Raw genomic sequence first — 209,583 nt, forward strand, 5'->3', positions numbered from 1 at the left:
CTACAATGTCAAAGAACTAATCAAAATCTTCCAAGGACCGAAGCCCCGCACCAACGTCAACACCGCAGTTCCCTGCGCCGCACCCCGTCGGTGGAGGCGGGTTATAGGTCCCATACCCATAACTGTCAAATACCTTTTTGAGGAAAAATCACAAAAAGATCACGACGCAAAAATTTTGCGCGGGAATGGTATATAGGTATGCAATTAGAACCCAGCAAGGGCCCGAAAGGCCAAAAAACAGGCCTTGCCGATTTACTGACAATCCCAAAGGTGGATTATCTTCTCGGAAACCTGATACCGGATCATCGATAATATCCCTGTAAGATCGACAATTTAAAGAATCAGAGGCCTCAATGTCAGAACGCAGCCCCGCTCATGTCGACTTTCCCGACCGCCTTCAGCCGATAGAAATTATCGATATGCATACCGGCGGTGAACCCTTGCGCATTATCCGGCACGGTTACCCTGTGATCACAGGCGACAATATTCTGGCCAAGCGCCGCTATGTCCGGGACCATCTGGATCATTTGCGCCGGTTTTTAATGTTTGAGCCGCGCGGGCATGCAGACATGTATGGGGCATTGTTGGTTGAACCGACTCTGCCCGATGCCGACCTGGCGGTATTGTTTTTGCATAATGAAGGATATTCGACGATGTGCGGCCATGCGATCATCGCCCTTGGTCGCTATGCCGTTGATTACGAATTGGTACCGGTTATTGAGCCCGTCACACAGGTCGCCATTGAATGTCCGTGCGGACTGGTCAGGGCCGAGGTGGAGGTGATTAATGGCATAAGTGGCAAAGTAACATTTCTGTCTGTACCATCTTTTGTTACGGGCTGCGATTATACCCTGACCCTGCCCGATGGTACGCCTTTTAAAACCGATATTGCTTATGGCGGGGCATTTTATGCGATGCTGGACGCCGGGCAATTCGGAATGGAGATCGGTACAACAGCAGTACGTAAACTTGTCGGTCTTGCAAGTACGGTTTGTGCGGCTATAAATGCCTCGATCCCGATCCGCCATCCCGATCATGACGACCTTGGTTTTTTATATGGTGCGATCCTGACCGATGGTCGCGATGAGTTCAGCACCGAACCGACCCGTAATATATGTATCTTTGCCGATCAACAGGTGGATCGAAGCCCCACCGGGTCCGGGGTCAGTGCACGTCTTGCTCTCCAACATGCCAAAGGGCAGATCAAAGCCGGGCAAACAAGGGATTTTGAAAGTGTGACCGGCGCGATTTTTAAGGGCAGCATTGGCGATGTAACCCGTTGCGGCCCCTTTCCCGCCATTATTGCACGGGTTGGCGGCATGGCGCATTATTGCGGCGAAAGTCGGTTATGGCTGGATCAGGGTGATCTGGTTGGACAGGGGTTTCAAATCAGATAAGGCCGGTCAGACACTCCCCGTCGGACGGGCCGACCGCAAACAATCAAGCAGGCTTTTACCCGAATTTTCAATATGGCTGCCCAAAAGGGCAGCAGCCTTGTCGGCATCACCCGCCCGGCAGGCATCAAGAATTTCATGATGTTCGCGTTCGGCAGTATCAATCGCCCCGGTCAACGCCAGTTGGGCGCGGATAAAACGCACGGTGTTATTGCCAATGGTCCGGACAATTTCAAGGGTCTTGGGGCGTTCCGAAGCCTGATAAAGCCGTTCATGGAATTGCCGGTTCAAATCCCCCCACCGTGCCACGTCGCCCGCCCGTAAGGCATCGTCATAGACATCCAGAATATCGGCAGCAGCGCGGATGTCGTCTTCGGTCAGTTTCGGCACGGCATGGCGCAGCAATTCACATTCCAGCAACCGGCGTACTTCAAACAGTTCTTCGATTTCCTGAATAGACAGGGTGGCAACGATGGCCCCCTTGTGCGGCTGAAACGTTACCAGCCCTTCTGCATCAAGTCGTTGCAAGGCCTCGCGCACAGGAATGCGCGAGACATTATATTCAGTAGCAATGGCATCCTGACGCAACTGGCTGCCCGCAAGGAAATCACCCGACAGAATGCGTTCACGAAGGTCTTCGGTTACCTGATCAGTGATGGTACGGCGTGTAAAGCGGGGTGATGCGGTCATTATCTGTCTGTCAATCTGCCAACAATAAGGTAATCGGGGCAGAATGTCGCTGCCAGTACCCGCCATCCGAAACAGATTACCGGCAGTTAACGCCCCCTCGCCTATAGTCATAGCGATGCGACCGGCAACGCGCAATAAAATTGCCATTCGGGCAGATCAAACTGTGTTGATCTGCCCGGTTATGCTGTCCGATGATCAGGTGACGACGAAACCGTGGGCATAAGGGTCGCGGTCATCAATAAAGATTGTGTTATAGCCATGAATACGCGCCCAGCCTTCGATACCCGGCACAATCGCATCATAATCGCCCACTCTGGTATGTTCGACCACGGTGGCGCGGAATTGCGACCCGATGATGCTTTCATGCACCATATCCTGATCCGCAGGCCATTGGCCGCGCCCGACCAATTGTGCCAGCCGCGCCGAGGTGCCGGTGCCACAGGGTGAACGGTCAATTCCCTTGTCGCCATAGAACACGGCATTACGGTGTGTGCTGCCGGATTGGGTGGGGGTGCCGGTCCACTGGATATGCGACAAGCCCTTGATGTCGGGATGCAACGGATGAATAAATTCGCCGATCTGATTAAGACGGCGACGCAATTCCGGGCTGATGCGTTGAAAATCACCCACAGTGAAATCGGCCATATCGCGGAAATTTTCCTGCGGATCGACAATCGCATAGAAATTGCCGCCATAGGCAACATCAACCGTGATCATGCCCAAATCCGGACAATCGACAGTGATCCCGGTTTTATACAAAAAGGATGGCACATTCGTCAGCTTGACCGATTCGACATATTCGCCGACCTGTTTGTAGTGCGCAATCACCAGACCGGCCGGGGTTTCCAACCGAAGGATACCGGGGGTTTTGGGTTTGACCAGCCCCTGTTCGATGGCAATTGTCACTGTGCCAATCGTGCCGTGGCCGCACATCGGCAAACAGCCCGACGTTTCGATAAACAGAATGGCGACATCACAATCATCGCGGGTCGGTTCATAAAGGATCGAACCGGACATAATATCATGGCCGCGTGGCTCGAACATCAGGCCGGTGCGAATCCAGTCATATTCTGCCAGAAAATGCGCCCGTTTTTCGAGCATGTTATTCCCCGACAGGCGCGGGCCGCCCCCGGCAACAACCCGCACCGGATTGCCGCAAGTATGACCATCAATACAAAAAAAGCTGTGTTTTGCCATTTTGGCAGGGCTCCGAAATCAGAAACGGTCGATACGATAGGGCGTCATGTCAATCGGTGCAGGATTGCCCGAGATCAGGGCCGCAACCAGTTGCCCGGTGGTCGCCCCCATCGTCAGGCCAAGATGCCCGTGCCCAAAGGCAAAAGCGACATTGTCATGAAGCGGGCTTGTCGAAATCACCGGTTTGGAGTCGGGCATAGAGGGTCGAAATCCCATCCAGTCCGTCCCGCCCTGATCCGACAGGGCGGGCAGAACCTGCTGTCCTTTGGCAAACAGGGCACGGGCACGTTTGTAATTGGGAGCGGCGGTCAACCCGCCCAGCTCCACTGCACCGCCAACCCGAATACCCATTTCCATCGGGGTCAGGACGATGCTGTCATCCGCACTGATCACCGTACGGTTCAGCGTCGCACCGTGATAAGGCACCGTGGTGTTGTAACCCCGTTCGGTATCCAGCGGCACCGGACTGCCCAGCTTGCCCGCCAGATTTTTCGACCAGGCCCCGCAGGCCACCACCAGCTTGTCAAAAACAATCTGGTCGCCGCCCCGGGCCACGGCGGCGCGAGGCTTACCATCGCGCCAGATAAAATCAACGATCTCGGCCTTCTGATATATGCCGCCACGTTCGCGAAACAGTTTTTCAAAGCCAAGGACGATTTTATAGGGATCCAGCACGCGCCCCCAGTCTTCCTCGACCACACCGCAGGCGAAAATCGGGGCCAGACCGGGTTCCATTTCGGCAATCTGTTCACGGGTGACATCGGTCACACGCACCCCATTACGACGGCGTAAATCAATATTGTAATCGGAAGCGCGGCGGCTTTGGGTGCTGCGATAGACCGCAAGGGCCCCTTCGCGAAACACCGCATCGGCCAGGCCCGCATCGCGAATCAACGGAGTGTAATCATCCCAGACTCTGTCCAGAATCGCAACCAGTTCACTGGCGATCTGTTCGACCCGGTGCTTGCGTCCGGCAGCGGCAAAGCGCAACAGCCATGGCACCATACGCGGCAGATAGGACCAGCGCAGTGTGAGCGGACCATAGGGATCCATCAGCCAGCCGGGGACTTTTAACAATGTTCCGGGCATCGAGATCGGTGCGCATTCCGTTACCGCCAGCCCGCCCGCATTGCCAAAGGATGTCCCCATGCCCGGCTCATTACGATCGACAATCGTCACATCAAAGCCCTGCTGTTGCAGGACCAAACCGACATTGACACCGACTATTCCGGCACCGATCACCAGGGCAGTTTGCGCTTCTGACATGATATTCCTTTGGATTTTGATCCCAAACGGCAGCACCATAAAGGGCAAACGGGGCGACCGCAATGGCCGCCCCGCGCATTGCCCATCTTCTAAAGTGACGGGCGGGTATCGATAGTTTTCTGGATGATCGCGCTGATCTGCTCGCGTTCCTTACCGACCAGCGACAGGCGCGGTGCGCGGACATATTCCTTGCCAACACCGGTCATAGCCTGTGCCAATTTGATATATTGCACCAGCTTGGCATGGACATCCATATGCAGAACCGGGGTGAACCAGCGATAAATCTTCAGGGCTTCGGCATATTTGCCTTCCGACAGCAATTTCCACAGCGCTACGGATTCCGCTGGAAACGCATCGGTAAAGCCGGAAATCCAGCCGACAACGCCCAGAACCTGGGTTTCCATCACCAGATCATCCATGCCGCAGAACAGAACAAAACGGTCGCCACAGGCATTATAAATGTCGGTCACACGGCGGGGATCACCAGAACTTTCCTTGATCGCCACCAAATTAGGCACATCGGCGAGTTGGTTGAATTCTTCGGGTTTGATATCAACACGATAAGCACCGGGATTGTTGTAAATCATGATTGGCAGTCGCGTTTCATTGGCGACAGCGCGGAAATGCGCAATGTTTTCGCGCGGATCAGCGGTATAAATCATGCCCGGCAGCAACATCAAGCCATCAGCCCCCAGTTCTTCGCATTTTTTGGCATAGGCAATTGCACCGCGCGTGGTGGTTTCCGCAACGCCGGACAGAACCGGAATCCGTTTATTGGTGATTTCAACAGCCAGCTTGAGAACGGCGATCTTTTCTTCAAGATCAAGGGCAGTATTTTCACCAACCGACCCCAGCATAACCAGACCGTCCACCCCGGCATCGATCAGGGCTTCGATCTGTTCTCCCGTCATCTTGTAATCGATCGAGCCATCTTCGTTCATCTGGGTAGCAACAGCGGGAAATACGCCTGTCCAGTTTACCTGCATTTCCGGGAACCTTTCCATATATGGCCTGCGATCCGGCCGTTCTGATTATTCAAAGCCGCCTCTGATCTTTCCGAACGCGACTCACATTATGTATATTGTATGCAAAATATCCGGGCCCGCAGCAACCGAAAAAATGACACACTCCAGCCGAAATGAAAAACCCCGGAAAACCGGGGCTTTAAAAACTCTATTCTTACTTCTGTCCGATCACTTCCATGGTTCGGGCAATGATCACTGCATCGCATAATTCGTCTTCGACCAGTTTTCTGGCCTGCCACCCCATTCCAGCACGCAAGATATCATTGCATAACAAGGTATCAATCGCTTCTGCCAAGCTTTGCGCATCCTTTAGCGGCACCAAAAGGCCGGTTTTGCCCGGCAGCACAATTTCGCGGCAGCCCGGCACATCGGTTGCCACCATGGCAAGTCCTGCGGCAGCGGCCTCCAACAAGGATTTAGGCAACCCCTCGCGCCAAGATGGCAAAACCGCCAAATCGCTTTGCCGCAACAAATCGGCCACGTCACGGCGGCGACCCAACCATTCAATCAGGCCTTCCTGCTGCCACGCCCTCAGTTGACCGTCATCGGCACTATCGGGATTGGCAGGATCAGCATCGCCGACCAGCCAGAAACGATAATTCCGGCCTTTGGATTTCAAAAGACGGGCAGCTTCAACCAGTTCGGCCAGCCCCTTGGACCACAACATCCGGGCGACAAAAATCACGGTTTTGAGATCATCTGACGGTTTTTGGTCCTGCCCCGGATCATAGGCCAGAAGATCAACCCCCGATCCCCGGATCAAATGCAGTCGTTGCGTCGGGAATCCCAAACCGGCCATTACATCACGATCATCGGCATTTTGCACAATCACCGTTACTGATGGAAACAGCGCATAAAACCGCAACAACAGCGACACAATCGACCTGACAATCCGCGCCCTGACACCGCCTGACACAAACATAAAACCAAGACCGGTAATCATATTGACCGAGCGTTTCGCCCCGACAATCAACCCCGCCATCGCCGAAAGCACAACACATTGAATAGAGACATTGACAACCACATCAGGCTGTTCGCGGCGGATCAAACAAGCCAGCGACTTGATAGTGTTAAGTGAGCTGATCGGGCTTAAACCGCCCCGAACAATCGACGCATCAATCACGCGAAAGCCTTCGTCGCGCAGTTTTTCGGCGGCTTCACCTGTTCGGCAGGCAATCACAACATCCCATCCCTGCACCAGTGCTGCCCGACCTAACCCAATCCGGTGCGACACGAAAGACCAATCTTCGCCACAGACAAACAACATCTTGCTGCGTCTGTCCGGAGAACCGGGCAGAGCTTGCATCTCCTTCCGCAAGATCAACAATAAAAGGGAAATCAGGAAAACCGACTGCCACCATGTGGACCAAAAGGAATAATTAAACAGGCCCGAAAACCAATACCCGACCTGTACCGCCAGAATCGGCACGGCAATTGCCATTCCCGATTGACGTAACAGGCGAAAAGAAACACCCCCGCAAACCACCAGAAATCCCAAAACCGACAGCAATCCGATAATCCCGGTTTCAAGCCATATTTCTATAAACCAGCTATGCGGATGGGCAGGCAAAACCGACTGCCCCAATGTTCCCGGCACATCATTGGCACCCGGAATCCACGGGGCCGCATTAATTCCCCAGCCAATCAGCGGATGATCCTGCATACGTTCAAAGGCGAAATGCCATATAATCTGCCGGTGAACATCAACCAGTTGAATAGGCAAATATGGTTGGAAACCATCAAGATCACCCCACGAAGTATTCGTAACATTTCCCAGCCAGACAACCACAGCGACAATCGAAATCACCATGCCTCCCACCGCCAGAAAGGTTACACGGCGCAAATTCACGACAACCACCAAAGAAATGGCAAAAATCCCCAGCATGGCCAGAATGGCCGCTGCATTGGCACGCGCCATGCCAACATAGATCACCACCGGCACCGCCAACACAAACAGCCATGACAACCAGCGCCGCAGACCTTTTTGATCAAGCCCATCAGCGATCAGTAAAACTGCTGCAAAAACCAGAAAACTGCCAAGAGGCTTAAGACGGCGGGTAATATCCACCGTGACATCCGGATTGCCCAACGCCCGTAGACTGAGAACATCAGGTGTCACAATAATCGCGAGCAAACAGTAAGCCAGCACAGCCCAACTTGCATAGGTCACAGCATTCCATGCCAGTCTGGCCTTGGGAGCGATCAGGCGCATGATAAACCAGCACCCCGCAACCAACGCCAAAACGGATATCCATTTGGTAAAAGATACGCCAACCTGAAGGGACCCAACCACTGAGGGTACCCATGCAACAAACACCAGCAAAAGTGCGACACCAACAGGTGACGTTATATCGCGACGAATCTCACGCCAAGCAGGCCCTGTCTTCCCTCCAACTACCGCCAGAATGAGCGACAGACTAAGCCCTGCGGCCAGCCCTCCCCTACCGAAAAAGAATAGCGGCGCTGATAATCCAAAAAAGATTGCGGCCATGCCTAGGACATAGTCGCGCCAAGTCAGTCCGACTGAATTTTGCTGCATTGATTGATTTCCAAACCATTACCCTGCTGTTGCTAACCACAGCGGGAGATTGCGGTCAATCTCGGATCGACGGAAAATCATATCTCTGGTTTAATCCCTTACTTGGGAAGATCAAACCGCAAACGGGGACCACCGTGCTGATGAAGGCATTACTTCGATATCCAGGAGATCGTAAAATTGCAGTGACCGATTGCCCCATGCCCGTTTTGCAGTCCGGTACGGTTCTGGTGCGCACTCAGGCCTCCGTGATCAGCACCGGCACCGAAGAGGTCCAGAACCGCGAAACCCGTCTGCCCTTGCTGATGAAAGCGTGGCAGCGCCCCGATCTGGTAGCACTTGTTTTACAAAAATGGCGGCAGGATGGTTTGCAGGCCACCCGCCATGCGGTGCGTAATCGCCTCAACCGCCCACTGCCCGCCGGATATAGCTGTGCCGGGATGATCGAGGCCGTGGCCCCCGACATCACCGATCTGCAAACCGGACAACTGGTTGCCTGTGGTGGTATTGGCCATGCCCGCCATGCGCAATGGAATGTGGTGCCGCGTCATCTGGTATGCCCTGTGCCAGACGGGGTGTCTGCCGACAATGCCGCTTTTGCCACTTTAACGGCGATTGCCCTGCATGCCCTGCAACAGGGCGAGGTGATTATTGGTTGCCAGATTGCCGTAATCGGTTGCGGCCTGATTGGACAACTGGTTATTGAAACCGCCAACGCCGCCGGGGCGCGGGTGATGGCAATTGATCCGCAAACCTCCCGGTGCGATTTCGCCCGACAGGGCGGTGCGACGGAAACATCGGAAAATGCCGGCTCGGTCCCGGTAACGGAGCAATACGATGCTGTTCTGATTTGCGCGCCCGACCCAGATGGCTCAATGATAGATCAGGCGGTCCGGTTATGTCGGGACCGCGCCATCATTGTCTGTGTAGGTAATGTGGCGATTCGGGCGAACCGGGAGACTCTTTATCGCAAGGATATCACCATAAGGCAGGTGCGCTCCTACGGCCCCGGTCGTTATGATCCGCAATATGAACAGCACGGCATTGATTACCCGATTGGTTATGTGCGCTGGACCATCAACCGTAATATGCAAACCGCTCTTGATTTGATGGCACGCGGGCGCATCAACCCTTCCCGCCTGATCACGCAACGTCTGCCGATCCAGGACGCAGCCCGCGCCTTTGAGCTTGCAAACCCAACACCATTGGCGATCCTGATTGAATATCCCGACACACCCACACCACCGCAAACAGCATCGCCGATACCAACCCCAAAACCAGCCCAAACAAAACGCAATTCCGGGATCATCCATATCGGCCTGATCGGGGCAGGCAATTATGCGGGTGGAGTTTTGGTTTCGCATCTGCGCCAGAACAAAAATGTCCGCATTACCGCCATATCTTCCCCTGACGGACTGGCGGCACAGGGAATTGCGCGACAGATCGGGGACGCTGCTGCAACCAGCAACAATCAGGCGATTTTAAACGATTCGGACACTGATGCCGTGATCATCGCCTCCCGTCATAATAGCCACGCCGCCCTGACCGTTCAGGCGCTTGAGGCCGGAAAGCATGTTTGGGTCGAAAAGCCACTTTGTCTTGATCTGGCGCAGCTTGAATCGATTCAAAATACCCATGCAAACCACCCGGGCCTGATTTTGATGGTCGGCCATAACCGTCGCCATGCACCGATGGCACAGACCATTCTTAATTATTTGCCGAATGGCCCGAAACACTTCACATACCATGTCCGTATTCACCCTTTGCCCGCCGGGCACTGGTTACACCATCGCGGTCAGGGTGGCAGAGTATTGGGGGAAATCAGCCATTTTATTGATCTGTTGCAGTATTTTGCCAACAACCCGATCCAAAACCTGCATTGTCACTGGATCAATCGACAGGATGACATTTGCCTGTGGCGAGTGGTTTTTCAGGATGGATCGGTGGGGGATATTCATTACGGGCAGGCAGGACATCGCAGCATCGCCAAGGAACGTCTGGAAATTATTGCCACCGATACAACAATTGTCCTGACTAACTGGCAGAAATTACATATCCGTAGCCCCAAAGGAAATCTGACACGGCGCCACTGGCTCAAACCCGATAAAGGTCATACCGGCATTATCGCGGATTTTATCCGCACCCTGTCAGAAGACAGCACCACTGACCAACATGAAATCACCCTGTACCGTCATATCCTGAATGCACTGGCCAACCCGGCCTAATGCGCCCCGGCATACAACACCAGCAATGGCAGCGTGATCACACTGATCAAGGTGGTGATCAGGATGGTGGTCGAGGCACGATCAATGCCGACCTGATAACTGCCAGCCAGAATGGCAACATTGGCTCCGCTGGGCAGGGCCGCGATGATCGTCACCACCGTCAGCCATAACGGCGGCAGATCAAAGACAAAACGCGCAACCAGAAATACCAGCAAGGGCTGTATCAGCATTTTGGCGACGCTGCACAGAACCGCGGCCTGAACATTGCCGCGAATGCTTTGTCCATAAAGCCCCGCCCCGACCAGCAGCAAGGCAATCGTCGGCCCGGCAACGCGGAAACGTTCCAGCGTCCCGTCGATCATTTCCGGCATTTCGATGCCCACAAGCGACGCCAGAACGCCCAGCACGATGGCAATGATCAATGGATTCTTCAAAACGCGCCAGATGCTCCGCCCGACATTGCCCAGCCAATTGCCCGCCGATGCACGGTCGCCTTCGATGATAAAAACCGTAATACCCAAAAGGGTCAGTGGATGGATCGACAAAATGATCAAAAGCGGTACAAGACCCGCCTCGCCGTAGACAGCCTGCACCAGCGGTATGCCAAGCAACACGATATTGGAAAAAACCCCACCGACGGCGGTAATCGCCGCCGCATCGACATTCGCCTTCAACCAATAGCGGGCGGTAAAAAATACCAACGCATAATTCACCAGAACCGCACCGTAATAACTGCCCCACAGGCGCAAATCGAACTGGGCGGCAATATCGGATTGCGACAGGGTCTGAAACAGCATGGCGGGGATAAAGACATTCATGGCGATCTTTGCCAGAACCGGAATGCCATCACGGTTCAGCACCTTGACCCGCATCAAAAGATAACCGCACAGGATCGTCAAAAAGACCGGTCCCACCTTACTGACGATCAGATCAAGCATAAATCCCCCAGCCGGGCTGACAGAAACAGATAATGACAGGATAAAAAGAAGGGCGACACAGATATGTGCCGCCCAATGGTATCGCGCCGTATCAAATATGACCAGCCCCGTGTTTACAAAGGCTTAAACCGCGTCGCTACGCACCCGTGCCACGGCTTTTTTCCACCCGGCCAATACAGCTGCACGGCGGCTCTTTTCGGCCTTGCCTGTGAATTCGGCATCCAAATGCCAGTTGGCCGTTATATGATCCAGATCGCGGTAAATCCCCGCCTGTAACCCCGCCAGATAGGCTGCCCCCAATGCCGTTGTTTCAGTCACCACCGGACGTTGCACCGGAATATCAAGAATATCGGCCAGATACTGGCACAGCCAGTCATTGGCGACCATACCGCCATCAACCCGGACCGCTTTGGGCGATACGCCATCAGCCGCCATTGCATCAAACAAATCAAATGTCTGATAACAGACACTTTCAAGCGCGGCGCGAACAAATTCACGCGGCCCGGTATCACGGGTCAGACCCAAAATGGCCCCCCGCGCATCCGGATCCCAATAAGGCGCCCCCAGCCCGGTAAAGGCAGGAACCAGATAAACCCCGTGATTATCCTCCAGCGATTTCGCCAGTCCTTCGGATTCCGCCGCCGATTTGATGATTCCCAAACCATCGCGCAACCACTGCACCGCCGCTCCGGCGACAAAAATTGCACCTTCAATCGCGTAACTTGTCTTGCCATTCAGGCGATAGCCAATCGTGGTCAGCAAACGGTGTTGCGAGGTAACGGCCTCATCCCCGGTATTGAGAATGACAAAACATCCGGTACCATAGGTGCTTTTGATATCGCCGGGATGAAAACAGCATTGGCCAAAGGCTGCGGCCTGTTGATCCCCGGCCATGCCCAGAACCGGCAAGGCACGACCAAACAACTCGGCCTCGACCATGCCAAAATCGGCTGCGCAATCCTTGACTTCGGGCAAGACGGCCTGTGGCACCCGGAAAATGTTGCACAATTCATCATCCCACTGGTTGGTGCGGATGTTGAAAAGATTGGTGCGGGCCGCATTGGTGGCATCTGTTGCATGGGATTTGCCCCCGGTCAGGCGCCACAGCAAAAAGGAATCAACTGTACCGAATGCCAGATCGCCCTGTTCGGCCCGCGCCCGTGCGCCCGATACATGATCGAGAATCCACGCCACCTTGGTCGCCGAAAAATAAGGATCAATCAACAGACCGCTGCGCTGGTTGACACGTTCCTCAAGGCCGGTGTCTTTTTTCAGATCGTGGCACAGCCCGGCGGTGCGGCGATCCTGCCAGACAATGGCGTTGTAAATTGCCTTACCTGTCTTGCGGTCCCAAACCAGTGTGGTTTCGCGCTGATTGGTAATGCCAATCGCCACAACATCATTGATATCGACATGGCCCAAGGCCTCACGGCAGACTGCGACTACCGTATTCCACAAATCTTCCGGATCATGTTCGACCCAACCGCTATTGGGGAAATGTTGCGGAAATTCCTGCTGCGCAACCGCAACCGAACGGCCATGATTGTCAAAAACAATGGCGCGTGAGCTTGTCGTACCCTGATCAATCGCCAGAATATAGCGCTTGTCCGTCATCTTGCAGTCCTCCCCGAAGCCGACAGTTCTTCTGCCGTACCATAAAGAACGCCTGAAACGTTCTGTCATCTGCCAAATCAAGTCAAGCAGGGTTTCTGTTTAGAAAAAATTCATCCGAAAAACAATTCGTTTGCGAATATTTTTATCAATGACTTTGCACCAGACAAGCCGGATAGTAAAAATCCTTCGCCTTTCCAAGGACTTCCTGCTTACATGATAGGATCCGATACAGGAAAAGCCCGACATGATCGTTGATCTGGTTTATGGTACCCGCCCCAATATCATCAAGGCGGCGGCATTTTACGCCGCATGGCGCGATGCTGACTGGCCGTTTGAACTACGCCTGATTGATACCGGACAACATTGGGACCCTTTCCTTGCCGCGCAGCAATGCCATGTTCTGGGCCTACCTGCCCCAGAACATAATTTGGGAGTCGGGCAAAAATCCGCATCCGGCGATGATATGATTGCCATAACGCATCGGGCCTATGCCAATCTGATCACTCAAACCCGCCCGGCGGCAACCATTACGATTGGCGATGTCACCGGGTCGGTCGGCATTGCGCAAGCCGCAGCCATGAACAATGTTTTACTGTGCCATATCGAGGCCGGTTTGCGCGGCGGCGAAGATGCCGTTGCCGAAAATGCCAATCGTCAGAAAATTGATCGACTATCTGATCTGTTATGGGCACCCGATGATGGTGCATACGCCAATTTAAGGCGGGAAATGCAAGAACATCGCCATATCAAAATGACCGGCAATATCATGATCGACGCCCTGATACGGTTTCCAGACGGCGGGAAAAACATCCCAAAACCGCATGATATTATCGTCACCCTGCATCGTGCAGGTAATGTCGATGATCCGGAACGGCTGGGCAAGATTGTCGGTGCATTGCGCCAGATTGCACAAACGCGGCGCATCCTGTGGCCGATGCATCCGCGCACCCGGCATTGCCTGCAACGGTATGGCCTGTGGTCCGCCATTGACAACTGCCATGGCATCACGCTTTGCGATTCCTTGCCCTACCCCGATTTCATGGCGGCATTGCGCCAATGCCGGGCAATTATTACCGATTCCGGGGGTGTACAGGAAGAATGCGCATGGTTGGGAAAACCAGCCTTGATCCTGAGAGATCGCACAGAACGCGCCCATACCCTGAACGACGTTGCCATCAGGCTGGTATCCCCAAGTGACCTTGGCGAGGCCATAACACATCTGATTGCGACGAAAACAATGCCATATCGCCCCGCAGGATGGGACGGGCGGTCGGCGGAACGGATGCTGTGCCATTTGACATCGGTTCTGACCCCAAAATATCGGCAAGACCGGCATATAAATTGCACAGGCATGATCACTTGCAACCATAACCGGCAAATCTTGCCGTCGGAGGATTTCCATGTCTGTGATTGATACCATCAATACCGGTACAGCCCTGGCCACATCGCGGCAGGCCGGTTTGTCAAACGGAACCATCCTGTCAAACAGCACCGGCACAGCCAACAAGGATGACGAGGAACAGAATAACGATCTTGCCTATATCCGCGAACACGGTTTTACCGCCTATGTCCGTGAGATTGAGGAACGCAAGATTGAAGAATTGCGCAACAAAATCCTGGAATCGATGGGATTGGATGAAGAATCACTGGCAAAAATGGATGCCAGGCAACGCAACGATATTGAACGGGCGATTTCCGACGCCATCACGCAGCGCCTCAACAGTGCCAGCCTTACCACGACGGATGACGAGGCTGAAAATAACGGGCAAAACCCCGCCATATCGCCCGCCGCCATCACCTTTGACCCGCGCATGTTTGATGTCTTTACCGCCCTGCAATCGGAATTACCGGACGGTGATATGCAAAACTTCACGAGTGACCCCGACAAAGACAGGAATGCGTGACTTTCCACCGCATCAAAAATGGCACGGCACATCACGCACTGTGCCATTTTTGATCTGTTCAGACCCGATTATCCATCAAGCCCGCCAAGGCAGACATATTTGGTTTCCAGATAGTCCTCGATTCCGTATTTTGATCCTTCGCGACCAAGACCCGATTGTTTGAAACCGCCAAACGGAGCCACTTCGGTTGAAATCACCCCGGCATTGACCCCGACCAGTCCGCTTTCAAGTCCTTCGGCCATTTTCCAAATACGACCGATATCACGGGAATAGAAATAGGATGCCAGACCAAATTCACTGTCATTGGCCATTTCCAGAACTTCGTCATCGGTTTTAAAACGAATCAGCGGTGCCATCGGGCCAAAGGTTTCCTCGCGGAAGACCTGCATGTCACGGGTGGCATCGACAATCACGGTCGGCTCAAAAAATGTACCGCCCTTTTCATGACGCTTGCCGCCAGTCAAAACCCGCCCGCCTTTTGCCACCGCATCGGCGATATGGCTTTCGACCTTTTGAACCGCCTTTTCATTGATCAACGGGCCGATTTCAACACCCTTTTCGGTGCCCGACCCGACCGACAATCCGGCTACCCGGGCCGCAAGTTTTTTGGCAAACTCGTCATAGACCGCATCATGAACAAACAGGCGGTTGGCGCAAACGCAGGTTTGTCCTGTGTTGCGATATTTAGAGGCCAGCGCGCCTTCGACCGCCGCATCAACATCGGCATCCTCACAGACGATAAACGGCGCATTGCCGCCCAGTTCCAGACTGATTTTCTTGATGGTATCGGCGCATTGCCGCATCAATAACCGCCCGACCGGGGTTGAACCGGTAAAGGTCAGTTTCCGAACAATCGGGTTTTCCGTCATTTCCGCGCCGATTTCTTTGGCATCGCCCGTCACAATCGACAACAACCCCTTGGGCAGACCGGCCCGTTCGGCCAGAACCGCCATCGCAAGCGCGGAAAAAGGTGTTTCCATCGCCGGTTTGACCACCATTGCACAACCCACCGCCAATGCCGGGGCTGCCTTGCGGGTGATCATCGCGGTCGGAAAATTCCACGGCGTGATCGCAGCACAAACACCCACCGGTTCTTTCAGAACCATCACCCGTTTATCGGGTGCAAAAGATGGAATGACATCGCCATAAACCCGTTTGGCTTCTTCGGCGAACCATTGCAGGAAAGACGAGCCATAGGCAATTTCACCGCGTGATTCGGCAAGAGGCTTACCTTGTTCGGCGGTCATCAATTGCGCAAGGTCTTCCTGATTTTCCATCATCAGGTCGTACCATTTCATCAAAATGGCCGACCGTTCCTTGGCTGTGCGCTTTTTCCACGATTTTTGTGATTTTTCTGCGGTTTTAATTGCATGTGCCACCGCATCACGGCCCAGCACAGGCACGGTTCCCAACAACGCACCGGTCGCCGGGTTGGTCACATTTTCGGTTTTGCCGTCACCGGCATCAACCCATTCGCCGCCGACATAGGCCTGCTGACGAAACAGGGATGTATCTTTCAGGGTAATCATGGTGGGGCCTCCTCGGAGTTTGGATCAGGCCGTTCGACGACCTTAAGGATGCACGCAGTGTTGCGCCAAAGCCCGTTATGAGGCAACCGGAATCACCATCCGGGGCAGCAAATTGCAGCATCCCGAACATAGGCGGCAAGGCGCTTTTACGATGCCCACCACGATATTATTTTTCAGTTTCCAACGATTCATCGCCTTTAACTGCCGACTCCCCATGCCTTCGAAACACCAATCCTGAATGTAAAAATATCCTGACAGCACCCCGCATGGGCAATATTACATCGGCAAAACAATTCCTTACCGCATCGCACAAAAATTTCAATAATGAAAATTACAATATGAATTTATTTTCGCTTGCAATTATTTTTAGGCATGCGTAACGTTTTTGAAAATAAATAGCGTCAGCAAAGCCTGACGATAGAAATTCGAGCAATCAGGGAGGAAGCGGTTGCTCTCATCACAGATATACGACATCGCCATCATTGGCGGTGGCATCAATGGCACCGGAATCGCCCGCGATGCTGCTGGCCGTGGCCTTAAGGTTTTTCTTTGTGAAAAGAACGATCTGGCAAGTGCGACCTCATCTGCCAGCACCAAGTTGATCCATGGTGGTTTGCGCTATCTGGAACATTACGAATTCCGCTTGGTCCGCGAGGCACTGATTGAGCGCGAGGTGTTGATGAACGCCGCCCCGCACATCATCTGGCCATTGCGGTTTGTCCTGCCTCATGTCCGGGGATTGCGCCCGGCATGGATGATCCGGTTGGGGCTTTTTTTATATGACCATCTGGGTGGTCGCAAAAAACTGCCCGGTTCCGAAGGTATCCGGTTGTCCGACCATCCGGCGGGCACCCCTTTGGTTGCGGGTATGGATAAGGCTTTTGTTTATTCTGATTGCTGGGTGCAGGATGCCCGCCTTGTCGTTCTCAATGCGATGGATGCGCAGGCACGCGGTGCCGATATTCAGGTTCGAACCGAATGCATCCGGGCGCAACGCGACAATGGTCTGTGGTCCGTCACCCTGCGCGATGCATCGGGCAATGAATACATCATAAAAGCCCGCAGTATGGTCAATGCCGCCGGTCCATGGTGCGCAGAAATGCTGGATGGCAAGATTGATGCCCATAAAAAACAGGCGATCCGTCTGGTACAGGGCAGCCACATCGTCGTACCCAAGCTGTTTGATCATGAATATTGCTATATTTTTCAAAACCCTGATGGTCGCATTGTTTTTGCCATTCCCTATGAACAGGATTTTACCCTGATCGGTACCACAGATCGCGATTATCAGGGGGATCCGGGCAAGGTCGCCATTAGCACCGATGAAATCGGCTATCTGTGCGAACTCGCCAATTCCTATTTTTCACGACAAATCACCCCTGATGATGTGGTCTGGACCTATTCCGGGGTACGCCCGCTTTATGGTGACAGTTCCGAAGATGCATCATCAGTCACCCGCGATTACGTTTTGGAAATCGACAGCCACAACAACGATGCACCGCTTTTGAATATTTATGGCGGCAAGATCACCACCTATCGCAAACTGGCTGAATCCGCCCTTGCCAAATTATCGCCCTTTCTGGGTATTGCCGACAAGAAATGGACAAGTGGTGCCTCCTTGCCCGGCGGCGATATGCCCGGTTCTGATTTCGAGGCCTTTCATGCGGCAATGCAGCAACGATTTCCTTGGATTCCAGCGCCTCAACTCTACCGTTATCTGCGCAATTACGGCACACTCACGACGAATATCATCGGCGGCGCCAAGGACCTTGCCGGTTTGGGGCGGCATCTGGGCGATGATGTCTATGAAAACGAACTGACATATTTGGCCGGGCGCGAATGGGCCCGCACGGCGCAAGACGTCCTGTGGCGGCGCTCCAAGCTGGGCCTGCATCTTTCGACCGACACCCAGTCTGCAATTGCGGACTGGTTCGCAAACTCCGACCACCCGATCAAAGCCGTACAGACGGTCTGAGGAATTAACGACAGATGACCCTTAAACTCGAAAATATCAGCAAAATTGTGGGGGCCGAAACCCATATCGACGATGTGTCGATCACGCTGGAACCGGGTTCGTTCAATGTACTGCTGGGGCGGACCCAGGCGGGCAAGACCACATTGATGCGGATCATGGCAGGACTGGAACCGCCCACCAAGGGACACATTTTTGTTGATGGTACTGATGTTACCGGCATGGCCGTGCAAAAACGCAATGTCGCCATGGTCTATCAGCAATTCATCAATTACCCGTCGATGAATGTCTATGACAATATCGCATCCCCCTTGAAATTGCAGGGCATGGCTAAGGCCGAAATCGAGCGGCGCGTCAAATCCACCGCCGAACTTATGCATATCGAACATTTACTGGATCGCCTGCCGCAGGAATTATCGGGCGGGCAACAACAACGCACCGCCATGGCACGCGCCATGGTCAAGGATTGCACCTTGCTGTTACTGGATGAACCGCTGGTCAATCTGGATTATAAATTGCGAGAAGAACTGCGCGCCGAAATCCCCAATCTTTTGGCCGAACGCGATACCATTGTGGTTTACGCCACCACCGAACCGATGGAAGCCCTGCTTTTGGGCGGGAAATGTGCGGTGATGCATCAGGGCTGCATGACCCAGTTCGGGCCGACCACGCAGGTTTATCACAATCCGGCCTGTGTCGAGACCGGCCTGATTTTCTCCGATCCACCGATCAATCTGGTCGATGCCGAAGTCCGCGACGGCAATCTGTTCCTTGCCAGTGGCCATCAGGTTGCCTTGCAGGGGCATCTGGCCGGGCTCGACCGTGGCAAACATACAATCGGGGTGCGAGCCAACCATTTGTCGGTCAAAAATCCGGGCTCGCATGCCATCGCCATGCAGGGACAGGTCGAATTGGCCGAAATCACAGGATCGGAAACCTTTGTCCATGTGCATTTCAACGATGTGTCCTGGGTGATTCAGGAAGAAGGGGTCCACAACCCTCGTCTGGGCGAAGCCATCACCTTTTATGTCGATCCAAAACGTCTGTTTGCCTTTGGCGTGAACAACCAGCTGGAAGCGGCCCCACCGGTCGCCCTTCAAAACGGCAAGGCTGCCTGAGGTCGAGGAAAGAAAAAATGGCACGTATTGATCTTAAAAATCTGGCGCATTCCTATTTTCCGGACCCGAAAGGGGACGATGACTATGCGCTGCGCCGTATGGAACATGTCTGGGAAGATGGCGGGGCCTATGCCCTGTTAGGTCCGTCGGGTTGCGGCAAGACCACCCTGCTTAACATCATTTCCGGCCTGCTGCCCCCATCACACGGACAGGTTCTGTTTGATGGCAAGGACGTCACCAGACTGGCCCCGGAACAGCGCAACATCGCACAGGTGTTTCAGTTCCCGGTGATTTACGACACCATGACGGTTTATGACAATCTGGCCTTTCCATTACGCAATCGCGGGATTGCCGAAAAAACCGTCGATGCACGGGTGCGCGAAATTGCCGGGATGCTTGATCTGAATGGCAAACTCAAACACAAGGCACGCGGCCTTGGTGCCGACGAAAAACAAACCATTTCGCTGGGTCGCGGGCTGGTACGCGATGATGTTGCCGCCATCCTCTTTGACGAACCACTGACCGTCATCGACCCGCATCTGAAATGGGTGTTGCGCCGCAAGCTCAAGGAAATTCACAACAAGTTGCGCCCGACCATGGTCTATGTCACCCATGATCAGGTCGAAGCCCTGACCTTTGCCGACAAGGTTGTCGTCATGTATGGCGGCAAGGTCGTGCAACTGGGTACGCCGCAGGATTTGTTTGAAAACCCGGCTCATACCTTTGTCGGTTATTTCATTGGCAGCCCCGGCATGAACATCGTGCCCTGCAATCTGGAGGGCGGGGCGGCATGGATTGATGGGCATCGCATTGCCCTGACTGACCGGCATATGAATGCCGCATCCGGGGCATCCGGGGCGGTTGAACTGGGTATCCGCCCGGAATTCCTGACCCTTGACACCGATGCTTCCGCCAGCAATGAAGGCGGCATTCCCGTCAATATCGTCAAGGTCGAAGACCTGGGCCAATACAAGATCGCCACCACCCGGTTTGGCAATGCCGAAATGAAGGTGAAGATCGGCGAGGATCAGATGATTTCGGCACATAGCGGCGTTCTGCGGTTCCCGACAGAATGGACCAAGCTGTATGCCGACAGTCATCTGGTCGCATAAGGGGGAATGGCGAAATGAACAAGATTACCAATAACAAGGCCTGGTTCCTCGTCCTGCCGGTCTTTCTGATTGTCGCCATCAGCGCAATCATCCCGTTGATGACCGTCGTCAATTATTCAGTGCAGGATATTTTCGATCCGCAAACGCGGTTCTTTGTCGGCACCGAATGGTTCAAGCAGGTTCTTGAAGATACCCGCCTACATGATGCGCTGGTCCGTCAGATCATCTATACTGGCAGTATCCTTGCCATTGAAATTCCGCTGGGCATTGCGATTGCCCTGACCTTGCCGCGCAAGGGATGGGGTGTTTCGGCCTGTATGGTATTGTTGGCCCTGCCGCTTTTGATCCCGTGGAATGTTGTTGGCACCATCTGGCAGATTTTCGGTCGCGCTGATATCGGCCTTGGCGGTTATGTCATCCGGTCGCTTGGCATCAGTTACAATTACAGCCAGAACCCGATGGATGCTTGGATTACCGTTGTGGTCATGGATGTCTGGCACTGGACCAGCCTTGTCGTACTGCTGTGTTATGCCGGGTTGCGGTCAATTCCCGATGCCTATTATCAGGCGGCCAAGATTGACGGGGCCTCGAACTGGGCGGTGTTCCGGTTCATCCAGTTACCCAAAATGCAGTCGGTTCTGGTGATTGGTGTGCTGTTGCGCTTTATGGACAGCTTTATGATTTACACTGAACCCTTCGTCCTGACCGGCGGCGGACCGGGTAACTCCACCACCTTCCTCAGCCAATATCTGACACGAATGGCGGTCGGGCAGTTCGATCTGGGTCCGGCGGCGGCCTTCTCCATCATCTATTTCCTGATCATCCTGCTGGTTTGCTGGGTTTTCTATACCGTCGTCATGAACGCCGGAAAGCGGGAGGAACAATAAAATGCGGTTCCAGAAACGTCACATCGCACTGCTTGTTTATATTATCTTTCTGTTGCTGCCGATTTACTGGCTGTTCAACATGTCGATCAAGACCAACACGGAAATTCTGGGCGCAATGACCCTGTTTCCTGATGCGCCGACCCTTAATAATTACCGCACGATCCTGACCGATCCGGCATGGTATTCGGGCTATATCAATTCGATGATCTATGTGGCGATCAATGTGGTGATCTCGCTTTGCGTCGCCCTGCCCGCCGCCTATGCCTTTTCGCGGTATAACTTTACAGGCGACAAGCATCTGTTCTTCTGGCTGCTGACCAATCGCATGGCACCACCTGCTGTTTTTCTGTTGCCGTTCTTTCAGCTGTATTCCAGCGTCAATCTGTTTGACACCCATATTGCGGTCGCCCTGGCGCATTGCCTGTTTAATGTACCGCTGGCGGTGTGGATCCTCGAAGGGTTCATGTCCGGGATTCCCAAGGAAATCGATGAAACCGCCTACATCGACGGTTATTCGTTCCCGCGCTTTTTCACTACAATTTTCATTCCACTGATCCGGTCCGGCATCGGGGTGACGGCGTTCTTCTGCTTTATGTTCAGTTGGGTTGAATTGTTGCTGGCGCGTACCCTGACCTCTGTCGAGGCCAAACCGATTGCCGCCACCATGACCCGAACGGTGTCTGCATCGGGTATGGATTGGGGTGTTCTGGCCGCAGCAGGTGTCCTGACCATCGTGCCGGGTGCACTCGTGATCTGGTTTGTACGCAATTACATCGCCAAAGGTTTCGCGATGGGTCGTGTGTAATCGGAAAACAGGAGGATTGAAATTATGACATGGATGGCCTGGACCCCGATTACGGCAGTGTTTTTCACCTGCATCATTCTGATGCTGATTGGTATGGGCATTTGGCAGACCGTTTCGCCAACTGTGCCACGCCGGGGCTTTCTGCCTCTGATCACAACTCGCGGCGACCGGCTGTTTATCAGCCTGCTGGGGGCGGCTTATATCCATCTTGGCTGGCTGGCCGTTACCGATGCCGCCTTGTGGATAGCCTCGATCATCGCCCTGCTGTGGCTGGTTTGCATCATGCGTTGGGGATAATGCCATTGCAAAGGGGCTGTGTTTCCTGCGGCATCAGCCCCTTTTATCGGAATTTGCCATCACGGGTATCCGTCTTCCCCCGTTCTGGCAAACCGGAATTCAATCCGGAAGTCAAAAGGAAGACGACCAGGGAGAAACGATATGATCGTTAAAGCCAAAGGCTCTTCTGCCGTAATCAAAGGCAGTGCTGTGGCGATTGCACTGGGGCTGGCCATTCTGGCTAACCCGGCGCAGGCCGACCAGTACACCGATGCGGCGAAGAAATGGATTGATGGCGAGTTTCAGCCATCAAGTCTCGAAAAAGATGCCCAGATGAGCGAACTTGAATGGTTCATCAAAGCGGCCGAGCCATTCCGGGGTATGGAAATCAATGTGGTGTCGGAAACCATCACCACCCATGAATATGAATCCAAGGTTCTGGCCCAGGCATTCAGTGAAATCACGGGCATCAAGATCACCCATGATCTGATCGGCGAAGGCGACGTCATCGAAAAATTGCAGACGCAAATGCAGTCGAACCGTAATATCTATGACGCCTATATCAATGACTCGGACCTGATCGGCACCCATTCGCGTTATGATGCGGTGGTTCCGCTCAGCGATTTCATGGCCGACGAAGGCAAGGCTGTCACCTCGCCAACGCTGGACCTTGACGATTTCATTGGCCTGTCTTTCACCACTGGCCCGGATGGCAAGCTTTATCAACTTCCGGACCAGCAATTCGCCAACCTTTACTGGTTCCGCTATGACTGGTTCCAGCGCGCCGACCTTCAGGAACAGTTCAAGGCCAAATACGGCTACGATCTGGGTGTTCCGGTCAACTGGTCGGCCTATGAAGACATCGCCGAATTCTTTACCAACGATGTCAAGGAAATCGACGGTAAAAAAGTCTATGGCCACATGGATTACGGCAAGAAAGACCCGTCGCTGGGCTGGCGCTTTACCGATGCGTGGCTGTCAATGGCCGGTGCCGGTGACAAGGGGATCCCGAACGGCCTGCCGGTGGACGAATGGGGTATTCGCGTTGAAGGCTGTGCACCTGCCGGTTCCAGTGTTACCCGTGGTGGTGATGCCAACGGCCCGGCTGCGGTCTATTCCCTGACCAAATATATCGACTGGCTGAAAGCCTATGCCCCGCCAGAAGCCGCCGGTATGACCTTCGGCGAAGCAGGTCCGGTTCCGGCACAGGGCCAGATCGCACAGCAGATTTTCTGGTACACCGCCTTTACTGCGGACATGAACAAGGAAGGCCTGCCGGTGGTAAACGAGGATGGTACGCCGAAATGGCGTATGGCCCCCTCGCCGCATGGCCCGTATTGGGAAGAAGGCATGAAACTGGGGTATCAGGATGTGGGTTCCTGGACCCTGATGAAATCGACCCCGCCCGAGCGCCGTCAGGCTGCGTGGCTTTATGCGCAGTTCGTCACCTCGAAATCGGTGTCGCTGAAAAAGACCCTGGTTGGCCTGACCCCGATCCGTCAGTCTGACCTTGATACGCCGGAAATGCTGGAAGCCGCCCCGAAACTGGGTGGTCTGGTTGAATTTTATCGCAGCCCGGCCCGTATTTCGTGGTCGCCAACTGGCACCAACGTTCCAGATTATCCGAAACTGGCACAATTGTGGTGGCAGAACGTTGCCGAAGCTGTGACCGGCGAACGGACCCCGCAAGAAGCCATGGATAACCTTGCCAATTCCATGGACCGGGTAATGGAACGTCTGGAACGGGCAGGCATCGGTGGCGATTGCGCCCCGAAACTGAACGAGGAACGCGATGCGCAATACTGGTTCGACCAGCCCGGCGCACCGAAACCGAAACTCGACAACGAAAAACCGCAGGGTGAAACCGTCAAATATGACGATCTGATCGCTGCGTGGCGTGAAGGCCGCGTCAAGTAACGACCCGACTGGGGGTGCCGGAGGCGATTTGTCGCCTCCGGCCATTTTCCTGATTTTCAAACGCAATATTTTCTTTTCACCATTTTAGCGGGCCTGAAACACATAATCCCGACGCCCGGCCCACCGGGCGCAACGAACCTGTATGTCTGGAATGGACTGTTGCGGCCTGCCCGCAGCAGCACGGGAGGAAAAAATGACCAACGTCGTTTCAATACGACGCACAGGCTTTGGCATTCAGGGCCGCCTGATGGCGTCTTTCGCCGTTATTCTGGTGCTGGCGGGGATATCGTCGGTGGTATCGTGGTTGTCATTTGGCAATACCCGCGATCTGGTTGCCGATATCAGCACCAACAGCCTACCCTCGATCATCCGTCAGATGGAACTGGCGATGGATGGTGTTGGCATTGCCGCACAGGCCCCGGTTCTGGCCGCATCACGCAATGACGCCGAACTGGAAACCATTAAGGCCGGTCTGGTCGCCCTGATCGACGCGGCGAGCATCCGCCTTGAAGAAGTCGCTACCGCAGGGAGCGATGAAGACACCACCAATAACCTAAAAACCTTGCTGGATGATCTTGTCACCCGGCAGGATACCCTTGAAACCCTGACCCATGACCGGATTGTATTGGAGAAACGGCGCGGTGACCTGACCCTTGATATGGTTTATGCCTATGCTGATCTATCGGAATATATCAATCCTCTGGTCGAGGTGGTGGATATCGATGTTTCACGCGGCATTGGCCGGGTTGCGGGCGGCAATATGGACGCTGCCGACAGCCTGAAAGACATCACTGCATTTTCACAATTACTGTCCGAAATCCGCGCCAATATCAATCTGGCCTTTGGTATGCTGACCGCTGCGATTGCTGTACCCGAAGGCGAAGCGATGGACGAAGTGCGCAGCAAATGGAGCTGGGCCGAACTGCGAATTACCGACGCCCTTGAAAAACTGCCCGATAATGATGACGGTACCCGTATCCGGGATTTATCAAGCGCTATGTTGGCCTTTGGCGCTGGCGAAAACAGTGTTTTTGCGCTGCGCGAAACCGAATGGCGCAATCAGGATCAAACCGAACAAACCCTGAATGCCACCCTGATCAGTGCCGAAACGCTGGGCAGCAACATCTCCGATCTGGTGGCGGCCAAGCGGACCGAAGTGGAAACCAGTGCGGCAGACGCAAGGCATCAGGTCGCCCGGGATCAACAACTGATCGCGATGATCGGTATCGCGGTTCTGGTAGTCTCCTTGCTGGTTCTGATTTTTTATGTCCGGGGCAATCTGATTGCCCGATTGTTGCGGGTGATTGACGGCATGCGTCAGGTCGCGGGTGGCGATTTATCCACCGAAGTGCGCGATAATGGCCGCGATGAAATCGGCGCGATGGCCGAAATCCTGCGGCAATTCCGGGCCACATCCCTAGCTGCAACCGAGGCTGAACACCGCGTTACCCGCGAACGTAAAGCCGCCGAAACAGAACGCCGTAAGACCATGTTGCAACTGGCCGATGCGTTCGAGGCATCGGTATCGAAAGTCGTAGCCGAAGTCTCGACCGAGGCCGAGGCGATTCACGCCACTTCCAACCATGTGCGCGAACGCGCTGAAATCGCCTCGGGCAACGCCACTGGTGTTGCAGGCGCATCCGAGGAAATATCAATCAATATGGCGTCGGTTTCGACGGCGACACAGGCCCTGTCAGACCGGGTGCGCGATACCGGTGACCGGGCTCGGCAATCGGTTTTGGCGGCGGAAAATGCGGTGAATGAAGCCCGCAAAACCAACGACACCATGCGCGAACTGGAAACCGGGGCACAGGAAATCGGCGAGATTTTAAGCCTGATACAAGACATTGCTGCCCAGACCAATCTTTTGGCACTCAATGCCACCATAGAGGCCGCACGGGCCGGTGATGCGGGAAAGGGTTTTGCCGTCGTCGCCAGCGAGGTCAAAAACCTTGCTAATCAGACCGGTACCGCCACTGATCGCATCGCCCGACGCATCAGCGGCATTCAAACCACCACCAACGTTGCCGTACAGGCAATTTCCGGGATCAGCGAAAGCATTTCCGGCATTCACCAAACCGTCGATCACATGTCGCAGGCGGTTGGCGAACAACAGAATTTTGTCTCCGAAATCGCAAATAATGTTGAACAATCCGCCATCGCCGCCCGCAACATGAATGACACCATTACGCAGGTCAGCATGGCGGCGGATGACAATCTTCAGGCGGTGGATGGTTTGCGTCAGGCCACCGAACGTTTGCGCGGACAATCGGACGCCCTATCGGAACGGGTGCGCGAATTTCTGAATGGCATCCGCACCGAACACGTCGCGACACTGGATCGCACATGAATTTTCCTCTTGCGTGAACGGCAACTGGTCCGGGGCTTTCGGGCTCCGACCCGTTTTTTTTACCGTGATGATCGCGGGGAAGACACCAAAACAACGGAACGCCTTATGAACACATCACTGTTGAAAACTCTTGGTTCTCTAACCTTTACCGCCCTGATCCTTGCCTGCCTGCCGGGCAGTGCCGGGGCAGCCTCCGCCCTTGATGACGGTATTGCGTCCTATCGCCGCGGGAATTTCGCGGCATCGGCCCAAACCCTGCAACCACTGGCGCAACAGGGTAATGCCACGGCGAAATATTTGCTGTCCTGTCAAATGATCAATGGCATTGGTATTGAGGCCGATCAGAAAGCAGGCTGGACCATGCTTGAATCTGCGGCCAATAGTGGCAATGCCGATGCGCAAATCCTTTTGGCTCGCCGGATGGAAGCCCTGAACGCCCCACACGATGATATTCGTGCACTGTATGAACAGGCCGCCACCCAAAACCACAGTCAGGCATTGTTGTGGCTGGCCCTTGATGAGATCGCGCAGGATGATCGCCCGGCAGCAAAGGCCCATCTGCAAACTGCATGGCACGGCGGTGATCCACGTGCGGCCACCCTGCTGGCCACCCAGTTTGCCGCCGAAATCGATAACCCGGATAAATTGCTGCAAGCCGCCGCGCAAAAGGGCGAAATGCGCGCTGCCGCCCATCTGGCCGACCGCGCCCAACAGGCTGAAAACTACGTGAAATCAGTTGGATGGTGCGCCATTGCATCGGGCCTGCCCGGTCATGCTGCCAATGTTAACTGGGCCGATATCGGGGTGGCGATTGAAAAAACCTGTGCGCGATATGACGAAGATTTGCAACCGGCAGCCCGCGCGCAAAACCGCAATAATGTCGATGAATTTCTGGCCGGATTCTTCCGGGAATATGAACCGTGGACGCCCTGGCGTCCCTGTACGGTACGATAAGGCTGCAACTATTTCAGAACAGCCAGATCACCCGGCGTATTGATATTGGCAAACAGGGCGGGTTGATCGGGCCGGGTCGGGATCGTCACCCGCACGGCCTCCACCGACCGTAACGCCCCACCCACACGCCGGTCGTCATTGGCAAGTTGGGTTTCAATCGTCTCTGCCCCGTTACGATGCCAGACAGCGGCAAGGAAATGATCGCGGGTGTCATATTGCGCAAAGGCGGCCAAACGGCCCGCCCCTTGCGCGGCAGCTGCCAATTTCCGCACCAGATCATCAGGCAGAACCGGGCAATCAACCGGGAAGATCGCCAGCCAGTCGATATCATCGGGCAAAGCCCGCAACCCGCCCAGAATACCGCCCAGCGGCCCCTGACCGGCTACCGGATAATCGGCAATCACCGGGCAATCAAATGCCGCAAAACGGGCCGGGTCTTCGTTGCTGGAAATCATCACGATGTCGCATTGCTGCCGCGCCATTGCGATCACATGGGCGATCAGCGGTTTGCCTGCCAGTTCGCGAAACGGTTTGTCGCCGCCCATACGTTTCCCCTCACCCCCGGCAAGGACAAGGGCAGCAGTTTTGGGCATCTTCCCGGCGGGCGTAATATCGGGCACCGTTTCAGTCCTGTTGCGCAGCATTTGATCATCTGTAACCGAAAACGGGGCAGCCCGAAAGCCACCCCGTTTGTTTTGATATACCCGAAAGGATGGTTCATACGCCCGCAGGCATATTTTCCGCCTTGCGTTCCACCTTGCGCGGAGCGGTCAATTCTTTCCATTTTGACAGCGCCTTGTTGACCGCCGGAAAGGCGTCCCGCCTTACAAACTGGCCATCGCCGCATTTCGCCAGCACCTTGCCTTCCTGTGCTGCAATGCGACCACCACTGATGGTAAAGCGCGGCAGTCCGGTGACTTCAAAGCCTTCAAACACATTGTAATCAATCGCCGAAAGTTGCGTTTTGGCGGCAATGGTTTTGCTGGCCTTCGGGTCCCAGACGATCAGATCCGCATCGGCCCCCACCATAATCGCCCCCTTGCGCGGATAGATATTAAGGATCTTGGCGATATTGGTCGATGTGACGGCGACAAATTCATTCATCGTCAACCGGCCGGTATTGACCCCGGCGCTCCACAGAACCGGCAGGCGGTCTTCAAGGCCACCGGTGCCATTGGGAATTTTGGTAAAATCGCCAAGGCCAAAACGTTTTTGTTTGGTGGTAAAGGCGCAATGATCGGTCGCCACTACCTGCAAACTACCCGATGCCAGACCGTTCCACAGACCATCCTGATGCAATTTGCTGCGGAACGGTGGCGACATGACGCGCCGTGCCGCATGATCCCAATCGGGATGGGTATATTCGGACTCATCGAGAACCAGATGCTGCACCAACGGTTCACCGAATACCCGTTTGCCATTCTGGCGGGCGCGGCGGATGGCTTCGTGTGCCGGCTCGCAGGATACATGCACAATATACAGTGGCACATTGGCCATATCGGCAATCATGATGGCGCGGTTGCAGGCCTCGCCCTCGACATCGACCGGGCGGGAATAGGCATGGGCTTCGGGTCCGTTATTGCCTTCGGCCAGCAGCTTTTGCTGCAACGCGGCCACCACATCACCGTTTTCGGCATGAACCAGCGGCATTGCGCCCAGTTCAGAACAGCGTTGAAAGGATGCGAACATTTCATCGTCATCCACCATCAACGCGCCCTTATAGGCCATGAAATGCTTGAAAGTGTTGATACCTTTTTCCTGCACCACGGTTTTCATTTCATTGAAAACCTGTTCGCCCCACCACGTAATAGCCATGTGGAAGGAATAATCGCACACAGCCTTGGTCGATTTATTGTCCCACGCCTGAAGTGCCTCAAGCAACGACTGGTTGGGCGATGGCAAACAGAAATCTACCACCATCGTCGTACCGCCGGAAACGGCGGCCTTGGTGCCGGATTCAAAATCATCCTCGGAATAGGTCCCCATAAAGGGCATTTCCAGATGGGTATGCGGGTCGATCCCGCCCGGCATCACATAACATCCCGTCGCATCGACGGTCTGATCGCCAACCAGATTGGGGCCGATGTCGGCGATTTTGCCATTCTCAACGAGGATATCCGACGTAAAGGTCAGATCGGCGGTTACAATCGTTCCGCCGCGAATTACCATAGACATGGGTGGCTCCTTGTCTGCCGTAGGGGTGTCAGACGTTTTTCCGCCCTTCACACCCGTTTATTCTGAAGGAATGCCCGTCTGGCAGGATACATCCTGCCAGACGGTAAAGTCCGGATCGCCCGCAATTACATCTTGTCGGTAACAGCGTGGGTCCATGCGCCTTCCGGTGCTTTGGTAATCACCGGGTCCGAACCACCCGACAGCAGGCTGTCAACGGTCTGCTGATAGGCATCGACATCCAGCACCCCGTCATCATCCAGCAATTTGGCGATTTCGGTCATCATGCGGACCTGATGCTTTTCAGTCTGGGCACCGGTGGCATCGTTATCCAGAACGATCATCGCGGCATCTTCGGGATTTTCAGCCGCCCATTTCCAGCCCTTCATGCTGGCCGCAACAAAACGGGCCATTTTATCGACAAAGGCCGGGTCTTTCAGATTGTCTTCCAAAACATAAAGACCATCTTCAAGGGTTGCCACACCCTGATCCTGATATTTAAAGACATTGAGCTGGTCTTCGGAAATACCGGCATCAATCACCTGCCAATATTCGTTATAGGTCATGGTCGAAATGCAATCGGCTTGTTTCTGCAACAATGGATCAACGTTAAATCCCTGTTTCAGAACAGTCACACCACCAGCACTGCCATCGGTCGGAATGCCAAGTTTCGACATCCAGCTTAAAAATGGATATTCATTGCCAAAGAACCAGACGCCCAGCGTCCGACCCGGAAAATCTTCTGGCCCGGCAACGCCGGTTTCCTTCAGACAGGTCAGCATCATGCCCGATTCTGCAAAAGGCTGGGCGATATTGACCAAAGCCACACCCTTCTCGCGCGAGGCAAGGGCGGACGGCATCCAGTCAACCACCACATCGGCACCACCACCGGCAATCACCTGCGGCGGGGCTACGTCAGGGCCGCCCGGATTGATGGTAACGTCCAGATCGGCTTCTTCGTAAAACCCCTTGTCCAGCGCAACGTAATAGCCTGCAAACTGGGCCTGTGTGACCCATTTAAGCTGCAACGTCACCGCATCGGCAGCCATGGCTGACAGTGACGTCATTCCCACTACAATCCCGGCCGCAGTCGCAAAAACTTTTCTCATTCGTTGAAGTCTCCTCAGGTTGAAGTGAAGTCCTCCCGACGGGTCGCCTTTTTGTGCTTTTTTAGCGACGTACCCGAAATGACGGATGCCATGATGTAACCTTGCGTTCGGCAAGGGCCACGGCTCCGTAAAAGGCAGTTCCCGCAAGGGCCGCCAATGCAATTTCCGCCCAGACCATATCGACATTCATCCGCCCGACCTCGGTCGAAATGCGAAATCCCATGCCGACAATCGGGGTTCCGAAAAATTCGGCAACGATGGCCCCGATCAGCGCCAGAGTTGAATTGATTTTGAGAGCATTAAAGATAAATGGCAATGCCGCAGGCAATCGAAGCCGCAAAAGTGTGGACCAATACCCCGACGCATAGGTCGCCATCAGGTCCTTTTCCAACCGCCCCGCAGCATTAAGGCCGGTCACCGTATTCACCAACATCGGGAAAAAGGTCATGATGACAATAACAGCAGCCTTTGATTGCCAGTCAAAACCGAACCACATCACCATGATCGGCGCAACACCAATGATCGGCAGCGCCGACACCATGTTGCCCAACGGCAATAATCCGCGTTTGAGAAACGGCACCCGGTCCACCGCAATCGCCACGATAAAGGCACTGCCACATCCCATCACATAGCCCGACAACACCGCCTTGATAAAGGTCTGGTGAAAATCGGCCCACAGGATCGGAATCGATCCAGTAAACCGTTCGGCAATCATGGAAGGTGGCGGCAACAAAACCTGTGGCACACCAAATCCCACCGTCACCACCTGCCAGACAAATAGCAACCAGACACCAAAGGCGACCGGCACCAGAAGATGGGCGGCTTGCTGCTTGCCGGTTTCAAGGGTGCGGTATTTGGCCAGAACGTCAATCGCCCGCCACACCAGCGCCCAGAGTGACAGGATAAACAGCCAGAACCCGACACGGGCATGGCCGCCAATCCCGTAATCGTCCAGACTGACAATTGCCTGCCAGCCACCAAAAATCACCACCAGCAACAACATGGATGCCAGCGCGACATTGCCTACCCCGTACCAGGTAAACACCGCCCCGGCGATCACACAGAGTGCCATCGCAACGGCCAACCCCGGAATATCGCCGACAAAAGCGACCATCTTGCCGGTATCGGGATCGGCCCCGGTCAACGGAAAAATCAGCGCCAGCAAGGCGGCAATCGCCCCGACCAGACAGAATTTATCAATTTTTCCGGTCATGGCCGCGCCCCCATACGTTCCAGAACCCGGCGCTCCATCCGTCCAACACCATACACCATCATCCCGGCGATAAAGGCGGCGGTAAACAATGCCGACCAGATTTGAATGGTTTGCCCATAATAGGATCCGGCCAGCAAACGGGCACCCAGTCCGGCCTGTGCCCCGGTTGGCAATTCGCCAACAATTGCACCCACCAGACTGATGGCAATCGCCACCTTGAGGCTGGCAAACAGAAACGGCATGGCGGATGGCCAGCGCAGCGCCCAGAATGTCTGCCATTTCGAGGCATTATAGGTCCGCATCAGGTCAAGCTGAATATGATCGGGAGATCGCAACCCCTTGACCATACCAATCGTCACCGGAAAAAAGCACAGATAGGTTGATATGATGGCCTTGGGCACCAGACCTTTAAGGCCAATCGCCCCCAGAACCACCACAATCATCGGCGCAATCGCCAGAATTGGAATGGTTTGCGATGAAATTACCCACGGCATCAGGCTTTTCTCAAGCGTGATGACATGAACAATCCCAACCGCCAGCAAAATCCCCAGAAACGTCCCCATCCCAAAGCCCAGCAAGGTCGAGGATAATGTCACCCAGCTATGATAAACCAGTGAGCGTTTCGAGGTGATTCCGACTGTAAAGATCGTTTTGTACATTTCCTGTGCCACCTGATGCGGGGCGGGCAAAATCGGCCGTTCCTGCATCATGGTATCGGAAATCAGTTGCGCGGCGGTCCAGTCCTGACCGGCGCGGTTATAACGGTCAATCTGGGTCGGCGCATTCAGATAAATCACCGCGACATGCCAGATCACCACAAAGGCCAGTAAAACCACAATCACCGGCCCGGTGGTGCCCGCCATCATGCGGATCCATAATGACGGCCCGGCATAGGTCACTGAAAGACTTGCGCTATCACTCGTCATAACTGTGCCCCGCCCGCAACCCTTCACGCACACGATGGGCGATTTCCAAAAATTCCGGGCTTTCCCGGATATCAAGGGTACGATCCTTGGGAAATCTGGTTTCGATCACATCAATGATCCGGCCCGGACGCGGCGACATCACCACGATCTTGCTCGACAGATATACTGCCTCGGGGATCGAATGAGTGACAAAGGCCACGGTTTTGTTGGTTCGCGCCCACAGTTTCAGCAATTGTTCGTTCAAATGATCGCGGACAATTTCATCCAGTGCACCAAACGGTTCATCCATCAACAGCAAATCGGCATCGAAACTCAGCGCCCGGGCAATAGAGGCACGCTGCTGCATGCCACCCGATAACTGCCACGGGAATTTCTTTTCAAACCCGTTCAGTTCCACCAGTTTCAGGGCATCATGGGCGCGTTTGACCCGTTCGGCCTTTGTCATTTCCATGATTTCAAGCGGCAGGGTGACATTGCGTTCAATCGTCCGCCACGGCAACAAGGCCGGGGCCTGAAACACATAGCCATAGGCGCGGTTCTGTCGGGCTTCGCTGGCGGAAACGCCATTGATCGACACATCGCCCGACGTCGCCTTTTCCAGATCGGCAATCACACGCAACAGGGTGGTTTTGCCACAGCCCGATGGACCGATAAACGACACGAATTCGCCCCGGTTGATCGTCAGATCGACATCAGACAAGGCATAAACCGGCCCGTCTGCGGTCTGAAAGGTCAGTGTCAGTTTTTGAATATCAACAACGGCATCTTTCGATACCGGCATTTGCGCCACATTATTGACGACGGCTTTTAACGTCATGGGGTGTTTCCCTGATCGAATGTCTCTCAAAACCTCCCTCAGGGACATTGCCCTGAACCTTGCCGACTTTTTATATGTGTCGGTCAAGGCAGACGGCGAACAGGCTGTTGCCCGTTCGCCGCCCTATTGTCAGTTCCCGTCCGTCAGACGGGTATAGGTCGATGGCCTGCGGTCGCGGAAAAACTGCCAAGTATTACGCACTTCGCGGACCATCGACATATCCATGTCATGGACAATCAGTTCATCCTGATCACGCGATGCTTCTTTTTCAATCTGGCCACGCGGATTGACAAAATAGCTTTGCCCGTAAAATTCGCCGATATCCCACGGCATTTCACGGCCAACCCGGTTAATCGCCCCAATATAACAGCCATTGGCGACCGCAGATGCCGGTTGTTCCAGTTTCCACAGATATTCCGACAACCCGGCCACCGTGGCCGACGGATTGACAATATATTCCGCCCCGTTCAACGCCAGTGCACGCCAACCTTCCGGAAAATGTCGGTCGTAACAGATGTAAACACCCAACTTGCAATATTGCGTTTCAAATACCGGCCAGTTGGATGCACCGGGTTTGAAGAAAAACTTTTCCCAAAAACCGGCAACCTGCGGAATATGGGTTTTGCGGTATTTACCAAGATAACTGCCATCGGCGTCAATCACGGCGGCGGTATTGTAATAAACCCCGGTGATATCCTGTTCATAGATCGGAACGACAATGACCATTTTGTGCTTTTTGGCGAGTTCGCACATCAGTTGCGTGGTTGGGCCATCGGGAATGGCTTCGGCCGCGTCGTACCATTTTTTGTCCTGGCTCGGACAAAAATAAGGTTGCGTGAACACTTCCTGAAAACACAGAACCTGAACACCCTGTTTACCCGCCGCCTCGATATAGGGCAGATGGGCATCAATCATGGCCTTGCGAATTTCATCGGGTGACTGATCCGTGGTGCCTTTCAGGCCCATCTGAATCAGTCCGCCTCTCAACATCGACATGCGGAATACCTCCTGATATTTTTCGTGCCCTTGCCGTCTTGTGCCGGTCTGTGCGGGCTTGTGTGGCCTTTGCCCCGATCCGGGGGCAAAGGCCGAAATCGTCAAACCGTCCGGTCAGTTGGACGGGAAATTAAACTGCGCCCCGGCGCGAATGCCGGTCGGCCAGCGCGTGGTCACGGTTTTCAACCTGGTATAGAAATGCACGGCTTCGGGCCCGTAAATACCATGCGCCCCGAAAATCGAGCGTTTCCAGCCGCCAAAGCTGTGATAGCCAACCGGAACCGGGATCGGCACATTCACGCCGACCATCCCGACCTGAATACGATCAATGAAATTGCGAGCCGCATCACCATCGCGGGTGAAAATTGCGGTACCATTGCCATATTCATGACGGTTGATCAGATCAACCGCCGTATCGTAGCTATCCGCCCGCACAACCGACAGAACCGGACCAAAAATTTCCTCGCGGTAAATCGTCATGTCGGGCGTCACCCGGTCAAACAGGGTCCCGCCGACGAAATAACCGTTTTCATACCCCTGAAGGCTGAACCCACGGCCATCGACCACCAGTTCAGCCCCTTCTTTCACACCCGCATCAATATAACCCAGCACCTTTTGCTTGTGTGCGGCGGTAATCACCGGCCCCATATCGGCATCCGTATCAGTAGCCGGTCCGATTTTAAGGGCGGCAACCTTTGGGGCCAGTGCAGAAACCAGACGATTGGCAGTTTCCTCGCCAACCGGGACGGCCACGGAAATCGCCATGCAGCGTTCGCCCGCCGATCCATAACCCGCCCCCATCAGGGCATCAACCGCCTGATCAATATCGGCATCGGGCATGATGATCATATGGTTTTTCGCCCCGCCCAGCGCCTGAACCCGCTTGCCATTGGCGGTGCCGGTTTTATAGACATATTCGGCAATCGGGGTTGACCCGACAAAGCTGATAGCCTGCACATCAGGATGATGTAACAGACCATCCACCGCAACCTTGTCGCCATGCAACACATTGCAAACACCGTCTGGCAAACCGGCCTCTTTCAGAAGTTCCACCACCAGATTGGCCGCCGACGGATCGCGTTCGGACGGTTTGAGGATAAAGGCATTGCCACAGGCAATCGCCATCGGGATCATCCATAACGGCACCATTGCCGGAAAATTAAACGGTGTAATCCCGGCGACAACGCCCAAAGCATGACGGTCCGAGGCGGTATCAATCGCCGGGCCGACATTGCGGCTGAAATCACCTTTCAGCAAATGCGGAATACCACAGGCAAATTCCACAACTTCCAGGGCACGGGCCACTTCACCCAGTGCATCGGGGTGGGTTTTGCCATGTTCGGCCGAAATCGCACTGGCGATGTCATCGGCACGTAGTTCCAACAGGGCCTTATAGGCAAACATCACCCGTGCACGTTTGGCCGGGGGTACTTGCGACCAGCTTTCAAACGCGGCTTTGGCAGTTGCCACTACCGTATTGACGTCGGCCTCACAGGCCAGAACGACTTCGCCGGTTTGTTCACCGGTCGCCGGGTTATAAACGGCGGCGGTACGGGTGCTGTCGGCACTTGTATACTGGCCGCCAATGATGTGTTCAATGCGTTTCATAAATCATGTCGCCTTAGTCAAGATGGGTCAGAACATCGCGCAGCGTGCCAAACAACTGGTCGATATGGGATTTTTCAATGATCAGCGGCGGCGACAACGCAATGATATCGCCGGTGGTGCGGATCAGAACGCCTTTTTCAAAGGCCTTCAAAAAGGCGCTAAAGGCGCGTTTGGTCGGCTGCCCTTCAATGCCTTCCAGTTCAATAGCGCCGATCAGGCCCAGATTGCGGATATCCTTGACATGCGGCACGTCTTTCAGGCTGTGCACCGCGTCTTCCCAATACTGGCCCAGTTCCTGCCCCTTGGTATAAAGACCTTCTTCCTCGTAGGTCTCCAGCGTCGCCAGACCGGCCGCACAGGCCACCGGATTGCCTGAATAGGTATAGCCGTGAAACAGCTCTATCATGTTTTCCGGGCCGGTCATAAAGGCATCATGAATGGCATCGGTGGCAAACACCGCCCCCATCGGAATCGTCCCATTGGTCAGCCCCTTGGCCGTTGTGACCAGATCGGGCTGGACGCCGAAATAATCAACGGCAAACGGCATGCCAAGGCGGCCAAAGCCGGTAATAACCTCATCAAAAATCAGCAAGATGCCATGTTTGGTACAGATATCGCGCAGGCGCTGCAAATAACCCTGCGGCGGGATCAGAACCCCGGTCGATCCGGCAACCGGTTCAACAATGACCGCCGCGATGGTTGATGGATCATGCAGTACGCAGACTTTTTCCAGATCATCGGCAAATTCGGCACCGTGCGCCGGAATGCCACGGGTGAAACTGTTGCGGTCCGGATCGTGGGTATGACGGATATGATCCACCCCGCCCAGCATCTGACCATACATTTTGCGGTTGCCCGAAATGCCACCAACCGAGATACCACCAAAATTAACCCCGTGATAACCGCGTTCGCGACCAATCAGGCGGGTCCGTTGCCCCTCGCCGCGCACCCGATGATAGGCCAGCGCGATTTTCAGCGCGGTTTCAACCGATTCCGATCCACTATTGGTATAGAAAACATGGTTCAGATCGCCCGGCATCAATTGTGCCAGACGGCTAGCCAGTTCAAACGCTTTGGGATGGCCCATCTGGAATGCCGGGGCATAATCCAGTTCGTCCATCTGTTCCTTGACCGCTTCGACAATTTTCGGGCGCTTGTGGCCGGCATTGCAGCACCACAAACCGGCGGTACCGTCCAAAATGTCGCGGCCATCGTCGGTTTTGTAATACATGCCTTCGGCCGAAACCAGCATGCGTGGGGCCTGTTTGAATTGCCGGTTGGCAGTAAACGGCATCCAGAAGGCAGACAAATCATTGGGGCGGCGGTTTTTGGTGGTGGCGGTCATTTTCTTTCAGGTCTCCCGAACCTTTTTGACATCCCGGGCATCAATCCATACCCATCTTCTTTTCCACGCCATCATCCGGGACCCGACAGGCGCAGGCAAGGCCAATCGCCATGCCACGCCGCAAACAGGTCCACGCCCTAATGATGGCGCACAAAAAATCGTTAGCACGGGCCACAGCCCCTGCACTAGCGGTTTGATGCTAAACGGATTCCCGTTGCACTCTCTGATTAGAACTTCCCATTCAGGCGATCCCTGTTTTTTGTTTACCATGCTGCGATTCTGGTTATGTTTTGCCCGGCGAACACCGTTGGGGTGTTCTTTCGGGTGCGCAGTCACGATTATTTTAAACTTGCTTTTTAGCACTTAAAGTAGAGATTATTTTAACCTGACCAAACGGTCAAGATAAATGACTCCCAACATCAGGGCGAGGCAATGACAGCAACACACCGACAGGCCAATGGCGCACACAAGGCCGCGATCCGGCAGGAAAACGAACATCTGATTCTTGCCGCTGCCGAACGGGTTTTCGCCGATTACGGTTTCAAGGGAGCGACCACCGCCCGCATCGCCGAAATCGCCGATGTGCCCAAGGCCAATGTCCATTATTATTTCAGCACCAAGGAAATGCTGTATCGCCGGATTATGGAGGATGTCTGTTCACACTGGCTGGATGCGGCCATGACCTTTGACAACAGCGCCAATCCCGCCGAGGTCTTGCGCGGTTATATCGAGGCCAAAATGGATTTATCGCGCGCCCGCCCGCATGGCTCGCGCATCTGGGCTCATGAAATCATTCGTGGCGCAAAATTTTCATCCGATTACATCTCGACCACAGTCAAAAGCTGGCTCGACAGCCGGGTAGTTGTCCTTAATCGCTGGATCTCCGAAGGCAAGATGGATGCAGTTGAACCCTACAGCCTGATGTATATGATTTTCGCCACCACCCAGCATTACGCCGACTTTGCCCGCCAGATCGAAATCTTCAACAATGACGCCCCGCTGTCTGACGCACAATTTGCCGAGGCAAAGGAAAATGTCGTGCGGATTATCCTCAAAGGTGTTGGACTTTCCTGATCACCTTGGACAAAAAACGGGCCGGTTGCCCGGCCCGAAGTCTTGAGGTGTTGTGGAGGAAGATTACCCGGCGGATTTTTGCAGCACGGTTTCATCGGCCTTGGCCAGAACCGCATGCAGTAACACCTGCCCGCCTGCATCCGACCAGTGTTTGTGGACTTCTTCGATTTCATTATGGCTGATGCCATCAACACAGGGGATAAAGATCATTGCGGTCGGGCAGACCTGTGCCAGATAGCAGGCATCATGACCAGCACCCGATACAATGTCGCGGGCCGAAAACCCGCCGATTTCCACACCACACCGCACCGCTTCAACACAGGAAGCATCAAACGGCACCGGCGCATAATAAAAAATCTGATCCAACGTGCATTCAAGGCCGATTTCCGATGTCACACGTTCCACCTCGCGGCGTAATTCCGCATCCATATCGGCCAGAACGGCATCATCGGGATGACGGAAATCAACGGTGAAAAACACCCGGCCGGGAATGACATTCCGCGAATTGGGATGGATTTGCATCATGCCGACCGTCGCACAGGCCAGCGGCCGTTTCAGGCCGATCTTATTGACGATATCAATAATCCGCGCCGCCCCCAAAAGCGCATCCTTGCGCGATTGCATCGGGGTCGGTCCGGCATGGGCTTCGACCCCGATCAGGGTGATTTCATACCAGCGTTGACCTTGGGCATCGGTGACAATGCCGATATCCTTGCCTTCATCTTCAAGAATCGGCCCCTGTTCGATATGAGCTTCGAAATAGGCCGCCATCGGATGGGCGTTTATCGTCGGTTCGTCATCCCCCAGATAGCCGATCCGCGCCAGTTCCTGCCCCATGGTCTTGCCATCGATATCGGCACGGGAATGACCGTATTCCAGGTCAAACACCTTGGCAAACACGCCCGATGCCACCATCGCCGGGGCAAAGCGCGATCCTTCCTCGTTGGTCCAGCACACGACCTCAAGCGGAGCTTCAGTTTCGTATTTGGCTTCATTAAGGGTGCGGATCACTTCCAGCCCAGCCAGAACACCATAAACCCCATCATATTTGCCCCCGGTGGGCTGGCTATCAAGGTGGCTTCCCATCACAACCGGCGGCAGATCGGCTTTTTTGCCTTCGCGCCGGGCAAAGATATTGCCCATTTTGTCGATGCGGATCGAACAACCTTCTGCCTTGCACCATGCAATAAACAAATCGCGGCTTTCGCGATCCAGATCGGTCAGGGCCAACCGGCACACACCGTCCTTGGCGGTTTTACCGATTTTTGCCATTTCCATCAGGCTATCCCATAACCGGTCGCCATTGATCGACAGATTGCGGACGTGCGACTGAACAGTCATTTAAATCTTCCTTTCAACGGATTACTCAGCGGCATGGCGCATCGGGTTCAACGGATGTTCCGGCCAGGTCATATAGGGTTTGTCCGTCTTGACCGGTTCCATCGTGATACAATCGGGCACCGGACAAATGTGGTAACACAAGTTGCACCCCACACATTCCTCGTCGATCACCACAAATTCACGATGGCCGTCTTCCTTGACATTCATCGCAATCGCCTGATGCGAGGTATCCTCGCACGCAATATGGCATCGACCGCACTCGATACAATTATCGGGATTGATCACCGCCTTGGTATCGAAATTCATGTTCAGTTCGTTCCAGTTCGCCACCTGCGGTACCGCTGCCCGGGTGAATTGTTCGACACTGGTGTAACCCTTGTCGTCCATCCACTGGCTCATACCGTCGATCAAATCATCGACCACGCGGAACCCGTAAATCATTGCCGCCGTACAAACCTGCACCGCGTTCGATCCCAGCGCCATGAATTCAACCGCATCTTTCCAGGTGGTGATGCCGCCAATACCGGAAATTTCAAGCGCCTGCGTTTCCGGCGTGCGGGCGATTTCGGCCACCATATTCAGCGCAATCGGCTTGACCGCCGACCCGCAATAACCGCCATGCGTACCCTTGCCATCAACCATCGGCTCGGGCGTCATGCTGTCCAGATCAACCGAAATGATCGAATTGACGGTATTGATCAGCGACACGGCATCCGCCCCGCCCTTAAGCGCGGCCTCGGCCGACCACAGGATATTGGTGATGTTGGGTGTCAGTTTGGTAAAGACCGGAATATCGACCGCATCCTTGACCCAGCGGGTAACCTGTTCGACCATTTCCGGCACCTGACCAATCGCCGATCCCATGCCGCGTTCGCACATGCCATGCGGGCAGCCTAGGTTCAGTTCAAGGCCATGCACACCACTTTCGGCGATTTGCTGGGCCAAATCTTTCCATGCCCGTTCTTCAATCGGTGCCATCATCGACCCGATAATGACATGATCGGGCCATTCCTTGCGGCATTCGCGAATTTCGGCAAGATTGACCGACAATGGCCGGTCTGAAATCAGTTCGATATTGTTTATGCCCAGCAATCGGCGGTTCTGATCGTGATGCGCGCCATAGCGCGACGAGACATTGACCACCGGTGGATCAATGCCCAGCGTCTTCCACACCACGCCCCCCCATCCTGCCTGAAAGGCGCGGACAACATTGTATTTCTTGTCCGTTGGCGGCGCAGATGCCAGCCAGAATGGGTTTAATGAATGGATACCGGCAATTTTACAGCTCAGATCAGCCATGGTCTCTCTCCCTCTGGCTCAGGCGTTTTTCAAAAAGGCATCAATGGCGTGGGCGGCACATTTTCCATCCTCAACCGCCTGAACGGTCAAATCCTCGCCGCTTTTGATGCAATCGCCCCCGGCAAAAATCCCCGGTGCTGTCGTCTGGTAATTTTCATCAACCACGATCTTGCCCCCGGCAATTTCCATACCGGCCAGATCGTCTGTTTTGATTTTCTGGCCGATGGCTTTCAGGATTTGATCCGCCCGGATTTCAAATGTCTCGCCGGTGCCGGTCAATTTGCCATCGCGCAATTCGGTTTTTTCAAACGCCATACCGATCAGTTTGCCATTAGCCTTGATCGCCACGGGCATCGCCCAGTAACGGACAATCACCCCGTTGATTTTTGCCAGTTCCTGCTCAAACTCGGTCGCCGACATATGTTCGGGCCCCCGGCGATAAACCAGGGTGACTTCTTCGGCACCAAGGCGTTTGGCCTGCACAGCGGCATCAATCGCGGTATTGCCACCGCCGATCACAATCACATTATTCCCCACCGGCATGTTGGATTTCGGCTCGGTCTGACGCAATTGTTCGATAAAGCGGATCGCATCATCGATACCATCAAAACTTTCACCCGGCAGGCCAAGATCATTGCTGGCGCCAAGACCCACCCCGACAAAGACCGCGTCATAGCTATCACGCAGCGATTGCAGGTTCAGATCACGGCCCAGTGCCTTGCCATGTTCGATACGAATGCCGCCAATGCCCAGCAGGAATTCCACTTCGCGCTGCGCAAAATCATCGGTCATTTTATAGGCAGCAAGACCATATTCATTCAGCCCGCCCGCTTTGGGTCTGGATTCAAAAATCGTCACATCATGGCCCAGCATGGCCGCCCGGTGCGCACAGGACAACCCGGCAGGACCGGCTCCGACCACGGCAATCTGTTTGCCGCTCAGCGCCGCACGTTTGAACGGATGGGGCAAATCGGTGCGTGCCATACGATGATCAACGGCATAGCGTTGCAAACTGCCGATTTCAACGGCGGTATCTTCGGCCACATTGCGCACACAGGCCTGTTCGCACAACACCTCGGTCGGACAGGCACGCGCACAGGTGCCACCCAGAATATTGGCCGACAAAATGGTTTTGGCGGCCCCATCGGGGTTGCCGGTGCTGATTTTGCGGATGAAAGACGGAATATCGATGGATGTCGGGCATGCCGTAACGCAGGGCGCATCATAGCAATACAGGCACCGGTTGCTTTCGGCCATGGCCTGAAGGGTGGAATAAGGCGGATGCAGATCAGAAAAATTGTTTCCGACCTCAACCGGTGTCATCGAACCGGCACTTGATGCGGGCTTGGCCTGCAAAATCGTCATGGTGTGTCTCCCTGCCGTTAAGGCGTCCTCTCCTGCGTCAGCGAGAGACACGGGCAAATCATGAACAGATTGGCGGCGTTCGCAGGCGGGAAAGCCCGTCCGACCCGATCCATTACATCATCTGCATTCCTGGCGTTTCACGATGTCGCCTTGCGGTCGTCCATCGCTTCCCTTTTTTGACTGCCGCGCCTTTGTATCGTTAAGGTTGATTGCGCGTACAGCAGCCTCTCTCTGACCGTTACAGGATGATCATTCCTGATCATTTGGTCAAGATTAATTTTATGGCCTTTGGATACAGGCAAAGCTGCCCTGCAAGGCCCGATCTTTGCAAGACCGGCAAAATATGCGATTTTATCGTCATGGTTTGCGCATTTATGATATGAGGCGCACCAAAGAGATTTCCCGTAGCACGCCAGATAAAAGACCCAAAGTGATGAACATCCCGTCGCGCCGTTCCGAATTGCTGATGCCTGCCGGTTCGCTGGAAAAGCTGAAAATCGCCGTTCTGTATGGCGCGGATGCCGTTTATATGGGCACGCCGGATCTGTCGCTGCGGGTCAAAAGCCAGATGTCGCTGGAAGACGTGATCGAAGGCATTGAATTCGCCCATGCCCATCATGTGCGGGTCTATCTGACGCTGAATTTGTTTTCGCATAACAAGGACATCGACAAGCTGCCGGAATATGTCGAGGCAGTGCGCAAGGTCATGCCCGATGGGTTGATTGTCGCCGATCCGGGTGTTTTCATGTTTGTGCGCGAACATGCACCGGAACTGGAACTGCATGTTTCGACCCAAGCCAATGTCTGTTCATGGCAATCGGTGAAATTCTGGCAAAGCCTTGGCGCGAAGCTGTGCGTTCTGGGGCGCGAGGTTTCCTATGCCGAACTGACCGAAATTCGTGAAAAATGCCAGGATATCAAGCTGGAAGCCTTTGTGCATGGCTCGATGTGCATGACCTATTCCGGGCGGTGTTTGCTGTCAAACTTCATGGCCGAACGCGGGGCCAATCAGGGAGCCTGCGCCAATTCCTGCCGCTGGAAATACAAGGTCCATATGAAGCTTAAGGACGGCACGGTCAAGGAACTGAACCTGACCGAAGAAAATATGGAACTGTTTGATTTCTTCCTTGAAGAAGAAATGCGCCCCGGCGAATTGATGGAAATTCACGAAGACGAACGCGGTTCCTATATCCTTAATTCCCGCGATCTCTGCATCATGCCAAAACTTGAGGACTACCTGAAAATCGGCGTGGACAGCCTCAAGGTCGAGGGACGCGGCAAAAGCCCCTATTACGCCGGGCTGGTCGCACGCGCCTATCGCATGGCGATTGACGACTGGTACAAGGACCCAATAGGCTGGTCGCCCGAACCCTATATGAAGGAACTCGCCACCATCCCCAACCGGGGTTATACGCTGGCGTTTCATGAAGGCCGTCTGACCAATTATGCACATGGCTATGACAGTTCGGGCAATGTGTCGGACTGGGAATTTGCCGGCATGATCGAGGCGGTCGAAGACGACGCCTTTGTCGTGGCCGTCAAAAATCGCCTGATTGCCGGGGATGTTCTGGAATTTGTGCCGCCCAAATCGCGCAAGACATTACTTTTGCGTATTTACGAATTCATCGATGCCGCCACCGGCAAGGTGGCCGAAGCCGTCAATGCCGGGCAAAAACCAATGATTCGCATTCCCTTTGCCCTGTTTGATCAGGAAGACCTTTCCTATCTGCGCACCGCCTTCCCGCCCCTGACCCTGATCCGCAAGGAAAAGGCCCTGACCGAGGATGAATGGCAGCGCATGAAGCTGGACATGGAAGGTCAGAAAATTGAACTGGGCGGCGGAAATGAAGACCGTTACGACGCCAAACGCAACGCCCTGCAAACCGCCCTTGATGAACGCCAAAAAGAACGCAGCTTTAAAACGCCGCGTGTTGGTACGCAAGGATGCTGCGGACGTGGCTGCAATGGCTGCCTGATTTTCTGGCACGATGACAGCTATGCCAAGGCTCGCGATATCCTCGCCAAACGCAAACAGGGCGAGATGCTGGAATATGACGGCAGGACGGTGGCGGCGGAATAACTCCACCGCCTGTCATCCTTTGCGGCTCTTTGCTTGTTCACATCGCCAGCGCAACCCATCCCCATGCCAACACCAAGCTGATCAGTGTCACCGGAATACCGATACGGGCATAATCGCCAAAGGTAATGATCACGCCCAATGCCCTGGCGCGTTCCACTGCAATGATGTTGGCAACACTGCCGACAATCAGAAAATTTCCTGACAGCGTGCTGAAAATCGCCAACCCATACAGCATGTTTTCCGACCATTCCGGTCCCAGCGGCAACAGCAGCATCACCAGCGGCACATTGCCAATCGTATTGCTACCGATCAGTGATAACGCTGCCAAAACGCCCGAAGCATCAATTTGCAACCCGGCCAGAATGCCGCGAAACAGCCCGGAGATATCGGGGTTTTGCGCCATTGCACCGGTCACAATAAACAGGCAGGAAAACAGGGCGAGCAAATGCCAGTCCACCATGCCCAACACCCGGTCGGTTCCCAGTTTACGGCTGAGCAATAACATCGCGACAATCAAAAGCGACCATGTGGCGCGGTCTTCGACAAAGACAAAAATCATCAGAAGGGCCATGGTCGCCAGCACTGCCTTCAGCAACACCGGCCGGTCCAGCACAACCTGATCTGCATCCGGCAGGCTTGCCGGTGCGATAACGGCGTGGTTGCCGTCCATCAGACGGCTTTTGGCAATCACACCATACACCATCGCCATCGCCATCACGGCAGGAATGCCACAGGCAAGGATAAAATCCCCGAAATCCAGATTGCCAAAATGCGCAATCAACAGGTTTTGCGGATTCCCGATCAGGGTCGCCGCCGACCCGGCATTGGCGGCACAGGCCACCGCAATAATATAGGCACGCGGGTCCAGTCCCCGATTCATCAGCCCTTTGATCAGGATCGGTGTCATCGCCCACACCACCACATCATTGGTCATCAGGGCGGATAATGTGCCCGAAACCACAATCACCCCGGCCAAAAGACCATTGGACGACAATTTCATATGGGTAATGCGATTGCCGATCCAGTCGAAAAAGCCGCTGGCGGCATATTGCGCCGAAACCACCATCAGGGTCAGCAATACAGACAGGGTATGAAAATCAATACTGCCCAGCGCATCGGGGCCGGATACCGCCCCGGCGACAAACAAAATCACCGCGCCAATCATCGCAACCCCGGTGCGATTGATCGCAAGCCCCGGCCACCTTCCCAGTGCCATACCGGTATAAACCGCCGCAAACACCGCAATGATCAGCCAGTCCATCCCCGTCCCCATTCAGACATCCATCCCCTGTGCGCCACAAAAGAAAACCCAAATCATCCAATCTGCGCCGCGTCAATCTGGATGTGACAGCATGTTGTTTCAGGACGGGGTTTTGCAGGCACGATCCTGCGCACCATAGGTCAACCAGCCCAGTTGCCAGCCGGTGGTATCGACCACCGGAAAATGCAGATAGCAACCCGGTGCAACCGGTGATTTGGGCGGGGCATAGGGATTGGCGGTAAAGAACGGGCCTATCCGTTCCGGCGGGGCAGCAAGGGGGACCATGACCGGTTCCCGGTGCCCGGCAAGGTCAATGCTGCAACGGATAAAACTGTTATTTTGACCGACCATATCAATGATCAGGGCGACATCCCCATCCCGCACCACAGAGGCAGCATGGGCAGGCGGGGCCGGATGGGCGTTCAGACAGGCCACCACCGGACCATAAAGCACGGGCAGCGCATCGGACCAGTCCCCGATCAGACGGGGCCGGTCCGGCAATACCAGTTCGGGGGATTTCCGGTCTGGTGACATTTTGGCCGCCTCGTCCATCGCACAGGCCGATACCGCCAGCAACGAAACACAAACCAACCCCTGCACCCATTTGCCAATACGCATCGGTATTTCCTGCCTGATCAAACTGTCGCCAAAGCCCCCGATATTAGCGGGTTATTGCAACGGCCCGCTATCGCCGCCCGCCATCACCGGCACCTGACGGCCATTCAGAACAAATTCGCCAATTGCGGCTTCTTCGTCTTCGGGCAGGCCGGTGGCAATCGCAAACAGGGCAGAATCCCCACCTCCAACCGCACAGGGCGACAGTCCCATATCCTCGGCCACCAGATAGAATGTTTCCATCGCCACCCCGACATGCAGCATCGACAGGCGATAGGCCACCCCCTGATATTTCCACGCCAACCTTAATAACCGGGACGCCATGATAATCACACAATCGGGCAAGTCACCGGCCTGCCCCATGCCACCTGCCGCCCCGGCGAGCATGGCCCGTACATAAGGCGGGTTCGCAGGCAGGGCATAAAGCGCATGATCACCGCCATGATATTGATACAGTCCCGGTTCCAGCCCGTCACAGCGATGGACCGCAATATAGAATTCCAGTTCATGGATCGACCCGCCCGAAGGCATCGGTCGTTTCAGCAATTCCTGCTCGCCCCCCATCATCTGGCCTCGGACCGAGACCGTCCGCCACAAAAACACCCCCAGATCGGCAAGTGTCAGGGGGAAATCGCCAGGTAAACGAATGGAACGCCGGGTTTCCATCACGCTGTTAAGCGGGCGGGATCGCGGGGTATCTTCGCTGTCGCGCAGGCGGGGCAAGGTAATCTTGCGGTCTGACATTGCCGGTTTTTGGGCGGGCGGCGACGCAAGGTTGTCTTTCAACCGGTAATTCATCCCAAGACGCGCCGATCCCAGAAAAGATCGCGATCCGGCGTGAAACACCCGATCATGAAATTCCCATGCCTGCCGGGATGGCGTATCGGTTGCCTCATGTTCCAGAAACCCGGCACACCACAGGAAATGCCAAAAAGCGGATGACGTGCCGGATGCAGAACGGGCAAACGCTATCGGCAGTAAATCCTGCCCTGCCCCGGTAAAGCGTAATGCCGCATGATATTCGGGGTTTTCCAAAAGAACGGCATCCCCATCGCGCCGCATAAAGGCAAAGCGCGATAAAACCGCCCCGTCGGGCACCGGATCCGGTTTGAATTTGGGATAAAACAACCGGGATCGGGGATCAAGGAAACATAGCGGCTGTTGTGTCGTGCCAAACCACCAGCGCACCATGTCATTCTGCGTCAGGCGACGCAGCAAAACGTCGGTAGTTTTGGCAACATCCCCGTCAGAAAGCCCAGGATCAAGATCGGTCACCGCCCGCCGCAAATCAGGCACAGACATGCCCGCCGTTTCCGGCATCCGCCCGACCAGTTCCGCCAAACCAGCATCGGACCACGGTAATTCATTGCTGGTCCCGCCCTGAAAATGCACCGTCAGCACCGCCCGTTCACCATCATACGAAATGCCGGTAATCAGCGGCGACAGCATCATCCCGAAAAACGGTTCGGACGTCTGGAATGTCATCACAAAAAGACCCTAAAGGAAAAAGTTAACAGGGTTAAGATCGTGTTCGTCCAATGGCCGATCCAGAACCCCCATGCGCACCGGGGCCTCGGTCAGGCGGCCAGGCGCGCGCCGGTTCCAGAAATGCCGCAATCCGGGCACAACAACCCGCACGCAATTAAGGGGCAAATCCTTGCGGCTGTAATCCACTACGATAAAATCGTGACCTGCCTGTGCCACACGATCAACGCCATGTTGCACCGCCTGATCGATGCTGTCGAAATTATGGGCAGGCATATCGGCCACCGTGATCATGCCATCGGGTTTCAGATAGGGATGTTCGTCCAGGCTGGCCTGATCAATCCAGTGCCAAAGCGCATCATCGACCAGATTATTGGCTGTGCGTTGTGTATCGGGGGTCAAATCAAACAGGATAATCTGGTGAATTTCGGTCAGGGCGCGCAAGGCAGCGATACGACCATCGATATGCGCGCCAAATCCGGTCAGGATACGACGGCCATCAAACGTTGACGATACCGCCACCACCACCGGAATCCCCAGATCGGTGGTGATATCAAGCAACCAGATATCGCGCCCCAGACTGCGATAATAATCGCACACCCGCGTCACATAAGCATCATCCAGCCCCTCGAACGAGATTTGCCGGACACGCAGCCGGTTATACCACCAGATCGCCACCGCATCGCGCTCCACCACTTCAAGAAAGCCCTGCAAAATAGCTTCTTCGATGCTGCCGCCTGTTGCACAGCCATTGGAATCGGCCCAGCAGAATTTATGATCACCCGGCACAATATCGTTGGGATATTGAAAAAAACAAAACCGGCTGGGTAGCCAGCGTGCGGCATCATCACGCAGCGACCATGCCGGACTCCAGTCAATCAGTGCAGCTTCATCAAACGGATCGGGGATGCGGCCCATCGCGCTGATTGTCCTGTTCAATTCAGCCCTGTTTTCATATTGAAAATCGCTAAATTGCAAAAATTCCTGCGGATGTGGGGCCCACTCGGCCATATCCTGCCAGCTTGCCTGTCGGCGCGACTCACTGCCAACCCATTGTGCGCCATACCGCTCCACCGCCTCGGCCAGACAGCTTATTTTTGCCTGTACCGCACTTAACCCCTTGCCCGCCGCCCCGCCGGGGCGGCCAAGGGTGCGGTTCTGACGCGGGTCAATCGCCGCCCGATTGCCTTGAGATGCGCTATAGACATGCAACCCTTCGGCCAAGACGACCGGTTGTATATGGGAAACGATCCCGGTAATCGGACTGACGATGGGTTCCAGCCGCGAAAGCGCCTGTTCCGGCGAAAGGGTGCGCCACCCGCCATCGGCTCCGTCATGGTTTTTAACCGGTGACAACCGGATCGGTTTGGCTTCGACCGTTGCCTCTGCCCCGCCCTGTACGCTGTCCTGTACCGGGCAATCGTCAAATAACGGCACGCCGTGCAAATCACGCTGCCCATCGGCAACTGCCCAGGTCATCAGGCGCTGTTCGACCAATTTCGATTGGCCAAGGGCAAAGCGGGTCAGTTCCAGCGTCGCCTGACCGTGTGCAATCGCCAATGTTGCCGGAATCCATGCCTTTGCCGACCGGGCACCGGTCATGGTCGGTGCCACCACATGTTCGCTCGGTCGATGTTCGGCCAAACGCCGCGCCAGACAAAAATAACAATTATGGTCGCCATCATGGGTGCCCATCAACGGCCCGAACCATGCCGACATGCCACCCGGCTTGAACGGAATCCACACTTGCTTGCGCCGTGCTGCCGACCGGGCAAAATCATTCAGACCCGGTTGCAAATAATCCTCGACCAGCACAATCGACACATGGGCGTTTTTATGATCGCTGATGCAAAAACCCGCCGCCATCAGCATGGCACTCAAGTGCGATGCCTGTACCGATCCGGCCGGGCCATCCTTGCCCAGCGGCACCACCGCCACCCGGTATTGCGCCAAATGATTTTCGCAATCGACCGGCGGCAGGTTCTGCGCACTCCAGAATGCCGAACGCGCACTGTCGGCCCACGGTTCCACCGGCACGACATACCGTTTCGCCAGCATGGTATCAATCAGGCCATTGATGTCCTCGACGGTCGCACTCCCGGCCAACTGTTCAATAATTTGCGCCCGGTTATACCGGCCATCCAGCAAGGGCATGATCATCACATACCCCGCCCCGGACAACCGGAAACTCTGATCCTCGGACAACAGCATGAACTGGTCATCACCCATGCGATGCACGTTGAAATGCGGTGCGACCGCCAGATAATGATTGGTATTCTGTCCCATGAACCGGTCTTTGCCGGTTTTGATACCGGCCCCTCTTTTGGGCGGGAGCAGCCCCGCCTTGTGTTGTTTGTTTTATACGGGCCTGATGCCCGCTAATTTACCGGCATCTCAATCATCCGGCAGTTGCATCATTTTCAATCATGGCGTAGACTAGTGCAACAAAAAGTCTTGGGGGTTCAACAAGATAAATTAAAATTACGTCAGATGCCACGATGCCCGGATATCCCCTTTCAGGATTTCCGGTTTGTATTTGTGATTCCGTCGGGGGAACAGTCCGGTCGACGTGAACAATTGTTCAGGAGTAGCAGGGATTATGACAAACAACAATTCCACACGAGCCGGTCATGTACCGCCCCCGATTTTCTGTCATTTTAGCGAAGATGAAGAACTCGCTGCGGGTGCTTATCCGCCACCCTGCGGCTTTCCGTGCCGTATCAGCGATGACGAAAATCTCGCGGCACAATCCGGGTCTGCACCGAATCCGCACTCCATGTGCCTAGTTCCTCCTTGCACGATCAAAGACGAAGAACTGGCTGCGGGTTCTTATCCGCCGCCCTGCGGCATTCCGTGCCGCATCAGCGATGACGAAAATCTTGCTGCACAGTCAGCACCGATGCCCTGCACTTTTTCGCGCATCAGCGATGATGACAATCTGAATGTTTCGGGTTCCCCCCGTCCCTGCGCGCCCTGCTTTGTCGGCTCGGACGAAGAACTCGCTGCGGGCGCCGTCCCGCCGCCCTGCGGCATTCCGTGCCGCATCAGCGAAGATAACAATCTTTCCCCGCGGCCCCCGTTGCCCTGCTTTCCATGCCGCATCAGTGATGATGAGAATCTCATGGCACAGCCAACACCGATGCACTGGACCTTTTCGCGCATCAGCGATGATGACAATCTGAGTGCCTTGGCTTCCCCCCGCCCCTGCGCACCCTGTTTTGTCGGCTCGGATGAAGAACTTGCTGCGGGTGCTGTTCCGCCACCCTGCATGTTGCCGTGCCGCATCACCGAAGACAACAATCTTTCCCCATACCCCCCCACACCTTTGCCCTGCTTCCCGTGCCGCATCAATGATGATGCGACAGATACCTTGGCCGCTTCGGGCATAGACAATGTTCCGGCTCCGGCTCTCGGGCGCTTTAGCTATGACGAACAGATTGAGGCCGTAAAGGCTATCCTGCCCTGCTGCTTGCCCTGCCGCATCAGTGATGATGAAAATCTGAACCTTTCGGGCTCCCCGCGTCCCTGCGCTCCTTGCTTTGTCGGTTCGGACGAAGAACTCGCTGCGGGCGCTGTTCCGCCGCCCTGCGGTTTTCCTTGCCGCATCAGCGATGATGAAAATCTTGCTGCACAGTCAGCACCGATGCCTCCTTGCATGTTTTCGCGCATCAGCGATGATGACCTGAACGCATCAGGCCCCTATCCGGGCAGATGCGGGCCTTGCGTTATCGGGGGGGAAACTCTGTCCGCTTCGGGCGCAACACATGCACCGGTTCCGATATACTCGCATATGCGCAACGATGACGATCTGAGTGTTGCGGCAGCATCAACTGTGCGTCCACCTGTCGGCTATTGCTTCATCAGCAACGATCAGGACCTTGATCTGGGCGCAGTCCGTCCGGATCAAAACTGGTGCCGTTCTTCTTATGATGAAGTCCTTGATGTAACCGCATCCGATTCACCTTTTTGCGGATTTCAATGCAGGATCGACAGCGACAACCTGTCGCTGAACGGCGTGGCCCGTCCGCAGTGCGGACCGTGCCAACCATGTTTTGCCACCACAGACGAAAAAGTGTCATCCACCTTGTTTCCGCGTCCGGGCTCGTTCTGTTCCTGATTTCGGGCAGAATATGTCCTGACCCGTCAGGAATCAGGAAGATTTGACAGGGCGCGATTGCCGATTTGTTTTGGCAATCGCGCTTTTTTATCCTTGGGGGACGGCCCTGGATGTGACCGCAATGTCATTCAGAAAAGAGACACTACATGACCACTATTCTGCCCCTGCCCTGTCAGATTGTTGAATATGATCCGTCCTGCATGAAAGACATGCTGCGCGAACTGGTGGCGGAATGGGGCGGGAATGATCCGGCCTCGCATTTTTATAATTTCTGGCAATCGCTGATCACCGAACCGCACAAAAGCATGGAAGTCGTTTTATTGGCCGTCAATGATGATCAGGCCGTTGGCATGGCCTTTGCCAACTGGCGTCCCTATCGGGATGAAAATTCGCGATCAGTTGTATTTCTTGTCGCCAATGATTGTCAGAAAAAAGGGGTCGGTACTGCCCTTAAGAACGGCATGGATTCCGCCTTTCGCAAACGCGGCCTGATCAGTCAGGTCGCCATGCTCAGTGAAACATCACTCGATACCGCCGGTTTTTTCGAGAAAACCGGCTTTGTCCCCGAAGAAGACGTGGTGCGGCTGGAATGGAAAGGTGATGCCTATTCCTATAAAGAAGTCCCCGGCCTGACCCTGCATCTCTATGACAGCACCTGTCTTGATGACAGGATCAATGCCGAACTGGCCGAATTTTACAATCGCGCCTATGCCAATGAAGGATTATGCCCCCGGTTTACCGGCGAGCATATCCGCCGTCTGATCTCCGACGATAACGCATGGATGATCTATGCCCGCGATGACGCCACCAGCCAGATTGCCGCCTATACCGAATGCACCAATACGCCCCTGTTTTCCGGCATTGCGGTTCTACGTCCGTGGTGGGGAACCGGGCTTGCCGAATGGATTGGCGGCTATACGGTCGATCTGTATCGTGAACGGGGTTTTGACTCGTTATGGTGCATTGCCCGGCGCAGCAACGCCGCCTCGATCCGGTTGCAAAAACGCATGGGTTGGCATGTTACTGGTGCCTGTCCGCATTACATCGCCACGGTTCCAACAACCTGACAAAACATCCCGAAACAGGATCATCCACCCCGGAAAACGGCCCTGTGGGCCGCGTCGGGTTTTACCCTGCTGCCTCATAGCTTTACCCCCCGATAAAAAACTTTTCCAAACCCGCAAAAACCGCTTGCGTCCCCCAAAAAACAGGCGTAGAGACCGACTTGCCCAAAGTCGCACGTGCCTGTGGTGGTCCTGCTTCAAGAACCCTGTAGGACTTACTTAAAGCAACGACGGTGTAGGGCTTTTTTGGTCTCAGGTGGTTGTCCAAATCCACCGACACTGAAGAGGCACACCATCATTGCCCGCCGTGCGGAATGGCAGATTTCCCCATTCTTATATCGAGGCAACTTTCGCGAGCCCGGACGCATCCGGGTTCACGCCTGGCATACCGATAGTCCGCGATCTTGCGCCTCCACCGCGTTTGGTCGCATCAGGTGTCGGCCTGCTGTCATACATATAAGTGGAATGGGAGAACGCCCCCATGGCAACGCAGCGTATACTCGACTTCATCGCACAGCAGCGTCCGGAAGGCCCTTGCCTTGTTGTCGATCTTGACGTGGTTCAGCGCAACTACGAAACCTTTACCCGCGCCCTGCCGGATTCCCGCATTTTTTATGCGGTCAAATCCAACCCGGCCCCCGAAGTTCTGAGCCTGCTGGCCGATCTTGGCAGTTGCTTTGACACTGCATCGGTGCCGGAAATCGAAATGGCAATGGCCGCCGGTGCGACACCGGACCGTATTTCGTTTGGCAATACCATCAAAAAAGAACGCGACATTGCGCGTGCTTATGAAATGGGCGTGCGCCTTTACGCCGTTGATTGCGTCGAAGAAGTCGAAAAGATCGCCCGCGTTGCCCCGGCATCGCGTGTATTCTGCCGCATTCTGACCGACGGTGCCGGTGCCGAATGGCCCCTGTCGCGCAAATTCGGTTGCGCACCGACAATGGCGCTGGATGTTTTGCAGCATGCCCATCACATGGGTCTGGATGCTTATGGTGTGTCATTCCATGTCGGGTCGCAGCAATGCAATCTGGGCGCATGGGATACTGCCCTTGCCGAAGCTGCGATGATTTTCCGCACCCTGGCCGAAAAAGGCATCAATCTGCACATGGTCAATATGGGCGGCGGCTTTCCGACCCGTTATCTGCGCGATGTTCCGTCCACCGAAACCTATGGTGCTGCCATCGTCGATGCCCTGCACACCCATTTTGGCAATCACATGCCCGAAACCATTATCGAACCGGGCCGTGGCATGGTTGGGGATGCGGGCGTGATCAAGGCCGAAGTCGTGCTGATTTCGCGCAAACATGCCGATGATCCGGTGCGCTGGGTTTATCTGGATATTGGCAAATTCGGTGGCCTTGCCGAAACCATGGACGAAGCCATCCGTTACCCGATCACCACCCTTCGGGATGGCGATGATGTTTCGCCCTGCGTCATTGCCGGTCCGACCTGTGATTCAGCGGACGTTTTGTATGAAAAAAATCCATATAATCTGCCGGTTTCCTTGACGATTGGCGACGAAGTGCTGATTGAGGCAACCGGTGCCTATACCACCACCTATGCATCGGTGGCGTTTAACGGTTTCTCGCCGTTGACCGCCTATGTGATCTAGGCCCGGTCACATGATCGTCTTTGATCGCGAACAGGCTTCTCACCATACCCCGCGCGAGCAATTGCTGGATCGGGTTATGGGGGCGGAACGGTTTAAAAAATCGTCCGAATTGCTACGTGCGGGCCGTCTGCCCGCCGATGGCATGGCCTTTGTCGCCCATGACGGACGTCATCTGATCGGCACGGTGCGGCTGTGGCATGTCGTTGCAGGGACTGCCGGTCCGGCGCTGTTGCTGGGGCCGTTGGCCGTTGAAAAGGCCTATAACGGATCGGGTGTCGGGGCGGGATTGATGTATGCCGCCCTGAATGCCGCCCAGATCGCCGGACATCGTGCGGTATTGCTGGTCGGTGATCCGGATTATTATGCGCGGTTCGGCTTTACAGCCGATCCGGCCAGTGGATTGTTAATGCCCGGCCATTTTGACCGACACCGGTTTCTGGGCATCAATTTGCGCGATGACATTCTGGGCGGAACCAGCGGTATCTTGCAGGCCACCGGCCAGAAATCGCACTGAACACATTCTTGCAGATAACAAAATGGCGTCGAAGAAATTCCTTCGACGCCATTTGTTTTACCCGACAGACTACTCAGTTCGGATCGCAATTATTGCGTGATAACCAGCCGATAAAAACGCCGTTTTGTTCCAGACGTTCATGAGTGAAACATTTGCCACCGGGATAGGCCCCACGGGCCGGGGTAAAGCGCACCGAATCTTCGCCCGGCAGGATGTTGGCACTGCCATCAACCTGTTCGATATGGATGTCGCCTGCCCCGTTCGATGAAACAAGGCAGTCATGGCGCCCGCCATTGATATTGATGGTGCGAACCCCTGTCATGCCATGATTCATCGGCCATGCCGTCAACACCGATGGCAATTCGCCCACCGGCTGTTTCAGACAAGAATTGATTGCCGAATGCACATCCACAAAACGACGAGTCCATTCCGGATTGTCGGAACGCTGCAACCAGTCAACATCAACCACCGGATAATCCCCTGGTGCCAGCAACAGGGTTGATATCCCGTCAGTTGCCTCGCAGGCAGTATCCTTGCCATCGTTCCCGGCCCAGACGGCATTCTGCGCCGATCCGCGCAAGGTTCGGGTTTCATCGCCAAAGGCAAAACCGGAATCCGCCTTTTTGCGTTCCAGAATCATCGGCTCCCTGCCCAGAAATTCAACCACGACCCGTTTGCCATCGGCATCGAAACTGGCATAAAAGCGGCTTTGATCGGCACAGGCATAGGTGACCGTCGCCGTTGGCAACGTCACCTTGACAGATGTCATCCTGTCCGCCACCCGTGATTGGGCGACACGGGCCTGCGCCTGTGCGCCGCTGATTTCATGTTCATCCGGTTCGCTGGCAACCCCGTCAATCGTTTTTGATCCAAGGGCAAACCGCCCCATCGCAAAATCAAGTTTCAGGGTATAATTCAGGTTCTGATCACCATTTTCCGCCCCAAAATTTCGGCGACTGGCCTGTTCCGCAAAACGCAGCAAATCACCATTGCGAAAATAAAACGCAACCTTTGACTGTCCATAATCACCAAGATCGCGTTCTTCGCGCACCAGAACCGGCTTACGATCCCGATCAACAAACGCCTCGAACCGGGCCTTGCTGTCTCCTGCGCTATAACGGCCTTCGATCCGGCGGTAATCGCCCAGCCGGGCTTCAATGGTGGCAATATCATTGTCAAGCTTGCCAGCAAGATCGGCCGGGTCGCGTGATGCCCCGGCGGCGGCACGCTGAACGATGATTGTCGCATGGCTGCCCTTGCCCCGGGTTAACACCGGATAGGATTCGGTGTTGCGGAAAACTTCATTGTCATGCGGTCCGGTAATCACCGCCTCGACAAGGTATGTGTGGCGAGCATCAATTTGCGCGCGATTATAAGGAAGACGGAATTCCATCGGCGGCTGGGTAGCCTCAAGGGTGATTTTCGATATTTCAACCGACGACGCATCGGCCTTTGACGTATCGACCAACCGCACGATCAGGGTATTTTCACCCGGAATCAAGGCGATACGCTCACGATACGTCACTGTACCGGTTATCGTATCGCCATCCGGCGACACCATGCTGCAAGCCGCCGCCATGGTCACTGCGACCATGGCAATACACATCCGTGCCCGTACCAGCAGGAAGGGGGAAAAGTTCATATTTGCCTCTGGGTTTGCTCGTTTTTTTAAGACCCGTTCCAATGGTGAACGGAAAGAACCGGAAAACCAAGGTTAAAAAACGACCTGACACCAGATTATAAAAATCTATCCTGCAAACGCAAAGCAAGGCATGCCACGCACACCGGTTTCCAACGATAATAACGCCCCGTCTTGCGGGTTGTTCCCCGACAGGCCGACCGTTGCCGATGTGATGTAAAGCGTGGTCATCTCCGGCCCACCAAGAACACAGCTGGTCGGATTGGTCACCGGCAGATCAATGATACGGTCAATCCCGCCATCCGGGTTATATCGGATCAGGCAAGACCCGCCCCAACGGGCATTCCAGATATATCCCTCCGCATCGATGGCCGATCCATCCATCGAACCATGATCGTCTGTTTTGGCAAAAAACCGACGGTTCGATGCCACCCCACTTTCCATATCAAAATCATAGACATCCAGTTGATTGGTGATGGTATCCCCAAAATACATTTTACGGCCATCGGGCGACCATAACAGGGTGTTTGAAATACCGATCTGTTCGACAAACCGGGTGATGGTGCCATCCGCATCAACCCGGTTCAGGGTACCGGTGGAAACCGTCACCGGCAAGTCTTCGCCATACGGGCCGATATTGTTTTGCATGGTGCCTTGCCAGAACCGCCCCATCGGATCGACCCGCGCCTCATTAGAACGATTGCCCTCATGATCGGCATCCGGGGCAACAAAGGATGTTGTTTTGCCTGTTTCGGGATCCATAAAGGCCAGATGATCGGCAAGCGCCACCAGAAACCCGCCCTGTCTGCGCGGTACTATTGCCGATACCGGACGATCAAACGACCAGGATCGCAAATCGCCGGTTGCCGGTTTCAGGGCATAGGCGGTTTTGCCAACGATATCGACAAAACACAATTCCCCCTGTTCTGCATCCCAATGCGGCCCCTCACCCAAAATACAGCGCAGATCGGACAAAACGGTTTTGATTTCGGTCATCGCAGATTTCCCTGATTGAATTTTCCGGCCCGGTCAAAGGCTGGTCGGCTGATTATCCAACAGTGCTAACGCGAAACCGGAGGCAAAAAAAGTCCTTTTGTACTACCAATAGCCATCAAATCATCTGCAAGCGATACGCGGTTGCAATATTAGTCGCGAATTGATAAGCATTCTCAGCAATGCATCCCGCTTTGCCCCTTCAGAGATTCCGACACCATGTTCGATCTGACCAATGTCGGTTTTCAAACCGATGGTAAAAATCCCCAAACCCTGCTTTCGGACATTTCCGTGACATTTCCGGCCCAAAAATTCACGGCGATTGTCGGCCATAACGGATCGGGCAAAAGCACCTTGCTAAAACTTCTGGCGCGCAAAACCACGCCGCAGGAAGGGCGCATCCTACTGGACGGCCATGATCTGGCCACGCGCAGAATACGGGAATTTTCGCGCAAGGTCGCCTATTTGCCGCAAAACCCGGTGGTGCCGCCGCATATTACGGTGCGCGAACTGGTGGGATTTGGCCGTTATCCGTGGCGGGGTGCGTTCGGGCGATATCGCCCCGAAGATTATGATAAAATCGACTCTGCCCTCGCCATGACCCATGTCGCCGAATTTTCCGACCGCCTGGTCGTCAGCTTGTCCGGCGGAGAACGGCAACGGGTTTGGCTGGCGATGTTGCTGGCACAGGATGCGCCGGTATTGTTGCTGGACGAACCGACATCCGCCCTTGATGTCGGTCATCAGAAAGACATCCTGCACCTGATTTCCGATTTAAAAGACCGCATCGGCCTGACCGTAATCGCCGTGCTGCACGATATTGATATGGTCGGGCGGTATTCAGATCATATTGTCGCCTTGCGCAATGGCCGTATCTGCTGGCAGGGAACCGGGCAAAACTTCATGCAGGAACCAACCCTGCGGGACATTTTCCAGACAGAGATCGGCGTTATCCATCTTCCCGAAAGCAATCGTTTTGTCAGTTATATTGCATAGGAAAAAGACCATGCAAAAACATTGGATTGGCCGAATTACGCTGGTTTGCACAATAGCGTTCGGCAGTCTTTTCGCCCTGCCCGCCGGGGCGGAAACATTTGACCATGAATTGGGTCAGGCCGAATTTCAAACCACCCCCACCCGTTTTGCCGTCACAAACTGGTCGCTGGTCGAAAGTCTGCTGGCGCTTGGCGTTGCACCGGTCGCCATCCCCGAGGCGGACGGTTATCGCATCTGGGTGGTGGAACCGTCATTGCCCGAACAATTTACCGATCTGGGAACCCGTCGCGAACCGAATTTTGAAGCCCTGCGAGAAAGCCGACCCGACGCCATCCTGATCAGTTCGGAAATTTCGATGGCCTATGACAAACTCTCTGCCTTCGCACCGACGCTGGCTTATTCGATCTACAACACCGACGAACCGGCAATCGACCGGGCCGAAGCCCTGATGCGCTATCTGGGCAAGCTGACCGGCAAGGAGCATGAAGCTGAAACCGTAATAAAATCGGCCAATGACCGTATTGCCGTCGCGGCTGAACGCATTCGTCAGACCGTTGGCGATGACAAGAAATTTGCCATTGTTCGCATCCTTGATGAATCCCATTTCCGTATTCACGGGGAAAAATCCCTTTTCGGATCGACGCTGATCCGCATGGGTTTTGAAAACACCTGGCAGGGCGAGGTGAACAGCTGGGCGTTTTATAATGGCGAGGTGTCCGATCTTGCCAAAATGGGCGACGTCCAATTCGCCTATATCGAGCCGATCGCCCCCACCACAAAGGTCAAACTGCTTGATACCGCTCTTTGGAAAACCATGCCGTTTGTCCGCAACAATCAGGTCTATGCCGTCCCTTCAAGCTGGACCTTTGGCGGTCTTATGTCGGCTGTCCGCTTTGCCGAACAGCTTGCCGATACGATTACCGCAGTCCACGGGTCCTGATCGATGAAATTGTTTTTTGCCTGCCTTGCCGTCTTTACCACGCTAACCCTGAATGGTCAGATCGCAGCACAGGCCGAACCGATCGCCATCGAACATGAACGGGGTACACTGACCCTTGATCAACCGGCCCGGCGGGTGGCTGTAACCAACTGGGCATTTACGGAAACCCTGATCGAACTGGGTCTTGATCCGGTGGCAATTGCCGATCCCGAAGATTATCGGGACTGGGTTGAAAAACCCGACCTGCCTGAAAGTTTCGTCGATATCGGGCAGCGCGGATCGCCCAATATGGAGGCGCTACGCACAGCAAAACCGGATCTGATCCTGATCAGTCAGGAACTGGACATGGCTTATGAAAGCCTGTCCAAAATCGCACCGGTCATGGTGCTGTCGGTTTATGACGATCATAAATCTGCCTTCGATGCCGCAGCAGACATGTTGCGCAAGGTCGCAAGGGCAACCGGACGCGAAACCGAAGGCGAAGCATATCTGGCCCATGTCGATGAAAAACTGGCCGAATATGGTATCCGCATCCGTAACGCCCTTGGGCCCGGTCAAGAAATCACAGTCGCAAGTTTCTATTCGGAATCAAATATCGGCGTTTTTGGTTCCCCGTCCCTGCCCGGTTCGGTTTTGAAACGCATGGGTGTGCCGATGGCCTATGACGGGCCAGTATCGAAATGGGGTTTTGCACAGGGCGGACTGGAAATTCTCGCCCCGCTTGCCAAAAGCACGCTGGTCTATACCAACCCGGTTCCCGATGTCATCCATCAGAAAGTCTGGTCCTCACCAATCTGGAATGTTATGGATTTCGTTCGCAACAAACGGGTCTATGAACTGCCGGTCGTCTGGGCCTATGGCGGCGTTCCGTCGGGCCTGCGCTTTGCTTTGCTTCTGACCGAAAGCCTTGAAGCCGGTCCGGTCAAATGATCAGCAAATCCCCACGAACACCCACAATCCTCGTCTGCATTCTCGGGATTTTGACTCTGGCTGTCCTGATCCGTGATTTCTGGCCATTCCTGCAAAACGGCACATTGGTTCAGGCCGCATTCACCCCCGATGAAACTGATTTTACGCAAATCCTGTTTCATTACAGTACCCTGCCGCGTCTTTCGATGGCGTTTCTGTGTGGGGCGGGGCTGGCCCTTGCCGGGGCGGCAATCCAGACTGTGTTGCGCAACCCGCTGGCATCCCCAACGACGTTGGGCGTCGGGGCCGGGGTTGAATTTGCCCTGACTGCCTTTTTACTAATGGCCCCGGCCTCGATGGCCCTGTTTCAGGAAGCCTTCGCCCTTGCCGGGGGGCTGGTCGCGATTGGCGCGGTCTATCTGATTGCTGCCAAACGGGGCAACGCAACGCTTTGGCTGATCCTTGCGGGGATGATTGTCAATCTGCTGCTTCAGGCCGGGTCACAGATATTGCTATTGTTTAACGAACAATATCTGCAATCGGTCTTTATGTGGGGGGCCGGTGATCTCGCCCAGAATGGCTGGGAATCTGCCCAATTCGTCCTGCCCCGCGTCCTGATCGGCATGGCCGCCATCCTTTTGCTGTCACGTCCGCTTGATCTGCTGGCGCTTGGCGATGAAACAGCCAGTTCACTGGGGGCCAGGGTCACCGCCCTTCGTCTTCTGATCCTGGGTTTTGCCGTTTTCATCACGGCGTCGGTGATTTCGGCGGCGGGTATGATCGGCTTTGTCGGACTTGCCGTCCCGGCCGCCCTGCGCATTGCCGGGCTGACACGATCCCGCGATCTCATGATCTGTTCGGTCTTTACCGGCGGTTTTGCCTTGCTGGTTATTGATTTTATCGTCCGGCAATTTAACGGGCTGGGCGGTGACACGCTGCCGACCGGGGCGGCAACCGCACTGTTTGGTGCGCCGTTTATCATTCTGATCCTGCGCAAGGCCCGTATCATGCCCGGCAGCCAAAGCGAGGAACATCACAGCGACCAGCAAATTATTTCCAAAACACGGCTCAGCATCATTTTGTGTGCCACGCTGACCATCGGTCTCGTGTTTTCGCTGTTTGTCTCGTTTGACGGCAACGACCTTGTCTTGCTCGGCCCGTCCGATGCCCGACTGGACATTCTGCTTGGCCGGGCGGAACGCACCTTTGCCGCCATGATCTGTGGTGCGGCCCTGGCAGTTTCAGGAACATTGATCCAGCGTGTCGGGCGCAACCCGCTCGCCAGCCCCGAAATCACCGGAGTCAGTTCGGCCACCGCCCTTGCAATGATCGTTGCCCTTGCCATTTTCGGATTTGGCCAGCGTGCTGAACTGATGATGATCGGGGCCGCCGGCGGCATTGCGTCCCTTTTTCTCTTGTTGTTCCTGTGCCGAAAATTTACCCATGCACCGCATTACATGCTGCTGAATGGTCTGGCGCTTACCGCGATCCTTGGCGCAATTGTCCGAATCGTGCTGACGCGCAGTGGCACGCAAACAACCATGTTGATGTCATGGCTAGCCGGAACGACCTATTTCACCAATATGGACGAAGTCATGATCGTCGCCGGTGTGACTGGTGTGTTGCTGACTGTTGCAATTGCGCTGCGCCGTCCGCTGGAACTGGCATCGCTGGGAACCGATCAATCTGTGTCACTGGGTCTTGGCATTTCGGCTTTTCAGTTCTTTATGATGTTGCTGGCCGCCGTGCTCGCCGCCAGCGCCACCCTGCTTGTCGGACCGCTCAGCTTTGTCGGATTGATGGCACCACATCTGGCGCGTGTCGCCGGATACCGCCTTGCAGGCGAGCATTTATTGGGCGCATTGCTGATTGGCGTCAATGTGATGATGGTCGCCGAATGGCTGGCACGCAATCTGCTCTATCCCCAGCAACTGCCGACCGGCCTGATTGCGGCTGTCATCGGCACCAGTTATTTCCTGATTCTGTCGATCCGGCGACCGCGTTAAACCCTCATCCCCGCCGGGCGCGGCGATCTTCGCGGATCATCGCACTGGCCTTTTCGGCGATCATGATGGTCGGCGAATTGGTATTGCCCGATGTGATGGTCGGCATGATCGAGGCATCGGCAACCCGCAAACCGTCGATCCCCCGGACCCTTAATCGGTCATCGACCACCGCCCGGTCATCATCGCCCATTTTGGCGGTGCCGACCGGGTGAAAGATGGTGGTGGCAATGTCGCCTGCCGCCCGCGCCAGATCGGTTTCACCAAAAATATGCGGCCCGGGTTTGAATTCATCGGGCCGGTATTTTGCCAGGGCTGGCTGGGCCGCGATCTTGCGGGTCAGTTCAATCGACCGCGCCGCCACCAGCCGGTCGCCATCGGTCGCCAGATAATTGGGCCGGATCGCCGGATGGCTGTGCGGATCGGGCGATTTCAAATGAATGCTGCCCCGGCTTTGTGGGCGCAGATTGCATACACTGGCAGTAAAGGCCGGAAAAGGATGCAAATCATCACCAAATTTATCCAGCGACAAAGGCTGCACATGATATTCCAGATCAGGCGTTTCCAGCGACGGGTCAGATTTGGCAAACACGCCCAACTGGCTGGGGGCCATCGACATCGGACCGGACCGTTTCAACAGATATTCCAGCCCGATGGCCGCCTTGCCCCACAGGCTGTTGGCCTGTTCATTCAGGGTTTTCACCCCTTGCACCTTAAACACACAGCGAATTTGCAAATGATCCTGCAAATTTTCGCCAACACCGGGCAAATCATGGATCACCTCAATACCGTGATCCTTCAAAACCGCGCCGCCGCCAATGCCCGACACTTCCATCAGATGTGGCGACCCGATTGACCCCGCACTCAGGATGACTTCACCCTGCGCATGGGCGGTGCGCGAAACGCCCTTCTGGCGATATTGCACACCGGTCACCCGCCGCCCGTCCAATAACAGTTTTTCCGCCTGCGCCCCAGTGGCAATTGTCAAATTGGGGCGACCTGCCGCCGGACGCAAAAACGCCTTGGCAGTGTTCCAGCGCCAGCCCTTGCGCTGATTGACCCGGAAATAACCGGCCCCTTCATTATTGCCGCGATTGAAATCATCGACCGCCGGAATGCCGGTTTCGGCACAGGCATCGCGAAAGGCATCCAGAATTTCCCATGACAGGCGCTGTTCCTCGACCCGCCATTCGCCGCCTGCACCGTGCATGTCATCGGCCCCGGCGTAATAATCTTCGGACCGTTTGAAATAGGGTAGAACATCATCCCACCCCCATCCGGTATTGCCCAGTTGCCGCCACTGGTCATAATCGCGGGCCTGACCGCGCATATAGATCATGCCATTGATCGACGAACAGCCGCCCAATATCCGACCACGCGGATAATTCAGCGCCCGGCCATTCAGGCCGGGTTCGGCTTCTGTCCTGAATCCCCAATCGGTCCGGGGATTGCCCATGCAATAAAGATAGCCAACCGGGATATGGACCCAGATGTAATTATCGCGCCCCCCGGCTTCGAGCAGCAGCACGGAAATGTCCGGGTCCTCGGACAGACGGTTTGCCAACACACAGCCAGCCGAACCGGCCCCGACAACGATATAGTCGAAGTTATCAACCGACATGACGCCGATCCTTTTAGTTTTTGCTGCGCAGGCCCAGACGGGCCCCAAGACGCGATGCGTTGAATTCGCCCACAATGCCGCGACGGAACAACAACACGCACACCATGAAAATCAGGCCGGTAACAACCGTGACCGGAAAGCCCGACGCTGCCAGATAATTTTGCAGCGTCACAACAAAACCGGCCCCGATCACCGGACCAAAAATGGTGCCGATCCCGCCCAGAAGCGTCATCAGGATGACCTCACCCGACATTTGCCATGCCACATCGGTCAGGGTGGCAAACTGAAACACCAGCGCCTTGACCGCCCCGGCCAGCCCCGTCAGCGCCGCCGACATGACAAAAGCCCCCAGTTTATAAGCCCGCACCGAATAACCCAGCGAGATGGCCCGGTTTTCATTTTCGCGGATGGATCGCAAGATCATGCCAAACGGCGAATGAATGATCCGCCAGATGATAAAAATCCCGATCATGAAAACCATCAACACAAAGAAATACATATTCAACGGCTGACCAAGATCGACAATGCCCAGAAAATACCCGCGCGGCACAGCCTGAAGCCCGTCTTCACCCTTGGTAAACGGGGCCTGAACGCAGAAGAAATAAAACATCTGCGCCAGGGCAAGTGTGATCATCGCAAAATAGATGCCCTGTCGGCGAATGGCAAAAAAGCCCATCACCAGTCCCAGAAACGCCGCCCCGACAACTCCGACCAAAATACCCGCTTCGGGTGGGAATCCCCATTCCTTGATCGCATGGGCGGTAAAATACGACGCCCCGCCAAAAAACGCGGCATGGCCAAAGGACAAAAGCCCGGTATATCCCAGCAAAAGGTTGAACGCGCAGGCAAACAGCGCAAAACACAACACCTTCATCAAAAAGACCGGATACAAAAAGAACGGCACAATCACAAGGGCCACAATCCCCACGGCCAGAAGGCCCAGTTGAATGCGTTGTGCCTGCAAATCTTGCTGTTTGTTCAAGGTAAGTTCCGTCATATCACGCATCCCGACCAAAAAGACCGGCAGGCCGGACTAGAAGAACGATGGCCATGATCACAAAGATCACGATGTTGGACGCCTCGGGATAAAAGACCTTGGTCAGGCCTTCAAGAATGCCCAGCATATAGCCGGTCACAATCGCCCCCATGATCGATCCCATGCCGCCCACGACGACAATCGCAAACACAACAATAATCAGGTTGCTGCCCATCAATGGGCTGACCTGATAAATCGGGGCGGCCAAAATCCCGGCAAGGGCAGCAAGCCCAGCCCCCAATGCATAGGTCAGCGTCAATAACAACGGCACATTGATGCCAAAAGACTGCACCAGAACCGGGTTTTCCGTCGCGGCCCGCAAATAGGACCCCAATTTGGTTTTTTCGATCAAAAGCCATGTGCCAATACACACGACAAGCGATGCCACCACCACCCAGCCCCGATAGATTGGCATATACATAAAGCCCAGATTGACCCCGCCGCTCAGCAAGGCCGGGGTGGCATAGGGTTGCCCGGACGATCCGTAAAAATAGCGAAACCCGCCCTCGATCACCAAAGCCAGCCCAAAGGTGAATAACAGGCCATAAAGATGATCCAGCTTGTAAAGACGGCTTAGCGCGAAACGTTCCACCACTGCACCGCTTAACCCGACGATTACCGGACCAAGGATCAGTGCGAACCAGTAATTGATGCCCAGCCACGATAACAACAGAAACCCGGCAAAGGCCCCCATCATATATTGGGCACCATGCGCGAAATTAATAACGCGCAACAGGCCGAAAATAATCGCAAGGCCAAGACTCAGCATTGCATAGAACGAGCCATTGATCAGCCCGACCAGCAATTGTCCGAGAAACGCCTGAAGTGGAATTCCAAAAATCATTGTCATGGCGTTTTCAAACTCCCAGAACCTCGTGCAGCATATCCATGCGATCGGGCAAATCAGCAACGTCAAAGCCGGTTGTTACCGCCCCATGTTCCATCAGATAGAAACGGTCGGCGATCTTGCTGGCAAATCGGAAATTCTGTTCCACCAGCAAGATGGTCATGCCGCGTTGCTTGAGGGTTTGAAGAACTTCGCCAATCCGCTGCACAATCACCGGTGCCAGACCTTCGGTCGGTTCATCAAGGATCAGCATTTGCGCCCCGGTCCGCAGCATCCGTGCCATCGCCAGCATTTGCTGCTCCCCACCCGACAATTTGGTGCCCGCACTGGTCCGCCGTTCCAAAAGATTGGGGAAAAGGTCATAAATTTCGGCAACCGACATGCCGTTCTTTGAAACGACCGGCGGCAATATCAGGTTTTCCTCGACCGTCAGGGTGGCAAAAATCCCGCGCTCCTCGGGCACATAGCCAATGCCGGTCCGGGCGGTATGATGCAATGGCAGGCGCATCAGATCCTGCCCGTCAAAATGAATATCGCCGATGCGTTTGCGCATAATACCCATAATGGCGCGCAGGGTGCTGGTTTTGCCAACCCCATTGCGGCCCAGAATGGTCACGGTTTCGCCCCGTGCAACTTCCAGATTGACCCCATGCAAAACATGGCTTTCATCATACCAGGCGTGCAGGTCTTTGACGGACAGAAGAGGGCTTTGATCAGTCATGGTCTGTCCCCATATAGGCAATCCGCACGCGCTCGTCATTGCTGACCGTATCGTAATCCCCCTCGGCCAGAATTTCCCCGCGTTGCAGGACGGTGATGTGATCACACAGATCGGCGACGACTTTCAGATTATGTTCAACCATCAAAACCGCCCGGGTTTTGGCAACCTCGCGGATGATGTCGGCCACCATGCCCACATCTTCCTGCCCCATCCCCGCCATCGGTTCATCCAGCAGCAAAACCGTGGGGTCCAGCGACAGGGTGGTGGCGATTTCCAGAACCCGTTTGCGGCCATAGGAAAGATCGGCGGCGTGGGTATTGTGCTCCTTTTCCAGCCCGACCGAGGTCAACAGTTCCATCGCCCGGTCATTAAGGATGTCCAGCGCGCTCATCGGACGCCAGAACTGCACCGACAGGCCGCTTGGACGTTGCAAGGCAACACGCACATTTTCCAGCACGGTCAGATGGGGGAAGACCGCCGAAATCTGAAACGACCGCACCAACCCCATCCGCGCCACTTTGGCCGGGGCGGTTTTGGTGATGTCGTGCCCCATCAGGGTGATCTTGCCACTGGTCGGCTGCAAGAATTTGGTCAAAAGATTGAAAACAGTGGTTTTGCCTGCGCCATTCGGACCGATCAGCGCATGCACCTTGGCGTGGTGAACATCAAGATTGACGTTATTGACCGCAGTAAAGCCGCCAAAGTCGCGACGGAGGTCACGGGCGGAAAGAACCACCTGTGCCCCCGTTGCGTCCTGGGGATTACCGGGTTGTTGCAAAGCTCCGGCAATCGTCATGGGTTTACTGCGAAACCAGCGGGCAACCGCTTTCTGACGGTTTGATATAGGCCTGATCGCCGGGGATGGTTGCCAGAACCTTGAAATAATCCCACGGTTCGGAAACATCGGCTGGGGCCTTTGCCTCCAGCAGATACATATCGTGGATCATCCGGCCATTTGCGGCAACCGTGCCACCACGTCCGAACACGTCATCCACCGGCATCGACCGGATGGCGTCTGCCACGGCTTCGGTTTCGTCGGTTCCTGCTTTTTCAATCGATTTCAGATAATGGGTCACCGTCGAATAGGTCCCGGCATGCACCATGTTGGGCATACGACCGGTGCGTTCAAAATAACGTTTGCCAAATTCGCGGGATTCATCGTCGCGGTTCCAGTAAAAACCTTCGGTCAGGGTCAGGCCCTGTGCCGCTTCGGAACCCAGACCATGCACTTCGGCAAGGGTAAACAGCAAGGCCGCCAGACGCTGACCGCCGGCAACAATGCCAAATTCCGACGCCTGTTTGATCGAATTGGCCGTATCAAGACCGGCATTGGCAAGGCCAATAACCTTGGCCCCCGATGCCTGCGCCTGAAGCAGGAACGACGAATAATCGGTCGATGCCAGCGGATGACGCACCGCGCCCAGAACCGTACCGCCGCTTGATTTCAGGAATTTCGATGTCTGTTCTTCAAGCGAATAACCAAAGGCATAATCGGCTGTCAGGAAATACCAGCTATCCCCGCCCTGCTCCACCAACGCACCACCCGTCCCGACGGCAAGCGCATGGGTGTCATAGGCCCAGTGGAAACCATAGGGCGAACACTGGGCACCGGTCAGTTCGGTGGTTGCGGCACCGGTGACCATGTTGATTTTTTTCTTTTCCTTGGAAATCCCTTGAACGGCAAGGGCGACCGACGATGTGGTCAGCTCCATGATGGTATCGACATTTTCCTCGTCATACCATTGCCGGGCGATATTGGCGGCCACGTCCGGTTTGTTCTGATGGTCCGCTGTGATGACCTCAACCGGTTTACCCAAGACAGTGCCGCCGAAATCCTCAACCGCCATCAGCGCGGCTTCATAGGACCAGGTGCCGCCGAAATCGGCATAGACACCGGACTGGTCATTCAGAATACCAATTTTGACAACGTCATCCGAAATACCCGCCGCATGGGCCGGAAGTGCCGCTGCCGCCAGAATGGCCGCAGACGCGAAAGCCAGATTTTTCATTTCCATATTCCCTTGATAAGTTTTTTTTGGTTTTTAAGAAATTGCCATCGCCTGATCATCAGGCCCGATCATCCGCGACGACGGTCGTCATGCCGACCCCAAACACCCTGACGGGCATGGGGCAAAATGTTGTGATGATCCAATCCCTCCTGCGGCGTTTTTTATTTTGAAGTGCCGCTTTTACGTCGTCCAGATAGCATTCCCTGATGGGTGCCGGTCATTACGGGTTCCGCATGCCGACTTTATTATCTGCATCAAATGTGCATCTGTGGACGCTAACATTGACAGTTGCGTACAAGAATAGATATTCTTGGACATTATTTGTGCAAATATGATCAGAAGTGTGATGCGCAATTTTTCATGGGATGACCTGCAATATTTTCTGGCGGTCGCCCGCAGCGGCCAGCTTTCCAATGCCGCACGCATGTTGCGGACAAGTCACGCTACGGTATCAAGGCATATCGACCGTCTGGAACTGGCGCTGAGTTCCAAATTGTTTGAACGCAATCCGCGGGGATATGTCCTGACGGCGGTTGGTGAAAAACTGTTATCGACCGTCGAAGACATGGAACGCGAGGCCAATAAATTGCATAATGCCGTGTCGGATGGGGCCGCGGCCCTGTCCGGGGCGGTACGGCTCAGCATGTTGGAAGGATTCGGGAATTTTTTTCTGGCGGATCGCCTGCCCTTTTTTGCACAGACCCACCCCAATCTGTCGATTGATGTTGTTACCATTCAGCAGATCATGTCGCTGTCGCGCCGTGAAGCCGATATTTCGGTCCTGCTGCATATGCCCAAGGCCGGTCGGTATCGCTGCGAAAAAATCACGGATTACCGGTTGTTTGTCTATGCCGCACAATCCTATCTGGCGCGCCATGCCCCCATTACGATGCGCGCGGAAATGCTGGCACATCCCTTTATCGGCTATATCGAGGATATGATCTTTACCCCCGGCCTTGATTATCTGGGCGAAATTTCATCGGGATTGCGGGCATCCTATCAAAGTTCAAGCATTTATGCCCAGATGAAGGCGACACAGACCGGTTACGGGCTATGTGTGTTGCCCTATTACATGGCATGTCGTCATGCCGATCTGATCCCGATCCTGCCGATGGACATCCATCTGACCCGCGAATACTGGCTGGTAACCCATCAGGATCTTGTCAATGCACCGCGCATCCGGCTGGTTTCCGATTTCCTGCGCACCGAAACCATCAAGGCCCGCGACCTGTTTTTAGGGGCAGGCCTTTTGCCCTGAACCACCCCAAAAACAAAGGGCCCGCCAAAAGACGGGCCCAGGTTCGCAGTCGTGGAAATGCTTCAGTCTTCAAAATGCCTGTTGGCGGCAAAAGGGCCTCCCTGATAGATCACAGCCGGGTCCTGCCGGTCTTCGGCCGGGAATTTGGCTTCGACCGCGGCGCGGAATTTCTCGGAACTGTCTTGCGGGTTCCAGCCCAGAAACGCGGCATGGTCGTTATTCCACCAGACACTTTTGTTCGGCGATACGCCATACATCACCAGATGGCCGGTCATGGTGGCATCAAAAATCGCCTGAATCAGCGAGACAAAATCGCGCGGGCTCATCCAGGTGGACAACATCCTGCGGTTCAACGGTTCGGGGAAACACGACCCAATGCGCACACTGACCGTTTCCAGATCGAACTTGTCGTAATAATAACTTGCCAGTGCCTCGCCATAACATTTGGTAACTCCATAAAGGCTGTCGGGGCGCAGGGTGACGGTTTCATCCAGCAACGTGGTGCGGTCATAAAACCCGATGGTATGATTGGAACTGGCAAACATCACCCGTTTGACGCCGTTTTTGCGGGCCCCTTCATACAGATTATAGGTGCCCAGCAAATTCGCCTGTAACAGATCGTCAAAGGCCGCCTCGACCGAAATGCCGCCCAGATGCACAATACCATCGCAATCCCTGGTCAATTCATGCACAGCGGCACGATCCGACAGATCGCATGTGACGATTTCCTCGCCCGGCCCGGCCTGCCCCATATCGGAAATATCGGACAATCGCAAAATATCGGCATAGCCCTTTAATCCCTCGCGCAGGATTTTGCCCAGATTACCGGCAGCCCCGGTGATAAGAAGTCGTTTCATAAGAATTTCCTGTTTTTTGTATCAAACGGATGACATCACGATCCGAAAAGAATATCCGGCAACATCAACGAAACCGCCGGAACATAGGTGGTCAGCGCCAGCGCGACCAGAATAGCCAGATAAAATGGCCAGATGGTCCGCACGGCCTGTTCAATTTTGATGCCGCCAATTGCACAGCCGACAAACAGACACGACCCCACCGGCGGCGTACACAGGCCCAGCCCCAAATTCATCATCAGAACAATGCCGAACTGCACCGGGTCCATGCCAAAACTGACCGCCAGCGGCAAAAATATCGGCGTACAGATCAGGATCAGGGCCGCCATATCCATGATCATACCGGCAATCAGCAACATGATGTTGATCAGCAGAAACACCATCAACGGATTGTCGGTGATCATGGTGATGAAAGACGCCAGCGCATCGGGCACCTGATAAAACGCCAGCATATAGCCATAAGCACTGGCACAGCCAACAAGGATCATCACCAGCGCCGTGGTCTTGCTGGCCTGTTTGACCGCAGCAACAAACCCGGCCCAACTGAGTTCACGATAGACAAGCGTCGTGATCACCAACGCATAAATCACACCAATGGCACCGGATTCCGTCACAGTGAACATGCCGCTCAGAACGCCACCAACAATGATGACAGCAGTAAAAAATCCCGGAATCGCGCCAAGTGCCGTAATGCCAACAACCCGCCAGCCCGGAAAGGGCACCGACGGATAGCCATGCCGGACCGCAACCGCCCAGGCCGCAATCATCAAAAACAGACACATGATGATGCCCGGCACCATCCCGGCCATGAACAGTTGCGAAATCGAAATCCCGCCGCCTGCCGCAACGGCATACAGAATCATATTGTGACTGGGCGGAATGACAATCCCGGCAATGGAGGATGTCACGGTGACATTGACGGCATAATCGGCGCGGTATCCTTCCTTTTTCATCACCGGAATCAGGATCGAACCCAGCGCCGACGTATCGGCCACCGCCGATCCGGAAATGCCGCCAAACAGCATCGATGAAAATACATTCACAATGCCAAGTCCGCCCCGGCGACTGCCGATCAGGGCCGTGACAAATTGCACCAACCGGTTGGCGATCCCGCCATGCAACATCAGTTCACCGGCAAAAATGAAAAACGGAATGGCTAAAAGGGAAAAGGTACTGACGCCAGACCCGATGCGCTGAAATGCAATCAGGGTCGGCAAACCCTCGTAAAAAAAGGCCGCAAGGGCGGCAACGCCAAGGGAAATCGCAACAGGCATGCCGATCAGAATACCGATGGCAAACAGGCCCAGCAGAATAGTCATGCCCATTTATTCGGACCTCTCGTCAAACATGTCGTCACTGTAATAGCGGCTTTGCGCAATTTGTTTCCAACCAGTGATGATTTTCAGAATATGCACGACGCTGTAAAAACAAATGGCGGCCCCACAAACTGCCATCGGGACAGAACGCCAGCCATCGGAAATGCGAATGATCGGCATGGTTTTAGCCCAGTTAAACGCCACCAGTTTCATACCGTCTTGCAACATGTAATAGCCAAATACCGTCATCGCGATATAACTGATGACAGCAAGCACAGCCGCAATACGCGGCGGGCAGGAATCCCGGATATAACTGACGGCAAGATGGCTGTTATCGCGAAAACCGGCGGCCGCGACCGGAAAGGTAATCAGAACAATCAGCACCAGCGAGGCCTGATCCACCCAGGTCGGGGTCGCATTCAGGACATAGCGGCCAAATACCATCCAGCCGAAAATGGGAATAAGCAGAACCAGCGCGATACCGCCGATCAGAATCAGAATTTTGGCCAGAACCGCGCCGAGACGATCCAGCAATCGGGTGATTTGCGTCAGCATTCCGTACCGCCCGGAAAAATTCAAAACAACAAATGTAAAGAAGGGCGGCGAGAACCCCGCCGCCCCTTGACTGTGCCCGGATTATTTCTGGGCGTCCAGCGTGGCCTGCACCAGATCGGCAAGATCCGGATTGGCCGCAAGGAACTGCTCATAAACCGGTTTCATCGCATCCTGAAACGCAGTTTTGTCCGCGATTTCATTAATTTCGATGCCAGCGGCAAGAACCTTGGCTTTGCTTTTTTCATCGCCTTCGGCCCACAATTTGCGTTGCAGGGTTACCGAAGCTTCGGCGGCTTCGTGAACGATTTTCTTTTCATCGTCGCTCAGGTTGTCATAGAGCGCCTTGTTCATGCACAGGCATTCCGGCAAGATCAGATGTTCGGTCACCGAATAGTATTTCGCGGCTTCAAAATGGCCGGACGAATCATAGGACGGATAATTGTTTTCCGCCCCGTCGATCACCCCCAGTTTCAACGACTGGAACACTTCGCCATAGGGAAGCGGGGTGGCATTCCCGCCAAGGGCCGCAACCATGTTGACATAAAGGTCGTTGCTCATGACACGGAATTTCATGCCTTTAACATCGTCGGGTGTATTGATCGGTTTTTGGGTATTGTAGAAAGACCGCGCACCCGAATCAAACCAGCCCAGCGGCTGAAGACCGGCTTCGACCAGACCTTCTGAAATGCGTTCGCCAACCGGGCCATCCATGATGCCGTGCATGGCATCAACGCTTTTGAAGATAAAGGGCAGCGACACAATATTGGCAGATGGCGACACTTCGCCCATCGGCCCCATATTGAAAACCGCCCAGTCCAGACCGCCAAGGCGGACCTGCTGGATCGCATCGGGCTGATCACCCAGAACCGCGTTGTGGTAAACCTTGCTTTCAAGGCTGCCGCCGGATTTTTCATTGATCAGACGGGCAAATTCTTCCATGCCTTCGGAAACCGAATATCCCGGCGGGTGGATGTTCCAGCCGCGCCATTCGCGGGCCTGAGCCCCGGCGGCGATGGAAACGGACAGGGCCGCTGCGGCCAATGTCAAGGTTGTGGTTTTGAAATAGGAATTCATTGGGTAGTCCTCCCGTGACGTGTTGTGGTTTTTTAACCTTCCCCTTGCGGGGGCTCTTGTTGTCAGAAAACCTTACGACTTGTAACTTGTAATTACAAGACGGCGTTTTACGTTTTCCGAAACAAATTTGCGGGCCTGATTTTTATTTTGGCTCCAAAGGAAACGGCACCCGGCAAGCACGCGCCTGCCGGGTGGTCTTCAATCATGCGGCAGCGGCAAGTGCAGCGGCCCCAAAGGCCTTGCGAATGACATCGGCCAACATTTTATGTTCTTCGTCGCTCAGATCGGTCAAAGGCGACCGGACCGGGCCGGTATCGCGCCCGATCACCCGCATTCCAGCCTTCACAATGGATACGGCATAGCCCGTGCCACGGTCACGAATGGCCAGATAGGGATAGAAAAATTCCACCAGAATACGGTCCATCGTCGCATTGTCACCGGCCCGCAGGGCGTCGTAAAATTCCAGTGCCTGCTTCGGCAAAAAGTTAAAGATCGCCGAGGAATAGGTGGTCACACCGGCCGCCATATAAGCCTTGGCAAAAACTTCGGCCGTCGGCATGCCACCGATATAGCTCAGCCGGTCGCCCATCACCGTGCAAACACGGGTGACAAGTTCGATGTCGCCATGACCGTCCTTGAAACCGACCAGATTGGGGCATTCATCACACAACCGTGCAAGTGTATCGGCCAGCAGGATCGAATTGTCGCGGTTATAGACAATAACGCCGATATCAACCGACTGGCAGACGCGCTTGACCCGTTCATACAGGCCCTGCTGGTTGGCACCGATCAGATATTGCGGCAACAGCAACAGGCCATCCGCCCCGGCTTTCTGGCATGCCTGTGCCAGCTCAACCGCCATTTCGGTGCCATAACCACACCCGGCAATGATCGGGGTTTTCCCGGCAACATCCTTGGCTGCCCGCACCGTTTCAACAACTTCACCCTGGGTCAGCGAAAAAAATTCACCGGTCCCGCCTGCGGCAAATAATGCGGTTGCCGGATATTGCGCCAGCCATGCGACATGGGTGCGATAAGTATCAAGGTCAAGCCGACCGTCGCCCGTAAACGGCGTGACCGGAAACGACAGCAAACCTGCGCCAATGGCTGTCTTCAGGTCCTGATAATGCATGGAATATCCCTCAATTTGCGAAGCCGGAAAGTAATGTAGGGAATTTTATAAATTCATCATATCAATTGGTCAATCATATTATTGGTATTTTCAAACTCGACATAAGACTCTTTTAAAATCAAAGGAATACTTGCTTTCCAATGCCGCATCAGGGAAATTTTATATCCCTGATGCCCTGCTCACAGGCTCCCCGGACCAGGAGTCGTTTATTGATATGATGACTTTTTAAAAAACAGGCTGTAGCGTGACCGGCAGAAACCCTTTTTTCAGGAAGCAGGCCGATCAGATGTCCGATATCACAACCGCCGCCACCCAGCTTGCCAATGCCTTTACAAACCACCGGCTTCTGACCTCCCTGCCCGACAGCGCCACCCCGCAAAGCTTTGAAGAATCTTACACCATTCAAAAAGAAACCCTGATCCGGACCGGCAAAAAAATCGAAGGCTGGAAACTGGCGGTTGCCACACCTGCCGCCCAGGCAAAACTGGGCATTGACGGACCGCTGATTGGGCCGATTCTGGCCGGGCATGTTGTCGAGAACGGCGGCGAAATGCCCGCCAGCCGGTTTCATTTCCCCAATATCGAGGCTGAAATTGTTCTGATCATCGGGGCAACCCCGCCCGCCGATGTCAGTATCGCCACCATCGGCCAATATGTCGCCAGTGCGCGTCTTGCCATTGAAATCGCAGATCGCCGTTTTGTCGAAAAACCATCACCGATGGTCACATTAGCGGATTTGAACGCCACCGGCTATCTGGTGGTCGGCGATGAAATTACCGGCTGGCGCAAGGGGGATTTTACCGGCGGTCTGGTTGAAACATGGTGCAATGACACCTTGCTGGCCCGCAATGACGATCCGGGCCAATGGCCCGATCCTCTGGCAGGGTTGGTATATCTTGTCGGATTTCTGGCAAAGCGTGGCGAATATCTGAAACCCGGCGATGTCATCACCACCGGTGCCTGCGCCACGCCGACCCTTGCTGCCTCCGGGGTGATGGAGGCCCGCTTTGACGGGTTGGGCACCGTGCGTTTTACCCTCCGCCCAGAATAACCTGCCCCATCCATCACATCAAAAAACCGGCACCTTTTGCGGGTGCCGGTCTTTTTCGATGATGCTCAGGCTTCGCGGAATTTATGAACCGGCACACCGGGAACATCTACCCGCAAACTCAACACCGATCCGGCCAGCGGAAAGGCATCAAGTTTTTCGGCACTGTAATTTTCTGTCAGGCTGGTCACAAAAATTGTTTTCATATCCGGTCCGCCAAAACAGGGCATGGTCGGGCTGGGCACAGGCAAGGCAATGGATTGCAACAGGGTGCCATCCGGCGCAAAGCGGTTCAGATTGCCTGCCGATACCCCGGCACTCCAGTAACAGCCTTCCATATCGGCCGCCGCCCCGTCGGGTCGGCCCAGCGTATCGTCAAGATCAAGAAAACGGGTACAGTTGGAAATAGCGCCGGTCGCAGCATCAAAATCCCAACGATTGACCCACGGCCCGCGCGAATCCGAATGGAACATCACCTTGCCATCCGGCCCCCAAGCCAGCCCGTTGGAGATTTTTACCCCGCCGATCTTGTGCTCCACCGTGCCATCTCCGGTCACGCGATATACTGACGCCACCGGCTTTTTCTCAACATTCTGATCCATCGTGCCGATCCAGAATGCGCCATCCGGGCCGATTTTGCCATCATTGGTCCGGCTCATATCATTACCGGCATCAATTTCGGCGATTTTTTCCTGTGCCCCACTGATCGGATCAAACAGAATCACATCCTTGCGCAGGGCAATGACAAACCGCCCACGATCCGTCAGACCAAAACAGCCAACCTCGCTGTCAAATTGCCAGCTTTGCCGCATCCCGTCGGACAAGGACACCGCATGAATTTTGCGACCCAGAATATCGGCCCACAACAAACGGTTATTGGCAGCATCCCAGTTCGGGCATTCGCCCAGTTCAAAACGCGCCTGTACCAGAATGTTGATTTCAGGCGTATTTGCGGAAATCGGCGACATGACGGAACCCTGTCTGTTGTAAAAATTCATATGATGACTTAATGCCTGTTGCCCCGGCACTTGTCAATGACAGGTGCATCGCATTACATGTCGCGGGCGTGATCGGTGACGCGCTGCCGTGCCTGCATCAAATGATATCGCATCAAAATTTCCGCCGACACACCATCGCGGCTTAGAATGGCGTCGTAAATCTGCTGATGTTCTTCGGCCACCTTGCGAATGCGGTCCTTGGATCCGGTGCGGGTGATGCTAAGCGCGACATTCATCGATCCCGCGATGACGCCATGCAGGGAATTAAGCATCGAAACAAAGATGTCATTGCCGCTGGCCCGCGCAATCGCGACATGAAAATCAAAATCGGCCTCGTTGGCGATCACACCGCTGCTCAGGCCGCGCGACAGGGTTTTTAACGCCTGTTCGATTTCCCGGTGATGGCGGGTTCCGGCGCGCTCCGCCGCCAGACGCGCGGTTGTACCTTCAATCGCGATACGCGCCTCGAAACAGCGCAGCAATCCGGCAACATCTGCGGATTGGGCAAATTCAATCAATCCTTGTGGCGGGCGTTTTTTGACAAATGACCCGACCCCCTGCCGGGCATAGACCAGGCCATCGGTTTGCAGTTTGCGCAAGGCTTCGCGTACCACAGGCCGCGATACCCCGAATGATGTGCAAATCTCGTTTTCCGATGGCAACTTTGCCCCTTCGGCCAGATTGCCCGACACAATCTGTTCCAGAATCTGCCCATAAAGCTGATCTGCCAGTTTTTCACGCTTCTGGATATTAAGCTGCAACCCCGTCATGCCCACGACCTTTTGCGCTTGTTATCTTGTAAATATCATTGGCAAGAAATATCGCCAAATGGATCGCGGGTAAAGCCAACACTGTGATTTTCCTGAAAACAGGCCAAATACCTGTCACATGAACTTACAGGAAAACCGGGAAACCGGGCATGACAAACCCTTTGTCACCGCCGGTAAAATACGGCAATCTGCTTGCGTCAGGACCATCTCCATATGAAAGGATCGTCGAAATGACGCTGGAAATCTGGCTTGCCTTTGTTGTCGCCTGTGCCGTTGTTCTTGCCATTCCGGGGCCGACCGTGATGCTGGTCGTCAGCTATGCGCTTGGCAAGGGCCGACAAACCGCATGGGCGACCGTGCCTGGTGTGGCGCTGGGCGATCTGACGGCAATGACGGTTTCCTTGCTGGGTGCCGGGGCACTTCTGGCCGCATCGGCGACCGCCTTTACCGTGCTGAAACTATGCGGGGCGGTTTATCTGGTCTGGCTGGGTGTGAAAATGTGGCGCGACAAACCCGAAGCCCTGCACGATTCCCGTGATGCCAAACGCAACCGGCCCAGCCGGATGTTTTTGCAGTCCTATATCGTGACGGCTTTAAACCCCAAGGGCATTGTGTTTTTCATCGCCTTTGTCCCGCAATTTGTCGTCGCCAACAGCCCGCTGATGCCGCAATTTGGCATCATGATCGCAACCTTTGTCACACTGGCGGCGGTCAATACCGCCATGTGGGCCATTCTGGCCGGAACCTTGCGTGAAAAATTCCGCCACCCCCGCGCCATGCAACGCATCAACCGGGCGGGCGGCAGTGTCTTGATTGCCGCAGGCCTTCTGACCGCCCTCACACGGCGCGCCAGCGCCGCAGCCTGATCATTTTGATCCATCCTGACGTGGCGGTCATCATGCCGCCACGGTCCTGCATCGCCTTCCACAAGGCGATTGCCACCATCGCCAGACCGGCGAAAAACACCAGCCATGCCGGGCGCAGCGGCCAGATAAAATCCAGATTGGCCGCCACCACAATTTCAGGCGGAATTCCGGTGGCCAGCCCGTACCACGCATATTCAATCCCCACCGTGATCAGACCGGCAGAAAGTGCAATCCCTGCCATCACCAACGGCCTGCGCAATGATCCGCCCAAATGAACAACAAGGCGACAGGCCATCAGGGCAACAAACAAGCCCGCCATCAAGGTCGCTTCGCTGACATCGATCTTGGATTGCATGAAAAAATGCAAAATACCCAGCACCGCAATGCCATAACTTGCCCGGTGCAACCTGCCCCAGTTTTTACCCATGCGGCGCATCATTCCCCGGGTCGATGTCACACCCAGCACGACAAGGCCAAACAACGCAACAAAGCCAATGGTCAGATAAATGCGCAAAACAATCTCGCTGGCGATCCGGGCGATATCCCAGGATTGCGTCGCCGCATATAACATCAGATGGCACAATCCATATCCCATCGCCGCCAGCCCGACCATACGCCGCACCAGCATCACCTGCCCCCATCGCGTCACCCGGCGCAACGGCGTGATCAATAAGGACAGCAACAAAAACCGGATCGTCCAGTCACCACTGTCCAGGATCGCGGTTTTGATCGGCTCCACCCCGCCATCCGCCGTCATCACGCGCCAGAAAATAAAGGCACCGGGCACCAATAAACCGGCAAAGACCAAAAATTTGAAAACCGAAAAACGGCCGGATGGGTCACACCAGGGGAACATGCGTCAATTGCCTTATGTCGTTTTTACGATATTCTGCCTACTCAACCGGGAAAAGGCGGGCACGTCACCTGAATTCCATCTCAACTTTTCGCGAGAAACCGCGTGAACATCGCCATCCCACCACATAAGGACCCCATCATGGACGGTTTCACCAACCCCGATGCAGATGGCATTCGCGCCATCTTGAACCGCACCCGCACCATTGCCCTTGTCGGGGCCAGTCCCAAGCCGGACCGCCCTTCCAACCGGGTAATGAAATTTTTGCTGGGGTCTGGATATCACGTTATTCCGGTCAATCCCGGTTTGGCGGGACAGGAAATCCACGGGCAAATCGTTTATGCCAGCCTTGCCGATATCCCGGAAAAAATCGATCTGGTCGATGTGTTTCGCAACAGCGACGATGCCGGAGGTGTTATTGACGAGGCCATTGCCATCAAGGCCGGGGCCGTGTGGTTGCAACTGGATGTGATTAACGAAGACGGTGCCGCCCGCGCCATCAAGGCTGGCCTTGATGTGGTTATGGATCGCTGCCCGGCGATTGAAATTCCCCGCCTGTTCGGTACTGGCTGGAAACATCCGTCAGTGTAACCGGCCCGAATGATCCGCCATGAAAAAAGGCGCCACGATGAATGTGGCGCCTTTGGCATCGGTCACAAAAAGGGACGCAGGATCAACCACGCCCACATTTCTGCATCAATTCCGGCACCAGGCCGCGATTGCCGATAAAATCGGGCTGAACGGCGCTGGTAACGTTATAGGTGACGGTTTTTTCGTCGATCAACGGGTCAAAAATGCCCGGCGTTTCCGTGATCAATGACACAACCCCGTCGGATTTGATGCGGAGCGCGGCAAAACCGTTGGCATATTCAACACGGGCGCATTCCGGCCCAAGGAACCGGCCAAATTGTTCCACCAGCCGGTAACGCGGATTTTCCAGAAGGTCATCCCGTTCATCCACATGTTCGGAGGCTAAACCGTGTTTGGGAATATATTTTTGCAGATTGGCCTGCGACTGCACGATATAGCCATCGGGGAAATAAACAGCGACATCTTCGGCCAGCAAAACACGATCCCCGATCACCGGGCCCGATTGCAGCAGCGCTTTGATCCGCTTTCCAGGAATGTCACCGGAAAACGCATTAAAACGCAAAAGCTTGGCATCCCCACGTTCGGTCGCAAACAAGGATTCAAAAGGAACAGGTGGTGTCGGATCAGCCGCCAGAACAGAAGAGGCATAGGCTCCGACGACAACCAGCGTCAGCAATGCGCACTGTGTTTTCAGTTTGCGCAAAGACAGCATGTTTCTCATGTCCCCCGGCACTCCCATATTCGGTTTCGATCAATTAGACGTGAATGTAAGGTTTTTACCACCAAATTCAACATCCCGTCGCATTATTCATCGCAAGAAAAAAGCACTATCCAAAAAAAACAACGGGATGGCATTATGCCATCCCGTTGCCAAAGATTTGGTAAACGACCTGCGATCAATCGATCGAGATGGTTACACGACGGTTACGCGGTTCACGCACACCATCCGGAGTCGGGATCAGCAAGTTGCTTTCGCCCACGGCTTCGGTGGCAACACGATCACCAGCAACGCCACGGCTGCTAAGTTCGGACAGGGCCGCCTTGGCGCGGCGATCCGACAGGCCAAGATTGTAGCTGGACGAACCCGATGCGTCGGTGTGACCAACGACCGAGACGTCGCTCGGGCTGGTGGTCCACTGTTCCGCAGCAGCGTCAAGAACACGCTGGGCAACCGGGGTAATTTCGGTGCTGTCAAAATCAAAGAAGATGGTGAAAAGGCGCGGTGCGGCAGCAACCGGCTGCTGCGCCATCGGTGCTTCTTCCTGCTTTTTCAATTCCGCGATGGCGGCTTCGTAATCTTTCCAGCACTGGCTGATCAGATCAAGCTGCCAACCTTCTTCGCTTTCTTCGATCCAGCAATCAAAACGTGCCTGCGCAACGGCGGCAACATCAGGTTTTGCTTCACGGGCACCGCCATCCAGCAAGCCGATCAGTTCATCACGAACGGCGCGCTTCTGGGCGATTTCCTCGGCATCGAAACGCCAGTTGGCCGGATCTTCCGGAAGAATGGTTTCATTATCGACGACACTGCCTGCCTTGCGGGCAAAGAAATCGGCGTCAAAGAAGTCATACCATTCGTCAGCTTCGCGACGCGCATAGGCAATGTATTCTGCCTTCAACGCCTTGCCAAACTGGGTTTGGGGTTCGGTCGATGTAATGGCGCTGTTGACGCTGTTACCATAAGTGAACGGATTGCCGCCATACATGACAGCGGTTCCGGAATTATCAACACTGCTACATGCCGAAAGCAACGCCATGCTGCCAACTGCACCTAAAATATAAGGACGAAACTTCATGTTTCTCTCCAATGCCCCAGTCGTTAAGGTTGTTTATCGGGTTTCAATAGTAATACTGAACGTGTCTACATTATGACGTAAAACGAGCAAAAAAGCGAAAGGTTCCATTAGATTATAAAAAATAGTTTCGGGCGCGAGCCTTTTCAAGAGAGCCAAAGCATGTAAATCTTGGTCAGGCAGCCCAGAAAACAGGCAATGCATATCAATTTTTTCTGAGACAAGCAAGCGAGGCGAGAAATGTACGGGGCAGAAACATCCGCATTTATAGACAAAGTCCAGGCATTTGCTCTGGGTATGGGTATGGACATACTCGGGGCGCTGATCATCCTTGTTGTTGGCTGGTGGCTGGCAGGAAAAGCCGCCTCTCTCGTGCGCCACAGCCTCAAAAGTGTGCGGTTTGTCGATAATACCCTCAAACCCCTCGCCGCCAGCATTGTTCAATACCTGATCCTGATCTTTGTCCTGATTGCGGTGCTGTCCAATTTTGGTGTCCAGACCGCCAGCATCATCGCAGTACTCGGTGCGGCGGGCCTTGCCATTGGCCTTGCCTTGCAGGGAACCCTGTCGAATATTGCTGCCGGGGTGATGATCCTGATGTTGCGCCCACTCAAGATTGATGAATTCATCGAAGCAGGCTCTGTTTCCGGCACCGTGACTGAAATCAGTTTATTTACTACCCAGCTGAAAACAGCGGACGGTATTTATCTGTCTGTTCCCAATTCGCAAATCTGGAATAGCGCCATAAAAAACTATTCCCGCAATGCGACTCGGCGCGTGGATATCAAGGTTGGCATCTCCTATGACGATGATGTCGAGAAGGCGCTGGTCTTCTTGCAAAAGTTGCTGGCGGACGATCCCCGTACCCATGCCGACCCGGCCCCGATGAGTTTTGTTGCCAATCTGGGCGACAGTTCGGTCGATCTGACGGCGCGCGCCTGGGTCAATACATCCGATTACTGGCCCACCCTGTTTGAACTGACGCGGAAATCCAAAACCGATCTTGAAGCAGCCGGTTTCTCGATCCCGTTTCCGCAACGCGATTTGCACATCAAGGGCGAAGACCTTGCCGCGGTCACGCCGCCTTCGTCCTCGCCCGCCAAACCGCCTGTAAAACCGGCAGCAAAACCCAAAGCCGCCCCGCGCAAGGCAACGATCGGCAAAACGGCCCCCACCCCCAAGGCCTGATTTTTCGGATCTGCACCTTAATATAGAAGGCGACCTCAAACCGGGGTCGCCTTTTTTGCGCCACGGGCCATTGATACCCATGATTGGCCAGTAGTATCCCGCTGTTACCCACGCATCGCTTGCAAGGCGTATAATCGGCGGGCAAACACACCAGTCAGGGAGGATATAATGGCTGCAAAGAAAATTCTGATGCTTGTCGGCGATTTTGGCGAAGATTACGAAATCATGGTGCCGTTCCAGACCTTGCTTGCGGTCGGTCATCATGTTGATGCCGTCTGCCCCGATAAAAAAGCAGGCGACAGTATCAAAACCGCCATCCACGATTTTGAAGGCGATCAGACCTATAGTGAAAAGCGCGGGCATAATTTTGCGCTGAATGCCGATTTTGCCAAGGCACGGGCAGAAAATTACGATGCCCTGCTGATCCCCGGCGGACGGGCACCTGAATATTTACGCCTGAACGAAGATGTCATCGCACTGGTACGCGATTTTGCCAAGGCCAACAAACCGATTGCCGCCGTCTGTCACGGTGCGCAAATTCTGGCTGCCGCCGATGTCATCCGGGATCGGAAAATATCGGCCTATCCGGCCTGCGCACCCGAAGTCCGCCTTGCCGGTGGGACCTATGCCGATATTGCAGTTGATGATGCCTGTGCTGATGGCAATATGATCACTGCCCCGGCATGGCCTGCCCACCCCAAATGGCTGGCAGCATTCCTGCTCGCACTGGGCACCGAAATCCGCCTTTAATCAGCGGTTGCTTTCGATCCTGATTTTAACGACCATAACCTGTAATCCGCCATCGCCCCACCGGGCGATGGCCCAACAGGGAGACATCCGATGTGTCAGATCTATTCCGGCACCTGCCCCGAACTGTATGAAAATATCAGCCGGTCCGTGCGGATTAACGGGGTAGTGACCAGCCTGCGCCTTGAAAGACGGTTTTGGCAAATTCTCGATGACATCGCGGCAGGCGAAGGATTTTCAACCCCGCAATTTTTGGGTGCCCTGCATGACGAAGTCATTGTTCAGCGCGGCAATATCCCGAATTTCGCATCATTGCTGCGGGTGATTTGCACAGTTTATCTGGAAAAACAGATTGCGATCAGTACCGGTGAAACCACCAGCCCACCGATATTAAGGGCGATGTAGATCATCAGTTCAGCCAGGATGCGATATCGCGGCTGCCAAAGCCACCACTCGCCATCGCGCGTGGAATTGACGGCGATGCGATATGTCCGGGATAAGGGACTTCGCCCGAATCCTTTTTGATGCGAATCCCCGCCGCCGTGCCAAAATCGATTTTCACCGGATTAAGCCATGGTTTTTGTGTCACCTTGTGGCGTTTTTCCTCGCGGGTCTTGGCCTGATATATCCAGCGCAATTCCTGTTTAAGGGTTTGGTATTCCGGGGTATCGGGGGCGGCATTGACCTCGGTGATGATCTGCAATTTGACCATCTGCGGAAAACAGTCGAGCCGTTCCAGCAGCATGAATTTCACACTGGGCCGCACCGCATCCGACCGGATCAGCCGCACAACAAGACGTTTATAAATTTCCAGACGCAAATTTCCGCTGGAGGCAAGCTCGATGAATTCATCGATAAAATCACGGGCTTCTTTTTTACCATCCAGCAAGGCCCGCAGATTTTCGGTCATTGCCCGACGGTAAAATTCGCGAATTTCCACCACATGATTGGCGGCACGGTTGCGCACCACATGCAGGGATTCGGGCGAAAAGGCATTCCGGGTCAATAATTTGACGCAATCGGCCACCAGTTCATGCTTGGTCGCCTCGCCCACTACCTCGAAAATGCCGGTAATCAATTCACGGGTTTTGGCATGTGGGCACATCCGGGTGGCTGCGGCCAGCGCCATCGGACTTTCGGGATCGCGGGTTGCAATCACCGCCAACGCAAGCGGATCATCATATTGCATCAAAGCAAGATCGCGGCTCAGCAAATGTTCGGGCATCAAAAGGCGTTTCTGCGCCCCGGCCCCCGTCACGGTCAGAGGTTCGCGGGTCCGGTAGCTGTCCTTGATCGACAAGGCATATTTCAGCCCGTCATAGGAAATCCCCAGATCCTTGTGCATTTTTGCCTCAGGCTCCATCAGGATCATGGCGTCGCGTGTCGGTTTTGCGGCCAGAACGGCCCGGAACAGTTTCAGAAGACGTCGTTACATTCGATCTTTTGCGCGGACCGGCCGGTTGCAGTTCGTTAAAAAAATCGATGTACCAGTCCATATCGGCCGACGCCATGTTATAGCGCCCCCCGGCCACCGGACGTTCCAGATTGTCTTCGGGCACACCGGAACTGATTTGTAGCACCACCGCAGACGGGGCCGTCATGCCCGCACGCCATGCCAATGCGGTAATCGCACGCGCACTGCCGGAATCAATGATTTTGGACACAACCGCTTGTGGCAATTGCGCATAATGCGCCAATGCCTGCACCACCATCGCATCTTCATCACGCGACAGGGCATCCAGCACCACCTGATCAATGGTCATCGGTTGCGAAGCCGAGGCGTGTGTCACCTGTTCGGCATCTTCCGGTTGTTCATCCAGAAAAATCGTCTGAACGGCCTCGACCGGCATCCGGTTTTCAAAACGGGTTTTTTCGATGCGCTGACGTACAGCCTGACGCAAGGCGCGCGCGACTTCGGCACGCAAACGGCGTTCCTCGACCAGGGTGTCAAACAATGATGCGGCAATAAAATGCGCAATGCGGCGTTGTGCCTGCCGCGAAATTTTTTCCCGCCCCGACAAAACATGATTATCACCGGATGCAGAATCCGAAGCCTGTACCCGGTCCAGATGCGGAGTCAGTGCCACCACATTTTTAGGGCCATCATCCCCGGACAAAAACCGGGTCAGCAACCCGCCCTTTTCGGCCCGGTCCCGCGACAGTCGCGCCTCGGCAGCGGCCCGTTTTTCAGACTCGGCCCGCACAGCAGCGGTAATAACAAACTCACCCCGCCCGCGCAAAATATCCAGAAAATCGGCATCGCTCAGCATTTCGACATAATCAATGACCTGCACCCGACCAATCGCTGAAATTTCCCGGGCCAGTTTCAAGGCGGCCTGCCGGGTCAGATAAGGCGTATGGTCCAGTTCCTGTTCGATCAGGGCGGCGACCTGCGGACGATAACAATCCGACATCCGGGCAATTGCCGCAACAAATTCATCGACCATATCAAGGCGTTCAGACGGGCTGAGACTGGCAAGATGGCGGCGCAACCGCCGGGCAACATCCATGCGCGCTTCGCTGTCATCTTCTTGCGGGCGTGCGGAATACAGATCAGGATCATCCAACTCGGCTGCGATGGCGCTCGCTTGATCCAGCGCACCAAAACAGGCCTGTCCATCGGCAGAATTGCTATGACGTGGAATTCGGCTGGCACGGGGTTCGGTACGCGACCCTGCGGCAAATTCATCGGGAGCAACAGTCCGGACAATATCGGCAAGTTCGCGCAATTTCCCGGACGCGCCATTGTCTGACGCGGCTGTATCCTTGGATTTATGACGATTGAACATCCAGGCCAGCATTATCCCCGCACTTCCCCGCGTCCCTGTAAAAAGCTTCTTCGGTGTCATCCTTATAACAAGGCCCCATAACACCGACAACCATCAAAGCCCAGAATTCCTTTTGAAACCAGAGACATCACACTAAAATTGAATTTGTGACACATCCTGCCTTCATGACCCTTACTATGGGCTGGAAATAATCAAAAAACGATTAACGCACCCCTTAAGGGATTTTTGTAAATTATTGATATTTTTCAGACATTCCACCCCAAACAAAACAGGCTGCCAAATATGGCAGCCTGTCTGTAAATCCGCACAATCCGGGATATCAGTTTTTACCCGACAGCCACGCAATCCGCAGGATATTGGTCGCCCCCGGCGTTCCAAACGGCACTCCGGCGGTAATCACGATCGAATCACCGGGCGCTGCAAATTCTTCGCGTTTCGCCACATCGCAGGCAATCCCCACCATTTCGGCAAAATTGGTGGCATCGCGGGTAAAGACCGGATGCAAGCCCCAGCACAATGCCATGCGCCGCGCCGTCTGGATTTTCGGGGTCAGGCCCAGAATGGCAACTTCGGGGCGTTCACGTGCCGCCCGATAGGCGGTTGAACCCGATGTCGTATAGGTGACAATCGCCTTGGATCCGATCGTCCCGGCCGTTTGACGGGCTGCGGCACTGATGGCGTCCGGGGCGGTATGTTCCGGATCAGGTCGGGACGCCTCGCGCAGGCGGGCATACAATTCATCCCGCTCGACCCGCACCATGATGCGATCCATGATCCCGACTGTTTCCAGCGGATATTTGCCAACCGCACTTTCGGCTGACAACATCACCGCATCGGCACCGTCATAAATGGCGGTCGCAACGTCGGATGCCTCCGCACGGGTCGGCGCCGGGTTTGTTACCATCGAGTCAAGCATCTGGGTCGCCACGATCACCGGTTTCCCGGCAACACGACAGGCAGCAATGATACGTTTTTGCAGGATCGGCACATCTTCGGGCGGGCATTCAACCCCCAGATCGCCACGCGCCACCATAATGGCGTCCGACAGGGCAATGATTTCATCAAGATGTTCGATGGCCTTGGGCTTTTCCAGCTTGCTGATGATCGCCGCACGGCCATTGATAATCTTGCGGGCTTCGGCCACGTCTTCGGGGCGCTGCACGAAAGACAGGGCCACAAAATCCACCCCCATCTCAAGACCATAGGCCAGATCGACACGGTCCTTGTCAGTCAGGGGGGACATCGGCAACATCACATCGGGCACGTTAACACCCTTGCGGTTGGACAAGGGACCCCCGGCAATGACAACACAATCGGCGGATTCGGCGTCGCATTTTTCAACGCGCATCCGCACCTTGCCATCATCCAGCAGCAAATTCGCACCGACTTCCAATGCCTTGAAAATTTCGGGATGCGGCAGACAAACCCGGTTCTGGTCGCCCGGCGTCTTGTCCATGTCAAAGCGGAACTTGTCGCCCGCCTCAAGCATAATCTGTTCAACGGCAAAGGTGCCGACACGAATTTTCGGGCCTTGCAAATCCATCAGAACGCCAATCGGGCGGCCCAGTTTTGCCTCAACTTCGCGGATTGTTTCAAACCGCGCCTGATGTTCTGAATGTTCGCCATGCGAAAAATTCAAACGGAAGACATCGACACCCGTCCGAACGATTTTTTCCAGCATTTCCGGGCTAGAGCTTGCCGGCCCCAGAGTTGCGATGATCTTCGCCTTGCGTTGACGGCGCATCCGCTTTACCTCGTCTTTTTAAAGTTTCCATTAGGCTCCGTCGCGACCGGAACGATCCGGGGCACGACGTAAATGACCTGATTATTTTAACTGGGGGTCTGTCCTTAATAGTAAATACAGCCCGGTTTGAACAGGGACTTTTCTGTGAAGTCCGGATTTGGATGTGTTTTTTTTGCTGGACATTCACATCACCGGCATTCCTAAAAGAAGACTGAAAAAAATTCCGGCCCCGATCCACCGGGACCATCCGTCAAAATCACCCGAAAACAGGGACGCATCATGGCCGATTGGCACCACCGTTTTCTGGCGCTTGCCGCCCATATCGCCGGATGGTCAAAAGACCGCAGCACCCAGGTCGGCGCGGTTGTTATTGGCCCGAAAAAGGAAATCCGTGCTGTTGGTTATAACGGATTTCCACGCGGTGTGGATGACAATGTCGAAAGTCGCCATCAGCGCCCGGCGAAATACGCCTATACCGAACATGCCGAACGCAACGCCATTTACAATGCCAGCTATACTGGCACATCGCTGGATGGGTGTACCCTCTATGTCACGCATTTCCCCTGTAGCGATTGCGCACGCGCCATCATTCAGGCTGGCATTGCCGAAGTCTGCGTCGATCAGGACAAGCTGACCCCTGATTTTCTCGAACGCTGGCAACAGGATATCCATATTTCGACCGAAATGTTTGGCGAATCCGGTGTGAAAGTCTTGCTGATCAATGACTCCGGCGGGGTAAAGCCACTCGAAGAAATGGAAAAATAACCCCTGTTTCCAACCTCGGGTTATTTGCGGCAGAATGTGCGCGTTGCAGCAAAACTCGCCCCCTGAATACTCCCTGGACAGGATTCGTCAGATTCAGGAAGGGGTTGCAGCCTGCTTTGAACTTGCCGGATCACAAACAAAAGTATAATGAAATTGGCATTAGTTACGTCAGATGCAACGGCGTGATGACCCGCACTGGATAGAATGCCTGATGAGCGCAAAGATCGACTTTAGCAAAATCAGCTTTTTGGTCGTTGATGGTGACAAGATATCGGCCCAGGTTGTTTTTGATACCCTGGCCTATCTTGGCGCGACCCATGTCCAACGGGTGCCCAACCCGCAAGACGCATTTCAAATTTTGCGCAGCCAGCAAATCGACGTCATCGTCACCGAATGGCGACTGCGCGGCATGGATGGCCTTGAATTTCTTGATTCGTTGCGCAATTCCATCAGTTCCCCCAACCGGTTTGTCCCCGTCATCATGCTGACGGCCCATTCCGAGGAACAATATGTCACCAAGGCCCGTGACCTTGGGATTACGGAATTTCTTGCCAAACCCTTCAATGCCAAGGCACTCTACAGCCGTCTGGTTTCTGTGATCACGCGGCCGCGCCGCTTTATCAACACCGATACCTATTTCGGGCCGGACCGCCGCCGTCGCCAGGTTTCCTTTGACGGACCTGATCGTCGCGACGCCTGAAACAAACAAGATCGCAGACTGCCGGGACAAGAACGCCGTCAATGACCGACAAGAAAAAAAAGAATGTCCAGATTATACCGGCCCAGACCGAGCTGAAACGCCGGACGGTTAACTATGCCAAAGGCATGGATATCAACCTGTCGCCAGAACAGTTGATGGAACTGGAACAGGTTGTTCAGCGCAGCACCGATAACTTTGTCCGCCAGATCGGATCGGACCTTGCCGATACCAGACAACTGGTTATTGATGCCGTCAAGGATAACGGCAAAAGTGCCATCGCCTTGCAAGGATGTGTTGACCTTGCCTATTCGGTCAAGGCACTGGGCGGGACGTTTCAGTATCCGCTGATGACTCAGATCGCCAAATCGCTGGAAACCTTCATTCTTGATCGCAGCACCGCCACCAAAAAACAGTTGCTGGTGATGCAGCTTCATATTGATGCGCTCTATGTCATCCTTGCCAGCCGCGTGACCGGTTTTGGCACCACGGTTGAACAGGCCACCATTGCCGCCCTTGCGAAACTCGCCGAACGCTATGGCGATCCCCGCGCCTGACAATCAATCTCCTTGCTTGCCCGATCATGACGATACAATGCGCTGCGTGACCAGATGCAGGCGACATCCCCGCGCCGCCTCTCTGCATTCTTCCTGTGGCGTTTCGACGGGGTCGGACAACCGGGCCAGAATCCGCTCCAACTGTCGGGAAATATCGGGCAATTGCCGCTGCATCCAGCGCCGTGACAGTTCGGCATCCCCGGTCAAAACCGCATTCTGCCCAGCCCAAAGCAAAATCGCGCTCCGCAGCAAACTGAATTCTTCGGGGGATGAAACGACGCCATGCGCACCTGAATGCACAGGTAAACCGGCAATGGTTTCTTCCATTTCCGCCAGCAACTGAACGACAGGAAGGGAACAGGCATCTGTCTGCATTACGGATCCAATCGGGTAACAGCCTCAACAAGGCATGATGTTTTTTTAACGCCTCCAGCCTGTCAAAATCTTGATCAACATCAATGTCCCTCGCTTATTTCATTGCTTGTTCCAAGGACGACAGGCCATTCCAGACATGGATACGGGATGAAAATGCCTGCGGTTTTCAGCCCTTTGACGAAAAAGCGCAAAAGCGTGGAAAAAAGGGCTTGCGCATCATCAGGGCCACTGTTAGAAACCGCGCCACACACTCTGCGGGTGTAGCTCAGTTGGTTAGAGTGCCGGCCTGTCACGCCGGAGGTCGCGGGTTCAAGTCCCGTCACTCGCGCCACTCTCTTTTGAGAGTTTTCAAAAAAACACCACGATTTATCGTTGGTGTTTTTTTGCTTTTCGGACCCGGTTTTTATCGCGGCAAACCATCCACAAAATCTCTGTCATTTTTTGCAAAAAAACGCTTGCCAGACACCGCCCCCCTTTATATAAACCGCGCCACACACTCTGCGGGTGTAGCTCAGTTGGTTAGAGTGCCGGCCTGTCACGCCGGAGGTCGCGGGTTCAAGTCCCGTCACTCGCGCCACCCTTTAAAAGGGTCTAAAAAAAGTCGCTGATCAGGTTCTGGTCTTGCGGCTTTTTTTATTTTTATTTTGCACCGCAATATCACAAAACCATAATGAATCTGCCGCTTACAGGATTCCCCTGCCCGGTGGTATCAGGAATCCGGCTCTACAGGTTATTGCGTAGCTGTATAAAATATGCTGTCCTTGTTATTCTTTCGTCGAACAAGGCGGGTCACGCACACCATAAGACTCGCAACCACAACAACCAAGAACGGGAGGCGCAAAATGCGCAAACTGATCGCCGGGCTGGTTCTGGGAACCGCACTGGCCACCATGCCGTTATCGGCCAACGCCGAAACGCCGAAAAATGCCCTGGTCATGGCATTTTCAATTGACGACATCATCACACTTGACCCCGCCGAAATTTTTGAATTTTCCGGCGCGGAATATGCAGGTAACACTTATGATCGCCTGATTGGCTTTGACAATAAAGACGTGTCAAAAATTCACGGCGTTGTTGCCGAAAGCTGGGACGTTTCCGAAGACGGCAAAACCTTTACCTTCAAAATCCGTGATGGTATCAAATTTGCCTCGGGCAATCCGCTTACCGCTGAAGACGTTGCCTTTTCACTGCAACGGGTGATTTTGCTTGATCAATCCCCGGCCTTTATTTTGGGGCAGTTTGGCCTGACGCCGGACAATGTCATGGAAAAAATCCGCATGACCGACGATATGACCGTCGTCATGGAACTGGATCAGCCTTTTGCCCCAACCTTTGTGCTGTATTGCCTGACGGCAGGTGTTGGTGCCGTTGTTGACAAGGCCGAAGTCATGGCCCATGAAAAGGACGGTGACTTGGGCCATGAATGGCTGCGTACCGCCTATGCCGGTTCGGGTCCCTTTGCACTGAACAAATGGACCGCAGGCGAAAGCCTCAGCCTGACGGCGAATGAGGAGTACTGGGACGGCGTGCCTGAAATGAAGCGCGTCATCATCCGCCACGTTGCCGAAGCGGCATCGCAGCAACTGCTTCTGGAAAAAGGCGATATCGATATCGCCCGCAACCTCGAAGCCGACCAGATTGCCTCCCTGCAAAACAGCGATACCATCAAATTCCAAAACCAGCCCAAAGGCGGCCTGTGGTATCTGGGCCTGTCGCAGAAAAACGAATATCTGTCGAACCCCAAGGTGCGCGAAGCCCTGAAATATCTTGTTGATTATGACGGGATTTCTTCCACCATTCTGGCCGGACGCAGCACGGTTCATCAGGCTTTCCTGCCTGATGGTTTTCTGGGCGCGCTGAACGATAATCCCTATACGCTGGATGTTGAAAAAGCCAAGGCACTTCTGGCCGAAGCCGGACTGCCGGACGGATTTAATGTCAGCATGGATACCCGAAACACCACCGCCATCATGGGCATGGCGCAATCGATTCAGGCCACATGGGCATTGGCGGGCATCAATCTGGAAATCATTCCCGGTGATGGCGGACAAACCCTGACCAAATACCGTGCCCGTCAGCACGATATTTATATCGGTCGCTGGGGCCCGGATTATCAGGATCCACACACCAACGCATCGACCTTTGCGTGGAACCCGGACAATTCCGACGAAGCCTCGGCCAAGCCGCTGGCATGGCGCAATGCCTGGGACGCCGGTGATCTGACGGCCAAGACCGATGCGGCAATTTTGGAACGCGACACCGAAAAACGCGTTGCAATGTATCACGAACTGCAACGTGATGTGATGGCAAACGGTCCGTTTGTCATCATGTTCCAGGAAACCGAAATTGCGTCATTGCGCAACAACGTCCACAACCTGGATCTCGGCCCGTCGTTCGACAATAATTACTATCGTTTTGTCACCAAGGATTGAGGATACGGACGCATGTTTTCCGTACTTCGCAGCAACCGGGACGGGCGCAAACGCGCCCGTCTCTTTTCCGGCACCGGCGGCAGTTTTATCCGTCTGGTATTTTCCCTGATCATTACGCTGTTCGGGCTTTTGCTGGTCACATTTCTGATTGGCCGGGTCTTGCCGATTGATCCGGTTCTGGCGGCTGTGGGCGACCGCGCACCTCAGGCCGTTTATGACCGCGTCCGCGAGGAAATGGGACTTAATCTGCCGCTGTGGCAGCAATTTTACATTTATGTCAGCAATATCTTGCAAGGCGATTTTGGTCGTTCGGTCCTGACATCACGCCCGGTTCTGGATGATATCAAACGTGTCTTCCCCGCCACTCTTGAACTGGCAACTGTTGCCACCATCATCGGGGTTGCCCTTGGCATTCCAATGGGGGTTTTTGCCGCCGTGCATAAGGGCAAATGGCCCGATCATCTGGTGCGAATTTTCGGGTTGGTTGGCTATTCAATGCCGATTTTCTGGCTGGGCCTGATGGGTTTGATGATTTTTTACATGAAACTGGGCTGGGTCGCCGGTCCTGGACGACTGGATGCCTTTTATGTCGATTTCATCGAACCGACCACCGGCCTGATGCTGATTGATACCCTGATCGAAGGCGACATGGATTTGTTCTGGAATGCGGTATCGCACATCATCTTGCCCGCCTCGATCCTCGCCTATTTCTCGCTGGCCTATATTGCCCGCATGACACGGTCCTTCATGCTCGAACAATTGGGGCAGGAATATATCCTGACCGCACGGGTTAAGGGGATTTCAGAAACCCGCATCATCTGGCGGCATGCGCTGGGCAATGTCATGGTCCCGCTGGTCACCGTCATTGCGCTGTCTTATGCCAATCTTCTGGAAGGGTCGGTTTTGACCGAAATTATCTTTTCGTGGCCGGGTTTGGGTCAATACATCACCAATTCATTGCTGAAGGCCGACATGAACGCCGTTCTGGGCGGAACAATCGTGGTGGGGGCGGTGTTTATCGGCGTCAATTTGCTGTCGGACGTGCTGTACCGCCTGCTTGACCCCCGCGCCCGGAGATAACCATGACCCAAACCACATCCCGACTTTTCAAACCTGGCCTGCGGCCATGGCTGACATCGGACACACCACAATCGCGTTTTCAGGCACGGTGCGGGCGCGCATGGATGGGCTGGCTGAAACTGGCCGAAAACCGACTGGCGATGGTTGGCCTTGGCATTGTTCTGTCGCTGGTGCTTGTAACGCTGCTCGCCCCGGTCCTCGCCCCCTATGACCCGCTGGCTGCGGACCTGACCAAACGCATTCAGTCGCCCAATGCCCAACACTGGTTTGGCACTGATCAATTGGGTCGCGATATTTTGTCGCGTGTGATTTACGGGGCGCAATATACCTTGATGGTGGTGGCCCTTGTCGTGATTACCGCCGCCCCCGTCGGGCTTCTGGTCGGCACCATTGCCGGATTCTTTGGTGGCTGGGTCGATTCTGTTTTGATGCGGATTACCGATATTTTTCTGGCATTCCCGAAACTGATTCTTGCCCTTGCCTTTGTCGCCGCCTTGGGGCCGGGGCTGGAAAATGCTATTCTGGCAATCGCCCTGACCGCATGGCCACCCTATGCCCGTATTGCACGGGCCGAAACCCTGACCGTGCGCAAATCGGATTATATCTATGCCGCCCGCCTGCAAGGTGTCTCGAACACCGGGCTTATTCTGGGCCATATCACCCCGATGTGTCTCAGTTCGCTGGTGGTGCGGGTCACGCTGGATATGGCGGGCATGATCCTGATTGCCGCCGGTCTTGGCTTTTTGGGGCTAGGCGCACAACCGCCCATGCCTGAATGGGGGGCGATGGTGTCCGAAGGACGACAATTCCTGCTGGAACAATGGTGGGTTTCGACCGTGCCGGGCATTGCGATTTTTATCGTCAGTCTGGGCTTTAATCTGCTGGGTGACGGCCTGCGCGATGTTCTTGATCCGCGAGGGGGCGATTGACCATGACACAGGATTTGATCCTCAGTGTACGCAACCTGCATGTCGGGTTTAACACCGCCAAGGGCGCGATCGAGGCCGTGCGCGGCGTTTCGTTTGATCTCGGCCGGGAACGGCTGGGCATTGTCGGTGAATCCGGGTCGGGCAAATCCCAGACCGGGCGGGCGATTTTGGGCCTGACCGCCGCCAATGGCCATATCCGGGCCGACCGCCTGCAATTTCACGATACCGATTTGCGCAATCTGTCGCCCCGTGATTGGCGCAAGGTCCGCGGGGCGCGCATTTCCATGATCATGCAGGACCCGAAATATTCGCTTAATCCGGTGATGACAGTCGGCGATCAGATCATCGAGGCCTATCGCGAACATTTCAAGGTCAATAATCGCGAGGCCAAACGCCGCGCCATCGAAATGCTGGAATCAGTCAAGATTCGCGACCCGGAACTGGTTTTCAAATCCTATCCGCACGAAGTATCGGGCGGCATGGGGCAACGGGTGATGATTGCCATGATGCTGATCCCCGAACCGGAACTGATCATTGCCGATGAACCGACATCGGCCCTTGATGTCACCGTACAACTTCAGGTGATGGCGATTCTGGATGATCTGGTACGTGAACGCGGCATGGCGCTGATATTCATCAGCCATGATCTGCATCTGGTCTCAAGCTTTTGCGACCGGGTTCTGGTGATGTATCAGGGCCGCGTGGTCGAGGAAATCGCCGCCAGCAACCTTGATCAGGCCCAACATCCCTATACCCGCGGGCTTTTGAACTGTTTGCCGAAAATGGATGGCAACCATGCCGATCTGCCGGTGCTGGCACGCGACGCCGCATGGGAAACACAGGACCTGACATGATCGAAATAGAAAATCTCAATGTATGGTTTGGCGAAAATCACGTCCTGAAAGATGTCAGCTTTGACGTGCCGTTAAATGGCTCGTTCGGGCTGGTCGGGGAATCCGGGTCGGGCAAATCAACGGTGCTGCGCACCATCACCGGTCTGGTCGATGACTGGGAAGGACGCATCACGATTGCCGACAAAAACCTTGGCCCCAAACGCGATATCGCCTTTTATCGCGATGTGCAGATGGTGTTTCAGGACCCGTTCGGCTCCCTGCATCCGCGCCATACCATCGACCGCATCCTGTCCGAACCGGTTGATGTTCACAAACTGGGCAATTCCGATGCACGGGTGATCGAGGCACTGAAACAGGTCGGCCTCGATAATTCCTTCCGGTTTCGCTATCCGCATCAATTGTCGGGCGGGCAACGGCAACGGGTGGCAATTGCCCGCGCCCTGATCCTCAAGCCCAAAATATTGTTGCTCGATGAACCGACATCGGCCCTTGATGTCTCGATCCAGGCCGAAGTTTTGAATTTGCTGTCGGCCTTGCGGCGCGATCTGGGCCTGACCTATATCATGGTCAGTCACGATCTCGCCGTGGTGGCGCATATGTGCGACGATATCGCGATCATGAATCTGGGCCGCATTGTGGAACGTGCCACCGCCCGGCAACTGGCCGACGGCCATCTTGACCATCCCTATTCGCAACAGCTTTTTCGCGCTGCTGCGGGCTATGACCGTGCCATCATCGACAGTTTTGTGGATTGGGACTGACCGGAGACACCATGACCGACACCGCCTATCGCCCGTCTTTCGTCTGGGATGCCCATGCCTGCCTGCCGCTGGATGCGGTCAAAACGCCGATTGAATTGCTCGATACCTATGCCGACAGCAAGATCGATTATGTCTGTATCAATGTCGGCATGGATATGAATTCGGTTGCGCATATATTGCGCGTCATCGCCGCCTTCCGCGCCAAAATCGCCGCCCGGCCCGACAAATATCTGCAAATCGAAACCTTTGACGATCTGGCCCGTGCCAAACAGGCAGGGCTTCTGGGCGTTGGCTTTGATCTTGAAGGATCGGTAATGCTGCAAGACATGCCCGAAATGGTGCCGGTCTTTGCCCGGCTGGGCGTGAAGCAAATCCATTTTGCCTATAACCGCAACAATTCGGTGGCGGGCGGCTGCCACGATACCGACATCCCGCTGACCGATCTGGGGCATGAAATGGTTCGGGCGGTTAATCGCGGCGGCATGATCATGGATTGTTCGCACACCGGACGGCAAAGCAGCCTTGACATCATGCGGGTTTCCACCAAACCGGTGGTGTTCAGCCACGCCAACCCCAAAATTCTGGGCGGGCATGAACGCTGTATTGATGATGCGCAAATCAGGGCCTGTGCCGATACCGGCGGCGTGATTGGCGTTTGCGGTTTTCAACGGTTTATGAAAACCCCGAACGCCCCCGACATCCCCGACATGATCCGCCATATCGATTATCTGGTGAAACTTGTCGGCACCAACCATGTCGGCATCGGTCTGGATACCATGCCATCGGTTGCAGTCGCCAACGACTTCCCGGACGGCGTAGACAGCGCCTATTACTGGCCCAAAGACCGTGGCTATGGCCCCGGTGCAGGCGGTGCAGCGGTGTTTGACCCGCGCAAACTCCCGGCCCTCGCCGATGCCTTGATTTCCGCGGGCTACAAACCCGATGATGTGGACAGGATCATGGGCGAAAATTTTGTAAGGGTGGCAAAGGAAAGCTGGCTCTAAACCGTCACCTCATCCCTGCGCACCAGCCTTGGTCATCCCGTTTTCCCTTTGCCTCATTTGCTGCGAATGGGGCAGGATAAAGTAGGATAATAAAGCATCAAGGGATTGCCTTATTATGATCAAGAAGAGCATTACTGTTACAGAGACTCAGGAAGCCTGGATACAGGCACAGCTTGCGACCGGACAATATGCGTCCGACAGCGAAGTGGTGCGTGAAGCCTTGCGGGAAAAACAGATGCGCATGGCTGAAATCGAGCGTCTGCGAGGTGCTCTGATCGCTGCCGAGGAAAGTGGTCTTTCCTCCATGGGTAAAGAAGACATCCGCGCCGCCGTCAAGGCGGGCATGAAATTTTGATTCCGTCCTGTCGTTTCAGCAAACTTGCAGAAGACGATATCAAACGCCTGTATCGATACGGCATTGAGACTTTCGGCCAGGAACGAGCGGACATTTATTTTGACGCACTGTTTGAACAGTTCGACAAAATTGCGCAATCTCCTGCCCTGCATCAGGCCGTTGATAATATCCGCCCCGGCTATCGCAGTTGCGTTTACGGTTTACATGCCATTTATTACCGTTTGGGCGAAAACGGCATCCAGATCATGCGTATTCTTGGACGTGAGAATCCGGATTTATAGGGAGCATTACCCACCGCCTTGCATTTTAAGGATGCCTGATGGTCTCACTTACTGGTTTCATCCTGCCAAAACCATGAACCAAATCAAGTGTGCGCCTTGACTTTCCGCCTCACGCCGTCGCCTCATCCTTGCGCACCGGCCTTGGTCGGCCTTCGGAATCAATGGCGACAAAGGTAAAGGTCGCCTCGGTCACCTTGATACGCGGCGGCTGATTTTTGCGCAGTACCCAGCTCTCAAGATGCAGCACCATCGATGTCGTGCCGATGCGTTCGATATCGCCATAGACACACACCACATCGCCAACAAAAACCGGGCGGTGAAATGTCATGGCATCCACCGCCACCGTCGCCACCCGACCTTCGGCGATCTGGCTGGCAAGAACGCCACCCGCAATATCCATCTGCGCCATCAACCAGCCCCCGAAAATATCGCCGCTGGGATTGGTATCGGCAGGCATGGCAAGGGTACGGGTACACATTTCGCCACGCGGCATCGAGGTATCGGCGGCGGTGTTGTATTCATTGCGCGTTGCCATCGGCAAACTCCTTTAAGGCGGCCACAGCCGACAGGATCATCAACATCATGTTTGCCTCCCGGCATCATTTCCGGTCTTTTTGATACCGGAAACCGGACGAACACATTTTTATGGTCCGCCATCGGTTTCTTATGGTACTCGTTTAGCGTTGAGGAAACCAACCTTACAATGCCGTTCGTCACAACGGAGGGCAAAACGTCGTTTCACCATAAAAAATAGTTGCGTTCCCGGGACATGACCGACCTTTTTCAAGATTCCAATATCGCCACCGACAATAATTATTCCGCCAAGGATATCGAGGTTCTCGAAGGCCTTGAACCCGTCCGCAGGCGTCCGGGCATGTATATTGGCGGCACCGATGATGCCGCCCTGCATCACCTTGTCGCGGAAATCCTTGATAACTCGATGGACGAGGCCGTCGCCGGTCACGCCGACTGGATCGAACTGGAACTCCAGACCGACAATACGGTTCTGGTGCGCGATAATGGTCGCGGCATCCCGACCGATCCGCATCCGAAATTTCCCGACAAATCGGCACTGGAAGTCATCCTGACAACCCTGCATTCCGGCGGCAAGTTTTCCGGCAATGCCTATGAAACATCAGGCGGTTTGCATGGGGTCGGCATGTCGGTGGTCAATGCCCTGACCGACAAATTCCGGGTCGAAGTGGCCCGCGACCGCAAACTCTATTTTCAGGAATATTCACGCGGCGTCCCGCAAATGACATTGCAGGATGGCGGTGCCGTGCAGAATCGCCGGGGTACCACGGTTATTTTCCGCCCCGATCCCGATATTTTCGGCACCCGCGCCAAACTGAAACCGGCCACCATTTTCCGGATGGCCCGGTCCAAGGCCTATCTGTTCAAGGGTGTTGAAATCCGCTGGTCGGTTGATCCGTCACTTTTGACATCCGATGATCCGACACCACAAAAAGAAGTTCTGAAATTCCCCAACGGGATTCTCGATTATCTGGAAATGACGCTGAAAGACCGTGACCTGATCACGGAACGCCCCTTTGCTGGCGAAGCAAAATTTTCCGAAAGCCCGGGGCGCGTCGAATGGGCCGTTGCATGGCCAGATGGCGGCGAAGGTTATTTCCATTCCTATTGCAATACCGTGCCAACACCGCAAGGCGGCACGCACGAAGCCGGGATTCGCTATGCGCTCAGCAAGGCGATCCGGTCTTATGGCGAAATGACCGGCCAGAAAAAAGCCGCCGCCATCACCGCCGAGGATGTGTTTGCCGGGGCATGTATCATGCTGTCGGTTTTCATTCCCGATCCGCAATTTCAGGGTCAGACCAAAGAAAAACTGGGTACGGCCAGCGCAACCAAACTGGTTGAAACCGCTGTGCGTGACCATTTTGACCATTGGCTGACCGGTGATACCGAAAACGCCAAAAAACTCCTTGAAAGTATCATATACCGTGCTGAAGAACGCCTGCGTCGCAAGGAAAAGAAAGAAACCAAGCGTCAGTCCGCGACCCGCAGACTCCGCCTGCCCGGCAAGCTTGCCGACTGTTCACGCTCCATTGCCACGGGCACCGAAATCTTTCTGGTCGAAGGCGATTCGGCCGGTGGTTCCGCGAAGCAGGCCCGCGATCGCGAAACCCAGGCAGTGCTGCCTTTGCGCGGCAAAATCCTCAATGTCGCCTCGGCCACGCGCGATAAAATGATGGCCAATCAGGAAATCAAGGACATGATCGAAGCCTTTGGCTGTGGATCGGGTTCTGATTTCAGGATTGCCGATTTGCGGTATGAACGCATCATCATCATGACCGATGCGGACGTGGATGGCGCGCATATCGCATCGCTTTTGATGACGTTTTTCTATCAGGAAATGACGGGCCTGATCGAGGCCGGGCATCTTTATCTGGCGCTGCCGCCGCTCTATCGTCTGACACTGGGCGGCAAAAGCATCTATGCAATGGATGATGCCGAAAAAGAGGTCCTGCTGGAAACCGAATTCAAAAAATCGGGCAAGGTCGAAATCTCCCGCTTCAAGGGTCTGGGTGAAATGCCCTCGACCCAATTGCGCGAAACCACCATGTCGCACAAAAACCGCACCCTGTTGCGGGTGGTTCTGCCCGATGCCGCCGAACCCGATGCCCGCGAACAGACCAAGGATCTGGTCAATCGCCTGATGGGCAAAAAGCCGGAATTGCGGTTCCAGTTCATTCAGGAACATGCCCGCTTTGTCGAGGATATCGACGTTTAGGCCACATATCATGACAAACCATCAAACCCGGTGCCCTGCGCCGGGTTTTTTGTCCCGCACACGGGGGGGGATTGACGTGCCGCACGATTTTCCAGCCATTCTTGGCGATGTTCAGGACCGCCTCGCCCGACAGGATTTTGGCGATGCCCGGATTGCCGATTATATCCCGGCCCTTGCCACCGTCCCCGACGACCGTTTCGCCATGACGCTGCGGCTGGTCGATGGGCGGGAATATGCGGTGGGTGACGCCGATATCCCGTTTTCGATCCAAAGCATTTCCAAGGTGTTTGCGCTGGTTCTGGCCCTGCGCAGTTGCGGTGATGATTTGTGGCAGGCCGTCCGGCGCGAACCCTCCGGCTCGGCCTTTAATTCCCTGATCCAGATCGAACAGGAAGACGGCATTCCGCGCAATCCGTTTATCAATGCCGGGGCGATCCGGGTCTGTGACCTGATTGCCTCGCGCTTTGCCAATCCGGACCGCTCCGTTGCCGAATTTCTGGGCCAGCTATGCGGCAATCGTGAAATTCGCATCGATAACGAGGTTTATCTGTCCGAAGACGAACACGGCAATCGCAACCGCGCCATTGCCTATTTGCTGAAAAGTTTCGGCAAACTCGACAACCCGGTCGAAGACGTTGTACGTGCCTATTTCAAGCAATGTTCCGTTGCCATGACATGCCGCGAGATGGCACGGGCTGCCCTGTTTCTGGCCAATCGCGGCACCGGGACAGACGGCGAACCGGTCCTGTCCCCCCTCGAAAATGCCCGCATCAATGCCCTGATGCTGACCTGTGGCATGTATGACGGGGTGGGCGACTTTGCTTTTTCGGTTGGCATTCCCGCCAAAAGCGGGGTGGGTGGTGGCATCATTGGCATTATTCCCGGCGAATTTTCTGTGTGCGTCTGGTCGCCGAAACTTGATCAGCGCGGCAATTCTGCCGCCGGAATCACCGCGCTGGAAATGTTGATGGGCGCCATCGGGAGATCCGTATTTTAACGGTCCTTGCGCCCCGGCAAATACCGCGCCAATACATCATCGCGCACCACAAAATGATGCCAAAGTGCGGCAACCACATGCAGGATCACCAGCACAACAAGAACCGGGATCAGGGTTTCGTGAATGTCTTCTGCCAGATCATGCAACCATTCGATGGCGCCAAAAGTCGGCAGGGAAAACAGTCCGATCACCGGGAAATTCCGACCACTGGTCATCACCGCCATCAACCCGCTGATCGGCAGGACCAGCATGGCAAGATACAACAGACCATGCATAAGGGCGGCAATCCTGCCCGTCCATCCTGACGGTCGGGTTCTGGTCCCCGATTTATCGCGCATCACGGCCAAAATACGCGGCAGGAAAAGGGCCAGAACAGCCAACCCGGCCAGAACATGCCAGCCCATGACGGGCAAACGTTCGGCACGCGGCATATCTTCCATCACCTGCCCAATGATAAAGGTCGCAACGATCAGGGCCGCCATTGCCCAGTGAAATAACAAAACAGACCAATGGGGACGCGGCGCAGAATGCGGGGAAACCGGTGATGTCGTCATGATGCAGACCTTTCGCGGGATGATTTGAAAACACCCGACCTTAACCTCCGCCTGTAACCATGATATGCCAAGGATGTATCAATTCGTCGCCCTGTCTTGAGCCATTCCAAACCATACGGAGCCCCACCATGTCCGTTTCCCCGTTACTGTCATTTTGCCGCCCTGCCCTGATCGCACTTTTCCTGCCACTGGCGGCATGTGGCATGACCGCAATCCAGAATCCCTATTACAATATGAGCGAGGTCGAAAGCTTCAAGACCTATGGCGCGCCGGACCGGGTAATGTTGCTGGAAATGCACGGGGCGGTTGACGGGATGACAAATGCCGACTGGGCACGCATTTTGTCCAATCGCGGTTTTGCCCCACGCCTGACCTTCGTCGATGACGCCGAAAATCCACCGATGACCGGCGATGGCACAAAGGCCGTCTTGCGCCCGCAATACCGTCTGGTCGCCGTCATTCATCCAACCCAGGCCAGTTTCCGCGATACCATGTGCCAAAACCCGGTCAGCGCCGCACCCGCAACCGCAGACGAACGGACCGCCATCCGTTTCACTTTCTGCGCCGGGGATCGCGGCGTCTCCGAAGTCCGGGTAGATATCGCCAATCCGGTGACGGAACAGGAACTTGACAGCATCGCATCCCCCCTGATCCAGACGCTGTTTCCGCACCCCCGCCCGGGACGGACAGATCGAGGATGTGGCGGCATTTTGCCGCCCTGCTAGACCGCATCTTATTCTTTCGCCGAAACCCGCATCAATTCGCTTGATCCCCAAAGCGAACCCGGCCAATCTGTTAAGGACTATTCTAAAGAGTAGCAAATAAGACGCAAAAAGCGTCGCGTGCTTGGGGAGGTGGGAAGATGGCCTGTGCTGTAAGGCGCGATTGCCATGATGATGTCTTGCCCCGGAAACGGGTGGGGGCAACGTCTTGAAAATGCGGAATTTCTGGCATTCTGATCGGGATTTTTCACGCACCAATATTTTGATTTTACTGGGATTTCTGGTCGCTTTCGGCATCTGGATTCCGCAAACACAGGCCGGGGAAATCCCCCGTCCTGTTTTGACGATCCATGCCGATCATGATGCCTATCCCCACAGTTTTCAGATCGGCGATCAGCCATCCGGGCTGTTTTACGATTTATTGCAGGATTTCACCACCCGCCATCAGATTTCCCTGTCCTATCGTTTGCGCCCCCTGAAACGGGCACTGGAAGATACCCTGTCGGGCAATAGCGGTTTTATCGGGATTGATACGCATACTATCCCGCAAGGATTCCTGGTATCAAACCGCATCATATCATCACGCCTATATGCGGTTTCCGCCCGCCGGGCCCCTCTCGATATTCGTTCCATCGATGATCTGGAAGGCCTGCAAGTCGGCCTGATGCGCGGCATACCGATGTTTCGCGAAAGAACCGGTATCAATATTGATGTCAGTTATTTCAATTCCACCCGGCAGGCCGTCGCCCTTGTATTGGCCGGGCGGCTGGATGTGGCCCTGATTCAGTGTGGCGATACACAAAATAATGCCCTGAAATTCCGTGCCGGGCTGGACAATGCGGATCTCGACAGGCTGACATTGCATAACAATCCGATTCTGGAAATCGACAGCCATCTGTTTTTGCCCGATACACCTGCAAATCGCGACATCATGGCGAAATTCAATACCTATCTTGCCGTCACACGGACGGGCGGGCAGCTTGATGACATCCTGCACAGCTATGACAATACGGCCCTTGGCCGCACATGGCTGGTTTACTACAGTCCGGATTAAGGATCGCGGCCTATCAACAAATCCGCCAGTATCCCGGCAAAAATATCGGGGCATTCCAGCGGCACATAATGACCGGCACCTGCCACCATCGTCATCTGCGCCATCGGGATCGCATCGGCCATAATCTGCTGTGTCACCGGCGGCGTAATTTTATCGGCAAGGCCCCCGACAATCGCACAGGGCATGGTCAGACACGGCAAAATATCCCGGTAATCGCGCCGCAGGGCAACCGCCCGCTGATGACGGCGATATACCGCCACCCCCAGATCATCGGCCATCCCCGACAATATTTTGATGATCCCGGCATCATGGCGATGATCGGGATGCAACATATCGTTCAGCACTGCTGCGGATACGCCCTGAAACGGGCGGTGTGTGCCAACAATCTGCGCCAACATCTGGCGACGGCGGCGCGTTTTGGTATCATCCGCCCCGGCCTGCGTATTGACCAGCATCAGGTGGCTGATCCGGTCCGGCACCCGCCGCATCAGTTCAAAGGCGACATAGCCCCCCATCGACATGCCGACAATTGCAAAACGCGTCGGGGCATTTTCCAGAACCCGGTCCACCATCGCCTCAATCGTTTCGCAATCGGTAAAATCCGGAAATACCGGGGTAATCGCCCCTGCCCCGACAAGATGGCGCAGGCAATCCAGACCCGGCCGCCATAACCGGTGATCGGCCAGCATGCCGGGCAGAAACATCACCGTAATGGGCGATGTCATTTGATCAGGGCGCTCAGTTCCTTGAATTCCGGGGTTCCGGCAACACGCAACCATTCAAACATCACGCTTTCACGGGTGACGATCTTGGCCCCGGCATCGCGCATGCGTTCAAGGCCGAAAATACGGTCATGCTGGCTGCGCGACGAAACCGCATCGGACACCACAAAAACATCGCGCCCGCGCCCCATCAGATCCATCACGGTTTGCAGAACGCAAACATGGGTTTCCATTCCGGCAATAACGATCTGGTCGCGGCCCGGAAATTCTTCGATCTTATCCATAAACCCATCGGCCGGAACGCTGGAAAAATGGGTTTTGGCAACGACATGACCATTTTCGGGCAACAATGCCAGAATTTCCGAGGCCGAATGCCCCAATCCTTTGGGGTATTGTTCGGTAACAATCGTCGGCACGCCAAGACGGTTGGCGCATTTTTGCAAAAAGGTACAGGCCGCAACTGTTTGTGCCGGTTCAAGGCAAGCCGGATAGAGTTTTTCCTGCACATCAATAATCACCAGGAAAGACCGATCAGCATCCATCAACATCTTGCCGGTTCCTTTTCATCGCAGTTTCATGCCATTGCGAATGCAGATTACGCTGCCTGATCCACAGGAACAAGCGTTTCAACCCATAAAATCCATGTTAAACCGCCTCTTGCGCGGCGTTTTTCTTGACTTGAAGCAGCGTTGGCTTTACCACCCAAACAGATTTGCCTTGTTGCAAACACACATTAACGCATTCTTCTGCGGGAAATTGAACCACATGAATTTCGCCGATCTCGGCCTGAGCGAAGATATCGTCAAAGCCGTCACTGACGCTGGTTATGACACCCCGACCCCGATCCAGCAGCAAGCCATCCCTTCGGTCCTGATGGGCCGCGACATTCTGGGCTGTGCGCAGACCGGTACGGGCAAAACCGCCGGCTTTACCTTGCCGATGCTTGATATCCTTCATCATGGCCGGGCACGCATGCGCATGCCACGGTCGATCATTCTGGAACCCACCCGCGAACTGGCAACCCAGGTCGCCCAGAATTTCGACACCTACGGCAAATATATGACGCTGTCCAAAGCACTGGTCATTGGCGGCGAAAGCTTTGTCGAACAACAAAAAATCCTTGAACGCGGCGCTGATGTTCTGATCGCGACCCCCGGTCGCCTGATCGATACCTTTGAACGCGGCAAGCTGTTGCTGTCCGATTGTAAACTGCTGGTGATCGACGAAGCCGACCGCATGCTTGATATGGGCTTTATCCCCGATATCGAAAAAATCGTCGCCATGTTGCCCAAACAGCGTCAAACCCTGTTTTTCTCGGCAACCATGCCCAAGGAAATTCGCCGTCTGGCCGACAAATTCCTTAGCAACCCCAAGGAAATCACCGTCGCACCGCCGGCCACCATGGCCGCAACGGTCGATCATCGTCTGGCTGTTATCGATGAGATGGACAAGCGCGAAACCCTGCGCCGCCTGATCCGCTCCGAACAGATCAAAAACGCCTTTGTGTTTTGCAACCGCAAAAAGGATGTCGATATCCTTTACAAATCGCTGGTCAAGCACGGCTTTAATGCCGGGCGCATGCATGGCGATCTGGTACAAAGCGAACGCACCGAAACGCTTGATAAATTCAAGTCGGGCGAAATCACCTTACTGGTCTGCTCCGACGTTGCCGCCCGCGGCATTGACGTTGCCGATGTCTCGCATGTGTTTAATTTCGACGTGCCGTTCAATGCCGATGATTATGTCCACCGCACCGGACGAACCGGTCGCGCCGGTCGTGCGGGCAAGGCATTCACCCTTGCCATGCCCGAAGACGGCAAACTGGTGCAGGCGATCAACAAAGCCATCAATATGGAAATCCCGCTGACCGATGTTGAAGGAATTGAAACCCTTGAACTGGATTACAGCGGCAAGAAACGCCGGGGTAAACGCCCCGCTGGCAAGTCAGGCGATAGCGCCCGCAGTGATGCCCGCCCGACCCGCAATGGCAAACGTGAAGGCAACCGCGACAGCGCCCGCGCCAACGAACGCAAACCGGCAACGCCAGATGCGGCCCCGGTTGCGGTAGCCGCTCCGGTTGTTGCCGACAAACCCCGCACGGCCCCTGAACCGCGCCGCAATGATCGCACGAATGACCGTCAGGCGGCACGCCCGGCGCAGTCTTCGCGTCCGGCACAACCCGCCCGTGACAATCATACACGCGATAACCATGCCCGTCCGGCCCGCCGCGAACGCCATGATTATGATCGCGATGACAAACCGGTCACCGGCCTTGGCGACCATGTTCCGGCCTTCCTGATGACGGCCGTTCCGGCATCGGTCAGTGGCACATCATCGGCCAAAAAAGCCGCAGCAGCCCCCAAAGCTGCCGCTGCGAAATCAACTGCCCGCAAAACAGCCGACAAACCGGCAGAAAAGCCCGCAGCAAAAACCACCAGGGCACGCGCCCCGCGCAAACCGCGCAAGCCTTCTGCCCCTGCCGAAAACAGCGCATCGGACAGCAACACAAACTGATCGATCCTGCCAAAACATCAAAGGCCGCCGGAACATCTCCCGGCGGCCTTTGCATTTCAGATATAGCGCCAATCAGACAGCGCGGAACAATCCGGTTGAAACCGGGCGTTCGGGCCTGCGCTTGCGCATCAGCTTTAACATCGTTTCAATCGAAATCGATTGCAGGGTGGCATAGGTGATCGCCTCGATCTCATCCATCACCAGCGACAAAGCCACCCCGGCATTGGTATCCTGAACAATCCCGCTGGATGGCCCGGCACCAACTTCTTCAAACAACTCAACCACATCCAGCAAGGTTGTGCGTTTGGCATTGCCGCAAAACCGGTATCCGCCCCCGGCACCACGCACCGATTCCACCAACCCGGCCCGGCCCAGATCGCGCAGAACCTTGGCCAGATGATTGGTGGAAATGCCATAACGTTCGGCGATTTCGGCCGCCGATAATTGCCGGTCAGTATCTTCGGCCAGTTCCAGTACGGCATACAGGGCAAACAGGGTTGCCTTTTGTAAGGACATCATGGCGTTACACCCCTTCGTCCATATCGGTTTCAAGCTGAATAAAGGGGCCCGCCATCATGCCCTGGGCGCGGAAAAACGACATCAGATCGGTCGCATCGCGCGGGATCATGGTGCGGATTTTGGTCACACCGGCCTTGCGGAAACATTTGCAAATTTCGTCATACAGGATCGACCCGATCCCGCCCATGCGTAAATCAGGCTCGACGCTGACCGTCCCGACCCAGCCACACGGCACCGAATTGAACTCCCACGACCGGACTTCGCCAAAGATACAGCCCAAAAGCTGCCCTTTTTCCTCGGCCACCAGAAAAAACCGCTGATCCTTGCGATTGCCATAGCGCACAAAAAGATCATCCCAGTATTCCGGTTTGCGCAGGCCCGTTGTCCTGTCATCCAGATCAACCACATTGGGCAAATCTTCCAGAATTGCGGGCCGGATATCAATTTTATGCTCGCCAATCGAGACCGAGTTATAACCCGGTTTATGTTGCGCAGCGTCCACTACTTGTGCCTTTCGTCTTCCTCAGGCCGTGCCAAAGCAAAGGCATCAGGCCCGTTTCAGGCGGGAATCCGTCCTGAAATACGTAATTTCGTACGATTATACTACACTGCACAGGGGGATGGCGGCAACGATAAGTTCCTTGTACCACGGGCAAGTCATTTCACCCGGCAAAAGAACGGCCTTTCTTCCCATAACCCGGCCCCGCATCCGGGGCAAGACAAAAGGGCAATGGCACAAGCCATTCTGCCCGCTTTAAAACCGGCCTTTGTCTTGCCGCAAAGCGTGAATAGATGCGGTGTGGCAGATGATACAGACATTGACAGCAAGGCGAAGTCATGGCTTATCGCGACACAGCTTTCCGTACTGTCAAAATCATCCGGGGTCGCCGGTCGCGACCGGATTTTGGCAATGACGGATTTTTCGACCAGAGGAGTTTGGCACGCAATGGCGCGCAATCGTTATGATGCAATCGATCGCAAAATTCTTCTTGAAATTCAGGAAGATGGCCGAATTTCAATGGTTGAACTGGCCGAAAAGGTCGGGTTGTCGGTCTCTCCCTGCTTGCGCCGATTGCGCAAACTAGAAGAAAGCGGCGTCATTCGCAAATATGTTGCCCTGCTGGACCCGGCTCATTTGCGCCTTGGGGTCAATGTCTTTGTCACCGTATCGCTGACCCAGCATGACGAACCGTCCCTGCGCCGGTTTGAAACCGCCGTACAGCAAAGCCCGGAAATTGTCGATTGTTATGCGATGGTCGGCAATCAGGATTACATGATGCGCATCGTCGTGCGCGACCCGGCCGCCTATCAGCGCCTGTTATCCGACGTCCTGATGAAATTGCCCGGTGTCGCCAATATCAAATCCAGCTTCACCCTGCACGAAGTCAAAAACAGCACCAAATTACCGGTGCACGACGCCGAATAACCCCAAAAGCCGTCAGGCCCCCTGCGGTTTCGGGATGATGGTTGGATAAAGCCAGACCAGCGTCACCCCACGCAGCAAAAGGAACACATTCAGCGCCGCCCACAGGCCATGATTGCTGCCCGTCATCATCGCCCCCCATGCCAGAATGGCAAACAGCCCGACCGACACCAACATCATATTGCGCCATGCCCGGGTTTGCATCGCCCCCAGAAACACGCCATCAAACTGAAATCCCAAAACACCCGATACCGGCAGTAAAACCGCCCATCCCATATATCGGTATGCCTCGATCCGGACGGCCTCAATACCCGTCAGTCCCTTGATGATGAAAATGCCAAGGGCGGCAAAAACCAGTGTCATCACCACCGCCGAGACCACCGACCAGATCGTGGTTTTGCGGACCGCCCATAAAAACTGTTGCCGCCGCCCCGCCCCATAGGCCCGCCCGACCAGCGTTTCCGCCGCATGGGCAAACCCGTCCAGCGCAAAGGACCCAAACACCAGAAAATTCTGCAAAACCGCATTGGCCGCCAGCGTCACCTCGCCCATACGGGCGCTGAAACTGGTAAACAGGGCGAATGCCGATGTCAGGGCCAGGGTACGGATAAAAATATCGCCATTGACCCGCATCAGCCGGGTCAGTTCCACCCGGTTGAAAATGCCAATGCCGCGCCATGATCCGCCCAGCCGTTTCAAATGCGACTGCATCAGATACCAGCCCAGAACCACCCCGGAATAATCGGCAATCACCGTCGCCCCGGCAACCCCGCGCACGTCCCAGCCAAATCCCTGCACAAACAGGATATCCAGCACAATATTCAGGCCGTTCAGCACCACCTGAAAAATAAAGATCGCCCGGCTGTCGCCCATCGCCAACAACCAGCCCAGCATGCAATATTGCATCAATGTGGCGGGCGATGCCCAGATCCGCACATGGAAATAATCCCGCGCTGCCGCTTCAACCATGCCACCGGGCGCAATCAGCGACATCGCAAGATCAATGATCGGTCCTTGCAACAGCATGACCAGACCACCCGCCACCACCGCAATCACCGCCCCGCGCGCAAAAACCGCGCGCACCGCATTGCCATCGCGCCGCCCGACGGCCTGTGCCGCAAGCCCGGTGGTCGCCATGCGCAAAAAGCCAAAGCTCCAGAACACATAACTGAAAATCAGCGCCCCGACCGCGACCGCCCCGATATAATGCGGGCTGTCCAGATGGCCAACCACGGCGGTATCGGCCGCCCCCAGCAACGGCACGGTGGCATTGGACAGGATAATCGGCAATGTCAGTTTCAGGACACGCCGGTCTCCCATGCCGGGCCAGATACGGGAACGGGACATATGGACAACTCTGACTGATAAAACAACGATCTGACGCGGCGCACACCTTGTTGCAAGATATCGGGCAAATCAATTGCTTTCTGACCGGCCCCGCACAAGGTCTCCCCTTTCCGTCGCCGGGTGATAAAACCGCAACGTCATTTGGCACTGTGGCGATACCGACCGAAAATGTTCAATTGTTCACAAGATGAAAATTGATCGCAATACAGAATTTGCATTTCCAGAAAACCCAACAAAACCGCTACATTTGCGGCCATTAAGTCCGATATGGAAATTGTTATGGCTTCGGCTTTTGACGGATTTGTGAAGGATTGCATCATCTTATCCCCACACTTATCCACAGGTATTATAAAAGCGTTTTCACACAAGAATCTTGCGCCTTTTTGTTGCTTGCGGCAGGGTACAGAAAATTCCGCATTGCAACCAAGGAAGTAACCATGACCCTCGCCGCCCTTGACGGCCCGATATTTCCCGCTGCCTCCGGCACAGTCAAAAGCATCGTTGTCTTGCTGCATGGTTATGGGGCGGATGGCAATGACCTGATTGGTCTGGCCCCGCATTTTGCCCGTGCCCTGCCCGACACGGTGTTTTATTCCCCCAATGCGCCGCAACCGTGCGAAATGTCACCCTTTGGCCGTCAATGGTTCAGTCTGGCGGCCTATGATCCCGAATTTCTGCGCCGCAAACCCGAAACCATGTCCGGTGCCTTGCGCGCCATGGCCGAAGGCGCCCGGCAAAGTGCCACATCCATTGATCTGTTTATTGACAACCTGCTTGCACAGCACAAACTTGATGCTGGAAAATTGGCCCTGATCGGCTTTTCCCAGGGCACGATGATGGCCCTGCAAACCGCCCCGCGCCGCAAGGATTGCCTTGCCGGGATTGTCGGTTTTTCCGGGGCTTTGCTGGGGGGCGAAACCCTTGCCGCCGAAACGCTGAACAAACCGCCGGTTTTGCTGGTGCATGGCACGACCGATCCGGTCGTCCCGGTCGAAGCATCGCGTCTGGCCCGTGACACCCTGATGCAAACCGGTTTTGACATAACGCTGCATGAACGCCCCGGCCTGCAACACGGCATTGATGAACAGGGCATTGCGCTGGCAACACAGTTTTTAAAAGAACACCTTTCCTGATTTTATCCATCAGGATTGCAATACCAAACCCCTACACGCCATATCGCGTGTAGGGGTTCATTTAAATCACTAATGCACCTTGAAATACCCCCACCCCACCACAATAAGTAGGATATCCCCTCACAATGGATAGGTTTACTATCCGTATGAGAGATTGGGTTATCGCCAAGGAGGCTGTTCGCATGCTGCAAAGATTCAAGATAGGCCACAAAATTATCAGCCTGTCGCTGCTGGCCCTGGTCGGGCTGATCATCATTTCAACCGCCGAACTTATGAGCCTGCGGACAACCTTGCTGGAAGACCGCAAGGACAAGATCAGGGCGTCAACCGAATTACTGGTCTCCATTGCCGATGGTTATCAGCAGCGTGTCAATCGCGGCGAAATGGATCAGCAACAGGCAATTGACGAGTTTTACTCCGCCACATCCGCCGGAAAATATGACGGTGATATTGGTTATTTCTTTTCCTTTACCACCGATTTCCTGACCAAAATGCATGCGGCCAATCCTGCGCTTGTCGGGCAAAACCTTGGCACGCTGCAAGATTCGAACGGCACCTATTTCATCCGTGAACTGGTCAAGGCCGGTAATAATCCGCAAGGTGGATTTTCAAGCTATCTGTGGCCCAAACCCGGCCTGCCCAAAGAACAGACCTATGAAAAACTTTCTTACGCCCATCCCCTGCCCTGGGGGGATATTCTGGGCACGGGTATTTATATCGACGATGTCGATACCGCCTTTTACGAAAGTGCGACGGTTGCTATCATCATCACGATCATCATTTTTATCATTCTGGCCGCTTTTGGTGTCCTGATCGGACGCGATATTTCATCCGGCCTTAAAAAACTGTCCAACCGCATGTCGTTGATTGCAAGCGGCAATCTGGACGGCGAAATCGAAGGACAGAATCGCGGTGACGAAGTTGGCGACATGGCCCTGACGGTGGTTGCCTTCCGTCAGCAGGCCGTTGAAAACCGTACCCTGCAAAACCGCCAACGCGAAATGGAAAGCAAGGCCGAAGAACAGCGCCGTTCCGACCTGCTTGACATGGCAGATTCGCTTGAAAAACGGGTCAAGGGTCTGATCCGCTCCATTTCAGCCTCGATCACCGATATGAAAACCGCCAGTCAGGAAATGCAGGTGGCTTCCAATACCAACAGCGAACTTTCCACCGCCGTTGCCTCCGCCACGGCCCAGACATCGGCCAATGTCCAGACCGTCTCGGCCGCGGCAGAAGAACTGACCGCCTCCAGCGATGAAATTGCCCAGCAAATTTCCCATTCGGCCAATGTCGCCGATCAGGCCAATGCCGAGGCCGCCCGCACCAACGAAACCATCACCGGTCTGGCCGATGCAGCCCAACGCATTGGCGATGTTGCCAAACTGATTGGCGACATCGCCAGCCAGACCAACCTTCTGGCGCTGAATGCCACAATCGAGGCGGCACGGGCTGGCGATGCCGGCAAGGGTTTTGCCGTCGTCGCCAGCGAGGTCAAAAACCTTGCCAATCAGACCGCCCGTGCGACCGAGGAAATCAACCAGCAAATCGCCTCGGTTCAAAATGAAACCGGCGAAGCCGTCGAAGCCATAAGGCGGATTTCCGATACCATCGCCCGTGTCGCTGAAAGTTCCACCGCAATTTCCGCCGCGGTCGAAGAACAACATGCGGCCATCGGCGAGATTTCCCGCAATGTCCAACAGGCCGCCAGCGGCACCCGCGAGGTTTCGCAACGCATTGGCACGGTCAATGAAAACGCCGCCAAGGTCACATCGGGCACCGGCCATCTGGCCCGGTCGGCCGAAAAACTGGTGACCGAAGCCGTCTCGCTTGATCAGGCCGTGGAAACCTTCCTCGCCGATCTGCGCAAAAACGCCAGCGCCTGATCAGAACCAACCCAATACAAAAGCCGCTGCAGGTAAAAACCGGCAGCGGCTTTTGTCTGTTCGGGTCCCGGATTAACGGGTCGCCGTGATATCGATTTTAATGGTCACATCATCACCGACCTGGGCGGTGTCGCTCCACTGCCCCTGCCCGACGCCAAACGCCGTGCGCTGGATCGTGACTTCGCCACTGGCTTTCGCCCCATTACCATCAATCGTCAGGCTGAAGGGCAATTGAACTTCCTGTGTCACATCGCGAATCGTCAGATCGGCAATCGCTTCATACATGCCCGGCGAGATTTCGCGAAATTCCTTTGTTTCAAATTTCGCCATCGGCCATTGCGCCACATCAAACCAATCCGCCGATGCAATCTGACCATCCCGGTCGGCATTCTCTGTATTGACCGAGGCAATATCGATCAGCACCGAAACCTTTGATCCGGCAAGATCATCGGGCGCAAAAACGATATTGGCATCAAAGGTTTCAAACGCCCCGTCAAACGACGCGCCAAGCTGGGTGCCGGTAAAAGTGACGGCACTGTCACCCGCCGCAACACTCCAGTTATCGGCGGCAAGGGCCGATGCACTGCCCCCGGTCAGCAAGGCCACCATCGTCATCGAAGCAAAAAAGCCGGAAATTTTCTGGGTCATATTGTTTACCTGTCGGAAAAGCCGGGCAACATCCGGCGCAATGTCGAATCGCGGTCAATAAAATGATGTTTGAGGGCCGCTGCCACATGCAACCCGACAAGGGCGACAATCCCCCACGACAGCAGCCAGTGCGTATAACTCAGCGCCGCAAACAGATCCTTGTCGGGCGCCACCAGATCGGGCAACGTAAACAGGCCAAACACACTGACGGAAAAATTCGCCGCCGACGACATCAGCCAACCGGTCATCGGCATCGCCAGCATCACGGCATAAAGGACAATATGGGCGATCTTCGCAGCGCGTTTTTCCCATGCCCGGTTGCTGATGGCATCGGGCGTCGCTTCGCCGGCACGCCAGATGAGGCGCAGCACGGCCAGAAACAAAATGGTGATGCCAATGGATTTGTGACGGGACATCCATTGCAGCTTTTCAAGCCCCAACGGCAACCAATCCATATACCAGCCAACGGCAAGCACCGAAACGAACAAAACCGCCATGACCCAATGAAAGGTCTTGGCGACGATTCCAAACCGCAAGGCAGTACTGCGCAGCGACATCAGGCAGGCTCCGTCCATTCAAAAGACGAAAACGGTCCGGGGTATCCCCGAACCGTTTCAATCATGGGGTTACTGACGGACCCATTCGCTTTCGATGCGCAATTCCACATCGTCGCCAACGGCCGGGACCAGATAATTCATGCCAAACGCGCTACGGGTAACCGTCCCGGTTGCCGAAAAACCGGCAATATACAGGCCCGACATCGGATGTGCACCTTCACCATTCAGGGTGACGTCAAGGGTCACCGGGCTGGTCACACCATGCAGGGTCAGATCGCCGGTCACCTTGGCGGTTTTATCGCCGGTCAGTTCAACCGACGTGCTTTTGAAGGTTGCCGTCGGGAATTCGGCGGTATTGAAGAAGTCCGGGGTCTGCAAATGACCGTCAAGGGCGGCAACGCCACTGTCAACCGCGGTCAGATCAATGGTCACGGTCAGCGATGAATTGGCCGGGGCGTCGCGGTCCAGAACCAGTTCCCCGTCAATGCCGCCAAAACGACCCTGAAAATTGGAAAAGCCCAGATGACTGACCGCGAAAACAACGCTGGTATGTTCGGTATCGAATTTATAGGTTTCGGCCGCCTGAACGCTCAAAGCCGCAGAAGACAGACCGGCAACAATCGCCAGTGCCGCAACAGATTTTTTAACAGATAAAAACATGGTTTGCTTCCCTTGGGTCAACGGCAATGCCAAATATGTGGCACTGCAACAAAATACCCTTGGACAATGCCTGTCAAAACCAAAAGCCTCAATCCGCTTGTGGCGCAACAATCAGTTTCTATTTGGAAACAATCTGCCACAATATCGCCTCATTACAACGCGAATGTGAACGTCAGAGGCATGGAGATTTGGCCAGAATCAGTTTTCCGCCGGTTTATCAGGCGGCGAATTGGCAGGGGCGGCTCCACCCTCGACCACATCCAGGCATTCCTTGACCCAGACATCATAAACCGGATGCTCCAGTGCCGACAGGCCGGGGCTTGAGGCAAACATCCAGCCGGAAAACACCGACTGGCTTTCCCCGTCGCTCAGGCGCGTATCGACGATTTCCAGAAAACTTGCACTTTCCGGGCGTTCTTCGGGCGGCGTTCGGAAACAGGCATCGACCGTAATCGACAGGGTGCCAAATTGCGCACTCTGCCCGACCGGGACAGTAAAGGTCGAAATGCGGGCGGTGATTTTATCAAGCCCCTGTAACTGCGCAATTTTGGCCGGGCGATAATCAAGCGCTTGCGCAAAAAGACCGGTCGCACCACCCCAGACAGACAAGATCGAAGCCGACATCAAAATCAGCCTGCAAGAACCGGAAATCATCAGGAATCCTTTTTCGGGGCATCATAGGGATTGCACAGTTCGTTCACCACATCATGCATGACGCCGCGAAACTGTTCCTCGTCACATCCCATCAACAACGCATCTTCCAGCGCGTCCTGCATCAATTGATGCAGTTCTGCGAAATTTTCGTTCAGAACCTTGATCTTTTCGACACACGATAACGGCCCGCCATCGCGCGATTGCCATGTCGGAAAATCAGGGAGAGTCTCTTTGGTCTTGCTCATATCGCGGCTCCGCAAAACAGGGGCACGGAAACAGGGCGCAAATTGCGCGGCAAAACAGGCAAATTCAAGGCCGAAATGACGATTATTGCGGGGTTTCGGAATTCGATGATCCGGAATTGGCCGAATAAATCACCTGCCCGATCAGTTCCTCAAGATTAACCGATCCTTGGGTGTACTGAATTTCGGCACCGGCCGCCAGCATGTCAATATCCCCGCCCGGTTCCAGCGAGATAAACTTGCCGCCCAACAAACCATCCGATGCAATCTTCGCCGCACTGTCGGTCGGCAATTCCACATCGGACCGGACAGACATCCGCACCACCGCCATATAGGTGCGCGGATCAAGATCCTGCCCGATCACCGAACCAACCTTGACGCCGGAAATCTTGACATCATTGCCGACCACAAGGCCGTCAATGCGGCTGAAACTGGCGGTCAGTTCATAACCATCCACCGATTGCAGCCCGGCCCGGTCATAGGAAATATAGGCAAACACCACAGCAACGGAAATAACGGCAGCACCGGCAAGAGTCTCGATAATCCTGTTGCTCATATCCGTTCCTGTTTTCCGTGATCAAAATCATGGGCAAACCCTGCCCCGTCAAAAGCCTAGCCTTCGGGCGTCCATGCCTGATAGTCGCCGGTTGCCGCCGCCCGCTTACCACCTTCGTAATCATGGCCCTTCGGGCGATAGGCATGTTTGGTCCCGGTCAGGTTCGGCAGATGTTCTTTCTGCCAGTCATAACGGTCTTCGGCCTTTTCCGACAGCGGCGCATCAAGGGTATAATGCAGCCACGCATGCCATTCCGCCGGCACCTTGGACCCTTCATCAAGCCCCTTGTAAATCACCCAGCGCTTGGCCTTGCGACCGCTGACCTGCTTTTTTTCGGTGTAATAAACATTGCCGAAGCGGTCTTCGCCGACGCGCTTCCCCTTCAGCGCGGTATAAATCCGGGTTCCGACAGTGGCCATTTCGCGGTCTCTCTCCAAATTTTTCCTGTCCCGCCCATAGGGCAGTGGCGCGCAAATCCATGCGCGCCTGCAACAACGACTTTATATGTCGTGATGTTTCCGCAAAGTCAATGTTTCAGGCCCGCCATCAACCCGATATTGCCCCAATCTTCTGCAAACGGCTTGCCCGAAACCGCCTGCCAAATTCACCCACAACAATTTGTAGGCGGGCGACTCTTGGCAACTGAACTGTTTGCGGGCTTTGTCCCCGCCCTTATCCACAGAACCCGGCAAGTCTCTCCCCCCAATCCTGAAGCAAATTTCCGAACACCGGCACAGCGGGACCCCCAATTTTTAACATAAATATCATATAGTTATGCTGATTGATCTGGCAAGTTACAGAACCGTTTCTGCAAGGACGGGCATGGCACTGGATTCCCCCCTCAAACAGGTCTAACCTGTGGGTCGTGGCTGGAGGAATTCCTGCCCCGCTACAACATATAGCGTCGATTCTCTTTTTCAAAACACCATAAGGGTGGTTTGAAAAGCGCAGAATTCCGGGCATCTTCGCGGCGTTAGAATATTATTAACACCATCGGCAAAAGATCATCAGACGGCGCAAACACCAGATGTGGTGACAAAATCGATGTCAACCACAATGTTTGGTAGACTAACCGCAGGAACTGAACCTATAGTTCGGACGTCGGGGCACAGACCCCGCACCATCCCGCGGGGGGATACCAGATACGATAACAAATATTCCGTCAGCCCATAAAATCAGCCATTTCAAGGTTGGGGCTGCGTTTCGGTTGTGAGCAAACCATATAATCTGTCAGGGTGTTTTACCGCGCCGCAAGTGCGAATTCGCCTGACACGCCAAGGAGCAAACCATGCGGATCACCAGACAATTCACCCAGGAAGATGTCAGCCCCTATGCCGATATCGAATTCCGGAAATCTTCCTGTAAAATCAAGAATCCTGACGGATCTGTCGTTTTTGAAATGAACGACATCGATGTACCGGGGTCCTGGTCACAGGTGGCAAGCGACGTTCTCGCACAGAAATATTTCCGCAAGGCCGGTATTCCGACGGCCTTAAAACCGGTGCGCGAAAAAGACGTGCCGGAATGGCTGTGGCGTCAGGAAGCCGACCGCGCCAAACTGGCCAAAATGCCCGCCGAAAAACGCTCCACCAGCGAAACCAGCGCCACCCAGGTTTTTGACCGTCTGGCCGGCACCTGGACCTATTGGGGCTGGAAAGGCGGCTATTTTGATGCCGAATCCGATGCCCGCGCCTTTTTCGATGAAATGCGCTATCAATTGTCGCACCAGATGGGCGCACCGAATTCGCCGCAATGGTTCAATACCGGCCTGCATTGGGCCTATGGCATTGATGGTCCGGCGCAGGGCCATTCCTATGTCGATTACAAAACCGGCGTTCTGACCAAATCGGCCAGCGCCTATGAACATCCGCAGCCCCACGCCTGCTTTATCCAGTCGGTTTCGGACGATCTGGTCAATGAAGGCGGCATCATGGATTTGTGGATCCGTGAAGCCCGCCTGTTCAAATTCGGGTCGGGCACCGGGTCGAACTTCTCCAATGTGCGCGGCGAAGGCGAAACCCTGTCGGGTGGCGGGCGTTCGTCCGGCCTGATGAGCTTCCTTAAAATCGGCGACCGTGCCGCAGGCGCGATCAAATCGGGCGGCACCACCCGCCGCGCTGCCAAGATGGTCGTGGTCGATATCGATCACCCCGATATCGAAAACTATATCAACTGGAAAGTGATCGAGGAACAAAAGGTCGCCGCCCTTGTTGCCGGATCGAAACTGGCTGAAAAGCACCTTACCGCCGTTCTTTCTGCCTGCAATAACTGGGATGGTGCCGCCGATTCCGAAGATCGCCTTGATGCGCGCAAGAATCCGCAGTTGAAAGAGGCAATCCTTGCCGCCCGTGCGGTGATGATCCCCGATTCCTATATCAACAAGATCATCCAGTTTGCCCGTCAGGGTTTCACCGAAATCAGCTTCAAAACCTATGACACCGATTGGGATTCCGAAGCCTATCTGACGGTTTCGGGCCAGAATTCCAACAATTCGGTGCGCGTTTCCAATGCCTTCCTTCAGGCCGTTCTCGATGATGGCAAATGGGAACTGATCCGCCGGACCGACGGCAAGGTCGCCGAAACCATGCAGGCCCGCGATCTGTGGGAAAAAGTCAGCGAAGCCGCATGGGCCTGTGCCGATCCGGGAATCCAGTACGACACCACCATCAATGAATGGCACACCTGCCCCAATTCGGGCCGGATCAATGCGTCCAATCCGTGTTCGGAATATATGTTTCTGGATGACACCGCCTGTAACCTTGCCTCGCTCAATCTGATGAATTTCCGTTCGGATGATGGCGGCGTTGATGTCGCGGCCTATGAACATGCCGTGCGTCTGTGGACAATTGTTCTGGAAATCTCGGTTCTGATGGCGCAATTCCCGTCAGACCGCATCGCCGAACTGTCCTATCGTTACCGTACGCTCGGCCTTGGCTATGCCAATATCGGCGGCCTGTTGATGAGCATGGGCATTTCCTATGACAGCGACGAAGGCCGTGCGATTTGCGCCTCCCTGACCGCGATCATGTGTGGCGTTTCCTATGCCACCTCGGCCGAAATGGCCGGTGAACTGGGTGCCTTCCCCGGCTACGGCGAAAATGCCCCGGAAATGCTGCGCGTCATGCGCAACCATCGCCGTGCCGCCCACGGCGAACAGGACGGTTACGAAGGCCTGTCGATCAAACCGGTGCCCCTCGTTGCCGCCGACAGCCCCTATGCCGACTTGCCGATTGCCGCCCGTGCCGCATGGGACAAGGCACTGGAACTGGGTGAAAAGCATGGTTATCGCAATGCCCAGACAACCGTGATTGCCCCGACCGGCACCATTGGTCTGGTCATGGATTGCGACACCACCGGGATCGAACCGGATTTCGCGCTGGTCAAATTCAAAAAACTGGCCGGTGGCGGATATTTCAAAATCATCAACCGCACGGTTCCGGTCGCCCTTGCCGTGATGGGCTATACCGAAAAGCAGATTCTCGAGATGGAGAAATATGCCGTCGGTCATGGCACCCTTAAGGGCTCACCCTCGATCACCCATGACGATCTGCGCGCCAAGGGTTTTGATGACGAAGCCCTGGCGAAAATCGAATCCTCGCTTGCCAATGCCTTTGACATCAAATTCGTCTTTAACAAATACACCTTTGGCGATGATTTCTGCGTCAATCAGCTTGGCCTTGATGCCAAGGCGATCAACAGCATGGATTTCGACATGCTGGCCGCCCTTGGCTTTGACAAAAAGGCCATCGAACTCGCCAATACCTATGTCTGCGGCGCGATGACCCTTGAAGGCGCGCCCTATCTGCGCGACGAAAATCTGGCCGTCTTTGATTGCGCCAATCCCTGTGGCCGTATTGGCAAGCGCTATCTGTCGGCACAAAGCCATATCCGCATGATGGCTGCCGCCCAGCCGTTTATTTCCGGCGCCATTTCCAAAACCATCAATATGCCGAACTCGGCCTCGATCCAGGATTGCAAAGACGCCTATATGCAATCGTGGAATCTCGGCCTCAAGGCCAATGCGCTGTATCGAGACGGCTCCAAACTCAGCCAGCCGCTCAATTCCGCCCTGGTCGAGGAAGACGATTACGCCGATCAGCCAACCGCCGCCAAGGCCGCGGCGATATCGGAAAAAATCGTCGAAAAAATCATCGAACGTGTCATCCGCGGCGACCGTCGTTCCCTGCCGTCGCGCCGCAAGGGTTATACCCAAAAGGCCACGGTTGGCGGTCACAAGGTTTACCTGCGCACCGGCGAATATGAAGACGGCAAACTGGGCGAAATCTTTATCGACATGCACAAGGAAGGCGCTGCTTTCCGCTCATTGATGAACAATTTCGCGATTGCCGTGTCGATTGGCCTGCAATATGGCGTGCCGCTCGAAGAATATGTCGAGGCCTTCACCTTCACCCGGTTTGAACCTTCGGGCATGGTGTCGGGCAATGATGCCATCAAAATGGCAACCTCGATCCTCGATTACATGTTCCGCGAACTGGCGATTTCCTATCTGGGCCGCAATGACCTTGCCCATGTCCAGCCCGATGATGTCCTGCCCGACGCGGTCGGATCAGGCACCGCCGAAGGCGCGCTGGGCGAAGGCGTATCGCGCGAAGACCAGGCGATTGAAACCATCCGCAAGGTCGCGTCCAGCGGCTTTGTCCGGCGCAATCTCTATGTCGTCGATGGTGGCCTGCCGGTTTCGGAAACCGTCACCATGAAGGCCACCGGCACCGATCACGGCCATCATCATCATGCCGGTTCCGTGACGGTTTCGGCCACGACCACCAACAACGCCATCCTGTCGGTCAGCGAAGAAGTGATCAGCGCCACCGATGGCAAAATGGACAAAATCCGCGAAGCCCGCATGAAAGGCTATGAAGGCGACGGTTGCCCGGAATGCGGCAACTTTACGCTGGTGCGCAACGGCACCTGCCTGAAATGCGATACCTGTGGCGGCACGACCGGCTGCTCGTAAAACAATCGCGTTTTTGATTTTCTGATATGCCAAACCGGTCGGGCTTTCCCGACCGGTTTGCTTTTGAAGGATATTTTCTGTGACGACTGCCAACACCGCCCTCATCGTCCTTGATGTGCAAAAGGCCTTCGACGATCCGAAATGGGCCTCCAAAAACAATCCCGGCTATGTCGATACGATCCTCCGCTTGCTTACGGCCTTTCGCGCCGCAAACCTGCCGGTGATCCATATCCGCCATGACGAACCCGACCCGGCATCGACCTATCATGTCAACGGGCCGGGCAACACCTTCAAACCCGAAACCGGCCCCCTGCCCGGCGAAACCGTGATTGCCAAGACGGTCAATTGCGCCTTTGTCGGCACGGCACTGGAAAAACATCTGCGCGACAATGGCATTACCCGCCTGATCTTTACCGGCGTTGTCATCCACAATTCGATGGATGCCTCGATCCGGGTCGCCCATTGTCTGGGGTTTGAGGTCATCCTGCCGCTGGATGCCACCACGGCGATTGACGTCACCGGTACCAAGGGCGTCCGTCACGATGCACAAACCGTGTTTGACCTGTTTGCCGCGGTTCTGGGATCGGAATATTGTGAAATCGTTTCGTCGGATGCCATTCTTGCCAGAATATCGCCGTGATATTGCCGACAATCAAAAATAAACTACATCCCATCCTCGCGTGTTATAAGTCGTCTCTCATAAAAAACACAGCAAACACAGGAGATTTTACATGCCAATGAACCGTATTCTGGGCGCCGTTATTCTTGTTGTCGGGCTGGTTCTTCTGGCCTTTGGCTATAACGCATCGGAATCCGCCGTCGAACAACTTTCAGACACGTTCATGGGTCGCTATACCGACGAAACCATGTGGTATCTGGTGGTTGGTGCGGCGGCGACGGTAGGCGGTGGCCTGCTGTTTATTTTTGGCGGCCGCAAATAATCTGTAAAATAATCTGCATCCACAAGGATGAAACCGGCGACACAAATCCGTATATTATCAGGATGAAAACTGATCCATACTGATTTGTCCTTCGATAACGGTTTCAACCTTGTGGAGCGCTCCCATGTCCCAACCTGCCCGTCGTCTGTCAGACAAGATCATTCTTGCCCATCGTCAGGCGGTGGCGGAGCGCAAGGCCGAAGTCGCCGACTTGCTGATTCAGGCGCTTGAACTTGATGCTTCCTATATCGGCGGCCCGGCCACCGAACATCGCGATGATGTCGGCGATATCGAGGCGGCCTTTGAACTGCATGCCCGGTTCAAGGACGAACACGACATCGCCCTTTAGGTCACGACACGGCAGCAATTCCATTCATAAACACGCCAACCAGATGCGCGATATGCGCGTGCGGTGAACTGTCATGCTCGGTAGCAAGCGAGATTGCGACCGCAACACATATCAGATCGTTAAAGCTGATATCCGGTCGAACAGCCCCGGCATTCTGCGCACGCGCCAGTAATCGGGCCCCTTCCCCGGTCGTTGCGAGACATCCGGCCGTTCCAATCTGGAGAACCGTGCCGAGCGACGCCGCAAACCCCCGATAAAGATTCGAATATTGCACGAGTTCTTCAAGATAGGTGCGCAAGGCGTCCAGAGGGTCAAGATCGGCTGCTCTGGACCGGCTTGTCTCCGCAAAAGACAGGAACCGGGCGCTGTATGTCGCGGCCAAAAGAGCCTCGCGCGTAGGAAAGCGGCGATATAGCGTCCCGATCCCGACCCCGGCACGTTTTGCCACCTCGTCCAGAGAGGCACCGGCCCCTCGCTCCAGAAAGACTTCCTCGGCTGCGGCAAGGATTCGCTCCTTGTTCAGCTGCGCATCGGCACGCAATGGGGTTTCGTCGACCAAAATAATCCGCCTCACTTTGACTTGCAAGTGGAGGATACCTCCATATAATAAGTGGAGCAATTCTCCACTTATTAACAAAGAGAGCAGATAACATGACGAAACGATTCGAAAACAAGGTCGTGGTGATCACGGGCGGAACGGACGGCATCGGTTTGACAACCGCCAGATCGTTCGCAGCCGAAGGTGCCCATGTTTACGTCACAGGCCGGCGGCAAGACCGTCTGGACGAGGCGCTCAGGGAAATCGGCAACGGCGCCATTGGTGTTCAGGGCGATGTCAGCAATCTTGCCGACATCGACAGGCTGTACGCGCAAATAAAGCGCGATCACCGCCGTGTGGACGTGGTATTCGCAAATGCCGGTGTGTCGGAATCCGCCCCCATTGGCAGCATCGAAGAAGACCATTTTGACCGCGTCTTTAACATCAACGTCAAAGGCATGGTCTTCACCGTGCAAAAGGCCCTACCCCTGATGTCCGATGGCGGCGCTGTGGTGTTGGCGGGATCGGGTGCCGGCAGCAAGGGCTTTGCCAATCTGTCTATCTATAGCGCCACCAAGGCGGCGATCCGCTCGTTTGCACGAACATGGACGACCGATCTGAAAAGCCGGGGCATTCGTGTGAACGTCGTTTCACCCGGTATGGTCCTGACACCCGCGATGCAGACCTATCTGCAAAACAATACCGGTGCAGAAGAATGGATGCAGCAAGCCATTCCGTTCGGCAGACTGGCCCGGACCGAAGAAATTGCCAAGACGGTGCTGTTTCTGGCATCGGACGAAAGCAGCTTCATAGGCGGCGAGGAACTGCTTGTCGATGGCGGCTTCGTCGCGGTCTGAAAACATGGCGCAAGGCATCCGTCTTGCGACGTCACGAAAATTTCTAGGCAATTTCGCGGCGAAACACCGGCGCAAAGTCGGAGTTTCGCCGCCCTGCCCGGATGATCACGATGTGATGCGGCGCGGCCCGAGAACCGGCCCTCCTATCCACTTTGCGCAACGACTATCCACTTAATGTCAGAAAACGACTTTCGCCTGCCTGTCACGGCGGGTTTGGCCTTGATACCAGTCAACTTACCAGCAAACTTGCACTCAGCCGCATGATGTCGGTTGCCAACGATGACACCCAATTTATGAAATTGATTTTTAATCATGCACTGATATCTCGCGTCCGGGTAAATTATATTGTTTATAAATCAACCTATGCAGCCATCCCTGTTTTCGGCAACCAGGAGATAAAAGACCAGGCAGGGGGAAAGGGGGCTGAGGGGACATATATGGGCACATCTCTTTTCAGGAGACCCGTCGTGCTGGGCATGGCACTGGCGGGCACGGTATCGACATTTTCCGCTGAAGCTTTTGCCAAAAGTGCGGGTTGTACGCAGTGGACGTTCAACGGAAATTCAAACGGCGTAAGCGGTTCGAACCTGGCGTTCGAGGTGAACGAAACGGCATCCATCAGCCTCACCGAAAACAACGGCACCGCGGACACTTACACCTTCACCTATACAGACATCGCCAACGGCAACCAGACAATCACCCGTAACGGAACGATCAATATCGGCGGTATGGTAAATGAAACCATCACCATACCGCGAAATACAACCAGCGGTCGGTTGAATTTGGTGATTAACACCGGCGGCCAGACTGCGGTGACATTGTCATGCAACGAAGCGGTAGAACCCAGCCCCGAAACCGAAACACCAGAGAGCAGCGAATCCACAACATCTTCGACCGTCATCTCATCTGTGTCGCGGTCCCAGACGACCGTGATCGCACAGAATATCGGCGCACGAATTTCCGCCGTTAGCACCCCGGCTGGCACCGCAACGGGCGGATCGACCGGCATCGGCAGTGGCAGCACCGGAACCAGCGACAACGATGATGCAAATGCCAACCTTGTCGATGATCCGGCTTATCACCGCCACACCACCAGCCTGACCAAAGATGATAACGGCTTGCGCCGTATCGCCATGATGGGCAGTTTCGACAGTTCAACCGGCGAAGGCATGCACATGCTGGGCCTTGGCCCGACAGATCAGGGCAATACCGGCGGTGCCAGTGGTGTTGACGGTCGCTCCGCTTTTGCGACGGCATCTCCCTTCACGGTTTGGGGGCACGGGTCGTATACGTCGGTCGATAACGACTATGTCAGAGGTGCCAATGACAATCGCTATGACGGTGATGTCTGGGGCTACAATGTCGGACTGGATTACAGGTTTGCCGAAAGCCTGACGGCGGGTCTGTCCCTCGGATATAACGATACCGACCTTACCACGTCCTTTAATGACGGTTCCTATCAGGAAAAGGGATGGGTTGTTTCACCCTATGCGATCTACGCCCCCATCAGGGGGCTGATCATTTCCGGTCAGGCCGGTTTTGGCATGGGCGACATTGATGTGACGCGCGATAACAATGCGGTGTCGGGCAAGACCGATTCAGACATGTGGTATGCCGCCGTCAACACGTCCTATCGGGTCAGCCCGATAGAAACCCTGTCGGCGGTATCTTTCACCCCGTCACTGGCCTTTATTGCGGCCCGCAAAACGGTTGATGGCTACACCGAAAGCGACAACACCGTCGTTGCCGAAACAACCTCGAACACCCGTCAGATCAAACCGGCCATCGAAGCCGCCTATGATTTCGCACCGACCCAAAACCTGACCATCTCGCCCTTCCTTGAAGCCGGCCTGATTTACGATTTCACCGATGAAATCAACAATGACAAAACCGCGTTCAATATTGGGGGCGGTGTACGCCTGTCTGACAGCCTCACGGGGCTGAATGCCGCCCTTGAAGGCAATTATCTTGCCAGTCGTTCGGACTATAGCGAATATACCATTGGCAGCACGATCATTTACGGTTTTGAACTTGCAGGCGATGACGGGCGTTCAATCGGGATCGTCACACCATTTTTCGCCAGCAACCTCAACGAATATGGCAATCAACGCATCCGTGCCGGCTTGGGTTTTGATACCGGCCCCCTCAAAAGCACACTTGCCCTCAATCACATGATGTCGGTCGCCAATGATGACGATGACACCGACACCAGTACGATCGAAATCCGTGTATCGATGCCTTTCTGATAACAGCCCCGATACAATGAACAAGCCCCCGGTCACAGATCGGGGGTTTTGCATTTGGCCAGACATCCCGTCTGATCAATTGTTTATCGGCGGGAACAACTTACCCAAAGCCGCGTTGTGATTTCAGTTACACCGGTTCCGGTTTCCGGGATACGCGCAAATCCAAACAAAATAACAGGAGCCCCCATGCCCATCAGTCGTCTTGCAGGCATCGTCATTTGTATCATCGGCATTGCCCTTTTGATCGTTGGCTTCAACGCATCCGACAGTGCCGCCGATCAGTTGTCCGAAACCTTCCTTGGCCGTTACACCGATGAAACCGTCTGGTATCTGGTGGGCGGTGCGGCGGCGGCCATCGGGGGGCTCATCCTGATGATGTTTGGGGCCAAGGCCCGCTAAATTTCCGCGATCTGTGTGTTGCCATTGTTTCCCCAACCCGCCCTTTCGCGGACAATGGCAACACACTGTTGACGAACCATGACTGGTCAGGGGGACGAAACAGGCACATATTCACACTCAATATTGTTTGAATGTCGAGGTGCCCCACCATGACCAGCCCGGTTTCTACCGCACAGCACGGCAATCTTGCGCCGATCTTCATCTCGCATGGCTCGCCGATGCTGGTTGCCCGCCAAAGCACCCCGGCCTTTGATTTCTTTGCCACCGAACTGGGAACCGAACTTGACGGTGCCCGCGCCATCCTGATGGTATCGGCCCATTGGCAAACCGCCACCCCGACCATCTCCACCGCCGCGCGACCCGAAACCATCCATGATTTTTACGGCTTCCCCAAACCGCTTTATGACCTGCGTTATGATGTTGCGGGCGATCCGGAACTGGCCGCCGACATCGCCAATCTGATCGGCGCTGCGACCGATGCCACCCGCGGGCTGGATCACGGGGCATGGATGCCGATGATTCTGGCCCGTCCCGCCGCCGATATTCCGGTGTTTCAGCTGTCCATGCTGGCGCAGGGCACCCCGGCCGATCATTATACGCTGGGCCAAAAACTGCGCAATTTGCGCGATAGGGGCGTTCTGGTAATCGGCAGCGGGGCCATGACCCATAATCTGCACCTGCTGGACCAGCATGACGGCCCGCATGTCGTGGACTGGGCCCGCGATTTCAGCAACTGGATGATCGATCATGCCTCGGCGCGGGATATTGACAGTTTGCTTGATTATCGCGCCCGTGCGCCCCACGCCGTGCGCGCCCACCCCGAAGACGATCATCTGATGCCGTTTTTTGTCGCGCTGGGTGCTGCCGATGCCAATTATGACGGTCATATCCTGCATGACAGCTACGAATTTGGCACTCTGGCCATGACTGCCCTGCGCTTTGCCACCCCCGCCGGGGCGGAAAGTTAACGTCGTTAATTTTCGACCGGCTTGTCGCCACGGTGCAACCAGATACCGCGCACCTGAAGTTCGACCAGTTCGCGCAGGGTGGCGCACATGTCCTCGCTGTCAAAATTGCCCGAACTCATATGGTCGTGAATGGTGAATAAAAACAGCGCCATGATGGTTTTGAAAACCAGCACCGGGTCAAGATCCGGGTCAATTTCACCATTCAGCTGTGCTTCTTCAATAATCGCCCGGGTGGCGGCGATCAGGCCGCTATTGGCCATCACCTGATGCACCGCCCCCTTGCGCGGGGAAAAGGCAATCTGGCTCATCAATACCCGCCACATTTCCGGCTGCAAACACACCTGTTCAAACCGGCAGGCGGCAACATGCATCAGTTTGTCCGGCAAAGACCATTCCGGGTCCATGGTATGCAGGGCGCGTTCGATCACGGCGGCCATCTGATCGCCGACACAGGTCACCAGCAATTCTTCCTTGGTCGGAAAATGCGCAAAAACCGTGCCTTCGGCCACCCCGGCCCGCTGGGCGATCTCGCGGGTGGATGTCGCATCGAACCCGGCCGATCCAAAACAGTGCCGGGCGGCTTCCAGAATTTTTTCGCGGGTTTCCTCGCGGCGCTGCGAACGGATATTCATCGGATTCCCCTTAAATGAGCACACTCATTGAGTAAACTCATTTATCTGCAATCATGTCCCCCGTCAAGCGGTCGGTATTTTGCGCCGCTGCCGGTGATCGCGCAACGCCATCAGGCTGTGCAGCGCAAGGGTGGCAATCACAATCCCCCCGGCAATAAAGGTCACCGCGGTTGGCACTTCGCCAATAAAAATCCACACCAGGATCGATCCGAAAATCGCCTCGGCCAGCATGATCAGCCCGACCTCGGCGGCGGGAATATGTTTTGCCCCGCGTGAAATCAGGGTGAATGACAATGGCAACACCAGACAGCCCAGCAACAGCAACCAGACGAAATCCAGCCCGGCAATCGCGGCTGGATGGGACATTGGCGCGACCACGGCGGTTGCCAGAAATGCCCCGGCCATCATCGCCCGCACACTGTCGATATGGATTTTGACGCCCAGTACATTGAAATAACAGGCCAGACACACCGCCGTTCCCAGCGCCAGCAAATCCCCCTTCATATTGACCCCGCCCAGCCCCTGCCCGACAATCACCGCCAGCGAGACAAACACCACAATCGAGGCAATCCAGGTACGCAGCGCCTGTTGGCGCCGAAACAAAAACACCCCGATCAGCCCGGCAATCAGCGGCGTCGCCGCAATAATCACCAGCGTATTGGCCACATCGGTATTTTTGATCGACAGGATGAAACACAGGCTGGTGCCGCCATAAAATGCCCCGGCCAGCATGTCATCGCGTGTCGGCATCACCGCATGGCGCAAGGATTGCCGCCGCCGCACCCCGCGCCACACCGCCGCCAGCAACAGGGTCAACCCCAATAACAGCAACCGCCAAAAGGCCGTCGTCATCTCATCGGCCCCGATCAGCCGCACCAGCAAGGCATCGGGGCTCAGGATCGTCACCCCGGCCAGAACGAACCAGCCGCCATGCCATCCTGTTTGTGCCTTTGCCCCGTCGGTCATTGCCCCGTCCTGTTGTTTCCCCGTCATGATGTTGTTTGTGCGACAGTTTTACCCAAACCACAAATCATCATTGCTGATGCGCTCTATTAGCCCTGCTTATGTCGCTTTTTGCCTGCCGGGCGTTAAAGAAACGGTTTCGTTTGCCGCCTTTCACCGATAAGCTGCGCAGCACATTTCGCCCCCAAAGGAGACACACCATGTCTGGAAAAATCGAAACCCGCCTTGCCGACCTTGGCATCACCCTGCCCGCCGCCAATGCCCCGGTCGCCAATTATGTGCCCTATGTGCAATCGGGCAATCTGGTGCATGTTTCCGGCCAGATCACCATGGAAAATGGCGAATTGAAATTTGTCGGCAAGCTCGGCCGCGATTATGACGTGGAACAGGGCCAAAAGGCCGCCCGCCTCTGCGCGCTCAATCTGATTGCGCAATTGCGTGCCGCGATTGGCGACCTTGATAACGTCACCCGCGTTGTCAAACTCAACGCCTTTGTCAATTCCATGCCCGATTTCACCGATCAGCCCAAGGTGGTCAATGGCGCATCGGACACCATGGTCGAAATTTTCGGCGATGCTGGCAAACATGCCCGTGCCGCTGTCGGCGTGGCGTCGCTGCCGCTGGGTGTGGCCGTGGAAATCGACGGAATTTTTGAAATCGCCTGATCGCACCCGACACAACCCGCAACAATCCCCAAAAGCCGGGCCCATCGCCCGGCTTTTTCATGCGCAAAGGGTGCGGCACAAAAAGCCGATCAGACCGGCATTAAAAACAGTCTCGCCCGGCAATAACAGGCCCGCTCAATGTCTGCCGGAAATGGCGTTCAGCCCGACAACACCGCCAATAATCATCACCAGAAACAGCGCTTTTAAGGCACTTGCCGGTTCCTTGAACACCAGAATGCCAATCACCGCCACCACCGCCGTCCCCAGCCCGGACCACACCGCATAGGCCGTACTGATCGGCATGACGCGCAAGGTCAGGGCCAGAACCCAGAAACTCAACCCGTAAAGCGTCAGGCTCAGCACGGTAAAGCGCCAGTCGCTGAATCCGTTGGAAAATTTAAGCGACGTTGTCGCGCACACCTCAAGCGTGATCGCGCCCAACAGATAAATCCACGCCGTCATGGCCGTCATTGTCATGTTTCCTGCTTTGCAAACCCGGCATCCTACCCGTAATTATCCGGGGCAATGCAACTGATCGGCCTTGCAGGCAAGTGAAATTTTCAAGACGCCCCCGCCCGATGATGAACGGGCCAGGCAAATCGGGCGGCAAAGCCGTTGCGTACAAATCCATATCAAGGCACATTGCCCCAAAGCAGACAGGCAGGAAACCATATCATGATCACCACCGACATTCTGATAGCAGGCGGCGGCATTGCCGGCATGAGTGCGGCGGCACGGCTGGCCGCCGATGGTCATGAGATCATTCTGGTTGACCCCGCCCCCGCCAGCCCGGATCACAATGCCGCCAACCACCCCGATCTGCGCACCACCGCCTTTTTACAGCCGGGCATTGCCACCCTGACCCGTGCCGGGGCGTGGCAGGCGATGCAGGATAACGGCGCGATGTTGCGCGTCATGCGGATCATTGATGCGGGCGGGGCCGAACGCACCCCGCGTCAGACCGCCGATTTTGACGGCATCGAAACCGGTCACGGTCATTTCGGCTGGAACATTACCAACCGGACGGCCCGCACCGCCTTGCTGGCCCGGCTGGCCGGATTGCCCAATGTGCAATTCCTTCAGGGGGTTGCGGTGACCGGCATGGCACCCGGCACAGATACCGCCACCGTCACCCTGTCGGATCAGCAAACCATCGCCACCCGGCTGGTCATTGCCGCCGATGGCCGCGATTCGGCCCTGCGCGACATGGCCGGAATCACGCATCGCCGCTGGCAATATGATCAGTCCGCCCTTGTCTTTGCCGTCACCCATGATCGGCCGCACGACAATATTTCCACCGAAATCCACCGCACCGGCGGGCCATTGACCCTTGTGCCGATGCCCGATCACAATGGCAAACCCTGCTCGTCCGTGGTCTGGATGACCCCGGCCCGGCGGGCCGACACATTGTTTGCGATGGATGATGCCACCCTGTCGCAAACCCTGATGGATGAAACAATGGGCCTGTTTGGCACGCTTGCGGTCACAGGGGGCCGTGCCGTCTGGCCGATGATCTCGCAAATCGCCGCCCGCCTGACCGGCCCGCGCCTTGCCCTGATTGCCGAGGCCGCCCATGTCGTCCCGCCAATTGGCGCACAAGGATTGAATATGAGCCTGCATGACATCGAAACCCTGGCCGGGCTTTTGGCCACCGCCCGCAATGACGGCGACGATATCGGTGCGGCCCGTTTGCTGACCCGCTATCACCGCCGCAATTTCCCGCGCATGGTGGCGCGGGTCGGCGGCATTGATATCCTGAACCGCGCGGCGATGGCCGAACCCCGCCCGCTGCGCGATTTGCGCTGTCTTGGCCTGACCGCACTCAACAAAATCGCCCCGCTCCGCAAACTGGCAATCCGGGCCGGGATTGGCGAATAATCACGCCCCACAAAGAAGGTTTTTTCCGTCACCCCCGCGAACATGGCAATCTTCGCCATATAAATTGACATGATTTGCCACAGGCACTAGCCTGATCCTCGCAAAGGAGCATGCCATGGCAACGATGAATGTGTCCCTGCCCGATCAGATGAAAACATGGGTCGAAAGCAGAACAACCAGCGGCGATTACAGCAATGCCAGCGATTATGTCCGCGATCTGATCCGCAAGGATCAGGAACGCCAGACCGCCATCGCCACCCTGCAAGCCGCCATTGACGAGGGCCTGCAAAGCGGCATTGCTGAAAATTTTGACGCGACCGACTTCAAGCTGCGCATGCGCGAGCGCCATGTCGTCCGCTAGGTCTGCCGGTTATCAACTGACACACAAGGCAATTGCCGATCTGGACGACATATGGCGTTACAGCGCGGAAACATGGTCTGTCGCCCAGGCCGACCGATTCATTGACGATCTTGTGCATTTGTTTGATATCCTCGCCGATATGCCAACGATGGCGCGCGAACGCCCGGAATTCTCCCCGCCGGTCCGCCTTCATCCCTTTGGCTCATCGCTGATCGTCTATCGCGTTGATCCCGATCACATCACTATCCTGCGCCTTTTGGGCGGTTCGCAAAACTGGCAGGACATCCTGCATGCGATTGACAGATAAGCAGGCCGGGCCGCATCCTCACACAACCCGCGCCGGATTCCCCACCACCGTCACCCCCGGCGGCACATCCTTTGTCACCACCGCCCCGGCACCGACAATTGCATCATCGCCAATATGGATCCCGGCCAAAATCACCGCCGCCCCGCCGATCCAGACATTCTTGCCAATCGTCACCGGTTTGGCGATTTCAAGGCCGCCTTTGCGCAAATCCGCATCCTTGTGATGCTGCGCACAATAGATTTGCACATGCGGGCCCAACATCGTGCCATCGCCAATCATGACCGGCGCGCTGTCAAGGATCACACATCCGGTATTGATAAACACCCCCGCCCCCAGCGTGATATGAATACCGTAAGAACAATGAAACGGCGCCTCGATCCGCGCATCATCGGCACAGGCCGCAAACAGGGCACGCAATGTCGCGCCGATATTGCCGCGCCGGTCGGGGTGGGTGGTGCTGTGGTCAAATGCGGCGGCGCGGGCAGCACTGCGCAATTTTTCAAGTTCCGGGTCAAGGCAGCAATACCATTCCCCCACCGCCATTTTGTCGCGTTCCGTCCGGTGCATCTTTCCCCCGCCCTGTTTGGGTTTCTGATGCCAGAATGCCCGATACGGCGGGGGAAAGGAAAGCCGTTATTCCACAATCAGCCGGTAATTGGGCGTCGGGTTTAACGGACAGGAATAAACATATTCACCGGGCGTCAGGGTGACGGCGTAATCCTTTGTCTTGCCCTGACGCAGCCCACCGCCAGACACCGAAATCTTCTGGTTCAAAATCTTGTCGGTCCAGTCATAGTCAACATCGCGGATCCAAAAGCCCAGCTCATAGGGCACATTTTCATTGGCAACGCGAAAAATGAAATCCCCGGCACTGACCCGCATGACATTCGATTGCGCCAGCCGTTGCGCCCCGCTGTCGCCATTGATGGTTTCACAATCGGCTTTCTTGCGGGTTTCATAACCATGATCCTTGCCTTCGGGTTCCAGAAACTGACACCCGGTTTGCGTCAGTTCAATCACCTGCGGGGCGGCATGGGCAGTGGCGGGCATCATTGCCGCAGCCAGAACCCCGGCACATCCGGCCAGCCCGGCCATCCGCCATCTCCGCAACACGGTCTTTTCCATCCTCTTGCTCTCCTGATGCAGCGCCCCGCCCTCCCTGTGACGGGGGGCAAGGCAGGTTATCGATCTGCACAGTCTGGCCGCCTGACCGCCAAATCGGAAATCAAGACCACATCACACTACAGCGAGCCACCCGCGAGCAAATAACCCCTCAGACGATCAGATTGCCGTTTTCATCAAAAAACGGATAAGGCCCGTCAAAATGTCCGATATAACTGGTATGGGTCATCAACCCCTGTTGCGGCGACCAGAAATGCAAATGCATCGCCGGGGGTTCCATGATAAAGGCCGACGGCCCGTCGGGCCGCACATCCAGTGCCACCTGATGCGCCACCGATGGCCCGATGCTGATCGGCACCCCCTGCCACACACAATGAATGGCCCGGTGGACATGGCCGCAAATCAGGCCGATCACCCCATCCGATTTGCGCAGCAACCCGCCCAGTTCATCGGCACCGTCGCCAAGATTTTGCACATCCATATGACGAATGCCGGTCAAAACCGGCGGATGATGCATGAAAATCAGCCGCGGCCTGTCGGTCGCAATCGCCAGTTCATGGCGGAGCCAGTCCAGCCGTGCGGCGCACAATTTCCCGCCCGGCATGCCTTCGTCAAGGGTATCAAGGCCAATCAGGCGCACCGGGAAATCATCAATCACATATTGCAAAAACGGCTGGTCCGCTGTCACCGGAATCGCCTGTGGAAAGGCGGTGCGTAACGGTTCCCGCCGGTCATGGTTTCCCGGCACCATGTAATAGGGAATGGTCAGGCCGCGCAAAATGTCGCGCACCAGCCCATATTCTTCTGCCGTTCCCAAATCGCCAATATCGCCGGTAAACAAAACAATATCGGGCCGGGGATCAAGCGCCATGACATGGCGCACGGCATTTTCCAGTGCCCCGGCGGTATCCACCTTGCGATAGGCCAGACGACGACCTGCACCGATATGCAGGTCGGTTATTTGTGCAATCAACATTCCGGAAACTTTCCTTCAGGCCCTGCGCGGGAAAATCATCAATTTGTCGCGATCAATACGCAGATGCACGGCTTCGCCAATCCGCACATCGCGCTCTGCATCCGCATCCACCGTCATCAGGGCATCGCCAATCCCCGCCACCGACAGGCGGGTGCGGTCCCCCAGATAGGCGGCACTTTCGACAATCCCGGAAAAATGGGCGTCGTGCTGTTCGCTCAGGGCCATCGTATCGGGCCGGAAAAACACATCGACATCCCCCGGCGCCATGCCGTCCCCGCCCTGCGGTTCCAACGCCACCCGGAATTCCCCGACATGCAATGTCCCTTGCGCAAAGGTTGCGGGCAGGCAATTGGTCGTGCCGATAAACCCGGCAACAAAGGCATTTTGCGGATGACCATAAATGTCGCGCGGGGTGCCGATCTGGGCGATACGGCCCTTTTGCATCACCACAATCCGGTCGCCCAACGCCATCGCTTCTTCCTGATCATGGGTGACGTAAATCGCCGTAATCCCCAATTGACGCAAAAGCGAATTGATTTCGGTGCGCAGCCGTGTGCGCAATTTCGCATCCAGTGCCGTCAACGGTTCGTCCAGCAACAACACACGCGGTTCCACCGCAATGGCCCGCGCCAGCGCCACCCGTTGCCGCTGTCCGCCCGAAAGCTGGTCAATCCGGCGATGGGCCAGATTGTCGATATGCATCATTTCCAGCATCCGCATGACGCGCCTGTCGCGGTCATCGCGGTTGATTTTCAACACTTTCAATCCATAGGCAACATTCTGGGCTACCGTCATATTGGGAAACAGCGCATAGGACTGAAACACCATGCCCACCCGCCGGTCTTCAATCGGCAAACGGGTCACATCATCGCGATCAAACAGGATCTGCCCCCCGGCATCGGGATATTCCAGCCCGGCAATCAGCCGCAAGGCCGTGGTCTTGCCACATCCCGACGGCCCCAGCAGGACAATCGTTTCCCCGCCCTCAATCGTCAGGTCAAACGGTTCAAGCGCCTGCGTGCCATCGGCAAAGGTTTTGGCGCAATGGCGCAATTCAATACGGGTTTTTTGAGTCATGACATATCCTTGTCATCGGTTACGGTCTTGCGCGGATCGGGTTTCTGCCAGTTGGCCAGAACCTGCATCGCAATCAGCAACGGCATGATCAGCACAAAGAAAATCAGGGTATAGGCACTGCCGATTTCCAGCCGCATCGAGGCATAGGAATCGGCAAGCCCGACCGGCAGGGTTTTGGTCAATGGTGTATGCAGCATCCAGGTCAGGTTGAATTCCCCGATGGATAACGTCACCACCATCAACGATCCGGCCAGAATGCCGGGCCGGGCATTGGGCAGGATCACGGTGAAAAACCGCCGCCAGAACCGCGCCCCAAGGCTCGCCGCCCCTTCTTCAAGGGCACGCAGATCAATCGCCGACAAAATCGCCGAAACCGACCGCACCATGAATGGCAGGGTAAACAGCACATGCCCGGTCAGAATAAACAGCGGACTGGTCCGATATCCGGGAAACCCGCCATACGTGATCAGCAAGGCCAGCGCCAGCGCCAACCCCGGTATTGCCACCGGCAGGGTCAGCAATTCCTCGAACAGGCGTGACAGCCTGCCCGGACAACGCACCAATACATAAGCCAGCGGCACCCCCACCACCAGCGTCACCGCCAGACAGGCCAGCGCCAGCCAGACCGACAATAAAATACTGTCCGAATACAGCATCCAGACTTCGCCGACCCAGCGCAATGTCAGGCCGGATTTCAGCCCCTGAAACACATTGACCGTCACCCCGGCCAGCATCGACATCACAATCGGCACCAGAATGAACAGGCATAACAACAAAGTCAGGACAAGCTGCGCGTAAAAGCCCCGGCTGCGCGGGGTGGTGTTTTTCACCGTCATGTCGAAATCCCCGCCGATGGCCCGGCAATGGTTCGTACCGCCGCCAGACACGCCCATGTCATCAATCCCAACGCAATGCTGAGCGATGCCGCAACCGCCGTATTGGCGTTCAAGGTAAATTCGGTATAGATCACCATCGGCAACACATTGATTTCGGTCGCCAGTGTAAAGGCCGTCCCGAACGCCCCCATCGCGGTGGCAAAACAGATCGCCCCCGATGAAATCAGGCCGGGCATCAGGCCGGGCAAAATCACATCGCGCACCACCCGCCATCCCGGCGCGCCCAGCGACCGGGCCGCTTCTTCCAGTGCGATATCGAGTTTTTCCGCCGACGCCATCACCGCCAGAATCACCCGGGGAATGGAAAAATACAGATAGCCGACAAACAAACCGGCAATGTTATAGGCAAAAACCCAGCGTTCCCCGGTCAGGGCATTGGAAATTTCGGCCAGAACCCCCTGCCGCCCGGCCAGCATGATCACCATAAATCCGACAACCACCCCCGGAAAAGACAGCGGCAAGGTCAACAGCGCCTTGACGATGCTGCGTCCCGCAAACCGGTTGCGCACCAGAAAAAGCCCGGAAACGCAGCACAGCACAAGGGCGACCACGGTCACACCGGCCGACATCGCCAGGGTCTGGATCAGACTGCCCAGATAACGCGGATTGGTCAGAATGATAAAATAGGTGGCAAGCCCGTCCGGCCCGTCGGCCACCGCCAGCGCCACCCGCGCCAAAGGCAACAGGAAAAACGCCACGACCACCATCACACCGGGCACCGCCAGCATCGTCAGGATCAGACGATCCGGCCCGGCTGTTATCTTCGGCAAGAAAGGGTGGCGCGAACGCCACCCCCTGAGTTTTTCAAAAACCACCTAGCGAACCTCTTGCAGATAACGTTCGGCAAAGCCGGTCTGGACTTCGGCCATTTTCGCGTAATCCACCGGACGGGCGCGGTCATAATCCGCCGCCGGCAGGAATTTGGCCGCGGCTTCGGGTGACATGGCATCGGCAATCACCGGGCGCAAAAACGCATTGGCCCAATGGGCCTGTCCGGCATCGGACATCACATAATCCAGAACTTTTTTGCCGTTGTCGGCATGGCCCGAATTTTTAACAAGGCTCATGACATAAGGCACAATAACCGTGCCTTCCTGCGGAATGACAAAAACGGCATTGCTGTCGTCCTTGTATTTCGCCCGATAGGCATTGAAATCATAATCAATCAGGATCGGAATTTCGCCCGACAGCACGCGCGCATAGGCGGTCTGTTTGGGAACAATCGGGTCATTGGCCTGCAACCGTTTGAAAAAATCGATCCCCGGCCCGAAATCATCCAGCGTCCCGCCCATCGCACCATTGATGGCAACCGCCCCGACATAACCGACAAAGGCGCTGGACGGATCAAGATAACCGACCATGCCCTTATATTCCGGCTTCAACAAATCCGACCAGCTTTGCGGGACCGGCGCACCATCAAGGGCATCTTCATTGACAAACAGGCCCAACGTGCCGGAATGGATCGAAAACCATGCGCCTTCCGGGTCTTTCAGCCCGTCGGGAATCCGGTCAAAATTCGCCGGTTTATAAGGGGTGACAACGCCTTCTTCATCGGCCTTGATCCCGAACGACACACCGTAATAGGCAATATCGGCAACCGGATTGTTCTTTTCGGCAATCAATTGTGACAGGGTCTGACCGGAATTCTTGTTATCCCCCGGCACATTGATCCCGATATCGCGGGCGATGTTTTTAAGTTGCCCGCCCCAATCGGCCCATTCCGGCGGACAATTGTAACAAATCGCCACATCATCGGCGGCAAAGGCGGGCTGGGTCAGTGCCGCCACAAAGGCGGCCCCCATGATCAGTCGTTTGAAATCCACGGCTATTCTCCCTATAATGGGCATGAAGTGACGAGCCGGGAGGGTCCGATTGACTCTCCCTCGCTCAGGTAATGGGGCAAAAGCAAGCTTCGCGGTTTTGCTTCCCCCGTTATCAGGCCACGCAGGAGCGCAAGCGCCTGTCGGCCCATCTCATGGGTGGGTTGAACAACCGAACACAATTTCGGCTGGATCAGCCCACCCACCGCAATACCGTCAAAACCGGCAACCGACACATCGTCTGGCACCCGAAGGCCCAGCTTGCGACAGGCACCGATGGCGGCAATGGCAAGAATGTCATTGGAACAGACCAGGGCGGTTACCGGCTTCTCGCCCTGTAAAATCCCCCCCAGAACATTTTCAAGATCGGTATCTTCAAACCCGACCTCGATCAGGGGCGCATCCGCGATCCCTGCCCCGGCCAACGCACGGGCGAACCCTTCGTAACGCTGCCGGGATCGGTCCGAACTGGAAAAACGCCCGGCGACCATGGCAAAATTCCGGTGCCCGGCGGCCAGCAAATGACAGGTCATGTCATGGGCCGATTGCGCATTATCAACACTGACGGCGGCAATATCGGGATTGGTCGGCTGGTTATACAACAACACAAACGGAATATTTTCGCGGGTCAACATCCGCACAACCGGGCTGTCATCGGCATTGGTCACCGTCAGGATCAACCCGTCCACCCGATTATCCAGCAAGGTTGAAACCGCTTCGGCCTCGTGCTCGGCGCTGTAATTGGAGGCCGTCAGCAAAACCGTCAGTCCGGCGGCGCGGGCTTCCTGTTCGATGCCCTGCACAGAATCGGCAAAGACCGGGTTGCTCAGCGTCGGCACCAGAACGCCAATTGATCGCGATTGCGCCGCCTTCAGGCGTCGCCCGTTGATATTGGGGCGATAATTCAAAACCCGCATCGCGGCATTGACGGTTTCCACCGTTTCCTGCCGGACCTCGCCGGGAAAATTGATCACCCGTGATACCGTTGCCACCGACACGCCCGACTTGCGGGCAACATCGCGCATGGTTGCTTTTGCATTCATTGCCTGCGCTCCAAAACCGCAGGCGAATTTACAGATCAACCAAGACTCTTCGATAACGGTTATGTTGCATTTTTATGAATAAATGAAACGTTTACATTGCCGGAAAACCGGGACTTTTTTCGTTTCTGTTTGGCAATGAATAAAGTGCCTTCCGCTATCGCGCCAGATCATCGGGCAAAGGGTACCAGTCCAGCGCGGCAGGCAGGTGCAAGTGCGGGGCCTGTTCAATCACCATGGCAAGGAATATCCGCGCAACCGGCGACAGGCTTTTGCTGTGCCGCGTGATCACGCCGATCTGGCGGCGGCGTTCCGGCCCCTGCAACGGCACAAAACAAAGCCCCCCGGCCCCCGACATATCGGGCAACCGGGCGGCCAGTTCGGGCAAAATGGTAATTCCCACCCCTTCGGCCACCATCGCCGCCAGGGTCAGGGTATTTGATGTTTCGACCACCGGGCGCGGCAAAACCGATACCGCCCGCGCGGCCCCCGATGCCTGCCCCGGTTTGTCGGCCCCTATACCGGTATCTACACCGCTGTCAGCCTCGCCCAAAAGGCCCGGCTGCGCCATCACAACCCCGGTTCCCGATTCCGGGCCCAGCCCGACAAAATTCTCGCCACTCAATTCCGCCCAATGCAAACTCTCGCGCACCGCAAACCGGTGATCGGCCCGGCACAAAACCCCGAACCGGTCGGAAAATAACGGGCTGAATCGGATATCGGCCATCGCCTGCCATTCCCCGGCAAGCCCGAAATCCGCCTCATTGCGGGCGACCGCCTCGTGGACTTCCCCGGCATTGCGTTCATCCAGACGCAGCCGCGCATCCGGGTGATCGGCGACAAATCGCGAAATCACAGCGGGCAAAATCCGCGTCAGAACCGACGGGGCGGCGGCAATCGTGATGGTGCCGCCAATCCCCTTTGACAGCGCGTCCAGATCATTCAACGCCTCGTCAAAATCCCCAATCAGCCGTCGCGCCACCGGCAAAAACCGCTCCCCGGTCGCGGTCAGCGACACCGTGCGCGTCGTGCGGTCAAAAAGGGCCGCCCCCGTCACATCCTCAAACTGACGGATGGTGGCGGTCAGGGCCGGGGGCGTTAATCCCAGATAATGCGCCGCCGCACTGAAAGACCCGTGATCGGCAATGGCCACAAAGGCGCGCATATGACGAATATTGAGTGATGACAGCATGGTTTCCGATGTCCGTTCCTGTAAATGTGCGCCTGCCCCCCAGGACCATAGCGCCCAATCCCAATGCGGGCAAAAAGCTTCTCATTGTTTTACATCGCCAAATGCTACTTTAAAGGGCATTCTGGTGCGCACCTTCCCTGCGGACAACAGAGAGCGACGTCAAGAGCATGACAGAAGACGGAAAACAGGAAACACCAACGCTGGAAGGCGAAGCCGCCCTCGACCTATGGCGCAAGGGACGCGACGTATGGAACAGGTGGATTGATCAACATCCGGGCTGGAATATCAGTTTTGACGGTGTAGATTTTTCAACCGAACGGAATTCCGAAGGGAAACTCTTTTTCGCAGGTTATCATTTCGGCGATGGCGACGTGAACTTCTCTGGAACCACTTTCGGTAACGGCACCGTAAACTTCTCTGGTGCCACTTTCGGCGACGGGGATGTGAATTTCAGACATGCTTCTTTCGGCAAAGGCAACTTGATCTTCTCGAATGCGAATTTTGGCAACGGTGACGTGAACTTCTCTTTCGCCACTTTCGAGGACGGCAATGTGAAATTCTCTAAAGCCACTTTCGGAGATGGTGAAGTTAGCTTCAAAAGCACTAATTTCGGTAACGGTGAAGTCAAATTCGATGACGTTACCTTCGGTGATGGCAAATTAATATTCAACAGAGCAAAATTCACAGATATAATTTTTCTTCCACACTATTTGGGGTCACTAAGTTTTGAAGCCTATGGAATTTCAGTCAATAACTTGGCTATTTTTGGTTTTTTTACCTCCGCTAGTAAACTGAAATATTTTAGTTTGGAATGGGCATCGTTTGGCGGACCTCTCCTGTTGAATGGCACTCTGGACATCGTGCCGGATCTTCGGTCCACCCGATATTCGCATCAGGTTGACCTCAGCACATTAAACGTCAAACTGCGGCGTAAATGGCATAAACTCAGTTGGCCACCGAAACTCTCGTCCGTGGCAAAACATCCAGAGGATGCAGCCCGGTTAAGACGCCTCAAAGAAATTGCTGAAACCAACAAGGACCATCAGGCCGCCTTGCGGTTTTCTGCCGATGAAAACAGGGCGCGGCGATGGCTGGAAACATCGTGGTTTGGGTCGGTTCTCGACATGGCTTTCAGCGCGTGTAGCAACTACGGTCAAAGCATCCTGCGGCCCTTTGTGGCCCTATTCGTGCTCGCCGTCGCCAGCATGGCCCTCTATAAAAAACTGGCAGTGGCAACATTCGCCGCGTGGTGGACGGGTCCGGGTTGGGGGCAATCGCTATTCTTGTCGATCAGCAACAGCCTGCCTTTCCTTCCGCAATCGCGGAGCTTGCGAGAGGGCGCGCTAAAAGCACTTTATCCCGGTGATCCGGGCTTTTGCGTCGATGTCCTCATGATCGGGCAAGGCGTTCTCAGTTTCGTTTTCCTGTTCCTGATCGGTCTGGGTCTGCGCAACCGTTTCCGTCTATAGGGCAAAACACCCCCGTCAAATGCGTCCCCCGATATCGAACGGATGCGCCATCACGGCGGCTGGTTTGGCCGCCAATTATTCACTAAAAATGAATAATACTTCATAATTTTCAATTTGTATATTCAATGCCGGTGCGGTCAAATGGGGGCAGAGAGAGATTTTGCGAGCACCCCATGATCCCGAAACTGACCCCCGACCGCAGTCTGGATGATCTGAGCCTGGCATTTTTGCGCACCCTGCAAAACGAGGGCAAATATCGTGGCGATATCCATGCCGATTATCCCGCCCGCCTGATCCATGCCACCGATAACAGTGTGTATCAGGTAATGCCGGTTGCCATTTTGCATCCGCGCAGCGGCGATGACATCACCGCCATCATGGAACTGGCCGGGCGGCCTGCCTTTCGCGGCATCAAACTGACGCCGCGCGGCGGCGGTACGGGCACCAACGGGCAATCGCTGAACAATACCGTGATTGTCGATACTTCCCGCCACCTGAACCGCATTCTGGATTTTGATGCCGAAAAACGGCTGGTGCGGGTTGAACCGGGCGTGGTTCTGGAACAGCTCAACGCCTGGCTCAAACCGTACGGCTTTTTCTTTCCGCCCAATGTCTCCACCGCCAACCGGGCGACGATTGGCGGCATGATCGGGTCCGACAGTTCGGGCAAGGGATCACGGATTTACGGCAAAACCAGCCATTATCTCCATGAAATGACCACGGTGCTGGTGGATGGCACCGAACTGGTCAGCCGCGCCCTTGACAAAGACGAAGCCGACCACGAAGCCGCACGGCCCGACCGCATCGGCGCGATTTACCGCAAGGTGCGCGATGAAATCGCACCGCGCCGCGCCCTGATCCAATCGGTATTCCCGGAAATGAATCGTGGCATGACCGGCTATAACCTGAAAGAAGCCGTGCGCGATGATGGCGGCATGGATCTGGGCTTTTTGATTGCCGGGGCCGAAGGCAGCCTTGGTCTGACCCGCGAGGTCACCTTGCGGGTCATTCCCCTGCCAAAATTCAAGGCCCTGACGGTTCTGCGATATGACAGTTTTGATGCCGCCCTGCGCCATGTCGGGGCCTTGTTGAAATTTGATCCGGTCGCCATTGAATCGATTGACGACAAGGTGATGGCGCTGGCCCAGCAGGATGAAAGCTGGCACTTGCTGGCAAAATTACTGGGGACCGAGGGCGAAGCGGTGCCGACACGCGGCTTTAACGTCGTCGAATTTGCCACCGACGATGCCGCTGATCTTGCCCGTCAGCAGGCCGCATTGCAGGCCCATCTCGCCGCCCATCCCGATGCACCGCACGCGCCCACCGGCTGGGTGCAGGCAACCGATGCCGGGCAAATTGCCGCCATCTGGTCGATCCGCGCCAAGGCGGTCGGGTTGCTCGGCAATCTCGAAGGCAAACGTCGCGCCACCCCCTTTGTCGAGGATACCGCCGTTCCGCCGGAAAACCTTGCCGATTTCATCGCGGAATTTCGCGCCTTGCTCGATGCAGAAGGCCTGGATTACGGCATGTTCGGCCATGTCGATGTCGGCTGCCTGCATGTCAGGCCGTTGCTTGATATGTGCGACGATGAAGACGAAGCCCGCCTGCGCCGGGTGTCGGACAAGGTTGTCGCCCTGACCCGCAAATATAACGGCCTGATCTGGGGCGAACATGGCAAGGGATTTCGCGGTGAATATTCACCGGCCTATTTCGGGCCGGAACTGTATGATGTGCTGCGCCGCATCAAGCAGGAATTCGATCCCGAAGGCCAACTGAACCCCGGCAAGATCGCCTCGCCCTTTTCGCGCGATATTCCGATTACCGCGATTGACGCCGCCCCGTTGCGCGGCCATTTCGACCGCCAGATCGACGCAAAACTGCGCGATGAATATCTGAATGCCACACGCTGTAACGGCAATGGTGCCTGTTTCAATTATGATCTGGCCGATGCCATGTGCCCGTCTTACAAGGTGACGCGCGACCGCGTTCATTCGCCCAAGGGCCGGGCGGGCCTGATCCGCGAATGGATCCGGCAACGCAGTGTCGGCAACGATGCCGATGCCCCCGAACTGGCCTTTGCCAATGCGCGGGATTTTTCCCATGATGTCTATGATGCGATGGCCGGGTGCCTGTCGTGCAAGGCATGTGCGGGGCAATGCCCGGTCCGGGTCGATATCCCCGAAATGAAATCACGGTTTCTCGAAGCCTATCACCAACGCTACAAACGCCCGATCAATGATTATGGGGTTGCACAGCTTGAAACCCTCGCCCCCCTGATGGCAAAGGCCCCCTTGCTGTTTAACACCCTGACCGGCCTGCCCCCGCTGCGCTGGCTTCTGGCCCGCACCATCGGGCTGGAAGATTTGCCGATGCTCAGCCGCCGCAACCTGAAATCCGCCCTGCGCGACCGGGGCATTGCGCCGTTTGATGCGGCACAGCTTGCCGCCCTGTCACCGGCACAAAAGGCCGGATCGGTGATGCTGATTCAGGATTGTTTCACCAGCCATTATGACGCGGATGTGGTGATCGCCCATGTCGATCTGCTGCAAAAACTGGGCTATCGCGTGTTTGTGCCGCCCTATCGCCCCAATGGCAAGCCATTGCATGTCAAGGGCTTCCTCAAACGGTTTGACCGGCTGGCGGCCCGCAATGACGCCACATACCATGCCCTTGCCCAACAGGGCATTGCGATGATCGGGATCGAGGCCAGCGTCACCCTGACCTATCGACAGGAATATGCCCAGCGCCTTGAAAACCGCCCGGATTATGCCATTCGCCTGTTTCATGAATGGCTGCATGATGAAATTGCCACAGGCCGCCTGACCCCGCCCCCGGTCAAACCCGGCGCCGGTGTTAATGGCGTTAACACTGCAACCGCCAACGCAACCACAAACGCCACCGCCACCCTGTTCCCCCATTGCACCGAAAAAACATCGATCCCCGATGTCACGGTGAAATGGCAGAAAATCTTTGCGGCCTTTGGCCTGACCCTGAGCGGGGAACGCACCGGATGTTGCGGCATGGCCGGGGTCTATGGCCACGAAACCGCCCACCGGGAAACCTCCCGCGCCCTTTATGATCAAAGCTGGCAGAAAAAAGTCGCCACCACCGGCCTTGAAAACATGCTGGTCACCGGCTTTTCCTGCCGCTGTCAGGTCAAACGGTTTGAGGGGGCAAAGCCGAAACATCCTGTTGAATATCTGTCGGCTCTGCTAAACTGATTCCGTTATTCTGGATAACCGACGCCGGTGCAGATATGAACAATGCAGATATGAACAATATGGATGTGCGCGATATCATCGCGGCCAAAGACGCAAACAGCGGCGGCCATGCCCTGCCCACCGCATATGCCCGTCGTATCTTCATGGAAATTGATCCTCCGCTGACCGTATGGCGCGATTATCGCGGCATGACGCAGCGCGACCTTGCCCGGAAAGCCGGGATTGCACCCGGTTATCTGTCGAAAATCGAAAACGGCAAAAAAGCCGGGTCGCTTGACGCATGGCGCAAACTCGCCGCCGCCCTTGATGCCCCGATTGATGCGCTGGTGGCCTGACAAAGGAAAAACCCCGCCGTGATCCGCCATATCGTCCTGATCAAATTCAAACCGGATATCAACAAAGCCGCAATCAACAACCTGTTTGACGCACTGGCAACCCTTGGCGACCAGATCGCCGAAATGCGCGGCTTTGACGGCGGAATATCGGTCAGCCCGGAAAACCTCGAACAGGGTTTCCGGCACGGCTTCAGCATTGATTTCGACGATGCCAAGGCGCGGGATGCCTATCTGGCCCATCCCCGACATCAGGCACTGGGCGCAGAACTGGTCAAGGCCGCCAATGGCGGGATTTCAGGGCTGATTGTGTTTGATTTGGAAGTACAGGTGTTTAGTCCCCGCCTTTGATGGTGCGGGTCGCCTGTAAACCTTTCGGGTTCAGTTATCCGGATTATGCAGATGGCGTAATCGATAGCCGTATTGTCATTGAAGACTTCTTCCTTGGCGGTAACAATGTCGTTGAATTGCTGGTTGACGAAAATCAGCAAGCCTTTGACCTTACCATATTTCTCTAACTGAGTTGCGCGAGCACTCTCCGATCTTTAGCCATAGGATCGGGGAGGTTCCTGTCAGCCACTCTACTGGCACGAAAATTGCTGATTGCGAGCACAACCTGAATGAGAACACAGGAGGTCAAATTGACTGCAATTTTCGCATCGCAAAATTTCGTCCACTTAGCGCAAGTGTCTGAGGGTCATATTGGACGACCGACCGAAATGGCCAATGAAATGCTCGCCCGCGAGAGAGACCATCTCCGTGCCAAGATCGAATATGACAGCAAAGCCCAACTGGAATGGCAAAATGCACAGCCAATCTATTCGGGTTTCCGGTTGAATGGTGAACTGGTTGGTATGATCGGTGTGAATACCGGGTTTACCGGCAGCGGCATTTCCGATGGTGGCGCGTACCAGCGCGCAATAGAAGTTGCCAAACAAACAGGGTTAACTGGCGAAGCCTTTGCCAAATATGCCACAGATCAGGTGTCCCAGGCACTGAAAGCCCGTTATGGCGACCGTATCGAAGTCGAAGTCTATGATACAGAAAATCGTCCGACATCCGGTGAAATGCACACAGAAATGTTCGGCCCGCCCGCCTCAACACCGGACACTCCCAAATTCAATGACAGCGAACTCGCCTGGATGAAAGTCTTCGCGCAACTCTATTCGCAAAATTTCGGTGAGGATCCGTTTGCCGGTTTGGATGTTCCGTACGACCAGTAGGTCATCAAGCCGACTGAAACCCGAAAAACCCGACTTCTGACATGCCTGATGACAATGAGATGGAGGCAAAAATGACAACTATTTCTTCGACTGTGACTATTGGACAGCAAAACCGGGTTCAGGCAGAATTCAAATCTGGTCTGGATGATTTTACCAAAGACCTGATGGTGCAACAAAAAGAATGGTTGGCAGCAAAACTTGCATATGACGGTGAAGCTCAACGGGCTTCGCAAAATGCTCAACCAATACATACGACCTTTCGGCTGAACGGAAAACTGGTAGGAATGATCGGTGTGAATAGCGGTTTTACTGGCACCGGAATTTCCGATGGTGGTGCGTATCTGCGCGCAATAGAAGTTGCCAAACAAACAGGGTTAACCGGCGAAGCCGCTACCGATTATGCAAGTGAACAGGTGTCTCAAGCATTAAAAGATCGCTATGGCGTAAATATAGAAGTCGAAGTCTTTGAACCGGGAAATCGTCCGACAACTGGCGAGATGCACACAGAAATGTTCGGTGAGGCAACCTCCCTGTATGAAGGGATGAGTTCAGACTGGATGGCCTATATCAAGCATTTCGCTCAGACTTACGCCCAGACTTTTGGCGAAGATCCGTTTGCCGGTTTGGATGTTCCGTATGACGACCAGTAGGTCATCAAGCCGACTGAATCCCGAAAACCCGACTTCTGACATGCCGGTTGGCAGGATGCTGACCGGTTCGTTTTTTCCTACACCAAGGTATTGGCTCAAAGGTGTAGGAATAATGTGCCTTCGATCATGCATTTCTTTGCCCCCCTCTCGCCCGATTGAGCAAAAGACATATTGAGATGATGCTCAAAACTGTTTCTGTTGCTCCGGCTGGTGACCTGCTTCCGCAAAACCAGCCAGTGAAAATGCTGCACCACAGATACCCTCCCCTGACGGCGGTGACGACGACAAAGGGGCAATCCGGCCAAAGCCCACCCACCCGTCTTTCCGGCAGAGTCCGTGCCCGCAAATGCGAACGCAGGACTCCCTGCCGCCGCCGGGCATTTGTCCCCTCGCCAACCGGACCCGCCGCAAGACAGCCCCCGCTTTCGGGGCTGTGGCAACAAAGGCGCACCCCGCCCAAAGCCTGCCTTTCCCGTGACCACGGGCACCGGACAAACCTCGGGCATCTGCCTGCCTCGCCAACAAGCCCGCCAAAGGTCCCGTCGCCCGCTCCCGCCCCTCCCCGGTCAGGCCCGACGCTGCCGGATCATGCCGGATGCCATTCCGGGCAGGCAAGCCGCCCACAAGACGCAATTCGGGCGTCTTGATCTTTGGCCGGGTCAGACCGCCTACGCACTACCCCCGTAATGGCTTTTCCACCCGCCGGTTATGGTCATGCGATTTCGCTTTCCAATCTGTCTGTCATTTTGCCGCTGCATCATCGTCTCTTTCATCTGGCCCAAACGCAAAAACCCGCAAGGTACAAGCCTTGCGGGTTTCGGTCCGGGCGCATTTGCCCCGTTGATTTTTCTGTTATGCCACAACGAAAAGAACAAAGCAAGAACTTTTTTCAAAAAATCTGAAAAAACTTTGCTTGCGCACTGTCGGCCGGTCAAAAATGATTTAAAAACAATATGTTGAACATACACACAGAAGGCAAAAAACATGTCGGCATTCTCTGATCCGGGCGCAAAGGGAGCAGTTTGCGCAAGATCAAAGACCGGAACAACAGTTTGATTTAGAACCACTCCTGTTTGCAAAATGCCGAGGGGCGTTTGGGATGTGGTCCTGCACCCCACATTGATGACCATCAGTCATCAACCCGGCATTTTGCGTGGCACCGCCGGACGATTTCAGGAGCGACAATGAAAAGCCTCAAACGGATAGTGATTGTTCTGGTGTTGGTGGCGGTGGCCGCCGGGGCCGGGTATTATGGCTGGCAGCAACAACAGGATGAGTTGCCCCGCTATATCGCGTTCGGCAATGGCCGGATCGAGGCCGAAACCGTCCATATCGCCGCGAAATATGCCGGGCGGGTTGCCGATGTTCTGGTGCAGGAAGGCGATTCGGTCAAATCGGGCGATATTCTGGCACGCATGGATACCGCCGAACTCGAAGCAAGCCTTGCCAAGGCCCGTGCCGAGGTCGCCCGCGCCGAACAGGCGGTGTCGGAATCCCGCGCCGAAATTGTTCAGCGCGAAAGCCAGTTGAATTTTGCCCGGCAACAACTGGACCGCGCCACCGAATTGCTGAAACGCGATAATATTTCCCGCGAACAGGCCGAACAGCGCCGCTCCGAACGCGATATTGCCGAGGCGGTTCTGGTTGCAGCAAGGGCCCGTCTGGTCAGTTCCGAACGGTCGGTCGAGGCAGCAGAGGCCGAAGCAAGGCGGGTGCAAATCCAGATTGACGATTCGGTCCTGAAAGCCCCGCGTGCCGGGCGCGTGCAATATCGCCTTGCCGAACCGGGCGAGGTTCTGGCATCGGGCGGCAAGGTGATCACCCTGCTCGATCTGACCGATGTGTATATGACGGTGTTTTTGCCAACCAGTCAGGCGGGTCTGACCTTTGTTGGCAATGAAGCCCGCATCGTTCTGGACGCCGCACCCGATTTTGTCATCCCCGCCCTGATTTCCTTTGTGTCGGCCGATGCGCAATTCACCCCGCGCGAGGTCGAAACCAAAAGCGAACGCGAAAAACTGATGTTCCGGACCAAGGTGCAGATCGATCATGATTTGCTGGCCGCCCATATTGAAAAGGTCAAAACCGGCCTGCCGGGTGTTGCCTATGTTTCATTGGGGCGTGGCGGGGAATGGCCGGAATTCCTGACGGTTGCCCTGCCGCCGGAGGCCGCGCAATGAGCGAAACCGCCCCTTTTGCCGTGCGGCTCAGGGATGTTTCGCATCATTACGGCAAAATCACTGCCTTTGACACGGTGACGCTTGATCTGCCCGGCGGCAAGACCATCGGTTTTATCGGCCCCGACGGGGTTGGCAAATCAACGATCCTTGGCGTGATTGCCGGGGCGCGCAAGGTACAGGCCGGGCGGGTGGAAACACTGGGCGGCGATATGGCAACCGACCGCCACCGCAACGCGGTATCGCCGCGCATTGCCTATATGCCCCAGGGGCTGGGCAAGAATTTGTATATGGATCTGACGATTGCCGAAAATCTGCATTTTTTCGGCCGTCTGTTTGGGCAGGGCAAGGCAGAACGCAATCGCCGGATCGAAACACTGGTGCGCAGCACCGGGCTGTCGCCATTTGTCAACCGCCCGGCGGGTAAATTGTCCGGCGGGATGAAACAGAAACTGGGCCTGTGTTGCGCCCTGATCCATGATCCGGATTTATTGATTCTGGACGAACCGACAACCGGGGTCGATCCGTTATCACGCCGCCAATTCTGGGAACTGATTGACCGTATCCGGGCGGAACGCCCCGGCATGACCGTGATTGTCGCCACCGCCTATATGGACGAGGCCGAACGGTTTGACCTGCTGATTGCCATGAATGACGGCAAGGTTCTTGCCACCGGCAGCCCGGACGAAATTCGCCATCAGGTCGGCGCCGACAGTCTGGAAAGTGCGTTTATCGCCCTTCTGCCCGAACAAGACCGCCGCAACCATCATCAATTGCACATTCCGCCGCGCCCCAAAGACGACGGCACACCGGCGATCATTGCCGATGGCCTGACCCGCCGTTTTGGCGATTTTGTTGCGGTGGATCATGTCAGTTTCCGCATTCAGCGCGGCGAGATTTTCGGGTTTCTGGGGTCAAATGGCTGTGGCAAGACCACCACCATGAAAATGCTGACCGGGTTGCTCCCGGCTTCCGAAGGCACGGCGCAATTATTCGGGCAACCCGCCGATGGCAATGATTTCGCCATGCGCGAACGGGTTGGCTATATGTCGCAGGCCTTTTCGCTTTATTCCGAACTGAGTGTCCGGCAAAATCTGGATTTGCATGCCCGGCTGTATCATTTGCCGCGTGCGGGAATCCCGGCCCGCATTGAAGACCTTCTGACGCGCTTTGGCCTGACCGAACATGCCGATGCGATGGCCGATGACCTGCCTTTGGGGGTGCGGCAACGCCTGTCTTTGGCGGTGGCGATCATTCATGACCCGGAAATGCTGATTCTGGATGAACCGACATCGGGGGTTGATCCGGTGGCACGGGACCAGTTCTGGCAATTATTGATTGATCTGTCGCGCAAACAGGGTGTGACGATTTTTATTTCCACCCATTTCATGAACGAAGCCGCGCGGTGCGACCGCATATCGCTGATGCATGCGGGCAAGGTTCTCGACAGCGACACCCCCGCTGCCCTGACGCAAAAGCGCGGGGCGAAAACGCTGGAAGATGCCTTTATCGCCTATCTGGAAGAAGCCAGCGGCCCCGCCACCCCGCAAGAAGATACCCCGCCCACAGCTTCAACCACAGCCAATGATGCCCCCCAAACACCCCATACCGCCCCGCGCCGGTTTTCATCACGTCGTCTGCTGGCCTACAGCCTGCGCGAAACCATGGAACTGATCCGCGATCCGATCCGCCTGACCTTTGCCTTGCTGGGTACGGCCCTTTTGATGATGGTGTTTGGCTATGGCATTACATTCGATGTTGAAAACCTGAAATATGCGGTGCTGGACCGCGACCAGACGCCGCAAAGCCGCACCTATCTGGAAAGTTATGCCGGGTCGCGCTATTTTGATGAACAGGCCCCCTTGCGCGATCATGCCGATATGGACCGGCGGCTGAAATCCGGCGAAATTACGCTAGCCCTTGAAATTCCGCCGGAATTTGGCAAAAAACTGTTGCAGGAACGCACGCCGGAAATCGCCGCATGGATTGATGCCGCCATGCCGTTTCGTGCCGAAACCGTGCATGGTTATGTACAAGGATTGCATCAAACCTATCTGGGCGAAATGTCGCGCCAGATGACCGGCGATATCCCCGATTTCCTGCCTGCCAATATCGAAACGCGCTATCGCTATAATCAGGATTTCAAAAGCGTCTTTGCGATGGTGCCGTCGGTGATTGCCCTGATGCTGATTTTCATTCCCGCCATTCTGATGGCGCTGGGCGTGGTGCGCGAAAAGGAACTGGGATCAATCACCAATCTGTATGTCACACCGGTCAACCGGCTGGAATTCCTGCTCGGCAAACAATTGCCCTATATCGTGCTGGCGATGATCAATTTCGGCATTCTGGTGGTTCTTGCCCTGCTGGTATTCGGGGTAACGGTCAAGGGCAGCTTTTGGGCGCTTTTGGCCGGGGCGTTTTTATATGTCATCGCCACCACCGGCGTCGGACTTTTGATTTCGTCTTTTGTCAAAACCCAGATTGCCGCCCTGTTTGGCACCGCCATCCTGACGATTGTGCCCTCGGTCCTGTTTTCGGGCATGATGCAACCGGTATCGTCGCTATCGGGCGGGGCAGCGCTTATTGGCACGATTTTCCCCACCAGCCATTTCCTGACGATCAGTGTCGGCACCTTTACCAAGGCACTGGGATTTTCCAGTTTGATCCCGGAATTCCTCGCACTGGCAGTTTTCCTGCCGGTCCTGACCATCGCCAGCGTCCTTTTCCTTGGCAAGCAGGAACGATAAGATGAAACGCAGCCTTGAAAACATCTATCGTCTGGGGGTCAAGGAACTGTTCAGCCTGCGTTATGACGTGGTGTTGCTGATCCTGATTGTCTGGTCCTTTTCCTTTTCGATCTGGTCGGCGGCGACCGGCATGTCGCATGATCTGAACAATGCGGCAATCGCCATTGTCGATGAAGACCGCTCGCAATTGTCATCGCGCATCACCGATGCGTTTCTGCCGCCCTATTTCAATAGCCCGGCTAGGATTGCCTTTGCCGATATTGATCCGGGTATGGATGGCGGGGAATATACCTTTGTTGTGGTGATCCCCTCAAACTTCGAGGCCGATATTCTGGCTGGTAACAAACCCGATATTCAGGTCAATATCGACGCCACTGCCATGATGCAGGCCGGGATTGGCGCCACCTATATCAGCAGCATTCTGGCACAGGAAATCAGCCTTCTGGTTTCCCCAGATCCGGCGGCGCAAACCGACCCGATTGATCTGAATATCCGTTATGCCTTCAATCCCAATGTGACCAGTTCCTGGTTCACCAGCGTCATGCAGATCATCAACAATGTCACCATGTTGTCGATTGTGCTGACCGGGGCCGCCCTGATCCGCGAACGCGAACATGGCACGATTGAACATTTGCTGGTGATGCCGCTCGGCCCGTTTGAAATCATGATGGCCAAGGTCTGGGCCAACGGATTGGTGATTCTGGTTGCCTGCGCATTTTCGCTGTTGCTGGTGGTGGAACTGATGTTGCGGGTGCCTATTGCCGGGTCGGAAATGCTGTTTTTCGCCGGAACCGCGCTTTATCTGTTTTTCGCCACCGCCCTTGGCATTTTCCTTGCGACACTCGCACGTTCCATGCCGCAATTTGGCTTGCTGTTCATGCTCGTGATCCTGCCGATGCAATTGCTTTCCGGCAGCAACACCCCGCTTGAAAGCCAGCCACAATTACTGCAAACCATCATGCAGGCGGTGCCCTCCACCCATTATGTCAGCTATGCCCAGGCGATCCTTTATCGCGGGGCGGGGATTGATATTGTCTGGCCGCAATTTGCCCTGGTGGCCGGAATTGGCGGCCTGTTCTTCATTTTCGCCGCCCTGCGGTTCCGGCAAAGTATTTCGGTGTTGCGATCCTGAACGAAGATGCCGGTATCGACAGCCAATAATTATCCGTGGCGCAGCTTGAAAAACAGGATGGTGGCGGCAAGGATGAAGGTCAGACCATTGGCAATGATCACCGGCCAGTCGCCCATCATCAACCCATAGACAAACCACAGCGCAATGCCGGTACACAGCACCAGAAACATGCCCAGCGAAATATCAGCGGTGGATCGGGTGCGCCAAGTGCGGATGACCTGCGGTAAAAAGGCGATGGTGGTCAGCGATCCGGCCAGAAGCCCCAGAACGGTTTCAAATGTCATCGCCCAATCCTTCCCCATGCCGAGTAGCATCAACCACACCTGATTTGAATGCATTCAACATAGAATTTGACGACAGGCAAGCGGGAAAAAATCATGCCCGCCTGGCGGCAAAAGCAATTGCGAAAAACGTCGTAAAAACAGGATCACAGCCCGGAAACACAAAACCCCGCCGGAGACCGGACGGGGTGGGGATGGTGGGCCTAACAAGACTCGAACTTGTGACCTCTCGCATGTCAAGCGAACGCTCTAACCAACTGAGCTATAGGCCCCCGGTATTGTATCAAGATTGTGCTAAAAGATGGTGGGCCTAACAAGACTCGAACTTGTGACCTCTCGCATGTCAAGCGAACGCTCTAACCAACTGAGCTATAGGCCCTTTTATCCATCTTTTATATGCGCTCAGACACCGGAAACAGACTATGCTGTTTCAACCATCCAAGGCGCAGCGGTATTTAGCCCAAGCCTTGCAGCGGCGCAACCCCCCAATTGGCTTTTTGCCAAAAAATCTTCATGACAGGGCGACGTGCCTGCAACAGATTGCTATGATGTGTCCTTCCGGGAAGAAGCAGCACCAAGAAAACCATATGAACAATTTGCCCAGCACCCTTTCTGCCCGCGGCCCGGCAACCGTTATTTTGCCAAGGCAGCAAACCCTGCCGGTGATTTTTGCATCCCCGCATTCGGGGCGCAATTACCCCGATGACATGATATCGCGTGCACGCATTGATGCCTTCATGCTGCGCGCCTCCGAGGATGCCTTTGTCGATCAGTTGTTTGCCGCCGCCCCGCGGCTGGGTGCCCCCCTGTTATGTGCTAATTTCCCTAGGGCTTATGTCGATGTCAATCGCGGCGCGATGGAACTTGACCCGCGCATGTTCGAGGGCCGCCTGCCCGATGATGCCGATATTCATTCGATGCGCGCCCTGTCGGGGTTGGGTTCGATCCCCCGTGTGGTGTCTGGCGGGGTGGAAATCTACAAGGGGTTGCTGCCAGTCGATGAGGCGCTGGCGCGGATCGAAAAATGTTATTATCCCTACCACCAGGCGCTACAGCATCTGATTGACACGACCCGTCGGCAGTTTGGCTATTGCATTCTGATTGATTGCCATTCGATGCCCGGGGATTCAACCAACAGCCTGAAAAATCGCGTTGATCTTGTTCTGGGCGATTGTTATGGAAGATCGTGCCATCCGGCGTTGACCCGTTTTGCCGACGACTTTCTGCGCCAGACCGGCTATGACCCGTCCCATAACGATCCTTATGCCGGGGGATATTGTACCCGGCATTACGGACAACCGGACCAAAAGGTCCACAGCCTGCAAATTGAACTGAACCGAACCCTTTATATGGACGAAAGCACCATCACGCCCCATGACGGTTTTGACGTTTTGCGCGGCCAGATGAGCGATCTGATCGCCCATTTTCATGACCTTGACGGGAACTTTTTCCGATGACCCTGCAAACCGACCCGCAATTAGCCAATCTGGTCATCCGCGAGGCCCGGCCCGAAGATTTCGCCCGCATTGCCGAAATTTACGGCCATCATGTTTTGCATGGCCTTGCCTCGTTCGAGGAACGCGCCCCGGAAATCGCCGAACTGACGGCACGCTGGCAACATGTCCGCGAACGCGGCCTGCCCTATCTGGTGGCCGAAATGGATGGCCGGGTCGAAGGATTTGCCTATGCCGGGGCCTATCGCCCGCGCCCGGCCTATCGATTTACCGTCGAAGACACGATCTATATCGCGCCCGACATCGTCGGCAAGGGGGCCGGTCGCGCCCTGCTATCGGAACTGATCACGCGCTGCACCGGCCTCGGATACCGGCAAATGGTGGCCGTAATTGGGGATTCCGCCAATGTCGCCTCGATCGGCCTGCATGCGCGCCTTGGATTTCGGGTGGCAGGCACATTGCAATCGGCGGGGTTCAAGCTGGGCCGCTGGGTCGATAGCGTGATCATGCAGCGCGGTCTGGGCGATGGTGATGGCACCGATCCCCTCAAAGACCCGGTAACGACATCACTGGCGCGATAATGACCGCCGCCCTAGCTTTTCTGAAAAGCAAGATGAACACCGAGCCCGACCAGAACCGAACCACCAACACGTTTCATCAGGCGTTGTGCCGATCCTGAACGGCGCAACCGCATCAGTACCGCCCCGGCCAGCAAGACACAGACAATATCGGCCGACGAAAACATCAGGTTCACAATCACACCCAGAATGACGAACTGCATCCAGACCGGGAAAGCCGCCGAGGCATCAATGAATTGCGGCAGAAAGGCAACAAAGAAAATCGCCGTTTTCGGGTTGAGGATTTCGACGGCAATGCTTTCAAAAAAGGCGCGAAGCCCCGATTTCGGCCTGGTCCCGGCCAATACAATATCCGGCGAGACCTTGCTGCGAAACAGCGAAATGCCAAGCCAGATCAGATAGATCGCCCCCATCGCCTTGACGATTGTATATAAAATCGGAACGGCATGAAACAAGACGGACAACCCGGCAGCAGCAGCAAGCACATGCACATAACCGCCAAGATGAATGCCAAAAGATGCCATCAGACCGGACCATCGACCTCGCGCCACGGTCTGGGCAGCGGCATAGAGCATGGCTGGCCCCGGAATATAGGCAAAAATCACCGTTGTTGCCAAAAACGCCAGCAGTAATTCAGTCGATGGCATGGGATCCTCCTGTTGCGGCATCCGATAGGATCATATTACCGATACACAGGCAATCCTGACAGATCACCGCCGCCCCCGAACGACACCCCACCCTGGCGCACACCGCAGCGCACAATAACATCCTGAAGTTGAATCACCAGACAAAAAAAAGGCTGCCTGTGACAGCAGCCCAAGTCTAGGGAGGAAACGTCCAAGAAACGAGCGACAAGTCGCTCGCCGGAGTGTGCTGCGTCCTACCGCAGCGCACAAATGGACATTACCCATAAAATTTGTGCCTCGCAACAATTTTCTGACTGTTTTTTTATCATTTTATTTTATGATCATTTTTTAATCATAATTTCACGCAAATGACACTTTTTCAATCCGCCGATGCCACAAAATCCGGCAATTGACCCTGTGTCATCATCTGGTGGCACAACGGGAATCGGAAAAAATCCCCATCAAATAAGTGCGACTCTGAACCGGTTTTCCGCATTCAGGTCCTTTGAAATGATATTTTTTGATAAAAACACGCGGATTTGAACATAATTCAAGGCCAATTTGCACCCGATTCGCTCCGCCCGCCAAAAGAAAACCCCGGTCACCATCGGAAACCGGGGCTTTATCGATCATAAATGCGGGTTATCCCCAAAGGGCGCGGTCCGGTAGCCCCATAATACCCCGATCAAAGGACAGGCCATTTTCGCGGTCTTTGGCCATCCAGAGCGGACCATCCAGATCGACGATACGCGCACGGGCCGCCACCACCATTGCCGGGGCCATTGCCAATGACGTGCCAACCATGCAACCCACCATCAACTGCATACCCGCCTGCTCCGCCGCATCAGCCAGTTCCAGCGCCCCGGTCAGACCACCGGTCTTGTCGAGTTTGATATTGACCATGTCATATAACCGCGACAGGCGTGGAATATCGGCGAGGGTATGAACCGATTCATCGGCACATAACAAAACCGGGCAATCAAACCCCGCCAGACCGTCATCCTGCCCGGCGGGCAAGGGTTGTTCGATCATATCAACGCCCAGCGCATCCAGTTCCGCCCCGATATCGACCAGAAGGTCCAGCGACCACGCCTCGTTGGCATCGACGATCAGGCGGGCATTCGGTGCCCCTTCCCGCACGGCACGCACCGATTCCAGAACGTTTTCGCCATTGAGTTTGAGTTTCAGCAAGGGTGCGGATGCCGCCTTTTTCGCGGCCTCGCGCATGGCATCGGGCGTATCAAGGCCCAATGTTTCGGCGGTGATCAGGCCCTGGGGTGCAGGCACCCGGATCAGCTCCCACGCCCGTTTGCCATAACGTTTGGCCTCCAGATCCCAATACGCGCAATCAACCGCATTGCGGGCCGCACCGGCCTTCATGGCATTCTGCAATTCCTTGCGGGTCATGCCATGCGCCATTGCATCGGATATTGCCTGAATATCGGCAATCACACCGTCAACGGTTTCGTCATAGCGGGCATAGGGCACACATTCGCCGCGCCCGGTAAATTCGCCGTCCGACAGCATGACCACCACCACATGGGCCTCGGTCTTTGCCCCGCGTGAAATTTTAAACGCGGTGCGCAGGGGCCAGACTTCGGAGACGACCTGTAATTCGGGCACGTTAAATCTCCAACAGCTTGTCAACAATCGGGGCAACGCCGGTCCGAACCGGATCAACGCAAGGCAATCCGAATTCCGCGGCAACATCGGCCAAAAGCCGGGTCGCGGCGGCTTCGTCCAGCGCCTTGGTATTGATCGCAATCCCGACAACCTTGCAATCCGGATTGGTCAGGCGGGCATGAGTCAGGTTCAATTCCATCGTGGTTTTCAGATCGGGCACCTTATATCCCGGCAGACCGCGCATATGGGTGCGGGTCGGTTCGTGACAAATCACCAGCGCATCGGCCTGTGCCCCATGCAACAACCCCATCGACACCCCGGCAAAGGAGGCATGCGACAGGCTGCCCTGCCCTTCGATCACGTCCCAATGGTCCGGCTCATTGGCCGGGGCGATGGTTTCGACCGCACCGGAAATAAAATCCGAAATCACCGCATCAACCGAAATGCCTTCACCGGCAATGAAAATGCCGGTCTGGCCGGTGGCGCGGAAAGTCGCCTTTTGGCCGCGTTTTTTCAATTCGGCCTCAATCGCCAGCGTCGTATACATCTTGCCGACCGAACAATCGGTGCCAACCGCCAAAGCACGCTTGCCCGGACGTTTTTCGCCATTGCCAACCGGCAGGGTGCCGTCGAAATGGCGCACATCAAACATCGAACAGCCTTTTTCGCGCGCGCGTTCCACCAATTCTGGTATGGTTGTCAAACGGGTATGCAAACCGTTGGCGATATCCATTCCGGCATCAAGGGCAGCCAGCAGGGTTTCCATCCAGGCAGGGCCAATAATGCCGCCACGGTTGGCAACACCCAGAACCAGAGTCCGAACACCGGCCGCCTTGGCCTCGGCAATGGTCATATCGGGCAAACCAAGATCGGCCTGACAGCCGGTCAGACGTAATTGCCCTTTGCACCATTGCGGGCGCCAGTCCGCAATACCGATGGCGGTTTTGGCGGCCAGTTGATCGGGCGCATCGCCCAGAAACATCAGATAGGGATGATCGATTTTCATAATTACCTCCTTGACCAGCGTCCAGCCGCTGCCCTTATAATCTTTGACCGACTATAACGCGAAACGGATGTGACCCGCCAGATATTGTCTTTGGGCTTATTCTGCAAACAGCCCGGATATCAGCAGTAAATTCTGAAATATCAACCAAATATCGAATTTTTATCGAAAATTATCGCACACAAACCTCTTTTCTTGCGTATACATCCCGTAAAAACCGATAAAAACGCAAGAAACTGCAATCATTGAAGGACTGGCGTGAAAGCGCCCGACTAAATATGAGCACCGACCTTAATCAGTGGCTAACCGAACGCGGCATCGAAGAAGTCGAATGTATTGTGCCCGACATGTCCGGGGTGGCGCGGGGCAAGGTTTTGCCAACGGCAAAATTCCTGCGCGGCCTTGAAAATCAGAGCCTTGCCATCCCTGAAGCCATTTTCGCCCTGACCGTGACCGGCGGTTATCCCGAGGATACCGACGCCTTTCTTGATCCGGCTGAAAAAGATGTTTTGATGGTGCCTGACCCGGAAACCATCCGGGTTGTGCCGTGGTATGAAGAACCGACCGCCCAGATCATTTGCGACTGTTATCATTTTTCCGACGAACCGGTTTCGATTGCCCCACGCCATGTTCTCAAACGTGTTCTGCACGAATTTGAAAAACTGGGCATGAAGCCGGTAATCGCTCCGGAACTGGAATTTTATCTGGTCGCCAAAAACACCGATCCGGACAATCCGCTGGAACCGCCGATTGGCCGATCTGGTCGCCCGGAACGGGCATCGAACGCCTTTGGCATTGATGCGATTAACGAATTCGACCCGTTGATCGAGGATTTGTACGATTATTGCGAGGCGATGAATATCGACGCCGATACCATGAGCCACGAATCGGGCCCCGCCCAGCTTGAAATGAATTTCAATCATGGCGATGCCCTTGAACTGGCCGATCAGGCGTTTTTGTTCAAGCGAACCTTACGTGAAACCGCCCTGAAACATGGTGTTTATGGAACTTTCATGGCCAAGCCGGTCGGCAATCATCCCGGCAGTGCAATGCATATCCATCAAAGTCTTGTGGATTTGAATACCGGCCAGAATTTGTTTGCCAATGCCGATGGCTCCAATTCCAAGCTGTTTTTGAATTTCATCGGCGGCTTACAGCGATATCTGCCTGCGGCCATGCCGCTTTTGGCCCCGAACATGAACAGTTACCGCCGGTTACAGCCATGGTCGGATGCGCCGATCAATATGCACTGGGCGCTGGATAACCGCACCGTCGGCCTGCGTCAGCCCAATGGCCCGGCCAGTGCGCGCCGCATCGAAAACCGCATTCCCGGTGCCGATGCCAATCCCTATCTGGCCTTTGCCGCATCGCTGGCCTGCGGGCTTTTGGGGATCGAGGAAGAAATCGATCCCACCGCCCCGATTGAAGGATCGGGTTATGACCGGGCGCATTCCCTGCCCCGCCATATTCACGAGGCACTGGCGAAATTCAACCGCTGCAAACCGTTGAAAGACCTGTTGGGCGAGGAATTTTCCGCTGCTGTGCAGGCGGTAAAGGAAGCAGAATGGGATGCCTACCAGACCGTGATCAGCGCCTGGGAACGTGAACATTTGCTGCTGAATGTCTGATTGAAGTGTTGCGCCAGACATTTTATTCTGGCGCAACAATCTTCCATAAAACAAGGTTGCATCTTCACTTTATGCGAAAAACACCGATAATTCGCATCTTGTGTTTGACAAAAACCTGATGCATTTCAAGGATTGTAACCGGGAACTCTTCCCAAGTCCTTGGGGGGAAACGGAAACAAGATACGGTTTTTCAAACGCTGCCACATGGGAGGCACTGCGAAATGAAATTTCTCGCTAAAAGCACCAGCCTTGTTGCTTTGGCTGCGGCCTTGTCGGGCATGAGCCTGTCGGCATCGGCCCAGGAAGTCCTCAATATCTATAACTGGTCCGATTATATCGGCGAAGAAACTGTCGCCAATTTCGAGGCCGAATACGGTGTTAAGGTCAATTACGACGTTTATGACAGCAATCAGGTCGTCGAGGCCAAATTGCTGGCGGGCAATTCCGGCTACGATCTTGTCGTGCCGACCCTTGCCGATGCCAAACGCCTGATCGAAGGCGGTATTTTCCAGAAAATCGACAAATCGAAACTGGAAAATTACGGCAATCTTGATCCGGTCATCCTCAAACAAACCACCAAGGACGACCCAGAAAATGCCTATGCCGTTCCTTATCTTTGGGGCACCAACGGCTATGGCTATAACGTTGCCAAGGTTAAGGAACTTCTGGGCGATGATGCACCGGTCGATAGCTGGGCGCTGATTTTCGATCCGAAATATGCCGAACCGCTGTCGAAATGCGGCCTGACGCTGCTCGATGATCCGGGTGAAATCGTGCCGCTGGTCAATTTCTATCTGGGTAATGTTACCGACGGCGCACCAACCTCGGAAAGCATCGCAACGGCAATGGCCGAGCTTGAAAAAATCCGCCCGTTCATCACCTATTTCCACAGTTCGCAATACATCAACGATCTTGCCAACGGCAATGTCTGCGTGTCTGTCGGCTGGTCGGGCGATGTCGGGCAGGCATCCACCCGTGCGGCCGAGGCTGAAAACGGTGTCGAACTGGAATATGTCATCCCCAAGGAAGGCACCCTGATCTGGTTTGACATGATGATGATTCCGGCCGATGCCCCGAATCCGGATCTTGCGCATAAATTCATCGATTACATCCTGCGTGCCGATGTCGGTGCCGATCTGGTGAATTATGTCGAATATGCCGGTCCGAATCTGGCCGCAATGGACCTGATCAGTGACGAGATCAAAGAAAATCCGGGCATTTTTCCAAACCAGGAAGTCAAGGAACGCCTGCGTTCCAAGGTTGAACCCGGTCCGCGTGAACTGCGCGAACGCACCCGTTTGTGGACGCGCCTTAAAACCGGTCAGTAAAGCCTGAACGGTTTGGATCTTTCCGGCAAGGCGCGGTTTTTACCGCGCCTTGTTTTTGCCCGTGCCATGACTCGTCATCGCGATTTGGGTCGTTGCCGAAAAATATCCCCGAACCAGCCCCAATATCTGCCTATTTTCTGAACAGCGGCAGGACTGCTCCCCGGTTTTTCAGCACAAAAGATCATAATTTGTTCAAAATTTCGCACAGCCCTCTTTACAGATTGCGGAATTGCTTCATCCTGATAAGCAAATCAAATCAGGACAATATCGGTAACATCAGACGGGAGATGCTGGGTGTCACAGGGGGACAAACAACAGGCACAGGAATGTGTGCAAACAAGCCAGCCTTGGAATAATCCGGATGCCGTGCCTTTTATCCGGTTTGAACATGTCACCAAAAAATTCGGCGATTTTTTTGCCGTGGATGATGTGTCCCTTGATATTTATCGTCATGAACTGTTTGCCCTTCTCGGCGGGTCGGGCTGCGGCAAAACCACGCTTTTACGCATGCTGGCAGGGTTTGAAGAACCCAGCGATGGCAAGATTTATATCGATGGGGCCGATATGTCGGGCGTTCCGGCCTATGAACGCCCGACCAATATGATGTTTCAGTCCTATGCCCTGTTCCCGCATATGAGCGTCGAACAGAATGTCGCCTTTGGCCTGCATCAGGATGGCTTGCCAAAATCGGAAATTCGCGACCGCGTCGAAGAAATGCTCAATCTGGTGCAGATGGGCAAATTCGCCAAACGCAAACCCCATCAATTGTCCGGTGGCCAGAAACAGCGTGTCGCGCTGGCGCGATCGCTGGTGAAACAACCCAAGGTGCTGTTACTGGACGAACCGTTGGGTGCGCTGGATAAAAAGCTGCGCGAACAGACCCAGTTTGAACTGGTCAATATTCAGGAAAAGGTCGGCACCACCTTTGTCATGGTCACCCATGATCAGGAAGAAGCCATGACAATGGCCTCGCGCATTGCCGTGATGAATGAAGGTGTGATCAAACAGACCGGAACCCCGTTTGAGCTTTATGAATATCCCAACAGCCGCTTTACCGCCAATTTTGTCGGTCAGGTCAATCTGCTGGAAGGCATTCTGGTTGATGATAACGAAAAATATGCAATCATCCATTCCGAGGCCGCAGGCGGCGATATTTACATCGATCACGCCGTTTCGGGCCATGAAGGCATGACATTCTGGGTCGCCTTGCGCCCCGAACGGATCCGGCTTTCCGACAGCCAACCGGCGGAAACAAAATATAACTGCCTGCCCGGCAAGGTCGAGGAAATCGGCTATCTTGGGGGGCTGTCCACCTATCATGTCCGTCTGGACAGTGGCACCCGCATTAAAATCAGCGAACCGAATTCAACCCGGCATATCGAACCGCGCTATACGTGGGAAGATCGCGTCTGGGTCTCGTGGGAGGCCGGTGCAGCAACGGTTCTAAGCCAATGAGCGGAACAGCCCCAACCCCCAAACAACGGTTCGACCGCTGGATGGTGCGCAATGGCCGCTATCTGGTGATTGGTATTCCGTTTTTCTGGCTGATGCTGTTTTTTCTGGTGCCGTTTCTGATCGTCCTGAAAATCAGCTTTGCTACCGCCGAATATGCCCAACCGCCTTATAGCGCGCTGTTTCAATGGGTGGATCAGGGCATCAATATTGCCCTGAATTTCGGCAATTACCTGTTTTTGCTTAGTGACAGCCTGTATGTCACCGCCTATCTGAATTCGATCCGGATTGCCGCGATTTCAACCGTAATCACGCTTCTGATCGGCTATCCGATGGCCTATTACATCGCCCGCTCCAGCGGCACGGTGCGCAGTGTATTACTGATGTTGGTGATTTTGCCGTTCTGGACCAGTTTTTTGATCCGGGTTTATGCCTGGATCGGCATTCTGGACCGCGAAGGGCTGATCAATGCAGCCTTGCTGGGTCTGGGCATTATTTCCGAACCGCTGATCATGCGACAGACCGAATTTGCCGTCTATATCGGCATTGTTTACACCTATCTGCCTTTCATGATCCTGCCGCTTTATTCCACGCTGGAAAAAATGGATGGCAGTCTGGTTGAGGCCGCCCTTGATCTGGGTTGCCGCCCGTGGAAGGCCTTTGCCCGGGTGACGCTACCCCTCTCGTTGCCCGGTATTCTGGCGGGATCGCTTCTGGTTTTTATTCCGGCCGTTGGGGAATTTGTCATTCCGGAATTACTGGGTGGGCCCAATACCCTGATGATTGGTCGGACCCTGTGGGATGAATTTTTTGCCAATCGCGATTGGCCGATTGCCTCAAGTGTCGCAATTGCCATGCTGTTGTTTCTGGTCGTGCCAATCATGTGGTTCCAGAATCTTCAGGGATCGGAAAAGGGGGACGGGAAATGAATGGCAAACGCTCCACATTTCTGTTCAGCGCCTTGGTTTTCGGATTTGCTTTTTTGTATCTGCCGATCCTGCTGGTGATCATTTATTCGTTTAACGAAGGCAAACTGGTTACTGTCTGGGCCGGGTTTTCGTTTAAATGGTATGCCACGCTGTTTTCCAATCAGGGCATGATTGACGCCGCCTGGAACAGCCTGCGCATTGGCGTGTTATCGGCCACCTTGGCCCTTGCCATTGGCACGCCTGCGGGCCTTGTGATGGCGCGGTTCGGGCGTTTCAAGGGCCGCACCCTGCTGTCGGGCATGGTTGCCGCCCCATTGGTGATGCCCGAAGTCATTACCGGTCTGTCCCTGTTGTTGCTGTTTGTGACACTGGAACAACTGGTGGGCTGGCCCGCCGGGCGCGGCATGACAACCATTGTGATTGCCCATACGACATTCTGTTCCGCCTATGTCGCAGTGGTGGTGCAATCACGCCTGTCGGGGATGGATATTTCGGTTGAAGAAGCCGCCATGGATCTGGGCGCACGACCGGGCAAGATTTTCTTTGTCATTACCCTGCCGATGATCCTGCCTGCCCTTCTCGCCGGGTGGCTGTTATCCTTTACCCTGTCGCTTGATGATCTTGTGATTGCCAGTTTTGTGGCCGGGCCGGGATCAACCACCTTGCCAATGCGGGTGTTTTCATCGGTGCGGCTGGGCGTTTCGCCCGAAATCAATGCGCTGGCAACCCTGATCATTCTGGCGGTGACCATCATGATCGTGATCGCCAGCATTCTGATGGTCCGGTCTGACCGCCGCGCCCGGGCATCCCGCGCAACATCGGGCACATAAACAGACAAAATACCCAAAAACAAACGGCGCCCGGCATAATGCTGCGGGCGCCGTTTTCATTGCGGGCGGGTAGGTGTCACACCTTGTTTTGCTGGATTTTATCCATGCAGATCGTTCGATGCATATGCGGGATTTGCGCCCGCCAGAATTCCAGAACGGCGGTGCGGGCCGCGGTAGGGAAATCCAGAATGAAATCATCCAGCGCATTTTGCCGCATCAATCCGATCACCCGATCAGGCAATTGCGACATTTGCCACAACCCCAGAATCAGCGCATAGGAATTGGTCATCAAAAGGCGCGCCTGCTCCGGTTTCACATTGTAAATTTCCGAAATCCCTCCGGCGAAACGCTTGACCATCCCGGCGACAAACCGTTTGTGGATCAACAGGTTTTCGTCATCCGTCCCCTGTTCCAGAACCCCGTGCGACAGGGATGCCAGATGCATGAATTTGGAACGCGCAATCAAATATTCGACAAAGGCACTGGCAACGCGGGTCGCGTCACGATCCTGCGGGGCGCGCAAACATTCCTGCTCGATCACCGCCAGATTGTTCTCGCACCAGCTTTTCATATGCCGCTGCAAAACTTCCAGAAACAGCGTTTCCTTGCTTGAAAAATAAAGATAAAGCGTCCCTTTGGCCAGATTGGCACGTGTTGCCACATCGGCCGCCGATGGTAATTGACCATCGCCTTCCAGAAATAACGCCTCGGCTGCATTTAGAATATCAGTCCGCCGTCGCAGCTTTTGTTCATGACTGCGCGCCCGGACCAGGCATTCCTGTTCCATCGTTTATATTCCCCCAACATTCTCCCTGCTCTATTAATGCCCTGTTGGGGGGCCTTGAGTCAAACATCCTGTCCATAAGTGTGGCAATCGCCATCCACCTGTCCTCAAGTCGCAAATCAGACGGGCAATTCGGTCGTGCGTTTGACTTCGCGCAGGGTGATGACGGTTTGCACCCGTTCGACACCAGGTAACTGGGTCAGAACTTCACTGTGGATGCGTTCATAATCAGCGGTGTTGCTATAAACAACATGCACCAGATAATCGCTTTGCCCGGCCAGAAGATAACATTCCACCACCTCGGGCACGGACTGGATTTCCTTTTCAAATTCTTCCAGGGCCGCTCGTGTCTGACGGGCGATGGAAATATTGACAAAGGCATTGCCCGGCTTGCCAATGCGGACCGGGTTTAACAGCATGGCATAACGGTCAATCAACCCGGCTTCTTCCAGAAGGCGCACCCGGCGCAAACAGGCCGATGCCGACAGATTGACCTTTTCCGCCAGTTCGGCGTTGCTGATCCGTCCGTCGCGTTGCAACAGCCGCAGGATCATCCGGTCACGATCATCAATCTGCATTCGCATATTCCCTAATTCAAATGGCCATACCTTAAAATATTCTGCCAACAATACCACTTTTCAGGAGCCAGATTGAAGGGAAATTGCCCTAAATTTGCGGTATCCTTCAATAATAACCATAAAAGCCGGAAACCTTCAGATCAGGGAGAGAGCACCATGTTGATCGGTGTGCCAAAAGAAATCAAAAACCATGAATATCGCGTTGGCCTGACCCCGACATCGGTCCGCGAAGTTGTCGCGCATGGCCACGCGGTGCTTGTTGAAACCAATGCCGGGGCGGGTATTGGCTGTTTCGATGCCGATTATGTTGCCGCCGGGGCCAAAATTGTTGCCAGCCCGGCTGAAATTTTTGCCACCGCCGATATGGTGGTCAAGGTCAAGGAACCGCAAAAGGTCGAATATGAACAACTGCACAAGGGCCAGTTGTTATTCACCTATTTGCATCTTGCCCCCGATCCGCAACAGACCGCAGGCCTGATGAAATCCGGTGTGACCGCCATTGCCTATGAAACCGTGACGGACCGCAATGGCGGCCTGCCGCTTTTGGCCCCGATGTCCGAAGTGGCCGGACGCATGGCCGCTCAGGTTGCCGCCGCCGCCCTGCAAAAGGCCAATGGCGGATCGGGCATTCTGATGGGCGGGGTGCCCGGTGTTGCCCCGGCCAAAGTTGTTGTGATTGGCGGCGGGGTGGTCGGTATCAATGCCGCGCGGATTGCGGCCGGCATGGGGGCGGATGTCACCATTCTGGACAAAAACCTGCAACGCCTTGCCTATCTCGATGATGTGTTTGGGCCACGCATCAAAACCCAATATGCCACGATTGACGATACCGAATCTTTGGTTCTGGCCGCCGATGTGGTGGTTGGGGCGGTCCTGATCCCCGGTGCGGCGGCACCCAAGCTGGTCAAACGCGATCAGCTCAAACGCATGAAACCGGGATCGGTTCTGGTCGATGTGGCGATTGATCAGGGCGGCTGTTTTGAAACATCGCACGCCACCACCCATGCCGACCCGATCTATATCATTGATGATATCGTGCATTATTGCGTTGCCAATATGCCCGGTGCCGTTGCCCGTACATCAACCTTTGCGCTGAACAACGCCACATTGCCCTTTACGCTGGCGCTGGCTGACAAGGGCTGGAAAAAAGCCTGTCAGGATGATCCGCATCTGGCCGCCGGGCTGAATGTCCATGACGGACAAATCACCTATGAAGCCGTCGCGCGCGATCTTGGCCTTGACTATGTGCCGTTGGCAAAAATTTCGGGCTGATCGCGGTCACCCTCCACCAGAACGACAGGGCGGCAGATCAATTCCGCCCTGTTTGCTTTTCACAGGATTGTGTTAGCATCGCCGCGTCATTGGAAACGTAATCAGGGGGCATCATGGAAATTTCAATGCTGATCGGCGCCATGGTGGCAGCGGCCATTTATACATTGACCCCCGGCCCGGCCTTTCTGGCGATGCTGGGCATCGGGGCGGCACAGGGGCGCGGGGCCAGTGCCGGTTTCCTGTTCGGGCATTTTGCCGGGGACATGATGTGGGCCAGTCTGGCCCTTGTCGCCATCATCGGATCACGGGTTTTAAACCCGATGATGTTTGATATTCTGGCGATGATTTGTGGGGTTTATCTGTTCTGGCTGGGGGTGCGGGCCGTGATGGCAAAACGCCGAATCGATGGCAGTGTCGATATCATCGTCAAACGTCCGTGGCGGCGCGGCTTTATTTTCGGCATCACCAATCCCAAGGGATATCCGGTGGCGGTGGCGATGTTTACCGCCCTTTTGGCCAAAGATGCCGCCTTTCTGGATTGGAGCAGCATGACGGGGCTGCTCAGTGCGGCAGCAGTTGGTTTTTTGCTGGCCGATATGATCCTGATCTGGGTTGTCGGCCTTGGCGTTTTGCGCCGGTTTTACCAGCGCCATGAAATCTGGATCGTCCGGGCAACCGGCGTCCTTTTCATCGGCTTTGCCATTCAGGCGATCATGAGTTCCCTGCCCGGCCTTGCGGGCTGGCGCAGACCCTAATCCGTCATTGTCGCTGTATCGGCGGCGAATTGCCGGGCGGCATCGACAAAATGCCGTACCACCGGTGACATGCTGTTGATCGGCCATGCCAGTGACAAATCCACGGAGTCGCCGGGTAATTCCGGCATCGGCGCATAAACGACATCAGGATGGGGCGTATGCGTCACCCAGTTCGGTGCAATACCCACCCCGATTCCGGCGGCAACCATTGCCACAATCCCCATCGTATGCCCGATTTCCTCGGTGATATTCAGGTTTATGCCGTGACGGCGGGCATATTGCATCACAACATTCTGGTAACTGATGCCCAAAATCGGTGCATAGGCCATATAAGGCAGTCCGGCAAAATCGCGTAACGTGATGTTTTTCTTGTCCGCCAAGGGATGATCCGCCGGGATCAAACCGACAAATCCCTCGCTGAACAGATGTTCGATATTTAAATTCGCCTTGGTCCGTGGGGGGCGAATAAAGGCGACATCAATTTTATGTTCCGCCATCAGGTCCAGTTGTTCATTCGTCGTCAGGATTTTGATATCGATCCGTGTATCCGGGCAGCGTTGGCGAAACAGCCGGATGATTTGCGGCAGGCAAATATGGATAACCGGCGAAACGCAGCCAATGGTCAACTTCCCGCTAGCCTGCCCCATCACCAGACGCGCCGCATCAACGCCGATTTCCACCTGGGAAATCGCGTTACGCGCCTTTTCCAGAAAGACACTTCCGGCCTCGGTTAACTGCACACTGCGCGTCGTGCGTTCCAGCAATTGCACGCCGATGCGTTCTTCCAGTTGTTTGATTTGCTGACTGAGCGGGGCCTGCGCAATGCCCAATCGTTCAGCGGCACGCCCGAAATGCAGTTCGTCGGCGACACAGATAAAATAGCGCAAATGCCGAAGTTCGATGCGATTATTGATACTCATTAGATATAAATACCATCAATATATATATTGGACAAGATCAATCCAGTTCGGTCTATTAACCGTCAGAGAGGCGATCATGCCCAGCCATAACAATCCGGCGGGACTGATCCACATGGAGACGTGAAACAATGCAACAAACAGAATCCCCTCCGCCCCAAAAGGCTACCGACCTTGCCCTGCCGTTCAAAATTCTGGTCGGTGCGGCACTGGCGATGATTGTCATCCTGACGTTGTCGCAGGTGTTTTTCCGATATTTCCTGTCCAGCCCCATTCTATGGAGCGAGGAACTCAGTCGCCTGACCGTGGTCTGGATGACTTTTATTGGCGCCGCCGTTGTGTGCTGGCAGGGGCGTCATCTGGCCGTTGATGTGTTTGTCGCCCGGTTACCCACCCGCGCCCGTCAGATCCTGCGCCACGTCAACCAGCTTTTGGCAATCGGGTTTCTGGTGATCATGACCTACAAAAGTTTCCGGATCGTCCGGCTTGAAAGTTTTCAGGATATGAGCGTCCTGCCCCTGCCCGGCGGAACGGTGCGGCTTGCCGCCACGGTTGGCGGCATTCTGATGATTGTCGCCCTGCTGGCCCGTTTGTTTCTGGCCCGTCGTTTCCGGTCATCCGCACAGGATGACTATGATTCTTCTGCAATGTAAGGGCAGGCAAAATGACTGTTGCGCTTATTCTTATCCTGCTTGTCATTCTGTTGCTGATGGGAATGCCGCTGGCATTTGCCATGGGGGTGACGACCACGGCCTATCTTTATCTGACCGGCATTGATGCCGGGATGCTGACCCAGCGAATGACCGCCTCCATCGACAGTTTTCTGATCCTTGCCATTCCGTTTTTCTATCTGGCAGGCGAACTGATGAATGCCTGCCGCCTGACGGACCGCATCATCGGCATGTCCCGCGCCTTGGTCGGCCATATTCATGGTGGTCTGGCACAGGTCAATATTTTCGCCAGCATGATCTTTTCGGGCATGTCCGGTTCGGCCACCGCCGATACCACCGCCCTGGGTTCCGTCCTGATTCCGGCGATGAAAAAAGAAGGCTACCCTGCACCGTTTTCTGCCGCTGTCACCGTGGCATCGGCGCTGGTGGGACCGATGATCCCCCCCAGTGTGGCATTGGTGATTTATGGTACGCTTGCCAATGTCTCAATCGGACGTCTGCTGATTGCCGGGGTCATTCCCGGCGTGGTGATCATACTGACCCAGATGGTTTTCACCTATTTCGTCGCCCGCCATCACAATTATCCGCGTTATCCCCGCGCCAGCATCGGGGAAGTCACCGATTCACTGCTCAAGGGCGGGCCTGCCTTGCTGTTTCCGGTGATCATTGTCGGCGGCATTTTGCTGGGTATTTTCTCGCCCACGGAATCGGCGGCAATTGCGGTGCTGTATGGCGTTGTCCTTGGGTTTTTGTATCGTCAGATGACCTTGCGCAAACTGGGTTCGGTTCTGGTTGATGTCGGGCTGGGCAGTTGCCGGATTTTGCTGATTGTCGCAGCATCCGCCGCCTTTAGCTGGGTCATGGTGCGTGAAAATGTGCCGCAAGGCATCGGCATGGCCATTGGCAATATCTCCAGCGATCCGTTGATCGTTCTGACCATTATGCTGGTGGTTCTGGTACTGGTCGGACTGTTTATGGTCGCCTCTTCGGCCGAAATCGTCCTTACCCCCATTCTGGTGCCGGTCATCCTGCAATTTGGCATTGATCCGGTTCATTTTGGCGTCCTGATGGTTTTTACCCTGATCATTGGCGGGGCAACACCGCCGGTCGGCATCCTGATGTTTATCGCCCAGGATATCGCCAAGATATCCCACGGCCAGATGGTCCGTGCGATGGTGCCGTTTTACATCCCCCTTTTCATCGCCGTGGTCTTGCTGGCTGCTTTCCCGCAGATCACCCTTTTCCTGCCAAACCTTGTGTTTGGTTCCTGATCCTGACTGTTTTCGGAGACTTGAATGTCGGTTGCATCGACGACACACAAACACCTGCTTAAAGACATGACCTTTCTGGAATTCCAGGATCGTCTGACCGAAGATCCGGTAATCTTGGTTTCGCTGGGGTCACAGGAAGAACAGGGTCCGGTTGCCCCGATGGGTGACTATATGCTGACCGATGTTCTGGCAGGTCGCATCGCACAAAAATCCGGGGCGATTGCCGCCCCGATTATCCCGTTTGGCTATGCCGATTATTTCCGGACGGTGCCCGGCGGCGTGCAACTGCGTGCAGAAACCTTTGTCGCCGTTCTGACCGACATTATCGAAAATTTCACCGACCACGGCATCAGCAAAATCGTCATTCTGAACGGTCATAGCGGCAATTACCCGCTGATTGATCAGGTAATTCGCAACATCAAACGCGAACAGGGTCTTTTGATCCCCTGCCTGAATTTATGGCGGCTGATCCCGGCTGCGATGTGGCAGGAACTGCATCCTGATCTGGGTATGAAGGCATTCGGTCACGGTGGCGATCCCCTGACCTCGGTTTATTTGCATCTGTTCCCGGAACTGATGCGCATGGATCTTCTCTCGCACGAGGAGAAGAAAGGCGATCTTCTGGGCCTTCCCACTGCCGGGTTGGCCGGAATTCGCTTCAGGGACAGCGAGGTTGCCCTTGCTGTTGATGTGACCGATCGTTGCGGCAACGGCATCGCAGGCGGCGCGCCGGAACATTCCAGCGCCGAAAAAGGTGAAAAAATCGCCACCTATCTTGTCGATTATTGCAGCGATTTCATCACTCATTTTGCCACACAAAATCCACGCACTGAAACCAAAAAAAACGGGAGTCTTCGGACATGAATACGAAACTGAAAACAGCCCTGTTATCACTGGGGCTTACTTTTGGCGCGATAAGTGCCAGTCAGGCTGCCACCGAAATCCGCTATGCGCTGTGGGCCAATCAGGGAGAAGCCCAATATGAAGGCGCGCTGGAATTCAAGCGCGTCGTCGAAGCAGAATCCGATGGCAAATATAGCGTCACCGTTTATGGCGGTGACCAGTTAGGCACACCGCGCGAACTGTTTTCGCAACTGGCGCTTGGCATTACGCAAATTTCTGCCAGCGGCGATCCCGGTATGAAGGAAATCGAATATCTTGCTATTCCCTATCTGATGAAGGGGCTTCAGAATTACGCCGAAGTTCTCGAAACCGATTTTGGCAAGGCCTGGAACCAGCAACTGATTGAAGAACGCGAATTGCGCCTTCTCGGCTTTATGCCGCGCAATCCGCGCCAGATCAGCGCCAATATTGAAATCAATTCGATTGACGATCTCAAGGGGCTGAAATTGCGGTCGCCGGAACGCGATTACTACGTCAAATCACTCTCAGCATTGGGGGCCAACCCCACCCCGATGGCCTTTGCCGAAGTTTATACCGGTTTGCAGGCCGGGGTTGTGGACGGGCAGGAAAACCCCGTCGAAACGATCCATGCCGCCAAATTTTACGAAGTCCAGAAATCCATCGCCATGGTCGATTACATCAGCAAACCGGCCTATGTGATGATCAGCAATACCTTCTGGGAAGGGTTGAGCAACGAAGACAAGGCCCTGATGACGCGTGCCAATGATGCGTCGAACACTGTGATCAACGGGCTTCTGCCCAAACAGACAGAACAAATGATCGACGAAATGAAAGCCGCCGGGATTACCTTTACCCATCCCGATCTGGCACCCTTCATCGCAGCGACCCAATCGGTCCGCGATGAACTGGGCACGGCCACTTGGGGCGATGATGTCTATCAGCAGATCGTCACCATCGGCCAAAAAGACTTCAATTAACCCGATACCCGGCCCGTTTCTGACAGGATAACACGACCATGACTTCTGCCCCGCTTGAATTGCTCATTGATGATATCGTCGATGAAATTTCAGACAATCTGATTGCCATCCGGCGCGACTTGCACCGGTTTCCCGAACTGGGCTTTGAGGAAGTCAAAACCTCAAGGAAAATTTGCGATTATCTTGAAGACAATCGCATTGTCTATCGTTCCGGATTTGGCAAAACAGGGGTGGCAGCCGTCATCAATCCTGATGAAACGGGCCGGATCATCGGTGTGCGCGGCGACATTGATGCCCTGCCCATCCTTGAAAAATCTGGCCTGTCATTCGCGTCGGAAAATTCCGGCGTCATGCATGCCTGCGGCCATGATGCCCATACAGCCATTGCGCTGGGCGTTGCCACCGTCCTGTCACGGCTTGCAGACCGCCTTCCCGGTCGCGCGATGATCGTCTTTCAACCAGCTGAAGAAGGTCTGGGCGGGGCGCGGGCGATGCTGGCCGATGGTCTGTTTGACTGGATGCGTCCCGATATCATGCTGGGCTATCATAACTGGCCCCTGTTGCCCGGTGGTGTGATTGGCTGGCATCCAGAGGTGTCGTTTGCGTCGTCTGATCCGTTCGATGTTGTGATCGAAGGGATATCAGGACATGGTGCCCACCCCCATTTGTCGGTCGATCCCATTGTTGCCGCCGCCCAGTTCATCTTGCAGGCACAAACCATCGTCAGCCGTGAAATCGCGCCGCTGAGTGCCGCAGTCGTTACAGTTGGCCGCATTGATGGCGGCAGTGCGCGTAACCAGATCCCGGATCGGGTCACCCTGCAAGGGGCGATCCGCACCCAGTCCGAAGATATCCGCATCGCAACACAGGATGCCCTGAAACGCATCGCCAAGGGTATTGGCGATGCGACCCGCACCAAAATCCATGTTGATTTCCTGCAAGGTGTTGGTGTGGTCCGCAGCAACCCGGTCATTCTGGAATCGGTGGTCGATACCGCCCGCGACATTCTGGGCGATGAAAATGTTGTCTGCCTGCCACAGGGATCAATGGGCAGCGAGGATTTCGCCGAATTTTCGGCCCTTGTCCCCAGCGCACATTTACGGATTGGTTCCAAAGCCACCGACCGCACCACGATGCTTCATCGCAGTGATTTCGATCTGGATGAACGGTGCATTGCAACGGCTGTCCGTGTACTTAGCGCCGCCGTTTTCCGCCTGATGCATGCAAACAACACATAACCGGACACCCTGGGAACGGACCAAGTCTCCCCCGTTCCTAACTGAAGCCGGGCCATCTTTTTAAGATGGCCCGGTCTTTTTAATCAGCCTTCAACCTGCGATACATCGCGCACAGCGCCCATATCGGCGCTGGTTGCCATGGCGGCATAGGCGCGCAGGGCCGGGGTGATTTTGCGCGGGCGCGATTTCACCGGTTTCCAGCCTTTTTTGTCCATTTCCTCACGACGTGCCGCCAGAATAGCGTCATCCACCGCGATTTTGATGGTGCGGTTCGGAATGTCGATATCGATCATATCGCCCGCTTCGATCAGGCCAATTGCGCCACCGGCCGCTGCCTCGGGCGAAACGTGACCAATCGACAGTCCCGACGTACCGCCGGAAAAACGGCCATCGGTAATCAGCGCACAGGCCTTGCCCAGCCCCATCGATTTCAGATAGCTGGTCGGATACAGCATTTCCTGCATACCCGGCCCACCTTTGGGACCTTCATAGCGAATGATGACCACATCCCCCGCCTTGACCTCGCCACCCAGAACCTTGGCCACCGCCTCGTCCTGACTTTCACAAATCACGGCCGGGCCGCTGAATTTCAGGATGCTTTCATCCACACCGGCAGTTTTGACAATGCAGCCCTTGGGTGCCAGATTGCCAAACAAAACGGCAAGCCCGCCATCCTTGCTATAGGCATGCGCCATATCGCGAATACAGCCGTCTTTTTCATCGATATCAAGGCTGTCCCAATAGCGTTCCTGACTGAATGCCACCTGTGTCGGCACCCCGCCGGGGGCCGCGGAAAAGAATTTATGAACCTTGGCATCGCTGGTGCGGCGGATATCCCATTTTTCCAATGCCTCGGCCATGGTTTTGCTATGCACGGTCGGAACATCGGTATGCAACAATCCACCGCGTTCCAACTCGCCCAGAATGCGCATGATACCACCAGCCCGATGGACGTCTTCCATGTGATATATCGGATGGCTCGGTGCGACCTTGGACAGGTGTGGCACCTTGCGCGACAGGCGATCCATGTCTTGCATCGTAAAACTGACTTCGGCCTCAAGCGCAATCGCCAGCAAATGCAAAACCGTGTTGGTTGACCCCCCCATCGCGATATCAAGCGCCATGGCGTTTTCAAAGGATTTGAAGGTCGCAATACCACGCGGGGTCGCGGTGATGTCGTCTTCTTCGTAATAACGTTTGGCCAGACGGACCGATGTCCGGGCGGCTTCAAGGAACAATTCCTGACGCGCCGCATGGGTTGCCAGAACCGATCCGTTCCCCGGCAAGGCAAGGCCAAGGGCCTCGGCCAGACAATTCATCGAATTGGCGGTAAACATGCCCGAACAGGACCCGCATGTCGGACAGGCCGACCGCTCAACGGTTTTGACCTGTTCATCGGAAATCTTGGGATCGGCGGCCTGTACCATCGCATCAACCAGATCAAGGTGGTGTTCCTTGCCATCAATTATGGCTTTCCCGGCCTCCATCGGCCCACCCGAAACAAAAACAGCCGGAATGTTCAGGCGCATCGCCGCCATCAACATGCCCGGCGTGATTTTGTCGCAGTTGGAAATGCACACCATCGCATCGGCGCAATGGGCATTGACCATATATTCGACGGAATCGGCAATGATTTCACGCGACGGCAGGCTATAAAGCATGCCGTCATGGCCCATCGCAATACCGTCATCAACGGCAATTGTGTTGAATTCCTTGGCAACGCCACCTGCGGCCTCAATCTCACGCGCCACCATCTGCCCCAGATCCTTGAGATGGACGTGACCGGGCACAAACTGGGTAAAACTGTTGACGACCGCAATGATCGGTTTGTCGAAATCTTCGTCTTTCATACCCGTGGCGCGCCAAAGGCCGCGCGCACCGGCCATATTGCGACCATGTGTTGTTGTACGGGACCGATATACCGGCATGGAACGAACCTCTCTCTTTCAGACTGATTTTATTTATATGCCTTCTAACACGGACATGGCGCATTTTGACAGTATTTTGGCCGAAAGTTTCTGCAAACCTGCCTTGCGGGTATTTTTGATACAGACCGGATTTGCCCGCAGAGGCCCTTGACGGGCCTTTTACACCAAATCCTACACCAAATACCAAGCATCCCACCCCATTGGATAGGAGATATCGGAAAACAACTCCCGTATTCTAAGGTCCGATTATCGCCGCCAGGCGATTCTCCCACTCCCATTCTCACCCCGCCCTGCTTGCAGGGTCGGGGCTTTTTTTGTGTGGCCTGCATACCGATAACTGCAAATTCCTGCTTTATTTATGCTACGTTATCCCTGACAAGAAAGAATGATCTTTAAGGTAAGCGAAGCCATGACGCCCGAAATATCGACGCTGCTGCGGCGGGGTCTTGCCGCCCATGAAGGCAATCGTCCGGCCGAGGCCGAACAGATTTATCGCCGCGTCCTTGTTCTTGCCCCCCGTCATCCCGAAGCCGAACATCTGCTGGCGACCATTCTGACCCGTAATGGAGAACCGCGCGAGGCGCTGGAACTGTTTGAAAGCTGCCTGCCGCGCATGGGGGCCAATCCGGCCGCAAGGTGCAATTATGCCATTGCGCTGGAGGCCGTCGGCCAGACCGACAAGGCGCTCGACGAATTCCGGCTGGCGATCAGTTATCACGGCGATTTCCCCACCGCGCTGTTTCATCTGGCCCGGCTGGAAAAGGCACGCGGCAATTACGGCCAGACGGTTGATTTGCTGGGGCGGCTTTTGAATTTGCACAAGGCCGATCATGCGGCCTTTTTGCTGTTTGCCGAAGCCTTGCATGCACTGGGCCAGACAGAAGCCGCCCTGAAAGCCTTTGACAGTGCCGCAGAAGCCGCACGGCTTGAGGCCGACAAGGTTAATGCGGTGGGCGAGGCCCTGTTGAGGTTGCGCTATTTGCCTCAGGCCCAAAACCTGTTTCAACGCGCCATCAGCCTCCAGCCAACCCATGTTACCGCCCTGATCAATCTGGCCGTCTGCCTGATGCATCAGGGCCAATCGGGCAAGGCGGTTGCCCTGCTGCGCGCGGCACAATCGATTGCGCCCAACCTGCCGGAAATTGACGCCCATATGGCCGATATCCTGATTACCACCGGGCAGGTGGCCGAAGGAACCGATCTTTTGGCCGGGCTGGTCGAACAACATCCGTTGCGGGCAGATTTGCATCGCAAGCTGATAGCAGCCCTGCTTTACCGACCGGAATTTGATGGTCCGAAATATCTTAAACAGGCCAGATTATGGGCGCGCAGCCATTTACAGCCTCACCAGCCCGCAAAATTCATCCATAACAACCATCCGGACCGGCGGTTGCGCATTGGCTGGGTATCGCCGCATTTTTACGATCATCCGATGCGCAATCTTTTGATGGATATGATCCGCCATCTGAACCGCAACGAGGTTGAACTTTATTTTTATGCCGCCGTGTCTCGCCCCGATGATGTCACCCGGCAATGGCAGGCTATCGCCGATGGCTGGCGCGATATTTACAATCACCCCGCCGATCAGATTGCGGACCGCATCCGCCGCGACAAAATCGATATCCTGATGGATCTGGGCGGTTATGACGATGAACAGCCGCTGGCGGTATTCGGATTGCGACCGGCCCCGATTCAGGCCAGCCTGTCGCGGGCCTCGACCGGCATTTCACAAATGGATTATATCATCACCCATGCGATGGGCCTGCCCGATGGGGCAGCGGAAAACCGCCTGTATGGCGAAAGCGTTTATCGTCTGGCGAATTCCTGTTTTGGCTATACCAGTCATGATGAAGACCGGTCGATTGCCCCGCTACCCGGCATGATCAACGGATACATCACCTTTGGCAGTTTTGCCCGACTGGCGAAAATCAGCGATGCGATCCTGAATTGCTGGGCGCGAATCATGAACCGGGTGCCCGACAGCCGCCTGATCGTCAAGGCGGCCGGGCTGGATGACACATATTGCCGCCGTCATTTTCTGGACCGCGCCCGTCAGGCCGGGTTGAACCCCGACCGGATGGAATGCTTCGGCCATCTTCCGCGTGACCGACATCTTGCGCTGTATGGCCGGATCGACATCGCGCTGGACAGCTTCCCGCATAGCGGGGCGATGACCAATTGCGAATTTTTATGGCATGGCGTGCCTTGCATCACCCTTGCCGGGCAGGGACAGCATGCCCGCACCGGGGCGTTCGTCTTGCATGATATCGGGCTGGATGCGCTGATTGCCAATACACCGGCCGGATATGTGGACAAGGCGGTATTGCTGACCGGGGATATTGACGGATTATCGGCCCTGCGGCGCGGCCTGCGCCAACGCATGGTCAAATCACCCCTGATGAATTATCGCGCCATTGCCGCCGGATACGAAGAAGCATGGCGCGATATGTGGGCCATCTGGTGCAAAAACCAGAATAATCTGCTTACGCCTGAATAAATCCATCGGCAAACAGCCGGTCCACCGCCGCGGCCAGATCATCGGCAACAAACCGGGCCTGTGCGGCGCCGGGCAAATTGGCCTCGACCGCACCATGCCCGGTACGGACCATCACCCCGTGCGCCCCGGCATTTCGGGCGGCTTCCAGATCGCTGATTTTATCGCCGATAAAAATGCTGTCTTGCAGATTGATGGCAAATTCCTGGGCGGCGGCGTGCAACATTGCCGGTCCCGGCTTGCGGCACGGGCTGTCTATGTCATAGGGATCAAGGCCATCGGGATGATAGGGCGAATAATAAATCCCCTGAAGGGTCGCATCTTCTGTGGCCAGCATCCCGATCAGGGCTTCGTGCAGATCGCGCAGACCGTCTTCGGACAGCATGCCGCGCGCCACACCGGACTGGTTGGTGATAATAATCACCGGCACCCCGGCATCGTTCAGCCGGGCAATTGCCGCAGCCGTGCCGGGAATCAGGGCCAGATCCTCGACCTTTGACAGATAATCGACTTCTTCATTGACCACACCATCACGATCCAGAAACACTGCTGGCAATGGATGGCGCAAATCGCGCCAGCGCGGGGCCGGATCGATAAAATGGCGGCGTACAAAGGAATAATCGGTTTCGGTCATTTGATGGCCTGCCCTGTTATTTACACTCTCCTCAAAATGGCCTTGTCCCCCGGCCACGGCAAGCCTGCAATTATCAAACACCCGAAAAAATCGTTTCGCTTTGCCATAACACCTCCTCCCCCGACAGAAAATTGCAAAATGGTATTACCATTATTCACTTGTCTTGGCGGCGCACCTCATGACAATTTCGCAAGGACCAATCTTGCCGTGGGGATGACACATCATGTTTGCCGATATTTTTGCCATTCTGGCCCCTGTTTTTATCACGACGGGGCTGGGTTTTTTCTGGGCGCGGGCGGGCAAACATTTTGATACCTCGCTGGTGACCTCCATCGTCACCTATTTCAGCACCCCCTGCCTGACCTTTGCCGCTCTGGCCTCGGTCGAACTGGCGGGCGGGACATTGTTATCGATGGGGACAGCGGCGGTGGCGGCCAATATTGCCTTTGTGCTGATTGGCTGGCCTATTTTGAAAATCTTCAAATTGTCGCCGCGCACCTACCTGCAATCCCTGACCTGGCCGAATGTCGGCAATGTCGGATTGCCTCTGTGCATGCTGGCCTATGGGCCCGAGGGGCTGGCGCTGGCCGTGGCGTTTTTTGCCGCCTATATCGTGTTGCAACTGACCGTCGGGGTGGCGTTTGTCGCCGGGACCTTTACCCTGAAATCCCTGATCCAGATGCCGATCATTCCCGCCACCCTGATTGCCGCCGGGTTTCTCGCCACCGATACCACGGTGCCGGTCTGGCTTTACAACACCACCAATCTGATCGGGCAACTGACGATTCCGTTGATGTTGTTCACGCTTGGCGTCTCGCTGGCGCGGCTCAAACCGGTCAGTCTGGCCCGCAGCACCGCCCTTGCCGTCTTGCGGCTGGCGATGGGATTTGGGGTTGGCGTCGGAATTTCGGCGATCATGGGTCTGACCGGGATTGAACGCGGCGTTGTCATTTTACAATGCACCATGCCGGTTGCGGTGTTCTGTTACCTGTTTGCGCAGCTTTACAACCGCGAACCCGAAGAAGTGGCCGGCATTGTCATTGCCTCAAGCTTCCTTGCCGCCGTGATTCTGCCGGGGTTGCTGTGGTATGTGCTGTGAAGCATATGGCGAAACAAACAGGCGTGATTCTCAGTTCCAGCCCATTTTTTCAAAATCATCGCGCCGAAACACCGCATCGCAATCCAGATAATATTCGTCAAGCTGCGGCGGTTTGACAGATGTGCCGGACAGCATCGCATGTACCTGTCCGCGATGATGGGTTTGATGAACAAACAGATGCGACAGGGTGGCGGCAACGGTTTCATGCACAATGTTGCCGTCGCCGCGCTCAATCGCAATCTGGCGGGTGGCATCCACATCTCTCAGGCCTTGGCAAAACGCCATGATGCGATCATCCTGATCGCGTTGGGCGGCGGAAAGCTGGACGACATCATCGAACGGGTTTTCAATTTCAAAAACCGAATATCCCCGCCCCTGCCCGGTCAGGGCGTCAAAATAATACCAGTCCACCGTCAGCATATGATTGAGTGTTTGCAGGATGCCCGGAAAAAACGAGGTGCGCGGTGCGATCAGTTCAGCATGGGAAAGCTGCTGGCATGCCGCCAAAAGCCGGTAATTGGACCATGCATTGTTACGCGCCTGATCATAAAATGATGTGCCGGGCATGGGCTTCTCCGCTTGCGGTCATCGGGTAAAACGGTCCAAAATCAGGGCCAACTGTCCCATCGGGTTCAGGATCGGTTTGATCCACCATTTTGCCAGAAATGCAGCCATGACCGAAACACCAAAACTCATCCCCCGCCTGCGCCTGAAACTGGGTGATCAAATCGCCCTTGGGCCGGGCAAGGCGGATTTGCTGGACGGCATCGCCCGCACCGGGTCGATTGCCGCCGCCGGGCGCGAGATGGGGGTCAGTTACAAACGCGCATGGTTGCTGATCGAGGCGATGAATGCCTGTTTTGGCGCACCCGTGATCGAAACCCGCAAGGGCGGCAAAACCGGCGGCGGGGCGGGTCTGACCGAACTGGGCACCGAAATCCTTGCCCGCTATCGAAATATTGAAACCATTCTGGAAAATCAGGCTGCGGCTGAAATCGCCGCCTTGCAGGACCTGATCGCCCCCTGACATGTCGCGCAAAACCATTGACTTTGACAATCCGGCAAGCGATAGGTTTATTCATACATATCGATTGGGATTTACGATGATGCGATTGCGCCCCCGCCTCATACTGGCGATCCTGCTTCTGACCGGGTTGCTGAATGCACGGCAATCGATGGCACAGGAAGATGTCCCGTCAATTGCCGCGGCGGCGTCCATCCAGTTTGCCCTGACAGAAACGATCCAGGCCTTTCACGATCAGACCGGCCGTGTTGTGCAGGCGACATACGGATCATCTGGCAATTTTGTCCGCCAAATCCGGCAAGGTGCGCCGTTTGAGATGTTTTTATCTGCTGATGAGAAATTCGTGCTGGATCTGGCCGCAGATGGCCTGTCCCAAAACGACGGCGATGTTTATGCCACCGGGCGTCTTGTGATCATGGTGCCGCATGGATCGCCCCTTGTCGCCGATGGCACGCTTGAAGATGTGCGCGCCGCCCTTGCCGACGGGCGACTTGGTCGTTTTGCCATTGCCAATCCCGAACATGCTCCTTATGGCGCACGCGCCAAAGAGGTCCTCAGCCATGCCGGGTTGTGGGATGCCCTTCAGGACAGGCTGGTTTTTGGCGAAAACATTGCCCAGACGGCCCAATTTGCGACATCGGGCAATGCCGAAGGTGGATTGATTGCCTATTCCCTTGCCCTGTCGCCAACGGTTGCCCCACTTGGCACCTTTCAGCTTATCGCGGAATCGTGGCATACCCCGTTGCGGCAACGCATGGTGTTGCTGAAAGACGCAGGCGAAACCGCGCAGATATTCTATGATTTTGTCAAATCGCCTGCGGGGCAGGCAATTCTGGCAAAACATGGCTTTGCCGCGCCCTAAGATCGGGAACCGGACAATATGGATTGGCAAGCACTTTGGCTGTCGCTGCGCCTTGGGGGAATGACCGTCGTCATCCTCATGCCGATTGCCATCCTTGTCGGGCGCTGGCTTGCCGTCACCCCGATCCGGGGCAAGGGAGCGCTGGAGGCAGTGTTGGCTCTGCCGCTGGTTCTGCCGCCCACGGTATTCGGGTTTTACCTGCTGGTCGCATTCGGGCAGACCAACTGGGTCGGGCAGACATGGCGGGTGATTTTCGGATCGTCGCTGGTCTTTTCGTTTGAAGGTATTCTGATCGCATCCATCATCGTCAATATTCCCTTTGCGGTGCAGCCGGTGCAGCGGGCCTTCGAGGCCATCGGTCCCGAATTGCGCGAGGCGGCGCAAAGTTGCGGCCTGTCTTTCTGGCGCGGCCTGTGGCGGATTGAATTGCCGCTGGCATGGCCGGGAATTTTGACCGGCATGGTCTTGACCTTTGCCCATACTCTGGGCGAATTTGGCGTGGTTTTGATGGTGGGCGGGTCGATCCCCGGCGAAACCAAAACCGTCGCCATTGCCATTTATGACCGGGTGCAGGCCTTTGATGATCAGGGGGCCGCAATCATGTCGGCTGTGTTGCTGGTTATTTCACTGGCAACGATTGCCCTGACTTTTATTCTGACACGACGGCTGGGGCGGCGATATGACTGATCATGCTGATCATGCCCCCGGCCTGTCGGTTTCCCTACGGGAAAACGCCCCCATTCCGCTGGATCTGGCCTTTTCGGTCCGCCCCGGCGAGGTTTTCGCCCTTGTCGGCCCGTCAGGCAGTGGCAAATCCACGACCCTGCGCAGCATTGCCGGGCTGTATCGTCCGCAATCGGGCAGAATCACATCCGCGAATGATTGCTGGCTTGATACCGCGTCAAAACACTATGTTGCGGCCAATCGGCGGCGGATCGGGCTGGTGTTTCAATCCTATGCCCTGTTTCCCCATCTTGATGCCCTTGCCAATGTGACCGAGGCAATGGGCGACCGTCCGCGTTCCGAACGCCATGATGCCGCGATGGCCCTGTTGGCGCGGGTCCATCTGGACGGGCTGGAAAACCGCCTGCCCCGGCAAATTTCAGGCGGGCAACAACAACGGGTGGCGGTGGCCCGTGCCCTTGCCCGGCGACCCGATGTGCTGTTGCTGGACGAACCCTTTGCCGCTGTGGATCGCATGACACGCACCAGTCTGCAACGCGAACTGATTGGCCTGCGGGCCGATCTTGACATGCCGGTGGTTCTGGTCACCCATGATCTGGACGAAGCCGCCCGGCTGGCCGACCGCATCGGGGTGCTGGTGGCGGGAAAATTATTGCAGACCGGAAATGTAGCCGATGTGATGCAACACCCCGTCTGCCCGACCGTGGCGCGGATTATTGGCCTGCCCAATATTTTGACCGGGATTGTCACACAGACCGCCGATGGCATCGACTGGAACGGTCAGATTTTACATACCGATGCCATCCTGCCCCTACCGGGCACGAATATTTCTTTTTGCCTGCGGCCTGATGCACTGGATATTGACCCCAAAGGCACAATCCCCGTCACCATCATGGAACGGACGGTTTTGGGGGCGATTTGCGAAATCCGCCTTGCGGTGCAGGATGACATTCTGACCCTGCATGTGCCGCTGCGCGATCATGACCGGTCGGACTATGCGCCCGGCACCGTCACAAATCTTGCCATCCCCGCCCACGCCATTCACGTCATGGCAAACGACGGTTAGGCGGTTATTCGCCCGTCACCGGATGGGCATGATTCAGCGGGCCATTGCCCTTGCCAAAATTCGGTGCGGTGCGGATCGCCTCGCGGACAAAGGCGCGGGACCGGGCAACGGAATCCGACAGGCTCATACCCTGGGCAAGGCCGGTGGCAATCGCACTGGCCAGTGAACAACCCGTACCGTGATTGTTTTCCGACGGAATACGATCATCCTCAAACCCTTCGATCACGCCATCCTTGCGCCACAGAATATCGACGATTTTTTCGCCCTCGGCATGTCCACCCTTGACCAGAACCGCCCGCGCCCCCATCGCGCCGATTTTTTCAGCAGCAGCAATCATGTCGGTTTCAGAGGTGATTTTAAGTCCCGAAAGCACTTCGGCCTCGGGAATATTGGGGGTCAGAACGGTGGCGCGTGGCACCATCAGCCGGATCAGGCTGTCCACCGCATCTTCGTTCAATAACCGTGATCCGCTTTGCGAAATCATCACCGGATCAATCACAGCCGGAAGGCCTTTGGCCTTGCCATCCAGCAATTGCGCCACTGCCTCGATCACCGGAACGCTGTGCAACATGCCGGTCTTGATCGCATCGGCACCGATATCATCAAGCATCAATTCCGCCTGTTGAAGAATAAAGGCCGGATCAATGCCCAAAACACCAAAAACGCCCCGGGTGTTTTGCGCTGTCAGGGCGGTAATCGCCGTCGCGGCATAGCCACCCAGAACCGTGACGGTTTTGATATCGGCCTGAATCCCGGCCCCGCCGGAACTGTCCGATCCGGCAATGATCAAAACGCGACCTTTCATCGGAATTTCCTTTCAGTCAGAAAATCAGGCAGACAACGCGGTGATTTCGGCAATGATGCCATCGACAATCCGTTCAACCTTGGCAGCATCGTCGCCTTCGGCCATGACGCGGATCAACGGTTCAGTACCCGATTTGCGGATCAGAACGCGACCATCGCCGTTAAATGATTTTTCGGCGTCCGTAATGGCAGAAATCACGCTGTTGGCAGATAACGGGTCGCTGCCTGCGACATAGCGCACATTTTTAAGAATTTGCGGCAGGGGTTCAAACACCCGCGACATTTCCGAAACCGGGCCATCGCCCGATGCCATGACCGCCAGAACCTGCAAGGCCGCCAGCAAGCCATCACCAGTCGAGGCATAATCAGACAGCACAATATGGCCCGATTGTTCGCCGCCGACATTGCAATCAAGGGCGCGCATCTGTTCGACCACATAGCGGTCGCCAACCTTGGTGCGGATCAGGCGCACACCACAGGTTTCCAGAAACCGTTCAAGTCCCAGATTCGACATCACGGTCGCCACCAGCGCATTGCCACGCAATTTTCCGGTTTTTTGCCAGTGCGCAGCAACAAGGCCCATCAACTGATCACCATCAATCAGGCGACCGTTTTCGTCGCACATCTGCAAGCGGTCGGCATCCCCGTCCAGTGCAATGCCCAGATCGGCCTTTTCGGCCAAAACCCGTTCGCACATGGTGGCGGTGTGGGTCGAACCGCAATGATCATTGATGTTAAAGCCATTGGGATTGGTGCCAATGGTAATCACATCCGCCCCCAATTCGCGCAAGACCTTGGGCGCGACGCTATAGGCCGCACCATTGGCGCAATCCAGCACAATGCGCAGGCCCTCAAGCGTCACATGCGGCGGCAACGAAGCCTTGACCGCCTCGATATAGCGCCCCGGCGCATCGTCGATGCGCTGCGCCCGGCCCAGCTTGTCGGCCGAAACCAGCATCGGCGACAGGTCGCTATCCATCATGTCTTCGATTTCAAGTTCGACCTCGTCCGACAATTTGAATCCATCGGGGCCAAACAGCTTGATACCGTTATCCTGATAGGGATTGTGGGATGCGGAAATCATCACACCAATATCGGCCCGCATGGATCGGGTCAGCATCGCCACCGCCGGGGTCGGCATCGGCCCGACCAGCATCACATCCATACCCATCGACGTAAAACCGGCAACAAGGGCGGGTTCCAGCATATAGCCCGACAAACGGGTATCCTTGCCAATCACCACACGATGGCGATGATCCCCACGGGTGAAATAACGCCCGGCGGCCATGCCGACCTTTAAGGCAACCGTTGCCGTCATCGGGGCTGTATTGGCAGTGCCACGGATCCCGTCCGTACCGAAATATTTGCGGCTCATATTGCGTGTTCTCTTGTTTCTGCGTGTGCGAACCAAAATCCGCAGACATTTCCGACCTGATGGCGGTTATATCAAAGTAACCGGTCAATTCTAGGGGCAAACACATTCAAAGAGATTAATCGACGCCAATATGCCAAGCCTGTCTCAAAATAAATGACAGATCGCATGCTTTGCGGCTAACTACCGGCAGGGGAATCCCGCCTAACAAGGAAATCACGATTGCCGGGCATGCACAAAACAGGGCCAGACAGAATAGCCGCACAAAAAGTATCGCAGGGGCGTGCGGGGTGGGCCAATGCCTTTGCTGTGTTTTTTCTGATCCTGACCTTGAACAACATTTTTCCAGCATCCGGTTTGGCGACGGAGGTTCCCGGCCCGGCTGTTGTCCTTGATGGCAATACCCGGCTTGATCTGACACCGTTTCTGAAACGGGTTCATGATCCGGAAGGAAGATGGCAGATCCAGGATATCATTGCCCTGCCCGACACCGATTTTACCCCGCTGCTTCATTCACCTGCCCCCGGCTATACCCGCGATATTATCTGGTATCGTACCGGTTTTCACATTCAGGTGCCCGATACGCCGTCGGACGGGCCCCACTTTATCGAAATGTCCCCGGCCTTTCTTGATCAAATCGATATTTTCCTGATTGATCCGGCAACACAGGAACCCGTCTGGCAAAACCGAACCGGCGACAACAACCCGATCACCGATGATAGTGTGATCTCCCCCCGGCATGCCGTGGCCCTGCCCGATCTTGTCCCCGGGGATTACACGCTGGTTTTTCGGGTCAAAAGCAAAAGCACGCATCTTTTTGAAGCCCGGATCAAAAGCGACGCCGCCCTGATTTCGGACATGACCTCGCCCCTGATCCTCAGCGGGTTTTATTTCGGTATTTTGCTGGTCACCGCCCTGATTTATTTCTGGGCGGGAATGCTGATCCGCGATTTTGCAATCATCTGGTATGCGATTTATGTATTTTCGGTTGCCACCGTATTGTTGGGCATGTCGGGGTTAAGCCTGATTTTTGTGACTCCGATCTGGCCAGCGGCGAATGATATCATGACGGGGGGCGGTGTTGTGATGTCCGTCGCCTCAAGTGCCATCATGTGGGCGACCATCATGCGGAGCCATAAAATCCATCGCGGATTTCATCTGACCTTTTGGGTTTATGGGATGATTGTCGCAACTTTCGTCCTGATATCGACATCGGATTATTTCATCTATTTCGGTCGCATTGTGCTGCCGGTTCATCTGATCATGATGTTTGTATTGCTTGGATGTCTGCTCCATGCCGCGTGGCGATCCCCCGATCAGAAAATTCTGATTTTTTATGTTCTGGCACTCTGTATTCCGATTACGGCGGCCATGATATTTATTTTGACAATCATCGGCATCCTGCCAACGCAGGGCGTAACCCTGAATGTTTATCAGGTCGGATCGATTTTGCACCTGATCATGATGGGGATTGTGATGGGCTATCGCACCCATCTTCTGGAACGCGAACGGATTGCCGCCGTCAAGAACCGCATTCAGGCCCATCATCTTGCCCGCGAACAGGGGGAATTCATTGCCATGCTGGCCCATGAGTTTCGCACCCCGCTGGCGATTATCCGGCGTGCGGTTGAATTGATCCAGCTTCGTATTGGCGATGCCGGGCAAGGTACAATCGACCGGCTGGAACGCATTCGCGAACACGGGGCAAAATTGTCGGGGCTGGTTGATGTGTTCCTGACCAAGGAAACCCTTGACCGCGCGACCTTTGCTATCACCAGACGCCCCGTCATCATGCCGGTTTTGCTGACCAGTCTGGTCGCGGCGATCAAGACCGAAAACCCTGAATTACCCCTGACCCTTGAAGATGGCGGCGATGCCGTCATTGACGCCGACCAGACCCTTCTGGAACTTGCCATTGGCAATATTATTGAAAATGCCCGCAAATATGCCCCCGGTTCGCCGATCAAAATCGATTGCCATCATCGCGGGGACAATTTCACCTATCTGCGCATTGCCGATTTTGGGCCCGGCATGAGCAACGAGGAACTCACCCAGGTCACCCATGCCTTTTTCCGTGGCAAGACAGCCGGCAATACAAGTGGCGTTGGTCTGGGTCTTCATATCACCAGCCGCATTGTCGAGGCCCACGGGGGCACGATGATGATGACGGTTGGCGAAAAAGGCGGGACCACCGTGTTGCTGAAACTGCCGATTAACCGGGCTCTGACCATCACCCGCATTCAACAGCGCAAATTTGCCGAAAGCCTGCTGTCCCACGCCAATCTTTCGCCAAAGACGGGGGATTTGTGATGTCAGGGCGGGCAGGCATGGCAAAATGGCGGGGTTTTCTGGTTTGTCTGGGCATGGTTTATGCAATCCTGCTGGCAGGCACATCATTCGCAATGGCCGACACCGGCGGGATCATTCATCTTGCCCCGTCATCGCCCGACATCATTTCGCTCAATACCGCCATCGGCAGCCTTGAAGACAGTGATTTGTCACTTGATCCCGAAACGGTCCTTGCCCTGCCCGCAACAGATTTTGACATCATCAATGGCATTCCGTCTGGTGGGTACAGTCACAGTGCCTTCTGGTATCGCATCATGCTGGAAATTGAAGGCGATGTGCAGGCCAAACGCTATCTCGACATTCGGCCCGGTTATCTCAACAGGATTGACGTTTACATCGCCCAAACCGGTTCAGGTGACATTATCTGGCAGACCCGCATGGGCGACCATCTTCCCGCCAGCCAGCGCCCGATGATCACCCAAACCCACATTACCCCCTTCCCGGATTTACCCGCCGGTTCCTATGTCTTGCTGATCCGGACACAATCCAACAGCACCCAGTTCCTGATCGCCGACCTCAAAACCAGCCAGGCCCTGATCCGCGAGAAGGCCAAATCCCTTGCGACCAGCAGCATCTTTATCGGCATCATGATCATGGTTGCACTGGTTTACATCGCGCTTGGCTGGATAACACGCGACCAAGCCATCACGATCTATGGAATCGGCATGGTCGCACTGACCGGGCTCAGTTTCGGGCTGGATGGGTTGTTGCTTTTGACCGTGCAACCCGAATGGCCGCTGGCCAATGACCTTCTGGTTGGTTCCAGCACCGCCTTGAATACGGCCAGCGCCATCATTTTGTGGGTTACTGTTCTTGAAATCCACAAACAATATCCGCGTTATGCCAGAATAATTTACGTCTATTGTATCATTATGGCGATGGGGGCACTGACCGCCACGACACCATGGTATGTTGAATTTGGCCGATACGTCCAACTGACCCATTGCCTGATCCTGCTCTCCTTTGTCATGATTTTGATGGTGCGCATTGGCCGTAATCCCGCAAAGATTATTTTATGGGTTTATTTGCTGGTTCTGGCCCTGCCGACCATCGGCGTCACGGTTTATATGCTTGCCCTGATCAAAATCATCCCGATGTCTCAGGCCGTACTCGCCCTCTATCCGATCAGCCTGACATTTCATCTGTTCCTGATGAGCATTGTCATGGGATTCCGCGTTGCCGGGATTGATCGCGACCGTTTGCGCGCTGCCAAAACCGCCGCCATCACCCAACATATGGTGCAGGAACAGCGCAAGCTGGTATCAATGCTGTCGCACGAATTCCGAACCCCGCTTGCCGTTATTCAGCGATCCGCCGAAATGGTGGCATTGCAGTTTAATGCGTCCGATGACGGTATCAGCAACCGTCTGGCCCGGATTCAGGATCAGGCTAAAAAACTGTCGCGGCTGGTCGATGTGTTTTTAAGCCGCGACAACCTGGATGGCGGAAAACTTGCCCTTGCCTGCGAACTTGTCCCGGCGCAGGAATTTCTGGCCCAGTTCGCCGACAACCACACCCGCGAAAATGCCGACATCCTTTTTGAATTTAACGGCGACGGCGATAAGGATTACGATCTTTATATTGATGTGACCTTGCTGGGCCTGGCACTCAACAATGTCATTGAAAATGCCCGCCTTTACAAACCGGGACAGCCCGTTTTGATGAATTGCACCATCTTGACCGGGCCGGTCATCGCCATTTCCATTCCCCATCGCAGCGATGCCATCACCGAAACAGAAATCAGCCGAATTCGCAATTCGCTGTTTCGCGGACGCAATGCCGATACCGGCTATGGGTTGGGTCTGCATATCACCCAGCGCATTGTCACCGCCCATGGCGGCCATGTGCGCGTTGATGACAGCCCCGAAGGCGGGGTTGATATCAATCTGTATTTACCGGTGGAATATGCCGATCCGGAAACAGACGCCGCACCGCAATAAGGCCCGATCAGAAAGCAGCAGGCGTTTCACCATCATTTTCACGGATGATCGTCGCCGGTGCGGTAAAGGCATATCCCCGGCCATAGGCCGTGCGGACCGGCAATTCAGTGCCGATATCGCGCAGGATTTTCTGACGGATGCGGCGAATGACCGTATCAAGATTGCGACAATTTTCCGCCGTATCGGCCTTGCCCAGCGAAACAACGATTTCCGTCCGGCTAAGCCAGCCGCCATTGGCCTCGATCAACAGGCCGATGATGGTGCGTTCGGCAGCGGTGATGACCGCACTGCGCCCGTCAGGATCAATCAGCATCCAGTTCAAAAGATCCAGCCGCCATTGGGGTGCCGTTGCAAGACCGGCAGTAACCGCATCCGGATCATCACGCCCAAGCCTGCGCAAAAGCGGGCGCAAGGCAGCTTCGATCACCGATAGGGGACTATCCTTGGTCAGATAAACATCGGCACCGGCCTGATACCCGGTCAGATGGTGATCCATGCCCGACAGGGATGTCAGCATCATCACACCGCAATCAAGGTTTTCCCGTGCATAGCGCGCCAGATCAAACCCGTCCGCATCGGGCAACATGACATCGAGAATAACCGCCGCAGGACGATATTCTTCAAGGGCACGGTAAAAAGCCGCACCGGTTTCACATCCAACGACGTCAAATCCACACATTTCCAGATATTCACACAAATCCCGATTGAGATCGGTGTTATCTTCCACAACGAATACGCACGCGGCCATTCATTTCCTCCGGCACGGTGCCATCAACCGACGGTTTGGCACTTCTGCTCTCTGTCACCGTCAATTCCGGTTTCCAGATATTTGCTCGTATCTATTTTATTATTCTACAATGCCTGTTTACCCTGACTGTCAGGATGTTCAAGCACCAAGGTTGTACTGTCAGAAATTGACAGATTCTGACAAAATTCAACCACACAAACAAAAACGATATCGCGGTGGATATCGTTTTTGTTTTTTATTCAAAAGGGTTTGCAATTTCAGACTGCCGACAATGCCGCCGCCACCGCCATTGCCTGCGCGGTTTCGCGCACATCATGGACCCGCAATATCTGCGCCCCCTGCCGCCAACCGGTGATGGCGGCCGCAAGCGACCCGCCAATCCGTTCCTTTGGCGTCGCCGCCGGGTCAATCTTGCCAATAAAGGATTTGCGCGAAGCCCCCAGCAACACCGGGCAACCCAGACCCTGAAAAATCGCCAGCCGCGACAGCAATTCAAGATTATGCGACAGGGTCTTGCCAAAACCAAGGCCGGGATCAACGCAAATCCGGTGGCGTGAAATACCCGCCCGTTCACAACTTTCGATACGGTCCAGCAGATAATCATACACATCCAGTACCGCACAGTCATAATGCGGGTTGTGCTGCATCGTTCCCGGTTCACCCTGCATATGCATCAGAACCACCGGTTTGCCGGATTGTGCCACGATTTCCATCGATTGCTCGTCGCCTTCAAGGGCGGTCACGTCATTGATGATATCGACCCCTGCGGCAATCGCGGCCTGCATCACCCCGGCATGGCGGGTATCGACAGATACACAATGACCATCGGCAACCATCGCCTCAATTACCGGTACGACACGGGCGATTTCATCCTCCTCGCGCACGGGTTCGGCCCCCGGACGGGTTGACTCCCCACCAATATCAAGAATGGTCGCCCCCTGTCCCGCCAGATCGCGGGCATGGGCAATCGCCTGTGCCGGGGCGGCATGATCGCCACCATCGGAAAAACTGTCGGGCGTGACATTGACAATGCCCATAATGTGGCTGCCGGTCATGTCCAGCCCGCCAAAGGCGGGACGCGCCGTGGTCAGGCGATGCAACACATCATTGATTTCCGCCACCCGGCCGGAATTTTGCACCCAGCCTTCAAGCGCCAGCAACGGCAAAATCATGCTTTCGGCCCCGCCACCGTCGCGGCGGCGGATGATTTCAAGGGCGGAAAAACCCCGTCGCCCTCCGGCCAGCGGCAGGGTGTTGGGATCATCGGCATGGTCGATAAAGGCGGTCGGCGAATAATAAAGCGGTCCATCAAAATCAGCAAAGCCCCGCACATCGGCGGGGCTTCGCAGGACCGATCCTTCGATCTTGTCCATCAGTTTCTTTCGTCTAGCTTCCGGGTTGCGGTTCAGGCGACAGATCGCCCGTACCTTCGCCGGGATTATCCTTGCGCGGCGCACCCGTGGTCGGCACAGTGGAACGGCGTCCGCCGCCATCCTTGCCGGTGTTGCTGGAATGGCCGGTCCGGTTGATTTCCTCGCCGCGCAACAGGGCATCGATTTCCTTGCCGCTAAGCGTTTCATATTCCAAAAGCGCCTTGGCCAGAATATGCAGATCGTCAAGATATTCGGTCAGAACCCGTTTGGCGAAGGCAAAACCCTCGTCCGACAGGCGTTTGACTTCCTCGTCGATCAGCTGTGCGGTTTTTTCGGAAACATTCTTGTGCTGGGCAACGCTGTGGCCCAGGAACACTTCTTCCTGATTATCCACATATTTGACATTGCCAAGCTTGTCCGAAAAGCCCCATTCCGTGACCATCTTGCGGGCATATTGCGTCACCATATTGATGTCCGAAGACGCGCCGGTGGTCACCTTGTCCTTGCCGAAAATCAGTTCTTCGGCAACACGCCCGCCCATGGCAACCGCCAGATCGGAAATCAGTTGTTCATAGGATTTGGAAATCTGATCGCGTTCCGGCAGACGCATCACCATGCCCAGCGCCCGTCCGCGCGGAATGATGGTCGCCTTGTGGATCGGATCGGATGCCGGGGTATGAATGGCAACCAGCGCATGACCGGCTTCGTGATAGGCGGTCAGTTTCTTTTCGTCGTCAGACATGATCATGGAACGACGTTCTGCGCCCATCATCACCTTGTCCTTGGCGTTTTCAAAATCCGCCATGGTCACGACGCGCTTGCCAAGACGGGCCGCCAGCAAGGCGGCTTCATTGACCAGATTGGCCAGATCCGCCCCCGAGAAACCCGGCGTGCCACGCGCAACCGTGCGCAATTCCACATCGGGGCCCAACGGCACCTTGCGGGCATGGACGCCAAGAATATGTTCGCGGCCTTCCAGATCGGGATTGGGCACCACCACCTGACGGTCAAAACGGCCCGGACGCAGCAGGGCCGGGTCCAGAACGTCGGGACGGTTGGTTGCCGCAACAAGGATCACGCCCTCGTTGGCTTCAAACCCGTCCATTTCGACCAGAAGCTGGTTCAGCGTCTGTTCGCGTTCGTCATTGCCACCGCCAAGACCGGCACCACGATGGCGGCCCACGGCGTCGATTTCATCGATGAAAATGATGCAGGGCGCGTTTTTCTTGCCCTGTTCAAACATGTCACGGACACGCGACGCACCGACACCGACAAACATTTCCACAAAATCAGAACCGGAAATGGTAAAGAACGGCACATTGGCTTCGCCGGCAATGGCACGCGCCAAAAGCGTTTTCCCGGTCCCCGGAGGGCCAACCAGCAACATGCCTTTGGGGATTTTGCCGCCAAGACGCTGGAATTTTTGCGGGTCGCGCAGGAAATCGACCACTTCTTCAAGTTCAGCCTTGGCTTCTTCGATCCCGGCAACATCGTCAAAGGTAACGCGGCCCGATTTCTCGGTCAGCAATTTGGCCTTTGATTTGCCAAACCCCATCGCCTTGCCGCCACCGCCCTGCATCTGACGCATGAAGAAAATCCACACACCAATGATCAGCAACATCGGGAACCAGCTGATCAGCGCGCTCATCAGCGGCGACAGGCTTTCTTCCGGCTGTGCAATGATGCGGACACCCTTTTCATTCAGGCGGTCCACAAGGTTCGGATAATCCGGCGTATAAACCGTCACAGCACGACCATCCCGGGTTTTTGCGGCAAGGTTGCTGCCCTGAATGGTAACTTCGGAAATTTGTCCGGAGTCCACTTCTGCCAGAAAATCCGAAAACGCCAGCGTTGATTGCGGCGATCGTCCAGATGGCGACTGAAACAGGTTAAACAGCGCCACCAGAAGAATGGCGATGATAACCCACAGTGCGAGATTTTTTCCCATATTCTTTCCAAGCTGCTGGTCGCGAATTGTTTCCGCCAATACGCGGCCCCGAACCCGCGAGATGACCTGCCCCATCAGATAATAACAAGGCGGCCCTGCGCAAGTCCGAAGTCAGAGTTCTGCGACGATTTTAAATCCACCACCCCATAACGGAGCCGGTGGCAAAAATCGCCAAAAAATGCCGGTCGTCTTTTCCGCCCCCCGAAGGGGCAACTGACAACCGGCGGCGGATAATACGTCGGAACCGCAGCAAATCTCAAGAGGAGCGAGAAATAAACCTGAATCCCTGTAAAAAATCACCGGCAGAACATCCATCGCCTGCCGGGGAAGCCCGCCCGGAAATGCGGAAACCCGCGCCAAAGCCGCCCGAATTTCCTTGGTGTGACTTTGGTCACAAACCCCAAGCGGCGCAACCGCCAAATCGTCTGAAATGCCGTTTTGGCCGAATTTTTCATCCCGCAACCGGAAAAATTCAATTCGCCCGTCCCATAACAGGGGTCGCTCAGGCGTCAGGATATGAACCCGGACATCCATCCGGCCAAATTCCCGACAAATCAGCCCCCCCCCCCCGCGCCGATGGATCAGACACCCGCCCAGCGACATGCGCCGGGGCGATATATCCGGTGTCGCCTGCAAAATTGCCAGGGCCTTTTGTGTTGCCGCCTGTGCCGGGGCATGATCGGCCCCGCCGACAACACGCAAAATATGGCCCAGCGCATAACCGGCGATATCGGGGTTATCCACCGTCGTTTCCCGCCATTGGGCAAGATCAATCACCGCCATCCCGGTCGCGTCTATCGATACAGACCGCGCCAGAATCTGCCCGATACGGGATTCGGCCTGCTGACGGGTGATAACGGCGCGGTGAATATCCGCAGGTTCGACTCCCGCCCCATCTTGCGCCAGATCCTTGCGGATGCGGACCCGCTCGAAACGAGGATTGATATTTGACGGGTCTTCGATCCAGTTTTGGTGCCTGCCGCGCAGATATGCCATCAATTCGGCCTTGCGAAGGGTCAATAACGGGCGCAACACCCGACCATGACGCAAATAGCGCACCGCACTCATCCCCGCACGGCCAATATCGCCACTGTTGCGCAGGCTGCGCATCCTGCGGGTTTCGTCCTGATCATCGCGGTGATGGGCAACCAGCAAATGCAAAATGCCCAGCCGGTGCAGGGCATCATCCAGCAAGGCATAACGCGCCTCCCGTGCATTTTCCTGCAAGGCCGCCCCCGCACGGCCTTCCTGCCAGCACAAAATATGATGTTCGATCCCATACGCGGCCAACATCTCGCCAACCTGTTGTGCCTCGTCCGCCGATTCGGGCCGCAACCCGTGATCCACCGTCAGGCCCACCACCCGCCCGTTCCGGGCTCGCGCCCAGTGATCGGCCAGCAAAATCAGCGCCATGCTGTCAGCCCCGCCCGAAACGGCCACCGCCAGACAGGGCGATTTTTCAAACGGCCCCAGTTGCGCCATCGCAGATTCAAAAAAAACGACGTCGGGCACATGCTTCCCGGACGTCGTTTTTGGGGGTTCAGATGTCGGCATCGGTTGGCACCGTGCGCCTAACATTTGCGGTTTTTTTGTTCCTGACGGGCGCGATCAAGAATAACCGACGATGTATTCGGGAAATTTTCCAGCAAATGGGCAAAGGTTGTGCAGGCGTCTTCGGTCTGTCCCAGATTGCCTAGCGACATGCCCAGTTTCAAAAGATTGTCCGCGGCCTTGGAACTGTCGGGATAGGTCTGGAACCCTTCGGTAAACGCCACAGCGGCCTGCTCAAACTGCCCCCGCACATAATAGGTTTCCCCCAGCCAATATTGCGCATTCCCGGCCAGCGGGTCCTCGGGATGGGCTTCGACAAAGGCACCAAGTGCGGTTTCGGCCTGGGCAAATTCCTGACGGCGCAACAGATCAAAGGCATAACGATATTGTTCTTCGGGCGTGCCTGCGGGCAAGGCAGAACTGCCTGCCGGTGCGGCCGCGGTCTGGCTGGCCGGGGCCGGTGTGCCGGACGGAACGGATGCTGCGCTGCCCTGGTTTTCAATGACGCCGAACAAACGGGTGCCGCTGTTATCCATCGGTTGTCCATTACCAGACGCAGCCGGGGCGGCGGATGTCGATGCCGCCGGGGCCGAACCGGCCGCATCCGGTGCTGTTCCGTCCATCGGCGCAGCACCAATTGTACCACCTTCAAGCTGGCTGAGGCGGAAGTCAACATCACCAACCAACCGTTCAAGACGGTCTTCGATTTTACGAATCCGGAAATCAAGTTCTTCGATCTGACCGGTGACCTGGGTGATTGCGCCCTGCATACCGTCAAGCTGCACCTGCTGACGGGCTGCGGCGGGGGAACCACCACCTGCTGCCGGGGCACTCGCCCCTTCCGGCACACCTTCGCGATAGACGTAACGCTGCAACAGTTCCATGTCCTTGCGCAGCTGTTCAATCTGCCGGACCAGTGCATTATCCTGTGCGGCGGCCTGTTGCGGCTGCCCGGTCAGGACAATGCCCAGAATGGCCAGACACCCCAAAGAGCGGCCAACCCAGCGTCGTTGATGGTTCAATCGGGTCATGTTCCGGTCCTTGATCCTTCAAAATCAGACATATACTTCGCTACAGCATTGATGCTGATGGTGTCAAACGGCAAAAATAAGGCGCCTGCCCCCGATTAAACGGATGACAGGCGCCTCATATCATCAGGCCGGAACCTGCGTGACGTTAACGGATAACCGAAACGCCGCGACGGTTTTTGGACCAGCTTTCTTCATCATGGCCAACAGCGACCGGGCGTTCTTTACCATAGGAAATGGTTTCGAGACGCGACGGATCAATGCCAAGCGCAATCAGGTAATCTTTTGCAGAATTGGCGCGACGTTCGCCAAGTGCAAGGTTGTATTCGCGGGTGCCGCGTTCGTCGGCATGACCTTCAACAACCACACGGTACTGCGGGAATTTCTTCAGCCATGCGGCCTGAAGTTCCAGCGTACGACGGGCTTCGCCCGACAGGTCGTATTTGTCAAAACCAAAGAAAACGCGATCGCCAACATTGGTTGCAAACCATTCCGGGCTGCTTTCCGACATTGCAGTGGTTTCGGTGGACTGACCAGCGGTCGAAGCACCTGCACCCTGCGAAGAAGCAGAGCTGTCCGGCGCCGTTTCACAAGCAGCCAACAGAGCCGCAGCAGCAAAAATACTCAGAATACGAAGTTTCATTTAACTTTTCCCCTTACACCGGACACAGCGTCCGAGTTGGTATGCTTTCCATGTCCCGCGACGCCGAAACATGCTCGCGGTAAACGCGAATCGCATTAATATGCGTCGCATCGACTATACTCTTGAGATATCAGGGAATCAAGGGCGACCATGCCGGGTCCGATCCATCCGCCGGTGTAACGATCTCTCGTTCATTGAAACCGGTAAGATCAATCGAGAATAATCGGAAGGTATCCTTGGTTCCGTCTCTGGACGGGTTCTGGCGATGATACATCAACACCCGGCCATTGGGCGCCCATGTGGGCCCTTCGACAAGGAAACCTTCGGCCAAAAGCCGTTCTCCGCTGCCGTCGGTCCGCATGACCCCAATATAGAAACGACCTCCTTGTGACTTGGTGAAGGCAATCAGGTCTCCGCGCGGTGACCAGACCGGTGTGGCATAAAGACCACCCCCGAAACTGATCCGCTGGACTCCGCTGCCGTCCGCGTTCATCACGTAAATTTGTTGCCCACCACTGCGGTCGGAGTTGAATGCCACTCTCGAACCATCCGGCGAGTACGACGGCGATGTATCAACAGCCGGGTGTCGCGTCAACTGGCGTTTTTCGCGGGTGCGTAAATCCAGTGTGTAAATTTCACTATTGCCATCAAGTGCCTGGCTCATAATGACTGAATTGCCATCCGGCGAAAACCGCGGGGCAAAGGTCATGCCGGGAAAATCCCCAAGCAATTCAAGCTCTGCGGTATCAATATCAAGCACATAGACGCGCGGCTTGTCGTTAAAATACGACATATAAACCACTTCCTGGGCTGTCGGCGAAAAACGCGGATTGAGCACCAGAAAACGACCATCCGACAGGAAACGATGGTTCGCACCATCCTGATCCATGATGGCAAGTCGCTTGATACGGCTTTGCGCCGGTCCCGATTCGGAGACATAAACAACACGGGTATCAAAATAACCGCTTTCGCCCGTGATGCGTTTATAGATTTCATCGGCGATCTTGTGCGCGATCCGGCGCCAGTTATCGGGCTGGGTCCGATAGGCCATGCCCGCCATCTGGTTTTCCGCCAGAACATCCCACAGCCGGAACTCAACCCGCAACAAGCCATTGGGTTCAGTCACAATCCGGCCATTCACCAGCGCCTGGGCACTGATTGCACGCCATTCGGCAAAATTCGGGCTGACCGCCAATGAACTGGCACTTTGAATAAAAGCCCGTTCTTCAATTGGCCGGAACAGGCCTGATCGCGCCAGATCATCACTGATGACCTGGGTAATGTTCTGGCCAACCTCGGTTTCCGCAACGCTTTCGCCCGGAAACCGGGTTACGGCAATCGGCATTGGCTGCACTTCGCCGCGCGTAATGTCGATGCGCAATTCTGCCTGTGCAGGACCCGTTACGGCAACAGTAAGGCCAACAGCCACGGCAAGTGCGCATAGCCCGGCAATATGGCGGGCAACCCATTGTCGTTTGTTTGCTCTGGTCTTGATAGTCATCCTGCCTCGCTCTTTTCCACGCGTTACAAGTTGTTGATTAACAAGTTGCTAGAGACCCAACATTTCACGCATGTCGAAATTGAACGTGAATGTGCGCCACATATCATATTTATCCAGCGGCAGCTTTAACGGGCTGCATTGCGGATTTTTCACAGCGCGCAACGCACTTTCGGCAATCGCGCGCCGCGATGGATCGCCCCCGATTTCCGATGCATTGGCGATTCGGGCCGATTGCACCGTTCCGTCAGACCGCGCCGAAACAAAAATCTCGACCGCGAATTCACCTGCCGCCCGCGCCCCGGCAGGCGGGCTCCAGCATCGTTCGATCTGGCGTTTGACCGCATCAAGTTCGCCCATGGTCAATCGCGCATCCAGACGGGTTGCCACCACTTCGCTGCTGTTTTCCTCGGGTGTCGGATCGGGATCAACCGGTTCCGATTTCGGTGCCGTATCTTTCAGCTTGGCGACGTTTTTCAGAACCGATGACAGATCGCGTTTCGGTTCCGGCTTGGGTTCCGGTTTCGGCTCGGGCTTTTTCTCGGGCTTTGGTGCCTCGGGCTTGGCCCGCGGCGTTACCTCTGCCACTTCCTTGGGCGGTTCCGGTTTCTTTTCGACATCCTTGGTCGGCAATGGTTCCACTACCGGTTTCGGCTCGGGTTTGGGTTCCGGCTTGGGTTCGGGTTTCGGTGGTTCCGGTTTTGGCTCAGGCTTCGGCTCGGGCTTCGGAGGTTCTGGCTTGGGCGGTTCCGGCTTGGGTTTGGGTTCCGGTTTTGGCGGTGTTGGCGTCGGCTTTTTGTCCTCAACCGGTTTCGGTTGGGCCTTGGTCGGCGCGCCCGACAATTCCGAAATATCGACAACCTCGACAGAAATAGACTGAAGTTCGACCGGCGTTTCCCTGAACAAATCAGGCAAACCAAAATAGGCAATCAGAATGATCACCACATGTCCGGCCAAAGATATCAGCGCATTACGATACATGCCAGATCACCGGTCACTGTTCGGCAGTTCGGCGACAAGCGCCACTTTGGTAAACCCGGCAGCATTGATCATGCCCATGACTTCCATCACCCGGCCATAATCAATCGCCCGATCCCCGCGTACGAAAATACGGGTATCAAGCTTGTTTTCGCTGATGGCTTCCAGTCTGGCGGTCAGGCTGTCATTTTCAACTTCGCTGTCCATAATATAGATCGTGCCGTCACTGGAAACCGACACCACAAGCGGTTCGTCCTGTCCGCTCATCGGGGCGGCCGTTGTTTCCGGCAGATCAACATCCACCCCGACCGTCATCAGCGGGGCAGCAACCATGAAAATCACCAGCAACACCAGCATCACATCGACCATCGGTGTGACGTTGATGTCGCTCATGGCGGCCCGGCGGCGCGACCGCCGTCCGCGACGACCGCCGCCGCCTTTTCCCGAAGCGAGTTGCGCGCCCATAAATCAGTCCCGCCTTTCGTCAAGCTGGCGCGAGAGGATCGAACTGAATTCGTCCACAAAGGCCTCCAGCCGGTTGTTATAGCGGCCCAGATCACTGGAAATCTTGTTATAGGCAACCACGGCCGGAATAGCCGCAACCAGCCCCATCGCCGTTGCCAGCAGCGCCTCGGCAATACCGGGGGCAACCACGGCCAGCGATGTGTTTTTCGATGCGGCAATCGCCTGAAACGAAATCATGATGCCCCAGACGGTGCCAAACAGGCCGACAAACGGTGCGGTCGATCCGACCGACGCCAGAAACGTCATATACCGTTCCACCCGGTCCATTTCACGACCAAGGGTGACTTCCATCGTCCGTTCAAGGCGTTGTTGCATCCGGGCGCGCATGGTTTCACCACTGACACCCTTGGCATTGGACCGCCGCCATTCGCGCATCGCCGATACAAAAATCGCCGACATCGGGTCTTTGGGCTGATCGGCAATCCGGTCATACAGATCTTCCAAAGATCCGCCCGACCAGAAAGCTTCTTCAAAACGGTTGGCCTGGGCGCGCAATTTGCGCAACCGGGTCAGTTTTTCAAAAATGATCGCCCAGACCCAGATAGAGGCCAGCATCAGGCCGATCATAACAGTTTTGACAACGATACCCGCCTGAAGAAACAGCCCCCACATGGACATGTCATGCGCCATAACGGACTGGCCCAGCGTTACAGCATCGACCACCTGATTTTCCATATTGTTTTCAGTCCTCGCTCACATTCAGATAGCCACAGAACACATTTCTCAATTCATCCGGCAAACGCTGTGCCCTATGGGTTTCGAGCGACATGCAGGCAAGAAAGATTTCGATAGTCACCAATTCCTCGTCGTCACGCATGATTTTCTGTTCAAACCCCAGTGATGCGCCGCCCAGCCGGATCACCTTGCTGTCAACATGCAGGCGATCTTCCAGGCGCGCAGCCCGACGAAAATCGACCGTACAGTGTCGAACCGCTATGGCAACTTTGTGGCGCTCTGCCACGTCTCTGTTCGTAAAGCCCAACAAATTAAGCATCGCGGTCCGCGCCCGTTCGGCAAAGGCCAGATATTGGGCGTGATACACGATGCCACCGGCGTCAGTATCCTCGTAAAATACGATGAAAGGGTAAATGTGGCGTTTACCGTCGATCCGGCCCAACAACGCATCGGTCATGTCGGTCATTCTGCGTTTCCATCCGCATTGTCATCAAACAGATCGGCCAGCGGTACCCCGCCAATCTGGCGCGGCGGCGTCAATCCCAGATGGATGAAACCTTTCATCCCCAGAACCCGCCCCCTTGGGGTGCGTTGCAACAGGCCCTGCTGCAACAGATAAGGTTCGATGACTTCTTCGATGGTATCGCGTTCTTCGGACAGGGCAGCGGCCAGCGTATCCACCCCGACCGGCCCCCCGCCATAATTGCTGGCGATACAATGCAGATACCGGCGATCCTGACTGTCCAGACCAAGATGGTCCACTTCCAGCCGGGTCAGGGCGGCATCGGCCATCAGTTTATTAACCGGCGATTTGCCCGCCACCACGGCAAAATCGCGCACCCGGCGCAACAAGCGCCCGGCAATACGCGGGGTCCCGCGTGACCGGCGGGCAATTTCCATCGCCCCGTCCCGGCTCAGATCAAATTGCAACAGCCGCGCCCCGCGGGCGACGATTTCCACCAGTTCTTCGGGTTCGTAAAAGCGCAGACGCAACGGAATACCAAACCGGTCACGCAGCGGCGTTGTCAAAAGCCCCGACCGGGTCGTCGCCCCCACCAGAGTAAAGGGCGGCAAATCAATGCGCACAGAACGTGCGGCCGGTCCCTCGCCAATGATCAGATCCAGTTGGAAATCTTCCATCGCCGGATATAGAATTTCTTCAACCGCCGGGCTCAGACGATGGATTTCATCGATAAACAACACATCGCGCGGCTGCAGATTGGTCAAAAGCGCTGCCAGATCGCCCGCCTTGGCAATCACCGGGCCGGATGTGGCGCGAAATCCAACACCCAATTCAGCCGCAACAATTTGCGACAATGTGGTTTTGCCAAGGCCGGGCGGCCCGAAAAACAAAACATGATCCATTGCTTCTTCACGGCCCCGGGCGGCCTGAATAAAAACATCCAGATTCTCGCGCACTTCTTTCTGGCCGGTAAAATCATCCAGCCTGCGTGGACGCAGCGATCCGTCCTGAATATCTTCGGCCCGGCGTTCCCCCGCCAGTAAACGGTCCTCTTCGTCGCTCACGCGCTCAGCTCCTTAAGTCCCAACCGGATCAGGCTATCAAGCGATGCCTTCCCGTCGGCCTGCTGAAACGCCTTGCCCACTGCGCCAAAGGCCTCGGAACGGCCATAACCCAGATTGACAAGTGCCGACACGGCATCACCCAGCATGGCGGCGTTCTCATCGCTATCGGGTTCGGGCATTTCGCTGACGGCCGGCATGCCCTTGCCTGCCGGTTTGGCTTTGCCCGCCGATGCCTCTGCAACGGCTGGTGCAGCCACCGGACCAAGGTTCAGGCGCGATGCCTTGTCTTTCAATTCGCCAATGATCCGTGCCGCCACCTTGTTGCCCACCCCCGGCGCCCGGCAAAGGGCGGTGGCATCCTGTGCAGCAAGGGCGCGCAGCAAATCGGTGGGTGACAGAACAGACAACAATGCCAGTGCGACCTTGGCCCCCACCCCCTGCACGGTGGTCAAAAGGGCGAACCATTGTTTTTCGCCCTCGTCGCCAAACCCATACAGATGAATATGATCTTCGCGGACATGGGTTTCGATCAACAGGCCCGCATCGCCACCTTTGGGGGGCAACATCGACAATGTCCGGCGCGAGGCAAACACCAGATACCCGACGCCATGAACGTCAAGGATCACACTGTCCTCGCCGACAAAATCAACAATTCCGCGCAGCTTGGCGATCATCGGTTGCGTCTCCCATATCCGGTTTCCATGCTGGCCAATGCCCGTTGCCCGGCATGCTGGGCATGACATATGGCCACGGCCAGCGCATCGGCGGCATCCGCCCCCCTGATCTCGCACCCCGGCAGCAAGGTCGATACCATCATTTCCACCTGTTGCTTGGCGGCATGACCGGCCCCCACCACCGTCTTTTTGACGGCATTGGGTGTATATTCCGTTACCGACAGCCCGCACAGGGATGGCACCAAAAGCGCAACCCCCCGCGCCTGCCCCAGTTTCAGGGTCGATACCGGGTTTTTATTGACAAAGGTTTCCTCAACGGCGGCTTCATCGGGGGTCCAGATTTTGATCACCTCCATCAGCCCGTCATGCAATTGCCGCAACCGTTCTGCCAGCGACAGGGTCTGGGTCGATGTCACCACCCCGTTGGCGACATGGCGCATATGGTTGTCGCGAAGGTCAATGACCCCCCAACCGGTTCGTTGAAGACCGGGATCAATCCCGAGAACCCTTACCACGCAGCATCACCCCTTGTTCGATGTGCAGATACAATACGCCCGCCATTCAAAAGCGAATGACGGGCGCAATCAAGATCAGTTATCGAGGGCAGCGACGATTTCGTCTGTCCAGTCAACATTGGTCCAGACATTCTGGACATCGTCATTGTCTTCCAGAACATCGACCAGCTTCATGATGCTTTGCGCCTGATCGACCGAAACTTCGGCCAATGTGACCGGGCGGAACACCAGTTTGGCACTTTCCGGATCGCCAAATTTGACCATCAGGGCTTCGCGCACCTGATTGAGGTCTTCGATCTCGGTTTCGATGACATGGCTGTCCTCATCCGATTCCGCATTGGCGGCCCCTGCTTCAAGGGCGGCTTCAAACATGGTTTCGGCATCGGCCTTGCCCGCCGGATAAACAATTTCACCGACCCGGTTGAACATAAAGCCGACCGACCCGGTTTCGCCCAAATTGCCGCCGGATTTGGCAAAGGCCGACCGGACTTCGGAGGCCGTACGATTACGGTTATCGGTCAGGGCTTCGACGATGACCGCAACCCCGGCAACGCCATATCCTTCGTAACGGACTTCTTCGTAATTGCCTTCATCGCCCGCACCGGTCGCCTTTTTGATGGCGCGCTCGATATTATCCTTGGGCATGTTCTGGCCACGGGCGGCGATGATGGCAGCACGCAAACGCGGATTGCTGTCCATATCTTCGCTGATTTTCGCCGAAACCGTGATTTCACGGGCCAGCTTGGTAAAGATCTTGGCGCGCTTTTTATCCTGCGCGCCTTTGCGGTGCATGATGTTCTTGAATTGGGAATGGCCGGCCATAACCTGAAACCTGTATGCTTTGTGGGTTGTCACGCGATGCGGGGCATCGTGCCGACAAGCCTGCGCCATCGCGCCATGCCTGACCGGCCTTGATAAATTATGTCTGCGCCTGCCACCCGAAACCGGGGCCTTGCGGGCGCAACGACCGCTCTATAGCCTGTTTGCGGGCACAGGTCCAGCCATCGCGCATCATGATTGCATTATAAGGGTTGCCCTGTATGTACATCAGGACAGGTTCACTTTTATAGTAACTTTCCCTAAATAATACTTTGTATGTAATTGCCCACAAAATCGCTTAGGGCTTGTAAGTCGGTTCACGATGAATCAATATCGTCATACGAATATTGATGACATTGATAATCAGATAATTGCGCAACAAAGCGCAAAGTCGAAACGAACAATATCGATCGGCCTGTTGTGCGACCAGATTTTGGCGCATTCGGGGACAGACCGAAACGTAAAAAAGGGTAGGAACAGAATGGGAACGAAATTCGGGGTCCAGGGAAAGTTACTGTTATCGTTTGCAATGGTCGGCCTGATGGCCGTTCTGGCGGCGGTTGTCGGCGGGTTTTCCTTTAACCAGTTTGGCGCGACACTATCGGAAATCACCGAAGAAAAACTTCCGCCGATGTTTGCCGCCCAGCAACTGGCGACGGAAAGTGCGGAAATTGTCGCCATCGCGCCGCGCATTGTCGCTTCCAAATCGCCGGAAGAAGAACTGGCCATCAAGGAGGAACTTGATTTCCGCCTGATGGAAATGTCCAACAAGATTGAAGCCCTGCAAGCAGACGGTCTTGCGCCTGAAATTCTCGATATGATCGACACCAACCGCATCCTGCTTCAGGAAGCACTGGCCGGTCTTCATAATGTCACGCAGGACCGTTTTGCCATTGCCGCCGACAAGGACGCGAAACTGAAAGAATTTCAGGATCACGCCAAACGCTATGCCGATACCCTCAAACCGCTTTTGTCCTATACCCAGAACGATATTGCCCAGGCAGATGCCCTGGTCAAAACATTGCGGGATGATCCGGTTGAACGGCTGACGAAATCCAAGGATGAAATCCTTGAAGCCTTTTACAAATTCAATGACGCCATTACCACCCGCACCCCGATTCTTGAAATCGAGCGGCTGGGCGGTAATGCCGCCAATATGATCATTTCATCATCGACCGAAACCGAAGCCGTCCGGCTGTCGATTGTCGGCGTGCGCATGCGTGGCACCTATTCCGACATCACCGCGCTGCTTGAAAATCTTGATAACGAACGTCTCAAGGCGTTTTACGTTGATCTGGTCGGAAAAATGAACGCGCTTTCGGTGGGCGATGGCAGTCTGCCCGATCTGCGTATCAAGGAACTGGAAACCGAAACCAATGCCCTGATGTATGTGCAGCAAAGCAGCGAATATGCCGACGCCATGCGTACCAGCGTGACCGAACTGGTCGATGCGCTGCAAGGTGATGTCGATGCCGCATCTGATCAGGCAAAGGTTCTGCAAGAACAAAGTTCCATGATCCTGTATGCGGTCGCCATCGCGGCGATCCTGCTGTCGCTGGCGATTTACGTGATCTATGTCCGGGGTAATCTGTTGCGCCGTCTGGCCGGGTTGCAAAACACCATGGTCACGCTGGCCGATGGCAATCTCGATATCGAGGTTCCCGTGCGCGGCAATGACGAAATCACCGCCATGGGCCGTGCGGTCGAGGTCTTTAAGGAAAATGCCCTGAAAGTCCGCGAATTGCAGGAAGAAGAAGTCCGCCTCAATCGCGAACGCAATGAAGCCCTGCGCGATGAATTGCTGGGTCTGGCCGATACGTTGCAAGGCGAAGTCGAAAGTGCGGTCGGTGAAATCGCCGCCCTTGCCGAACAGTTGCAAGGCGTTTCGGGCCAGATGAGCCACAGCGCCGAACTGGTGTCGGGACAAAGCGAAGAAGTCGCCAATTCTGCACAGGAAGCCACCGGCAATGTCGAAACCGTCGCCGCAGCAACCGAACAATTGTCGGCATCGAATGCGGAAATCAACCGTCAGATGGCGGAATCAACCCGCATTTCCAACAATGCCGCCACCAAGGCACAGGAAACCAATGATCTGGTGGTCAGCCTGTCACAATCGGCCAACCGGATTGGCGAGGTGATTGCCCTGATCACCGGCATTGCCGAACAGACCAATCTTCTGGCCCTGAACGCCACCATCGAAGCCGCCCGTGCCGGGGATGCCGGTAAAGGCTTTGCCGTGGTTGCCGCCGAGGTCAAGAACCTTGCCAATCAGACCGAAAAGGCGACCGAGGAAATTTCCGGCCAGATTGCCGGTATCCAGAAATCCACCGGGGAATCGGTTTCGGCAATTGAGGCGATCAGCAAGATCATTGAAAACATCAATGAAATCGCCACCACCATCTCGGCCGCGGTCGAGGAACAGGGTGCGGCGACCAACGAGATCACCCGCAATGTGCGCGGGGCGGCGGACCGTACCCGTGCGGTATCGACCTCGATCACCGATGTTGCCAATGAAACCGGCAAAACCGGCGAATTGTCCGGTCAGGTCTTGCAAACCGCACAACTGGCATC

General features: G+C 55.4%; 195 protein-coding genes and 4 tRNA genes. 95 read left to right on the forward strand and 104 right to left on the reverse strand.

All coding sequences use genetic code 11. The features are described 5' to 3' along the window. The first annotated feature begins 353 nt into the window (after positions 1-353). Positions 354-1,397 carry a proline racemase family protein gene (locus tag Q8O73_RS02295; protein ID WP_305554319.1) on the forward strand — a complete coding sequence of 348 codons (1,044 nt, stop codon included), beginning with the start codon at positions 354-356 and terminating at the stop codon, positions 1,395-1,397. A gap of 6 nt (positions 1,398-1,403) precedes the next feature. Here Q8O73_RS02295 and Q8O73_RS02300 read toward each other — a convergent pair whose 3' ends face one another. The 5 genes from Q8O73_RS02300 to Q8O73_RS02320 form a co-directional block, all read right to left on the reverse strand. Then, on the reverse strand, positions 1,404-2,084 hold the full coding sequence (locus Q8O73_RS02300) for a GntR family transcriptional regulator (protein ID WP_305554324.1): 681 nt from the start codon (positions 2,082-2,084) through the stop codon (positions 1,404-1,406). Positions 2,085-2,279: 195 nt separating this feature from the next. Next, the gene (locus Q8O73_RS02305; protein WP_305554327.1) at positions 2,280-3,281 is read right to left on the reverse strand and encodes a 4-hydroxyproline epimerase; all 1,002 of its coding nucleotides are present in this window, start codon (positions 3,279-3,281) and stop codon (positions 2,280-2,282) included. 18 nt (positions 3,282-3,299) lie between these two features. Further along, positions 3,300-4,547 (reverse strand): FAD-binding oxidoreductase, encoded by a 1,248-nt coding sequence (locus tag Q8O73_RS02310; protein WP_305554330.1) that lies wholly within the window; start codon positions 4,545-4,547, stop codon positions 3,300-3,302. Positions 4,548-4,636: 89 nt separating this feature from the next. Then, positions 4,637-5,533, reverse strand: a complete 897-nt coding sequence (locus tag Q8O73_RS02315) for a dihydrodipicolinate synthase family protein (RefSeq protein WP_305554333.1) — start codon at positions 5,531-5,533, stop codon at positions 4,637-4,639. A gap of 193 nt (positions 5,534-5,726) precedes the next feature. After that, positions 5,727-7,784, reverse strand: coding sequence for a glycosyltransferase (locus Q8O73_RS02320; RefSeq protein WP_305554336.1), 2,058 nt, complete (start codon positions 7,782-7,784; stop codon positions 5,727-5,729). 524 nt (positions 7,785-8,308) lie between these two features. On the opposite strand from Q8O73_RS02320, the gene Q8O73_RS02325 reads away from it, so the two are divergent. After that, the gene (locus Q8O73_RS02325; protein ID WP_305554339.1) at positions 8,309-10,333 is read left to right on the forward strand and encodes a bi-domain-containing oxidoreductase; all 2,025 of its coding nucleotides are present in this window, start codon (positions 8,309-8,311) and stop codon (positions 10,331-10,333) included. Here Q8O73_RS02325 and Q8O73_RS02330 read toward each other — a convergent pair. Next, positions 10,330-11,271 (reverse strand): AEC family transporter, encoded by a 942-nt coding sequence (locus Q8O73_RS02330; RefSeq protein WP_305554342.1) that lies wholly within the window; start codon positions 11,269-11,271, stop codon positions 10,330-10,332. The two genes, Q8O73_RS02325 and Q8O73_RS02330, sit on opposite strands and share 4 nt — an antisense overlap. 123 nt (positions 11,272-11,394) lie before the next feature. Next, on the reverse strand, positions 11,395-12,885 hold the full coding sequence (gene glpK, locus Q8O73_RS02335; RefSeq protein ID WP_305554345.1) for a glycerol kinase GlpK: 1,491 nt from the start codon (positions 12,883-12,885) through the stop codon (positions 11,395-11,397). Between the two features lie 244 nt (positions 12,886-13,129). Between glpK and Q8O73_RS02340 the strand changes: the two genes are divergently transcribed. Together Q8O73_RS02340 and Q8O73_RS02345 are read left to right on the forward strand one after the other, a co-directional pair. Beyond that, positions 13,130-14,299, forward strand: coding sequence for a UDP-N-acetyl glucosamine 2-epimerase (locus tag Q8O73_RS02340; RefSeq protein ID WP_305554348.1), 1,170 nt, complete (start codon positions 13,130-13,132; stop codon positions 14,297-14,299). Further along, positions 14,286-14,789, forward strand: a complete 504-nt coding sequence (locus Q8O73_RS02345) for a hypothetical protein (protein WP_305554351.1) — start codon at positions 14,286-14,288, stop codon at positions 14,787-14,789. Before Q8O73_RS02340 ends, Q8O73_RS02345 begins: the two co-directional genes overlap by 14 nt. Positions 14,790-14,857: 68 nt before the next feature. Here the strand turns inward: Q8O73_RS02345 and Q8O73_RS02350 are convergent, their stop codons facing one another. Continuing rightward, complete coding sequence (locus Q8O73_RS02350; protein WP_305554354.1) at positions 14,858-16,318, reverse strand: NAD-dependent succinate-semialdehyde dehydrogenase; 1,461 nt, start codon at positions 16,316-16,318, stop codon at positions 14,858-14,860. Positions 16,319-16,766: 448 nt separating this feature from the next. Between Q8O73_RS02350 and glpD the strand changes: the two genes are divergently transcribed. From glpD to Q8O73_RS02395, 9 genes are all read left to right on the forward strand, one after another. Beyond that, the gene (gene glpD, locus Q8O73_RS02355; RefSeq protein WP_305554357.1) at positions 16,767-18,293 is read left to right on the forward strand and encodes a glycerol-3-phosphate dehydrogenase; all 1,527 of its coding nucleotides are present in this window, start codon (positions 16,767-16,769) and stop codon (positions 18,291-18,293) included. 14 nt (positions 18,294-18,307) lie between these two features. Beyond that, entirely contained in the window at positions 18,308-19,408 is a 1,101-nt protein-coding gene (locus Q8O73_RS02360) for an ABC transporter ATP-binding protein (protein ID WP_305554359.1), read from the forward strand. 17 nt (positions 19,409-19,425) lie between these two features. Then, complete coding sequence (locus Q8O73_RS02365; protein WP_305554362.1) at positions 19,426-20,520, forward strand: ABC transporter ATP-binding protein; 1,095 nt, start codon at positions 19,426-19,428, stop codon at positions 20,518-20,520. A 14-nt stretch (positions 20,521-20,534) separates the two neighbouring features. After that, positions 20,535-21,407, forward strand: a complete 873-nt coding sequence (locus Q8O73_RS02370; protein ID WP_305554365.1) for a carbohydrate ABC transporter permease — start codon at positions 20,535-20,537, stop codon at positions 21,405-21,407. A gap of 1 nt (position 21,408) precedes the next feature. Next, entirely contained in the window at positions 21,409-22,212 is an 804-nt protein-coding gene (locus Q8O73_RS02375) for a carbohydrate ABC transporter permease (protein ID WP_305554367.1), read from the forward strand. A 24-nt stretch (positions 22,213-22,236) separates the two neighbouring features. After that, positions 22,237-22,509, forward strand: coding sequence for a DUF2160 domain-containing protein (locus Q8O73_RS02380; protein WP_305554370.1), 273 nt, complete (start codon positions 22,237-22,239; stop codon positions 22,507-22,509). Between the two features lie 141 nt (positions 22,510-22,650). Continuing rightward, complete coding sequence (locus tag Q8O73_RS02385; protein ID WP_305554373.1) at positions 22,651-24,405, forward strand: ABC transporter substrate-binding protein; 1,755 nt, start codon at positions 22,651-22,653, stop codon at positions 24,403-24,405. 193 nt (positions 24,406-24,598) lie between these two features. After that, complete coding sequence (locus Q8O73_RS02390) at positions 24,599-26,755, forward strand: methyl-accepting chemotaxis protein (protein ID WP_305554376.1); 2,157 nt, start codon at positions 24,599-24,601, stop codon at positions 26,753-26,755. A gap of 105 nt (positions 26,756-26,860) precedes the next feature. Next, positions 26,861-27,709: a sel1 repeat family protein gene (locus tag Q8O73_RS02395; RefSeq protein WP_305554378.1), complete on the forward strand. Its 849-nt coding sequence runs from the start codon at positions 26,861-26,863 to the stop codon at positions 27,707-27,709. Between the two features lie 8 nt (positions 27,710-27,717). Here Q8O73_RS02395 and mobA read toward each other — a convergent pair whose 3' ends face one another. The 9 genes from mobA to Q8O73_RS02440 all read right to left on the reverse strand — a co-directional run bounded on the left by mobA (position 27,718) and on the right by Q8O73_RS02440 (position 37,895). Continuing rightward, positions 27,718-28,353 (reverse strand): molybdenum cofactor guanylyltransferase MobA, encoded by a 636-nt coding sequence (mobA, locus tag Q8O73_RS02400; protein WP_305554381.1) that lies wholly within the window; start codon positions 28,351-28,353, stop codon positions 27,718-27,720. A gap of 73 nt (positions 28,354-28,426) precedes the next feature. After that, complete coding sequence (hydA, locus tag Q8O73_RS02405) at positions 28,427-29,884, reverse strand: dihydropyrimidinase (protein ID WP_305554384.1); 1,458 nt, start codon at positions 29,882-29,884, stop codon at positions 28,427-28,429. Positions 29,885-30,009: 125 nt separating this feature from the next. Beyond that, complete coding sequence (locus tag Q8O73_RS02410; protein ID WP_305554388.1) at positions 30,010-30,990, reverse strand: ABC transporter substrate-binding protein; 981 nt, start codon at positions 30,988-30,990, stop codon at positions 30,010-30,012. A 61-nt stretch (positions 30,991-31,051) separates the two neighbouring features. Further along, entirely contained in the window at positions 31,052-32,203 is a 1,152-nt protein-coding gene (locus tag Q8O73_RS02415) for an ABC transporter permease (protein ID WP_305554391.1), read from the reverse strand. After that, positions 32,200-33,129, reverse strand: coding sequence for an ABC transporter permease (locus Q8O73_RS02420; protein WP_305554394.1), 930 nt, complete (start codon positions 33,127-33,129; stop codon positions 32,200-32,202). Before Q8O73_RS02420 ends, Q8O73_RS02415 begins: the two co-directional genes overlap by 4 nt. Beyond that, on the reverse strand, positions 33,119-33,910 hold the full coding sequence (locus Q8O73_RS02425; protein ID WP_305554881.1) for an ABC transporter ATP-binding protein: 792 nt from the start codon (positions 33,908-33,910) through the stop codon (positions 33,119-33,121). The genes Q8O73_RS02420 and Q8O73_RS02425 overlap by 11 nt, the downstream gene beginning before the upstream one ends. A 165-nt stretch (positions 33,911-34,075) precedes the next feature. After that, the gene (locus Q8O73_RS02430; RefSeq protein WP_305554397.1) at positions 34,076-34,942 is read right to left on the reverse strand and encodes a nitrilase-related carbon-nitrogen hydrolase; all 867 of its coding nucleotides are present in this window, start codon (positions 34,940-34,942) and stop codon (positions 34,076-34,078) included. Between the two features lie 114 nt (positions 34,943-35,056). After that, on the reverse strand, positions 35,057-36,550 hold the full coding sequence (locus Q8O73_RS02435) for a CoA-acylating methylmalonate-semialdehyde dehydrogenase (RefSeq protein ID WP_305554400.1): 1,494 nt from the start codon (positions 36,548-36,550) through the stop codon (positions 35,057-35,059). Between the two features lie 13 nt (positions 36,551-36,563). Next, positions 36,564-37,895, reverse strand: a complete 1,332-nt coding sequence (locus Q8O73_RS02440; RefSeq protein ID WP_305554403.1) for an aspartate aminotransferase family protein — start codon at positions 37,893-37,895, stop codon at positions 36,564-36,566. 432 nt (positions 37,896-38,327) lie between these two features. Here Q8O73_RS02440 and Q8O73_RS02445 point away from each other — a divergent pair, with 432 nt between their 5' ends. After that, positions 38,328-38,969, forward strand: coding sequence for a TetR/AcrR family transcriptional regulator (locus Q8O73_RS02445; protein WP_305554406.1), 642 nt, complete (start codon positions 38,328-38,330; stop codon positions 38,967-38,969). Between the two features lie 63 nt (positions 38,970-39,032). Here Q8O73_RS02445 and Q8O73_RS02450 read toward each other — a convergent pair whose 3' ends face one another. The 3 genes from Q8O73_RS02450 to Q8O73_RS02460 are packed head-to-tail and all read right to left on the reverse strand — an operon-like array spanning position 39,033 to position 42,974. Then, a complete protein-coding gene (locus Q8O73_RS02450) occupies positions 39,033-40,310 on the reverse strand; it encodes a Zn-dependent hydrolase (protein ID WP_305554409.1) in 1,278 nt (425 codons plus the stop codon). A 21-nt stretch (positions 40,311-40,331) separates the two neighbouring features. Continuing rightward, positions 40,332-41,609, reverse strand: coding sequence for an NAD-dependent dihydropyrimidine dehydrogenase subunit PreA (gene preA / locus Q8O73_RS02455; RefSeq protein WP_305554412.1), 1,278 nt, complete (start codon positions 41,607-41,609; stop codon positions 40,332-40,334). Between the two features lie 18 nt (positions 41,610-41,627). Then, positions 41,628-42,974 carry an NAD(P)-dependent oxidoreductase gene (locus Q8O73_RS02460; protein WP_305554415.1) on the reverse strand — a complete coding sequence of 449 codons (1,347 nt, stop codon included), beginning with the start codon at positions 42,972-42,974 and terminating at the stop codon, positions 41,628-41,630. A gap of 433 nt (positions 42,975-43,407) precedes the next feature. Between Q8O73_RS02460 and Q8O73_RS02465 the strand changes: the two genes are divergently transcribed. Then, a complete protein-coding gene (locus Q8O73_RS02465) occupies positions 43,408-45,054 on the forward strand; it encodes a U32 family peptidase (protein WP_305554417.1) in 1,647 nt (548 codons plus the stop codon). A 37-nt stretch (positions 45,055-45,091) separates the two neighbouring features. Here the strand turns inward: Q8O73_RS02465 and Q8O73_RS02470 are convergent, their stop codons facing one another. The 4 genes from Q8O73_RS02470 to Q8O73_RS02485 all read right to left on the reverse strand — a co-directional run bounded on the left by Q8O73_RS02470 (position 45,092) and on the right by Q8O73_RS02485 (position 50,701). Next, a complete protein-coding gene (locus tag Q8O73_RS02470) occupies positions 45,092-46,327 on the reverse strand; it encodes an SLC13 family permease (protein ID WP_305554420.1) in 1,236 nt (411 codons plus the stop codon). Between the two features lie 87 nt (positions 46,328-46,414). Then, positions 46,415-46,933: a hypothetical protein gene (locus Q8O73_RS02475; protein ID WP_305554424.1), complete on the reverse strand. Its 519-nt coding sequence runs from the start codon at positions 46,931-46,933 to the stop codon at positions 46,415-46,417. Between the two features lie 51 nt (positions 46,934-46,984). Next, positions 46,985-48,415 (reverse strand): SagB family peptide dehydrogenase, encoded by a 1,431-nt coding sequence (locus Q8O73_RS02480; protein WP_305554427.1) that lies wholly within the window; start codon positions 48,413-48,415, stop codon positions 46,985-46,987. A gap of 12 nt (positions 48,416-48,427) precedes the next feature. Further along, positions 48,428-50,701, reverse strand: coding sequence for a TOMM precursor leader peptide-binding protein (locus Q8O73_RS02485; RefSeq protein ID WP_305554430.1), 2,274 nt, complete (start codon positions 50,699-50,701; stop codon positions 48,428-48,430). Between the two features lie 313 nt (positions 50,702-51,014). Between Q8O73_RS02485 and Q8O73_RS02490 the strand changes: the two genes are divergently transcribed. The 4 genes from Q8O73_RS02490 (at position 51,015) to Q8O73_RS02505 (ending at position 55,725) form a co-directional block, all read left to right on the forward strand. Next, the gene (locus tag Q8O73_RS02490) at positions 51,015-52,532 is read left to right on the forward strand and encodes a hypothetical protein (RefSeq protein WP_305554434.1); all 1,518 of its coding nucleotides are present in this window, start codon (positions 51,015-51,017) and stop codon (positions 52,530-52,532) included. A gap of 146 nt (positions 52,533-52,678) precedes the next feature. Next, the gene (locus Q8O73_RS02495; protein WP_305554437.1) at positions 52,679-53,599 is read left to right on the forward strand and encodes a GNAT family N-acetyltransferase; all 921 of its coding nucleotides are present in this window, start codon (positions 52,679-52,681) and stop codon (positions 53,597-53,599) included. Between the two features lie 478 nt (positions 53,600-54,077). Beyond that, complete coding sequence (locus tag Q8O73_RS02500) at positions 54,078-55,211, forward strand: type III PLP-dependent enzyme (RefSeq protein WP_305554441.1); 1,134 nt, start codon at positions 54,078-54,080, stop codon at positions 55,209-55,211. A gap of 10 nt (positions 55,212-55,221) precedes the next feature. Further along, on the forward strand, positions 55,222-55,725 hold the full coding sequence (locus tag Q8O73_RS02505; protein WP_305554444.1) for a GNAT family N-acetyltransferase: 504 nt from the start codon (positions 55,222-55,224) through the stop codon (positions 55,723-55,725). A 73-nt stretch (positions 55,726-55,798) separates the two neighbouring features. Here Q8O73_RS02505 and Q8O73_RS02510 read toward each other — a convergent pair whose 3' ends face one another. Continuing rightward, complete coding sequence (locus Q8O73_RS02510) at positions 55,799-57,367, reverse strand: YbaY family lipoprotein (RefSeq protein ID WP_305554447.1); 1,569 nt, start codon at positions 57,365-57,367, stop codon at positions 55,799-55,801. A 105-nt stretch (positions 57,368-57,472) separates the two neighbouring features. Continuing rightward, a complete protein-coding gene (locus Q8O73_RS02515; protein WP_305554450.1) occupies positions 57,473-58,360 on the reverse strand; it encodes an SMP-30/gluconolactonase/LRE family protein in 888 nt (295 codons plus the stop codon). Positions 58,361-58,576: 216 nt separating this feature from the next. On the opposite strand from Q8O73_RS02515, the gene Q8O73_RS02520 reads away from it, so the two are divergent. From Q8O73_RS02520 to fhuB, 4 genes are read left to right on the forward strand one after another with little or no spacing between them, the layout of a single operon-like run. Then, positions 58,577-59,353 (forward strand): ABC transporter ATP-binding protein, encoded by a 777-nt coding sequence (locus Q8O73_RS02520; protein ID WP_305554453.1) that lies wholly within the window; start codon positions 58,577-58,579, stop codon positions 59,351-59,353. Between the two features lie 10 nt (positions 59,354-59,363). Then, positions 59,364-60,293: an iron-siderophore ABC transporter substrate-binding protein gene (locus Q8O73_RS02525; RefSeq protein ID WP_305554456.1), complete on the forward strand. Its 930-nt coding sequence runs from the start codon at positions 59,364-59,366 to the stop codon at positions 60,291-60,293. A 3-nt stretch (positions 60,294-60,296) separates the two neighbouring features. Next, the gene (locus Q8O73_RS02530; protein ID WP_305554458.1) at positions 60,297-61,223 is read left to right on the forward strand and encodes an ABC transporter substrate-binding protein; all 927 of its coding nucleotides are present in this window, start codon (positions 60,297-60,299) and stop codon (positions 61,221-61,223) included. Then, positions 61,220-63,208, forward strand: coding sequence for a Fe(3+)-hydroxamate ABC transporter permease FhuB (fhuB, locus tag Q8O73_RS02535; RefSeq protein ID WP_305554460.1), 1,989 nt, complete (start codon positions 61,220-61,222; stop codon positions 63,206-63,208). Before Q8O73_RS02530 ends, fhuB begins: the two co-directional genes overlap by 4 nt. A 4-nt stretch (positions 63,209-63,212) precedes the next feature. Here fhuB and Q8O73_RS02540 read toward each other — a convergent pair whose 3' ends face one another. From Q8O73_RS02540 to Q8O73_RS02565, 6 genes are read right to left on the reverse strand one after another with little or no spacing between them, the layout of a single operon-like run. After that, complete coding sequence (locus Q8O73_RS02540; RefSeq protein WP_305554464.1) at positions 63,213-64,826, reverse strand: GMC family oxidoreductase; 1,614 nt, start codon at positions 64,824-64,826, stop codon at positions 63,213-63,215. A gap of 13 nt (positions 64,827-64,839) precedes the next feature. Beyond that, entirely contained in the window at positions 64,840-65,823 is a 984-nt protein-coding gene (locus tag Q8O73_RS02545) for a branched-chain amino acid ABC transporter permease (protein WP_305554466.1), read from the reverse strand. A gap of 1 nt (position 65,824) precedes the next feature. Beyond that, complete coding sequence (locus Q8O73_RS02550) at positions 65,825-66,712, reverse strand: branched-chain amino acid ABC transporter permease (protein WP_305554468.1); 888 nt, start codon at positions 66,710-66,712, stop codon at positions 65,825-65,827. Between the two features lie 7 nt (positions 66,713-66,719). Then, a complete protein-coding gene (locus Q8O73_RS02555) occupies positions 66,720-67,430 on the reverse strand; it encodes an ABC transporter ATP-binding protein (RefSeq protein ID WP_305554471.1) in 711 nt (236 codons plus the stop codon). After that, positions 67,423-68,226, reverse strand: coding sequence for an ABC transporter ATP-binding protein (locus tag Q8O73_RS02560; RefSeq protein ID WP_305554474.1), 804 nt, complete (start codon positions 68,224-68,226; stop codon positions 67,423-67,425). The genes Q8O73_RS02555 and Q8O73_RS02560 overlap by 8 nt, the downstream gene beginning before the upstream one ends. Before the next feature lie 4 nt (positions 68,227-68,230). After that, the gene (locus tag Q8O73_RS02565) at positions 68,231-69,439 is read right to left on the reverse strand and encodes an ABC transporter substrate-binding protein (RefSeq protein WP_371135028.1); all 1,209 of its coding nucleotides are present in this window, start codon (positions 69,437-69,439) and stop codon (positions 68,231-68,233) included. 346 nt (positions 69,440-69,785) lie between these two features. On the opposite strand from Q8O73_RS02565, the gene Q8O73_RS02570 reads away from it, so the two are divergent. Continuing rightward, complete coding sequence (locus Q8O73_RS02570) at positions 69,786-70,697, forward strand: LysR family transcriptional regulator (protein ID WP_305554480.1); 912 nt, start codon at positions 69,786-69,788, stop codon at positions 70,695-70,697. A 62-nt stretch (positions 70,698-70,759) separates the two neighbouring features. Here the strand turns inward: Q8O73_RS02570 and Q8O73_RS02575 are convergent, their stop codons facing one another. From Q8O73_RS02575 to kdgD, 5 genes are all read right to left on the reverse strand, one after another. After that, entirely contained in the window at positions 70,760-71,554 is a 795-nt protein-coding gene (locus Q8O73_RS02575) for an NAD(P)-dependent oxidoreductase (RefSeq protein WP_305554483.1), read from the reverse strand. A gap of 35 nt (positions 71,555-71,589) precedes the next feature. After that, on the reverse strand, positions 71,590-72,870 hold the full coding sequence (locus Q8O73_RS02580) for a TRAP transporter large permease (RefSeq protein WP_371135029.1): 1,281 nt from the start codon (positions 72,868-72,870) through the stop codon (positions 71,590-71,592). A 6-nt stretch (positions 72,871-72,876) separates the two neighbouring features. Further along, entirely contained in the window at positions 72,877-73,422 is a 546-nt protein-coding gene (locus tag Q8O73_RS02585; protein ID WP_305554489.1) for a TRAP transporter small permease, read from the reverse strand. An 81-nt stretch (positions 73,423-73,503) separates the two neighbouring features. Continuing rightward, a complete protein-coding gene (locus Q8O73_RS02590) occupies positions 73,504-74,496 on the reverse strand; it encodes a TRAP transporter substrate-binding protein (RefSeq protein WP_305554492.1) in 993 nt (330 codons plus the stop codon). Positions 74,497-74,698: 202 nt separating this feature from the next. After that, positions 74,699-75,628, reverse strand: coding sequence for a 5-dehydro-4-deoxyglucarate dehydratase (kdgD, locus tag Q8O73_RS02595; protein WP_305554495.1), 930 nt, complete (start codon positions 75,626-75,628; stop codon positions 74,699-74,701). Between the two features lie 286 nt (positions 75,629-75,914). Here kdgD and Q8O73_RS02600 point away from each other — a divergent pair, with 286 nt between their 5' ends. Continuing rightward, positions 75,915-76,679, forward strand: coding sequence for a 2-keto-4-pentenoate hydratase (locus Q8O73_RS02600; protein WP_305554498.1), 765 nt, complete (start codon positions 75,915-75,917; stop codon positions 76,677-76,679). 65 nt (positions 76,680-76,744) lie between these two features. Here Q8O73_RS02600 and Q8O73_RS02605 read toward each other — a convergent pair whose 3' ends face one another. After that, positions 76,745-77,644, reverse strand: coding sequence for an SMP-30/gluconolactonase/LRE family protein (locus tag Q8O73_RS02605; protein ID WP_305554501.1), 900 nt, complete (start codon positions 77,642-77,644; stop codon positions 76,745-76,747). A gap of 83 nt (positions 77,645-77,727) precedes the next feature. Continuing rightward, complete coding sequence (locus tag Q8O73_RS02610; RefSeq protein WP_305554504.1) at positions 77,728-78,444, reverse strand: FadR/GntR family transcriptional regulator; 717 nt, start codon at positions 78,442-78,444, stop codon at positions 77,728-77,730. Positions 78,445-78,674: 230 nt separating this feature from the next. On the opposite strand from Q8O73_RS02610, the gene Q8O73_RS02615 reads away from it, so the two are divergent. Then, positions 78,675-79,310, forward strand: a complete 636-nt coding sequence (locus Q8O73_RS02615; protein ID WP_305554507.1) for a LysE family translocator — start codon at positions 78,675-78,677, stop codon at positions 79,308-79,310. Here Q8O73_RS02615 and Q8O73_RS02620 read toward each other — a convergent pair. After that, positions 79,282-80,166, reverse strand: coding sequence for a sulfite oxidase heme-binding subunit YedZ (locus Q8O73_RS02620; RefSeq protein ID WP_305554510.1), 885 nt, complete (start codon positions 80,164-80,166; stop codon positions 79,282-79,284). The genes Q8O73_RS02615 and Q8O73_RS02620 overlap by 29 nt on opposite strands. Positions 80,167-80,304: 138 nt before the next feature. On the opposite strand from Q8O73_RS02620, the gene Q8O73_RS02625 reads away from it, so the two are divergent. Beyond that, positions 80,305-80,754 carry a CoA-binding protein gene (locus Q8O73_RS02625; protein WP_305554513.1) on the forward strand — a complete coding sequence of 150 codons (450 nt, stop codon included), beginning with the start codon at positions 80,305-80,307 and terminating at the stop codon, positions 80,752-80,754. Between the two features lie 82 nt (positions 80,755-80,836). Here Q8O73_RS02625 and Q8O73_RS02630 read toward each other — a convergent pair whose 3' ends face one another. Next, entirely contained in the window at positions 80,837-81,466 is a 630-nt protein-coding gene (locus Q8O73_RS02630; RefSeq protein WP_305554516.1) for a hypothetical protein, read from the reverse strand. A 184-nt stretch (positions 81,467-81,650) separates the two neighbouring features. Further along, positions 81,651-82,550, reverse strand: a complete 900-nt coding sequence (locus Q8O73_RS02635) for an OmpA family protein (RefSeq protein ID WP_305554520.1) — start codon at positions 82,548-82,550, stop codon at positions 81,651-81,653. A gap of 300 nt (positions 82,551-82,850) precedes the next feature. On the opposite strand from Q8O73_RS02635, the gene Q8O73_RS02640 reads away from it, so the two are divergent. The 3 genes from Q8O73_RS02640 (at position 82,851) to Q8O73_RS02650 (ending at position 84,887) form a co-directional block, all read left to right on the forward strand. After that, positions 82,851-83,735 carry a mechanosensitive ion channel family protein gene (locus Q8O73_RS02640; protein WP_305554523.1) on the forward strand — a complete coding sequence of 295 codons (885 nt, stop codon included), beginning with the start codon at positions 82,851-82,853 and terminating at the stop codon, positions 83,733-83,735. Positions 83,736-83,903: 168 nt separating this feature from the next. Beyond that, positions 83,904-84,485, forward strand: a complete 582-nt coding sequence (locus tag Q8O73_RS02645) for a DJ-1/PfpI family protein (RefSeq protein WP_305554526.1) — start codon at positions 83,904-83,906, stop codon at positions 84,483-84,485. A gap of 90 nt (positions 84,486-84,575) precedes the next feature. Next, complete coding sequence (locus tag Q8O73_RS02650; RefSeq protein ID WP_305554529.1) at positions 84,576-84,887, forward strand: ribbon-helix-helix domain-containing protein; 312 nt, start codon at positions 84,576-84,578, stop codon at positions 84,885-84,887. A gap of 4 nt (positions 84,888-84,891) precedes the next feature. On the opposite strand, the gene Q8O73_RS02655 is transcribed toward Q8O73_RS02650, so the two are convergent. From Q8O73_RS02655 to pyk, 3 genes are all read right to left on the reverse strand, one after another. Beyond that, on the reverse strand, positions 84,892-85,827 hold the full coding sequence (locus Q8O73_RS02655; protein WP_305554532.1) for a hypothetical protein: 936 nt from the start codon (positions 85,825-85,827) through the stop codon (positions 84,892-84,894). Positions 85,828-85,834: 7 nt separating this feature from the next. After that, positions 85,835-87,283, reverse strand: a complete 1,449-nt coding sequence (locus Q8O73_RS02660; protein ID WP_305554535.1) for a DUF2336 domain-containing protein — start codon at positions 87,281-87,283, stop codon at positions 85,835-85,837. A gap of 307 nt (positions 87,284-87,590) precedes the next feature. Next, entirely contained in the window at positions 87,591-89,015 is a 1,425-nt protein-coding gene (pyk, locus tag Q8O73_RS02665; RefSeq protein ID WP_305554538.1) for a pyruvate kinase, read from the reverse strand. A 279-nt stretch (positions 89,016-89,294) separates the two neighbouring features. Between pyk and Q8O73_RS02670 the strand changes: the two genes are divergently transcribed. The 3 genes from Q8O73_RS02670 (at position 89,295) to Q8O73_RS02680 (ending at position 91,034) form a co-directional block, all read left to right on the forward strand. Further along, a complete protein-coding gene (locus Q8O73_RS02670) occupies positions 89,295-89,780 on the forward strand; it encodes a dCMP deaminase family protein (RefSeq protein WP_305554541.1) in 486 nt (161 codons plus the stop codon). 211 nt (positions 89,781-89,991) lie between these two features. Continuing rightward, the gene (locus tag Q8O73_RS02675) at positions 89,992-90,480 is read left to right on the forward strand and encodes a response regulator (RefSeq protein WP_305554544.1); all 489 of its coding nucleotides are present in this window, start codon (positions 89,992-89,994) and stop codon (positions 90,478-90,480) included. A gap of 41 nt (positions 90,481-90,521) precedes the next feature. Beyond that, entirely contained in the window at positions 90,522-91,034 is a 513-nt protein-coding gene (locus tag Q8O73_RS02680; RefSeq protein ID WP_305554547.1) for a transcriptional regulator, read from the forward strand. Between the two features lie 24 nt (positions 91,035-91,058). On the opposite strand, the gene Q8O73_RS02685 is transcribed toward Q8O73_RS02680, so the two are convergent. Next, positions 91,059-91,409: a hypothetical protein gene (locus Q8O73_RS02685; RefSeq protein ID WP_305554550.1), complete on the reverse strand. Its 351-nt coding sequence runs from the start codon at positions 91,407-91,409 to the stop codon at positions 91,059-91,061. 254 nt (positions 91,410-91,663) lie between these two features. Here Q8O73_RS02685 and Q8O73_RS02690 point away from each other — a divergent pair. The 10 genes from Q8O73_RS02690 to Q8O73_RS02735 all read left to right on the forward strand — a co-directional run bounded on the left by Q8O73_RS02690 (position 91,664) and on the right by Q8O73_RS02735 (position 99,105). Next, positions 91,664-91,740 (forward strand) — tRNA-Asp (locus Q8O73_RS02690). Between the two features lie 169 nt (positions 91,741-91,909). Beyond that, positions 91,910-91,986: transfer RNA gene (locus tag Q8O73_RS02695), tRNA-Asp, on the forward strand. A gap of 265 nt (positions 91,987-92,251) precedes the next feature. After that, a complete protein-coding gene (locus Q8O73_RS02700) occupies positions 92,252-93,841 on the forward strand; it encodes an ABC transporter substrate-binding protein (protein WP_305554553.1) in 1,590 nt (529 codons plus the stop codon). 12 nt (positions 93,842-93,853) lie between these two features. Further along, positions 93,854-94,921, forward strand: coding sequence for an ABC transporter permease (locus tag Q8O73_RS02705; protein WP_305554556.1), 1,068 nt, complete (start codon positions 93,854-93,856; stop codon positions 94,919-94,921). Positions 94,922-94,923: 2 nt separating this feature from the next. Beyond that, a complete protein-coding gene (gene nikC / locus Q8O73_RS02710) occupies positions 94,924-95,850 on the forward strand; it encodes a nickel transporter permease (RefSeq protein ID WP_305554559.1) in 927 nt (308 codons plus the stop codon). Between the two features lie 2 nt (positions 95,851-95,852). Continuing rightward, the gene (locus Q8O73_RS02715) at positions 95,853-96,704 is read left to right on the forward strand and encodes an ABC transporter ATP-binding protein (RefSeq protein WP_305554562.1); all 852 of its coding nucleotides are present in this window, start codon (positions 95,853-95,855) and stop codon (positions 96,702-96,704) included. Continuing rightward, the gene (locus Q8O73_RS02720) at positions 96,701-97,465 is read left to right on the forward strand and encodes an ABC transporter ATP-binding protein (RefSeq protein WP_305554565.1); all 765 of its coding nucleotides are present in this window, start codon (positions 96,701-96,703) and stop codon (positions 97,463-97,465) included. Before Q8O73_RS02715 ends, Q8O73_RS02720 begins: the two co-directional genes overlap by 4 nt. 11 nt (positions 97,466-97,476) lie before the next feature. Next, complete coding sequence (locus Q8O73_RS02725; RefSeq protein WP_305554568.1) at positions 97,477-98,469, forward strand: dipeptidase; 993 nt, start codon at positions 97,477-97,479, stop codon at positions 98,467-98,469. Between the two features lie 115 nt (positions 98,470-98,584). Continuing rightward, on the forward strand, positions 98,585-98,824 hold the full coding sequence (locus Q8O73_RS02730) for a type II toxin-antitoxin system ParD family antitoxin (protein ID WP_305554571.1): 240 nt from the start codon (positions 98,585-98,587) through the stop codon (positions 98,822-98,824). Continuing rightward, positions 98,821-99,105: a type II toxin-antitoxin system RelE/ParE family toxin gene (locus tag Q8O73_RS02735; protein ID WP_305554574.1), complete on the forward strand. Its 285-nt coding sequence runs from the start codon at positions 98,821-98,823 to the stop codon at positions 99,103-99,105. Before Q8O73_RS02730 ends, Q8O73_RS02735 begins: the two co-directional genes overlap by 4 nt. 109 nt (positions 99,106-99,214) lie before the next feature. Here Q8O73_RS02735 and Q8O73_RS02740 read toward each other — a convergent pair whose 3' ends face one another. Next, on the reverse strand, positions 99,215-99,640 hold the full coding sequence (locus Q8O73_RS02740) for an acyl-CoA thioesterase (RefSeq protein ID WP_305554577.1): 426 nt from the start codon (positions 99,638-99,640) through the stop codon (positions 99,215-99,217). A 234-nt stretch (positions 99,641-99,874) separates the two neighbouring features. Between Q8O73_RS02740 and parE the strand changes: the two genes are divergently transcribed. Beyond that, complete coding sequence (gene parE, locus Q8O73_RS02745) at positions 99,875-101,857, forward strand: DNA topoisomerase IV subunit B (RefSeq protein ID WP_305554580.1); 1,983 nt, start codon at positions 99,875-99,877, stop codon at positions 101,855-101,857. 76 nt (positions 101,858-101,933) lie between these two features. Continuing rightward, complete coding sequence (locus Q8O73_RS02750) at positions 101,934-102,854, forward strand: glutaminase (protein WP_305554583.1); 921 nt, start codon at positions 101,934-101,936, stop codon at positions 102,852-102,854. Here the strand turns inward: Q8O73_RS02750 and Q8O73_RS02755 are convergent. Then, complete coding sequence (locus Q8O73_RS02755) at positions 102,851-103,408, reverse strand: cytochrome b (RefSeq protein ID WP_305554586.1); 558 nt, start codon at positions 103,406-103,408, stop codon at positions 102,851-102,853. The two genes, Q8O73_RS02750 and Q8O73_RS02755, sit on opposite strands and share 4 nt — an antisense overlap. A 128-nt stretch (positions 103,409-103,536) precedes the next feature. Between Q8O73_RS02755 and Q8O73_RS02760 the strand changes: the two genes are divergently transcribed. Then, a complete protein-coding gene (locus Q8O73_RS02760; RefSeq protein WP_305554589.1) occupies positions 103,537-104,133 on the forward strand; it encodes a hypothetical protein in 597 nt (198 codons plus the stop codon). A gap of 205 nt (positions 104,134-104,338) precedes the next feature. Next, the gene (locus Q8O73_RS02765; RefSeq protein WP_305554592.1) at positions 104,339-105,184 is read left to right on the forward strand and encodes an ABC transporter substrate-binding protein; all 846 of its coding nucleotides are present in this window, start codon (positions 104,339-104,341) and stop codon (positions 105,182-105,184) included. On the opposite strand, the gene Q8O73_RS02770 is transcribed toward Q8O73_RS02765, so the two are convergent. Both Q8O73_RS02770 and Q8O73_RS02775 read right to left on the reverse strand, forming a co-directional pair. Further along, complete coding sequence (locus Q8O73_RS02770) at positions 105,181-105,909, reverse strand: alpha/beta fold hydrolase (protein ID WP_305554595.1); 729 nt, start codon at positions 105,907-105,909, stop codon at positions 105,181-105,183. The genes Q8O73_RS02765 and Q8O73_RS02770 overlap by 4 nt on opposite strands. After that, positions 105,906-106,454, reverse strand: coding sequence for a hydrolase (locus tag Q8O73_RS02775; RefSeq protein ID WP_305554598.1), 549 nt, complete (start codon positions 106,452-106,454; stop codon positions 105,906-105,908). Before Q8O73_RS02775 ends, Q8O73_RS02770 begins: the two co-directional genes overlap by 4 nt. Before the next feature lie 217 nt (positions 106,455-106,671). Here Q8O73_RS02775 and Q8O73_RS02780 point away from each other — a divergent pair, with 217 nt between their 5' ends. After that, positions 106,672-108,420: a DEAD/DEAH box helicase gene (locus tag Q8O73_RS02780; RefSeq protein ID WP_305554601.1), complete on the forward strand. Its 1,749-nt coding sequence runs from the start codon at positions 106,672-106,674 to the stop codon at positions 108,418-108,420. A gap of 72 nt (positions 108,421-108,492) precedes the next feature. Here Q8O73_RS02780 and Q8O73_RS02785 read toward each other — a convergent pair whose 3' ends face one another. Together Q8O73_RS02785 and Q8O73_RS02790 are read right to left on the reverse strand one after the other, a co-directional pair. Further along, positions 108,493-108,939, reverse strand: coding sequence for an Rrf2 family transcriptional regulator (locus Q8O73_RS02785; protein WP_305554604.1), 447 nt, complete (start codon positions 108,937-108,939; stop codon positions 108,493-108,495). A 4-nt stretch (positions 108,940-108,943) separates the two neighbouring features. Further along, positions 108,944-109,441 (reverse strand): GNAT family N-acetyltransferase, encoded by a 498-nt coding sequence (locus Q8O73_RS02790; protein ID WP_305554607.1) that lies wholly within the window; start codon positions 109,439-109,441, stop codon positions 108,944-108,946. Between the two features lie 228 nt (positions 109,442-109,669). Between Q8O73_RS02790 and Q8O73_RS02795 the strand changes: the two genes are divergently transcribed. Next, on the forward strand, positions 109,670-110,365 hold the full coding sequence (locus Q8O73_RS02795) for an Lrp/AsnC family transcriptional regulator (protein WP_305554610.1): 696 nt from the start codon (positions 109,670-109,672) through the stop codon (positions 110,363-110,365). Between the two features lie 12 nt (positions 110,366-110,377). Here the strand turns inward: Q8O73_RS02795 and Q8O73_RS02800 are convergent, their stop codons facing one another. Further along, positions 110,378-111,709: an MATE family efflux transporter gene (locus Q8O73_RS02800; protein WP_305554613.1), complete on the reverse strand. Its 1,332-nt coding sequence runs from the start codon at positions 111,707-111,709 to the stop codon at positions 110,378-110,380. Between the two features lie 437 nt (positions 111,710-112,146). Between Q8O73_RS02800 and Q8O73_RS02805 the strand changes: the two genes are divergently transcribed. Both Q8O73_RS02805 and Q8O73_RS02810 read left to right on the forward strand, forming a co-directional pair. Then, on the forward strand, positions 112,147-112,842 hold the full coding sequence (locus Q8O73_RS02805; RefSeq protein WP_305554616.1) for an alpha/beta hydrolase: 696 nt from the start codon (positions 112,147-112,149) through the stop codon (positions 112,840-112,842). Between the two features lie 182 nt (positions 112,843-113,024). After that, a complete protein-coding gene (locus tag Q8O73_RS02810; protein WP_305554619.1) occupies positions 113,025-114,725 on the forward strand; it encodes a methyl-accepting chemotaxis protein in 1,701 nt (566 codons plus the stop codon). Positions 114,726-114,797: 72 nt separating this feature from the next. On the opposite strand, the gene Q8O73_RS02815 is transcribed toward Q8O73_RS02810, so the two are convergent. The 7 genes from Q8O73_RS02815 to Q8O73_RS02845 form a co-directional block, all read right to left on the reverse strand. Further along, positions 114,798-115,373 (reverse strand): YceI family protein, encoded by a 576-nt coding sequence (locus Q8O73_RS02815; RefSeq protein ID WP_305554622.1) that lies wholly within the window; start codon positions 115,371-115,373, stop codon positions 114,798-114,800. A 5-nt stretch (positions 115,374-115,378) separates the two neighbouring features. After that, the gene (locus Q8O73_RS02820) at positions 115,379-115,930 is read right to left on the reverse strand and encodes a cytochrome b (protein WP_305554625.1); all 552 of its coding nucleotides are present in this window, start codon (positions 115,928-115,930) and stop codon (positions 115,379-115,381) included. A 69-nt stretch (positions 115,931-115,999) separates the two neighbouring features. Further along, positions 116,000-116,590 carry a YceI family protein gene (locus Q8O73_RS02825; protein ID WP_305554628.1) on the reverse strand — a complete coding sequence of 197 codons (591 nt, stop codon included), beginning with the start codon at positions 116,588-116,590 and terminating at the stop codon, positions 116,000-116,002. A gap of 198 nt (positions 116,591-116,788) precedes the next feature. After that, positions 116,789-117,214: a DUF2155 domain-containing protein gene (locus tag Q8O73_RS02830; RefSeq protein WP_305554631.1), complete on the reverse strand. Its 426-nt coding sequence runs from the start codon at positions 117,212-117,214 to the stop codon at positions 116,789-116,791. A 29-nt stretch (positions 117,215-117,243) separates the two neighbouring features. Beyond that, positions 117,244-117,489 carry a hypothetical protein gene (locus Q8O73_RS02835; protein ID WP_305554634.1) on the reverse strand — a complete coding sequence of 82 codons (246 nt, stop codon included), beginning with the start codon at positions 117,487-117,489 and terminating at the stop codon, positions 117,244-117,246. 82 nt (positions 117,490-117,571) lie between these two features. Continuing rightward, entirely contained in the window at positions 117,572-118,042 is a 471-nt protein-coding gene (gene mlaD / locus Q8O73_RS02840) for an outer membrane lipid asymmetry maintenance protein MlaD (protein ID WP_305554636.1), read from the reverse strand. A gap of 56 nt (positions 118,043-118,098) precedes the next feature. Then, the gene (locus Q8O73_RS02845; protein WP_305554638.1) at positions 118,099-118,461 is read right to left on the reverse strand and encodes an NADH:ubiquinone oxidoreductase subunit NDUFA12; all 363 of its coding nucleotides are present in this window, start codon (positions 118,459-118,461) and stop codon (positions 118,099-118,101) included. An 869-nt stretch (positions 118,462-119,330) separates the two neighbouring features. Between Q8O73_RS02845 and Q8O73_RS02850 the strand changes: the two genes are divergently transcribed. The 4 genes from Q8O73_RS02850 (at position 119,331) to Q8O73_RS02865 (ending at position 124,307) form a co-directional block, all read left to right on the forward strand. Beyond that, complete coding sequence (locus Q8O73_RS02850; protein WP_305554641.1) at positions 119,331-123,017, forward strand: vitamin B12-dependent ribonucleotide reductase; 3,687 nt, start codon at positions 119,331-119,333, stop codon at positions 123,015-123,017. A 79-nt stretch (positions 123,018-123,096) separates the two neighbouring features. Then, positions 123,097-123,657, forward strand: a complete 561-nt coding sequence (locus Q8O73_RS02855; protein ID WP_305554644.1) for an isochorismatase family protein — start codon at positions 123,097-123,099, stop codon at positions 123,655-123,657. A gap of 91 nt (positions 123,658-123,748) precedes the next feature. Next, positions 123,749-123,958 carry a DUF3185 family protein gene (locus Q8O73_RS02860; protein ID WP_305554647.1) on the forward strand — a complete coding sequence of 70 codons (210 nt, stop codon included), beginning with the start codon at positions 123,749-123,751 and terminating at the stop codon, positions 123,956-123,958. A 124-nt stretch (positions 123,959-124,082) separates the two neighbouring features. Beyond that, positions 124,083-124,307 (forward strand): hypothetical protein, encoded by a 225-nt coding sequence (locus tag Q8O73_RS02865; protein WP_305554650.1) that lies wholly within the window; start codon positions 124,083-124,085, stop codon positions 124,305-124,307. A gap of 1 nt (position 124,308) precedes the next feature. On the opposite strand, the gene Q8O73_RS02870 is transcribed toward Q8O73_RS02865, so the two are convergent. Beyond that, complete coding sequence (locus tag Q8O73_RS02870) at positions 124,309-124,866, reverse strand: TetR/AcrR family transcriptional regulator (protein WP_305554653.1); 558 nt, start codon at positions 124,864-124,866, stop codon at positions 124,309-124,311. Between the two features lie 92 nt (positions 124,867-124,958). Here Q8O73_RS02870 and Q8O73_RS02875 point away from each other — a divergent pair, with 92 nt between their 5' ends. The 4 genes from Q8O73_RS02875 (at position 124,959) to Q8O73_RS02890 (ending at position 129,315) form a co-directional block, all read left to right on the forward strand. Further along, on the forward strand, positions 124,959-125,702 hold the full coding sequence (locus Q8O73_RS02875; RefSeq protein ID WP_305554656.1) for an SDR family NAD(P)-dependent oxidoreductase: 744 nt from the start codon (positions 124,959-124,961) through the stop codon (positions 125,700-125,702). Between the two features lie 437 nt (positions 125,703-126,139). Then, positions 126,140-127,948 (forward strand): autotransporter outer membrane beta-barrel domain-containing protein, encoded by a 1,809-nt coding sequence (locus Q8O73_RS02880; RefSeq protein WP_305554659.1) that lies wholly within the window; start codon positions 126,140-126,142, stop codon positions 127,946-127,948. Positions 127,949-128,134: 186 nt separating this feature from the next. Beyond that, positions 128,135-128,347 (forward strand): DUF3185 family protein, encoded by a 213-nt coding sequence (locus Q8O73_RS02885; RefSeq protein ID WP_305554662.1) that lies wholly within the window; start codon positions 128,135-128,137, stop codon positions 128,345-128,347. 149 nt (positions 128,348-128,496) lie between these two features. Then, positions 128,497-129,315 (forward strand): class III extradiol ring-cleavage dioxygenase, encoded by an 819-nt coding sequence (locus Q8O73_RS02890; RefSeq protein ID WP_305554665.1) that lies wholly within the window; start codon positions 128,497-128,499, stop codon positions 129,313-129,315. A gap of 5 nt (positions 129,316-129,320) precedes the next feature. Here the strand turns inward: Q8O73_RS02890 and Q8O73_RS02895 are convergent, their stop codons facing one another. Continuing rightward, entirely contained in the window at positions 129,321-129,947 is a 627-nt protein-coding gene (locus tag Q8O73_RS02895; RefSeq protein ID WP_305554668.1) for a TetR/AcrR family transcriptional regulator, read from the reverse strand. A gap of 63 nt (positions 129,948-130,010) precedes the next feature. Then, entirely contained in the window at positions 130,011-130,913 is a 903-nt protein-coding gene (locus Q8O73_RS02900) for a DMT family transporter (protein WP_305554671.1), read from the reverse strand. A gap of 197 nt (positions 130,914-131,110) precedes the next feature. Here Q8O73_RS02900 and Q8O73_RS02905 point away from each other — a divergent pair, with 197 nt between their 5' ends. Further along, positions 131,111-131,575, forward strand: a complete 465-nt coding sequence (locus Q8O73_RS02905) for a RidA family protein (RefSeq protein ID WP_305554674.1) — start codon at positions 131,111-131,113, stop codon at positions 131,573-131,575. 135 nt (positions 131,576-131,710) lie between these two features. On the opposite strand, the gene Q8O73_RS02910 is transcribed toward Q8O73_RS02905, so the two are convergent. Then, complete coding sequence (locus tag Q8O73_RS02910; RefSeq protein WP_305554677.1) at positions 131,711-132,046, reverse strand: multidrug efflux SMR transporter; 336 nt, start codon at positions 132,044-132,046, stop codon at positions 131,711-131,713. A gap of 204 nt (positions 132,047-132,250) precedes the next feature. Between Q8O73_RS02910 and Q8O73_RS02915 the strand changes: the two genes are divergently transcribed. The 3 genes from Q8O73_RS02915 (at position 132,251) to Q8O73_RS02925 (ending at position 134,121) form a co-directional block, all read left to right on the forward strand. Next, positions 132,251-133,453 (forward strand): FAD-dependent monooxygenase, encoded by a 1,203-nt coding sequence (locus Q8O73_RS02915; protein WP_305554680.1) that lies wholly within the window; start codon positions 132,251-132,253, stop codon positions 133,451-133,453. 115 nt (positions 133,454-133,568) lie between these two features. Then, a complete protein-coding gene (locus tag Q8O73_RS02920; protein ID WP_305554683.1) occupies positions 133,569-133,814 on the forward strand; it encodes a type II toxin-antitoxin system ParD family antitoxin in 246 nt (81 codons plus the stop codon). Then, positions 133,801-134,121 carry a type II toxin-antitoxin system RelE/ParE family toxin gene (locus tag Q8O73_RS02925; RefSeq protein WP_305554686.1) on the forward strand — a complete coding sequence of 107 codons (321 nt, stop codon included), beginning with the start codon at positions 133,801-133,803 and terminating at the stop codon, positions 134,119-134,121. The genes Q8O73_RS02920 and Q8O73_RS02925 overlap by 14 nt, the downstream gene beginning before the upstream one ends. Before the next feature lie 18 nt (positions 134,122-134,139). Here Q8O73_RS02925 and Q8O73_RS02930 read toward each other — a convergent pair whose 3' ends face one another. The 9 genes from Q8O73_RS02930 to Q8O73_RS02970 form a co-directional block, all read right to left on the reverse strand. After that, positions 134,140-134,688, reverse strand: a complete 549-nt coding sequence (locus tag Q8O73_RS02930; protein WP_305554689.1) for a sugar O-acetyltransferase — start codon at positions 134,686-134,688, stop codon at positions 134,140-134,142. A gap of 66 nt (positions 134,689-134,754) precedes the next feature. Beyond that, the gene (locus Q8O73_RS02935) at positions 134,755-135,246 is read right to left on the reverse strand and encodes a hypothetical protein (protein WP_305554692.1); all 492 of its coding nucleotides are present in this window, start codon (positions 135,244-135,246) and stop codon (positions 134,755-134,757) included. A 148-nt stretch (positions 135,247-135,394) separates the two neighbouring features. Further along, positions 135,395-136,219, reverse strand: coding sequence for a phosphodiesterase (locus Q8O73_RS02940; protein WP_305554695.1), 825 nt, complete (start codon positions 136,217-136,219; stop codon positions 135,395-135,397). A gap of 15 nt (positions 136,220-136,234) precedes the next feature. Then, positions 136,235-137,296, reverse strand: a complete 1,062-nt coding sequence (locus Q8O73_RS02945) for an ABC transporter ATP-binding protein (protein WP_305554698.1) — start codon at positions 137,294-137,296, stop codon at positions 136,235-136,237. Next, positions 137,293-138,189 (reverse strand): ABC transporter permease, encoded by an 897-nt coding sequence (locus Q8O73_RS02950; RefSeq protein ID WP_371135030.1) that lies wholly within the window; start codon positions 138,187-138,189, stop codon positions 137,293-137,295. Before Q8O73_RS02950 ends, Q8O73_RS02945 begins: the two co-directional genes overlap by 4 nt. Then, positions 138,129-138,962 (reverse strand): ABC transporter permease, encoded by an 834-nt coding sequence (locus tag Q8O73_RS02955; RefSeq protein ID WP_371135031.1) that lies wholly within the window; start codon positions 138,960-138,962, stop codon positions 138,129-138,131. The genes Q8O73_RS02950 and Q8O73_RS02955 overlap by 61 nt, the downstream gene beginning before the upstream one ends. A gap of 45 nt (positions 138,963-139,007) precedes the next feature. After that, on the reverse strand, positions 139,008-140,015 hold the full coding sequence (locus tag Q8O73_RS02960; RefSeq protein ID WP_305554701.1) for an ABC transporter substrate-binding protein: 1,008 nt from the start codon (positions 140,013-140,015) through the stop codon (positions 139,008-139,010). A gap of 11 nt (positions 140,016-140,026) precedes the next feature. Next, on the reverse strand, positions 140,027-141,055 hold the full coding sequence (locus Q8O73_RS02965; protein WP_305554704.1) for a LacI family DNA-binding transcriptional regulator: 1,029 nt from the start codon (positions 141,053-141,055) through the stop codon (positions 140,027-140,029). 154 nt (positions 141,056-141,209) lie between these two features. After that, positions 141,210-142,244 (reverse strand): LysR family transcriptional regulator, encoded by a 1,035-nt coding sequence (locus Q8O73_RS02970; RefSeq protein ID WP_305554707.1) that lies wholly within the window; start codon positions 142,242-142,244, stop codon positions 141,210-141,212. A gap of 167 nt (positions 142,245-142,411) precedes the next feature. On the opposite strand from Q8O73_RS02970, the gene Q8O73_RS02975 reads away from it, so the two are divergent. The 6 genes from Q8O73_RS02975 to Q8O73_RS03000 all read left to right on the forward strand — a co-directional run bounded on the left by Q8O73_RS02975 (position 142,412) and on the right by Q8O73_RS03000 (position 149,139). Beyond that, positions 142,412-143,713 (forward strand): hypothetical protein, encoded by a 1,302-nt coding sequence (locus Q8O73_RS02975; protein WP_305554710.1) that lies wholly within the window; start codon positions 142,412-142,414, stop codon positions 143,711-143,713. Positions 143,714-143,886: 173 nt separating this feature from the next. After that, entirely contained in the window at positions 143,887-146,934 is a 3,048-nt protein-coding gene (locus tag Q8O73_RS02980) for an FAD-binding and (Fe-S)-binding domain-containing protein (protein ID WP_305554713.1), read from the forward strand. A 35-nt stretch (positions 146,935-146,969) separates the two neighbouring features. Beyond that, on the forward strand, positions 146,970-147,269 hold the full coding sequence (locus tag Q8O73_RS02985) for a helix-turn-helix transcriptional regulator (RefSeq protein WP_305554716.1): 300 nt from the start codon (positions 146,970-146,972) through the stop codon (positions 147,267-147,269). A gap of 18 nt (positions 147,270-147,287) precedes the next feature. Further along, complete coding sequence (locus Q8O73_RS02990) at positions 147,288-147,617, forward strand: Dabb family protein (protein WP_305554719.1); 330 nt, start codon at positions 147,288-147,290, stop codon at positions 147,615-147,617. 290 nt (positions 147,618-147,907) lie between these two features. Further along, complete coding sequence (locus tag Q8O73_RS02995) at positions 147,908-148,489, forward strand: hypothetical protein (RefSeq protein WP_305554721.1); 582 nt, start codon at positions 147,908-147,910, stop codon at positions 148,487-148,489. A 71-nt stretch (positions 148,490-148,560) separates the two neighbouring features. Then, positions 148,561-149,139: a hypothetical protein gene (locus Q8O73_RS03000; protein WP_305554724.1), complete on the forward strand. Its 579-nt coding sequence runs from the start codon at positions 148,561-148,563 to the stop codon at positions 149,137-149,139. Between the two features lie 668 nt (positions 149,140-149,807). Here Q8O73_RS03000 and Q8O73_RS03005 read toward each other — a convergent pair. Continuing rightward, on the reverse strand, positions 149,808-150,269 hold the full coding sequence (locus Q8O73_RS03005; RefSeq protein WP_305554726.1) for a hypothetical protein: 462 nt from the start codon (positions 150,267-150,269) through the stop codon (positions 149,808-149,810). A 54-nt stretch (positions 150,270-150,323) separates the two neighbouring features. Here Q8O73_RS03005 and Q8O73_RS03010 point away from each other — a divergent pair, with 54 nt between their 5' ends. Genes Q8O73_RS03010 through Q8O73_RS03020 form a run of 3 tightly spaced genes read left to right on the forward strand, consistent with a single transcriptional unit; the run spans position 150,324 to position 155,195 of the window. Then, positions 150,324-151,319: an HlyD family secretion protein gene (locus tag Q8O73_RS03010; protein ID WP_305554729.1), complete on the forward strand. Its 996-nt coding sequence runs from the start codon at positions 150,324-150,326 to the stop codon at positions 151,317-151,319. Continuing rightward, on the forward strand, positions 151,316-154,063 hold the full coding sequence (rbbA, locus tag Q8O73_RS03015; RefSeq protein ID WP_305554733.1) for a ribosome-associated ATPase/putative transporter RbbA: 2,748 nt from the start codon (positions 151,316-151,318) through the stop codon (positions 154,061-154,063). The genes Q8O73_RS03010 and rbbA overlap by 4 nt, the downstream gene beginning before the upstream one ends. Before the next feature lies 1 nt (position 154,064). Beyond that, positions 154,065-155,195 carry an ABC transporter permease gene (locus Q8O73_RS03020; RefSeq protein ID WP_305554736.1) on the forward strand — a complete coding sequence of 377 codons (1,131 nt, stop codon included), beginning with the start codon at positions 154,065-154,067 and terminating at the stop codon, positions 155,193-155,195. A 29-nt stretch (positions 155,196-155,224) separates the two neighbouring features. Here the strand turns inward: Q8O73_RS03020 and Q8O73_RS03025 are convergent, their stop codons facing one another. The 3 genes from Q8O73_RS03025 to Q8O73_RS03035 form a co-directional block, all read right to left on the reverse strand. Then, positions 155,225-155,479: a SemiSWEET transporter gene (locus Q8O73_RS03025; RefSeq protein WP_305554739.1), complete on the reverse strand. Its 255-nt coding sequence runs from the start codon at positions 155,477-155,479 to the stop codon at positions 155,225-155,227. Between the two features lie 192 nt (positions 155,480-155,671). Further along, a tRNA-Val gene (locus Q8O73_RS03030) sits at positions 155,672-155,748 on the reverse strand. Positions 155,749-155,778: 30 nt separating this feature from the next. Beyond that, a tRNA-Val gene (locus tag Q8O73_RS03035) sits at positions 155,779-155,855 on the reverse strand. Between the two features lie 208 nt (positions 155,856-156,063). Here Q8O73_RS03035 and Q8O73_RS03040 point away from each other — a divergent pair. Both Q8O73_RS03040 and Q8O73_RS03045 read left to right on the forward strand, forming a co-directional pair. After that, entirely contained in the window at positions 156,064-156,933 is an 870-nt protein-coding gene (locus tag Q8O73_RS03040) for an N-formylglutamate amidohydrolase (protein WP_305554742.1), read from the forward strand. Further along, complete coding sequence (locus Q8O73_RS03045) at positions 156,930-157,511, forward strand: GNAT family N-acetyltransferase (RefSeq protein ID WP_305554745.1); 582 nt, start codon at positions 156,930-156,932, stop codon at positions 157,509-157,511. Before Q8O73_RS03040 ends, Q8O73_RS03045 begins: the two co-directional genes overlap by 4 nt. A gap of 11 nt (positions 157,512-157,522) precedes the next feature. Here Q8O73_RS03045 and Q8O73_RS03050 read toward each other — a convergent pair whose 3' ends face one another. The 4 genes from Q8O73_RS03050 to dgcN form a co-directional block, all read right to left on the reverse strand. Continuing rightward, on the reverse strand, positions 157,523-158,155 hold the full coding sequence (locus Q8O73_RS03050; RefSeq protein WP_305554748.1) for a LysE family translocator: 633 nt from the start codon (positions 158,153-158,155) through the stop codon (positions 157,523-157,525). Positions 158,156-158,557: 402 nt separating this feature from the next. Next, positions 158,558-158,767, reverse strand: a complete 210-nt coding sequence (locus Q8O73_RS03055) for a hypothetical protein (protein WP_305554751.1) — start codon at positions 158,765-158,767, stop codon at positions 158,558-158,560. 9 nt (positions 158,768-158,776) lie between these two features. Then, the gene (gene dgcA, locus Q8O73_RS03060; protein WP_305554753.1) at positions 158,777-159,757 is read right to left on the reverse strand and encodes an N-acetyl-D-Glu racemase DgcA; all 981 of its coding nucleotides are present in this window, start codon (positions 159,755-159,757) and stop codon (positions 158,777-158,779) included. Between the two features lies 1 nt (position 159,758). Next, a complete protein-coding gene (gene dgcN, locus Q8O73_RS03065) occupies positions 159,759-160,763 on the reverse strand; it encodes an N-acetyltransferase DgcN (RefSeq protein WP_305554755.1) in 1,005 nt (334 codons plus the stop codon). 275 nt (positions 160,764-161,038) lie between these two features. On the opposite strand from dgcN, the gene Q8O73_RS03070 reads away from it, so the two are divergent. The 5 genes from Q8O73_RS03070 (at position 161,039) to Q8O73_RS03090 (ending at position 166,927) form a co-directional block, all read left to right on the forward strand. After that, on the forward strand, positions 161,039-162,388 hold the full coding sequence (locus Q8O73_RS03070; RefSeq protein ID WP_305554760.1) for a glutamine synthetase family protein: 1,350 nt from the start codon (positions 161,039-161,041) through the stop codon (positions 162,386-162,388). Positions 162,389-162,609: 221 nt separating this feature from the next. After that, positions 162,610-163,716: a polyamine ABC transporter substrate-binding protein gene (locus Q8O73_RS03075; protein WP_305554763.1), complete on the forward strand. Its 1,107-nt coding sequence runs from the start codon at positions 162,610-162,612 to the stop codon at positions 163,714-163,716. Positions 163,717-164,010: 294 nt separating this feature from the next. Further along, a complete protein-coding gene (locus tag Q8O73_RS03080; protein WP_371135032.1) occupies positions 164,011-165,171 on the forward strand; it encodes an ABC transporter ATP-binding protein in 1,161 nt (386 codons plus the stop codon). Then, positions 165,168-166,097 (forward strand): ABC transporter permease subunit, encoded by a 930-nt coding sequence (locus Q8O73_RS03085; RefSeq protein WP_305554766.1) that lies wholly within the window; start codon positions 165,168-165,170, stop codon positions 166,095-166,097. The genes Q8O73_RS03080 and Q8O73_RS03085 overlap by 4 nt, the downstream gene beginning before the upstream one ends. Continuing rightward, the gene (locus Q8O73_RS03090; protein ID WP_305554769.1) at positions 166,094-166,927 is read left to right on the forward strand and encodes an ABC transporter permease subunit; all 834 of its coding nucleotides are present in this window, start codon (positions 166,094-166,096) and stop codon (positions 166,925-166,927) included. Before Q8O73_RS03085 ends, Q8O73_RS03090 begins: the two co-directional genes overlap by 4 nt. 76 nt (positions 166,928-167,003) lie before the next feature. On the opposite strand, the gene Q8O73_RS03095 is transcribed toward Q8O73_RS03090, so the two are convergent. Both Q8O73_RS03095 and Q8O73_RS03100 read right to left on the reverse strand, forming a co-directional pair. Next, positions 167,004-167,714: a TetR family transcriptional regulator gene (locus tag Q8O73_RS03095; RefSeq protein WP_305554771.1), complete on the reverse strand. Its 711-nt coding sequence runs from the start codon at positions 167,712-167,714 to the stop codon at positions 167,004-167,006. A 116-nt stretch (positions 167,715-167,830) separates the two neighbouring features. Further along, positions 167,831-168,289: an Lrp/AsnC family transcriptional regulator gene (locus tag Q8O73_RS03100; protein WP_305554774.1), complete on the reverse strand. Its 459-nt coding sequence runs from the start codon at positions 168,287-168,289 to the stop codon at positions 167,831-167,833. 156 nt (positions 168,290-168,445) lie between these two features. Between Q8O73_RS03100 and ald the strand changes: the two genes are divergently transcribed. Both ald and Q8O73_RS03110 read left to right on the forward strand, forming a co-directional pair. Beyond that, a complete protein-coding gene (gene ald, locus Q8O73_RS03105; protein WP_305554777.1) occupies positions 168,446-169,561 on the forward strand; it encodes an alanine dehydrogenase in 1,116 nt (371 codons plus the stop codon). A 113-nt stretch (positions 169,562-169,674) separates the two neighbouring features. Next, the gene (locus tag Q8O73_RS03110; RefSeq protein WP_305554780.1) at positions 169,675-170,316 is read left to right on the forward strand and encodes a LysE family translocator; all 642 of its coding nucleotides are present in this window, start codon (positions 169,675-169,677) and stop codon (positions 170,314-170,316) included. Here Q8O73_RS03110 and Q8O73_RS03115 read toward each other — a convergent pair. After that, the gene (locus tag Q8O73_RS03115) at positions 170,313-171,236 is read right to left on the reverse strand and encodes a LysR substrate-binding domain-containing protein (protein WP_305554783.1); all 924 of its coding nucleotides are present in this window, start codon (positions 171,234-171,236) and stop codon (positions 170,313-170,315) included. The two genes, Q8O73_RS03110 and Q8O73_RS03115, sit on opposite strands and share 4 nt — an antisense overlap. Positions 171,237-171,364: 128 nt before the next feature. On the opposite strand from Q8O73_RS03115, the gene Q8O73_RS03120 reads away from it, so the two are divergent. The 5 genes from Q8O73_RS03120 to Q8O73_RS03140 are packed head-to-tail and all read left to right on the forward strand — an operon-like array spanning position 171,365 to position 176,254. Then, the gene (locus tag Q8O73_RS03120; protein WP_305554786.1) at positions 171,365-171,886 is read left to right on the forward strand and encodes a TRAP transporter small permease; all 522 of its coding nucleotides are present in this window, start codon (positions 171,365-171,367) and stop codon (positions 171,884-171,886) included. 11 nt (positions 171,887-171,897) lie between these two features. Next, the gene (locus Q8O73_RS03125) at positions 171,898-173,175 is read left to right on the forward strand and encodes a TRAP transporter large permease (protein ID WP_305554789.1); all 1,278 of its coding nucleotides are present in this window, start codon (positions 171,898-171,900) and stop codon (positions 173,173-173,175) included. 24 nt (positions 173,176-173,199) lie between these two features. Next, positions 173,200-174,039, forward strand: coding sequence for a creatininase family protein (locus Q8O73_RS03130; protein ID WP_305554792.1), 840 nt, complete (start codon positions 173,200-173,202; stop codon positions 174,037-174,039). Next, positions 174,036-175,016: a TRAP transporter substrate-binding protein gene (locus tag Q8O73_RS03135; protein ID WP_305554795.1), complete on the forward strand. Its 981-nt coding sequence runs from the start codon at positions 174,036-174,038 to the stop codon at positions 175,014-175,016. Before Q8O73_RS03130 ends, Q8O73_RS03135 begins: the two co-directional genes overlap by 4 nt. A 38-nt stretch (positions 175,017-175,054) precedes the next feature. Further along, positions 175,055-176,254: a M20 family metallopeptidase gene (locus Q8O73_RS03140; protein ID WP_305554797.1), complete on the forward strand. Its 1,200-nt coding sequence runs from the start codon at positions 175,055-175,057 to the stop codon at positions 176,252-176,254. Positions 176,255-176,337: 83 nt separating this feature from the next. Here the strand turns inward: Q8O73_RS03140 and ilvD are convergent, their stop codons facing one another. Then, positions 176,338-178,182: a dihydroxy-acid dehydratase gene (gene ilvD / locus Q8O73_RS03145; protein WP_305554800.1), complete on the reverse strand. Its 1,845-nt coding sequence runs from the start codon at positions 178,180-178,182 to the stop codon at positions 176,338-176,340. A gap of 385 nt (positions 178,183-178,567) precedes the next feature. On the opposite strand from ilvD, the gene Q8O73_RS03150 reads away from it, so the two are divergent. Further along, positions 178,568-180,679, forward strand: coding sequence for a tetratricopeptide repeat protein (locus tag Q8O73_RS03150; RefSeq protein WP_305554803.1), 2,112 nt, complete (start codon positions 178,568-178,570; stop codon positions 180,677-180,679). Here Q8O73_RS03150 and Q8O73_RS03155 read toward each other — a convergent pair. Beyond that, positions 180,666-181,391, reverse strand: a complete 726-nt coding sequence (locus tag Q8O73_RS03155) for a D-glycero-alpha-D-manno-heptose-1,7-bisphosphate 7-phosphatase (protein ID WP_371135033.1) — start codon at positions 181,389-181,391, stop codon at positions 180,666-180,668. The genes Q8O73_RS03150 and Q8O73_RS03155 overlap by 14 nt on opposite strands. A 142-nt stretch (positions 181,392-181,533) precedes the next feature. On the opposite strand from Q8O73_RS03155, the gene Q8O73_RS03160 reads away from it, so the two are divergent. Then, positions 181,534-182,409 (forward strand): AEC family transporter, encoded by an 876-nt coding sequence (locus Q8O73_RS03160; protein WP_305554809.1) that lies wholly within the window; start codon positions 181,534-181,536, stop codon positions 182,407-182,409. Positions 182,410-182,439: 30 nt separating this feature from the next. On the opposite strand, the gene Q8O73_RS03165 is transcribed toward Q8O73_RS03160, so the two are convergent. After that, the gene (locus tag Q8O73_RS03165) at positions 182,440-182,976 is read right to left on the reverse strand and encodes a DinB family protein (RefSeq protein WP_305554812.1); all 537 of its coding nucleotides are present in this window, start codon (positions 182,974-182,976) and stop codon (positions 182,440-182,442) included. A gap of 106 nt (positions 182,977-183,082) precedes the next feature. Between Q8O73_RS03165 and Q8O73_RS03170 the strand changes: the two genes are divergently transcribed. The 4 genes from Q8O73_RS03170 (at position 183,083) to Q8O73_RS03185 (ending at position 186,045) form a co-directional block, all read left to right on the forward strand. Then, positions 183,083-183,436, forward strand: a complete 354-nt coding sequence (locus Q8O73_RS03170) for a winged helix-turn-helix domain-containing protein (protein WP_305554815.1) — start codon at positions 183,083-183,085, stop codon at positions 183,434-183,436. 76 nt (positions 183,437-183,512) lie between these two features. Beyond that, the gene (modA, locus tag Q8O73_RS03175; RefSeq protein WP_305554817.1) at positions 183,513-184,295 is read left to right on the forward strand and encodes a molybdate ABC transporter substrate-binding protein; all 783 of its coding nucleotides are present in this window, start codon (positions 183,513-183,515) and stop codon (positions 184,293-184,295) included. Between the two features lie 18 nt (positions 184,296-184,313). Then, a complete protein-coding gene (gene modB / locus Q8O73_RS03180) occupies positions 184,314-184,982 on the forward strand; it encodes a molybdate ABC transporter permease subunit (RefSeq protein ID WP_305554819.1) in 669 nt (222 codons plus the stop codon). After that, complete coding sequence (locus Q8O73_RS03185) at positions 184,975-186,045, forward strand: ABC transporter ATP-binding protein (RefSeq protein ID WP_305554822.1); 1,071 nt, start codon at positions 184,975-184,977, stop codon at positions 186,043-186,045. The genes modB and Q8O73_RS03185 overlap by 8 nt, the downstream gene beginning before the upstream one ends. 4 nt (positions 186,046-186,049) lie before the next feature. On the opposite strand, the gene thiD is transcribed toward Q8O73_RS03185, so the two are convergent. Together thiD and glmM are read right to left on the reverse strand one after the other, a co-directional pair. After that, positions 186,050-186,850, reverse strand: a complete 801-nt coding sequence (gene thiD / locus Q8O73_RS03190; RefSeq protein WP_305554824.1) for a bifunctional hydroxymethylpyrimidine kinase/phosphomethylpyrimidine kinase — start codon at positions 186,848-186,850, stop codon at positions 186,050-186,052. 24 nt (positions 186,851-186,874) lie between these two features. After that, positions 186,875-188,224 (reverse strand): phosphoglucosamine mutase, encoded by a 1,350-nt coding sequence (glmM, locus tag Q8O73_RS03195; protein WP_305554827.1) that lies wholly within the window; start codon positions 188,222-188,224, stop codon positions 186,875-186,877. 228 nt (positions 188,225-188,452) lie between these two features. On the opposite strand from glmM, the gene Q8O73_RS03200 reads away from it, so the two are divergent. Together Q8O73_RS03200 and Q8O73_RS03205 are read left to right on the forward strand one after the other, a co-directional pair. Continuing rightward, positions 188,453-190,531, forward strand: a complete 2,079-nt coding sequence (locus tag Q8O73_RS03200) for a sensor histidine kinase (protein ID WP_305554830.1) — start codon at positions 188,453-188,455, stop codon at positions 190,529-190,531. Next, positions 190,531-192,510, forward strand: a complete 1,980-nt coding sequence (locus tag Q8O73_RS03205; protein ID WP_305554833.1) for a sensor histidine kinase — start codon at positions 190,531-190,533, stop codon at positions 192,508-192,510. The genes Q8O73_RS03200 and Q8O73_RS03205 overlap by 1 nt, the downstream gene beginning before the upstream one ends. Before the next feature lie 7 nt (positions 192,511-192,517). Here Q8O73_RS03205 and Q8O73_RS03210 read toward each other — a convergent pair whose 3' ends face one another. The 15 genes from Q8O73_RS03210 to Q8O73_RS03280 all read right to left on the reverse strand — a co-directional run bounded on the left by Q8O73_RS03210 (position 192,518) and on the right by Q8O73_RS03280 (position 207,015). Further along, positions 192,518-193,258, reverse strand: a complete 741-nt coding sequence (locus Q8O73_RS03210; protein WP_305554836.1) for a response regulator transcription factor — start codon at positions 193,256-193,258, stop codon at positions 192,518-192,520. A gap of 257 nt (positions 193,259-193,515) precedes the next feature. Continuing rightward, complete coding sequence (folP, locus tag Q8O73_RS03215) at positions 193,516-194,631, reverse strand: dihydropteroate synthase (protein ID WP_305554839.1); 1,116 nt, start codon at positions 194,629-194,631, stop codon at positions 193,516-193,518. Positions 194,632-194,644: 13 nt separating this feature from the next. Further along, on the reverse strand, positions 194,645-196,579 hold the full coding sequence (gene ftsH / locus Q8O73_RS03220; protein ID WP_305554842.1) for an ATP-dependent zinc metalloprotease FtsH: 1,935 nt from the start codon (positions 196,577-196,579) through the stop codon (positions 194,645-194,647). Between the two features lie 111 nt (positions 196,580-196,690). Next, positions 196,691-198,091 (reverse strand): tRNA lysidine(34) synthetase TilS, encoded by a 1,401-nt coding sequence (tilS, locus tag Q8O73_RS03225; protein WP_305554845.1) that lies wholly within the window; start codon positions 198,089-198,091, stop codon positions 196,691-196,693. Between the two features lie 59 nt (positions 198,092-198,150). Beyond that, complete coding sequence (ybgF, locus tag Q8O73_RS03230; RefSeq protein ID WP_305554848.1) at positions 198,151-199,161, reverse strand: tol-pal system protein YbgF; 1,011 nt, start codon at positions 199,159-199,161, stop codon at positions 198,151-198,153. 145 nt (positions 199,162-199,306) lie between these two features. Then, on the reverse strand, positions 199,307-199,801 hold the full coding sequence (gene pal / locus Q8O73_RS03235; protein ID WP_305554851.1) for a peptidoglycan-associated lipoprotein Pal: 495 nt from the start codon (positions 199,799-199,801) through the stop codon (positions 199,307-199,309). Between the two features lie 130 nt (positions 199,802-199,931). Beyond that, positions 199,932-201,302: a Tol-Pal system beta propeller repeat protein TolB gene (tolB, locus tag Q8O73_RS03240; RefSeq protein ID WP_305554854.1), complete on the reverse strand. Its 1,371-nt coding sequence runs from the start codon at positions 201,300-201,302 to the stop codon at positions 199,932-199,934. Between the two features lie 48 nt (positions 201,303-201,350). Continuing rightward, entirely contained in the window at positions 201,351-202,280 is a 930-nt protein-coding gene (locus Q8O73_RS03245; RefSeq protein WP_305554857.1) for an energy transducer TonB, read from the reverse strand. A gap of 6 nt (positions 202,281-202,286) precedes the next feature. After that, positions 202,287-202,742, reverse strand: a complete 456-nt coding sequence (gene tolR, locus Q8O73_RS03250) for a protein TolR (protein WP_305554860.1) — start codon at positions 202,740-202,742, stop codon at positions 202,287-202,289. 3 nt (positions 202,743-202,745) lie between these two features. Further along, positions 202,746-203,477, reverse strand: a complete 732-nt coding sequence (tolQ, locus tag Q8O73_RS03255; RefSeq protein WP_305554863.1) for a protein TolQ — start codon at positions 203,475-203,477, stop codon at positions 202,746-202,748. A 7-nt stretch (positions 203,478-203,484) separates the two neighbouring features. Further along, positions 203,485-203,943, reverse strand: coding sequence for a YbgC/FadM family acyl-CoA thioesterase (locus Q8O73_RS03260; protein WP_305554866.1), 459 nt, complete (start codon positions 203,941-203,943; stop codon positions 203,485-203,487). Beyond that, positions 203,940-205,004 carry a Holliday junction branch migration DNA helicase RuvB gene (gene ruvB, locus Q8O73_RS03265; protein WP_305554869.1) on the reverse strand — a complete coding sequence of 355 codons (1,065 nt, stop codon included), beginning with the start codon at positions 205,002-205,004 and terminating at the stop codon, positions 203,940-203,942. The genes Q8O73_RS03260 and ruvB overlap by 4 nt, the downstream gene beginning before the upstream one ends. Continuing rightward, on the reverse strand, positions 205,001-205,678 hold the full coding sequence (gene ruvA / locus Q8O73_RS03270) for a Holliday junction branch migration protein RuvA (RefSeq protein ID WP_305554872.1): 678 nt from the start codon (positions 205,676-205,678) through the stop codon (positions 205,001-205,003). Before ruvA ends, ruvB begins: the two co-directional genes overlap by 4 nt. Next, positions 205,675-206,193, reverse strand: a complete 519-nt coding sequence (gene ruvC / locus Q8O73_RS03275) for a crossover junction endodeoxyribonuclease RuvC (protein ID WP_305554875.1) — start codon at positions 206,191-206,193, stop codon at positions 205,675-205,677. Before ruvC ends, ruvA begins: the two co-directional genes overlap by 4 nt. Before the next feature lie 75 nt (positions 206,194-206,268). After that, on the reverse strand, positions 206,269-207,015 hold the full coding sequence (locus Q8O73_RS03280) for a YebC/PmpR family DNA-binding transcriptional regulator (protein WP_305554877.1): 747 nt from the start codon (positions 207,013-207,015) through the stop codon (positions 206,269-206,271). 478 nt (positions 207,016-207,493) lie between these two features. Between Q8O73_RS03280 and Q8O73_RS03285 the strand changes: the two genes are divergently transcribed. Beyond that, the coding region (locus Q8O73_RS03285) for a methyl-accepting chemotaxis protein (RefSeq protein WP_305554879.1) at positions 207,494-209,583 on the forward strand (2,090 nt) is incomplete at its 3' end.

It is taken from the genome of Thalassospira sp. (genome assembly GCF_030690045.1).
Taxonomy (GTDB): Bacteria; Pseudomonadota; Alphaproteobacteria; order Rhodospirillales; family Thalassospiraceae; genus Thalassospira.

What these genes read in the sequence shown, in the direction of transcription:
- Q8O73_RS02925 (WP_305554686.1), top strand. Translation starts at nt 133,801, where the DNA reads ATGTCGTCCGCTAGGTCTGCCGGTTATCAACTGACACACAAGGCAATT.
- glmM (WP_305554827.1), bottom strand. Translation starts at nt 188,224, where the DNA reads ATGAGCCGCAAATATTTCGGTACGGACGGGATCCGTGGCACTGCCAAT.
- Q8O73_RS03160 (WP_305554809.1), top strand. Translation starts at nt 181,534, where the DNA reads ATGTTTGCCGATATTTTTGCCATTCTGGCCCCTGTTTTTATCACGACG.
- Q8O73_RS02895 (WP_305554668.1), bottom strand. Translation starts at nt 129,947, where the DNA reads ATGAATATCCGTTCGCAGCGCCGCGAGGAAACCCGCGAAAAAATTCTG.
- pyk (WP_305554538.1), bottom strand. Translation starts at nt 89,015, where the DNA reads ATGCGCCGTCAACGCAAGGCGAAGATCATCGCAACTCTGGGGCCGGCA.
- Q8O73_RS02650 (WP_305554529.1), top strand. Translation starts at nt 84,576, where the DNA reads ATGTGTCAGATCTATTCCGGCACCTGCCCCGAACTGTATGAAAATATC.
- Q8O73_RS02635 (WP_305554520.1), bottom strand. Translation starts at nt 82,550, where the DNA reads ATGAAGTTTCGTCCTTATATTTTAGGTGCAGTTGGCAGCATGGCGTTG.
- ybgF (WP_305554848.1), bottom strand. Translation starts at nt 199,161, where the DNA reads ATGACCCGATTGAACCATCAACGACGCTGGGTTGGCCGCTCTTTGGGG.
- Q8O73_RS02350 (WP_305554354.1), bottom strand. Translation starts at nt 16,318, where the DNA reads ATGATTACCCTGAAAGATACATCCCTGTTTCGTCAGCAGGCCTATGTC.
- Q8O73_RS02700 (WP_305554553.1), top strand. Translation starts at nt 92,252, where the DNA reads ATGCGCAAACTGATCGCCGGGCTGGTTCTGGGAACCGCACTGGCCACC.
- Q8O73_RS02380 (WP_305554370.1), top strand. Translation starts at nt 22,237, where the DNA reads ATGACATGGATGGCCTGGACCCCGATTACGGCAGTGTTTTTCACCTGC.
- nikC (WP_305554559.1), top strand. Translation starts at nt 94,924, where the DNA reads ATGACCCAAACCACATCCCGACTTTTCAAACCTGGCCTGCGGCCATGG.
- Q8O73_RS02670 (WP_305554541.1), top strand. Translation starts at nt 89,295, where the DNA reads ATGGCCGATTGGCACCACCGTTTTCTGGCGCTTGCCGCCCATATCGCC.
- Q8O73_RS03100 (WP_305554774.1), bottom strand. Translation starts at nt 168,289, where the DNA reads ATGCAGATTGATGATCGTGACCGGATGATCCTGCGGCTGTTGCAACGC.
- Q8O73_RS02950 (WP_371135030.1), bottom strand. Translation starts at nt 138,189, where the DNA reads ATGGGCGTGTCTGGCGGCGGTACGAACCATTGCCGGGCCATCGGCGGG.
- Q8O73_RS02770 (WP_305554595.1), bottom strand. Translation starts at nt 105,909, where the DNA reads ATGACATCGCCCATTACGGTGATGTTTCTGCCCGGCATGCTGGCCGAT.
- Q8O73_RS02885 (WP_305554662.1), top strand. Translation starts at nt 128,135, where the DNA reads ATGCCCATCAGTCGTCTTGCAGGCATCGTCATTTGTATCATCGGCATT.
- glpK (WP_305554345.1), bottom strand. Translation starts at nt 12,885, where the DNA reads ATGACGGACAAGCGCTATATTCTGGCGATTGATCAGGGTACGACAAGC.
- Q8O73_RS02375 (WP_305554367.1), top strand. Translation starts at nt 21,409, where the DNA reads ATGCGGTTCCAGAAACGTCACATCGCACTGCTTGTTTATATTATCTTT.
- Q8O73_RS02300 (WP_305554324.1), bottom strand. Translation starts at nt 2,084, where the DNA reads ATGACCGCATCACCCCGCTTTACACGCCGTACCATCACTGATCAGGTA.
- Q8O73_RS02370 (WP_305554365.1), top strand. Translation starts at nt 20,535, where the DNA reads ATGAACAAGATTACCAATAACAAGGCCTGGTTCCTCGTCCTGCCGGTC.
- Q8O73_RS03245 (WP_305554857.1), bottom strand. Translation starts at nt 202,280, where the DNA reads ATGTATCGTAATGCGCTGATATCTTTGGCCGGACATGTGGTGATCATT.
- ilvD (WP_305554800.1), bottom strand. Translation starts at nt 178,182, where the DNA reads ATGCCGGTATATCGGTCCCGTACAACAACACATGGTCGCAATATGGCC.
- Q8O73_RS02890 (WP_305554665.1), top strand. Translation starts at nt 128,497, where the DNA reads ATGACCAGCCCGGTTTCTACCGCACAGCACGGCAATCTTGCGCCGATC.
- parE (WP_305554580.1), top strand. Translation starts at nt 99,875, where the DNA reads ATGACCGACCTTTTTCAAGATTCCAATATCGCCACCGACAATAATTAT.
- Q8O73_RS02340 (WP_305554348.1), top strand. Translation starts at nt 13,130, where the DNA reads ATGATCGTTGATCTGGTTTATGGTACCCGCCCCAATATCATCAAGGCG.
- Q8O73_RS03210 (WP_305554836.1), bottom strand. Translation starts at nt 193,258, where the DNA reads ATGGCCGCGTGCGTATTCGTTGTGGAAGATAACACCGATCTCAATCGG.
- Q8O73_RS02410 (WP_305554388.1), bottom strand. Translation starts at nt 30,990, where the DNA reads ATGAGAAAAGTTTTTGCGACTGCGGCCGGGATTGTAGTGGGAATGACG.
- Q8O73_RS03010 (WP_305554729.1), top strand. Translation starts at nt 150,324, where the DNA reads ATGAAAAGCCTCAAACGGATAGTGATTGTTCTGGTGTTGGTGGCGGTG.
- tolR (WP_305554860.1), bottom strand. Translation starts at nt 202,742, where the DNA reads ATGGGCGCGCAACTCGCTTCGGGAAAAGGCGGCGGCGGTCGTCGCGGA.
- Q8O73_RS02920 (WP_305554683.1), top strand. Translation starts at nt 133,569, where the DNA reads ATGGCAACGATGAATGTGTCCCTGCCCGATCAGATGAAAACATGGGTC.
- mobA (WP_305554381.1), bottom strand. Translation starts at nt 28,353, where the DNA reads ATGCTGCGCAACAGGACTGAAACGGTGCCCGATATTACGCCCGCCGGG.
- Q8O73_RS03140 (WP_305554797.1), top strand. Translation starts at nt 175,055, where the DNA reads ATGACTTCTGCCCCGCTTGAATTGCTCATTGATGATATCGTCGATGAA.
- Q8O73_RS02830 (WP_305554631.1), bottom strand. Translation starts at nt 117,214, where the DNA reads ATGTCGGCTTCGATCTTGTCTGTCTGGGGTGGTGCGACCGGTCTTTTT.
- mlaD (WP_305554636.1), bottom strand. Translation starts at nt 118,042, where the DNA reads ATGAGCAACAGGATTATCGAGACTCTTGCCGGTGCTGCCGTTATTTCC.
- Q8O73_RS02445 (WP_305554406.1), top strand. Translation starts at nt 38,328, where the DNA reads ATGACAGCAACACACCGACAGGCCAATGGCGCACACAAGGCCGCGATC.
- Q8O73_RS02915 (WP_305554680.1), top strand. Translation starts at nt 132,251, where the DNA reads ATGATCACCACCGACATTCTGATAGCAGGCGGCGGCATTGCCGGCATG.
- Q8O73_RS02800 (WP_305554613.1), bottom strand. Translation starts at nt 111,709, where the DNA reads ATGTCCCGTTCCCGTATCTGGCCCGGCATGGGAGACCGGCGTGTCCTG.
- Q8O73_RS03150 (WP_305554803.1), top strand. Translation starts at nt 178,568, where the DNA reads ATGATCTTTAAGGTAAGCGAAGCCATGACGCCCGAAATATCGACGCTG.
- Q8O73_RS02965 (WP_305554704.1), bottom strand. Translation starts at nt 141,055, where the DNA reads ATGAATGCAAAAGCAACCATGCGCGATGTTGCCCGCAAGTCGGGCGTG.
- Q8O73_RS02930 (WP_305554689.1), bottom strand. Translation starts at nt 134,688, where the DNA reads ATGCACCGGACGGAACGCGACAAAATGGCGGTGGGGGAATGGTATTGC.
- Q8O73_RS02805 (WP_305554616.1), top strand. Translation starts at nt 112,147, where the DNA reads ATGACCCTCGCCGCCCTTGACGGCCCGATATTTCCCGCTGCCTCCGGC.
- Q8O73_RS02785 (WP_305554604.1), bottom strand. Translation starts at nt 108,939, where the DNA reads ATGATGTCCTTACAAAAGGCAACCCTGTTTGCCCTGTATGCCGTACTG.
- Q8O73_RS02365 (WP_305554362.1), top strand. Translation starts at nt 19,426, where the DNA reads ATGGCACGTATTGATCTTAAAAATCTGGCGCATTCCTATTTTCCGGAC.
- Q8O73_RS03070 (WP_305554760.1), top strand. Translation starts at nt 161,039, where the DNA reads ATGAGCACCGACCTTAATCAGTGGCTAACCGAACGCGGCATCGAAGAA.
- Q8O73_RS02385 (WP_305554373.1), top strand. Translation starts at nt 22,651, where the DNA reads ATGATCGTTAAAGCCAAAGGCTCTTCTGCCGTAATCAAAGGCAGTGCT.
- Q8O73_RS02640 (WP_305554523.1), top strand. Translation starts at nt 82,851, where the DNA reads ATGGACATACTCGGGGCGCTGATCATCCTTGTTGTTGGCTGGTGGCTG.
- Q8O73_RS03110 (WP_305554780.1), top strand. Translation starts at nt 169,675, where the DNA reads ATGGAAATTTCAATGCTGATCGGCGCCATGGTGGCAGCGGCCATTTAT.
- Q8O73_RS02985 (WP_305554716.1), top strand. Translation starts at nt 146,970, where the DNA reads ATGAACAATGCAGATATGAACAATATGGATGTGCGCGATATCATCGCG.
- ald (WP_305554777.1), top strand. Translation starts at nt 168,446, where the DNA reads ATGTTGATCGGTGTGCCAAAAGAAATCAAAAACCATGAATATCGCGTT.
- Q8O73_RS03085 (WP_305554766.1), top strand. Translation starts at nt 165,168, where the DNA reads ATGAGCGGAACAGCCCCAACCCCCAAACAACGGTTCGACCGCTGGATG.
- Q8O73_RS02940 (WP_305554695.1), bottom strand. Translation starts at nt 136,219, where the DNA reads ATGTTGATTGCACAAATAACCGACCTGCATATCGGTGCAGGTCGTCGT.
- Q8O73_RS02500 (WP_305554441.1), top strand. Translation starts at nt 54,078, where the DNA reads ATGGCAACGCAGCGTATACTCGACTTCATCGCACAGCAGCGTCCGGAA.
- Q8O73_RS02525 (WP_305554456.1), top strand. Translation starts at nt 59,364, where the DNA reads ATGCAAAAACATTGGATTGGCCGAATTACGCTGGTTTGCACAATAGCG.
- Q8O73_RS02620 (WP_305554510.1), bottom strand. Translation starts at nt 80,166, where the DNA reads ATGTTCCCCTGGTGTGACCCATCCGGCCGTTTTTCGGTTTTCAAATTT.
- Q8O73_RS02755 (WP_305554586.1), bottom strand. Translation starts at nt 103,408, where the DNA reads ATGACGACATCACCGGTTTCCCCGCATTCTGCGCCGCGTCCCCATTGG.
- Q8O73_RS03075 (WP_305554763.1), top strand. Translation starts at nt 162,610, where the DNA reads ATGAAATTTCTCGCTAAAAGCACCAGCCTTGTTGCTTTGGCTGCGGCC.
- Q8O73_RS03185 (WP_305554822.1), top strand. Translation starts at nt 184,975, where the DNA reads ATGACTGATCATGCTGATCATGCCCCCGGCCTGTCGGTTTCCCTACGG.
- Q8O73_RS02550 (WP_305554468.1), bottom strand. Translation starts at nt 66,712, where the DNA reads ATGACAATGATTTTTGGAATTCCACTTCAGGCGTTTCTCGGACAATTG.
- Q8O73_RS02610 (WP_305554504.1), bottom strand. Translation starts at nt 78,444, where the DNA reads ATGACGGGGTTGCAGCTTAATATCCAGAAGCGTGAAAAACTGGCAGAT.
- Q8O73_RS02815 (WP_305554622.1), bottom strand. Translation starts at nt 115,373, where the DNA reads ATGACCCAGAAAATTTCCGGCTTTTTTGCTTCGATGACGATGGTGGCC.
- Q8O73_RS02505 (WP_305554444.1), top strand. Translation starts at nt 55,222, where the DNA reads ATGATCGTCTTTGATCGCGAACAGGCTTCTCACCATACCCCGCGCGAG.
- Q8O73_RS02515 (WP_305554450.1), bottom strand. Translation starts at nt 58,360, where the DNA reads ATGACCGAAATCAAAACCGTTTTGTCCGATCTGCGCTGTATTTTGGGT.
- Q8O73_RS02330 (WP_305554342.1), bottom strand. Translation starts at nt 11,271, where the DNA reads ATGCTTGATCTGATCGTCAGTAAGGTGGGACCGGTCTTTTTGACGATC.
- Q8O73_RS02305 (WP_305554327.1), bottom strand. Translation starts at nt 3,281, where the DNA reads ATGGCAAAACACAGCTTTTTTTGTATTGATGGTCATACTTGCGGCAAT.
- Q8O73_RS02905 (WP_305554674.1), top strand. Translation starts at nt 131,111, where the DNA reads ATGTCTGGAAAAATCGAAACCCGCCTTGCCGACCTTGGCATCACCCTG.
- Q8O73_RS03115 (WP_305554783.1), bottom strand. Translation starts at nt 171,236, where the DNA reads ATGAGTATCAATAATCGCATCGAACTTCGGCATTTGCGCTATTTTATC.
- Q8O73_RS03120 (WP_305554786.1), top strand. Translation starts at nt 171,365, where the DNA reads ATGCAACAAACAGAATCCCCTCCGCCCCAAAAGGCTACCGACCTTGCC.
- Q8O73_RS02590 (WP_305554492.1), bottom strand. Translation starts at nt 74,496, where the DNA reads ATGAATTCCTATTTCAAAACCACAACCTTGACATTGGCCGCAGCGGCC.
- Q8O73_RS03135 (WP_305554795.1), top strand. Translation starts at nt 174,036, where the DNA reads ATGAATACGAAACTGAAAACAGCCCTGTTATCACTGGGGCTTACTTTT.
- Q8O73_RS02310 (WP_305554330.1), bottom strand. Translation starts at nt 4,547, where the DNA reads ATGTCAGAAGCGCAAACTGCCCTGGTGATCGGTGCCGGAATAGTCGGT.
- Q8O73_RS03040 (WP_305554742.1), top strand. Translation starts at nt 156,064, where the DNA reads ATGAACAATTTGCCCAGCACCCTTTCTGCCCGCGGCCCGGCAACCGTT.
- Q8O73_RS02465 (WP_305554417.1), top strand. Translation starts at nt 43,408, where the DNA reads ATGAACATCCCGTCGCGCCGTTCCGAATTGCTGATGCCTGCCGGTTCG.
- Q8O73_RS02440 (WP_305554403.1), bottom strand. Translation starts at nt 37,895, where the DNA reads ATGACCGCCACCACCAAAAACCGCCGCCCCAATGATTTGTCTGCCTTC.
- Q8O73_RS03020 (WP_305554736.1), top strand. Translation starts at nt 154,065, where the DNA reads ATGAAACGCAGCCTTGAAAACATCTATCGTCTGGGGGTCAAGGAACTG.
- pal (WP_305554851.1), bottom strand. Translation starts at nt 199,801, where the DNA reads ATGAAACTTCGTATTCTGAGTATTTTTGCTGCTGCGGCTCTGTTGGCT.
- Q8O73_RS02450 (WP_305554409.1), bottom strand. Translation starts at nt 40,310, where the DNA reads ATGACTGTTCAGTCGCACGTCCGCAATCTGTCGATCAATGGCGACCGG.
- Q8O73_RS02820 (WP_305554625.1), bottom strand. Translation starts at nt 115,930, where the DNA reads ATGTCGCTGCGCAGTACTGCCTTGCGGTTTGGAATCGTCGCCAAGACC.
- Q8O73_RS03125 (WP_305554789.1), top strand. Translation starts at nt 171,898, where the DNA reads ATGACTGTTGCGCTTATTCTTATCCTGCTTGTCATTCTGTTGCTGATG.
- Q8O73_RS02345 (WP_305554351.1), top strand. Translation starts at nt 14,286, where the DNA reads ATGTCTGTGATTGATACCATCAATACCGGTACAGCCCTGGCCACATCG.
- Q8O73_RS02725 (WP_305554568.1), top strand. Translation starts at nt 97,477, where the DNA reads ATGACCGACACCGCCTATCGCCCGTCTTTCGTCTGGGATGCCCATGCC.
- Q8O73_RS02705 (WP_305554556.1), top strand. Translation starts at nt 93,854, where the DNA reads ATGTTTTCCGTACTTCGCAGCAACCGGGACGGGCGCAAACGCGCCCGT.
- Q8O73_RS02485 (WP_305554430.1), bottom strand. Translation starts at nt 50,701, where the DNA reads ATGGGACAGAATACCAATCATTATCTGGCGGTCGCACCGCATTTCAAC.
- Q8O73_RS02685 (WP_305554550.1), bottom strand. Translation starts at nt 91,409, where the DNA reads ATGCAGACAGATGCCTGTTCCCTTCCTGTCGTTCAGTTGCTGGCGGAA.
- Q8O73_RS02395 (WP_305554378.1), top strand. Translation starts at nt 26,861, where the DNA reads ATGAACACATCACTGTTGAAAACTCTTGGTTCTCTAACCTTTACCGCC.
- hydA (WP_305554384.1), bottom strand. Translation starts at nt 29,884, where the DNA reads ATGTCTATGGTAATTCGCGGCGGAACGATTGTAACCGCCGATCTGACC.
- Q8O73_RS02325 (WP_305554339.1), top strand. Translation starts at nt 8,309, where the DNA reads ATGCCCGTTTTGCAGTCCGGTACGGTTCTGGTGCGCACTCAGGCCTCC.
- Q8O73_RS02435 (WP_305554400.1), bottom strand. Translation starts at nt 36,550, where the DNA reads ATGAAACGCATTGAACACATCATTGGCGGCCAGTATACAAGTGCCGAC.
- Q8O73_RS02545 (WP_305554466.1), bottom strand. Translation starts at nt 65,823, where the DNA reads ATGACGGAACTTACCTTGAACAAACAGCAAGATTTGCAGGCACAACGC.
- Q8O73_RS03055 (WP_305554751.1), bottom strand. Translation starts at nt 158,767, where the DNA reads ATGATCGATAAAGCCCCGGTTTCCGATGGTGACCGGGGTTTTCTTTTG.
- Q8O73_RS02520 (WP_305554453.1), top strand. Translation starts at nt 58,577, where the DNA reads ATGTTCGATCTGACCAATGTCGGTTTTCAAACCGATGGTAAAAATCCC.
- Q8O73_RS02580 (WP_371135029.1), bottom strand. Translation starts at nt 72,870, where the DNA reads ATGACTATTCTGCTGGGCCTGTTTGCCATCGGTATTCTGATCGGCATG.
- Q8O73_RS02415 (WP_305554391.1), bottom strand. Translation starts at nt 32,203, where the DNA reads ATGACCGGAAAAATTGATAAATTCTGTCTGGTCGGGGCGATTGCCGCC.
- Q8O73_RS02490 (WP_305554434.1), top strand. Translation starts at nt 51,015, where the DNA reads ATGACAAACAACAATTCCACACGAGCCGGTCATGTACCGCCCCCGATT.
- Q8O73_RS02720 (WP_305554565.1), top strand. Translation starts at nt 96,701, where the DNA reads ATGATCGAAATAGAAAATCTCAATGTATGGTTTGGCGAAAATCACGTC.
- fhuB (WP_305554460.1), top strand. Translation starts at nt 61,220, where the DNA reads ATGATCAGCAAATCCCCACGAACACCCACAATCCTCGTCTGCATTCTC.
- Q8O73_RS02680 (WP_305554547.1), top strand. Translation starts at nt 90,522, where the DNA reads ATGACCGACAAGAAAAAAAAGAATGTCCAGATTATACCGGCCCAGACC.
- Q8O73_RS02430 (WP_305554397.1), bottom strand. Translation starts at nt 34,942, where the DNA reads ATGTCGATGTTGAGAGGCGGACTGATTCAGATGGGCCTGAAAGGCACC.
- Q8O73_RS02295 (WP_305554319.1), top strand. Translation starts at nt 354, where the DNA reads ATGTCAGAACGCAGCCCCGCTCATGTCGACTTTCCCGACCGCCTTCAG.
- Q8O73_RS03130 (WP_305554792.1), top strand. Translation starts at nt 173,200, where the DNA reads ATGTCGGTTGCATCGACGACACACAAACACCTGCTTAAAGACATGACC.
- Q8O73_RS02645 (WP_305554526.1), top strand. Translation starts at nt 83,904, where the DNA reads ATGGCTGCAAAGAAAATTCTGATGCTTGTCGGCGATTTTGGCGAAGAT.
- Q8O73_RS02555 (WP_305554471.1), bottom strand. Translation starts at nt 67,430, where the DNA reads ATGACTGATCAAAGCCCTCTTCTGTCCGTCAAAGACCTGCACGCCTGG.
- Q8O73_RS02675 (WP_305554544.1), top strand. Translation starts at nt 89,992, where the DNA reads ATGAGCGCAAAGATCGACTTTAGCAAAATCAGCTTTTTGGTCGTTGAT.
- Q8O73_RS02775 (WP_305554598.1), bottom strand. Translation starts at nt 106,454, where the DNA reads ATGTTGATGGATGCTGATCGGTCTTTCCTGGTGATTATTGATGTGCAG.
- Q8O73_RS02865 (WP_305554650.1), top strand. Translation starts at nt 124,083, where the DNA reads ATGTCCCAACCTGCCCGTCGTCTGTCAGACAAGATCATTCTTGCCCAT.
- Q8O73_RS02615 (WP_305554507.1), top strand. Translation starts at nt 78,675, where the DNA reads ATGACGCTGGAAATCTGGCTTGCCTTTGTTGTCGCCTGTGCCGTTGTT.
- Q8O73_RS02630 (WP_305554516.1), bottom strand. Translation starts at nt 81,466, where the DNA reads ATGCTGTCTTTGCGCAAACTGAAAACACAGTGCGCATTGCTGACGCTG.
- Q8O73_RS02600 (WP_305554498.1), top strand. Translation starts at nt 75,915, where the DNA reads ATGTCCGATATCACAACCGCCGCCACCCAGCTTGCCAATGCCTTTACA.
- Q8O73_RS02655 (WP_305554532.1), bottom strand. Translation starts at nt 85,827, where the DNA reads ATGCACAAGGATCTGGGGATTTCCTATGACGGGCTGAAATATGCCTTG.
- Q8O73_RS02880 (WP_305554659.1), top strand. Translation starts at nt 126,140, where the DNA reads ATGGGCACATCTCTTTTCAGGAGACCCGTCGTGCTGGGCATGGCACTG.
- Q8O73_RS02605 (WP_305554501.1), bottom strand. Translation starts at nt 77,644, where the DNA reads ATGTCGCCGATTTCCGCAAATACGCCTGAAATCAACATTCTGGTACAG.
- ruvA (WP_305554872.1), bottom strand. Translation starts at nt 205,678, where the DNA reads ATGATCGCCAAGCTGCGCGGAATTGTTGATTTTGTCGGCGAGGACAGT.
- Q8O73_RS02660 (WP_305554535.1), bottom strand. Translation starts at nt 87,283, where the DNA reads ATGCTGGCCTGGATGTTCAATCGTCATAAATCCAAGGATACAGCCGCG.
- thiD (WP_305554824.1), bottom strand. Translation starts at nt 186,850, where the DNA reads ATGAAAGGTCGCGTTTTGATCATTGCCGGATCGGACAGTTCCGGCGGG.
- Q8O73_RS02975 (WP_305554710.1), top strand. Translation starts at nt 142,412, where the DNA reads ATGACAGAAGACGGAAAACAGGAAACACCAACGCTGGAAGGCGAAGCC.
- Q8O73_RS02900 (WP_305554671.1), bottom strand. Translation starts at nt 130,913, where the DNA reads ATGACCGACGGGGCAAAGGCACAAACAGGATGGCATGGCGGCTGGTTC.
- Q8O73_RS03280 (WP_305554877.1), bottom strand. Translation starts at nt 207,015, where the DNA reads ATGGCCGGCCATTCCCAATTCAAGAACATCATGCACCGCAAAGGCGCG.
- Q8O73_RS03005 (WP_305554726.1), bottom strand. Translation starts at nt 150,269, where the DNA reads ATGGTCATCAATGTGGGGTGCAGGACCACATCCCAAACGCCCCTCGGC.
- Q8O73_RS03045 (WP_305554745.1), top strand. Translation starts at nt 156,930, where the DNA reads ATGACCCTGCAAACCGACCCGCAATTAGCCAATCTGGTCATCCGCGAG.
- Q8O73_RS02565 (WP_371135028.1), bottom strand. Translation starts at nt 69,439, where the DNA reads ATGAAAAATCTGGCTTTCGCGTCTGCGGCCATTCTGGCGGCAGCGGCA.
- tolB (WP_305554854.1), bottom strand. Translation starts at nt 201,302, where the DNA reads ATGACTATCAAGACCAGAGCAAACAAACGACAATGGGTTGCCCGCCAT.
- Q8O73_RS03170 (WP_305554815.1), top strand. Translation starts at nt 183,083, where the DNA reads ATGACCGAAACACCAAAACTCATCCCCCGCCTGCGCCTGAAACTGGGT.
- dgcN (WP_305554755.1), bottom strand. Translation starts at nt 160,763, where the DNA reads ATGAAAATCGATCATCCCTATCTGATGTTTCTGGGCGATGCGCCCGAT.
- Q8O73_RS02360 (WP_305554359.1), top strand. Translation starts at nt 18,308, where the DNA reads ATGACCCTTAAACTCGAAAATATCAGCAAAATTGTGGGGGCCGAAACC.
- Q8O73_RS03025 (WP_305554739.1), bottom strand. Translation starts at nt 155,479, where the DNA reads ATGACATTTGAAACCGTTCTGGGGCTTCTGGCCGGATCGCTGACCACC.
- Q8O73_RS02470 (WP_305554420.1), bottom strand. Translation starts at nt 46,327, where the DNA reads ATGGGGACGGGGATGGACTGGCTGATCATTGCGGTGTTTGCGGCGGTT.
- Q8O73_RS02510 (WP_305554447.1), bottom strand. Translation starts at nt 57,367, where the DNA reads ATGAACTTTTCCCCCTTCCTGCTGGTACGGGCACGGATGTGTATTGCC.
- Q8O73_RS03165 (WP_305554812.1), bottom strand. Translation starts at nt 182,976, where the DNA reads ATGCCCGGCACATCATTTTATGATCAGGCGCGTAACAATGCATGGTCC.
- Q8O73_RS02625 (WP_305554513.1), top strand. Translation starts at nt 80,305, where the DNA reads ATGGACGGTTTCACCAACCCCGATGCAGATGGCATTCGCGCCATCTTG.
- Q8O73_RS02860 (WP_305554647.1), top strand. Translation starts at nt 123,749, where the DNA reads ATGCCAATGAACCGTATTCTGGGCGCCGTTATTCTTGTTGTCGGGCTG.
- Q8O73_RS02875 (WP_305554656.1), top strand. Translation starts at nt 124,959, where the DNA reads ATGACGAAACGATTCGAAAACAAGGTCGTGGTGATCACGGGCGGAACG.
- Q8O73_RS02850 (WP_305554641.1), top strand. Translation starts at nt 119,331, where the DNA reads ATGCGGATCACCAGACAATTCACCCAGGAAGATGTCAGCCCCTATGCC.
- Q8O73_RS02540 (WP_305554464.1), bottom strand. Translation starts at nt 64,826, where the DNA reads ATGTCGGTTGATAACTTCGACTATATCGTTGTCGGGGCCGGTTCGGCT.
- rbbA (WP_305554733.1), top strand. Translation starts at nt 151,316, where the DNA reads ATGAGCGAAACCGCCCCTTTTGCCGTGCGGCTCAGGGATGTTTCGCAT.
- Q8O73_RS02315 (WP_305554333.1), bottom strand. Translation starts at nt 5,533, where the DNA reads ATGCAGGTAAACTGGACAGGCGTATTTCCCGCTGTTGCTACCCAGATG.
- Q8O73_RS02780 (WP_305554601.1), top strand. Translation starts at nt 106,672, where the DNA reads ATGAATTTCGCCGATCTCGGCCTGAGCGAAGATATCGTCAAAGCCGTC.
- Q8O73_RS02530 (WP_305554458.1), top strand. Translation starts at nt 60,297, where the DNA reads ATGAAATTGTTTTTTGCCTGCCTTGCCGTCTTTACCACGCTAACCCTG.
- folP (WP_305554839.1), bottom strand. Translation starts at nt 194,631, where the DNA reads ATGGACAAGATCGAAGGATCGGTCCTGCGAAGCCCCGCCGATGTGCGG.
- Q8O73_RS02495 (WP_305554437.1), top strand. Translation starts at nt 52,679, where the DNA reads ATGACCACTATTCTGCCCCTGCCCTGTCAGATTGTTGAATATGATCCG.
- Q8O73_RS03050 (WP_305554748.1), bottom strand. Translation starts at nt 158,155, where the DNA reads ATGCCATCGACTGAATTACTGCTGGCGTTTTTGGCAACAACGGTGATT.
- Q8O73_RS02845 (WP_305554638.1), bottom strand. Translation starts at nt 118,461, where the DNA reads ATGGCCACTGTCGGAACCCGGATTTATACCGCGCTGAAGGGGAAGCGC.
- Q8O73_RS02480 (WP_305554427.1), bottom strand. Translation starts at nt 48,415, where the DNA reads ATGACATTCCAGACGTCCGAACCGTTTTTCGGGATGATGCTGTCGCCG.
- Q8O73_RS02740 (WP_305554577.1), bottom strand. Translation starts at nt 99,640, where the DNA reads ATGGCAACGCGCAATGAATACAACACCGCCGCCGATACCTCGATGCCG.
- Q8O73_RS02810 (WP_305554619.1), top strand. Translation starts at nt 113,025, where the DNA reads ATGCTGCAAAGATTCAAGATAGGCCACAAAATTATCAGCCTGTCGCTG.
- Q8O73_RS02460 (WP_305554415.1), bottom strand. Translation starts at nt 42,974, where the DNA reads ATGACGATTTTGCAGGCCAAGCCCGCATCAAGTGCCGGTTCGATGACA.
- kdgD (WP_305554495.1), bottom strand. Translation starts at nt 75,628, where the DNA reads ATGCATTATCAGGACCTGAAGACAGCCATTGGCGCAGGTTTGCTGTCG.
- Q8O73_RS03260 (WP_305554866.1), bottom strand. Translation starts at nt 203,943, where the DNA reads ATGACCGACATGACCGATGCGTTGTTGGGCCGGATCGACGGTAAACGC.
- Q8O73_RS03205 (WP_305554833.1), top strand. Translation starts at nt 190,531, where the DNA reads ATGTCAGGGCGGGCAGGCATGGCAAAATGGCGGGGTTTTCTGGTTTGT.
- tolQ (WP_305554863.1), bottom strand. Translation starts at nt 203,477, where the DNA reads ATGGAAAATCAGGTGGTCGATGCTGTAACGCTGGGCCAGTCCGTTATG.
- Q8O73_RS02910 (WP_305554677.1), bottom strand. Translation starts at nt 132,046, where the DNA reads ATGACGGCCATGACGGCGTGGATTTATCTGTTGGGCGCGATCACGCTT.
- Q8O73_RS02560 (WP_305554474.1), bottom strand. Translation starts at nt 68,226, where the DNA reads ATGACGATTGCCGGAGCTTTGCAACAACCCGGTAATCCCCAGGACGCA.
- Q8O73_RS02575 (WP_305554483.1), bottom strand. Translation starts at nt 71,554, where the DNA reads ATGAAACGACTTCTTATCACCGGGGCTGCCGGTAATCTGGGCAAAATC.
- Q8O73_RS02795 (WP_305554610.1), top strand. Translation starts at nt 109,670, where the DNA reads ATGGCACAAGCCATTCTGCCCGCTTTAAAACCGGCCTTTGTCTTGCCG.
- modA (WP_305554817.1), top strand. Translation starts at nt 183,513, where the DNA reads ATGATGCGATTGCGCCCCCGCCTCATACTGGCGATCCTGCTTCTGACC.
- Q8O73_RS02475 (WP_305554424.1), bottom strand. Translation starts at nt 46,933, where the DNA reads ATGCGTATTGGCAAATGGGTGCAGGGGTTGGTTTGTGTTTCGTTGCTG.
- Q8O73_RS02585 (WP_305554489.1), bottom strand. Translation starts at nt 73,422, where the DNA reads ATGCTGACGCAAATCACCCGATTGCTGGATCGTCTCGGCGCGGTTCTG.
- Q8O73_RS02825 (WP_305554628.1), bottom strand. Translation starts at nt 116,590, where the DNA reads ATGTTTTTATCTGTTAAAAAATCTGTTGCGGCACTGGCGATTGTTGCC.
- Q8O73_RS02945 (WP_305554698.1), bottom strand. Translation starts at nt 137,296, where the DNA reads ATGACTCAAAAAACCCGTATTGAATTGCGCCATTGCGCCAAAACCTTT.
- Q8O73_RS03200 (WP_305554830.1), top strand. Translation starts at nt 188,453, where the DNA reads ATGCACAAAACAGGGCCAGACAGAATAGCCGCACAAAAAGTATCGCAG.
- Q8O73_RS02935 (WP_305554692.1), bottom strand. Translation starts at nt 135,246, where the DNA reads ATGGAAAAGACCGTGTTGCGGAGATGGCGGATGGCCGGGCTGGCCGGA.
- Q8O73_RS02320 (WP_305554336.1), bottom strand. Translation starts at nt 7,784, where the DNA reads ATGCGCCTGATCGCTCCCAAGGCCAGACTGGCATGGAATGCTGTGACC.
- Q8O73_RS03090 (WP_305554769.1), top strand. Translation starts at nt 166,094, where the DNA reads ATGAATGGCAAACGCTCCACATTTCTGTTCAGCGCCTTGGTTTTCGGA.
- Q8O73_RS02760 (WP_305554589.1), top strand. Translation starts at nt 103,537, where the DNA reads ATGTCCGTTTCCCCGTTACTGTCATTTTGCCGCCCTGCCCTGATCGCA.
- Q8O73_RS02730 (WP_305554571.1), top strand. Translation starts at nt 98,585, where the DNA reads ATGATCAAGAAGAGCATTACTGTTACAGAGACTCAGGAAGCCTGGATA.
- Q8O73_RS02570 (WP_305554480.1), top strand. Translation starts at nt 69,786, where the DNA reads ATGCGCAATTTTTCATGGGATGACCTGCAATATTTTCTGGCGGTCGCC.
- Q8O73_RS02420 (WP_305554394.1), bottom strand. Translation starts at nt 33,129, where the DNA reads ATGACGAGTGATAGCGCAAGTCTTTCAGTGACCTATGCCGGGCCGTCA.
- modB (WP_305554819.1), top strand. Translation starts at nt 184,314, where the DNA reads ATGGATTGGCAAGCACTTTGGCTGTCGCTGCGCCTTGGGGGAATGACC.
- Q8O73_RS03095 (WP_305554771.1), bottom strand. Translation starts at nt 167,714, where the DNA reads ATGGAACAGGAATGCCTGGTCCGGGCGCGCAGTCATGAACAAAAGCTG.
- Q8O73_RS02715 (WP_305554562.1), top strand. Translation starts at nt 95,853, where the DNA reads ATGACACAGGATTTGATCCTCAGTGTACGCAACCTGCATGTCGGGTTT.
- Q8O73_RS03000 (WP_305554724.1), top strand. Translation starts at nt 148,561, where the DNA reads ATGACAACTATTTCTTCGACTGTGACTATTGGACAGCAAAACCGGGTT.
- Q8O73_RS02835 (WP_305554634.1), bottom strand. Translation starts at nt 117,489, where the DNA reads ATGAGCAAGACCAAAGAGACTCTCCCTGATTTTCCGACATGGCAATCG.
- preA (WP_305554412.1), bottom strand. Translation starts at nt 41,609, where the DNA reads ATGGCTGATCTGAGCTGTAAAATTGCCGGTATCCATTCATTAAACCCA.
- Q8O73_RS02390 (WP_305554376.1), top strand. Translation starts at nt 24,599, where the DNA reads ATGACCAACGTCGTTTCAATACGACGCACAGGCTTTGGCATTCAGGGC.
- ftsH (WP_305554842.1), bottom strand. Translation starts at nt 196,579, where the DNA reads ATGGGAAAAAATCTCGCACTGTGGGTTATCATCGCCATTCTTCTGGTG.
- Q8O73_RS02970 (WP_305554707.1), bottom strand. Translation starts at nt 142,244, where the DNA reads ATGCTGTCATCACTCAATATTCGTCATATGCGCGCCTTTGTGGCCATT.
- Q8O73_RS02980 (WP_305554713.1), top strand. Translation starts at nt 143,887, where the DNA reads ATGATCCCGAAACTGACCCCCGACCGCAGTCTGGATGATCTGAGCCTG.
- Q8O73_RS02425 (WP_305554881.1), bottom strand. Translation starts at nt 33,910, where the DNA reads ATGCCGGTATCGAAAGATGCCGTTGTTGATATTCAAAAACTGACACTG.